We start from the raw sequence: 226534 nt of genomic DNA on the forward strand, positions 1-226534 counted from the left end.
CGCGCTTAATGGCAAACTCTAGACGTTCGTCAGCATCGATATCTCATTTGGTAACGCAGGACCCGAGAATGTTCCGATCCATTACCCTCACCCTCGCCGCACTGCTCTGCACCGGCGCCTTCGCCGCGCAACCCGAGCAGCCCCTGAGCGGCTGCGCCGCCAAGCAGGCGGCCATCGCCGGCAAGCTGGAAGAAGCCCGCGCCCGCGGCGACAAGGGCGCCATCGCCGGCCTGGAAACCGCCCTGGAGAAAGCCCGCACCTACTGCACCGACGGCAGCCTGACGCAAAAGCGCACCCAGCGCGTGCTGGACGCCGAGCGCGAAGTCAGCCAGCGCGAAAGCGACCTGCGCAAGGCCATGAACAAGGGCGATGCGGAGAAGATCGAGAAGCGCAAGGACAAGCTGGCCGGGGCCCGCGCGGAGCTGGAGCAGGCGAAGCGGGAGTTGGAGGAGTGAGAGCAGGGCTGGTTGCCTGGCTGGCTACCTGTAGGAGCGCGCCCTGCGCGCGAATCGCGGGCAGGGCCCGCTCCTACGGGGGTGTGCCTTAATCGCGTGGGGCGTAGGCGAAGACGTCGGCGCGCATCGGGTGGGCGTCCATGCCGGCGGCCACCAGTCCCGTAGGATGGGTTGAGCCCCTGCGAAACCCATGCGGTTGCGCTGATGGGTATCGCTTCGCTCAACGCCATCCTACGAGAAGCCGCGCCGGCCTAGACCGTAGGAGCGGAGCTTCTCCGCGATAGCCGTCATCTCCGGCGCGATTCGCGGATGAGATCCGCTCCTACAAAAAGCGGAGCGCCCGTCAAAGCGCCCGGAATTTCTTGTGGCAAGCCTCGCAGGCATCTTCCACCGCGGCCAGGTCCTTGCGCACGCCATCGGTGGTCGGGGTGGCCTGGCGGGTGTTGGCCTCCAGCGCGGCGGCGGCCTGCTGGAAGGTCTTGGCGTCGGCCTGGAACTCCAGTTGGCGCTGCCACAGCTCGTCCCTGGCGCGGCTGTCGCCGCCCTCGTCGGTCGGCTTGCTGGTGGGGAAGTACTGCCAGGGCTGGCTGGCCAGCTCGTTGAGCTTGACCGAGTCGGCGCGGAATTTCTCGGCGTCGAAGACGACGCGGCCGCGCAGCATGCCGCCCATGTCCTCGCTGGCGTGGAGCATCTGCTTGAAGATCGCCTGGCGCTTGGCCAGCGGGGAATTCGGATCGAGGCGGTGGCAACCGGCCAGGGCGGCACCGGCCAACAGCAGGACGAGCAGGGTCTTCAGCTTCATGAGCGGACTCTTGTAGGACAGGCCAGACACGGGAGCGGCGGATTATCCGCCGCTGCCCGGCATTGATCCAGAGCCCGCGCGCCCGCCTGCGGCCATCCGCCGCAGCGATGCGCGAACCGTTCAGCTGCGGTTCAGGCGGAGACTACAAAGAAGGCAGCGATCAGCGCCATGCCGACGAACCACACCAGCGAACGCAGCAGCGCCAGGTCGGCGAGGTAGAAGATCAGGTAGAGCAGGCGGCTGGTGAGCCAGGCAATGGCCAGGGTATCGAGGGTCGCCGGCTCGGCATTGCCCACCACGTAGGCCACCAGCACGGCGATGGCGAAGGCCGGGGTGACCTCGAAGCTGTTCAGCTGGAAGGCGTTGGCGCGCTTGCGGTAGCCCTCCAGGCCGGCCAGGAAGGTGCGCGGGTCGTGGTTCTGCCGGGGGCCGAAGCCGCCGCCGGTGAACTTGGCGATGCTGGTGCCCAGGTAGGGCAGGAAGAATGCGATCAGGATGCACCAGAAGGCGATGGGCATGAACGGAGGTCTCGTCGGCTGGGAAGGTGGCAGGTTGCCGCCAAGCATAGGCGAACGTCAGTGGCCGTCAGGCGGATACGTGCGCCAAAGCGGCCAATCTCGCGGCCTGTTCACCAATCTCAGAGCTTCATCACCAGCATCCCCGCCAGCACCAGGCTGCAAGCCAGCAGGCGCGGCAGGCCGAAGGGCTCCTTGAGGAAGCGCATGCCGAACAGCACCACCAGCACCACGCTGGTCTCGCGCAGCGCCGCGGCCTCGGCCACCGAGCCCAGCTGCATGGCCCAGAGCACCAGGCCGTAGCTGGCCATCACGCAGATGCCGACGCACAGGCCGAGCTTCCACTGCGTCTGCCAGAAGCGCGCGAAAGCGCGGGTGCGAGCGCTCAGGGCGAGCAGCGGGAAAGGCACGCCGGAGAGCAGCGTCAGCCACACCAGGTAGTCCAGCGGTTGCGGCCAGCGCTTCAGCGCGTGGCCGTCGGTCCAGGTGTAGCTGCCGATGCACAGGCCCATCAGCAGCACCACGGGGAAGGCGATCCAGGGCAGCCGCGATCCGCCGCCGCCCTTGAGCAGGAACAGCATGCCCAGCGGGATCAGCAGGATGCCGAGGACCTGCCGGTCGCTGAGCTGCTCGCCGCCCACCAGCAGCGTCAGCGCCAGCACTACCAACGGCGACAGGCCACGCATCAGCGGGTAGACCAGGCCGAGATCGCCGACCTTGTAGGCCTGGATCAGCAACACCCGGTAGACCAGCTGCAGGGCCACGGCGCTGCCCAGCCAGGGCCAGACCTCGGCCGGCGGCAAGCTGATCCAGGGCAGCAGGGCGAGGGCCACGAGCAGACCGACGAGGTCCATGCAGGCCACCACCAGCAGGCGATCGGCGCTGAATTTGACGAGGGTGTTCCAGGCCGCGTGGAGCACGGCGGCGAGCAGCACCAGAGCGGTGGCGAACAAGGCGGGGCTTCCTGGTATAGACCAGTTGCGATTCTAGCGCCTCGCCCCCCATGCCCGGCAAGCCTCGGAAAGGCCTGAAGTGCGTATGCGGCTCCGCACCGAGGGGCGTGACTGGTCTAGACTGGGGGTTTCGCGATCGCCAGAGTCCCCTGCCATGCCCCGAATGCTCAAGTTCCTGTGCTGCTACGTCCTCGTCTCCCTGCTCACCGGCTGCGGCTACAACGCCATGCAGGCCGGCGACGAGCAGGTCAAGGCGGCCTGGTCCGAAGTGCTCAACCAGTACCAGCGGCGCGCCGACCTGGTGCCCAACCTGGTCAACACCGTGAAGGGCTATGCCGCCCACGAGGCCGCCGTGCTCACCCAGGTCACCGAGGCCCGGGCCAGGGTCGGCAGCACCACCCTCAACGCCGACCAGCTCGGCGACGCGGCGGCCATGCAGCGCTTCCAGCAGGCCCAGGGCGAACTCAGCTCGGCGCTCTCGCGGCTGCTGGTGGTCACCGAGAATTATCCACAGCTCAAGGCCGACGACCTGTTCAAGGACCTGCTGACGCAGCTCGAAGGCACCGAGAACCGCATCACCGTGGCCCGCGGCCGCTACGTCAAGGCGGTGCAGGACTACAACGTGCTGATCCGCCAGTTCCCGCAGGTGATCACCGCGAAGATCTTCGGCTACCAGCCCAAGGCCAACTTCAGCGTGGAGAACGAGGCGGCCATCTCCACCGCGCCCAAGGTCGATTTCGGCACGCCGCAGCCGCAACCGGCGCAATGAGCATGCGCGCCTGGCTGCTGGCGCTGGCCCTGCTGTGCTGCGCGGGCCTGGCGCAGGCCGAGGTGGCCGTGCCGCAGCTGAGCGCGCGGGTCACCGACCTCACCGCCACCCTCGATGCCCAGCAGCGCGAGCGGCTGGAGCAGCAGTTGGCGGCGCTGGAGCAGCGCAAGGGCGCGCAACTGGCGGTGCTGATGATCCCCAGCACCGGCGAGGAGAGCATCGAGCAGTACGCGGTGCGCGCCTTCGAGCAGTGGAAGCTGGGCCGCAAGGGCGTGGACGACGGCGTGCTGCTGGTGGTGGCCAAGGACGACCGCGCCCTGCGCATCGAGGTCGGCTACGGCCTGGAAGGCGCCGTCACCGACGTGCTGGCCGGGCGCATCATCCGCGAGCAGATAGTCCCGCACTTTCGCGAAGGCGACTTCGCCGGCGGCGTGCAGGCCGGGGTGGACAGCCTGGAGAAGCTGATCGACGGCGAGGCGCTGCCCGAACCCCAGCAGGCCGCGCAGAGCGACGACCTGGGCCTGCCGGCCGGCAGCCTGCTGCCGCTGTTCGCCCTGCTGGCCGGCGTGCCGCTGCTGGGGCGCCTGCTGCCGCTGCCGTTCATGCGCCAGCGCAGCTTCGGCCGCTATGTGGTGTGCAGCGTGATCGTCGGGGTGTTGGCCGGCGTGCTCAGCCTGGTGCTGACCTTCAGCTTCGCCGCGCTGGTCAACAACGGCGTCAGCGCCTTCGTCTTCGCCCTCATCGCCTACCCCTTCTTCCTGCTGCCGGCCGGCTTCTTCCGTGGCGGGCGCGGCGGCGGTTTCGGCGGTGGCGGCTTCGGTGGCCGGGGTGGCGGCGGCTTCGGCGGTGGCGGGGGTTCCAGCGGCGGTGGCGGGGCCTCCGGTCGCTGGTGAGCCTCAGAGCACCGCGGCGCCGGCCTCTTCCTCGCGGATCAAGCGCAGCACCTGGCGCTGCAGTTCGATGAACTCTGCGCTGCCGGCCATCTCCTCGCGGCGCGGGCGCGGCAGCTTCACGTCGAAGGTAGTCTTGATCCGCCCCGGGCCCAGGCCCATGACCACGATGCGGTCGGACAGGTAGACCGCCTCCTCGACGTCGTGGGTGACGAACATCACCGTCAGCCGGTGCGTCTCCCAGATGCGCGTGAGCAGCTCCTGCATCTGGTGGCGGGTCATGGCGTCCAGGGCGCCGAAGGGCTCGTCCATCAGCAGGATCTTCGGCCGGTAGGACAACGCCCGGGCGATCGCCACGCGCTGCTTCATGCCGCCGGACAGCTCGGTGGGATAGGCGTCGGCGAACTTCTCCAGCTTCACCAGCTGCAGGTGCTCGGCGGCGATCTCGCGGCACTCGGCGCGGGAGCGGCCGGCGGCCTTGAGGGCGAACTCGACGTTCTGCCGCGCGGTCAGCCAGGGCAGCAGGGTGTAGGCCTGGAACACCACGCCGCGGTCCAGGCCGGGGCCGGCGATGGGCACGCCGTCGACCTTGACGCTGCCGCTGTCGAAGTCCTCAAGCCCCGCGGCGATGGACAGCAGGGTGCTCTTGCCGCAGCCGGAGGTGCCGACGATGGAGACGAACTCGTTGTCCGCCAGGGTCAGGTCGATGTTGCGCAGCACCTCGCGGCGCTCTCTGCCGACCGCGAAGCTCTTGTTCAGGCCGGAAATCTCCAGGGTCGCCATCAGCCGCGCCTCCGGTTGTAGCGGAACAGGACGCGCTCGGCGGCGCGCATGGCCTGGTCGGTGACCAGCCCCAGCAGGCCGAGCAGCAGGATGTAACCGATGATGGTGTCGGTCTGGAAGAAGCGCTGCGACACCACGATGCGGTAGCCCAGGCCCGAAGTGGCGGCCACCAGCTCGGCCAGCACCAGCCAGGTCCAGGCCCAGCCGAGGCTGATGCGCAGGGCGTCCCAGATGCCCGGCAGGGCGCTGGGCAGGACGATCTTCAGGAGAATGCGCCTATCCGGCATGCCCAGGGTCCGGCCGAGGCCGACGAAGTCCGGCGGCACGCGCTTGATGGCGTCCATCACCATCAGCACCTGCTGGAAGAAGGTGCCGATCCAGATGATGAGGAATTTCTGGAAATCGCTGGTGCCGGCCCAGAGGATGCTCAGCGGCACGAAGGCCACCACCGGCATGTAGCGCACGAAGTCCACCAGCGGCTCGGTGGCGGCCTTCCAGAAGCCGTAGCAGCCGGCGAACACGCCGATGACGATGGACATCGCCGAGGAAATCGCGAAGGCCACCAGGATGCGGTAGACGCTGACCTTCAGGTCGGCCCACAGGGTGCCGTCGGCGGCCAGCCTGAGCATGCGCGCCCAGACGTCGCCGGGCGCCGGCAGGAAGATTTTCGGCACCGCGCCGCTGGCGCCGGCCAGCCACCAGGCCAGGGCCAGCAGGACGAACACGCCGCCGCCGATCAGCAGCAGGTGGGTGCGCGCCAGCGGCTTGCCGATGACGAACAGCGGGGAGGGTTTACGGGCGTTCATGCGAGGCTCGGGGTAACGGGGAAAGCGCGCCGGCCCGGAGCCGGCGCGCGGGGTGCGTCAGAGCGCCTCGGCGAAGCGCGCGTCGACGGCCTGCTCCGGGGTCACCGGCTGCTGGATGATGCCGGCTTCGCTGGCGGCCTTCTGGATGTGCGCGAAGGAGTCCTTGACGAAGGCGCCCTTCAGCTCGGTCTTGTTCTCGCCCAGGGAATAGAAGCGCACGCCGTCGAAGGCGCTCTGCAGCTCCGCCGGCTCGGCGCCGACGCCCTTGGCGATGGCCGCGCGGCCTTCGGCGGTGTGGGCCTGGTAGTGCTTCAGGCCGGCTTCCCAGCTCTTGAGCAGGGCCAGCACCTGGCCGGGGCGCTGCTTGAGCACCTCGTCGCGGACCACGAACACGTCGCTGATGATGCCCGGGTCGTCCGAGCCCTTGTACAGCAGGTTCACTTTCGGGTTCTGCTGCCTGGCGGCGCTCAGATACGGCTCGTAGGTCACCGCCGCCGGCACCTGGCCGGCGATCAGCGCGGAACCGGCGTTGGCCGCCGGCATCGGCACCGGCTGCACGTCGGCCAGGCTCAGGCCGGCCTTGCGCAGCGCGCTGTGCAGGAGGATGTCGCTGGTGGTGCCCTCTTCATAGGCGACCTGCTTGCCCTTGAGGTCCTTCAGCGTCTTGATCGAGGGGTCGACGATCAGCGCATCGGCGCTGGTGCTCTGGTCCAGCAGCAGGACGATCTTCACCGGCAGGCCGGCGGCGACCATGGCCATGGCGGTGTGGGTGGCGAGGTTGCCACCGTCGATCTGGCCGCTGGCCAGGGCGGCGTTCATGTCCTTGTCTTCGGTGAAGTTGACCAGCTCGACCTTGTCCAGGCCGTTGGCCTTGAAGGCCCCGGCCTGTTCGGCGACGTACCACTGGCCGTAGCCCAGCCAGGGCTGCATGCCCATCTTGAAGGTGCCGGCCTCGGGCTTGAGGTCGGCCTTGGGCTCGGCGGCCTGGGCGGCGCCGCCCAGCAGGACGGCGCAGCAGGTGGCCGCGACGAGGCGGCGCAGCGTGGATGCGATGGGCGCTTGCATGGTGTCTCCCCGGTCTTTTTCTGTGGTGGTACGACGGGGGAGCCTTGGCCCGCACCCGCCGTGGGCGGGCACAGGCTCACACGAAACCGCGCGGATGCAAAGCCTCCGGCGTCGCTGCGGGCCCGGAGGCAGGCCCCGGTTCAGGCCTCGCTGTTGATGTCGTCGTCCTTGAACTGGTCCTTGATGTAGGTGATCTCGGTCTTGCCGTGGGGCGCCGGCAGGCCGTCCGGGCCCATGTTGACGAAGACCATCTTGTCGATGGTGAGGATGCTCTTGCGGGTGATCTTGTTGCGCACGTGGCAGGTCAGGGTGATCGAGGTGCGGCCGAAATCGGTGGCGGTGATGCCCATCTCGATGATGTCGCCGGTGCGCGCCGAGCTGACGAAGTTGATCTCGGAGATGAACTTGGTGACCACGCGCTGGTTGCCCAGCTGGACGATGGCGTAGATGGCCGCTTCTTCGTCTATCCACTTCAACAGGCTGCCGCCGAACAGCGAGCCGTTGGGGTTGAGGTCTTCGGGTTTTACCCATTTGCGGGTGTGGAAATTCATGGGAACTCCTTGCTGGTTGCGCCTCGTGAGCGCGATGCCTTGTCGGCAAGTTGACGGGTCGAGCCCCGCCGGCTGCGCAATTATCGCGCGGATCGCCGCTTCTCGCCCGGCCCGGATCAGCCCAGGCCGGCTTCCTCGCGGTAGATGCGCGCCTGTTCCACCAGCCAGTCGCGGAAGGCGCGGACGATGGCGGACTCCACCTTGCGCTCGGGAATCATCAGGTAATAGGCGTGTTCGCTCAAATAGGCATGTTGCATCGCCACGATCAGCCGGCCCTCGGCCAGCTCGCGCTGGATCAGCATCGGCGGGATCAGCGCCACGCCCATGCCGAGCATGGCCGCCTGGGCGAGCATGGAGAACAACTCGTAGCGGGTGCCGCTCATGTCGTGGGCGACGCTCATGCCCAGGGAGCCGAACCACTGGCGCCAGGCGTAGGGCCGGGTGGTCTGCTGCATCAGCGGCAGCGCGGCGATCTCTTCGGCGCCGAAGCTGGCGCGGCCTTCGAGCAGCTCGGGGCTGCACACCGGCACCGGGTTCTCGCGCATGAGGAAGTGCTTCACCGTGCCGGACCAGGCGCCGTCGCCGAAGTACAGCGCGCAGTCGAAGTCGGTGTCGGCGAAGAGGAAGGGCCGGGTGCGGTTGGTCAGGTTCACCGTGACTTCCGGGTACAGCCCCTTGAAGGCCTTGAGCCGCGGCAGCAGCCACTGGGTGGCGAAGGTCGGCACCACCGCCAGCTCGATGCTGCCGCCGCCCTGCTGACCCATCACCGCCAGGGTGTCGCGCTCCACCGCGTCCAGCCGCGCGGCGATGCGCCGGCTGTAGCCCAGCCCCGCCTCGGTGAGCTTGACGCCGCGACGCGAGCGGCGGAACAGCTCGACGCCGAGGAACGCCTCCAGCCCGGCGATCTGCCGGCAGATGGCGCTCTGCGTCAGCGACAGTTCCTCGGCGGCCTTGGTGAAGCTTTCATGGCGCGCCGCCGACTCGAAGCTGACCAGCGCCGCGGTGGTGGGGATCTTGCGCCGCATCGAATGCCTCTTGGGAATCTCGTGATCCGCGAAGCCCGGGAAACAGGCCATTCAAACATTCGTTTCATGGGGCCCGGGCGATCACGGAGTGAGAAAATAGCACAACAGCGTGCGAATTAGTCGGTTGCCGCACCGGTCGGCGGCTGACTAGGATCGACCGCACTGCGTCCGCCTAAACTGGTCGGACACCCTGTCACTGCCCCGAGGTAACCCGATGGCCACCAAAGCAAGCTTCAACTGGGAAGACCCGCTGCTGCTGGATCAGCAACTCACCGAAGAAGAGCGCATGGTTCGCGACAGCGCCCAGCAGTTCGCCCAGGACAAGCTGGCCCCGCGCGTGCTGGAGGCCTTCCGCCACGAGCAGACCGACCCGGCGATCTTCCGCGAGATGGGCGAGACCGGCCTGCTCGGCGCGACCATCCCCGCCGAGTACGGCGGCAGCGGCCTGAACTACGTGTGCTACGGCCTGATCGCCCGCGAGGTCGAGCGCGTCGACTCCGGCTACCGCTCGATGATGAGCGTGCAGTCGTCCCTGGTCATGGTGCCGATCTACGAGTTCGGCAACGAAGCCACCAAGCAGAAGTACCTGCCGAAACTGGCCAGCGGCGAATACATCGGCTGCTTCGGCCTGACCGAGCCGAACCACGGTTCCGACCCGGGCTCGATGATCACCCGCGCCAGGAAGGTCGACGGCGGCTACCGCCTGTCCGGCGCCAAGATGTGGATCACCAATAGCCCGATCGCCGACGTCTTCGTGGTCTGGGCCAAGGACGACGAAGGCCAGATCCGCGGCTTCGTCCTGGAGAAAGGCTGGGAAGGCCTGTCCGCCCCGGCCATCCACGGCAAGGTCGGCCTGCGCGCCTCCATCACCGGCGAGATCGTGATGGACAACGTGTTCGTCCCCGAAGAGAACGCCTTCCCCGAAGTGCGCGGCCTGCGCGGCCCGTTCACCTGCCTGAACTCGGCGCGCTACGGCATCTCCTGGGGCGCCCTGGGCGCCGCCGAGGCCTGCTGGCACACCGCCCGCCAGTACACCCTGGACCGCAAGCAGTTCGGCCGCCCGCTGGCCGCCAACCAGCTGATCCAGAAGAAGCTGGCCGACATGCAGACCGAAATCACCCTGGCCCTGCAAGGCTGCCTGCGCCTGGGCCGGATGAAAGACGAAGGCACCGCCGCGGTGGAAATCACCTCGATCATGAAGCGCAACAGCTGCGGCAAGGCCCTGGACATCGCCCGCATGGCCCGCGACATGCTCGGCGGCAACGGCATCTCCGACGAGTTCGGCGTGGCCCGCCACCTGGTCAACCTGGAAGTGGTGAACACCTATGAAGGTACCCACGACGTCCACGCGCTGATCCTCGGCCGCGCCCAGACCGGGATCCAGGCTTTCTTCTAAAAAAAGCGGCTTCAGGCGGCAGGCAAGAGCGCTCCGCCTGCAGCCTGTGGCCTGCAGCCCAGGAGCTTCTATGTCCGGCGCCCTGTCCCATATCCGCGTTCTCGACCTTTCCCGTGTCCTGGCCGGCCCCTGGGCCGGGCAGATCCTCGCCGACCTCGGCGCCGAAGTGATCAAGATCGAACGCCCCGGCAGCGGCGACGACACCCGCGCCTGGGGCCCGCCGTTCCTCAAGGACGCCGAGGGCCGCGACACCAGCGAGGCGGCCTACTACCTGTCGGCCAACCGCAACAAGAAATCCCTCACCATCGACTTCACCCAGCCCGAAGGCCAGCGCCTGGTGCGCGAGCTGGCGGCCAAGGCCGACATCGTGCTGGAGAACTTCAAGGTCGGCGGGCTGAAGAGCTACGGGCTGGACTACGAGTCGCTCAAGCAGCTCAACCCGAAGCTGATCTACTGCTCCATCACCGGCTTCGGCCAGACCGGCCCCTACGCCAAGCGCGCCGGCTACGACTTCATGATCCAGGGCCTGGGCGGCCTGATGAGCATCACCGGCCGCTCCGACGCCGAGGAAGGCGCCGGCCCGGTGAAAGTCGGCGTGGCGCTGACCGACATCCTCACCGGCCTGTATTCGTCCACCGCCATCCTCGCCGCCCTCGCCCACCGCGACGTCAGCGGCATCGGCCAGCACATCGACATGGCCCTGCTCGACGTGCAGGTGGCCTGCCTGGCCAACCAGACGCTGAACTACCTGACCACCGGCATCCCGCCGCGCCGGCTGGGCAACGCCCACCCGAACATCGTGCCCTACCAGGACTTCCCCACCGCCGACGGCGACATGATCCTCACGGTCGGCAACGACGGGCAGTTCCGCAAGTTCTGCGAACTGGCCGGGCACCCGGAATGGGCCGACGACGAACGCTTCGCCAGCAACAAGGCGCGGGTCGCCCACCGCGACGTGCTGATCCCGCTGATCCGCCAGGCCACGGTGATGCGCACCACGGCCGAATGGATCACCGCGCTGGAGCAGGCCGGCGTGCCCTGCGGGCCGATCAACGACCTGGCCCAGGTGTTCGCCGACCCGCAGGTGATCGCTCGCGGCCTGCGTGTGGACCTGCCGCACCCGCTGGCCGGGACCGTGCCCCAGGTGGCCAGCCCGATCCGCCTGTCGCAGACCCCCGTCGAGTACCGCAACGCCCCGCCGACCCTCGGCCAGCACACCGAGCAGATCCTCGAAAGCGTGCTCGGCCTGGACGCCGCCGCCATCGGCAAGCTGCGCGAGCAGGGCGTGATCTGAACCCGCGCGCCGCCGCGCCAGGGTATTCACGGCCCCTGGCGCGGCGCGGGCGGGCCCGGCGGACGACGGAAAACCTTTGGCTTGCCGCCCGGCATCGCTATAATCCGCAGGCTTCACCGGCCGGCTCCGCTCCGGCCGTTCCCGCCACCCGTTCCGAGGGGCGCTGCAGCAAGCCAAGGCTTGTCAGGCTCGGACGGGGCGCGTCCCGGTCGGCGTCCGCCGGCCGTTAACGCATCAACGGCGCCCATTCGCAGACAACGAATGGAGAGTTACGCATGAGCGCTGTCATGACGCCTGCCGGTTTCACCGACTATAAAGTCGCCGACATTTCCCTGGCCGCCTGGGGCCGCCGCGAGCTGATCATCGCCGAGTCCGAGATGCCGGCACTGATGGGCCTGCGCCGCAAGTACGCCGCCAGCCAGCCGCTCAAGGGCGCCAAGATCCTCGGCTGCATCCACATGACCATCCAGACCGGCGTGCTCATCGAGACCCTGGTCGCCCTCGGCGCCGAAGTGCGCTGGTCGTCCTGCAACATCTTCTCCACCCAGGACCAGGCCGCCGCCGCCATCGCCGCCGCCGGCATCCCGGTGTTCGCCTGGAAGGGCGAGACCGAGCAGGAATACGAGTGGTGCATCGAGCAGACCATCCTCAAGGACGGCCAGCCGTGGGACGCCAACATGGTGCTGGACGACGGCGGTGACCTGACCGAGATCCTGCACAAGAAATACCCGGCAATGCTGGAGAAGATCCACGGCATCACCGAAGAGACCACCACCGGCGTGCACCGCCTGCTCGACATGCTCAAGGCCGGCACCCTGAAAGTCCCGGCGATCAACGTCAACGACTCGGTGACCAAGAGCAAGAACGACAACAAGTACGGCTGCCGCCACAGCCTCAACGACGCCATCAAGCGCGGCACCGACCACCTGCTGTCGGGCAAGCAGGCGCTGGTGATCGGCTACGGCGACGTGGGCAAGGGCTCGGCGCAGTCGCTGCGCCAGGAAGGCATGATCGTCAAGGTCTCGGAAGTCGACCCGATCTGCGCCATGCAGGCCTGCATGGACGGCTTCGAAGTCGTCTCGCCGTACAAGAACGGCCTGAACGACGGCACCGAGGCCAGCGTCGACGCCGCCCTGCTGGGCAAGATCGACCTGATCGTCACCACCACCGGCAACGTCAACGTCTGCGACGCCGGCATGCTCAAGGCCCTGAAGAAGCGCGCCGTGGTCTGCAACATCGGCCACTTCGACAACGAGATCGACACCGCCTTCATGCGCAAGACCTGGGCCTGGGAAGAGGTCAAGCCGCAGGTGCACAAGATCCACCGCACCGGCAACGACGGCTTCGATCCGCACAACGACGACTACCTGATCCTGCTCGCCGAGGGCCGCCTGGTGAACCTGGGCAACGCCACCGGCCACCCGAGCCGCATCATGGACGGTTCCTTCGCCAACCAGGTGCTGGCGCAGATCCACCTGTTCGAGCGCAAGTTCGCCGACCAGCCGGCCGCCGAGAAGGCCAAGCGCCTGAGCGTCGAAGTGCTGCCGAAGAAGCTCGACGAGGAGGTCGCCCTGGAGATGGTCCGCGGCTTCGGCGGCGTGGTCACCCAACTGACGCCGAAACAGGCCGAGTACATCGGCGTGACCGTCGAAGGTCCGTTCAAGCCGGATACTTACCGCTACTAAAAAGCCGCTGGAAGCCGGAGGCTGGAGGCTGGACGAAAAAGCGCACCGATCTGCCTTTTCGTTCAGCCTTCAGCCTTCAGCCTTCAGCGATCACGTCCCGACAGCCTCTTGCGGATCTGTTCCATGACGACATCCGATCGCCGCTTCAGCTTCGAGTTCTTCCCCGCCAAGACCGAAGCCGGGCATGAAAAACTGCTGGCCACCGCGCGCCAGCTGGCCGGCTACAAGCCGGACTTCTTCTCCTGCACCTACGGTGCCGGTGGTTCCACCCGCGACCGTACCCTGGTCACCGTCCTGCAGCTGGACGGCGAGGTGAACGTCCCCACCGCGCCGCACCTGTCCTGCGTCGGCGACACCAAGGCCGAACTGCGCGCCCTGCTCGCCCACTACAAGGACGCCGGCATCCGCCGCATCGTCGCCCTGCGCGGCGACCTGCCCTCGGGCATGGGCATGGCCAGCGGCGAGCTGCGCTACGCCAACGAACTGGTGGAGTTCATCCGCGCCGAGACCGGCGACCACTTCCACATCGAGGTCGCTGCCTACCCGGAAGTACATCCGCAGGCACGCAATTCCGAGCACGATCTGGCCAATTTCGTACGCAAGGTCAAGGCCGGTGCTGACAGTGCAATCACGCAGTATTTCTTCAACGCCGACAGCTATTTCCACTTCGTCGAGCGTGCACAGAAGTTGGGCGTCGACATCCCGATCGTCCCGGGCATCATGCCGATCACCAACTACTCCAAGCTGGCGCGTTTCTCGGACGCCTGTGGCGCCGAAATCCCCCGCTGGATCCGCAAGCAGCTGGAAGCCTATGGCGACGACATCGCCAGCATCCAGTCCTTCGGCGAGCAGGTGATCACCGAGATGTGCGAACGTCTGCTGGACGGCGGCGCCCCCGGGCTGCATTTCTACACGCTGAACCAGGCCGACCCCAGCCTGGCACTGTGGAAAAACCTGAAGCTGCCCCGCTAGCGCAACGGTGCTCCGCCGCCCGCAACGGGCGGCGGTTCACCGGCCAGGACGCTAGAGGTTGCACATGGCATGGCACATGCCCCCTCTCTGATCTACCTCGTGTACGGTCGCCAGACCTACCATCAGGAAGCCCTGTTCAGCATCGCCAGCGCCATCGCCCGGGCACGGGAAACACCGCAGCTGCGCCTGGACATCCAGGTCGTCACCGATGACGGCGCCCCCTACGCCGGGCTGCCGGTGCGGGTGCGCCACATCGACGCAGGCACCCTGGCCGGCTGGTACGGGCCCCACGGCTACCATTTCCGCGCCAAGCACGTGGCCCTGCGCCAGGCGCTCGACGAACTGCCGGCCGCCGTGCTGATCGATACCGACACCTTCTTCCACGCCTCGCCCGCCCATCTGCTCGCCCGCGTGCGGCCCGGCGCCCTGCTGTGCAACGCCGTCAACCAGCGCCTGGGCGACTCGCCGGCGCCCGTCTACCGCCAGCTGATCGAGCCCCTGAAGGCCCGCGGACTGGCCGACGAACGGACACCGCTGATCAATTCCGGGGTGATCGGACTGACCCGCGAAGACGCCCTCGTACTCGACCGTTCGTTGGAATTGATGGATGACCTCTACCCAATTGCCCGCGCAGCCTATAATCTTGAAGAGTTCGTTCTGGCGATTGCGGCCTACAGACAACTGGAACCCGTCGGTTGTACCGACCTCATCCACCATTATTGGAGCCGCAAGCAGTTGTTCCGGGCGAAAGTCCAGGCCTGGCTGCACAAGCACCGAACGTCCCTTCTCAGCCCCCTGGCTCTCGACGACACCCAACTGGTGACCGACCGCCTGCCGCGTCCACCACGGGCCGCGCGCCTGCTGTACAAGCTGAGAACACTGCCGTTGCCGGCCCCGATGCGCCAGTTCAGCCTGGAGCTGTTCTACGGGTGCCACGACTACGACAACGAGTTCGACCGGGCCTGCGGCCCCGTCTGGTGGGAAAAGGCCGTGACCAATGTCATCGCGCGCCATCCCGACCAGCCGGTGCAAGAGCAGCTCGGTGAATGGCTGAACCACAAGGTGTTGCGCCATCTCCTCGGCCCAAGGCTCGAGGCGATACGCCGGCACCTACGCCAGCAGGACCTGCTCTGAACGGCAGGCCGGCGCTGGCAGCGCCTCTGCCCTTCCGGGGCCGGGCGCAACCCCAGGCCGGCGGCCCTTGCCGTCGGCCCCCGGAGGAGCCCGCGAGGGCCCCTGCCAGTAGCTCGGCCCTGGGTGCATACGCAGCGCCCCGCGCCGTCCCTCTTCCCGCCACGGGAACGAGGGTACAGAGGAGTTCGAAGAACTTGGTGACTTCACATTCGCCGGCCAGCCGCCGGCTCATATAGGAATACCCCGCATGTCCTTTTCCTCCCTCGGTCTCTCCGAGGCGCTGGCCCGCGCAGTAGAGGCGGCGGGCTACAGCCAGCCCACCCCTGTCCAGGAGCGGGCGATTCCCGCCGTATTGCAAGGTCGCGACCTGATGGTCGCGGCCCAGACCGGCACCGGCAAGACCGGTGGCTTCGCCCTTCCGGTGCTCGAGCGGCTGTTCCCCGAAGGCCATCCCGACCGTGAACACCGCCACGGCCCGCGCCAGGCGCGCGTGCTGGTGCTGACGCCGACCCGCGAACTGGCCGCCCAGGTCCACGACAGCTTCAAGGTCTATGCCCGCGACCTGCCCCTGAAGAGCGCCTGCATCTTCGGCGGCGTCGGCATGAATCCCCAGGTCCAGGCCATGTCCAAGGGCGTCGACGTGCTGGTGGCCTGCCCCGGCCGCCTGCTCGACCTGATCGGCCAGGGCAGCGTCGACCTCTCCCGCGTGGAGATCCTGGTCCTCGACGAAGCCGACCGCATGCTCGACATGGGCTTCATCCACGACGTCAAGAAGGTCCTCGCCAAGCTGCCGCCCAAGCGCCAGAACCTGCTGTTCTCGGCGACCTTCTCGAAAGACATCACCGACCTCGCCAACAAGCTGCTGCACAACCCCGAGCGCATCGAGGTCACCCCGCCGAACACCACCGTCGAGCGCATCGAGCAGCGCGTGTTCCGCATCCCCTCGGTACAGAAGCGCGCCCTGCTGGCGCACCTGGTGACCGTGGGCGCCTGGGAGCAGGTGCTGGTCTTCACCCGCACCAAGCACGGCGCCAACCGCCTCGCCGAGTACCTGAGCAAGCACGGCCTGCCGGCCGCCGCGATCCACGGCAACAAGAGCCAGAACGCGCGCACCAAGGCCCTGGCCGACTTCAAGACCAACGATGTGCGCATCCTGGTGGCCACCGACATCGCCGCCCGCGGCCTGGACATCGACCAGTTGCCCCACGTGGTCAACTACGAGCTGCCCAACGTCGAGGAAGACTACGTCCACCGCATCGGCCGCACCGGCCGCGCCGGGCGCAGCGGCGAAGCCATCTCGCTGGTGGCCCCGGACGAGGAGAAGCTGCTCAAGGCCATCGAGCGCCTGACCAGGCAGCAGATCCCCGCTGGCGACACCCAGGGCTTCGACCCCGAGGTGGCACTGCCGGAAGTGGCCCTGCCCGAGCCCAAGGAACAGCCCCAGCGCCAGCCGCGCAAGGACAAGGCCAAGCGCGAGCGCAAGCCCAGGGACAAGGAGCCGCAGCAGGTACAAGCTGCCGCCGAGGCCCAGGCCGAAGACGGCGCCGAGCAGGGCGACAAGCCGGCCGGCAAGCGCCGCCGCCGTGGCGGCCGCGGCAAGAAGAAGGGCGATGCCCAGGCCCAGGGCGAGCAGCAGGCCCAGCAGGCCCCGCGCGGCGACGCCCAGCCCAGGCAGCCCAGGCAGCCCAAGCCGGCGGCGCAGGGTCAGAACCGCGATCCCGAGGAGTTCCTCGACGACGACTACGACAACTTCGGCAACCGCGCCGACTACGTCAGCCCCTTCCCGGACAAGGACGTGCAACGCGGCCAGCGCCGTCGCGGCGGCCAGCCCCAGGGCCAGGCGCCCCAGGGCCAGCGTGCCCGCGGCCAGGGCCAGGCTCAGGGCCAAGGCCAAGGTCAAGGCCAGAAGCAGGGCAAGCCGGGCCAGAAAGGCAGCGGCCAGGGTGGCCAGGGCGCCCGCGGCAAGAACGCCAACGGCCAGGCCCGCGGCGGCCAGGGCGGCAACGCCCAGGGCAAGCAGCGCGCCGCCCGCAAGCGCGGCGGCAAGGGCCAACCCTCGCTGATGAGCGACGCGCCGCTGCGCGAGCCGAGCGAGTACGGCGCCGCCAAGCCGACCCGCCAGCCGGTGGTGATCAACAAGCGCGACCTGGTCCGCGGCGACCGCTTCCCCACTGCGGAGCAGTTGGAAGAGCTGGAACCGCGCCGCGAAAAGGGCGAACGCCCGGCGCTGCTGACGCGTAACCGTTGAGTGCCAGTTGTTGAAGAAACCGCCCCTTGGGGCGGTTTTTTCTTGGCTGTGCGCAGGGCCTGCTCCTGTAGGAGCGAGCTTGCTCGCGAACCGTGTTGCCCTTTGGCGACGGCGTGTCGGCTCCACTCCGCACCCTCTCCCTAACCCTCTCCCTGAAGGGAGAGGGGACCGTTCGGTGTACTCGGGTATTTCGGCGTCAGCCGGCTGCTACGAAGTTGCCGATTGGCGCCAAACCTCTCTCGGCACGGACTATCCCCCTCTCCCTTCAGGGAGAGGGTGCTCTTCGCAAACTCCTGTCGCGAACCCCATTCGCGAGCAAGCTCGCTCCTACAGGCAACAAAAAAGCCGCCCCAAAGGGCGGCTTCGTGTCATTCACCAAGCACTCAAAGCACCTGCCGCAAAAAGCTCTGCGCCCGTGGATCGGCCGGCTGTTCGAAGAACTGCGCCGGCGGCGCGTCTTCCAGCAGCTTGCCGTGGTCGAAGAACAGCACGCGGTCGGCCACTTCGCGGGCGAAGCCCATCTCGTGGGTGACGCAGACCATGGTCATGCCTTCCAGCGCCAGGGCCTTCATCACGTCGAGCACCTCGCCGACCATCTCCGGGTCGAGCGCCGAGGTCGGCTCGTCGAACAGCATCACCTTCGGCTCCATGCACAGCGCGCGGGCGATGGCCACGCGCTGTTGCTGGCCGCCGGACAGGCGCGAGGGGTATTCGTTGGCCTTCTGGCCGATGCCGACCTTGGCCAGCAGTGCCTTCGCCTTTTCCTCGCGCTCGGCCTTGCCGCGCTTGCGCACCACTTTCTGCGCCAGGCACAGGTTCTCCAGCACGGTCATGTGCGGGAACAGGTTGAAGTGCTGGAACACCATGCCGACTTCGCGGCGGTAGGCGTTGATGTCGGTCTTCGGGTTGGCCAGGTCGACGCCGTCGATGCTCACCGAGCCGGAGTCGAACTCCTCCAGGCCGTTGAGGCAGCGCAGGAAGGTGGACTTGCCCGAGCCGGAGGGCCCGATCACCACCACCACCTCGCCCCTGTCCACGCGGGTGGTCACGTCGTCCACCGCGCGCACCACGTGGCCGCGGGTGTCGAACACCTTGGTCAGGTTGCGGACTTCAATCACTTTGTCCGAGCCTCCGTTCCAGCCGGCTCGCCATATGCGACAGCGGCAGGTTGATGACGAGGTAGAGCGCGGCCACGCAGAACCAGATCTCGAAGGTGGAGAACGAGGTGGTGATGGCCTCGCGGCCGCTCTTGGTCAGTTCGGTGATGGCGATCACCGAGACCAGCGAGGTGTCCTTGACCAGGCTGATGAACTGCCCGGCCAGCGGCGGCAGCACGCGCTTGAAGGCCTGCGGCAGGATCACGTGGCGCATCGACTGCGCCGCGCTCAGGCCCAGGGAGCGCGCCGCCTCGTCCTGGCCGCGGGCGATGGACTGCACGCCGGCGCGGACGATCTCGGCCACGTAGGCGCCGGTGAACAGCGCCAGCGCCGCCACCCCGGCGAACTCGCGGGACAGGTTGAGCACGGTGCCGATGAAGAAGTAGAAGATGAAGATCTGCACCAGCAGCGGCGTGCCGCGCACCAGCTCGACGTAGAGCGTCGAGAGGTCGTGCAGCGTGGGGTTCTTCGACAGCCGGCAGAGGCCGGTGAACAGGCCGATGGCCAGGCCGATCGCGCCGGAGACGAAGGAGATCCACAGCGTGGTCCACAGGCCCCAGGCCAGCGGGCCGGCGGCCCAGTGGCGCTGCACGCCGACCACGTCGCCTTCGCCGACGTCGTCGTTCTCGGAGAACTGCAGGCTGTCGCCGGCCACGTTCAGCACCTGCTGCCTGCCGTCGTCGTCGACCAGGGTGACGCGGGCCTCGCGGCCGGAATCCTCGATCTTCTCCACCCGCGAGACGGCGTCCGCACGTTGCGGTTCCTCCGCCTGGTAGGCGAAGTACTGGGGAACGCGGTTCCAGCGCCACTCGTAGGAAATCAGCGAGGTGGAATACCAGATGGCCAGGCCGATCAGCAGGAGGATCAGCGCGGTCAGCCCATGCCAGGGCCAGGTGGGGCGTTTGCTTCTAGTCACGTATCTTTACCGTGAAAATGCGAACGCGCAGGCCAGGGCCTGCGCGTCGGGTCGAACAGCGTCGGACGCGGATTATTCCATGTCCTTCAGCCAGTCGGTGCTCTTGAACCACTTGTCGTGCAGACGATCGTAGGTCCCGTCCTCGTGGATCTGCTTGAGGAAGTTGTTGATCCAGTTGATCGAGTCGTAGTCGCCCTTCTTCAGGCCGAAGGCCAGCGGTTCGTAGGTGAACGGCTGGTCGAGGAACACCAGCTTGCCGGCGCCGAACTTGCCGACCGCGACCACGTTGTAGGGCGAGTCGTAGATGAAGGCGTCGGCCTTGCCGTTGACCACGTCCATGACCGCCTCGGGCTCGTTGTCGAAGCCGTGGTACTGGGCCTTGGACAGCTGCTTCTTGGCGACGAACTCGCCGGTGGTGCCGATCTTCGAGGTGATGCGGTACTTGGCGTCGTTCAGGTCCTTGTAGGACTTGATGGCGCCTTCCAGCTCCTTGCGGATCAGCAGGGTCTGGCCGACCACGATGAAGGGATCGGAGAAGTTGACCCGCAGGTTGCGCTCCTGGGTCAGGGTCATGCCCGAGCCGATCATGTCGAACTTGTCGGTCAGCAGCGCCGGGATGATGCCGTCGTAGCTGGTGGAGACCAGCTCCAGCTTGACGCCCATGGCCTTGGCCATGGCCTTGAGCAGGTCGACCTCGAAGCCGACGATCTGGCCACGCTTGTTGGTCATCTCGAACGGCATGTAGGTCGGGTCCATGCCCACCCGCAGGCTGCCGCGCTTGACCGCGTCATCCACCGCGCCGGCCTGTGCCGCGCCCACGCCGGCCAGGGCGCAGACGCCCAGCAGCAGCGATGCCAGATACTTTTTCATTCCCCACACTCCCAGACAGTCGAAATTGAGTCGTGCGCACGTCGGCACGGCATCCAGCTGCGGTCTTTATGCCGCGCGAAGCCTCGCCGGGCGCTGAAGGGTGCGAATCCTACCCTCTGTCGCCGTCCGTCGGGAGTCTTTCTGGATCGATGGCGCAGGTTAGCAGCAGTAAAGCGCCGGGAAAACCGTTGCAAGGCGTTGCCACTCCCCGCCTGGTGACGGGGAGCGGCTCGCGGTCAGGACTGCGCGGCCGGCAGGCCCACGCCGGCGCCGGCCGGCGGCGCCAGCGGCAGCGCCGGGCTGTGCGCGTCGGCCTGCACGGACTTGCGCCAGGGCTCCAGCCAGTTCTCATGGCCGCCTTCCCACACCTGCAGGTGCAGGCGCGACAGCGCCACCGGGTCGCTCAGCAGGGCCAGGCGGGCCTCGCCGGCGACGGCCTGCGGACCGCCTTCCAGGGCCTGCTGCACGCGCCGCTGGCGCGCCGCCTCGATGGCCTCGGAGCGCGCGTGGCGCGCGGTGCCCATGGCGCAGGCCAGGGCGTTGAGCAGCGGGTCGGAAACGCTGCGGACGAAGCCGTCCTTCAGCGCCTGCCAGCGGTTCTGGTAGGTGTACTCGTCGGTGGAGCGCAGCTCGCGCGGGGTGTCGTATTCCTCGGGGATGAGGAACAGCTTCTCGTCGCGCGAGGCCAGGCCCAGGTTGACGCGGCTGGTGATCACCGACACCGGGATGGACAGCATCAGCGAACCGACGATGGGCGACAGCCACCACAGGAAGCGCGGGTTCAGCCACACCACCAGCAGCGCCCAGGCCAGGCCCAGCAGGGTCTGCATGCCGTGGCGGCGCAGCGCCTCGCTCCAGGGCGTGGCGTCGTCGTCACGCTGCGGCGACTTCCACTGCGCTTCCCAGCCGAGGAACGCGGCCAGCACGAAGCGGGTGTGGAAGAGCATGCGCACCGGCGCCAGCAGCACCGAGAAGAGCATCTCCAGGAGCATGCTCAGGGTGACCTTGATCACGCCACCGAAGGCCTTGGCGCCCTTGGCCCAGATCAGCATGACGCTGAGCAGCTTGGGCAGGAACAGCAGGGTCAGGGTGGTGGAGAACAGCGCGATGGCCTTCTCCGGGTGCCACTGCGGCCAGATCGGGAACAGCTGGCGCGGCTCCAGGAAGTACTGCGGCTCCATCAGCTGGTGCACCGCCAGCAGCGCGGTGGACAGCACCAGGAAGAAGAACCACAGCGGCGCCGACAGGTAGGACATCACCCCGGTGAGGAACACCGCGCGGTGCACCGGGTGCATGCCCTTGACCAGGAACAGGCGGAAGTTCATCAGGTTGCCGTGGCACCAGCGGCGGTCGCGCTTGAGCTCGTCCAGCAGGTTCGGCGGCAGTTCCTCGTAGCTGCCCTCCAGGTCGTAGGCGATCCACACGCCCCAGCCGGCGCGGCGCATCAGCGCGGCCTCGACGAAGTCGTGGGAGAGGATGGCCCCGGAGAACGAGCCCTTGCCCGGCAGCGGCGCCAGGGCGCAGTGCTCGATGAAGGGTTTCACCCGGATGATCGCGTTGTGCCCCCAGTAGTGCGACTCGCCCAGCTGCCAGAAGTGCAGGCCGGCGGTGAACAGCGGGCCGTACACGCGGGTGGCGAACTGCTGCATGCGTGCATAGAGGGTGTCCATGCCCGAGGCCTTGGGCGCGGTCTGGATGATGCCCGCCTCCGGGTTGGCTTCCATCAGCCGCACCAGCTTGGCCAGGCAGTCGCCGCTCATCACGCTGTCGGCGTCCATCACCACCATGTACTTGTACTGGCTGCCCCAGCGCCGGCAGAAGTCGTCGATGTTGCCGCTCTTGCGCTTCACCCGGCGACGGCGGCGGCGGTAGAACAGCTTGCCGAAGCCCTTGGTCTCCTGGCACAGCTCGATCCAGGCCTGCTCCTCGGCCACGGCGATGTCGGCCTGGTAGGTGTCGCTGAGGACGAAGAAGTCGAAGTGGTCCAGCTCGCCGCTGGCCGCCACCGACTCGAAGGTGGCGCGCAGGCCGGCGAAGACCCGCGGCACGTCCTCGTTGCAGATCGGCATGACGATGGCGGTGCGCGCGTCGGGCGCGATCGGCTCGTTGCCGGCGCTGCTGCCGGAGATGCGGTAGCGGTCGCGGCCGCTGAGCAGCTCCCAGAAGCCCATCAGCGCGGTCCAGAAACCGGCCGAGACCCAGCAGAAGAGGATGGCGAAGAGCAGCAGCACGCCGAACTGGATCAGGTACGGCAGCACCTGCTGCAGGGTCTGCAGCCAGGTCTGGCGGTTGATCTCTTCCAGGTCGATCAGCGCCCAACCCTGGTACGGCAGGATGCCCTTCATGTAGTAGGTGGCGATGCTGGTCTGGCCGAGCATCAGCAACAGCAGGATCATCCGGCGCAGCGAGCCGACCCGCTGCCAGCGCGCCTTGGGCAGGTCGCGCGCGGGCTTGGACGGGTTGCCGCGGCCGAGCAGGCGGCGCCAGCCGCGCACCAGCACGTTGGTCCGCCAGGGCTCGGGGAGCACCTTGGTACGCTGGATCGGCGGCGCCGCCTTGAGGTAAGCGCGGCCGTTGTCGTCCAGGCCGAGCATGCCGGTTTCCTGCAGCTCCTGGCCGTAGCCGAGCAGCAGGCGCGGGCCGATGGAGCCCAGCGCCGCATCGTCGGTGGCGGCCGGCGCGGTGCCGGCCTCCTCCGCCAGGCGCTGGTGCAGGTCACTGAAGGAAGCGCTGCGCGCCAGGCGCTCGCGCCCTTCCGCGGTCAGCGGAAGGTGCTCGAGGTATTCGCCCAGCGGAGCCTTGTGGGTGGTCGTGTTATTCATCGGCAGGCAGCTGGTAGCTCCAGGTTTCGGACAGGGTCTGTCCATCTTTGACCAGGGCCGCACGCATTTCGGTCGGCTTCTTCGGATCCTTCACCTTGATCCGAAGGGTCAGGCGCCAGCCCTGGGTCACAGGGTTGTAGCGCAGGTTGTTTTCCTTGACCTCGGCGTTGTCGTCGGTGCTCACCTGGGTGGTCACCGCGGCGTCGGCCGGCAGGACCTTGAGGTTGGCGCCCTCGAAGTCCACCACCAGGGCGGTACTGCCGTCGGGCTGGCGGATCAGGTTGGCCTGCTTGACGTCACCCACCGAGCGCAGGGTCTGCTTGACCTGGGCGACCTTCTGCGAATGCAGGGCGTCCTCGTCCATGGTCCAGTGCATGCGGTAGGCGTATTCCAGCGGCTGGCCGGACTCAGGACGCTTCTCCGGGTTGAAGAAGGCGACGATGTTGTCGTTGGTCTCGTCCGGGGTGGGGATCTCGACCAATTCGACGCTGCCCTTGCCCCAGTCGCCGCGCGGCTCGATCCACAGGCTCGGGCGCAGGTCGTAGCGGTCGTCCAGGTCTTCGTAGCGGCTGAACTCGCGGCCGCGCTGGAGCAGGCCGAAGCCTTTCGGGTTCTCCACCGCGTAGCTGCTCACCGACAGGTGTTTCGGGTTGTTCAGCGGGCGCCAGATCCACTCGTCGTTGCCGGCATGGATCTGCAGGCCGGTGGAGTCATGCAGCTCCGGACGGAAGTTGTGCTGCTCCGAGGGCTGGTTGGAGCCGAACAGGAACATGCTGGTCAGCGGCGCCATGCCGAGCTTGGTGACCTTGTCGCGCAGGAACACCTTGGCCTGCACGTCGACCACGGTGTCCTTGCCCGGACGCAGGACCAGGCGGTAGGCGCCGGTGGCGCGCGGCGAGTCCAGCAGGGCGTAGATCACCAGGTGCTTGTCCTGGGGCTTGGGCTTCTCGATCCAGAACTCGCGGAAGCGCGGGAACTCCTCGCCGGAGGGCAGCGCGGTGTCCAGCGCCAGGCCGCGGGCGGAGAGGCCGTAGACGTGGCCCTTGCCGACCACGCGGAAGTAGCTGGCGCCGAGGAAGGTGGCGATCTCGTCGAGCTTGTCGGCCTTGTTGATCGGGTAGAGCACGCGGAACCCGGCGTAGCCGAGGTCCTTGGTGGCATTGGCGTCGAACTGCAGGGTTCCGAAGTCGAAACGCGCGGGATCGTACTTGATCTCCTTGACGCTGGTGGCCGTCACCTCGTTGATCTTCACCGGGGTGTCGAAGTGCATGCCCTGGTGATAGAAGCTGAGCTTGAACGGCTCCTTCTCGTCGGCCCAATAGGCCTTGTCCATGCGGAAGCGGATCTGCTGGTAGTCGGCGAACTTCATTTCGCTGAATACCGACGGCAGGTTGCTGGCCGGCGCGCTGTACTTCTCGCTGGCCAGTTTCTTCGCCTCGCCGGCGACGTCATCGATGGTGAAAGCCCAGGCGTGAGAGGCGCCCAGGGCCAGGAAAGCGGAGCCGACCAGCATCAGGTCGCGCAGGAAATTACGGGAAGCGGTGTGTTGAACGGAACGAAAAATCACGAGTCCCCCTCGTCCGTGAACTTGAAAAAACCAAGGCCGGCCCTGGCAATGCCAAAGTGCCGGCGATTGAATTCCGACCCCGGTGAGCCCGAATGATTCCCCGCGATCGCGAAGAACCCTTGCCCGGCCTTGTGGCCTGGGCTCCCGGGGAGCCATTGTTCTAGTTGCATGCGAGTTGCCATCATCCTGCGGCCCGGTTACGGACTGCCGCCTGCTCAAGCCTCCAGAAGAAAGGTCACCGGCCCGTCGTTGACCAGGTGGACCTGCATGTTGGCGCCGAACCGGCCGGTAGCGACCAGCGGATGACGGGCTCGTGCCTGATCCACGAGATGTTCGAACAGTTCTGCGCCCCGGGCCGGCGGCGCCGCGCTGGAAAAACTCGGCCGCAGACCCTTGCGGGTGTCGGCGGCCAGGGTGAACTGCGAGACCAGCAGCAGACCGCCGCCGACATCGCCCAGAGAAAGGTTCATCTTACCTTCAATATCGGCGAACACTCGATAGTTAAGCAGCTTGTGCAGCAGCCGCTGGGTGCTCGCCTCATCGTCCTCGGGCTCCACGCCGACCAGCGCCAGCAGGCCCTGGTCGATGGCGCCGACGATTTCCCCGTCGACTTCCACCCGCGCGGCGCTCACGCGCTGGATCAGCGCCTTCATTCGGCCTCCGGGGGGAGGTTGAGCAGGCGCCGGCCGATTTCGTTGGTGGCGCGCACCAGGGCATCGGCGATGCCCGGCTCGCTGGCCGCATGGCCGGCGTCGCGGACGATCTGCAGTTCGCTGTTCGGCCAGGCCTTGTGCAGCGCCCAGGCGTTGTCCAGCGGGCAGACCACGTCGTAGCGGCCGTGCACGATGACGCCGGGCAGGTGGGCGATACGGTGCATGTCGCGCAGCAGCTGGTCCGGCTCGAGGAAGGCGGCGTTGACGAAGTAGTGGTTCTCGATGCGGGCGATGGACAGCGCGCGGTGCGGGTCGCTGAAGCGGTCGACCACCGCCGGGTTGGGCCGCAGCGTCGCGGTGCGCCCTTCCCAGGTGGACCAGGCGCGCGCGGCGTGCATCTGGGCGATCTGGTCGCTGCCCACCAGGCGCTTGCGGAAGGCCTGCATGAGGTCGCCGCGCTCGTCCGCCGGGATCGGCGCCAGGTAGTCCTCCCAGTAGTCGGGGAACAGTTGGCTGGCGCCCTCCTGGTAGAACCAGCGCAGATCCTGCGGGCGGCACAGGAAGATGCCGCGCAGGATCAGCGCGTGGACGCGCTCGGGGTGCGCCTGGGCGTAGGCCAGCGACAGCGTCGAGCCCCAGGAGCCGCCGAACAGCACCCACTTCTCGATGCCCAGGTGCTGGCGGATGCGCTCCATGTCGGCCACCAGGTGCCAGGTGGTGTTGTCGTCCAGGCTGGCGAAGGGCGTGGAGCGCCCGCAGCCGCGCTGGTCGAAGGTGACGATGCGGTACAGGTTGGGGTCGAAGAAGCGCCTGGACAGGGCGTCGCAACCGGCACCCGGGCCGCCGTGCACGAAAAGCACCGGCAGACCGTCCGGTATGCCGCTTTCATCCACATAAAGGAGGTGCGGTTCATCGACGGCCAGCTGGTGCCGGGCGTAAGGCTTGATTTCCGGATACAAAAGCTGCATGGCGCACTCCTGAATCTTTACGTACGGTCCGTCCCTCGACCGGATACCATCCCTTGCGTGTCGGGCATGATACCTGTGCCCGCGCAAAACCGATAAAGGAGTTCACTCGGGATGCCGAGGAAGTTGTATCTTTGCCTGCTGTGCGTCATTTGTCTGCTGGGCGGATGCAGCAGCGACTCCCCCCAGGACCAGTTGAACGACGCGGTGCGCCAGCTGCAGCGCAACCTCGACGAGCGCGCCACCAGCGCCGTGCTGGCGCAGTTGCACGAGGATTTCCGCGCCCAGGGCGAGTACGACCGCGACTGGGTGCGCCGGACCCTGGCGCAGGTGTTCGTCCAGCAGCCGCGGGTGCGCTTCATCACCCTGGGGCGCAGCAGCCGCGTCGACCGCAACTACGCCGACGTCGGCCATACCCGGGCGGAACTGGCGCTGACCGGCGGCGACGACCTGCTGCCCGAGCGCAGGCGCAACCGCCCCTACAGCGTAAGCCTGGAATGGCGATGCGAGGGTGACACCTGGAAGCTGGCGAGGCTCGACTGGCGATGAACCCACTGCAACACCGCATCCGCGCCGCCGGCCTGCTGGTCCGCGAGCAGAGCATCCTGCTGGTGCGCCACGAGGTCGACGGCGACGTCTACTGGATTCCCCCGGGCGGCGGCTTCGAGTCGCACAGCGACCGATCGACGCGCGACACCGTGAAGCGCGAATGCCGCGAGGAAACCGGGCTGGAGGTGGAGGTCGGGCCGCTGGTGTACGTCCGCGAATTCGCCGAGCCGCTGGCCGGGCGCTTCCACATGGAGCTGTTCTATCGCGTCGACGCCTGGCGCGGCGACCTGAGCCTGGACAACCTGCGCGGCCTGGGCGGCGACGAGTTCGCCATCCACGAGGTGGCCTGGGTGCCGCGCGCCGACCTGACCGCCCTGCCCTCCTTCTACCCCGCCGAGCTGCTCGACGACGTCTGGGAACGCCTGGCCGCGCCGGCGCCGCTGATCCGCCACCTGGGCCTGCAGGTGTGAAACGCCGCTGGCTCCTGCCCCTCGCGGCGCTGCTGGTCCTGCCGATGTTGTTGCCGGAGCGCCCGGTCATTCCGGTGCAGGGCGCCAGCCAGCGCGACTGGAACCGCCGTTCGTTCTGGTACGAGCCCTGGGGCATTTCCGGGGTGCACAAGGGCATCGACATCTTCGCCGACGCCGGCGCCCCGGCGCTGTCGCCGGTGCCGGGGCTGGTGCTGTACCGCGGCGAGATCGGCCTGGGCGGCAAGGTGGTGCTGATCCTCGGGCCGAAATGGCGCCTGCACTACCTGGCGCACCTGCAGGCCTGGAACGTGGCGCCGCTGCAACCGGTGGGCCGCGGCCAGGTGGTCGGCGCGGTGGGCAGCTCGGGCAACGCCGCCGGCAAGCCGCCGCACCTGCACTACGCGGTGCTGTCGCTGCTGCCGCGGCCCTGGGCCGCCACCGACGAAACCCAGGGCTGGAAGAAGATGTTCTTCATCGACCCCGGGCAGTTCCTCCTGGCGCGCTGAACGGCGAACTTTGGAAACACTCCCGGCGTGGCCGCGCGGCGCGCATCTGCGCTACGGTGCCGGGCTCCCCTTCATCCCGAAAAGGAGTTCGACATGCTGGCCAGGCCCCTCGCCCTGCCCCTGCTGCTGTGCCTCGCCCTGCTCGCCGGCTGCGGCAAGGACGACCCGCAGGCCGCCCTGGAAGCCGCCGTGCAGCAACTGCAGGCGAACATCGAAGCGAAGAAGACCGGCGCCGTGCTCGACCAACTGGCCGACGACTTCCGCGCCCAGCAGGTCAACGACCGCGACTGGGCCCGGCGCACCATGGCGGTGCTGTTCCTCCGCCACCAGAAGATCGGCGTGCTCGCCCCGGCGAAGAACAGCTGGATCGACCCGGCGGTCTCGCGCCGCGGCTACACCGAGGCCAAGGTCGGCCTGACCGGCGCCGAGGGGCTGATCCCCGACAGCGCGCGGCTGTATGACGTGAAGCTGGAGTGGTGGCTGGAAGACGGCGAGTGGAAGCTGGCGCGGCTGGATTGGGAATGACCGCGCGCCCCGCGCCGAGGTGCTCTTCGTAGGAGCGAGCTTGCTCGCGAACAGACTCCGCTGCGGGGCTCATTCGCGAGCAAGCTCGCTCCTACAAAAAAGCACCCACACCATTCCCCTGTAGGAGCGCGCCCTGCGCGCGATTCGCGGGCAGGGCCCGCTCCTACAGGTTGTCGGGAAGCACGGTATTCCTCCCCCCGTAGGAGCGGACCTTGTCCGCGATAGCCGGACGAACCGGCGCGGTTCGCGGATGAGATCCGCTCCTACGCTGCCCCACCCACATCGTCCCCATGTAGGAGCGCGCCCTGCGCGCGATATCGCGGGCAGGGCCCGCTCCTACAGGTTGTCGGAAAGCACGGTATTCCTCCCCCGTAGATACCGTGTCACCTAGCCTCGAGCAAGGGCCAGTTCCACATTGTATGGCTGGCCCGACTTGAGGACGCCATAGGCGATCTGCAGCAGCTTGCGCATGGCAGCACAGATGATCTGTTTACCCGCTTTGCCTTTCTCCTCGAGCCGTAAACGCAGTGCCCGTATCGCCTGGTTATGGCTCATGGCACAGATGGCTGGCATGAACAGGCCTGCCCGCAAGAGGCGTGAGCCGATCTTTGAGATCCTCACCTGGCCCTTGTGTTGGCCGGATTCCCTGAGCCTCGGATTGAGTCCTGCAAAAGCCACGACCGCCCGGGCACTCTCGAAGCGGCTGATTGATCCAAGTTCGGCCAGCAACAGGGCTGCAGTTTTGTCGCTGATACCCTCGATACTCGTCAGCAGATCGCGCTTGCCCCGCAAGTCAGGATCGTTGTCGATATGTTGGCGAATCGCTTCCAGCGTCTGTTCAATCTGCTGTTCCAGATGGGCCGAGACCGACAGGATCGACTCTTTCACCACGTCGCTCTTGGCGGTTTCCAGGCGGTTGATTTCCATCTGGAACAGCTCCTTGAGCTCTTCGTAGCGCCGTACCAGCGCACGGAGTTGCCGCACGCTCACCGGGTCCGGCTGCCAGAGCTGGAGATCCTCGGCATGCCGAGCGCCGTAGAGGGCGATCAACTTGGCGTCGACCTTGTCGGTCTTGACCCGTTGCAACTGGCTTTGCGCATAGCTGGCGATACGTGCCGGATTCATCACGCAGACACGATATCCCCGGGCCAACAGATAATCGCCCAGAGCTTCGTGATAGATGTTGGTGGCTTCCATCACCACCCACGCCCCTGGCTCGGCATGTTTTTGCAGCCACTGGTCAAAGACGCTGAAGCCCGACTGATCGTTGCTCAGATTGCCTTTGGTGCGGTATTTGCCATTGCTCTGCAGAACCGCAATGTCGAAAGTTTTCTTGGCGATATCCACGCCAACTACGATGGCCATAACTCCTGCTACCTCTTACAGCTTTACATCATCAGCACTCCACTCCATCCAACCTTGCCTATACGAGCTACCACCGGGGTGGGGCTCCAGATACCGTTCGGACTCACGAGTGGATTGGGAAGGCAGGAGACTATCTACAGTGCAGGCTCGTAGCCTAGGAGCGGACACGTCTTCCTGGTCTTCCTTCCGGTGATCAGCCGGAGACTACCCGCCGTTATGGCGGGTCGTCGACATACAAGGAGCGGACCTTGTCCGCGATAGCCGGACGAACCGGCGCGATTCGCGGATGAGATCCGCTCCTACGCCGCCCCACCCACATCGTCCCCATGTAGGAGCGCGCCCTGCGCGCGATTCGCGGGCAGAGCCCGCTCCTACAGGTTGTCGGGAAGCACGGTATTCCTCCCCCCGTAGGAGCGGACCTTGTCCGCGATAGCCGGACGAACCGGCGCGGTTCGCGGATGAGATCCGCTCCTACGCTGCCCCACCCACATCGTCCCCATGTAGGAGCGCGCCCTGCGCGCGATTTCGCGGGCAGGGCCCGCTCCTACACCCATCCTACGAAAAGCATCTCGGCAAGCACCGTGCGCGGGCGCTTCGTCAACGGCCGTAACGCTCCCGGCCCCAGGCCAGGAAGGTCTCCAGCATCTTCCGCAGCACCTCGGCGGTCGGGCCGGCCAGGTCTTCGCGGTAGGCGAAGGGCGCCTGTTCATCCATGTAGTTGCACTGCGCGAGTTCCAGCTGCACCGCGTGCACGTGCTGCTCGGGCTGGCCGTAGTGGCGGGTGATGTGGCCGCCCTTGAAGCGCCCGTTGAGCACGTGGCTGTAGCCCTCGGCTTCGGCGCACACCGCCTGCAGGCGCTCGGCGAGGTCCGCCGGGCAGCTGTTGCCGGAGTTGGTGCCGATGTTGAAGTCCGGCAGGCGGCCGTCGAACAGGTGCGGGATGTGCGAGCGGATCGAGTGCGCGTCCCACAGCAGGGCGTAGCCGAATTCGGCCTTCAGCCGCGCCAGTTCCTCGGCCAGGGTTTGGTGGTACGGCGCCCAGACTTCCGCCAGGTAACGCGCACGCTCCTCGGCCGAGGGCGCCTGGCCTTCGTGGAACAGCGGACGGCCGTCGAACAGGGTGTCCGGGTACAGGCCGGTGGTGGCGGTGCTGTACAGCGGCTTGTCGTCGGCCGGACGATTCAGGTCGATGACGTAGCGCGAGTAGTTCGCCGCCAGGGTGCTGGCGCCCAGCTCGCGGGCGAAGTCGTACAGGCGCGGGATGTGCCAGTCGGTGTCGGCCAGTTCCTTCGCCTCGTCCACCAGTCCGGCTTCCACGGCCGGGGTCAGGCGGGTGCCGGGGTGCGGCATGCTCACCAGCAGCGGTACGCGGCCGCGGCTGAAGCTCAGTACGTTATCCACAGGAGACTTCCTCTGCGTGACGGATGATGCGCTTGGGCAGGTCGCCGCCGAGCCAGTAGGCCAGCTCGGCCGGGCGCTGGATGTCCCAGGCGACGAAGTCGGCGAGCTTGCCCGCCTCCAGGCTGCCGTGGTCGGCTTCCAGGCCCAGGGCGCGAGCGGCGTGCAGGGTGACGCCGGCCAGCGCTTCTTCCGGGGTCAGGCGGAAGGCGGTGCAGCCCATGTTCAGCATCAGGCGCAGCGACAGCGCCGGCGAGGTGCCGGGGTTGAGGTCGCTGGCCAGGGCGATGGCCACGCCGTGCTTGCGCAGGGCCTCCATCGGCGGCAGTTGGGTTTCGCGCAGGACGAAGAAGGCGCCCGGCAGCAGCACCGCGACGGTGCCGGCCCTGGCCATGGCGATGGCGTCTTCCTCGGTCATGAATTCCAGGTGGTCGGCGGACAGCGCCTGGTAGCGCGCGGCCAGGCTGGAGCCATGCAGCGAGGACAGCTGCTCGGCGTGCAGCTTCACCGGCAGCCCCAGCGCCTTGGCGGCCTGGAACACCCGCTCGACCTGCGCCGGGGAGAACGCCAGGTGCTCGCAGAAGGCGTCCACCGCGTCCACCAGCCCTTCCTGCGTCAGCGCCGGGAGGATTTCCGTGCAGATCAGCTCGATGTAGTCGTCGGCACGATTGGCGTATTCCGGCGGCAGGGCGTGGGCCGACAGGCAGGTGGCGCGCACCGTCACCGGCAGCACCTCGCCCAGGCGCCGCGCCACGCGCAGCATCTTGCGCTCGCTGGCGAGGTCCAGGCCGTAGCCGGATTTCACTTCCAGTACGGTCACCCCATCAGCCAGCAGCGGCCGCGCGCGCTTGATGGCGCTGGCCAGCAGTTCTTCCTCGCTGGCCTCGCGGGTGGCGCGCACGGTGCTGGCGATGCCGCCGCCGGCCGCCGCGATCTCCGCATAGCTGGCGCCCTGCAGGCGCAGCTCGAATTCGGCGCTACGATCGCCACCGAACACCAGGTGGGTGTGGCAGTCGATCAGCCCTGGGGTCAGCCAGGCGCCGCCCAGGTCATGGCTGCGCTGCACCTCGTGCAGCGGCAGTTCGGCGTGGGGACCGATCCAGTGGATGCGCACGCCCTCGGTAAGAATCGCCGCGTCCTCGATAATCGAGTACTTGCCGCCGGCCATGGTGGCGGCGTGGCAGTTGTGCCAGAGCTGTTTCATTGCAGTCTCCCGATGCTCGCGCCGACGTTCTGCAGCGCCCGGCGGTCGGCCAGCAGCGCGGCGGCGCGGGCGATGTCCGGGGCCAGCCAGCGGTCGGCGTCGTAGGCCGGCACCTGCTCGCGCAGCAGCTCCCAGGCACGCTGGGTGCCGGCGCCGAAGCGTTGTTCCTTGAGGAATTCGAAGGCCTGGGCGGCCAGCAGGTATTCGATGGCGAGAATCTGCTGGCAGTTGCCGATGCAGCGGCCGAGCTTGAGCGCGGCGCTGGTGCCCAGGCTCAGGTGGTCTTCCTGCAGGCCGGAGGTGACGTAGTTGTCGACCACCGCCGGCTGCGCCAGTTGGCGGTTCTCGCCGGCCAGGGCGGCGGCCACGTACTGCACGATCATCATCCCCGAGTTGACCCCCGGCTGGCTCACCAGGAACGCCGGCAGGCCGCTGACCAGCGGGTTGATCAGGCGGTCCAGGCGGCGCTCGGCGACGCCGCCCAGCTCGGCCACGGCGATGCACAGCAGGTCGGCGGCCATGGCCACGGATTCGCCGTGGGGGTTGGCCTGGGACACCACCCGGTAGTGCTCGGGCGTGCCCAGCACCAGCGGGTTGTCGTTGGCCGAATTGAGTTCGATCTCCACCTGGCGCGCGGCGTGGGCCAGCTGGTCGCGGCAAGCGCCGTGGATCTGCGGCATGGAGCGCATGCTCAGGGCGTCCTGGGTGCGGATGCCGCGGCTGCTGGCGAGCACTTCGCTGCCGTCGAGCAGCGCGCGCAGGTTCTCGCCCACCAGCTGCGCGCCGGGGTGCGGCTTGAGCGCGAGGATTTCCGCGTCGAAGGCGTCGGTCTGCCCGCGCAGGGCCTCGAAGCTCATGGCGCCGATGACGTCGGCCCAGTGCGCCAGGCGCGTCGCGTCTTCCAGGGCCAGGCAGCACAGGCCGGTCATGCAGGGCGTGCCGTTGACCAGGCTGAGCCCGTCCTTGGCGCCCAGCTCCACCGGCGCCAGGCCCTCGGCGCCCAGCGCTTCGGCGGCGCTGACAATGCGCCCCTGGTAGCTCACCTCGCCGACGCCCAGCAGGGCCACGCCGACGTGGGCCATGTGCGTCAGGTAGCCCACCGAGCCCTGGGCCGGCACGCGCGGAGTGATGCCGCGGTTGAGCAGTTCCAGCAGCGCCTGCACCACGCGGCGGTGCAGGCCGGACTTGCCGAGGCTGTAGTTGGCGATGGCGACGCAGATGATCGCGCGCGTCTGCTCGTCCTTCAGCGCTTCGCCGACGCCGCAGGCGTGGCTGAGCAGGGTGTTGTGCGACAGCTGGGCCAGTTGCTCGCCTTCGAGTACCACGTTGCACAGGGCCCCCAGGCCGGTGCTGATGCCGTAGGCGCGCTCGCCGCGTTCGACGATGCGCTCGACGATGCCGCGGGCGTTGTCGATGCGCGCCCAGGCCGCCGCCGAAAGCTCCAGGCGCGCGCCATGGCGGGCCACGGCGACCACGTCCTGCCAGTGCAGGGGCGCGTCGCCGAAGGTGATGATGGAAGCGGAGGACATCGAAACTCCCGGACTACAGGTTGGCCACGCGGCGCTGGACGAAGCGGTCGACGTACTCGTCGGCCGGCTGATGGAGGATTTCCCGCGGGGCGCCGACCTGGATCAGCTGGCCGTCCTTGAGGATGGCGATGCGGTTGCCGATGCGCACCGCCTCGTCGAGGTCGTGGGTGATGAAGACGATGGTCTTGTGCAGGGTCTTCTGCAGTTCCAGCAGTTGGTCCTGCATGTCCGCGCGGATCAGCGGGTCGAGGGCGCTGAACGCCTCGTCCATGAGGATCACGTCGGTATCGGCGGCCAGCGCGCGGGCCAGGCCGACGCGCTGGCGCATGCCGCCGGAGAGCTGGTGCGGGTAGGACTTCTCGTAGCCCTTCAGGCCCACGGTGGCGATCCAGTGCAGCGCGCGCTCCTGGCACAGCGCCTTGCTCTCGCCGCGGACCTTGAGGCCGTAGGCGACGTTGTCGAGCACGCTCTTGTGCGGCAGCAGGCCGAAGCTCTGGAACACCATGCTGATCTTGCGCCGGCGGAAGTTCTCCAGCTGGCGCGAGTCGTAGCGCAGGATGTCTTCGCCGTCGACCAGGATCTCGCCGCTGGTGGGGTCGATCAGGCGGTTGAAGTGGCGCACCAGGGTCGACTTGCCGGAGCCGGACAGGCCCATGATCACGAAGATTTCACCGGCCTCGATGGACAGCGACAGGTCGTTCACCCCGACCACGCAGTCGGTGGCGGCCAGCACCTCGGCCTTGCTCTTGCCCTGGCGGATCATCGCCAGCGCGGCGTCGGCGCGGGCACCGAAGATCTTGTAGACGTTCTTGACCTGGATCTTGCTCATTTGCTGGCCTCGTGGTGACGCGAGCGGCCGTAGGCCTGGGTGATGCGGTCGATGACCACGGCGAGGATGACGATCGCAAGACCGGCCTCCAGGCCCTTGCCGACATTGAGCGTCTGGATGCCCACCAGCACGTCCTCGCCCAGGCCGCGGGCGCCGATCATCGAGGCGATCACCACCATCGACAGGGCCATCATGGTGGTCTGGTTGATGCCCGCCATGATGCTCGGCAGGGCCAGCGGCAGCTGCACGCCGAACAGCTGCTGGCGGCGGTTGGCGCCGAAGGCGGTGACCGCTTCCATCACCTCGCGGTCGACCTGGCGGATGCCCAGGTCGGTGAGGCGGATCAGCGGCGGCGCGGCGTAGATCACGGTGGCGAAGATCGCCGGCACCTTGCCCAGGCCGAACAGCATCAACACCGGGATCAGGTACACGAAGCTGGGCATGGTCTGCATGATGTCCAGCAGCGGCAGCAGGATGGCGCGCAGGCGGTCGCTGCGGGCGGCGAGGATGCCCAGGGGGATGCCGATCAGCACCGAAATGATGGTGGCCACCATCATCAGCGCCAGGGTCTGCATGAGCTTGTCCCACAGGCCCACCGCGCCGACCAGGAACAGCAGGCCGGTGATCACCAGGGTCGGCACCAGGCGCCGGGTGGCGTGCCAGGCGATGCCGGCGACGATGGCCAGCATCAGCCACCAGGGCGTGGCGCGCAGCAGGCTTTCGAGGTTGACGATGGCCCACAGCAGGGTGTCGGAAATGTGCCGGAAGACGTCGCCGTAGTTGGTCACCAGGGCGTCGACCCAGCCGTTGACCACGTCGGCGATGGAGAAGGTGAAGCGTTCAGGGAACATGGCTCGTACTCGCAAGGATTAGGCATCGCCGGGGAGGCCTGGCCTCCCCGGCTCGGGCAGCGTCAGAGCGCGGCCTGGATCTTCTTCGCGGCGTCCTCGCTGACCCAGGCGGTCCACACCTCAGGGTGCTCCTTGAGGAAAGCCTTGGCCAGTTGTTCGGAGGACAGTTTTTCCTTGGCCATCTTCGCCAGGTTCTGGTTCAGCAGGTCGATGGGCAGGTTGACCTTCTCCAGCACCGCGACCAGTTCCGGCGCCTGGTCATGGAAGCTGCGCGACAGGCCGACCTGGATCTTCACGTCCTTGTTCACCCCCGGCTCGTCCAGCTTGACCAGGTCGGCCTGGCCCATCAGCGGCGTCGGCGACCAGTAGTAGAAGAGGATCGGCTCCTTGCGCTTGTAGCTGGACAGCACCGCGGCATCCAGCGCCGGGCCGGTGCCCGGGCGGAAGTTGGTGTACTTGGCCTCCAGGCCGTACTTCTTGAGCATCTCGGAGTTCTCCAACTCGCAGGTCCAGCCGGCCGGGCAGTTGTAGAAGCGGCCCTTGCCCGGCTCTTCCGGGTCGCGGAACAGCTCGGAGTACTGGCCCAGGTCGGTGACCGCCTTGAGGTTCGGCGCCTTGGCCTCGATGCCGCGGGCCTTGTCGCCCTCGATCACGAAGCGCGGCACGTACCAGCCCTCGGTGGCGCCGACGATGGGCGCGCCCACGCCGACCACCTTGTTGGCGGCGGCGGCCTTGTTCCAGGCGTCGCTGCGGCCGATCCACTCTTCGCTGAAGATCTGGATGTCATTGTTGGCCAGGGCCTGCTCCATGGTGATGGAGTTCCCCGGCAGGCTGTCGGTCTCGCAGCCGTAGCCGTTCTTCAGGATGAACTGCATGACGTCGGTGAGCAGCATGCCGCTCTCCCAGTTCAGCCCGGCGAACTTCACCGGCTTGCCGCTCTCGCACCAGCCCTCCGCCTGGGCCGATGCCATGGAACCCAGCAACCCGGCGGAAAGGATCAGGCCCAGCAGCGTCTTCTTGGAATTGTTCATCTGATGCTCCTAAACGTGGAAAGGGAGTTGGGCAGTACAAGGGCCGCGCCCGTGCGGGGCGCGGCCGGGCCGGTTCAGGTACGGGCCGGCAGGATCAGCCGGTCCGGCACCGCCCGGCTGCTGCGCCGGGCGACCAGGTAATAGAGAACGGCGGGCACCACCAGACCGATGATCCAGGAGATGTCCACGCCGCCCAGGTAGTCCACCAGCGGGCCGGTGTAGAACTTGGTGGAGATGAACGGCAGCTGAACCAGCACGCCGATCACGTACACGCTGATCCCCGGCAGGTTCCAGCGGCCGTAGCGGCCGTCCGGGTCGGCCAACGCCGGCACGTCGTAGCGCTCGCGGGTGATCAGGTAGTAGTCCACCAGGTTGACCGCGCTCCACGGGGTGAAGAAGGCCAGCAGGAACAGGATGAAGGACTTGAACGCGCCGAGGAACGAATGCTGGCCGAGCAGCGCGACCAGGGTCGCGGCGCCAACGATCAGCAGCACGAACACCAGGCGCTGCCGGGGCGTGACTTCGACGTGGCCGCGGAAGCCGCTGATGATGGTGGCGATGCACATGAAGCTGCCGTAGGAGTTCAGCGTGGAGATGGTCACCTTGCCGAAGGCGATGCTGAAGTACAGCAGCGCCGCGGTGGCGCCGCTGCCGCCCAGGCCGACGATGTAGGCGACCTCGCGGCCGGCGAACTGGCCGTTGGCCATGGCCGCGGCGAACACCCCGAGGACCATCGCCACCTGCGCGCCGATCACCGAACCGGCGCCGACGGCGAGGAAGGTCTTCACCGACGAGGTCCTGCTCGGCAGGTAGCGCGAGTAGTCGGCCACGTAGGGGCCGAAGGCGATCTGCCAGGAAGCGGCCAGGGACACCGCGAGCAGGAAGCTGCTCCAGCTGAAATGACGGATCTGCAGCAGCGCGCCGACGTCGGTCTGGGTCATCAAGCGGCTGAACAGGTAGACGAAGGCGATCACCCCGATGATGCTGGCGAGGCGGCCGATGAAGTGGATCACCCGGTAGCCGAGCACGGTCGCCAGGACGATGACGCTGGCGAAGATCAGGATGCCGGCGCTGTCGCTGACGCCGAACAGCTGGCCCAGCGCCTGCCCGGAAAGCACCGTGCCGGTGGCGGTGAAGCCCAGGTACATGAGGCACACCAGCACGATCGGGATGGCCGCGCCGTAGACGCCGAACTGCACCCGGCTGGAGATCATCTGCGGCAGGCCCAGCTTGGGCCCCTGGGCCGCGTGCAGGGCCATGACCCCGCCGCCGAGCAACTGGCCGATGAGCAGGCCGATCAGCGACCAGAACACGTCGCCGCCCAGCACCACGGCCAGGGCCCCGGTGACGATGGCGGTGATCTGCAGGTTGGCGCCCAGCCACAGGGTGAACTGGCTGTAGAGCTTGCCGTGGCGCTCGGCCTCGGGGATGTAGTTGATCGAGCGCCGCTCGATCAGCGGCTTGCTGGAGTTCTCACTGGCCTGGGACATCGCTTTTCTTCTCCACCCCGGCGCCGGGCCGGGGTTCTTGTTGTGTCAGAGGACGGATTCCGCTCGGCCCGACCGCCGCGCCCCCACCCGCGCGGCGGTTCCTCCCTGGCCCGGGGCGGCGGGGCCGCCCCTGTGCCTCACTTGCCGGTGATCATCGGCAGGTTCAGGCCCTGTTCCTTGGCGCAGTCGATGGCGATCTGATAGCCGGCGTCGGCATGGCGCATCACGCCGGTGCCCGGGTCGTTGGTCAGCACGCGGGCGATGCGCGCGGCGGCTTCGTCGGTGCCGTCGCAGACGATCACCATCCCCGAATGCTGCGAGAAGCCCATGCCCACGCCGCCGCCGTGGTGCAGCGACACCCAGGTGGCGCCGCTGGCGGTGTTCAGCAGGGCGTTGAGCAGCGGCCAGTCGGACACGGCGTCGGAGCCGTCCTGCATGGCTTCGGTCTCGCGGTTCGGGCTGGCCACCGAGCCGGAGTCCAGGTGGTCGCGGCCAATCACGATCGGCGCCTTCAGCTCGCCGCTGCGGACCATCTCGTTGAACGCCAGGCCGAGCTTGGCGCGCTGGCCCAGGCCGACCCAACAGATGCGCGCCGGCAGGCCCTGGAAGCTGATGCGCTCCTTGGCCATGTCCAGCCAGCGGTGCAGGTGGGCGTCGTCGGGGATCAGTTCCTTGACCTTGGCGTCGGTCTTGTAGATGTCCTCGGCGTCGCCCGACAGCGCGGCCCAGCGGAACGGGCCGATGCCGCGGCAGAACAGCGGGCGGATGTAGGCCGGGACGAAGCCGGGGAAGTCGAAGGCGTTGGCCACGCCCTCTTCCTTGGCCATCTGGCGGATATTGTTGCCGTAGTCGAAGGTCGGCACGCCCTGCTTCTGGAACTCCAGCATGGCCTTCACGTGCACGGCCATGGACTGCTTGGCGGCCTTGACCACGGCGGCCGGCTCGGTCTGCGCGCGGTCGCGGTACTGCTCCCAGGTCCAGCCGATCGGCAGGTAACCGTTGAGCGGGTCGTGGGCGCTGGTCTGGTCGGTGACCATGTCCGGGCGCACGCCGCGGCGCACCAGTTCCGGAAGGATTTCGGCGGCGTTGCCCAGCAGGGCGATGGAGATGGCCTTGCCTTCGGCAGTGTACTTGGCGATGCGCGCCAGGGCGTCGTCCAGGTCCTTGGCCTGTTCGTCGACGTAGCGGCTGCGCAGGCGGAAGTCGATGCGGCTCTGCTGGCACTCGATGTTCAGCGAGCAGGCGCCGGCCAGGGTCGCGGCCAGCGGCTGGGCGCCGCCCATGCCGCCCAGGCCCGCGGTCAGCACCCAGCGGCCCTTGAGGTTGCCGGCGTAGTGCTGGCGGCCGGCCTCGACGAAGGTTTCGTAGGTGCCCTGGACGATGCCCTGGCTGCCGATGTAGATCCAGCTGCCGGCGGTCATCTGGCCGTACATGGCCAGGCCCTTGGCGTCCAGTTCGTTGAAGTGTTCCCAGGTGGCCCAGTGCGGCACCAGGTTGGAGTTGGCGATCAGCACGCGCGGGGCGTTGGCGTGGGTCTTGAACACGCCGACCGGCTTGCCGGACTGCACCAGCAGGGTCTCGTCGTCGTTCAGTTCCTTGAGGGTGGCGACGATCCTGTCGTAGCACTCCCAGTTGCGCGCGGCGCGGCCGATGCCGCCGTACACCACCAGTTCCTTGGGGTTCTCCGCGACTTCCGGGTCGAGGTTGTTCATCAGCATGCGCAGCGGGGCTTCGGTCAGCCAGCTCTTGGCGTTCAGCTGGGTGCCGCGCGGGGCGCGGATTTCGACGTCGCGGAATTTGCTGGATTCGGTCACGGCAGGCTCCTTCAAGGCAGTCTTGGGCTCGGATGCGAAAGCCGGGGCGCTCGGCTTCCGGCAACGGGATTCGGGTTGGGCATCGGTGCAGGAAGCGGTGCCGCCTGTCACGTATATGCTTGTACATACAAGTATAAGCAAAGGAAAGGCCAAGTCCCCCGCCGGGCGTTTCGGGCGCGGTGGAAATAGAACTCAACCGATTGATTTAAAAAGGATTAATAGAAGACTTCGTACAGCGGAGCGGGTCCAGGAAGGCAGCTACATCTGGCGGGCACGCGCACCAGAACGGTGATCGCCTGCTCCATTTCGTAGCATCCGGTAACGCCTCGCCGTTACAGCTCGCCTCATTTACAGGGGGTGCCGCTACCCTTCCTTATTTCCCAGCGGGGGACGCCGCGCCCCGCTCTCGCGCGCAGGCATGGCGTCGGCGCAATCCGGTCCGACAGAATGGCTCGCTTATTGCTCATACTTGTATATACAGGAATAGATAGTCTCGCCGCCGAGTGCGGTAACACTCCGGAACACGGGAGCCGTCATGTCCGAAACCCTGCAGATCACCCCCGGCCAGTTTTCCCTCGACCAACTGCGCGCCATCCACCAGCGGCAACCCGCGCTGCAACTGGATGAAGCCTGCCGCGCGAACATCGAGAACAGCGCCCGCACGGTCAGCCAGATCATCGCCAACCAGCGCACCGTGTATGGCATCAACACCGGCTTCGGCCTGCTGGCGCGCACCTCCATCCCCGAGGATTCGCTGGTCACCCTGCAGCGCAACCTGATCCTCTCGCACTGCACCGGCACCGGCCCGTTGCTGGACGACGCCAGCGTGGCGCTGATCATGGCGCTGAAGATCGGCTCCCTGGCCCGCGGCTTCTCCGGCGTGGGCATGGCGGTCATCGATACCCTGCTCAAGCTCTACCAGGCGCGCGTCTACCCGTGCATCCCGTCCCAGGGCTCGGTGGGCGCCTCCGGCGACCTGGCGCCGCTGGCGCACATGTCCTCGGCGCTCCTCGGCGTCGGCCAGGTGCGCCACCAGGGCCGCGTCATGGAGGCCAGCGAAGGCCTGGCCATCGCCGGCTGCCAGCCGCTGGTGCTGGGGCCCAAGGAGGGCCTGGCGCTGATCAACGGCACCCAGGTGTCCACCGCCCTGGCCCTGCGCGGGCTGTTCGCGGCGGAGAAGCTGTTCGTCTCGGCGGTGGTCGCCGGCAGCCTGACGGTGGAAGCGCTCAAGGGCTCCTACGTGCCCTTCGACGCGCGCATCCAGGCGGTCCGCGGCCAGCCCGGGCAGATCGACGTGGCGGCCTTCTACCGCGAGCTGCTGCACGACAGCCAGATCAACCAGTCGCACATCGACTGCAAGCGCGTGCAGGACCCCTACTCGCTGCGCTGCCAGCCCCAGGTGATGGGCGCCTGCCTCGACCACCTGCGCTTCGCCGCCGGCGTGTTCCTGCGCGAGGCCAACGCGGTGTCGGACAACCCGCTGGTGTTCAGCGCCGACGGCGACGTGCTCTCCGGCGGCAACTTCCACGCCGAGCCGGTGGCCATGGCGGCCGACGTGCTGGCCCTGGTCATTGCCGAGATCGGCGCCCTGTCGGAACGGCGCATCGCCCAGCTGGTGGACCCGGCGCTGTCCGGCCTGCCGGCGTTCCTGGTCAAGGAAGGCGGGCTCAACTCCGGCTTCATGATCGCCCAGGTGACCTCGGCGGCCCTGGCCTCGGAAAACAAGACCCTGGCCCACCCGGCCTCGGTGGACAGCCTGCCGACCTCGGCCAACCAGGAAGACCACGTGTCCATGGCCACCTTCGCCGCGCGCCGCCTGCAGGACATGGCCGGCAACAGCTCGGCGGTGGTCGCCATCGAGCTGCTGGCCGCCGCCCAGGGCGTGGAATTCCACGCGCCGCTGCAAAGCTCGCCGCAGCTGCAGGAAGTGCTGAAGATGATCCGCGCCCAGGTCCCGGCCTACGAGCAGGACCGCTACTTCGCCCCGGACATCGCCGCGGCCCGCGCCTGGGTGGAGGAAGGCACGCTCAGCCGCTGGCTGGATTACCCGCGGCTGTACGGCTGATCGGACGACGTTGGCGTTCTACGCCACCGCAGACGTGGCCCGCGCCTACACCGCCTTGCCGAGGTGCTCTTCGTAGGATGGGTTGAGCGAAGCGATACCCATCACCATGGCGCGATGGGTATCGCAGGCTCAACCCATCCTACGGGGTGTCGTGTTTGCTGGGCCATGCCCGCGAAAGCACCTGCAAGGCGCTTCTCCCACTAACGAAAAAGGGCTCCCCCGGCAGTCTTTTCCCTCAGCGTGATTCGAGTTCGATCACGCAGATGTCGGCACTTCCCGCCACGCTCAGCCGCCACTCCCGCAGCCGCTCCTCGCCCTCGGCAAGCAGCGTGTCATGCAGCCCCAGCACAGCAGCGGCCCCGCCATCCTGGCTGACGTGAACCCCCTCGCCCGCACTGAACAGCAGCACGGTCGAAGCGCTGCTGAAGAAGTGCGCCTCACCGCCCACCCGCAGCCACTGCAGCCGCGCGCGGTAACGCGCGGGCGCATAGATCAGGTTGAAGTCGCGGATGGCGCCGCCGAGCAGCTCGCAGTCCACCGCGCTGGCGCCATCGAAGGCGAAGGCGTCCAGGGCGCGCAGCTCGCGGGACGGCTCGCCATCGACGGTCAGGCGCATGCCCTCGCCTTCCAGCACGGTGATCACCCGCTGGTAACCGCTGAAGGCGGAGAACGGCCCCGGCGCGCCGACGTCAGCGATCGACAGACGCCAGCCGAAGCCCTCCAGGCCGTCGCCGGCGTCGCGGAGGATTTCGCGGGTGCTGCCCGCGCCGTTCTTCCAGGGCATCACCGGGTAGTCGGCGGCCCGCAGCAGGCGATGGTTCATGAAGAGAAGCGTCCTTCCAGGCGATAGCGCGAGCCCGGGTAGAGCAGGCGCGCGCTGGTCACGGTGTTGCGCCCCGACCAGGTGCGTCGGCGGATCATCAGGCAGGGCTCGTGGCGGTCGATGTTCAGCAGCCTGCATTCCTCGGCATCGGGCAGCACCGCCTCGACCACGTGCTCGCCCTCGCTGAGCGGCGCCACCTGGGTGAGGTAGGCGAACGGCGTCTGCCCGCTGAAGTCCTGCTTGAGGTAGTCGGGGGCCACGGCGGCATTGACGTAGCGGTCCTCGATCTGCACCGGCACGTCGTTCTCGAAGTGCACGATCAGCGAATGGAACACCCGCTGGCCTTCGCGCACGTCCAGCGTCAGGGCTCGCTCGGCGCTGGCCTTCTCCTCTTCCAGGCGCACCACCACGCAATGGTGGCGATGGCCGCGCGCCTCGATTTCCTCGGCTATGTTCTGCACCTGGAACAGCGCCGACTGGCCCTTGGGTTCGGCGACGAAGGTGCCGACACCCTGCATGCGCACCAGCAGGCCGTCGTTGGTCAGCTCGCGCAGGGCGCGGTTGATGGTCATGCGGCTGACGCCCAGCTCGCTGACCAGCTCGCTCTCCGAGGGCACCCGGTGGTGCGGCGGCCAGGCGCCGGACTGGATCTGCTGGATGATCATCTGCTTCACCCGCGCGTACAGCGGGGCGGGCAGATCGCCCATCTGCGAGGCCAGCGAGGAGCCCTCCGCGGGCGGGGTGGGCGTGGACGATGCGGGCACGGGGGTACTCCTTGTCGGGGCGACGGTGGGCAGTGGCGGGAAGGCAGCGGCGCGATGCGCTCTTGTCCTCCGGCATGTACCGGAATCGACCGGTGCATACAAGTCCCGCGGCGACCGCCGGGCACGTCTCGTAGTTTACGGCCATCCTAAACGTCTGTATATGTATATACAAATTCGAAGAGCCCTGCGAGGACCCCAGCATGCCTGCCCTGTTCGCCGAACACGCCCTGCTCCCCAGCGGCTGGGCCCGCGATGTCCGTTTCGAGGTTGCCGCCGACGGCCTGCTGACGCGGGTCGAGGCCAACGCCAGCGCCGAAGGCGCCGAGCGCCTGCGCGGGCCGGTGCTGCCGGGCATGCCCAACCTGCACTCGCACGCCTTCCAGCGCGCCATGGCGGGCCTGGCCGAGGTGGCCGGCAACCCCAACGACAGCTTCTGGACCTGGCGCGAGCTGATGTACCGACTGGTCGGCCGCATCACCCCGGAGCAGTTGCAGGTCATCGCCCGCCAGCTGTACATCGAGATGCTCAAGGCCGGCTACACCGGCGTCGCCGAATTCCACTACGTGCACCACGACCTGGGCGGCCAGCGCTACGCCGAGCCGGCCGAGCTGGCGCTGCGCGTCAGCCAGGCCGCGCGCGAGGCCGGCATCGGCCTGACGCTGCTGCCGGTGCTGTACAGCCATTCCGGCTTCGGCGGCCAGCCGCCCAGCGAAGGCCAGCGCCGCTTCATCAACGGCACCGACGCCTACCTCGAACTGATCCACGGCCTGCAGCCGCGCCTGGCGGCGCAACCGGCGCAGCGCATCGGCCTGTGCTTCCACTCGCTGCGCGCGGTGACGCCGCAGCAGATCACCGAGGTGCTGGAGTCCGACAGCAGCGAAGGGCCCATCCACATCCACATCGCCGAACAGCAGAAGGAAGTCGACGACTGCCTGGCCTGGAGCCAGCGCCGGCCGCTGCAGTGGCTGTACGACAACATCGAGGTGGACGAGCGCTGGTGCCTGGTCCACGCCACCCACGCCGAGCCCGACGAAGTCGCCGCCATGGCTGCCAGCGGCGCGGTGGCCGGCCTGTGCCTGACCACCGAGGCCAACCTCGGCGACGGCATCTTCCCGGCGGTGGACTACCTGGCCCGCGGCGGGCGCCTGGGCATCGGCTCGGACAGCCACGTGTCGCTGAGCGTGGTGGAGGAACTGCGCTGGCTGGAATACGGCCAGCGCCTGCGCGACCAGAAGCGCAACCGCCTGTACCGCAGCGACCAGCCCAACATCGGCCAGACGCTCTACGAAGCTGCCCTTGTGGGCGGCGCCCAGGCCCTGGGCCAGCCGGTGGGCGAACTGGCCGCGGGCCGCCGCGCCGACCTGCTGGTGCTCGACGGCAACGATCCCTACCTGGCTACGGCCAAGCCCGAGACCCTGCTCAACCGCTGGCTGTTCGCCGGCGGCGACCGCCAGGTGCGCGATGTGATGGTCAACGGGCAGTGGGTGGTGCGGGAGCGCCGGCATGCGCTGGAAGAGCAGAGCGCCGGGGAGTTCGCGGGGGTGTTGCGGGAGTTGTTGGGGTAGGGCGCTCCGTGCTCGGCACCGAGCAGCCTGGGGCCGAGGTCAAACGGCGGATAACGCGGAGCGTTATTCGCCCTACGCCTGGCTTTCGTTGATTGTGGTGTTTGCCGGCAGATTCATCTCCGGGGCAAGCCCTTTTCCCTCTCCCTAACCCTCTCCCTGAAGGGAGAGGGGGCTAGTCCGTGCCGAGAGAAGAAATGGTTTCAGCTGGAAACCACCGGAGCTGCCGGCTGACTCCAGAATCCCCAACCCTGCCCAACGGTCCCCTCTCCCTTCAGGGAGAGGGTTAGGGAGAGGGAGCGGAGGTAAAGTAGCGCACCTACGTTACCGGCAGGCACCGTCCCTCAATTCCCCGCGATCGCGCTGTCCTTACTCCGCCAGATCAGATCGCTCGTGTCATACCCCTTGCGATTGGCCTCGGCCAACAAACGACGCAACGTCGCCGCGGGCAGGCTGGTCTGCCGCGCCAGCAGCCACAGGTGGTCGCGATCGCGGTTGCCGACCAGCGCGGTCTGGTAGTCCTCGTCGACGTAGAGCACCTGGTAGTCGCCGCGCACCACGCCGGGGAGCAGCCGCGACGCCCAGTTATCGAAGCGCACCCAGAAGGCATCGGTGCTGCCCGGCGTCTGCGGGGTGGCCGTGCCGGTCACCTGCTTCCAGTTGCCGTCGGCGGTGCGGCAGCGGTTGAGCAGGCCGATGCTGCCATCGGCGCGCACGTGGTAGTGGGCCTCGGACTGCAGGCAGGCGCGCTGGAAGAACATCGGCTTGCGCGCCAGCTCGTACCAGGTGCCGGCGTAGCGCTGCGGGTCGACCTGCATCGTTTGCGGCCGCTCCTCGGCGTGCCCGGCGCAGCCGCCGATGCCGGCCAGCGCGACGGCGGCGAGCACCCGCAGCGCGGCGTTCATCTCACTTCAGGCCCTGGCCGGAGAACATCAGCACCTTGTCGCCGGCGTACTGCACGCTGATGAAGGTCTTGTCGTCGCCCCAGGTGCAGCTGGACACGCCCAGCGCGCCGGAGCACTCGGTCGGCTTGCCGAGCAGGGCCTCCACCTCGGCCTTGTCCATGCCGGCCTTGAGCCTGGAATAGTTTTCCTGGTTGAGCTTGCTGCAGGCGGCCATGGCGATGCAGACGGCGATCAGGGCGATACGGCGGAAGGACATGGGCAACTCCATTGTCGGATGGTCCATTGGACAAGCGTGGCACAGGCCACGCGAAACGCACCCTTGGAGTCAGAAACGCGAGCCGGGTTCCTTGAGGAAGGCGACTTCCTCGGCGCTGGATTCGCGGCCAAGGATGGCGTTGCGATGGGGGAAGCGGCCGAAGCGCGCGACCACGACGCGGTGGCGCTCGGCGTAGTCGAGGAAATCGGCGAACAGCGCCTTGTCGTCCTCGGCGGCCTGCTCGTGCAGTTCGGCGAAATGCTGCACCGCCTGTTCCTGCTGTGCCAGGTCCTCGGCGTGCTCAAGCACCAGGTAGACGAAGACCCGCTCGATGGGCTGCAACTGGCGGTCCAGCCCGGCCGCAAGACCGCGGCGCACCAGCGCCTGGGCGCGGGCGTCGCCGTCATAGGCGCGCGGCGTGTCGCGGAAGATCATCCGCGGCAACTGGTCCAGCAGCAGGATCAGCGCCAGCCAGCCCTGGGCCGAGCCGGCCCAGTCGGCCAGCCCGCCGTCCAGGGCCTGGCGCACCAGGCCGCCGAAGCGGTTGTCCGAGGCCATGTCCTCGCAGGCGCTCTTGCCGAACCACAGGCCGTTGCGCTGGGCGGCGACGTCGCTGGCGCGCAGGGCGTCGCCGAACCACCAGTCGAGCAACGCCTGCCAGGCGGGTGCCGCGCTCATCAGGCCTGGTGGTAGCCGGTGACGCGCTCGACCTCTTCCTTCGAACCGAGGAACACGGCCACGCGCTGGTGCAGCGAATCCGGCTGGATGTCGAGGATGCGCTGGGTGCCGTTGGTGGCGGCGCCGCCGGCCTGCTCGATGATGAAGGACATCGGGTTGGCCTCGTACATCAGCCGCAGCTTGCCGGGCTTCTCCGGCTCACGGGCATCGCGCGGGTACATGAAGATGCCGCCGCGGGTCAGGATGCGGTGCACGTCGGCCACCATGGAGGCGATCCAGCGCATGTTGTAGTTCTTGCCCAGCGGGCCTTCCTTGCCGGCCAGCAGTTCGCTGACGTAGCGCTGCACCGGGGCTTCCCAGTGGCGCTGGTTGGACATGTTGATGGCGAACTCGGCGGTGCTGTCCGGCACGCGGATGTTGTCGTGGGTGAGCACGAAGCTGCCCAGCTCGCGGTCCAGGGTGAAGCCCTTGACGCCGTCGCCGAGGGTCAGCATCAGCATGGTCTGCGGGCCGTAGATGGCGTAGCCGGCGGCGACCTGCCTGGTGCCCGGCTGGAGGAAGGCCTGCTCGTTGAGGCTGTCGTTCTGGCTCAGGTGCTGCTCGGGGCAGCGCAGCACCGAGAAGATGGTGCCGACCGAGACGTTGACGTCGATGTTGCTGGAGCCGTCCAGCGGGTCGAACACCAGCAGGTAGGCGCCCTTGGGGTACTTGCCGGGGATCTGGTAGGCGTTGTCCATCTCCTCGGAGGCCATGCCGGCCAGGTGGCCGCCCCACTCGTTGGCTTCCAGGAGGATTTCGTTGGACATCACGTCCAGCTTCTTCTGCACCTCGCCCTGCACGTTCTCGGTGCCCATGCTGCCCAGCACGCCGCCCAGGGCGCCCTTGGACACGGCATGGCTGATTTCCTTGCACGCACGCGCCACCACCTCGATGAGGAAGCGCAGGTCGGCCGGGGTGTTGTGGCTGCGGGTCTGCTCGATGAGGTAGCGGCTGAGGGTAACGCGGGACATGGAAGGGCTCCGGGGGAGAGGTAGGAAAAAAACTGCGCGCATTCTAGCGTGGAATCGGCCACGCCGCCTCCCGTACGGCGCGTCCGTCCTGAGGTTGGAGCGCGCCGCCGGTGGTCGGTTCCCTCGTCGCTGCGGCCGTCAGTCGCGGCGGCTTGCTGGCGTACCGGGCTTAGAAGTCCAGGCTCAGGGCCAGGCTCACGCCCTGCTGCAGGTCGTCGTCGCTGCGGTGCGCGCTGTAGCCACCACGCAGCGAGAGTTCCGGGGTCAGCTTCCGGGCGAAGCCCAGGGTCGCGCGCTGCAGGTGGCTCTGCGGGGTGTAGCCCTGCAGGGTGAAGCCGTTGGCCGGCAGGCTGGTGAAGGCCATCCCGATGTTCTGGGTGTCGTCGGCGTATTCACGCTCCACCGCGACTTCGCCGAACAGTTGGGTCTGCTCGCTGAGCGCGTACTTGCCCTGCAGGCCCGCGCCGAGACGGCGGGAGTAGCGCTTCTGCTCGTCGAACGACAGCGAGGTGGAAGCGTTGCCCTCGTCGTAACCGTCCACCTTCACCCGCGCCCAGTCGGCGCTGACGAAGGGCGACAGGTGCCAGGCCTCGCCGCCCTGGGCGATGTCGTAGCCGATCCGCCCGCTGAAGGCGAGCAGGTTGCCATTGGTGTCGCCCTTCTCCTCGACGGTGCGCGGGCCGATGGCGAACTTGCGGTTGGCCTCGTCGTAGTCGAGGTAGCCGCCGGTCACCGCGGCATCGCCCCACCAGCGATCCTGCTGGTACTGCACGAAGAGGCTGCCCAGGTAGCTGTTGAGCTTGTAGTCGGAATCCTCGGCGCCGGCCTCCAGTTTCTGCCGGTAGAAACCGGCGGCGATACCGGCGCGCCAGGCGTCGTCCAGGCGCAGCGAGCCGCCCAGGGTCAGGTTGTAGCCGAAACCATCGCCGCTGGCGGCGCTGTCCTGGTCGTCGTACTCCAGGTGCTGGCCGCCGCCGGTGACGAAGCCACGCCACTGGCCGACGCCCTGCCAGTTCTCCCAGTCGGCCAGCCACTGGCTGCGCAGCTCGTCCTGGTAGGCGCGCAGGGTGCCGTGGGCCATTTCCGGCAGCAGGGTGGCCTCCCAGGGCGCGGACAGCACCGAGTAGGCGTAATCGGCGATCAGCGTCTGGCCGGCGATGGTCGGGTGCACGCCATCGTTGAAGATCAGCTTGGTCGGGTCGGGGCTGCTGCCGTGGCGGCCGTAGACCGGGTTTTCCGGGCAGCTGTTGCCACTGAAGCAGGTGCCCACCAGGTTCTGTCCGGTGGCCAGGCCATAGGCGCCGGGATCGGCCAGCACTTCCTGGAGCATCAGCGGGATGTTCAGCGGGATCACGTTGGCGCCGCTGCTGGCCAACTGGCTGACCAGCTCCTCGTTGAAAATGCCGCTGAGCTGGGTGCCGAAGCTCTGCAGGACGGTGCCGTTGGTGGCCGGGGTAAGGCCCAGGTCGGGCAGCAGCCAGACCATGATGTAGCGGGCGCCGGCCTGGCTCAGGGCCTGGGCGCTGTCCACCAGGCGCCCGGCGGCGGCGCGGGCGGAGGGATCGTCGGTGATGCGGAACTGCAGGAAGTCGTTGCCGCCGCCGGTGAGGTAGTAGAGCGCGTTGGGGTCGGCGAGGCGGCCGACCAGGTAGCCGTCGCGGGTGCGCGTCTGGCCGTTGGCGCTGACCACCGAGCCGCCGGCGGCGGTGATGGAGTCGTAGATCTGGTCGGTGCGGTAGCCGCCCACCGCCCAGTTGTTGCCGTCCGGCAGGCCTTCGGCGGCGTTCACCAGCGAGGTCGAGGGGCCGAGGTCGCCGGCGGCGACGCCCAGCTTGCCGCCGAGGATCATCGCCGCGGTGGGCCCGAAGACCTCGCCGCTGCCGTCCAGATAGGTCGGGCCCACGCGGTTGGTGAAGCGGGTGGAGGCGCCGGCGGGGCCGTCGGCGTCGGGGAACTGGCCGGCGTCGCTGAGGCTGTCGCCGAACACCACCAGGGTCGAATACGGGGAGGGTGACGCCAGGGCCTGACCGGCGATGCCGAGCAGGCAGGCGGCGGCCAGGGGTGAAAGCACCTGTTTGATCATGCGGCTGACTCCATGCTTTTTCTTATAGGTAGAGTGCAACGCCGTTAACAGTATCAGAACAATCGCGCAGAGTAGCGTTCTTGACGCATTTCCCTACATAAGCTGGCGTAATTTCTCCATTTCCCGGTATTTGCTCATTGGCCGGCGCGCTGCCCGCGCAACAGGCTGAAGGCCATGCCGCCCAGCAGCAGCAGCACCCCGCCCAGCAATACGGCCCACAGGCCGATGCGCTTCCAACTGCCGTCGCCGGCGAGGGCGACTTCCGCCGGAGCGGCCTGCAGGGCACCGTCCAGGCTGGCCTGGCCGACCTGGGCCGGCTTGTCCGGCTGGTAGCCGGGGATCAGCACGCTCAGCGGCAGGCTGGCGGAGGTGGCGTCGCGCTTGCCCAGGGCCAGTTGGTAAGGCGCGCTGCCGCGCACCAGGAACACCAGCTCGCGGGCGCGCATGGCCACCCGCAGGTTCGGCGCCGTGTCGCCCAGGCCGGTGCCGCGCGCGTCGGTGACCAGGCGCAGCTGGCGCACCGGCTGGCCGGCCAGCAGCAGTTCGTCCTGGCGCACCTGGCGGCCGTCCACCGGCAGGTCATAGAGCACCCCGCGGGCCAGCTGGTACCAGTCCTCGCGGCTGCCCTGCCCCGTTGCGTTGCGCGCGGACAGCGCCACCGGCGCCATCAGGTGCTGCGCCGCCGCGCCCAGCTCGAAGCGCACCCGCTCCAGCGGCAGCGCCTGGGGCAGGTCCCAGCGGTAGCTGCCGTCCGCCTCGCGGCGCCCGGCGATGGGCTCGGACCACACCAGCGGCGTGCTCGCGGCCTGGTCGGTGCGGCCCAGCAGGCGCGCGCCCTTGAGCGTCACCGCCGCGTTGCCGGCCGGCCACGACAGGCGCAGGTAGCGCGCCTTCTGCCCGGGCAGGGCCACCTCGCTGACGTCCATGCGCTCGCCGTTGAAACTCAGGCGGGCGAGCTGGCCGTCGCCCCAGTTGCGCCAGTGCTGCAGGTCGTCGCTGGCCTCGATGCGGAAATGCTGGAAGCCCTCGGCCTCGCTGCTCCAGTCCAGGGCCAGGCGCTCGAAGGGGAAGTCGGCGTCGCCGGCGTCCAGCAGCCAGCCGCTGCGCCGCTCGCCCGTTGGCGCGGGCGCCGCATCGGGCAGCACTTCCACCAGGGTGCCGGTGGTGCTGCGCTGGATGCGCAGGCCGGCCTGGCGGCCGGGGTCGGCCTCGGCGCCGTACAGCGGGAACAGCCGGGCCGCGGCCTCATGGGCGGTGCTGCTGCCCTGCGCCGCCGCCGCGCTCAGCGCGTAGGGCAGCGCCTCGCCCTCCTTGTCGAACACCCGCAGGTCGCGCAGGTCGGCATGGGCGGCGGCCAGTTGCACGCTCATCGGCAGTTGCAGGCGGTACCAGGGGCCTTCGCCCTGCAGGCGCAGGGGCACCTGCTGCGGGTAGTCGGCGGGGGTTTCCGCGGCCTGGGCCAGCCCGGCGGCCAGGCAGAGGATGAGGGAAGCCAGCTTCATGCGGGGGGTTGCTCCTGTTGCCCTGCCACCCGGTGCGGCGGCAGCGGGGCGAAATAGCCGACGACCAGCAGCAGCACGCCGACGCCGATGAAGGAAACGATGCGTTCCAGGCTGCCGCTGTTGCCCAGCTCGACGAAGAACAGCTTGACCACCACCACGCCGATCAGCGCCGCGCCGACCATCCACAGGTCGCGCCGCCCGCGCAGGTGGCCGCCGACCATCAGGCCCAGGGCGATCAGCGTCCAGACGATGGATAGCCCGGCCTGCACCAGCATCGACTCGCGCAGCGGCTCCAGGGCGAAGGGAACGCCGCCCCAGTGGTGCGCGGTACGGCACACGGCCAAGGTCAGCAGGGCGAACAGCGAGGCGCCCAGCAGCGCCTGGGCCGGCAAGCGCACCTGTTCGCCGGCAAGGCCCAGTTGCGGCAGGCCCTCGCGGCTCCACTGGAAGACCGCCGCCAGCACGATCAGCATGCCCAGCTCCAGCGGGTTGAGCAGCGGCAGGTAGGGCAACGGTTGCGCCGCGCCGTCGCTGACCAGGTTGACCAGCCAGAACCAGCCGAGCAGCGCCAGCGCCACCGGCGCCGCGGCCAGGGCGCGGTATTCGCGGGGGAAGGCCGCCACCGGCCAGGGCAGCGTGCGGCGCGCGCCCATGAGGATCAGGTAGAGGCTCGGCACCAGCGCCCAGCCCAGCCAGCGCCAGGCGTTGTAGTGCTCGGCCAGGGCGAGGAACAGGTAGCGCAGCTGCAGCGCCAGCACCGCGAGCAACAGCCAGCAGCCGAGCACGTGGGCGCCGCGCAGGGGCAGCGCCGGCAGCAGCGGTTCCAGGCGCCTGAGCGACCAGAAGTGCGCCACGAACAGCGCGCCCCAGCCCAGCCAGCCCCATTCGCCCAACGGCTGGTATTCCGGCTGCCAGGCACTGGCCAGCGCCAGCACACCCGCCGGCGCCAGGGCCAGGCAGGCGAGCGCCAGGGCCCGCCACTGCTCGCGGCGGGCGACGAAGGCCCAGAGCACCACGCTGACGGCCGCCACCAGCAGGGCGACGTGCTCGCGCCGCGGCGCCGGGACGAAGCGGGCGATCTCACACAACGCGGTCAGCGCCCACCAGCCCGCGCCCCAGGCCAGCAGCAACTGTGACAGCCGCTCCAGGGTCAGCGCCCCCAGTTGCAGCGCCTGCCCGCCCTGCCCCGCCCGGTGCAGGCGCCAGGCGCCGACCAGCGCCGCCAGGGCGAGCACCGCCGGGCACCAGAAGCCGCTGTGGGCCAGCGGCGCCAGGCCCTCGCCGGAGAGCCCGGCGAACAATGACGAGCCACCGAACAACAGCGCCGCGCCGCCCAGCACCTGCAGCAGCAGGCCGAACACGAAGCTCGCGCGCTGCTGCAAGACCAGGCTCAGCCAGAGGATCAGCAGGCCGCTGCCGGCCCATACCGCCGCGGCGCTGCGCCAGGGCAGGACGAACAATACCGCCAGGTTGACGAAGGCCAGGCCGGCCAGCAGCACCGCGCTGAGGCCGAGCATCAGCCGGCGGTCGTCGCGCACCAGCGGGTCGCGCGCGGCGAGGATCATCCCGGCGATCAGCGCCAGGCCGATCAGGCTGGCGCCGAACAGGCCGGTCCAGCCGCTGCCGAGCACCCCGGCGCCGCCGTCGGCCGCCCGCAGGTCGGCGAGGAACAGCGCGCCGCCGAGCAACTGCACGGCGAAGGCGCAGAACAGGAAGGTCCGCGAGCCCAGGCGCAGCGCGGCGAACACCGTGGCCAGACCAGCCAGCGCCCAGGCCATGGCGGTGCCCGGCACGGCAAAGCACAGCGGCGCGATCAGGTAGAGGAAGGCCAGGCCGCAGGCCGCCAGCAGCGGCTGGCAGCGCGGCTCCCAGGGCCAGAGACCGGCATCGCCGTGGCGGCGTAGCTGCCAGTAGCTGAACAACAGCGCCACGCCGAGCATCAGCGCGCCCAGCGGCGCACCATCCAGCAACTTCTCCACACCCGGCTGCAGGCCCATCAGAAAGGCGATGGCCGCGCCCACCTGCAGCAGCAGCGCGAACATCCGCGCCAGCCGCCGTCCCTGGCGCAGGCCCAGCCAGTAGATGCCGGCGCCCTCCACGGCCCAGGCCGCCGAGGTCCAGCGCGCGTCCAGGCCCAGCGGGATGGCCAGGCTGCCGAACACCACGCCCAGCGCCAGGCAGGCTTCCACCAGCAGCAGGGCGCGGCCGGCGGTGCGCCCGGCCAGCAGGCGCGCCAGGCCCATGTAGAACAGCCCCAGCGCCAGCGCGCTGAACGCCGGGCCGAATTCCAGGTGGCGGATCAACGCGTATTGCAGGCCGAAGCCGATCAGCGGCGCGCCGAACAGCACGGTGCCGTCGACGTAGTCGGTCTGCCGCAGCGACCAGCGCAGCGTCTCGTCGCGCCCGGCGCCCTCCTCCAGGCCTGCGGCCTCGCGCAGGCGGCGGCGGGCGAAGAGCAGGCCGATGGCCACGTACATCAGGAAGAACAGCAGCAGGAAGGGCTCGGTGCTGGCGAACAGCTCCGGCGTGTAGGAGCGCAGCCCCCAGGCGAAACCGATGCCGAAGGTGCCGAAGAAGCCGATCAGGTTGAGCAGGCGCCAGGCGCGGAACCAGGCGATGGCAAAGATGCCGGCGTTGAGCAGGGCGAAGTAGCTGAACAGGGCGACGTGGTTGCCGGCGCCGGTGGAAGTCAGGATGGGCGCGGCGAAACCGCCCAGGGCCGCCGCGGCGGCAAGGCCGAGGGCGTCCTGCAGCACCGCCAGCACGGCGGAGAACACCGTCACCGCCACCAGCAGGCCAAGGGCCTGGCCCGGCGTCAGCAGCGGATGCAGGCGCATGGCGGCGAACACCGTCAGGTACAGCACCGCGATGCCGGTGCCCTGCAACAACAGGCCGTAGGTCGCGCGCTTATGCCGCAGCCACCAGCCCAGGGCCAGCAGGGCGATGGCGGCGGCGGCCACGCCCATGTAGCGCAGCTCGACGGGAACGACCACGCGCTCGGAGGCGTAACGCAGCAGGAAGGCCAGGCCGAGGAACAGCAGCAGCACGCCGACGCGCAGCACGGTATTGCCGCCGAACAGCCAGTCGCGCGCGGCACCGAAGGCACGGTCGAACCAGGACGGGCCGGATGGAGCGGCCGGTTCGGCCTCCCAGGCCGAGGCTTCGCGCGCCGCGGGGGCTTCGACGGCGGGCGGGATCGGGGCTGGCGGCGGCTCCTGGGGCTGCAACGACCAGTCAGGCGCAGCGCTGGTCGCGGCAGGCGCCTGCGCTGCGGGCAGCTCGATCTCCCATTCCAGCTCCGGCTCAGGCTCGGCGACGGCTTCCGGCGCAACGACGGGCTCCGCCGGCTCGGCGGGCGGCACAGGCGCTACGGCCCCGCCCTGCTCCAGGCGCAGCAGGCGCTGGTACAACGCCTCGGTACCCGCCTCGAACCGCTCGGCGAACTGCTCCAACTGCCGGCGCAGCACGGCGTTCTGCCGCTGCAGGCCATGCAGCGCCAGCGCCTGGCCGAACAGCAGCCCCAGCCCGGCGCCCACCAGGCCATCGGCGATTGACTCGTCCCAGGCGGTGCCCAGCACCAGGCCGATCAGCATGAAGATCCATTGCATGCATTCACATCCTTGAAGGGAAACGCACCCATCCAGCGGCGCGCAAGGCTCCGAGTATATCGCCCCACGCGGCGCAGGCACCCTGATTCCACAGGATATGACGCCAGCGCCAGGCCGCCAGCCACAGACAAAGCAAAAGGAACGGCAGGCGCCGGAAGTATCGGCTGGGCGAGAGAGTCGGGCTCGGAAAGATCGACAAAGGCAGTAAAGCGTCCCGTTTTCGAGGCATGTATCCACAGCCGATACGACTTCTCCCCCTCTTTCTCGCCGCCGCCGATTGACGGCCCCAGAGCAGCCCCCTGATGCTTGGCGCCTGGCATGGCTGCACCCGCGTTATGGGCGGGCCGTGCGGGGCATCTTCGGATGCGCCGGTTCCCTTGTCCCGGTACGCCAACCTGTACGGTCCGCCCTCCCTGATTGGCGTCAGGAAGCGGAAACCCATTCGATTCGGAGCTCTACGACGCCGCGCAATCCCGCCAGGCGGCCCTGATCAACCTGCTGCGCCTGCTGGCCGGCGCGCCGGACCTGGGCGCGCCCACCGAGGAAGTGCTGGACGGCACCTTCAGCGCGCTGGAATACCTGGCGGCCGATGCCGAGCGGCTGTACGCCGCCGCCGAGCAACGCACCCGACCGTAGGGCGCATAACGCGAAGCGTTATCCGCCGTTGCCGGATGACGCTTCGCTCCGCGACCCGCGCAGTTTCGGATCTAGAGCAGAAAGCTGAATCCGCCTCTCTGCTCCCTGCTGGTCATTTACGTTCCTTGGCCACGCTACCCAAGCTCGCATCCTTGACCAGGTAACGGCCCTCGGTATCGCCAAGCAGCACCAGGCTGTTGCGCGCCATCAGCATCCCGACTTCCACTTCCTGCTTGATGAACACCACTTCGCCGGCCCGCACCTCGAAAGACAGGTCCGCCCAGTTTTCCGCCTTGGAACTGATGGTGTGCTTGCCTGGCTCGACGTAGAAATAGATGTACTGATTGCCACGGTTGTAGCCCATCTCCGAGGCGTCTTCGCGGTCATCCAGGAACACGTTGAAGCGCACCAGGCCACCGGCGTTACTCGGCCGCACCACATAGACCAGCCCCTGGTCGGCAGTGGCAGCCTTGGGCAACTCGTACCCGGCAACTTCCGCCTGCATTTTCTCCATCGACGGCGCCGAGGCGCAGCCATAGATAAGCGCGATGCTGGCCAGCGCAAGCAGTTTGAGCATTCTCACAACGACTTCTCCCTTTCCATATGGTTGTAGCCGCCGCCCTTTCTTCCAGAGGCAACGGCAGTGCCTGCCCTTGCCAATGCCGGCGCGTCGAAAGATCGACTCGGCAGTGATGGCAAAAGGCCAAAAACTTTACCCTGAATGCCGCCTGGAAGGCCATCTGAAAGACTCGATCGGACTCTAACGAAGGAGGGTTTTCTCCTGCACTCCAATCCTGCCCAGGCAGTCGGCTTTAGAACAGGAAAAATAAATCCGCCCCTTCTCGCCTCATCAACCAACACCACAAAAAAATAACAAACACCCTTCCCGGCACTTACCACAAACCCCTGTCATAGCCATTAAACGCAAACATCAATAAATACATAAAAAGCGCCCCCACACCAACTAATAACCTAACCGCTCCCGGATAGTATTTCTTGATACCACCTGGGGCCAAACGAATAGTCCTGACCGCAATGTAACAATAAAACCCCTGACCCCAAAACGCCTGAACCGTGATAACAGCCCAAAAATTTTTCCATTCCCCGATAAACCTCAGAGAATTCACCCCACTACTTGCCAGCATAAGAAAAAGAATAACCAGCCTATACTTATAAAGAAAATCAAGCCAAGCCATTTATATAGTTCTCACCCACCCGACACCAAATCCCCAAGCCCCGTCACAACCACACCTAAAAACTTACTAAAATCTCAAGCAAGGACAGCTCATTTAACATACCAAAATCAACCCGCCAGCCTTATAAAGCAGAAATTAACATTCTCCCTTACACTTACCACCACTCACTGCCGTAGCCATTAAATGCGAACATCAATAGATAAATAGATAACGCACCAATTCCAGCCAAAAACCTTATGGATCTTGGATGGTCAACCTCAATCATTCCTTGAGGACCATAATAAATAGGCTTACCTGCGATATAACAGTAAAACCCTCGACCAAATAGGCACTGAGTAGCAACAACACTCCAGAAATTACTCCACTCACCTATAAATCTTAACGAGTTCAATCCGCTGCACCCCGCCATAGCAGCAACAGCAACGATTCTATACTTATACATAAACGCCAGAAACTTCATTTAAATACATTTCTTTCATTTTTAGCTTTTTCATCCCAAGCCCCATAATACCTACAATAAAAATGGGAAATATTTATTTCCTGCACTCCAATCCTACCCAGCCAACTAGCTTTAGAGTAGAAAAATAAATCCGCCCCTTTTCACCTCATCAATCAACACTATAAAATAATAATAAACACCCTTCCCGGCACTTACCACCAATCCCTGTCATAGCCATTAAACGCAAACATTAATAAGTACACACCAAGGGCGAACACCCCCACCAGAAACCTAACTTCCTTTGGATGATCCTTTTCGATTGCCCCTCCAGGCGCCAGATAAATAACTCTATCTGCTAAATAGCAGTAAAACCCCCAGCCAAAAAAAGCCTGACCAGTTACGACCACCCCAAAGCTATTCCATTCACCAATAAACCTTAAAGAATTTCCGATACCGCCCAAAACCAACAGAGCAAGTACAGCTAATCTATACTTCTTCAAAAGTCTCAAAAATCTCATCCAAGGATCTCTCCTCAAGAACCAGAGATAGAAAATTTACACCCGTTATCCTAAGCCCACCTATTGATAAGACCTAGGTGAGAAAATCGAAAAAACAGAAAATCACCTACTACACTCCAACCCTACATAACCAGTCAGCTTTAGAGCAGGAGAAATAAATCCGTCCCCTTTCGCCCTCAATTCCAGAAGGGTAATACTCATCTCAAAACCATTAATAAATGGCACAAACCACACCCAAAAACATACAAACCAACATGAACACAAATCGTCCGATCTGATCGGAGCCTGCATCGCCGGAGAATCTCATGTACAGATGAGGACCATACATTGTCATATCATATAAATAAGCAAATACATTAGACAGAAAAATACATTGCAAGGCTATCCTTATCGCCCCATCGAGAGCAGTGTTCGCCACCAGCCCGCTCAAGACAAACATAAACATCGAAAGCATGAATAATAAGCTTATCTTAACTCCGCCGCCGAGCCTATTAATCAAAATAATACTGCTCACCCCTCCTCTTCAGAGACGATCTCACTAAACTGTCTATTGTGATTTGCTGGCGACCCAAAAGAGCCAGTACAACCATCCAAGCACCGACCTAACCCAGAATCAACTCTCTACCCAACAAATCTATCCATCCCCTCAGCCCAGTAATAGTTTGACGGACCACATCCGCACAAACAGAACAGCAAACCACAAATAGTTGACAACCCAGTTACTTCTTGAACAGCACTCTCAGAATTGCTAACCATTACTCAATTACATGTTCCCGGACAAGCAAGATCAATACATCGGAACATAGCAAGACTCCATATTATTAGTTTCATATCTCCATGACCTTATTAAACCATCCCTCTCCACATAAATGGAGTACTTACACTCTCCATGCCAAGTTATATAGTATCTTCTCCCTCCCCCCTCAACCTCAACTCTATCGAAACTCTTATTCTTATTCGAAGGAGACCAAAAATAGTTATAGTGCCTGTAATAAGACTCTCCCACCATTCCATTCATCCCATCAACCCACATGGAGCGAGTAGAACACCCAAGAATGAAAAAGAAAAAAAACAAAATCCAAAATTTACTTCTCATCTCCCCTCCTAGCCAACTCAACCAACTCCTTATATTTATAGTAAATAGCCCCATAATTAACAATAATAGCCGGCGGCATACTTCCAATATTTTCTAAAATAGACATATCCGCCCCTTTCATTGCCTCAAGATTTATCATCCATCCATCATGTAATGTCGCAAAAGCGTTAAAGCCGGGGACAGAATTTAAAGAGTCACTAACAAAGGTTCCATGACACACTGAGTAAACCGCACTGCAAGCTTCAAGTGTCGGCCAATTCAATCCTATATTTTTACCTTCTCGCATCCCACCATCAAAGTACACCTGCGGCACAAAGCCACCATCTAAAGATTCAAATTTTGGATTCTCCCTGTCCACGCCTGGCCTAACGTCCGGAGCTCGTCCAACCGAATATTGGTATAACTCCATCAGCGCCCCTGTAGCAGCAATACTCAGCCACGTATCCTTGTCGCTCCCATTAAGGATGCCTTTTAGTGCAGTATTGGCAGCATAAGCCTTGATCCGATCTCCATAGCTGATCAGTTTGTAGTTCCCCTCGGCAGTCAACTCCCTACCCCAGCCCTCCGTATAGCCAGCGCCGAATCCTGCGATGAGTGCCGCAGCGGCAAAACCTTTCAGGCTGTCCTCACTGGTGATGTCCTTGAGTGTTTGCCCCAGATCGCCCTTGTTCCCAACAAAACTGGCAGCCCCAGTTCCAGCGACAGAAGAAATAGCAGTCGCTGCCATGGCGTTCCCCCAACCTGCGGCAGCAGTGCCAACTGCAGCACCAGCCTCAACCATGGCGGCACTACCTGCAGCCGCCATCGTAGTTCCAGAACCGGCCCCAGCTCCTGCGGCCGAACCCATTGCGCCGGTCGCAGCGCCGTAAGTTGCAGCAGCAACGATGATGGCAATGGCAATTGCAGCTCCAGTACCAATGCCCGAGTTGCTGTAGCTGAAGGAGTCGTGCACCTCCTTGACGCGGTTCCAGTCCACGTCCCCGCGCTGTTCGGCCTCCTTCAACCAAGCCAGATTCGGATCGGCCTGCACCATGGCGTCGATGGTCTGCCCGACGCTCTGCTGGTCGATGTGCTTGATATCGATCTTCAGGCCTTCCACGGCCTTGATCGCCAGTTCGCCCTGGGCGATCAGTTGGCTCTGGCGCAGGGTTTCGTCGGTCTGGCCCTTGCCCTTGGCGGACTGCCAGGCGAGGTTGCCCTTGCTCTTTTCGTGGCTTTCCTGGTGCAGGTCCTTGACCGCTTCGAAGGTCACCGAGCCGCCGCTGAGGATGGTGATGTCGTTGCCGCTTTCGAGCTTCGCGCCCTGGTATTTCTGGTCGCCGCCGCTGAGCAGGGTGATGTCGGCGCCGGCGCTGATCTGGCTGCCCACCGCCTTCACGTCGGTGACTTCGTCGCGCTGGGTCTTCTTGCTGCCGAAGCCGCCCTTTTTCTCCTCGCTGTACAGGGCGTAGTCGCTGTCGTAGCCCGCCAGCAGTTCCAGCTTGTCGCCGGCCACCAGGTAGGCTTCGTTGCCCGCGCTGATCTGGCTGGCCACCAGGGTGAGGTTCTGCCCCGCGCTGACGACCACATCCCCGCCCGCGCTCAGGCTGGCGCCCTGCTGCCGCACCTGGTCGTCCTGCTGCTCGACCTTCTTGCCGCCGCCCTTGTACTTCGTCTGGCTATGGTCTTCGTTCGCCGCCGAGGCGAGGGTGACGTCGCGGCCGGCGCCCAGGGCGATGTCGCCCTTGGCGTCGATGTCGCTGGCGATGACCGTGAGGTCGCGGCCGGCGCTGGCATCGAGGTTGCCGCCGACGCTGATTTCGCTGGCGTGCTGGGTGGTGCTGGCGAGGCTGCCCTGCATGCGCTGGCTGTGGAAATCGGCGCTGTCGGTTTCCCCGGCGGCCTCCAGGCGCAGGTCGCGCCCGGCCTGCAGGTGGGCGTCGCCACCGGCCTGGATTGCGCTGCCGACGTTGAGCAGGTCGCGCCCGGCGTTGATCGCCAGGTCGCCGCTGGCTTCGATGCGGGCGGCGGCGTTGGCGATTTCCTTGTGGATGCGGTCGTTGCCGGCGCTCAGGTCGAGGGTGGTGATGCTGCGTTCGTTGATCACGTCGCCGGTCAGCGCGGTGAGGCTGACGTCGCGCCCCTTGAGGATGCCGCCGGCGGTGTTGCGGATGCTCTCGGTGGCCAGCAGGTCGAGGCGCTTGCCCGCTTCGATCAGGCCGCTGTTGCCGATGTTCGCCGCGCTGGCGCCGAGGTCGCCGCTGGCGCGCAGGGTGCCGGCGTTGTTCAGTGCACCACCGCTGATCAGGCTCAGGTTCTGGCCCTGGATCAGCGCGCCGTTGGGCGCCAGGCGGTTGTCGGCCTGGGCCAGGTAGAGCACCGGCACCAGTACCTTCTCGCCGTTCACCACGGCCTCTTCCAGCCAGACGATGTCGTGGGTCAGCGCCGCCACCTGTTCGGCGGTCAGGCCCACGCCGACCGTCAGGTTGAGGCTGTCCTTGTAGGCGATGGCGTTGTCCATCAGGTACTTGAACAGCGCCTCGTCGCTGGCCATGCCGTCGATGAAGCGCTGGCCGGTGCGGGCCACCAGCGCCTGCTGGATCAGGCGCTGCTCGTAGAGGCCGTCGCCCAGGCGCTTCTGCGCCTGGTCCGGGTCGTAGCCGAGCAGGCCCAGCAGGTAGTCGGAGCCGAGGAAGCTCTTCAGGCTGGTCAGCTCGGGATTGGTCTCGATCAGGTACTTGTGGCTGTTGCCGGGCGCGGCGTTGCCCGGCACGCCCTGGACGCGGGAAAGCCCCTGGCCGAGGCCGGCGAGATCGGGCCCGTTCCGGGCGCCGGCGCTGCCGTCCTCGCCGCTGAGGCGGAACAGGCCGTTGCCGCCGCTGGGCAGGCTGAAGCCGGGAAGTTCCAGTGGGTTGACCTGCTGCTGCGCCAGGTCCGGCGGCAGCTGCGAGGTGATGGCGAACTGGCCGGTGGCGGCGCCGGTGGCCGTGCTCACGTCGCGCGGGTCGATGCTCTGGGCGCCGGCGTCGCGGCGCACCACGCTGTTGTCGAATTGCTCGCTGGCGATGATGCTGACGTTGCCCGCGGCCTGGATCACCGCGCTGGCCGCCGGGGCGCCGGACACCTGCACCTCGGAGATCATGAGGTTGTGGAAGTTGTGTTCCGGGTAGCCGCCGGACTCCAGCACCTGCTGGCGGCTCAGGGCGCCGGGGTCGTAGTCCGGCGAGTTGGGGTCGTTGTAGCGGTTGTAGAGTTCCTGGTTGCTGCGGAACGTCCAGTAGTAGGCGTCGGTGCGGGTGTAGAAGGCACCGTCCAGGTGCCGCTCCACGCCGCCGGCCGCGCCCTGGTTGCGGAAGCGGGCGGCCTGGATGTCGATGTCGCCGCCCGAGGCGATGCTGCTGTAGAGGTTGGCGAAGGCGCCGCCGCGGAAGACGAAGTCGCCGCCGGCGGTGATCGTCGCCTGGGGCGAGTCCTGGGTGATGACGTCCTCGTAGCGCTCCCAGGACTGGAACCGGAATTCGCAGCCCTTGCCGTCGCACATGTCGTCGGCGTACATGCGGATGTTGCCGGCGACGATGCGCTGGCCGATGCGGAAGTCGTCGCCACGGCGGTTGTCGAAGTCCTGCGCCAGCAGGGTCAGGGCGCCGGCGCTCTCGATGCTGCCGGAGACGTTCTCGACCTTGGCCGCCCAGCCGTTCTGGTCGTTGGCGGCGATGTGCAGGTTGCCGAGGCTGTAGAGGTCGCCGGCGCGGTTGCTGAGGGTGCCGACCCGCAACGCCATGTCGCCGCCGCTGAACAGCAGCCCGCCCTGGTTGAGCAGGTTGCCGGCCTCCACGCGCAGCCCGGCGGCGCTGCCGAGGCTGCCGAAGTTGTCGAAGCTGGCGACGCGTACGCCGAGGTCGCCGGCAGAGCTGATGCGGCCGTGGTTGCTCAGGCCGTTGGCGTCGACGCTGGCCGCGCTGCCGCCGGCGATGCTGGCGGCGGCGCCGAGTTCGATCCGCCTCGCCGCCAGGCTCAGGTCGCCCAGGCTGGTGAGGCGCCCGGCGCCACCGTAGGTGCCGCTCAGGTTCAGGCTCAGGCCGGCGTCGCTGGCGATCAGCCCGTCGTTGCGCCAGTGGCCGCCGCTGCCGTCAAGGCCCTGCACGGCCAGCAGCTGGCCGTCGCTGCCGAGCTGCAGGCGGTCGACATTGAGGGTGAGCTGGCGGGCCTGCAGGCTGCTGTTCAGGGTCCAGTCCGGCGCGTCGATGTCCAGCGCGGCCTGGGTGATGAAGTGGCCGCCGGCCTGGCCGAGTTGCCCCAGGTCGACGAGGAACTGGCCGTTGCCGGCGTGCAACACGGTGCCGCCGGCGTTGTGCAGGGCGCCGCCGCTCAGTTGCAGGGTGTCGGCGGCGGTTTCCAGGGTGCCCTGGCGATTGTCGAGCAGGCCGCGGGTGGCGATCCGCGTGCTGCCGCTCTGGCCCAGGGCGCGCAGGCGGCCCTGGGCGTTGCTCAGGCTGGCGGCGTCGAGGCTCAGCCAGTCGCCGGCTTCGATCAGGCCGCCGTCGTTGTTCAGGGCGCCCCGCAGGCTGAAGTCGATGCCTTTCGCGCCGACCTTGCCGTTGCCGTTGAGGAAGTCGCCGGCGGCGAGGGTCAGCTGGTTGCCCGCGTAGAGACCACCGTCGCGGTTGTCCAGGGCTGCGCCGCCGGTGTCGATCTTGGCCTGGCCGGCGGTGGCGGCGAGATGCCCTTGTCCATTGCCGATACCGCCGCTGGCCCTGGCGTCCAGGTCCACGCCCTGGGCCACGCCGGCATCGTTGCCGAAGTAGCCGGTGACGATCCTGAGCAGGCCCAGGGCGGCATTAAGGACGCCGCCGCTGTTGTCGATGCTCGCGGCGCCCAGGTCGAGCCTGCCGCCGTCGCTCTGGATGCGGCCCCTGGCATTGTTCAACGCACCGCTCAGGGCGAGGTTGGCGTCGCCCTGGCTGGAAACCTGCCCCTGCTGGTTGTCGAGGCCGGCGGCGCGCAGGCTGAGGCTGTCGCCGCTGTGGACGAGGCCGTCGTTGCCGTTGAGCAGGCGGCCGCCGAGCGCCTCGATGCGCAACGCGCCCTGGCTGGCCAGGGTGCCGCGGTCGCGGTTGTCCAGGCCGCCCTGGCCGAGGATCAGCTCGAGGGTGGACTGGCTGGACAGCTGGCCGCCACGGTTGTCCAGGCTGGCGGCCTTGAGCAGCAGGCCGGCGCCGCTGCTCAGGCGGGCGTTGTTGGCGTTGATGAGCGCGCCGCTCAACGTCGCCTCCAGGGCCCCCTGGCTGAGCAGTTGGCCACCGCTGTTGTCCAGGCTGCGGCCCTTGAGCAGCAGGCTGCCGGCGCTGACCTGCCCACCCTGGTTGAGCAACCGGGTGGCGGCGTGGCTGAAGTCGAGCCGGCGCTGGGCGTCGATCAGGCCGGCGTCGCGGTTGTCGAGGGTGTCGGCGATGGCGAGCTCGACGTTGCCCTCGGCGGAGACGATGCCGCCGCGGTTGTCCAGGCTGGCCGCGCTGATCCGCTGGTCCCCCTGGCTGACCAGGGCGCCCTGGCTGGCGTTGTTCAGTGCGCCGGCGAGGCTGACGGCGAGCGCGCCGGCCTTGCTGGAGAGGGTGCCGCCCTGGCTGTTGTCCAGGCTGCCGCCGCCGACGCTCAGCCCCTGCCAGCCGGACAGCAGGCCCAGGCTGGCGTTGAGCAGCCGGTCGGCCTGCAGGTCGAGCCGTCCGGCGCTGATGATGCGGCCGCTGTCGCGGTTGTCCAGCAGCCGGGCGCCGAGGGCGAAGCTCTGTTGACTGGAGATTTCGCCGCCACGGTTATCCACCGTGCCCAGTTGCTTGAAGCGCAGGGTGCCGGCGCTGAGCAGCCCGCCCTGGCTGTTGTCCAGGTCGCCGCCCTGCAGGTCGAGGCCGAGCGCGCCGTTGCCCAGCAGGCGCCCGCCGCGCAAGCTCAGTTGCCGGGTGCGGATGTCGGCATCGGCCTGGGTGGAGATTTCGCCCCGGCTGCTGTCGATGTGCTGCGCCGCCAGCGTGAGATTGCCGGCGCTGTGGATGAGGCCGTCGGCGCTGTTGTCCAGCTTGCCGGCGAGGCTGGCGTGCAGGGTGCCGCGGCTGGTGAGGGTGCCCTGGCCGCTGTTGTCGAGGCTGGCCAGGTCCAGGCGCAAGCTCTGCTCGGCGGCGAACAGGCCGAGGCGGTTGTCCAGGGCGCCGCCGCTGATGTGGATATGCTGGCCGCCGATCTGGCCGTTGCGGTTGTCGAGCACGGCGGCGCGGGCCCGCAGCTGGCGCGTGGCGATCAGGCTGCCGCTGTTGCGCAGGTTCTGCGCATCGATCGCCACGTCGCCGCGGGCATTGCGACTGTTGTCGGCATTGACGCCGGCCTCGATCACGCCGCTGTTGCTGAGCTGGTTCGCCTTCAGTTCGATGGCCGAGCCCGCCGCCAGGCTCTGCGCATTGCTCAGCGCCCCGCTGGCCTGCACGCTGGCACTGCCCCCGGCATAGGCCGGGCCGTTCAGTGCCACGTCCTGGCCCTTCAGAGCCAGGTCCCCGCTGGCCGCCACCTGGGCCAATTCCAGCCTGCCGTTGGCATCAATGCGGATGTCGCCGGCGCTGGCCGCCATGTTGCCGGCCAGTTTCACGCCCACGCCCTGTTCGGTGCCCACCAGGCGGATGGTGTTGGCGTACATGCCGCCGAGGGCGGAACTGTCGATGGCCAGTTGCGGCTTGGCGCTGCCGTCGTCGGGCTTGGCGGTGGCGGCCAGGGTTTGCGCGTCCACTGTGTTGCGGCCGGCCACCACGGTGAGCTGCCTGGCGTACAGGTCGGCGTTGAGCTTGGCGCTGCGGGTGATCAGCTCGAACTGGTCGAGGTTGCTGGCATTGAGCCCGGCGCCTTCGATGGCGATTTCGCCGCCGTCGACGTCGTAACCCTGCAGGCGTTCGCCGGCCAGGATCGGCTTGCCGGTGCTGAGGGTGGCGCGCGGGGTGTTGATGAAGCCGCAGCCGTTGCAGGTGATGCCGTGGGGGTTCGCGACTATGACGTGGGCGCCCTGCCCGGCCACTTCGGTGTAGCCCTTGAGTTGCGAGGGGCTGCCGCCGGTGACTTCGTTGAGGATCTTCTGCGCCGCCTGGCCCTTGAGATTGGGGTTGCCAATGATGATCCCGCCCAGTTGGGTGCCCTGGGTCTTGCCGGTGGCGTTGTTGAGGATCAGGCCCTGCTGGCCGACGTTGTAGTCGCTGAATTTATTGTGCGAGAGGCCGCTGCCATTGGGCGTGGCGATGTTGACGATGGGCACGCCGTTGCCCGCCGCGCCGATCTGCGTGTTGCCACCGGCGGCCGCATCCACCGCCAACTGGGCGGCGGTCGCGATTATGGGCTCGAGGAACAGGATGCCGGCCAGGGCGCTGGCGATGGCTTGATAGAGGGGGCGGCGGATGTCCATATCGGGGGGCTCGCGCGGGGTAATCGTTGACCCGGCGGACTCTATTCCCCTACTCGGCATGGGGCCTTGAGGAGTTCCAGCCTCCTTGCGTAGGCCTTTTCCGAACTATGCCCAGTCACCCACGGAGCACATTCACAAGGTGCCGGCGCCGCAGCTCAAATAGCGCTCCGATGTCACGCAAAGCCCGCCCCATGCCCCGCCGCCAACTCGACCACGCCTTGCCCATCCTCGACCGTGGCCAGGACATCCCCCGGCACGAAGACCCCGCACTGACCGCCTTCCTGCAACGGCACATCGACGAAGTCCTGTCCAAGGACCCAACACCGCCGCCCTGCCATCACTGCGGTAGCCACCAGGTGGTGTTGCGCTACCGGGGCAGGCCGCCGAACGGCATTCCCTATTTCAATTGCCGGCACTGCGGCAAGGGCTTCAACCGGCGTACCGGTACGGCGCTGCAGAGCTTCCTGCGCTGCGACAAGCTGGAGGCGTTCCTGCCCCTGCTGTCGCAACAACGCTCGATAGCCAATGCCAGCGAACGGCTGGGGGTGTCGCACAGGATGCTGTCCCGCTGGGTCAGGGCGTTCCGCCAGTGGCTGCTGAGGCTCGACCCCAGCGGCGAATGGGAGGCGAAGGTCAAGCTGGGCATGCGGCCCGAACTGCCCGCCCTGAAATGCCCACGCTGCGGTAACCACGAGCACTTTTTCCGCATGGGCTTCGTCGACGGCCGGCACCAGGGCAAGCGGATGTTTCAGTGCAAGGCTTGCCGGCGCTGCGTGAGCGAGCCGGACGAGCATTTCAGGATGCGCATCGCAAGCCGGGCAGGCGCCACGGAAAAATGAAAAAGGCCCCGCCGGATCGCTCCGGCGGGGCCTTCTTCATGCTGCGGTCGGGATCAGACCTTGGCGCGTTCGTAGCGCTTGCGGTCGTTCTCGTTCAGCAGTTTCTTGCGCAGGCGGATGGACTTCGGCGTCACTTCCACCAGCTCGTCGTCGGCGATGAATTCCAGCGCCTGCTCCAGGGTGAAGCGGATCGGCGGAACCAGGGCGATGACTTCGTCCTTGCCGGACGCGCGCATGTTGTCGAGCTTCTTGCCCTTGGTGGGGTTGATCACCAGGTCGTTGTCGCGGCTGTTGATGCCGGCCAGTTGGCCTTCGTAGATCTCGTCGCCCGGGCCGAGGAACAGCTTGCCGCGGCTCTGCAGGGTTTCCAGCGAGTAGGTCAGCGCGGTGCCGGTGGCCATGGAGACCAGCACGCCGTTCTGGCGGTTGCTGACTTCGCCGGCCTTGATCGGGCCGTAGTGGCTGAAGGTCGAGGTCAGGATGCCGGTGCCCGAGGTCAGGGTCAGGAAGTTGTTGCGGAAGCCGATCAGGCCGCGCGCCGGGATGGTGTATTCCAGGCGCACGCGGCCCTTGCCGTCGGGGATCATGTTGCTCAGATCGCCCTTGCGCAGGCCCATCTGTTCCATCACCGAGCCCTGGTGCTGCTCTTCGATGTCGATGGTGACGTTCTCGTAGGGCTCCTGCTTCTCGCCGGCCTCGTTCTCGATAATCACCACTTCCGGACGGCCCACGGCCATCTCGAAGCCTTCGCGGCGCATGGTTTCGATCAGCACGGACAGGTGCAGCTCGCCACGGCCGGAGACCTTGAATTTCTCCGGGCTGTCGCCTTGCTCGACGCGCAGGGCCACGTTGTGCAGCAGTTCCTTCTCCAGGCGCTCCTTGATGTTGCGGCTGGTGACGAACTTGCCTTCCTTGCCGGCGAACGGCGAGTCGTTGACCTGGAAGGTCATGCTCACGGTCGGCTGGTCGACGGTCAGCGGCGGCAGGGCCTCGACGTTCTGCGGATCGCACAAGGTGTCGGAGATGAACAGTTCTTCCATGCCCGAGACGCAGACGATGTCGCCGGCTTCGGCTTCCGGCACTTCGACGCGCTGCAGGCCGGAGTGGCCCATGATCTTCAGGATGCGGCCGTTGCGCTTGCTGCCGTCGTCGCTGACCGCCACCACCGGGGTGTTGGACTTGACCTTGCCGCGGGTGATGCGGCCGATGCCGATCACGCCGAGGAAGCTGTTGTAGTCCAGCTGCGAGATCTGCATCTGGAACGGGCCGTCGACGTCGACCACCGGGGCCGGGACGTGGTCGATGATCGCCTGGAACAGGGCGTCCATGTTGTCGTCCATCTTCTCGTGGTCCATGCCGGCGATGCCGTTCAGGGCGCTGGCGTAGACGATCGGGAAGTCGAGCTGCTCATCGGTGGCGCCGAGGTTGTCGAACAGGTCGAAGATCTGGTCGATGACCCAGTCCGGACGCGCGCCGGGGCGGTCGATCTTGTTGACCACGACGATCGGGCGCAGGCCGGCCTTGAAGGCCTTCTGGGTCACGAAGCGGGTCTGCGGCATGGGGCCGTCCTGGGCGTCGACCACCAGCAGCACGGAGTCGACCATGCTCATCACGCGCTCCACCTCGCCACCGAAGTCGGCGTGGCCGGGGGTGTCGACGATGTTGATGTTGTAGCCGTTCCACTTGATCGCGGTGTTCTTCGCCAGGATGGTGATGCCGCGTTCCTTTTCCTGGTCGTTGGAGTCCATCACGCGCTCGGACTCCGCTTCTTTGCGGTCGAGGGTGCCGGACAGCTTCAGCAGCTTGTCCACCAGGGTGGTCTTGCCATGGTCGACGTGGGCGATGATGGCGATGTTGCGGAGATTTTCGATCACGGTGTCTGTCTCGATAAAGAAAGCTTCAGGCTGCAGGCGTCAGGCTGCAGGCGATTTGTGCAAATCCGGTTACAGGGTCGGGAGGCCGCAGTTGCTGCGGCTCCACCGCATTGCGGGTCGGTCGGGCGCCTATCACTGCCTGCCGCCTGCCGCCTGCGGCCTGTCGCCTGCAGGTCGATAGACCCGCACATTGGTGTGCCCTTCGTTGACCAGGTGGTGGGCGTGCAGGCGGCTCATCACGCCCTTGTCGCAGTACAGGAGGTACTGGCGGTTGGGGTCCAGTTCCTTGAACTTGCTGTTGATCGCGTAGAACGGCATGGCCAGCACTTCGATGCCTTCCAGCACCAGGGGTTCATCTTCCAGGGCGTCGGGGTGGCGGATGTCGACCACGATCTGGCCGGGGAGCACTTCGCCGACCATTTCCACCGGCAGGTCCTTGCCCAGCTCGTCGATGACGCGGTCGACGGTCATCTGGGTGGCGCGCTCCAGGGCGCGGTCGAGCACGGCCATGTCGAACTTGGTCTCTTCGTGCTCGACGCGGTAGGGCTTGGCCTGGGTGGTCGGGTTCACCGAGATCACGCCGCAGTACTCGGGCATGTGCTTGGCGAACTCGGCGGTGCCGATCTTCGTCGCGGTGTCGATGATGTCCTGCTTGTGGCTGACGATCAGCGGGCGCAGCACCAGGGTGTCGGTCACCCGGTCGATCACCGAGAGGTTCGGCAGCGTCTGGCTGGACACCTGGGAGATCGACTCGCCGGTGACCAGCGCGTGCAGCTCCAGGCGCTCGGCCACGCGGCTGGCGGCGCGCAGCATCATGCGCTTGAGGGTCACGCCCATGTAGCTGTCGTCGACCTTGGTGAGAATCTCGCCGACCACTTCCTCGAAGGGCACGCTGACGAACAGCACGCGCTGCGAGCGGCCGAACTTCTCCCACAGGTAGTGGGCCACTTCCATCACGCCCAGCTCGTGGGCGCGGCCGCCGAGGTTGAAGAACACGAAGTGGCTGATCAGCCCGCGGCGCATCATCTGGTAGGCCGCCACGGTGGAGTCGAAGCCGCCGGACATCAGCACCAGCACCTGTTCCAGGGCGCCCAGCGGGTAGCCGCCCAGGCCCTCGTGCTGGGCGTGGATGACGTACAGGCGGTCGTGGCGGATTTCCACGCGCACCTGCACTTCCGGGTTCTTCAGCGATACCCCGGCCGCGCCGCAGTGCTGGCGCAGGCCGCCGCCGACGTAGCGTTCCACGTCTATGGAGGTGAAGGCGTGCTTGCCGGCGCGCTTGCAGCGCATGGAGAAGACCTTGCCCGGCAGCAGGTGGCCGAAGTGCTGCTTGCACTTCTCGAGGATGTCGTCGAAGTCGCCCAGCGGGTATTCGTGCACTTCCAGGAAGTGGCCGATGCCCGGCACGCAGCTCAGGCGCTCGATCATCTCGCGCAGCGCCTTGGCGTCGGTCACCCGGGTTTCCACTTCAAGATTGTCCCACTCGCCCTCGACCAGCAGCGCCGGGTCCAGGTCGCGCAGCACGGTGCGGATGTTCTTCGCGAGCTGGCGGATGAAGCGCTTGCGCACCGGCCGGCTCTTGATGGTGATTTCCTGGAAGACCTTGACGATGAGTTTCATGCGAGAAAAGGCACGAGCCCGAAGGGACGAAAAAAAGGGGCGGAATTATACCTGAAATTGCTCAAGACTTGAGCAGTCGAGCGCAGATTCTTTTTGGTGCACCAAAATGGATGCACGCACCATTGCGTAGCACCAAATCGGTGCAACAATTCCGTCATTCGCGCCAGCTACCGTACGCAAAGCCCTGTAGCGCGGGGCTCTGTCCAAAATCGGGCACTGGCACGCTACTTGCTCTCTTGTGAGGCAGGTTGCCCTGGCGGAGTATTCCGGCCGGCATCACCCGATACTGGGGCACAGAAAGCTCCCAGCTCTAATCCCTCCTGGAGGACAGCATGTCGTACAAGTCGCACCAACTGATCAAAGACCATGACGTGAAGTGGGTAGACCTGCGCTTCACCGATACCAAAGGCAAGCAGCAGCACGTCACCATGCCGGCCCGCGACGCGCTGGACGATGACTTCTTCGAAGCCGGCAAGATGTTCGACGGCTCCTCCATCGCCGGCTGGAAAGGCATCGAAGCCTCCGACATGATCCTGCTGCCGGACGACAGCACCGCCGTGCTGGACCCGTTCACCGAAGAGCCGACCCTGATCCTGGTGTGCGACATCATCGAGCCGAGCACCATGCAAGGCTACGAGCGCGACCCGCGCAACATCGCCAAGCGCGCCGAGGAATACCTGAAGTCCACCGGCATCGGCGATACCGTCTTCGTCGGCCCGGAGCCGGAGTTCTTCATCTTCGACGAAGTGAAGTTCAAGTCCGACATCTCCGGCTCGATGTTCAAGATCTTCTCCGAGCAGGCTTCCTGGAACACCGACGCCGACATCGAGTCGGGCAACAAGGGCCACCGTCCGGGCGTGAAGGGCGGCTACTTCCCGGTACCGCCGGTCGACCACGACCACGAAATCCGTACCGCTATGTGCAACGCCCTGGAAGAGATGGGCCTGGTGGTCGAAGTTCACCACCACGAAGTCGCCACCGCCGGCCAGAACGAAATCGGTGTGAAGTTCAACACCCTGGTGGCCAAAGCCGACGAAGTCCAGACCCTGAAGTACTGCGTGCACAACGTCGCCGACGCCTACGGCAAGACCGTGACCTTCATGCCGAAGCCGCTGTACGGCGACAACGGCTCGGGCATGCACGTGCACATGTCCATCTCCAAGGATGGCAAGAACACCTTCGCTGGCGAAGGCTATGCCGGCCTGTCCGACACCGCCCTGTACTTCATCGGCGGCATCATCAAGCACGGCAAGGCCCTGAACGGCTTCACCAACCCGTCGACCAACTCCTACAAGCGTCTGGTCCCGGGCTTCGAAGCACCGGTCATGCTGGCCTACTCGGCCCGCAACCGTTCCGCCTCGATCCGTATCCCGTACGTCTCCAGCCCGAAAGCCCGCCGCATCGAAGCGCGCTTCCCGGACCCGGCGGCCAACCCCTACCTGGCCTTCGCCGCGCTGCTGATGGCCGGCCTGGACGGCATCCAGAACAAGATCCACCCCGGCGATGCCGCCGACAAGAACCTGTACGACCTGCCGCCGGAAGAGGCGAAGGAAATCCCGCAGGTTTGCGGCAGCCTGAAAGAGGCGCTGGAAGAACTCGACAAGGGCCGCGCGTTCCTGACCAAGGGCGGCGTGTTCACCGACGAGTTCATCGACGCCTACATCGAGCTGAAGTCCGAGGAAGAAATCAAGGTGCGCACCTTCGTGCACCCGCTGGAATACGACCTGTACTACAGCGTCTGATCCACGAATACCTATAAGTAGCGGCAACATTAAGGCCTCCTTCGGGAGGCCTTTTTTATTGGGTGTGTTTTATTGGGCGTGCGCAGGGTTGCTGCTTTTCGTAGGAGCGAGCTTGCTCGAGAACGGTGTTTGCCGGATACGCTGGCATCAGACCGACCTCCGCCCCCTCTCCCCAGCCCTCTCCCTGAAGGGAGAGGGGGCTTGTCCGTGCCGAGAAAGGACTTGGTGTCAGCCGGCTAATCGGTGCAAGCCGGCTAACACCAAAACATCAGCGCACTCCGAACGGTCCCCTCTCCCTTCAGGGAGAGGGTTAGGGAGAGGGCGCTCTTGAGGATGCACACCGCCCCCAACGACAGGACACCGTTCGCGAGCAAGCTCGCTCCTACAAAGCGAGCACCTCCCCTCCAATTCGGCTCAGCCCCCGGCATCTGTATGATGTGGCGAGTTTCGCCCTGCTCCGGAGTGCCATTCGTGACCGATCTTCTTCGCCGCTTCCTGCTGCTGTGCTGCCTCAGCCTGGGCCTGCTCCTCGCCGGGCCGGCGTCCGCCGCGCTGCCGAGCATCCCCGGCGTGACCGGGAGCGATGCCAAGGTCAGCGACGCCCAGTTGCAGCAGTCGCTGGACCAGGTGATCAAGACTCTGGAGAACGACCAGCAGCGCAGCGACCTGCTGAAGAAGCTCAAGCAGCTGCGCGACGCCACCAAGAAGGGCGCGGAGGACCAGAGCGGCGTGCTCGGCCTGCTCGGCGACACCCTGGGCAGCCTGGAGAAACGCTTCGAAGGCGCCAACAGCCCGACGCTGCGCTGGAGCGGCCTGTTCCAGCAGGCCGGCGTGGAGCTGCAGGAGCGCACGCCGTCCTGGCAGGAATGGCCGGGGATGATCCTCGACTTCTCCCTGGTGATCCTCCTCTGGGCCTGCCTGGCCCTGGGCCTGCGCTGGCTGGCGCGACGCATGCGCGAGCGCTTCGGCCTGGCCGACGAGCTGCCGCAGCACCCCAAGACCCGCGACCTGCTGCTGTTCGCCCTGCGCAAGCTGGGGCCCTGGCTGGTGGCCTTCCTGATCACCGTGTACCTCTCCGTGGTGCTGCCCAGCTCCCTGGGCAAGCTGCTGGCCATGGTGATCGCCTACGTGCTGGTGTGCGGCACGCTGTTCTCCGCGCTCTGCGTGATCTCCCTGTCGCTGCTCGGCGGCCCGCACCGCACGCGCGCCCTGGACATCCTGCGGCGCCGCGCCTTCCGTCCGCTGTGGCTGATCGGCAGCCTGGCAGCCCTCGGCGAGGTGATGCACGACCCGCGGGTGACCGACAGCCTCGGGCAGAACACCGCCCTGACCGTGGGCTCGCTGGCGAACATCTGCGCCGCGCTGTTCACCGCCCTGTTCGTCCTGCAGTTCCGCCGGCCCATCGCCCACCTGATCCGCAACCAGCCGCTGGAGCGCCGCCTCAAGCGCCGCAGCCTGCACGAACTGGTGGAGCTGGTCGGCTCGCTGTGGTACGTGCCGGTCCTGCTGCTGGTGGGCATCTCGCTGTTCGCCACCGTGGTCACCGCCGGCGACAGCAGCTACGCCCTGCGCCGGGCCCTGCTGTGCGCGCTGATCGCGGTGGTGGCGATGACCGTCAACGGCCTGATCCGCCGTGCCCACCTGCGCTCGGCGCAACGCAGCAGCCGGCGCAGCGCGCCCTACATCGAGCAGTTGCAGAACTTCGGCTACACCCTGCTGCACCTGGCCACCCTGCTGGTGTTCCTGGAAGTGGGCCTGCGCGTCTGGGGCATGTCGCTGATCGGCTTCGCCGAGGGCGACGGCTCGCAGATCAGCCTCAAGCTGATCAGCTTCGGCAGCACCCTGCTGGTGGCCTGGCTGATCTGGATCCTCACCGACACCGCGGTGCAGCACAGCCTCGGCCTGGGCGGGAAGAACCGCGCCAACACCCGCGCGCTGACCATGCTGCCGCTGATCCGCAACGTGCTGTTCATCACCATCGCGGTGATCGCGCTGATAGTCGCGCTGGCCAACATGGGCATGAACGTCACGCCGCTGCTGGCCGGCGCCGGCGTCATCGGCCTGGCCATCGGCTTCGGCGCGCAGTCGCTGGTGGCCGACCTGATCACCGGGCTGTTCATCATCATCGAGGACTCGCTGTCGATCGACGACTACGTCGACGTCGGCGGCCACCTGGGCACGGTCGAGGGCCTGACCATCCGCACCGTGCGCCTGCGCGACCTGGACGGCGTGGTGCACACCATCCCGTTCAGCGAGATCAAGAGCATCAAGAACTACTCGCGGCAGTTCGGCTACGCCATGTTCCGCTGGCCGGTGCCGGCGAGCATGCCGATCGACGACGCCCTGGCGCTGGTGAAGGATGTGGCCGGCGAGCTGCGCAACGACCGCAGCATCAACCGGGCGATCTGGTCGCCGCTGGAAATGCAGGGCGTCGAGAGCTTCGACAACGGCCAGGCGATCCTGCGCTTCCGCTTCAAGACCGCGCCGATCCGCCAGTGGGAAGTGCAGCGCGCCTTCAACCTGCGCCTGCGCCAGAAGCTGGACAAGGCCGGGCTGGAACTGGCCATGCCGCGCCTGAACGTGCAGCTCTCACGCATGCGCAAGCCGCGCGAGGAAGACGGCCCGCAAGGCCACGCCGAGCCCGCCGACGGCGGCATCTGAGGCCGCCGGCGCGGTTCAGACCGGCTCGCGCGGGGCCTCGGCGCCGGCCCGGGCGTTGACCTGGGCGCCCTTCTCGGCCGTCACCTGGCCATAGACCTTGCAGCCCTCGTTGATCCGCACCCGCTCGGCGTTGATGCTGGTCGGCGAGCCCTGCGCGCCGACCACGCAATCGCGCCCCAGGCTGACGCTGCGCCCGGCGCTCAGCGGCCCGGCGACGCGCGAACGGCGGCCGACGCGCACCGACCCCCGGGCCAGAATGGCGCCGGCCACTTCCGCGCCTTCGTCCATCCACACGCCACCCTCGACCCGCACCGAGCCGAGCACGCGGGAATAGCGGCCGAGGTACAGGTCGCCGCGCACCAGCAGGTCGCCCTCCAGGCAGCCGCCGGCGGCCACGCGGTACTCGCCCTCCTCGACCTGGCGCCGGCCGCTGCCGGCAGCGACGATCCCGGTCGGCGTGCGCGAACAGTCGCCGAAGCGGATCTCGCCCGCACAGATGCGCCAGAACTGCAGCGGCGGGCGGATGCGCACCAGCCCCTCCACCACCAATGGCCCGTGCAGGCAGCGATCGGCCGGGTGCAGGCCCAGCGGCAGGTATAGCAGGTTGTTCGGCGCCGTGCTGGCCTGCGGCTTCGGCAACGACGGCGGCTCGGGCAGTTCGCAGGCGTGCCAGGTGGCCGCGGCGGCGCCGGCCGGCACGCTGGCGGTGCTGACGACGGGCAGCGGCAACAGGCGCGGCAAGGCCACCAGCAGCAGGGCAATGAACAGCGGCAGCAGGAGGGTCATGCTCGGCGCCTCCCGCTGAAGGGGCCGGCCCGCAGGCGGCGTGGCGAAGGGATGGACATGGCGTTCACTCCGGGCGCCCCGGCGAAGGGGCGCGCGTACGATTCGGTGCGCCTATCTCAAGCCATGCCCCGGGAAATACCCTTGACATTTGTCAGAAAACGCAGAGATCAACAACGAAACCACGCTAGATATCAAATAAGTTCGACAAAAGCAGCAGCACTCCGTCGGCTGCGCACTGTTAACTCCCGCGCAAACCCGGCGGCGTGATGGCGTTTCACTTGCCACCCGTCGGCGCCGATGCAAGGCTTAGCCCATTGTCTTCCGGGAGATCACGCATGCGCGTGCCAGTCCTCTGCCTGCTGCTCGCCCTGGCCGTGCCGGCCAGCGCGCAGATCTACAAGTACACCGACGCCAACGGCAAGACGGTGTTCACCAACCAGCCGCCCAGCGGCGTGAGCGCCAAGCCGGTGGAACTGCCGCCGACCAACACCGTGGGCGCGCAGCCGCCCGGCGCGCCCATGGGCAGTGGCGATGGCGAGCAGCGCCAGGCCCGCTACGCCATCCTGGCCATCACCGGGCTGCCCGACGAGGAGGCCCTGCGCGCCAACAACGGCAACTTCGACATCGAGGTGGCCATCCAGCCGCAACTGGCCATGGGCGACCGCCTGCAACTGCGCCTGGACGGCCAGCCCTACGGCGCGCCCAGCAGCTCCACGCGCTTCAGCCTGAACAACCTCGAACGCGGCGACCACAGCCTCTCGGTGGACGTGGTGCAGGGCGACCGCGTGCTGCAATCCAGTGCGCCGGTCAGCTTCACCCTGCAGCGCATCAGCACCAACAGCCCGGCGCGCGTCAGGCCCATGCCGAGGAGCGGCAACTGATGAAACGCCCGCTGCTGCTCGGCCTGCTTCTGCTGGCGGCGTTCCAGGTCAGCGCCGAGGTCTATACCTACATCGACAAGGACGGCAACCGCGTCTTCACCGACCAGCCCAAGCGCAGCAACGCCCAGCGCCTGAACCTGGCGCCGCCCAACGGCATGCCGAACATGCCCCCGCCACTGTACGCGCCCGCCGCCTCGGCCCTGCCGCCGCAACCGCCGCAATACCAGGTGCTGCGCATCCTGGTGCCCGAGCCCGACGCCACCGTCCGCGCCAACAACGGCGAGCTGATCGTCACCGTCTCCAGCGACCCCAACCTGCTGCCCGGGCACAGCTACCGGCTGTTCCTCGACGGCGTTCCGGTGGGCGAGCCAAGCCGCAGCCCGGTGTTCCCCCTGCACAACCTCGATCGCGGCACTCACCAGCTGTCGGTGGAGATCCTCGACCAGCGCGGCCAGACCCTGGAACAGACGCCCAACCAGCCGTTCCACATGAAGCGCGTATCGGTCGCCGAAAGCGACGCCGGCGAGCGGCCCGCCCTGGCATCGCGCCCCTGAACCCAGCGAATTTTCGCACGCCCTCTTAAGAAGCCTTCCCTGAAGATGCGCACCACATTGGTGCGCGCGCCTGCACCACTTTCTATACTCTCCCCATTTCGGGTCACGCTGACGGCCCGTTTTCCTTGAGGAAATGCCACGAGTCGGCGCAGATCGCGGCCTGGCGCGTCTTTTCGGGGCTTGGTTTGCTTTTTGCATTTTCCTGCCCAACCTTGGAACGCTTGTCCGCCATGCCTACAGAAACCCAGCTCAGACTGTTGCTCGACAACCTCACAACGGCGGTGATCCTGCTCAACGCCGAACTGCGCCTGGAGTACATGAACCCGGCCGCCGAGATGCTCCTGGCGGTCAGCGGCCAACGTAGCCACGGGCAGTTCATCAGCGAGCTGTTCACCGAATCCCAGGAGGCCCTGCAGTCGCTGCGCCAGGCGGTGGAGGAAGCGCACCCGTTCACCAAGCGCGAAGCCACGCTGACCTCGCTCACCGGCCAGAGCATCACCGTCGACTACGCGGTGACGCCCATCCTCAACCGCCGCGAGACCCTGCTGCTGCTGGAAGTGCACCCGCGCGACCGGCTGATGCGCATCACCAAGGAAGAGGCCCAGCTGTCCAAGCAGGAGACCACCAAGCTGCTGGTGCGCGGCCTGGCCCACGAGATCAAGAACCCCCTGGGCGGCATCCGCGGCGCGGCCCAGCTGCTGTCCCGCGAGCTGCCGGACGAAGCGCTCAAGGACTACACCAACGTCATCATCGAGGAAGCCGACCGCCTGCGGAACCTGGTGGACCGCATGCTCGGCTCGAACAAGCTGCCGCAACTGCGGGTAACCAACATCCACGAGGTGCTGGAGCACGTCTGCAGCCTGGTGGGCGCCGAGACCCAGGGCAGCATCCCGCTGATCCGCGACTACGACCCGAGCATTCCCGACCTGCTGCTCGACCGCGAGCAGATGATCCAGGCGGTGCTCAACATCGTGCGCAACGCCATGCAGGCCGTCACCGCGCACAACGAATTGCGCCTGGGCCGCATCACCCTGCGCACCCGCACCCTGCGCCAGTTCACCATCGGCCACACGCGCCACCGCCTGGTGTGCAAGGTGGAAATCATCGACAACGGCCCGGGCATCCCGGCCGAGCTGCAGGACACCATCTTCTACCCCATGGTCAGCGGCCGCCCGGACGGCACCGGGCTGGGCCTGGCCATCACCCAGAACATCATCAGCCAGCACCAGGGGCTGGTCGAATGCGAGAGCCACCCCGGCCACACCGTATTCAGTCTGTTCCTGCCCCTGGAACAAGGAGTGCACCACCCATGAGCCGTTCAGAGACCGTCTGGATCGTCGACGACGACCGCTCCATCCGCTGGGTACTGGAAAAAGCCCTGCAACAGGAAGGCATGACCACCGTCAGCTTCGAGAACGCCGACAGCGTCATCCACCGCCTCGGCCGGCAGCAGCCGGACGTGATCATCTCGGACATCCGCATGCCCGGCTCCAGCGGCCTCGACCTGCTGGCGCAGATCCGCGAGCTGCACCCGCGCCTGCCGGTGATCATCATGACCGCGCATTCGGACCTGGACAGCGCGGTGGCCTCCTACCAGGGCGGCGCCTTCGAATACCTGCCCAAGCCGTTCGACGTCGACGAGGCCGTGTCCCTGGTCAAGCGCGCCAACCAGCACGCCCAGGAGCAGCAAGGCCTGGAGGCGCCGGCCAACCAGGCGCGCACCCCGGAGATCATCGGCGAGGCGCCGGCGATGCAGGAGGTGTTCCGCGCCATCGGCCGCCTCAGCCATTCCAACATCACCGTGCTGATCAACGGCGAGTCGGGCACCGGCAAGGAACTGGTCGCCCACGCCCTGCACCGCCACAGCCCGCGCGCGGCCGAGCCGTTCATCGCGCTGAACATGGCGGCGATCCCCAAGGACCTGATGGAGTCCGAGCTGTTCGGCCACGAGAAGGGCGCCTTCACCGGCGCCGCCGCGCAACGCCGCGGGCGCTTCGAGCAGGCCGACGGCGGCACCCTGTTCCTCGACGAGATCGGCGACATGCCGGCCGACACCCAGACGCGCCTGCTGCGCGTGCTGGCCGACGGCGAGTTCTACCGCGTCGGCGGCCACACCCCGGTGAAGGTCGACGTGCGCATCATCGCCGCGACGCACCAGAACCTGGAAAACCTGGTGCGCGAGGGCAAGTTCCGCGAGGACCTGTTCCACCGCCTGAACGTCATCCGCATCCACATCCCGCGCCTGGCCGACCGCCGCGAGGACATCCCGGCGCTGGCCCGGCACTTCCTCGCCCGCGCCGCGCAAGAGCTGGCGGTGGAGCCCAAGCTGCTCAAGCCCGAGACCGAGGACTACCTGAAGAACCTCGGCTGGCCGGGCAACGTGCGCCAGCTGGAGAACACCTGCCGCTGGATCACGGTGATGGCCTCCGGCCGCGAGGTACACATCGACGACCTGCCGCCGGAGCTGCTGACCCAGCCCCAGGACAGCCTGCCGGCGGCCAACTGGGAGCAGGCCTTGCGCCAGTGGGCCGACCAGGCCCTGGGCCGCGGCCAGTCGAGCCTGCTGGACAGCGCCGTGCCGGCCTTCGAGCGGATCATGATCGAGACCGCCCTGAAGCACACCGCCGGCCGCCGCCGCGACGCCGCCGTGCTGCTGGGCTGGGGAAGGAATACCTTGACGCGCAAGATCAAGGAACTGGGCATGAAAGTGGACGGCCCGGACGACGAAGGCGACGACTGAAACGTCAGCGCCTTTCGCAAGGGGCCTTCGGGCCCCTTTTTCGTCCTCACGCGGGGAACAGGGTTATCCACAGCCACATATGGTAGGCCTGGCAGAGAGCGAGCCAATCGCGGACGGAGTCCGCTCCTACGCCCGTGCTTCCTGGAACCGTAGGAGCGGACTCCGTCCGCGATGCTCTATCCACACAAACTGTGGATAACCCTGTGCACAGTCCGGGGATCGATCCCCCCGCAGCCCAGGCCCCGCGCCCCTCACAGCCCCGACTGAATTCTGTGCAGGATTTCCCACGTTGCCCACAACCGCTGTGCGCCCACCTGTGGACAACCTTGGGATGAATGGCTGCGGCGCAGGCCCCACGGGCCCTGCGCCGGATCGATCAATCGCTGCTCAGTCCATGGCGAAGCCGAGTTGACGCCAGGCTTCATAGACAGTCACGGCGACCGTGTTGGACAGGTTCAGGCTGCGGCTATCCGGGCGCATCGGCAGGCGCAGGCGCTGCTCCGGCGGCAAGGCGCTGCGCACCTCTTCCGGCAAGCCACGGCTTTCCGGGCCGAACAGAAAGGCGTCGCCACGCTGGTAGGCCACTTCGTGGAAGGCGTGGGAGCCCTTGGTGGTGAAGGCGAACAGGCGCGGGTGGCCGAGCTTCTCCAGGCATTCCTCCAGGCTCGCATAGCGCTGCACCGGGGCATATTCGTGATAATCCAGCCCGGCCCGGCGCAGGCGCTTGTCGTCCAGTTCGAAGCCCAGCGGCTCGATCAGGTGCAGGCTGCAGCCGGAATTGGCGCAGAGCCTGATAATGTTGCCGGTATTGGGTGGAATTTCCGGTTGGAAGAGGATGACGTGGAACATGCAGCGCTCCGGGCCTGAGGACGGCCGGCATTCTACTCCCGCGGCGGCGGATGTGCGGCCCCGGCCGTGGCTGCGGGTGTTTTCGGCGCTGGCCATCGGCGGTCTGATGATCGGCCTGATGCTCGGCCGCCTCACCGGGCCCACGCCGGGCGAGCCGCATCTGCTCGCCGTCCAGGCACAGGACGGCGTCCTGCTGCTGCGTTTCGACCAGAACGCCAGGGTCGAGGCCGGGCAGATCGAGGGCGCCCTGGCGCTGCGCGTGCGGGCAGCGGGCGCGGCCGCCGAGGGCCAGATGCGCCTGGACGGCCAACCCTTGCGCTGGCGCGTGGAAACCCGGGAGGGAGAACTGTGGATAACCCTGCTCTCCACCCGCCACCTGGGCGGTAGCTGGGACAGCGAGGAGAAGGACGGGGACTGGGTGCTGCGGGTTCATCCGCAATTGCGCTGAGGGGGCCGGCGGCCACCCTCGGGAAGAAAGAAGGGGATTCCCCGGCCTGCCTGAACCGAGGGCCCCGAAAGGGGCGGAGGCCGCATCGCGAACCTCCGGTGTAAAAAGGGGGTTTCCCCGGCCTGCCTGTACCAGGACCCCCGAACCGTTCACGCCTTCCACCGCATCGGGCCGCGGCGGCGCGCCTTGTGTAAAAGTGGGGTTTCCCCAGCCTGCCTGTACCGAGGCCCCCGAAATCGTTATTGGGACTATTGCAGGGGCTGTGCCAGTTTTGCCGACAGGTCGTATTTCCCACACGGCACAGCCATGCAGGCCAGTATTCATGGGGCTTTCAGCGAACGCCCCGGTGAACGTCCAGGCAGAAAAGGCATGGCCGAAATGCCCGCACAGGCTGGCCGAGAAGGCGCCTTGCTAGTGCACGCGCACCAAATTTGAACGCGCAGCGATGCTCTTCGTAGGAGCGAGGGGGACGCCTAGTTCTTGCTCGCGAACAAACGCGGTGCCATGCGGTTCGCGAGCAAGCTCGCTCCTACGAAAAGAACAGCCAGCCGGTAATTGTAGGAGCGCGCCCTGCGCGCGAATCGCGGGCAGAGCCCGCTCCTACATTGTTTTCTGGGTTCCCGCGAACGCGGGAACCCAATAGACGCGCGGAAGAACCGCCCTACGCCAGGCAAAAGAAAAGGCGCCCTTGGGCGCCTTTCTTCGCTACGACGGACCTTACTGGACCGAAGGAATCTCGCCGGAAGCCTGCAGGCGGGCGATTTCCTGGGCGTACAGGGCGTCGAAGTTCACCGGCGAGAGCATCAGCGCCGGGAACGAGCCGCGCACCACCAGGCTGTCCAGGGCTTCGCGGGCGTAGGGGAAGAGGATGTTCGGGCAGAAGGCGCCCAGGGTGTGGCTCATGCTGGAAGCGTCCAGGCCCTTGATCAGGAAGATGCCGGCCTGCTGCACTTCGACGATGAAGGCCACGTCGTCCTTGTTCTTCACGGTCACCGAAACGGTCAGCACCACTTCGTAGAAGTCGCCGTCGAGCTGCTTCTGGCGGGTGTTCAGGTCCATGCTGATCGCCGGCTGCCATTCCTGGCGGAAGATTTCCGGAGCCTTCGGCGCTTCGAAGGACAGGTCGCGGATGTAGATGCGCTGCAGGGAGAACTGCGGGCCGTTTTCTTGCTCGTTGGCGCCGTTGCTAGATTGCTCAGTCATTTCAGGACCTTCTTATGGCTCGTTTGCAGTAATAAGGGGATCACGCCGACAGCAGCGCATCCAGCTTGCCCGCGCGCTCCAGCGCGTACAGATCGTCGCAGCCGCCGACGTGGGTGCTGCCGATCCAGATTTGCGGTACCGAGGTACGGCCGGCCTTGCGGCTCATTTCGGCGCGCAGGTCGGGCTTGCCGTCCACGCCGATCTCCTCGTAGGCCACGCCCTTCTTGTCCAGCAGCGCCTTGGCGCGGATACAGTAGGGGCACCAGGCCGTGGTGTATATCAGAACCGCCTGCATCTCACTTCACCAGGGGCAGGTTGTCGCCGCGCCAGCTGCCGATGCCACCGCCCAGCTTGGCCACGTTGTAGCCGGCCTTCTTCAGCACGCCGCACCAGGTGCCCGAATGCTGGCCCATGGCGTCGACCACGATGATGGTCTTGGCCTTGTGCTTGTCCAGCTCGCTCATGCGGCTGTTCAGCTTGTCGGCGGGGATGTTCAGCGAACCGGAGATGTGGCCGCCGGAGAACTCCTTGCTCGGGCGGATGTCCAGTACGACACCCTGCTCGGCATTGACCAGCGCGGTCAGCTCGCGGGTCGACAGCGCGCGGCCGGCCTTGTTCAGCTCGTGCAGCGCGAGCAGGACCAGGAGCACCACCAGGGCGCCGACCAGCAGGTAGTGATGGGTGGCGAATTCGATCAGACGGGGAAGGAACGACGACATGGCGCAAGGCATCCACAGGTAAAAATGCCGGCCAGTATACACGCGCCCTCCTGACGGCTGAACCCTGCGAATCATGGCGCCCGTCGCCCCCAGACGGTAAAATGCCGATCCTTTTCTGACCCCCGTTTTGGAAAGAGCCGCACCTATGACTGCATCGCCCAAACCCCTGGTCCTGATCATCCTGGACGGCTTCGGCCATAGCGACAGCCCCGAGTACAACGCCATCTTCGCCGCGAAGAAGCCGAACCTCGACCGCCTGCTGGCCACCCAGCCGCACGGCCTGATCTCCGGCTCGGGCATGGACGTGGGCCTGCCGGACGGGCAGATGGGCAACTCCGAGGTCGGCCACATGAACCTCGGCGCCGGGCGCGTCGTCTACCAGGACTTCACCCGCGTGACCAAGGCCATCCGCGACGGCGAGTTCTTCGACAACCCGGTGCTGACCGGCGCGGTGGACAAGGCGGTGGGCGCCGGCAAGGCCGTGCACATCCTCGGCCTGCTTTCCGACGGCGGCGTGCACAGCCACCAGGACCACCTGATCGCCATGGCCGAACTGGCCGCCCAGCGTGGCGCGCAGAAAATCTACCTGCACGCCTTCCTCGACGGCCGCGACACCCCGCCCAAGAGCGCCGAGCCATCGCTGAAGCTGGTCGACGATGCCTTCGCCCGCATCGGCAAGGGCCGCACCGCCAGCATCATCGGCCGCTACTTCGCCATGGACCGCGACAACCGCTGGGACCGCGTCGAAGCCGCCTACAACCTGATCACCGAAGGCGCCGCCGAATTCACCGCCGACAACGCCGTGGCCGCGCTGCACGCCGCCTACGAGCGCGGCGAGAGCGACGAGTTCGTCAAGGCCACCCGCATCGGCGCACAGGTGCGCGTGGAGGACGGCGACGCCGTGGTCTTCATGAACTTCCGCGCCGACCGCGCCCGCGAGCTGTCGCGCGCCTTCGTCGAGCCGGGCTTCAAGGAATTCCCGCGCCAGCGTGAACTGCACCTGGCCGAGTACGTGATGCTCACCCAGTACTCGGCGAACATCCCGGCGCCCAGCGCGTTCAAGCCCGAGTCGCTGGACAACGTCCTCGGCGAATACCTGGCGAAGAACGGCAAGACCCAGCTGCGCATCGCCGAGACCGAGAAGTACGCCCACGTCACCTTCTTCTTCTCCGGCGGCCGCGAAGAGCCGTTCGAGGGCGAAGAACGCATCCTCATCCCCTCGCCGAAGGTCGCCACCTATGACCTGCAGCCGGAAATGAGCGCGCCGGAAGTCACCGACAGGATCGTCGAGGCCATCGAAAACCAGCGCTACGACGTCATCGTGGTCAACTACGCCAACGGCGACATGGTCGGCCACACCGGCGTGTTCGAGGCCGCGGTCAAGGCCGTGGAATGCCTGGACACCTGCGTCGGGCGCATCGCCGCGGCGCTGGACAAGGTCGGCGGCGAAGCCCTGATCACCGCCGACCACGGCAACGTCGAGCAGATGGAAGACGAGAGCACCGGCCAGGCGCACACCGCGCACACCTGCGAGCCGGTGCCCTTCATCTACGTCGGCAAGCGCAAGCTGAGCATCCGCGAAGGCGGCGTGCTGGCCGACGTGGCGCCGACCATGCTGACGCTGATGGGCCTGCCGGTGCCGGCCGAGATGACCGGCAAATCCATCGTCACCCTGGAGTAACCTTCGCGAGCTGCAGGCGGCGTGATGCTTTTCACGCGCCGCTTGCGGCTTGTAACGATTTTTTTATGCATACTAGGCCGACCTCGCCTCCAGGTGCCCGCCACCCCATGCATCGCGCCCTCTCCTCCCTGCTGCTGATCTGCCTGCTGAGCCCGCTGGCGGCCGTCGCCGACGATCGCGCCGACACCCAGAAGCAGATCGAGCGGACGCAGAAAGACATCGCCGAGCTGAAGAAGACCCTCAGCGGCATCCAGGAAGAGAAATCCGGGGTGCAGAAACAGCTCAAGTCCACCGAGACGCAGATGGGCGACTTGGAGAAGCAGGTCAAGACGCTGCAGGAGGAACTGGAGAAGAGCGAAAAGGAGCTCCAGCGCCTGGACGAGGAGAAAAAAAAACTCCAGGGCGCGCGCCTTGAACAGCAACGGCTGATCGGCATCCAGGCCCGCGCCGCGTACCAGAGCGGCCGCGAGGAATACCTCAAGCTGCTGCTGAACCAGGAACATCCCGAGAAGTTCAGCCGCACCCTCACCTACTACGAGTACATCAACCGCGCGCGCCTGGAACAGCTCAACGCCTTCAACGAGACCCTGCGCCAGCTGGAAAACGTCGAGCGCGACATCACCGCGCAGAAGAGCCAGCAACTGGCCCAGCAGCAGGACCTCGAGGCCCGCCGCCAGGAACTGGCCGAGGCGCGCAAGCAGCGCCAGGAAGCCCTGGCCAAGCTCAACAGCGACTACAGCGACAGCAACCGCAAGCTGCAGGACCGCCAGCAGGCCCAGGCCGAGCTGAACAAGGTGCTCAAGACCATCGAGGAAACCCTGGCCCGCCAGGCCCGCGAAGCCGAGGAAGCGCGCCAGCGCGCCCTGGCCGCCGAACGCGAGCGCGCCCGCCGCGAACGCGAGATGGCCAGCAGCGACAGCAGCGCGAAGCCCAAGGCCCGCGCGGACTACAGCGGCCCGCTGGTGTCCAGCGGCGCCGGCTTCGGCGGCGCCTTCGACGCCACCCGCGGCAAACTGCCCTGGCCGGTCAACGGCCGCATCCTGGCGCGCTTCGGCAGCCCGCGCGGCGACGACCCGCGCGCCACCTGGGATGGCGTGCTGATCGGCGCCAGCGCAGGCGCCACGGTACGCGCCGTGCATGGTGGACGGGTGGTGTTCGCCGACTGGCTGCGCGGCGCCGGGCTACTGGTTATCCTCGACCACGGTGGTGGATACCTGAGCCTTTATGGTCATAATCAGAGTCTTCTGAAAGGCGCCGGGGACACGGTCAAGGCCGGGGATCCCATCGCTACCGTCGGCACCAGCGGCGGGCAGGACACTCCGGCGGTGTATTTCGCCATTCGTCATCAGGGCCGCCCGACGGACCCCACTACCTGGTGCCGCACGCAAGGATAAGCAGCGGACACGCCTTAGGAGCCAAACATGTCGCATCGCTTCCGTCTCATCACCCTGGCCCTGCTGCTCGGTATCGGGGCGGCCCAGGCCGCCGAGACACCGCCCGCCGCGTCCGCTGCGGCCAGCGGCAAGGAGGCGCCGCTGCCGCTGGACGAACTGCGGACCTTCGCCGAGGTCCTGGACCGGGTGAAGGCCGCCTACGTCGAGCCGGTGGACGACAAGACCCTGCTGGAGAACGCCATCAAGGGCATGCTCAGCAACCTCGACCCGCATTCGGCCTACCTGGACCCGGAAGAATTCGCCGAGCTGCAGGAAAGCACCAGCGGCGAGTTCGGCGGCCTGGGCATCGAGGTGGGCACCGAGGACGGCTTCATCAAGGTGGTCTCGCCGATCGACGACACCCCGGCGGCCGCGGCCGGCATCCAGCCCGGCGACCTGATCGTGCAGATCGACGGCAAGCCGACCAAGGGCCAGTCGATGAACGAGGCGGTGGACAGCATGCGCGGCAAGCCCGGCTCGTCCATCACCCTGACCATCGTGCGCAGCGGCGGCCGGCCGTTCGACGTCACCCTCAAGCGCGCCATCATCAAGGTCAAGAGCGTCAAGACCCAGCTGCTGGAGCCGAACTACGGCTACCTGCGCATCACCCAGTTCCAGGTCAACACCGGCGACGAGGTGGTCAAGGCCCTGGCGCAGCTGAAGAAGGACAACAAGGGCAAGCTCAAGGGCCTGGTCCTGGACCTGCGCAACAACCCCGGCGGCGTGCTGCAGTCCGCGGTGGAAGTGGCCGACGCCTTCCTCACCAAGGGCCTGATCGTCTACACCAAGGGCCGCATCGCCAACTCCGAGCTGCGCTTCTCCGCCGACCCGGCCGACCCCAGCGAGGGCGTGCAGCTGGTGGTGCTGATCAACGGCGGCACCGCCTCGGCGGCGGAAATCGTTTCCGGCGCCCTGCAGGACCAGAAACGCGCCATCCTCATGGGCACAGACAGCTTCGGCAAGGGCTCGGTGCAGACCGTGCTGCCGCTGAACAACGACCGCGCCCTGAAGCTGACCACCGCGCTCTACTACACCCCCAACGGCCGCTCCATCCAGGCCCAGGGCATAGTCCCGGACATCGAGGTGGAACGCGCCAAGGTGACCCGCGAGCAGAGCGACTTCGAAGGCTTCAAGGAAGCCGACCTGCAGGGCCACCTGGCCAACGGCAACGGCGGCAAGGACCGTCCGACGCAGTCGGGCAAGGCACCCCAGGCCGCCCCGCAGGACAGCGACTTCCAGCTGAGCCAGGCCCTCAGCCTGCTGAAGGGGCTCAGCGTCAGCCGCGGCAACTGACCGGTGCGCCGGGCACGGCTGCTGTTCGGCCTGTGCCTGGCCGCCCTGTTCGGCCAGGCACAGGCCAAGCCGCTGCTGAGCGTGGTGATCGACGACCTCGGGCAGAACCTGGCACGCGACCGCCAGGTGTTCGAACTACCGGCGGCAGTGGCCCTGGCGATCATGCCGGACACCCCGCACGCCGCCGAACTGGCCCGCGAAGCCCACCAGCGCGGGCGTACCCTGATCCTGCACCTGCCGATGGACCCGGCCGGCGGCCCCTACGCCTGGCGCCCCGGCCTGCCACAGGCGGAGCTCGCCCGCCGCCTGGACGCGGCGCTGGCCGCGGTGCCCTACGTGCAAGGCGTGAACAACCACGAAGGCAGCCGCATGACCGCCGACCGCGCCGGCATGGACCTGCTGATGGGCACCCTGCAGGAACGCCACCTGTTCTTCCTCGACAGCCGCACCAGCGCCGCCACCGTGGCCGCCGCTGAAGCACAGAAGCGCGGCCTGGCCAGCCTGTCCCGCGACGTATTCCTCGACGACCAGCCGGATGAAGACAGCATCGCCCGCCAGTTGCAGAGCGGCGTGGCCCTGGCGCGCAAGCAGGGCTCGGCGCTGCTGATCGGCCACCCGCGCCCGGCCACCCTGCGGGTGCTGCTGCGCGAACTGCCGAAGCTGAAGGCGGCGGGCATCGAACTGGTGAAGCCCGACCTGCTGATCGCCGAACGCGGCAACCGCGCCATGGCGGCGCATGGCAAGGATGGCGTCTACCGCTGAGCCACCCGCTCGCCGGCCGCACCCAGGCGCTTTGTAGGATGGGTGGAGCGAAGCGATACCCATCGCCGTGCCCGGCTTTGCCGACAGAATCGCGGACGGAGTCCGCTCCTACGTTGCAGGAGGGCCCGGCTTTTCGCAGGAGCGAGCTTGCTCGCGAACAAACGCGCTGCCATGCGGTTCGCGAGCGAGCTCGCTCCTACGAAGAGCACCCCGGTGCAGCCTGCAGGACAGCTTCGCCAACACCTGTAGGAGCGCGCCCTGCGCGCGATCGCGGGCAGGGCCCGCTCCTACAATCGTGCATCCTCAGAACCGTAGCGCGGGCGCAGGAGCGGACTCTGTCCGCGATCCGGCCTCAGAGGTAATTGTTGGTAACCTCGTCCACATACCCCTCGGCGCGCATCTGGTCCAGGGCCTTCTGCAGGCGCTCGACCACCTCGTCCGGGGTGTCCTTGTTCAGCGCCAGGTACAGCTGCGCCTCGTTGAAGCGCAGCACCGTCTGCAGGCCGCTGACGCCCTCCTGCTTGGCCAGGTAGCGGCCCACCGGGTCGGTGGTGGCCCAGAGGTCGATCTGCCCGGTCATCAGCTTCTTCACGTTCTCCTGGTCACGCAGGGCGTTGATCACCGGGATGCCCTGGCTCTCCAGCGCCTGGCTGACGGCGTCATTCTTGTAGGCGCCGAGCTTGTACTTGCCGGCCTCCTTGACGTCCTTCAGCGCGGTGATCTTGCTGCCCGGCGGGGCCAGCACCACCCAGCCGGTCTTCGCCAGCGGGCCCACCCACTTGAACAGCGGCACCCGCTCGGGGGTATAGGTGGTGGAGAACAGGCCGTAGCCGGCGCGGTCCAGGGTCAGCTTGTACAGCCGGTCCCAGGGGAAGCGCAGGCTGAGGGTGTAGCCGATGCCGGCGCGCTTGAACATCTCGCGGACGATGTCCGCGCTGATGCCGTCGATGCCTTCGTCGCGGGCGAAGTTCTTGTCGTCCACCGCCATGTTGAACGGCGGGAAGTTCTCCGTCAGCAGCACCACCTTGTAGTCGGCGGGCAAGTCGGCGCGGGCCGTGGCGGCCCCCAGCAGCAGGCCGATGAACAGCCCGCAGGTCTTGAGTTTCAGCATGGTCATACCGCTCGCTTGGTTATCGTTATGGCTAGCGGCATCCCTGCATCGTGGACGCGATTCCCGTCCTGTACACCATCCCTGGCACAGCTCCGGCCGTGGCCGGCAACGCAGCGCGGCGCCGCTCCCCTCGAGCGGCGCCGGCGGATCACAGGTAGCTGTTCAGTACATCGTCGACGAAGCCTTCGGCGCGCATCTTGTCCAGCGCGGCCTGCAGCTTCTGCACCACTTCGTCGGGGGTTTCCTTGTTCAGCGCCAGGTACAACTGGTCGCTGTTGAAGCGCAGCACCGTCTTCAGGCCGCTGACGCCGACCTGCTTGGCCAGGTAGCGCCCGGCCGGGTCGCCGCTGGCCCAGAGATCGATCTCGCCCTTCTGCAGCTTGCCGGCGTTCTCCTGGTCGCGCAGCACCAGCGCCGGCTCGAAGCCGTGATCGGCGAGGTACTCGGCCATGGCGTCGCCCTTGTAGGCGCCCACCCGGTACTTCTTCGCCTCGTCCAGGCTCTTCAGGGCGATGGGGCTGTCGCCGCGGGCCAGCAGCACCCAGTCGTCCGGTCCGATGGGGCCGACCCACTTGAAGGCGCTTTCCCGCTCTGGCAGCCGCGCGGTGACGAAGACGCCGTAGTCCGGCTTCTCCAGCGCCAGCTTGTAGATGCGCTCCCAGGGGAAGCGCAGGGTCATGCTGTATTTGATGCCAGCGCGCTTGTACATCTCCCGGACGATGTCCACGGCGATGCCGTCGATGTTGTCTTCCTGGGCGAAGTTCTTGCCGTTGATGGCCATGTTGTAGGGTGGGAAGTTCTCCGTCAGCAGGACCATGCTGTAGTCCGGAGAAATTTCCGCATGCGCTGTGCCAGCCAACAGCAAGGAGCTGGCCAGCAGGAGGCGTTTCAGCATCGCAGAACATTCCTGGTTGTAAGCGAAGGCGCAGAGCTTACCGCAAGTTTGCCATCATTCGGCCTTGCATCTTTCAGACCGTGTCACGCCTTGTAGGAAACATCGCCAGAAAGCACAAGGCCCGGCCGCCATGAGCGGGCCGGGCCCTGTCGCAAGCTGCACGCCGGCAGTGCGGCGCGCCCTTCAGCGCACCACGATGCCGCGGCTGGCCAGGTAGGCCTTGGCCTCCGGCACGCTGTACTCGCCGAAGTGGAAGATGCTCGCCGCCAGCACCGCGTCGGCCTTGCCTTCGAGGATGCCGGCCGCCAGGTGCTCCAGGTTGCCGACGCCGCCGGAAGCGATCACCGGCACGTTCACCGCCTCGCTGATGGCGCGGGTCACGCCCAGGTCGTAGCCGCTCTTCACGCCGTCCTGGTCCATGCTGGTCAGGAGGATTTCGCCGGCGCCCAGGCCTTCCATCTTTTTCGCCCACTCCACCGCGTCCAGCCCGGTGGGCTTGCGTCCGCCGTGGGTGAAGATTTCCCAGCGCGGGGTTTCGCCCGGCGCCGAGACCTTCTTGGCGTCGATGGCAACCACGATGCACTGCGAGCCGAAGCGCGCGGCGGCTTCGCCGACGAACTCCGGAGTGAACACCGCGGCGGTGTTGATCGAGACCTTGTCCGCGCCGGCGTTGAGCAGGTTGCGGATGTCCTGCACGGTGCGCACGCCGCCGCCGACGGTCAGCGGGATGAACACCTGGCTGGCCATGCGCTCGACGGTGTGCAGCGTGGTGTCGCGGCCATCGACGCTGGCGGTGATGTCGAGGAAGGTGATCTCGTCGGCGCCCTGCTCGTCGTAGCGGCGGGCGATCTCCACCGGGTCACCGGCGTCGCGGATGTTCTCGAACTTGACGCCCTTGACCACGCGGCCGTTGTCCACGTCGAGGCAAGGGATGATGCGCTTAGCGAGGGCCATTCTGGTGTCTCCCAATCTTGAAATTCGCGGGAGGCTGAAGGCTGGAGGCTGAACGAAAAAGCGACTCGGTCACGTCCAGCCTTCAGCCTCCAGCGCTTTTATTCGTCTTTTGCCTGCCGATCGCACAGCGCCTGGGCCTCGGCGACATCGAGGGTACCCTCGTAGATCGCCCGGCCGGTGATGGCGCCGATGATGCCCGGGGTGCGCGCGTCCAGCAGCTTCTGGATGTCGCCCAGGTTGTGGATGCCGCCGGAGGCGATCACCGGGATGCGCGTGGCGTTGGCCAGGGCAGCGGTGGCTTCGACGTTGCAGCCCTGCATCATGCCGTCCTTGGAGATGTCGGTGTAGACGATGGCGGAGACGCCGTCGGCCTCGAAGCGCTTGGCCAGGTCGATCACCTGCACTTCGCTGACCTCGGCCCAGCCGTCGGTGGCGACGAAGCCGTCCTTCGCGTCCAGGCCGACGATCACCTTGCCGGGGAAGGCGCGGCAGGCTTCGCCGACGAATTCCGGCTGCTTCACCGCCTTGGTGCCGATGATCACGTAGCTGACGCCGGCGCGCACGTAGTGCTCGATGGTCTCCAGCGAGCGGATGCCGCCGCCGATCTGGATCGGCAGGTTCGGGTAGCGCCTGGCGATGGCGGTGACCACCTCGCCGTTCACCGGCTTGCCTTCGAAGGCGCCGTTGAGGTCCACCAGGTGCAGGCGGCGGCAGCCACCGTCCACCCATTTGGCGGCCATGGCCACCGGGTCGTCGGAGAAGACGGTGGCGTCTTCCATCAGGCCCTGGCGCAGGCGCACGCAGGCGCCGTCCTTCAGATCGATTGCGGGGATGATCAACATTCGGATGCTTCCTGAAAGATCGACAAAATAATTTCGCTGAAGGCTAGAGGCTGGACGAAAAAGCGCCTCGCACATCGTTCAACCTTCGGCTTCCAGCCTCGCGCGCAGCGCCGTCTTCACCAGCGGCCGTCCCAGGCGGCGAAGTTCTGCAGCAGCTGCAGGCCGTGGGTGTGGCTCTTCTCCGGGTGGAACTGCACGGCGAAGCGCGGGCCCTCGGCCAGCGCGGCGGCGAAGTCGCGGCCATAGTGGCCGCGGCCGGCGACCTGGCGCGGGTTGCCCGCCTCGATGTAGTAACTGTGCACGAAGTAGAAGCGCGCTTCGTCGGGGATCTCGTGCCACAGCGGGTGGTCGAGACTCTGTTTGACCTGGTTCCAGCCCATGTGCGGCACCTTCAGGTGCTCGCCGTCCTCGTACAGGTCCTTGCCGAAGAAGCGCACCTGGCCGGGGAACAGGCCGATGCAGTCGACGCCGCCGTTCTCCTCGCTGTGTTCCAGCAGCGCCTGCATGCCGACGCAGATGCCGAGGAAGGGGCGGTCCTGGCTGACTTCACGCACCAGTTCGTCGAAGCCCAGGCGCCTGATCTCGGCCATGCAGTCGCGGATGGCGCCCACGCCGGGGAACACCACGCGGTCGGCCTCGCGGATCACCGCGGCGTCGCTGGTCACCAGCACGCGGCCGGCGCCCACGCGCTCCAGCGCCTTGGACACCGAGTGCAGGTTGCCCATGCCGTAGTCGATGACGGCGACCGTCTGCATTACAGGCACCCCTTGGTCGACGGCATCTGCCCGGCCATGCGCTCGTCCAGCTCGATGGCCATGCGCAGGGCGCGGCCGAAGGCCTTGAACACCGTCTCGATCTGGTGGTGGGTGTTGTGCCCGCGCAGGTTGTCGATGTGCAGGGTCACCTGGGCGTGGTTGACGAAGCCCTGGAAGAACTCCATGAACAGGTCGACGTCGAAGCCGCCGACGCTGGCGCGGGTGAAGGGCACGTGCATCTGCAGGCCGGGGCGGCCGGAGAAGTCGATCACCACGCGCGACAGCGCCTCGTCCAGCGGCACGTAGGCATGGCCGTAGCGGCGGATGCCCTTCTTGTCGCCGATAGCCTTGGCGAAGGCCTGGCCGAGGGTGATGCCGATGTCTTCGACGGTGTGGTGGTCGTCGATGTGCAGGTCGCCCTTGCACTCGATGTCCAGGTCGATCAGGCCATGGCGGGCGATCTGGTCCATCATGTGCTCGAGGAAGGGCACCCCGGTATCGAAGCGGGCCTTGCCCGTGCCATCCAGGTCGATGGACACCTTGATCTGGGTTTCCAGGGTGTCGCGCGCGACGGTTGCCTTGCGTTCGGCCATCACCAGCTCCACAGCTAACACTGCACTTAATTATAAGAGGGCCCGCATTATAGGCGCGGCGGGCCCCGCAGGGCTACGGGCGACGGTCGGCGGCGCTGGCCGCGGGGCGCCGCTTGTCCGTAAACTGCGCGTCCCCGCCGAGGATGCCGCCATGCCCGTGATCGTCGAACACCTTGCCCAGCCCTCCGCCCAGGACCGCCAGGACCTGGCCCGGCTCTACGCCGAGGCGCCGGCCTGGCTGCTCGCGCCCTTCGCCGACGGCGAGGCCCTGGTGGACGCCGCGCTGGCCGCGGGCACGCTGCTGACCGGGCGCTTCAACGACCGCCTGCTGGGCGCCGCCTGGCTGCAGCGCGACGCCGACGCCTGGCGCCTCTCGCGCCTGTGCGTGCGCCGCGTCACCCGCGGCCGCGGCGTGGCCCGCCGGCTGCTGGAGGAAACCCAGCGCCAGGCGCTGCTCGCCGGCTGCCCGCTGCGCCTGCAGGCCCCGGCCGGGCAGGCGGAAGCGGCCGCACTGGCCGAACACCTCGGCCTGGCCCTGGAGCCGGCCTGAGCCCTGCCAGCCTGGGACGCAGCGCATGATCACGAGGAGCACGCATGCCTTTCGAAGAACGTGAACGCGCGGCGCTGCTCGCGCTCAAGGGCGTCGGCCCGACGGTCCTGCAACGCCTGGAACAGATGGGCCTGGACAGCTTCGGCAAGCTGCGCGAAAGCGATGCGCAGAGCATTCTCAGCGCCGGCGCCGCGCTGACCGGCAGCAGTTGCTGGAAGAACAGCCCGCAGGCCCGCGCCGCCATCGCCGCAGTGCTGCACAGAGCCAGCGAGGACGCATGAACGACATCGACATCCTGGTCATAGGCGCCGGCGCGGTCGGCCTGGCCTGCGCCGCGCGCCTGGCCGCCGCTGGGCGCAGCGTGCTGATCGTCGAAGCCGAGCGGCTGATCGGCAGCCACACCTCCAGCCGCAACTCCGAGGTCATCCACGCCGGCCTCTACTACCCGCCCGGCTCGCTCAAGGCCGAGCTCTGCCTGGAAGGCCGCGAGCGCCTGTACGCCTGGTGCGCCAGCCACGACGTGGCGCACAGCCGCATCGGCAAGCTGCTGGTGGCCGTGGAAGACGCCGAACTGGGCAAGCTGGAAGCCCTCGCCGCCAATGCCGAAGCCAGCGGCGTACACGACCTGCAGCCGCTGGACACCACCCAGCTGCACGCGCTGGAGCCGGCGGTGCGCGGCGTGGCCGCCCTGCTCTCGCCGAGCACCGGGATCATCGACAGCCACGCCTACATGCTGTCGCTGCAGCACGCCGCGCAAATCCAGGGCGCGCAGCTGGTGCTGGACACCCGCATCGACAGCCTGCGTCGCGCCGCCGACGGCTGGATCGCCGAAGGCGTCAGCGTCGGCGAGCCGTTCAGCATCCAGGCCGAACAGGTGGTCAACGCCGGCGGCCTGTTCGCCCAGCAACTGGCCGCCCGCACCGAAGGCCTGGAAGGCGTGCCGCCGCTGCACCTGTGCCAGGGCCGCTACTTCACCTACGGCGGCCGCTCGCCGTTCAGCCACCTGATCTACCCGATGCCCGAGGCCAACACCGCCGGCCTGGGCGTGCACGCCACCCTCGACCTCGGCGGCCAGCTGCGCTTCGGCCCGGACGTGCGTTACCTGGAAACCATCGACTATCTGGTCGACGAAGCGCTGCGCGAGCCCTTCGCCCAGGCCATCCGCCGCTACTTCCCGGGCCTGGACGCCGAACGCCTGCAGGCCGGCTACGCCGGGATTCGTCCTAAACTGAGCGGCGCCGGGGAACCCGCCTCCGACTTCGTCATCCAAACCGCCGTGGACCACGGCCTGCCGGGCCTGGTCAACCTGTTCGGGATCGAGTCGCCGGGGCTCACCGCCAGCCTGGCCATCGCCGAACGCGTCGCCGCCGCCTGCTGAAGCGGGCGGGCGCATTGATATACTCCCGCCAATTCACCCGCCGCCAGAACAAGGACCCGTCCATGAAAGCGTTCGGCAAGATCCTGGGCATAGCCGTCCTCGCCCTGCTGCTACTGGTAGTCGCCGCCGGCTTCATCCTCACCCATTTCTTCGACCCCAACGACTACAAGGACGAGATCCGCCAGCTCGCCCGCGACAAGGCCAACCTGGAGCTGGACCTGCGCGGCGACATCGGCTGGAGCCTGTTCCCCTGGCTCGGCCTGGAACTGCACGACACCAGCGTGGCCAGCGTGCGCAGCCCGGACAAGCCGTTCGCCGACCTGCAGCTGCTCGGCCTGTCGGTGCGGGTGCTGCCGCTGCTGCGCCGCGAGGTGCAGATGAGCGACATCCGCGTGCAGGGCCTGACCCTCACGCTGAACCGCGACAAGGCCGGCAAGGGCAACTGGGAAGACATCGGCAAGCCGGCCCAGCCCACCGGCGCCACCCCTGCCACGCCAGTTGGCCAGGCCAGCGCACCCGCCGAAGCGCCCAAGGCGCCGGCCGAGAGCGCTTCCACGCCGATGAAGCTGGACATCGACAGCCTCAACGTCAGCGGCGCGCGCATCGACTACAGCGACGAGCAGAGCGGCAAGCAGTACACCGTCGAAGGCCTGGACCTGAACACCGGCGCCATCCGCGAAGGTAGCAGCATCCCCTTCAAGCTCAACGCCTACCTGGGCACCAACCAGCCGGTGACCCGCGCCAAGACCGAGCTGACCGGCAACCTGCGCTTCGACCGCGCGCTCAAGCGCTACCAGTTGGAAGACGCCAAGCTCTCCGGCGAACTGGCCGGCGACCAGTTGCAGGGCCGCACCGCGACCTTCTCCGCCCAGGGCCAGCTGCTGCTCGACCAGGCCGCACAGGTCGCCGAATGGAACGGTCTGAAACTGTCGATCAACCAGCTGCGCGCCCTCGGCGAGCTGAAGGCGCGCAACCTCGACAAGGAGCCGCAGTTCAACGGCGGCCTGTCCATCGCCCCGTTCAACCTGCGCGAATTCCTCGAAGGCCTCGGCCAGAAGCTGCCGGAGATGGCCGACGGCAACACCCTGACCAAGCTGGAACTGGCCGCGCGCCTGGACGGCAGCCGCAACGCCGTCAACCTCAGCGACATCCAACTCAAGCTCGACGACAGCAGCTTCAGCGGCAGCCTGGGCCTGGCCGACATCGCCAAACAGGCCGTGCGCGCCCAGCTCAGCGGCGACAAGCTGAACCTCGACCGCTACCTGCCGGCCAAGGCCGCCAAAGGCGCCGAGGCGGCCAGCGCCAGCCGCAAGGCGGAAGTCGACGCCACCGTCGCCAGCGCCACCGGCAAGGGCGACAGCCCGCTGCCCAACGCCCCCACCCAGCAGGCCTGGAGCGATGCGCCGCTGCTGCCGCTGGCCAAGCTGCGCACGCTGGACCTGGACCTCAACCTGAACCTCGGCCAGCTCACCCTCGACAAGCTGCCGATCGAGAACGCCGTGCTCAAGCTGCGCGGGCAGAACGGCCAGTTCAGCCTCGACGACATGCGCGGCGAACTCTACGACGGCCGCTTCAACGCCAAGGCCAGCCTCGACGTGCGCCAGGACGTGGCGCTGCTGGCGGCGCAGAAGCACATCGAAGGCGTGCCGGTGGAAAAACTCCTCCAGGCCCAGGGCCACAAGCCGCCGGTCACCGGCCTGCTGAACCTGGACGCGGACATCACCACCCAGGGCAACAGCCAGAAGGCCTGGATCGACAACCTCAACGGCAAGGCCAACTTCAAGCTGAGCAAGGGCGTGCTGCTCAACGCCAACCTGGAAGAGCAGCTGTGCCGCGGCATCGCCACCCTCAACCGGAAGAGCCTGAGCGCCGAGCACGGCGGCAAGGACACGCCCTTCCGCGAGCTCAACGGCAGCCTGACCTTCCACAACGGCGTGGCCAGCAACCCCGACCTGCGCGTCGCGGTGCCCGGCCTGACGGTGAAGGGCGACGGCGACCTGGACCTGCGCGTGCTGGGCATGGACTACCGCGTCGGCGTGATCATCGAAGGCGACAAGAGCGACATGCCCGACCCGGCCTGCGAGGTGAACAAGCGCTACGTCGGCATCGAATGGCCGCTGCGCTGCCGCGGCCCGCTGGAACTGGGCGCCAAGGCCTGCCGCCTGGACCAGGACGGCATCGGCAAGATCGCCGGGCAACTGGCCGGCCAGCGCCTGAACGAGAAACTCGAAGAGAAATTCGGCGACAAGGTCAGCCCCGACCTGAAGGACGCCCTGAAGAACCTGCTGAAGAAGAAATGACCCCCGAACGCTTCAATACCGCGGTCCTCGACTGGTACGACCGCCACGGCCGCCATGACCTGCCCTGGCAGCGCGACATCAACCCCTACCGGGTGTGGGTGTCGGAAATCATGCTGCAGCAGACCCAGGTGAGCACCGTGCTGGGCTACTTCGACCGCTTCATGGCGGCGCTGCCCACGGTCGCCGACCTGGCCGCCGCGCCCGAGGACGAAGTCCTGCACCTGTGGACCGGGCTGGGCTACTACACCCGCGCGCGCAACCTGCAGAAGACCGCGAAGCTGGTGATGGAGCGCCACGCCGGCGAGTTCCCCCGCGACGTCGAGCAGCTCACCGAGCTGCCCGGCATCGGCCGCTCCACCGCCGGGGCCATCGCCAGCATCTCCATGGGCCTGCGCGCGCCCATCCTCGACGGCAACGTCAAGCGCGTGCTGGCCCGCTACCTGGCCTGCGACGGCTACCCGGGCGAACCCAGGGTGGCGAAGCAGCTGTGGGAAGCGGCGGAACGCTTCACCCCGCACGCGCGGGTCAACCACTACACCCAGGCGATGATGGACCTGGGCGCCACCCTCTGCACCCGCAGCAAGCCCAGCTGCCTGCTGTGCCCACTGAGCGAGGGCTGCCGCGCCCACCTGCTCGGCCGCGAAAGCGCCTACCCGGTGCCCAAGCCACGCAAGGAGCTGCCGCAGCGGCGCACGCTGATGCCGATCCTGGCCAACCGCGAAGGCGCCATCCTGCTCTACCGCCGCCCGTCCACCGGCCTGTGGGGCGGCCTGTGGAGCTTCCCGGAACTGGACGACCTCGCCCAGCTCGACCCGCTCGCCGCGCAGCACGCCCTGCGCCTGGGGCAGCGCCACGAACTGCCCGGCCTGACCCATACCTTCAGCCACTTCCAGCTGGCCATCGAGCCCTGGCTGGTGCGCGTGGAAGACGCAGCCGGCGGCGTGGCCGAGGGCGACTGGCTCTGGTATAACCTGGCCACCCCGCCGCGGCTCGGTCTCGCGGCCCCGGTCAAGAAGCTGCTCAAGCGGGCAGCCGACGCGTTGAATGCAGGAGAGATGACATGAGCCGAATGGTGATGTGCCGCAAGTACAAAGAAGAGCTGCCCGGCCTCGATCGCCCGCCCTACCCCGGCGCCAAGGGCCAGGACATCTACGAGCACGTGTCGAGGCAGGCCTGGGACGAGTGGCAGAAGCACCAGACCATGTTGATCAACGAGCGCCGGCTGAACATGATGAACGCCGAAGACCGCAAGTTCCTCCAGGGCGAGATGGACAAGTTCCTCTCCGGCGAGGAATACGCCCAGGCCGACGGCTACGTCCCGCCGAGCGCGTAAGCTCCGGTATTAACTGAAAATTTTTTCGCGGCACGCTTGACACCCTTTCGGAAAACCCTTTTAATGCGCGCCACGTTGCCCAGGTAGCTCAGTTGGTAGAGCAGGGGATTGAAAATCCCCGTGTCGGCGGTTCGATTCCGTCCCTGGGCACCACATACCGGTCCCGAGAGTTCTCCAGCAGTCTCGGAACCCCAAGAAAACCGGCCTCTGAGCCGGTTTTTTTGTTTCCAGCATTCCCCAGCGTTCCGTTGCAAGCTCCAATCTTTGTGAGTAGATTCGTGAGTAGACGCAGTTCGGTCATGAATTTCTACTCACACCCGGATGCCTATCCAGCGCCCGGCGTGGCTTTCCGGGGATATCCGTGCCTCTCACCGACTCCGCAGCCCGTACCGCCAAGCCCCGCGAGAAGCTCTATCGCCTCTCCGACACCCTTGGCCTGAGCCTCGAAATCCCTCCCACCGGCAGCAAGCTCTGGCGCTTCCGCTATCGCTTCGCCGGTAAGCCTAAGATGATCAGCCTGGGTTCCTACCCGGCCGTCACGCTCGCCAAGGCCCGAGAATTGCGCGACGTTGCACGATCACAGGTTGCCGCTGGGGTAGATCCGTCCAAGCACAAACAGGCCGAGAAACGCGCCAGAGAGGCCGAGGCGTACACCTTCGAGAAACTGGCCAACGAGTGGTACGCCTACAGCGCCCCTCGATGGGCGCACGCCACCGCCTACAAGGCGCGCCTGTATCTGGACAACGACATCATCCCTGGCATCGGCAAGCGTCCGGTGGCCGAGATCACCCGGCCCGATCTGGTGGACCTGGTACGCAAGGTCGAAGCCCGCGGAACCCTGAACGCCGCCGGCAAGATCCGGCAGTGGCTCAACCAGATATTCCGCTTCGGCCTGGCCAAGGGGGTGGCCACCTCCAACCCGGCCACCGACCTCGACGTGGTGGCTGCGCACGCACCCCAGGTGAAGCACCACCCTCACGTCCCGCTGTCGGAGCTCCCCGAACTGCTGGAGAGGCTGGCCGGGGCCAGGTGCGACCAGCCCACCAAGATAGCCATTCGCCTGCTGGTGCTGACCGGCGTGCGCCCTGGCGAGCTGCGCCAGGCACCTTGGAATGAGTTCGATCTGGACACCGCCACCTGGACCATCCCAGCGGCCAGGATGAAGGCCAGGCGCCCGCACATCGTCCCGCTACCCACCCAGGCCGTGGACCTGCTGCGCGACCTGCAGAAGATCACCGGCCGGTATGACCTCGCCTTTGCCGGCAAGGCAAACCCCGGTCGCCCGCTGAGCGAGAACACCATCAACAAGGCGCTGCGAAACCTCGGCTACGAGGGCCGTCAGACTGGCCACGGCTTCCGCCACCTACTCAGCACCGAACTGAACAGCCGCGGCTACAACCGCGATTGGATCGAACGACAGTTGGCCCACGGCGACAAGGACGAGATCCGCGACACCTACAACCATGCCAGCTACCTGGAGCAGCGCCGGGGAATGATGCAAGCCTGGGCGGATGAGATCGATGCGCTATGTTCCGGAGCAAACATCCAGGCAATCAGGAGGGCATCTTGATGGACGAACGGTTCACGCCAACTCACCGCAAGTTCGGCGAGCCAATGGATAAATTTATTGACGAACTTGGGGATATTGATAAAGAAGCTGGACTTAGCTATCAGCAACTTCAGCGCATGACGGAAATCTGTCTATTCATAAGTTCAAATGATGATTACGGAAAGGATCTGATTGTTACTAGCTTCGAAGCATTCAAAGAACTGGCCGACAAGTTTCCAGATGCTGCGAAGGGAATGCACGACGCCATAGAGAACCTTATTCTTGCCCTGTGCTATCACAGCAATCAAATTGCAAGCTCGGCGATAGAAAAGGAGGTTGCCACTGTTGGCGCTCTGGCGAAGAGGAATGAATCAAAGCAGCAAGTGATTGCTAGAGCTAGAGCAATTGCGAAACAAGATTGGGATGCTGACTCCGCCAAAGCAATCAGAATTACTGAGATGGCGCATGCGGTAAAGAGGCGCTTGGTCGACGATGGATTTGATGACTTGCCGGACGATATTGAGCGAATCAAATCCTGGATAAGGCCTGTAGCCCCCGATTACGCTAAGCAGGGCGGACGAAGAAAGAACCCCTAAAGACGTTACGTTTAACCCATTAAGTGCTACGGATAAGGGGTTATCCGTAGCGTCTGGGGAATTTTTATTAATACCCGTCTCTAGAAAGATTCAGCCATCTTCAACACGCCAATGGAGGCGAAGATGGCTACGCAAGTATCCCCCCGCTTTATCCGCCGAAAAGAGGTTGAGGCAATGACCAGCCTCTGCCGCGCGGAGATCTACAAGCGCATCAAGCTGGGCACCTTCCCTGCCCAAATCAAACTATCCGAAGGTCACGCCGCCTGGATCGAGTCCGAGGTGGTTTCCTGGTGCGAACAGCGCATCGCTGAAGCTCGCGGGGTGGCCGCCTAATGGACAAAAAAAAGGCCGACCAACAGGCCAGCCCTCAAAATTCGCAACGTAATACTATCACAGTCGCCAACGCTCCCACCAAGCTGAGCCGCGTGCTCGCCTTCCTGGTGGCCGGCGGCTCCCTCAATCGCTTCGAGGCCGAGCGCATCGGCGACCACTGCCTCAACTCCACCATCAGCGCCCTGGCCCACAACTGGGGCATCGAGTTCCAGCGCCAGCCTGAGCGCGTGCCCACCCGCTGGGGCAAGGACTGCGACGTCATCCGCTACAGCATCCCCGCATCCCAGCTCAAGCGTGCCCAGCGTGCGCTGGCGATGATGGCCAACGATCGGAGGCGCGCAGCATGACTCTTGCGCTCAGCCCTTCCGCCCGTTATCGTGAGGTCGTCACGGTAAATCCCGTGACCGACCTTGGCCGGTCGAGTATTGGAGACGCACAAGCGTCCTTTGCACTCCTGCAGGCGCTTTTTTTGTGCCCGCAGATTCGTGTTATGGCGGCTGTGCGTGGGACACCTTCGGGTGTGCCGGGATGCTCCAACCCGGTCGGCCAACCTGCGCACAGCTGCCTCCCCAACTCGCTTGGCCGCGAGCGGTGGCAGCTCCACATTGGAGCTTCGCCCATGATCACCCGCAATCCGTCTAAAGTACGCGCCGCCGCCCACCGGGCAATGGCCCTTGCCGCCCTCCGCAGCAATTCCTCCCTCGCTGTTCGACTCAACCGCTACAACCACCACCGCGCTATCCAGCGCGCCCTTGAAGCCCAGCCCAACGCCTGCGACTGGCTGGAGAACCTGGAAGGGGATGCCTGGGCAGATGCCTGCGAAGAGATTGCCGCCGCTCTGGAAGCTCAGGAGGTGAGCCATGCGTAACCTCCCCGCGAAAGCCGAAGCGAAACACGTCGCGGATGACCAGCGCAGCGCGGTAGTCCAGAACCTTCTCAGGTATGCCGATGAGCTGGAACACATCCTGCGCTACCAGGCCGAGCCTGCCTTGCGCGCCATCGATCGCGACCTGGCCGCCCGCATTTGCAGCCTTCGCCAAGAGATCAAGCTGTGCGGCATCGTGCTGGGAGGTGGGAAATGACCGCCCCAATCACCAAGCTGCCCCGGTGCAAGACCCTACGCAAGTTCCATGAACTGAGCTTTGTATCCACCTACGAGGATGGCCCTTACAAGCGCTTCAATTTTTGGAGCCCCGCCCGCACTGAGCCCAAAGTCGATCAATGGAACATCGATTTCGCACATGGCCTTACCCTGGTTCGTGAGCTGCAAATGCTGCAGAAGGGCAATGAGCATGAAGCCTTTCTTGTCATTAGGAGCGCTTTCAGCTCTCCGACCTGGAAGGTTTGCGGACACGGCGTTGAGGACGGCTTTGCTAATGGCATCGCCGCATTAGCGATTGTTGGGATGCGCGCCTTGCGTGATGGAGCGCAGCCATTTGACCCGGACGAGTTCGACTGATGGCTCGCTCTCTCGCCAGGTCGAAAGGCCGCCGGGAGTCTGGAAACTTCGCTGCCCTGCCCCACGTTGTGATGGACAGCGAAGATTTCCGGTCTCTTTCGGGTGGAGCGCTCAAGGTACTGCTGGGCTTGCTCCGGCAGTACCGCGGCGCGAACAACGGCGATCTCAGCGCATCGTTCACTCAGGCCAAGCAGTGGGGCATGAACAGCCGCACCACCCTCGCCAAGGCCCTGGAAGAGCTCCAGGAGCGCGATCTGATCGTGCGCACCCGGGAAGGCAGGTTCATCAAGCCTGGTGGCTGCTGCGCGCTGTACGCGATCACCTGGCGTCCTATCGATCCGTGCGAAGGAAAGATCGAGGTGTCGCCGACCACCACCCCGCCGCGGAAATTCAGCCTCGAAAGAGCAAAAAACCCAGTCCAGAAAATGGACGCACTGCGTCCAGAAAATGGACTCATGGAGGCCTGCTGATCCATGAAAAACACGCTCATCGGTCCAGAAACTGGACGCATGGAGGGGTTTCACTTAGTCCAGTTTCTGGACTCCTTCTTAGATATACCAGGGCGTAGCCCTGGCCATCTCCAATCTACTGCCCTTGGAAAGGGCTCCAAAGAGGGCTCAGAAGTGCGCGCGGCCATCACGGTGCGCAAATTTGGGCGCCAATTCTGCTGGCTGGAAGAGTTAGCAAACGCCAGATCTGGTGTTAGCCCAATGGTGGCGTTTGAAACGCGGGCAGTGAAGCGTCCACAGGGAGCGGCCCAGTGTGGCGATTTGGTCTCAGTGAGGCGTTTTCGCCACAGTGGGGTTGCTCCGTTTCAAACGGCGAAACCTGTCTCCGAGACAGACCAACCTGTCCGACTCGGATCTGAAATCCGAAAGGGCCATCGGCATTTGAAATGCGGAAGGGCCAATTGCCGTTTCAAACGGAACTTGGAACCCAGTGCTAACCGGCTGGGTTTCTCCTGGGTTTCCGCCCCGGATTGGAAAGTGGGCAGATCCTCCCCTTTTCCTAAAGGTCGGAATCCCGGCTTTACCAGCACGAAACGTGTACGCCTGGTGACGATGGCTGATACCGGAAAATCCGGCGTCAAAAGTGACCCCACCTCACCTTTAAATCCCTCTGATCAGAGGGATTTAAATCCCCGGGATTCCGGGTATCTACCATGGCTGTTCAATGGGAGGGCTTGCTGATGACTTGCAACTGCCCAACCTGCGGCCAGCCGCTGCCTGCTGATCCTGTGGATGAACAGGCCGAGGCCATTCGCGCGTGGTGTGGTGACAACCGGGTGGCGATCCTGCTGGGCGACTGCCTTCGTCGCACGGACGTGGCTGCGTACATGGGCCTCAAGGGGAAGACCCTCGCCAATTGGAAAGGCTCTGATGGGCTCCAGCCTTCCCGGTACCTGAACGGCCGCCCCTACTACGAAATCATGGACATCGCGGCGTACATCACTTCCCGTTAGTTCCCGAACCATCCCGAACCTACCTCGTTCATCCGGTCCATGGAGCGGACCATATCTCCAGAGTCAAATCACCTGGAGATTCTGATGACCCAAGTTTCCATCGTGCCGAAAGGCCAAACCTTCATTCGCTCCCTGATCCTTCGGGCCACGATGCGCAGCGCCAGCGAGGAAAGCATGATCGCCGGTGCGCAAGCGCGCTGGGGCGCATACCAGGGCGAAAGCATCGCCAAGGCGGCAGTTGGCGCCATTCTGAGCAGCGATATCAGCGAGCCCGCGCAGGAGTTCCTGGGCCTGGTAACTGAGCGCTCACTTCTGGGTCGACTCGTCGGGCTCCGCCGCACTCCCTTCCGTACGCGGATGCTGAAGATGGTGGGCGGCGCGACGGCCTACTGGGTTCCGCAAGGCAAGCCTGTCCCGATCAGCAAGCCGTCTGTCGAAGGTGCCACCATCGATCCGCTGAAGGTCTGCGCAATCATCTGCGCGACGGGCGAGGCCATCACGCTGGGCGGCAACCTGGTCGAGAAAGGTCTGCAGCGCGACATGGAGCGCGCGGTAATCGACACGCTGGATTTCGCCCTTATCGACGCCAGCAACGCCGGTATCCCTGATGAGATGCCTGCCGCCATCACCTATGGCGCCCCGGCCGCGCCCGCCACCAGCGATGCGGCGGCGGATATCGCCACCTTGGTTGGCCTGTTCGGCGGCGACATCGGAGCAGCCTTTTTCGTCACCGATTCCGTAACCGCCGCCAACATGGCGCTTCACCGCAACACGTCCGGCGCCCTGATGTTCCCCGATGTCGGCGCCCGCGGTGGCTCCATCCTGGGCATTCCCCTGCTGATCTCCCGCGCCTCCCCGCGCGATTCCAGCGGCGGCCAGCTCGCACTTATCGACCCAAGCGGCATTGCCTACGACGCCGACGGCATCTCCATCATTGAGGCTCAGCACGCCAGCCTCGCGATGAGCGATACGCCCACCTCCCCATCGGAGATGGTGAGCCTCTGGCAGACCAACACGGTCGCCTTCATGGCAACCGTAAACGCCAACTGGGAAGTCCAGCGCGAGAACAGCGTTGCTCTCCTGACCGACGTTGCATGGGGTGCGTGATGAGTGATCCCGGCGCCCGAGCTGAAGAGCTCATGAAGAGGATCATCGCCAAGGCCCAAGAGGCCGCCAAGGATGGAACGAAGGAAGCCTTTAGCCTGGCTACGGCTGCGATCCTTGGCGGCCAACTGATCAAGGCCCTGGAGCGCATCGAGCACCTGGAAGGCGATATCAAGCTCCTGACCGAGCTCTTGGCCAATGTGGAGTCCAACCGATGAGCAACTTCGAAAACAAGCAGGAAGTGCTCGATGCCCTTGGGCGAATCATCAATCAGCACGCCGATTGGCTTGACGGCCGCACCTTCCAGCGCCTGGCCCTTCACGGGGCTCGAGTGTGGTTCGCCGAAGATGACATTGACGACTACGGCACTTTCGACGATCTGCGCGAGGCCTTCGCCAAGGCTTCGGAGATTGCCCTCAAGATCGCAGCTGGAGAAAACCATGGCTGACGCATTCGAAGTGGATCTCAAAGGCCTCGACGAGATCATGAAGAAGCTCCGCGAGCTGGGGCCAAAGCTGGAGCGCACCTACCTTCGGCGCGCAGCGCGCAAGGCCATGAACATCGTCAGGGATGACGCCAAGGCTCGCGTCAAACCCACCGACAACCCCAAGACTGCCGAGAACATCGCCAAGAACATCGTTGTCCAGGAGTCCAGCCGGCGCAGCAAGGCCGTGGGCGGCGTGGTCATGCGGGTAGGCGTCCTGGGCGGCGCTCAGAATGCCAAGGCAGGCGGCCTGATCGGCAAGAAGAACCTGAAGGAAAACCCGGGTGGCGACACCTGGTACTGGCGGTTCATGGAGTTCGGCACCGAGCACCAGGCCGCCCAGCCCTTCATGCGCCCGGCCCTTGAAGAGAACACCGAGAACGTCACCGAAACCATGGCCGTCGAGCTGAACAAGGCTATCGACAAGCTCGCCCAATAGGAGGCCCCAATGGCCAGCCGATCCCTCGGACAACTCACGCTTGACCTCATTGCCAAGACTGGCGGCTTCACCGGCCCCCTGAGCAAGGCAGAGCGCGACGCCCAGCAGCGCATGCAGAACATCAGGAAGAACGCCGAAGCGGCCGGCAAGGCCATCGGCGGTTTCACCGTTGCCGCGGCAGGCAGCCTCACCGCGCTGACGCTGAGCACCGTCAAATCCGCGGCCGAGATAACGCGGCTCTCCCAGGTAGCCAATGCCAGTACTACGGAATTCCAGAAGTACGCCCTGGCCGCCGAGACGATGGGCGTCGAGCAGGACAAGCTCGCCGACATCTTCAAGGATGTGAACGATAAGGTCGGCGACTTCCTGCAGACCGGCGGCGGCGCGCTGAAGGACTTCTTCGACAATGTGGCACCCAAGGTTGGCGTTACCGCCGATGAGTTCCGCAAGCTCTCTGGCCCCCAGGCCCTGGGCCTGTACGTGTCCAGCCTGGAGAAGGCTGGCGCCAGTCAGCAGGACATGACCTTCTACCTGGAGGCAATTGCGAGTGACGCCACTGCGCTCCTGCCCCTACTGAAGAACAACGCTGCCGGCTTCAAGACCCTGGCCGACACCGCCTCTGCTGCTGGCGCCGTTCTCGACAACGACACGATTAAGTCGGCCAACGAACTGAATGCTGCCATCTGGCTCATCGAGAAGAGCTCGGCCGGCATGAAGAATCAGATCGAGAAGGCCCTGCTGCCGGTCCTCTCCAACTTCGCTGGCAAGCTGAGCGACACCGCCATCAACGGCACGCTAAGCCGCTCCGTCTCAGATGACCTGGCCGCGAGCTTCACCACCTTGGCCAAGGGGGCGGTCGGCGCCGTAGCTGGCGTTCACATGCTTTACACCGGCCTGAAAACACTCTCCGACCTGGATGACGCCTCGATGAAAGGCTCGTCCTATTGGGAGAAGTTCGTGCCGCCGGCGCGCTTCTATCGAACGTGGCAGAACTTCGACGAGATCGAGAAGGTTCTGACCGATGCCGGTGTGAAGTTCGACGGTCTGGCCAACGGTTATGCCGATCTGATCACCAGCTTCAACACACCGATTTCCAATCAGCCGAGCAACAAGGTCAAGGAGATTGCCGAGCTGATGGAACTGCTGCAGAAGAATGGCACCAACGCCGGCATCGTGTTCGACCAGAACGCCGCCAATCAGGCCCTGGCAGCAAAGCAAGCAGCGGACGCCATCAACGCCCAGATTGAGGCGCTGAAGCTCCAGGCCGCAACTCTGGGCATGACGGCCGATCAGCAGACGATCTACAAGCTAGCCCTGGATGGCGCGACCGAGGCCCAGGTCAGCCAGGCCAAGGCCTATCTGGATACCGTCGCCGCCTTCGAGAAGCACGCCAAGGAACAGGAGGATTACAAGAGCCTGGTCGCCGATCTGCGCACCGAGGAGGAGAAGCTCAATGACCAGCTCAAGGAGCGGCTGAAGATCATCGACGCGATGCCCGACCTCAGCGATTCCGAGCGACACACTCAAGCAGCTCGGGCAGTAAATGCGGCCTTCACGAAAGCCCCCGATTTCGGCGGCGTGGATGCCTCGGTTGCCGGTCCGGCCGGGGAACTGATGAAGGTGGACAAGGCACAGGAAGAGCTGGAGAAATGGTACGAACAACAGCTCGAAATGCTGGATAAAAATCGTGAAGCGCGCGCCGACCTCAATGCCGAGTGGGATGCCAAGGAGCTTGATCTGAAGCGCCAGCACGAAGACGCATTGGCGAACATCGAAAGGAACCGCCAACTCGTCCAGATATCAGCTGCGGAGAGTACCTTCGGCAGCCTGGCAGAAATGGCCAAGTCCTATGCTGGCGAATCCTCAGGGATCTACAAGGCAATGTTCGCCGTAGAGAAGGGCATCGCCATTGCCCGAGCTGCCGTCGCCATTCAGGAGGGTATCGCCTTGGCTGCCGCGAATCCTTTCCCCCTGAACCTGGCAGCGATGGCCACGGTAGCGGCAGAGACAGCCAGCATAGTCGGGAACATCGCCGCTATCGGTATGGCCCACGACGGTATCGACGCCGTACCTGAGACTGGCACCTGGCTCCTACAGAAGGGCGAGCGCGTCGTCACTTCGGCTACCAGCGCAAAGCTCGACAAGACCTTGAGCAGGGTACAAGAAGGAATGTCCCAAACAACGAATAACACCAGCCACGGCGACCGCAATATCAACGTCACCGTTACCTTGCCTGCTGGTGGATCATCCAAAGAGCAGAAGGTGAGCGGAGCGAAGATCGGGCGCCAGATCGCTCGCGCAGTCGATGCGGCCGGGAGGTACAGCTGATGGCCAGACTCCGGACACTGAAGCCGCGCCTGCAGGAATTCAAAGGCCGTGAGCTCCGTCCGCTTCCCACCGCCAAGGAGCGCAGGATGACTGGCAGGAAGCTCCAGGACCGCCGCCTGCGTGTATGGTCCAAAGACCCGTGCTGCGCTAATTGCGGCAAGCTCTGCGACTTCCCTGCAGGATTCGAGCTCGATCACAAGGTGCCGTTGTTCCAAGGTGGTGCCGACACCGACGACAACTGCCAGGTGCTTTGCGCTGGCCCTGATGGATGCCATGCGAAGAAGACGATGAAGGATCTGCACGGCTGATGACCGGGGGGGGATGGGAGATTTTTCAGAAGGCCCCCGGAGGAAACCGCCCGCACCCCCATCCGCAGATTAAATCCCCCTTTTGAGCCCCGGTTAACCTCGGCGTTAATCAGCAAATGGAGTTAACGACCAACCTGAAGCCAGCGTAGCGTCTGGGCTTGAGCGGCATTTGAATATCGTTTGAATTCGTTAACTTAACCTTGCCGGTAAGGTTCAATGGGGCTTGCCGCCAATCCATGCCACTCGCACAAACGTGAGTAGATTTGTGAGTAGAAAGAAAACAGGAAACCGTTAAAACCAGCAATGATAAGGCCTGCAGGCGACCATTCGATTCCGTCCCTGGCACCAAGACTCCGAAAGGCCCCTGCGTTCACCAGAACCAGGGGCCTTTTACATTCCCGCCTTCAGCCGATCACGGCCACGCTTTCGCCACTGGTCGCCCGCCCGGCGAAACTCCCCTGATTTCCGTTGTCTACTGGCGCGTAGCACAACGTTTTTTCAGAATGATGACATTCCGGATGATTTCCGCCCGATGGATGGGATACTTTCAGGCCCTTCGATGCCTGAAAAGGGAGTGCTCGTGCATCCTCTAAAACGCTGGTGGCAACAACGCGGCAACCTCGCGACGCTTGCCATCCTGTTCCTGGCGATCCCGCTGGCCAGCCGCCATGCCTTTGGCTGGGGCAACCTCTATGGCTACCTTTCGGATCTGGCCATCGGCAGCCTGCTGGTCCTGTTGCTGCACCGCCTGCGCCTGTTCGTAGCCCTGCCGATCATGCTGCTGTGGGCGCTGATGACGATCGGTAACGCCGAGCTGGTCAGCGCCGTGGGCCGCATGCCCGATCCCAGCGACCTGCACTTCATGGCCGACCCGACCTTCGTCGGCAACTCCACCCAGGGCGGCGGCATCGCCCACCCTTGGCTGGCCGGCGCGCTGCTCGGCGCCATCGTGCTCTGCGCAGTGCTGTGGCGCCGCCGCGAACAGCGCCTGTCGCGCTTCGCCTATAGCGTGCCGGTGGCCCTGCTGGGCGCCCACTTCGGCCTACAGTACGTGATCCCCAACGACGTCGACGTGTGGAAGCAGTTCAACCTGCCGCACCGCCTGCTGGCCGGCGTCGCCAGCCAGGGCCAGCTCGCCGCCGAGGACTGGCTGGCCGGCGACCAGGGCGACACCCCGCCGGACGTCACCGGGCTGACCCAGCTCGACCTCTCCGGCACCCCGCTGCTGTCCGGCCCCGGCACGGCGAAGAACGTGCTGATCATCACCATGGAAGGCATCCCCGGCGCCTACGTGGCGACCAACCGCGCGGCGCTGAGCAGCAGCTACGAAGAATCCATGATGCCCAGGCTCAGCGCCTGGGCCGAACGCTCGATGACCACCCCGGACTACGTGGTGCACAGCCACCAGACCATCCGCGGCCTCTACGCCCTGCTCTGCGGCGACTACAGCAAGCTGGACAACGGCACGCCCAAGGGCGTCGAGCTGCTGTCCAACCCCGGCCGCGCCGCCGAGTGCCTGCCGGCGCAGCTGCGCCAGCACGGCTTCAGCACCCACTTCCTGCAGGGCGCCGGCCTGCGCTTCATGGCCAAGGACAAGGTGATGCCGGCCATGGGCTTCGACAAGACCCTCGGCCGCGACTGGTTCAAGAAGAAGCCCTACCTGGAGTTCGCCTGGGGCATGGACGACAAGGCCTTCTTCGAGGGCGCGCTGGACTACGTCGGCCAGCTGCGCAAGGACAAGAAGCCGTGGATGCTGACCCTGCTCACCGTCGGCACCCACCAGCCCTACTCGGCCACCCCGGAATACCTGGCCAGGTACCCCACCCCGCGCCAGGCCGCAGTCGGCTACCTGGATGACGCGGTCGACGCCTTCCTCGCCGGCCTGGAAAAACAGGGCGTGCTCAAGGACACCCTGGTGATCGTCACCTCCGACGAATCCCACGGCATCGACAACGTGCGCCTGGCCTCGTCCTGGGGCCTGAACCTGGTGCTGGCCCCCGAGCAGGCGGCGCTGCCGCCGGTGAAGAGCGGCGTCTACGGCCACGTCGACATGGACGCCTCGATCCTCGACTACTTCGGCTTCACCCCGCCGAAGGACGTTTCCGGCCGCTCGCTGTTCCGCGAGTACGACAAGGGCCGCGAGATGGTCTCCTTCACCAACGGCATGCTGCGTTTCCACGACGGCAGGCAGACCTTCACCGAGTGCGACTTCCAGCAGGTCTGCCGGCGCTACAAGAGCGATGGCTTCATCGCCGACAGCGCCCAGTTCGTCGGGCGCTTCAGCGGCCGCGACGCGCGCCTGGTCGCCGCCCGCGCCGGCATCCTCGACCACTCGGTGACCGGCAGCGGCCCGGGCGGCGAATACCAGTTCGCCACCCAGGAGAAGATCCGCATCAAGCCGCAGGTCACCAACGAGTACACCGACAACCTGATCGGCGCCCAGTACCTGGAGTTCCCGGCCGACAGCCACACCACGGTGAACCTGAAGATCCGCGCGCTGCAGATGGACAAGGCCGGGGCCAAGGTGCAGCTGAAGACCCGCGAGTTCGAGCGCCCGGTGGACCTGGCGATCCCCGAGTTCCCGCGGCTGACCCGCGACAAGCCGCTGGAGGTGACCTTCGGCTTCGACAACGAGCGGGCGCGCAAGGCCTTCTCCTTCCACCTGCTGGCCGAAGGCAAGGGCATCATCGAGATCACCGATTTCCACGTGCAGACGCAGCCGCGCAAATCCACCATCGACGCCAGCGAGCATCCCACCCGCCTGGCCGGCGGCAGCGTGCTGCCCGGCCCGCGCATCGGCGGTCGCCCGGCGCTGATGGCCGGCCAGCTCGACCAGATCGACGAAGAGAGCCGCGACAACACCCGCGGCGAGCAGCAGATCACCCAGTGAACCCGGGCCCCGACCAACGTCGGGGCCTGCGGTCTTTTCCCCCGCCGGCGAAGCTGGCACTATCGCGCCCCTCGTTTCGCCAGCCCCCTCGCCAGGCTTCCGGCACCCCGGTGTTCAGCCCAGGCGACAAGGCACTGCGGCAATGCGACAAGATGCCACCATCCAGGCCCGGCGCGGCCCCCGGACGCTTGGCGCCCCCCGGGTCGCGTGATAGCTTGCGTTCGCCAGGAAGGCCCTACCCCCTGCCGCGGCGCGCCGCGAAGCATCCGAACAACAATAGAGGAGCCCCCAATGGCCGAGGCCATACCCGCACTGGAAATCCGTAACCTGCACAAGCGTTACGGCGACCTGGAAGTGCTCAAGGGCATTTCCCTGACCGCCCGCGAAGGCGACGTGATCTCCATTCTCGGCTCCTCGGGCTCCGGCAAGTCGACCTTCCTGCGCTGCATCAACCTGCTGGAAAACCCGCACCAGGGCCAGATCATCGTCGCCGGCGAAGAGCTGAAGCTGAAGAAGGCCAAGGACGGGGCGCTGGTCGCCGCCGACAACCGCCAGATCAACCGGCTGCGCAGCGAACTGGGCTTCGTCTTCCAGAACTTCAACCTCTGGCCGCACATGAGCATCCTCGACAACATCATCGAGGCGCCGCGCCGCGTGCTGGGCAAGAGCCGCGCCGAAGCCATCGAGATCGCCGAGGCCCTGCTGGCCAAGGTCGGCATCGCCGACAAGCGCCACAGCTTCCCCGCGCAGCTCTCCGGCGGCCAGCAGCAGCGTGCGGCCATTGCCCGCACCCTGGCCATGCAGCCCAAGGTGATACTGTTCGACGAGCCCACCTCGGCGCTGGACCCGGAAATGGTCCAGGAAGTGCTCAACGTGATCCGCGCGCTGGCCGAGGAAGGCCGCACCATGCTGCTGGTCACCCACGAAATGAATTTCGCCCGCCAGGTTTCCAGCGAGGTGGTATTCCTCCACCAGGGCCTGGTCGAGGAACAGGGTTCCCCCGAGCAGGTCTTCGGGAACCCACAGTCCGCGCGCTGCAAGCAGTTCATGTCCAGCCACCGCTAACGGAGCAACTTTGCATGAAGAACTATAAGAAGATCCTTCTGGCCGCTGCCGCCACCCTGGCCTTCGGCGCCCACGCGGTCGCCGCCGAGAAGCTGCGCATCGGCACCGAAGGCGCCTACCCGCCCTTCAACGGCATCGACGCCAGCGGCCAGGTGGTCGGCTTCGACCTCGACGTCGGCAAGGCCCTGTGCGCCAAGATGAAGGTCGAGTGCGAGGTGGTCACCTCCGACTGGGACGGCATCATCCCGGCGCTGAACGCCAAGAAGTTCGACTTCATCGTCGCCTCCATGTCGATCACCGACGAGCGCAAGCAGGCGGTGGACTTCACCAACCCCTACTACACCAACAAGCTGCAGTTCGTGGCGCCCAGGTCGGTGGACTTCAAGACCGACAAGGGCTACCTGAAGGGCAAGGTGATCGGTGCCCAGCGCGCGACCATCGCCGGCACCTGGCTTGAGGACAACATGTCCGACACCGTCACCATCAAGCTCTACGACACCCAGGAAAACGCCTACCTGGACCTGTCCTCGGGCCGCCTGGACGGCGTGCTGGCCGACAAGTTCGTGCAGTACGACTGGCTCAAGAGCGACGCCGGCAAGGACTTCGAGTTCAAGGGCGAGCCGGTGTTCGACAACGACAAGATCGGCATCGCCGTGCGCAAGGGCGACCCGCTGCGTGACAAGCTGAACGCCGCCCTGAAGGAAATCGTCGACGACGGCACCTACAAGAAGATCAACGAGAAGTACTTCCCCTTCAGCATCTACTGATGCCAGCCCGGCGCGCCCTGTGACCCAGGGCGCGCCCCTTCAGGCGCGATCCCCATGATTTTCGACCTGCACGGTTTCGGCCCGCAGCTGGCGGCCGGCACCCTGATGACGCTCAAGCTGTCCCTGGCCGCGGTCTGCCTCGGCCTGATCCTCGGGCTGCTCGGCGCCATCGCCAAGACCTCGAAGAATGCCTTGCTGCGCATGCTCGGCGGCGCCTACACCACCCTGGTGCGCGGCGTGCCGGAAACCCTCTGGGTGCTGATGATCTATTTCGGCACCGTGGCCGGGCTGAACGCCGTGGGCGACCTGTTCGGCAAGCCCGACCTGGCCCTGAGCCCCTTCGCCGCCGGCACCTGCGCCCTGGGCCTGTGCTTCGGCGCCTACGCCACCGAAGTCTTCCGCGGCGCCCTGCTGGCCGTGCCCAAGGGCCACCGCGAGGCCGGCCAGGCGCTGGGCCTGTCCGCCCCGCGGATCTTCTGGCGCATCGTCCTGCCGCAGGTGTGGCGCGTGGCCCTGCCGGGCCTGGGCAACCTGTACCTGATCCTGCTCAAGGACACCGCCCTGGTCTCGCTGATCACCCTCGACGAGATCATGCGCAAGGCCCAGGTCGCCTCCAACGCGACCAAAGAGCCCTTCACCTTCTACATGACCGCCGCGCTGATCTACCTGGGCCTGACCGTATTCGTCATGGCCGCCCTGCACTTCCTGGAGCGCCGCGCCGGCCGCGGTTTCGTGAGGAACGAGCTATGACCGACATGGAGCTGATCCTCAAGTGGCTGCCGAAGATGCTCCAGGGCGCCGGGCTGACCCTCGAGCTGCTGGCCTTCGCCGTGGTCGCCGGCCTGGCCCTGGCCGTGCCGCTGGGCATCGCCCGCGCCTCGCGGCACTGGTACGTGCGCGCGCTGCCCTACACCTACATCTTCTTCTTCCGCGGCACCCCGCTGCTGCTGCAGCTGTTCATCGTCTACTACGGCCTGGCGCAGTTCGAGTCGGTGCGCCAGGGGCCGCTCTGGCCCTACCTGCGCGACCCGTACTGGTGCGCGCTGCTGACCATGACGCTGCACACCGCGGCCTACATCGCCGAGATCCTCCGCGGCGCCATCCACGCCATCCCGGTGGGTGAAGTGGAAGCCGCGCGGGCCCTGGGCATGTCGCGCCGCCAGGCACTGCTGCACATCATCCTGCCGCGCGCCGCGCGCATCGCCCTGCCGGCCTACAGCAACGAGGTGATCCTCATGCTCAAGGCCAGCGCCGTGGTCTACACCGTGACGCTGTTCGACATCATGGGCATGACCCGCACCATCATCGCCCGCACCTACGAGGCCATGCTGTTCTTCTGCCTCGCCGGGGTGTTCTACCTGGTCATCACCCTGGTCCTCACCCGCCTGTTCCGCCTCGCCGAGCGCTGGCTGCGGGTGGACTCCATGCAGGGGCGCTGACCGGCGCTTCCCGGATGTGGCGGGGCCGCTATAATCGCCGCCCCGCCACTCATCCCCAGCGCACCGCCGTGGCCAACCGCCTCACCGACGACGTCCTGCTCCAGCGCTTCCAGGCCCTGGACGCCTTCCTGCTCGCCCACCAGGGGCTGTGGCGGCCCAAGCCCTTCACCCTGCTGGAACTGCCCTGGGAAGCCGAACACCGGGAACTGGCCACCTGGCTGCGCGGGCGCGATCTGGAACAGGCCGACGCCGCGCACAACCAGCCCGAACGCCTGCCCGCGCCGGCGCCCTTCCCGGAGCTGGCGAGCCGCGCCGCGCAACTGAGCGAAGTCGAGGACCTGCCGTCCCACCCGCTGCCCAGGCTGCCGACGCAGTTCCAGGTCGACGTGCCCGGGCGCAAGTGGCAGCAGATCGAGGCCTTCGCCAGCCGCCTGGAGTTCGCCACGCCCTCCGTGCAGTGGCTGGACTGGTGCGCCGGCAAGGGCCACCTGGGCCGCCTGCTGGCCCACGGCGGGCAGCCGCTGCTGAGCCTGGAGCGCGACCTCGCCCTGGTCGGCGAAGGCCAGCGCCTGAGCGACCGCCTGGGCCTGCGCGCCATGCACGTCGAGCAGGACGTGCTCGCCGAAGGCGCCGTCCGCTATCTGCAACCCGGCCAGACCGCCGTGGCCCTGCACGCCTGCGGCGACCTGCACGTCCAGTTGCTGCGCCTGGCGGCAAGTAAGCGCTGCCGGCAACTGGCGGTGGCGCCCTGCTGCTACAACCGCATCGCCAGCGAGCACTACCAGCCGTTATCCACAGCCGCGGGTGCTTCCCGCCTGAAGCTGGATCAGGACGACCTGCGCCTGCCGCTCGCCGAGACGGTCACCGCCGGCGCCCGGATACGGCGCCAGCGCGACAACTCCATGGCCCGGCGCCTGGCCTTCGACCTGCTGCAGCGCGAACTGCGCGGCGAGGACAGCTACCTGCCGGTACCCTCGGTGCCCGTGGACTGGCTGCACAAACCCTTCGCCGACTACTGCCGCGACCTGGCCGCGCTCAAGGGCCTGCCCCGCCCCGCCGAGCGCGACTGGAGCGCGCTGGAGGCCCAAGGCTGGCGGCGCCTGGCCGAAGTGCGCAATCTCGAACTGGTGCGCGGCCTGTTCCGCCGCCCGCTGGAACTCTGGCTGCTGCTCGACCGCGCGCTGTTCCTCGTCGAACAGGGCTACCGGGTACGCCTGGGGCGCTTCTGCGCCAGCCAGGTCACGCCGCGAAACCTGCTCATCCTCGCCGAACACGTCTAGTACGAGAGTTCCAGAGAGAAGCCCACAGAACCTGTGGATAACTCTGTTGAGAACATCGGGAAAATCGCCCATGCGGCCCGCTGCTGGCCCGCCGGCGCGGCTCTGTTCGAATTTTGAACAGATCAGATAATTTCTTTTAAAAACATAGCTTTAAGAAAAACCTGAAAAGCGCTGAGGCTTTTTTAGCAGTAGCCGCCAAGCCATGCCCCGGCATTGTGCATAAGCACTGCTGCCGAGGCCGCGTCGCACACCGAGCGGGCACATCCTGTTTCGCGGAACGCTCGCATAGTGCTTTCAGGAACGGATTGTTGCCCATTTGCAACAATCTGCTATTTGTCATTAGCTGCCTAGGCAGTATTATTTCGAAACACATTACCTGCCTAGACAGTTATTAGCCTTGCCATGGATCACTACCGCGTCACGGACTTCCCGTTCAGGGGCTCGATCGGCCAGTTGCTGGGGCTGGCGGCCATCCTCAAGGACCGCCTGCTGGACAAGCACCTGATCCACCTGGACATCACCGCCGCGCAATTCAAGGTGCTGTTCTTTATCGGCCAGAACCGCGCCAACACCCCGGGCGAGCTATGCCGCGAGCTGTCCATCGACAGCGGCTCGATGACGCGCATGCTCGATCGCCTGGCGAAGAAGGACCTGCTGCTGCGCCAGCCCTGCCCCAACGACCGGCGCAGCGTGCGCCTGCAGCTCAGCCCCGCCGGCGAGGCGGTGAACGCCCAGGCGCCACAGATCGCCGTGCGGGCGATGAACGAACTGGTCGGCTGCCTCAACCCCGAGGAACTGCTGACTCTCACCCGGCTGCTGGACAAGATCCTCGCCAGCCATGGCGTCGCACCCGGCACGACCCAGGAGAAGTAGGCCATGCGTGCATTCCGCTTACCCGCCGCTACCCTGCTGGCCAGCGCCGTGGCGCTGGCCGGCTGCGTCAGCTCCTCGGGCCTGGCGCCCAGCGGCAAGGCGCTCGACAGCGCCTCGCTGCAGGCCGGCCGCAGCCTCGACGGCACACCGCTGTCCAGCGCCGCCTGGCCCCGCCGGAATTGGTGGAGCAGCCTGGGCGACGCCCAGCTCGACAGCCTGATCGACGAGGCCCTGAAAGGCACGCCGGACCTGCAGATCGCCGACGCCCGCGCTCGCCAGGCCGCCGCCGCAGCCAACGCCGCCGATGCCGAGCGCATGCCCACGCTCAATGGCAAGGCCAGCTATGCGGGCATCCGCGCGCCCACCAGCGTGCTCCCCGCGCCAACGGGCGGGCATTATTCGGCGGTGAAGTACCTGTCCCTGGGCTTCAACTACGATTTCGACCTCTGGGGCGGCCAGCGCGCCGCCTGGGAAGCCGCCCTCGGCCAGGCCAACGCCGCCGAGGTGGACCGCCAGGCCGCGGCCATCACCCTCTCGGCCAACGTCGCCCGCGCCTATAGCGAGCTGGGCCACGCCTTCGCCGTGCGCGACCTGTCCCGCGATGAGCTGGAGCGTTCGCAGCGCCTGTTCGAGCTCAGCCGCAAGCGCATGGACGCCGGCCTGGACAGCAAGGTGCAGTTGCAGCAGACGCAAACCCAGGTGGCCAGCGCCCGCCAGCAGCTGGCCGCCGCCGAACAGCAGATCGCCAGCGACCGTATCGCCCTGGCCGTGCTGCTCGGCCAGGGACCGGACCGCGGCCTCGACCTGCAGCGCCCGCAACCGCTCAAGACCGACGCTCTGAGCCTGCCGCCCGACCTGCCGGCGGAACTGCTCGGCCGCCGCCCGGACATAGTCGCCGCGCGCTGGCGCGTCGAGGCCGCGGGCAAGGACATCCAGGCGGCGAAGACGCAGTTCTACCCGAACCTCAACCTGGGCGCGATGATCGGCCTGGCCAGCATGCACACCAGCGACCTGCTGGAGGCGCCGAGCCGCTTCTTCCAGGTCGCCCCGGCCATCTCCCTGCCGCTGTTCGACGGCGGCCGCCTGCGCGCCAACCTGGCCGGCAAGGACGCGGACTACGACCTCGCCGTGGCGCAGTACAACAAAACCCTGGTCGGCGCCCTGGGCGAGGTCAGCGACGACCTCGGCCAGTTGCACTCGCTGGAGCAGCAACTGGTCGACCAGCGCGAGGCCCGCGACATCGCCAAGTCCAACTTCGAACTGGCCATGCGCCGCTATGGCGAAGGCGTCGGCAACTACCTCGACGCCCTCAGCGTGCAGCAACAACTGCTGCTCGCCGAGCGCCAGCTGGCCAACCTGGAAGCCCAGCGCATCGACCTCTCCGTCCAGCTGGTGCAAGCCCTGGGCGGTGGCTTCCAGGCCGACTCCGTTCCCCCGTCTTCCGCCCCGCTCGCCCAGGCGGGCGCAGCCGCCGTGCACTAAGAGGCAACCGCCATGACCACCGATACCCAAGAAACCACCGGCGGCAACCCCCAGCGCAAGCGCTGGCTGCTGATCCTGCTGGTCGTCGTCATCCTCGCCGGCATCGCCGCGGCGCTCTGGGAGTTCCTCTACGGGCGCTGGCACGAAGACACCGACGATGCCTACGTCAACGGCAACGTGGTGCAGATCACCCCGCAGATCACCGGCACCGTGGTCAGCATCGGCGCCGACGACGGCAACCTGGTGCACAAGGGCCAGGTCCTGGTGAAGTTCGACCCCAGCGACGCCGACGTGGCCCTGCAGCAGGCCGAAGCCAACCTGGCGCGCACCGTGCGCCAGGTGCGCGGGCTGTTCAGCAACGTCGACGGCTACAAGGCCGACGTCGCCGCGAAGAAGGTCGCCCTGGCCAAGGCCGAGGCCGACTTCAAGCGCCGCCAACACCTGGCCGACGACGGCGCCATCTCCCGCGAGGAGCTGGCCCACGCCCGTGACGCCCTGGATACCGCGCGCAACGCCCTGACCAGCTCCGAGCAGCAGCTGGACACCAACCGCGCGCTGGTGGACGACACCGTCGTTGCCTCCCACCCCGACGTCAAGGCGGCCGCCGCCAAGCTGCGCCAGGCCTACCTGGACGACGCCCGCGCGGTGATAGTCGCGCCGGTGACCGGCTACGTGGCCAAGCGCACCGTGCAGGTCGGCCAGCGCGTGCAACCGGGCACCGCGCTGATGGCGGTGATCCCCCTGGACCAGGTGTGGATCGACGCCAACTTCAAGGAAACCCAGCTGCAGCACATGCGCATCGGCCAGCCGGTGGAGATCCGTTCCGACCTCTACGGCAGCTCGGTCAAGTACCAGGGCAGCGTGGAAAGCCTGGGCGTCGGCACCGGCAGCGCCTTCTCCCTGCTGCCGGCGCAGAACGCCACCGGCAACTGGATCAAGATCGTCCAGCGCGTGCCCGTGCGCATCCGCGTCGACGCCAGGCAACTGGACGAGCATCCGCTACGCATCGGCCTGTCGATGGACGTCAACGTCGACCTGCACGACCAGAGCGGCCCGGCCCTGTCGCAGCAGCCGCCGAAGGAAGCGCTGTTCTCCACCGACGTCTACCAGCAGCAACTGGCCTCGGCGGACCAGCTCATCGAGCAGCTGATCCACGCCAACATGGCCGACGGCCGCGGCCGCAGCACCGCCGCGCGCTGAGCCCGGAAGCATCATGAGCGAGAACAGCAGCAACGGCGCCTTCAGCCCGCCCAGCCTGGTGATGGCCACCATCGGCCTGTCCCTGGCGACCTTCATGCAGGTGCTGGACACCACCATCGCCAACGTCGCCCTGCCGACCATCTCCGGCAACCTGGGGGTGAGCGCCGAGCAGGGCACCTGGGTGATCACCTCCTTCGCGGTGAGCAACGCCATCGCCCTGCCGCTGACCGGCTGGCTGAGCCGCAAGGTCGGCGAGGTGCGGCTGTTCATCGCCGCCACCATCCTCTTCGTGATCGCCTCCTTCCTCTGCGGCGTGGCCCAGCAGATGGGCATGCTGGTGGGCTTCCGCGCCCTGCAGGGCTTCGTCGCCGGGCCGCTGTACCCGATCACCCAGACGCTGCTGATCTCCATCTACCCGCCGGCCAAGCGCGGCATGGCCCTGGCGCTGCTGGCGATGGTCACGGTGGTGGCGCCCATCGCCGGGCCCATCCTCGGCGGCTGGATCACCGACAGCTACAGCTGGCCGTGGATCTTCTTCATCAACGTGCCGATCGGCCTGTTCGCCGCCTTCGTGGTCTACCAGCAACTGAAGAAACGCCCGGTGGTGATCAAGCACGCGCCCATGGACTACATGGGGCTGATCCTGCTGGTCCTCGGCGTGGGCGCCCTGCAGATCGTGCTCGACAAGGGCAACGACCTGGACTGGTTCGAGTCGAACTTCATCGTCGGCGGCACCGTGGTGTCGGTCATCGCCCTGGCGGCCTTCATCATCTGGGAGCTGACCGACAAGCACCCGATCGTCAACCTGCGCCTGTTCGTGCACCGCAACTTCACCTTCGGCACCCTGGCGCTGGTGGGCGGCTACGCCGGCTTCTTCGGCATGAACCTGCTGCTGCCGCAGTGGCTGCAGACGCAGATGGGCTACACCGCCACCTGGGCGGGCCTGGCCGCGGCGCCCATCGGCATCCTGCCGGTGTTCCTCTCGCCGCTGGTCGGCCGCTACGCCAACAACTTCGACCTGCGCATCCTCGCCGGCCTGGCGTTCCTGGTGATGTCCGTCACCAGCTTCATGCGCGCCGCCTTCAACACCGAGGTGGACTACGCCCACATCGCCCTGGTGCAGACCCTCATGGGCCTGGGCGTGGCCTTCTTCTTCATGCCCATCCTGAGCATCCTGCTCTCCGACCTGCCGCCGGACCAGATCGCCGACGGCTCGGGCCTGGCCACCTTCCTGCGCACCCTGGGCGGCAGCTTCGCGGCCTCCCTCACCACCTGGATCTGGGACCGCCGCGCCACGCTGCACCACGCCCACCTGACGGAAAGCCTGAGCACCTACGACCCGGCCACCCGCGACGCCCTGGACCTGCTTGGCGGCGCCAACCAGCACGGCGCGGCCATGCTCGACCGCATCGTCGAAGGCCAGGCCTACATGCTCTCCACGGTGGAATACTTCACCCTGCTCGGCTGGCTGTTCCTGACCCTGCTGGCCATCATCTGGCTGGCCAAGCCCCCCTTCGGCGCCAAGCCGGGAGCCGCCGCCAGCGGCCACTGAGCGAGCGGACACAAGCTGGAAAATCAGAGGTTTACACCGCCCGGCGCGTGGCTATAATGGCGTCCCTCCTTGCCGGTATAGCTCAGCTGGTAGAGCAACTGACTTGTAATCAGTAGGTCCCGGGTTCGACTCCTGGTGCCGGCACCATCTTTCTCAAGACGACTTGGGCTCACCTTCGGGTGGGCCCAAGTCGTTCTTGCCGCAAGGAAAAGCTCTATCTCCGAGGTTGTACCGGCGAAGAAACTTTTTGCCTTGAGTGGAATCTAATTACGCCTTATAGATGCCGCTGAGTTTCGGGTCCTTTCAGGTCCATCCGCCGTCCAGCAGCCTAGAATAGCCAGAGTGTGTTTACGGGTTTACTCCCCAGGTCCGATGCATATAATTGCCGCCTTTTCCACCAGATCGCCCAGATCGGCAGCTGTCCCACACCTGCCGGCACCCCATGGATGGCGGATTCGCAAGAACCGGATGGATTCGCCGGAGGCCCTGTGTTGACTTCTTCGCCCTCTGCATCACCCCCAAAGGGGCAGAGCTCGCCTTCCGCGTCCGAGCAGGTGGCCATCCTGCTGTCGACGTACAACGGCGAACGCTTTCTCGCCGAACAGCTCGACTCCCTGATCGCCCAGACCCACAAGGACTGGACGATCTATGCCTCCGACGATGGTTCCAGCGATGCGACATTGGACATCCTGGCGAAGTACCGTGCGCAGCTTGGCGATGACCGCCTCGTCATTGTGCAGGGCCCCCGCCAGGGGTTCGCGGCGAACTTCCTGAGCCTGCTGGCCCGGGAAGAAATCCAGGCCCCTTATTTCGCTTTCTGCGACCAGGATGACCTCTGGATCCCCGAGCGACTCGCGATGGGGCTGGATTGGATGCGCGGCCTTCCCGCCGATCGCCCGGCGCTTTTCTGCTCCAGGACGCAGCTTATCGACAGCGGTGGCAAGCCCATTGGGCTGTCGCCCCTGTTCCTGCGCCCACCGACTTTCGAAAACGCCCTGGTGCAAAGCATCGCGGGTGGCAACACCATGCTGTTCAATGCATCGACCCGAGAGTTGTTGCGACAGACGCCGAAGGGCGAACACATCATTTCCCACGACTGGTGGACCTACCTGCTGGTGACCGGCTGTGGTGGCCATGTGTCCTATGATCCACGGCCGACGGTCGATTATCGTCAGCATGGCCGAAACCTTGTCGGTTCCAACGCAAGCCTTCAGGAGCGTGCAGTGCGGGTATGCAAGATGTTCAAGGGCACCTTCCGTGAATGGATGGATGCCAATCTGCACGCCTTGACGGTTTTCCGCCCCTACCTCACTCCTGACCATCAGCTCACCCTGCAGCTGTTCGAGCAGGCTCGAGCGTCGGCGCTTCCCAAGCGCCTGCAACTGATTCGAAAATCCGGCGTCCACAGGCAGTCTCCACTAGGCACCCTGGGGCTGACCGCCGCCGCCATCCTCCATAGGATTTAACGCAATGACCATTCTCGTCACCGGCAGCGCCGGCTTCATCGGCGCCAACTTCGTTCTCGACTGGCTGGCAGGCAATGACGAAAAGGTCATCAGCCTCGACAAGCTGACCTACGCCGGCAACCGCCAGAACCTGGCCAGCCTGGGCGGCGACGAGCGGCATGTGTTCGTGCACGGCGACATCGGCGATGGCGAACTGGTCTCCCGTCTGCTGGCCGAGCACCAGCCCCGCGCCATACTGAACTTCGCCGCTGAATCCCACGTCGACCGCTCCATCCACGGCCCGGAAGACTTCATCCAGACCAATATCGTCGGCACCTTCCGCCTGCTGGAAGCGGTGCGCGCCTACTGGAATGGCCTTGGCGACGAGCCCAAAGCCGCCTTCCGCTTCCTCCACGTCTCCACCGACGAGGTCTACGGCTCGCTGGGTCCGAACGATCCGGCCTTCCGCGAAAGCAACAAGTACGAACCGAACAGCCCCTACTCGGCCTCCAAGGCCGCGTCCGACCACCTGGTCCGCGCCTACCACCACACCTACGGGCTGCCGGTGCTGACCACCAACTGCTCGAACAACTACGGCCCCTATCACTTCCCCGAGAAGCTGATCCCGCTGGTCATCCACAACGCCCTGGCCGGCAAGCCGCTGCCGGTCTACGGCGACGGCCAGCAGGTCCGCGACTGGTTGTACGTGAAGGATCATTGCGCAGCCATCCGCCGCGTGCTGGAAGCCGGCCAGCTGGGCGAAACCTACAACGTCGGCGGCTGGAACGAGAAAGCCAATATCGACGTGGTCCATACCCTGTGCGACATCCTCGACCAGGAGCAGCCGCGGGCCGACGGACGGAGCTACCGCGAGCAGATCACCTTCGTCAAAGATCGCCCCGGACACGACCGCCGCTACGCCATCGACGCCACCCGCCTCGAACGCGAGCTGGGCTGGAAACCGGCGGAAACCTTCGAGACCGGCATCCGCAAGACCGTGCGCTGGTACCTGGACAACCAGGCCTGGGTGAACAACGTCACCAGCGGCGCATACCGTGAATGGGTAGGTAAGCAGTACGCATGAACAAGATCCTTCTACTCGGCGCCAACGGCCAGGTCGGCTGGGAACTCCAGCGCGCCCTCGCGCCCCTGGCGCAACTGGTGATCTGTGACCGGCAACGGGCCGACCTGAGCGACCTCGCGGGGCTGGCCCGGCTGGTCGCCGAAGAACGTCCCGAGGTGATCGTCAACGCCGGCGCCTACACCGCGGTGGACAAGGCCGAAGGCGACGTCGACGCTGCCCGCCGGATCAATGCCGAGGCTGTCGCGACCCTGGCCCAGGCGGCTCGGGAAATCGATGCCTGGCTGGTGCACTACTCCACCGACTACGTCTTCGACGGCAGCGGCGACACGCCCTTCGAGGAAGACGCCGCCACCGGCCCCCTGGGCGTCTATGGCCAGACCAAGCTGGAAGGCGAATTCGCCATCCGCGAGAGCGGCTGCCGCCACCTGATCTTCCGCACCAGTTGGGTCTATGCCGCGCGCGGGGCGAACTTCGCCAAGACCATGCTGCGCCTGGCCAAGGAGCGCGACGAACTGCGCGTCATCGCCGACCAGGTGGGCGCACCGACCAGCGCCGAACTGATCGCCGACGTCACCGCCCTGGCGCTGCAGCGCCTGGCCCATGATGCCGGCCTGCGCGAACGCGCCAGCGGCACCTATCACCTGGTGGCCAGCGGCGAGACCAGTTGGCACCGCTATGCCCAGTTCGTCATCGGCGAAGCCATCCACCTGGGCGCCGGCCTGCGCGCCACGCCAGAACGCATCGCCCCCATCGCCACCAGCGAATATCCGCTGCCGGCGAAACGCCCGGCCAACTCGCGCCTGGCCAACGACAAGCTGCAACGCACCTTCGGCCTGGTACTGCCCACCTGGGAGTACCATGTCCAACGCATGATCCGGGAACTGGTAGACCAGGGAGCAATATGAAACGCAAAGGCATCATCCTCGCCGGGGGTTCCGGCACCCGCCTGCATCCGGCGACCCTGGCCATCTCCAAGCAGCTGCTGCCGGTCTACGACAAGCCGATGATCTACTACCCGCTCAGCACCCTGATGCTGGCGGGCATCCGCGACATCCTGATCATCTCCACCCCGCAGGACACCCCGCGCTTCGAGCAACTGCTCGGCGACGGCAGCCAGTGGGGCCTGAACCTGCAGTACGCCGTGCAACCGTCCCCGGACGGCCTGGCCCAGGCGTTCCTGATCGGCGAGGAGTTCATCGGCAACGACCTCTGCGCCCTGGTGCTGGGCGACAACATCTACCACGGCCACGACTTCCAGGAACTGCTGGTCAGCGCCATGCAGCGTACCTCCGGCGCCAGCGTGTTCGCCTACCACGTGCATGATCCGGAGCGTTACGGCGTGGTCGAGTTCAATGCCGACGGCAAGGCCATCAGCCTCGAGGAAAAGCCGGCCAAGCCGAAGTCCAGCTACGCGGTGACCGGCCTGTACTTCTACGACAACCAGGTGATCGACATCGCCAAGAACATCAAGCCCTCCGCCCGCGGCGAGCTGGAGATCACCGATGTCAACAAGGCCTACCTGGAAGCCGGCAAGCTTTCCGTGGAAATCATGGGCCGCGGCTACGCCTGGCTGGACACCGGCACCCACGACTCGCTGCTGGAAGCCAGCCACTTCATCGCCACCCTGGAAAACCGCCAGGGCCTGAAGGTCGCCTGCCCGGAAGAGATCGCCTTCCGCCAGAAGTGGATCAGCGCCGAGCAGCTCGAAGCCCTGGCCGCCCCGCTGGCCAAGAATGGCTATGGCCAATACCTGAAACGCCTGCTGGTCGAGACCGTCTACTGATGAAAGCTACCCGTCTTGCAATCCCGGAAGTGGTCCTGATCGAACCCAAGGTCTTCGGCGACGACCGCGGCTTCTTCTTCGAAAGCTTCAACCACCAGCAATTCGAGGAAGCCATCGGCCGCCCGGTGAAGTTCGTCCAGGACAACCATTCGCGCTCCTCGAAGGGCGTGCTGCGCGGCCTGCACTACCAGCTCCAGAATCCCCAGGGGAAACTGGTGCGCGTGGTCAACGGCGAAGTCTTCGACGTCGCCGTGGACATGCGCCGCTCCTCGCCGACATTCGGCAAATGGGTAGGCGCCCTGCTGAGCGCAGAGAACAAGCACCAGCTGTGGGTACCGGAAGGTTTCGCCCATGGCTTCGTGGTGCTGTCGGACTCGGCGGACTTCCTCTACAAGACCACCGACTACTACGCACCGCAGCATGAGCGCTGCCTGGCCTGGAACGATGCCGAGGTGGGCGTGGACTGGATGCTCGAGCGTCTTGCCGGCGTCAGCCCGCAGCTCTCGGCCAAGGATCAGGTCGGCAAGGCACTCTCCGAGGCCGAGTGCTACGCATGAACCCCCACGCAGCGGCTCCGGTTTCCCTGCCGTCTCTACTGCGCAGCCTGTGGGCCCATGGACAGTTGATCGTGCAAATGACCCGCCGCGAAGTGGTGGGTCGCTACAAGGGCTCGGTCATGGGGCTGCTGTGGTCCTTCCTCAATCCGCTGTTCATGCTGGCGGTGTATACCTTCGTGTTCTCGGTGGTATTCAAGGCCCGATGGGGTGGCAGCGAAGATGAAAGCCGTGGCCAGTTCGCCGTCATCCTGTTCGCGGGGATGATCGTGCACGGCCTCTTCGCCGAAGTGCTGAACCGGGCGCCGACGCTGATCCTCGGCAACGTCAACTACGTGAAGAAAGTGGTCTTCCCGCTGGAGATCCTGCCGGTGGTCAGCCTGGCCGCCGCGCTCTTCCACAGCCTGGTGAGCGTCGTCGTACTGCTGGGCGCCAAACTGCTGATTACCGGCACCCTGCAGTGGACATCGGTATTCCTGCCGCTGGTCCTGCTGCCCCTGATGATCTTCACCCTGGGCCTGGCCTGGTTTCTCGCCTCCCTTGGCGTCTACCTGCGCGACGTGGGCCAGACAATCGGAATCCTCACCACCATCATGCTGTTCCTGTCCCCGGTGTTCTTCCCGGTCACCGCGCTGCCGGAAAACCTGCGCCCATTGATGATGGCCAACCCGCTGACCTTCATCATCGAGCAGGCCCGGGATGTGCTGATCTGGGGCCGCCTGCCGGCCTGGCGAGGTCTGACGCTCTACATGCTGGCATCCAGCCTGACCGCCTGGCTCGGCTATGCCTGGTTCCAGAAGACACGTCGAGGTTTCGCGGATGTCCTCTGACGATGTGGCGATCCGCGTCCGCGGTATCAGCAAGTGCTTCACGACATACGATAAGCCCCATGACCGCCTGAAACAGGCGTTCATGCCACGCCTGTACCGCCTGCTGGGCCGCCCCGCGCCCCACTATGGCCGGGAATTCTGGGCGCTGAAGGACATCGACTTCGAAATTGCCCGTGGCGAAACCGTGGGCATCGTCGGCCGTAACGGTTCCGGCAAGTCGACCCTGCTACAGATCATTTGCGGCACCCTGATGCCGACCAGCGGCGAGGTCGAAACCCATGGCCGCATCGCCGCGCTGCTGGAGCTGGGCTCGGGCTTCAACCCCGAATTCAGCGGGCGCGAGAACGTCTACCTGAACGCCTCGGTCCTTGGTCTGAGCCGCCAGGAGGTGGACGAGCGCTTCGACAGCATCCTGGCCTTCGCCGACATCGGCGACTTCATCGACCAGCCGGTGAAGAACTACTCCAGCGGCATGGCCCTGCGCCTGGCCTTTGCGGTGCAGGCGCAAGTCGACCCGGACATCATGATCGTCGACGAGGCCCTGGCGGTCGGGGATGCGCGCTTCCAGGCGAAATGCTTCGAACGCCTGCGCCAATTGAAGGAGAACGGCACCAGCATCCTGCTGGTCACCCACTCCAGCGAGCAGGTGGTCACCCACTGCTCGCGCGCCATCCTCCTGGACTCGCATCAGGTACGGATGATCGGCGAGCCGCGGCCGGTGATGAACCGTTACATGGACTTGTTGTTCGGGCGAGAAAAGCGCGAGGGCAGCGCTACCGAGGCACCTGTCGCGCAACAACTATCCGCTGAGGAGTCGCAGCTCAGCTTCGACGAAGACACCTTCGCCAGCCGGCCGCACTACAACCCCCACGAATATCGCTGGGGCGACGGTGGCGCAAGCATCCTCGACTTCGAGCTGCGTGCCGATGGACGTGCCTTCTCCCACAGCGCGGAATCTGGAACGAAGATCACGCTGGATGTGGCCATCCGTTTCAATCACCTGGTGGTCAATCCGATCCTAGGCTTCAACATCAAGACCAAGGAGGGCGTCACCCTCTGCGGCAGCAACTCTTTCCTGCTGGGCTGCGATCAGTTCCAGGGCTCAGGCCAGCCGGGCCAGGTGCTGCGCATGCGCCTGCAATTCCACAACCACCTGGCCTGCGGAGACTATTTTCTTTCACTGGGCATAGCTTCACGACAGGGCGAGGACATAGTCCCGCATGATCGTCGCTACGACTCCATACACCTGGTGGTGGCACCCACCGAAACAGTCCTGGGACTCGTTGACCTGGGACTGACCATGGAAATGAATCAGGTACTCGTTGATGTTCCAACTTGAGAGCAAGGGCTATGTGTTCGACGCCGAGCAGGGGATCTGGAGACGTCCGGACTATGCGGGAATAGCCTATAGCGACGGGGACAATGCCGAAACTCGGCTCGGTCGAATTATCCATGCGGCATCTGACCTGTCGGTACTTTCGTCCGAATTACGCCTTCAGTGCCAAGACTGGCAAACGCTCTACCATCTCAGCTCTCAACGAGCCAATGTACTGCGTCCCTTCGAACATCTGCTCAAGGGCAAGGTCCTGGAGATTGGCGCAGGCTGCGGGGCCATCAGCCGCTACCTGGGCGAGGCTGGCGGCCAGATACTATCCTTGGAAGGCAGCCCGCGACGCGCCACAATCGCGGCTAGCCGTACTCGTGATCTCGACAACGTGACGGTACTGGCCGAACGTTTCGACGATTTTCAGACTGACGAACGCTTCGATGCCATCACCCTGATCGGGGTCCTCGAATACGCGAGCATGTTCAGCACTGGGGAGAACCCTGCCCTGAGTATGCTGGAACGAATCCGAGGCTTGCTAAACCCCGGGGGACGTCTTTTTGTCGCCATCGAAAACCAGTTGGGTCTCAAGTATTTCGCCGGGGCCCCGGAAGACCACCTCGGTCTGGCGATGTATGGAATCGAGGGACGCTATAGGAAAGGCCAGCCGCAAACCCATGGCCGCAAGGTGCTATCGGAACTGATGCGTCAGGCCGGTTTCCCCAATGTCGAATTCCTTGCGCCCTTCCCCGACTACAAGCTACCCAGGTCGATCGTGACCGAGCACGGCTGCAATGCGGCGGACTTTGATGCAGCAGCCTTCGCCTGGCAAACAGTGCAGTCCGACCCACAATTACCCCGCTCACTTCATTTCAGCCTGTCGCGCAGTTGGCCAACGATATTTGCCAATGGATTGGGCATGGATCTGGCCAACTCCTTTATCGTCGTGGCGAGCGAGTCCGGACAGCCGGCGGTAGCGAGTGATCTGCTAGCCCTGCATTACAGCACCGAGCGCCGCAAAGCCTACTGTAAAGAAGCCAGGTTCCAACGTTGTACCGATGCAGCTATCCGTGTTCGCAATCAGCGCCTTGGCACCTCGATTGACGACAGCGAAGCCGCCTATCAACTCAGCTTCACCGCCGAAGAGCCATACTGGAGCGGACAATTGCTGAGCCAGGAGTTCAACGAACTCATCTCTACCCCCGACTGGACGATCGAGCAAGGCGTTGGTTACCTGCGCCAGTTTCTTTACCGGCTCCAGGAACTCCTTGCTTCCCTCGGTCACGACTCAGTAGATCTGAAACAAGCTCGGAGCCAGCTTCCTGGCATCCTGATGGATGCGCTGCCGCACAACATTGTCGTCGACGCACAAGGTACTACGCATCTCTTCGATACCGAATGGCACAGCAGGAAAAAGCTCGAGCTTGGTTTTTTACTCTGCCGCGGCCTGTTCTTACTGATCAACCAGGCCAACAATCTTCAAGCGCCGCAAGGCAATGCAGGTATTTCCCGGGCAACATTGGTCCTAGAGCTTCTGGCTGCGACAGGACTGCAGCTCGACGAAGGGGACCTGGAGCGCTACCAACAGCAAGAAGCAGACTTTCAACAGCAAGTCACCGGGCAGCCAATCGAGCAACTGGACAGTTGGCGACTCACCGATCCACTCGTCGTCACGCCATCCGCCTTGGCGAGCCTCTATTACGCTACCGATAAGCAAGATTTCAATGAGCAGGCCAGCTACCATCACCCCCTCCATATAGGGCGCCAATTGGTCGAGATTCCCCTTCACTCAGCAGGGGAGTCCATCAGGCGCCTTCGGTTGGATCCCTCGGATCGACCGAGTTGGCTGGTCATTCATGAACTGGAAGTCCTGAACACAAGTGGTCAGGTACTGTGGAAGCACTCCACAGCCCCGCAACCATTTTGCATAGGGCTCGACATCGTGCTGGACAGCGACGGCCAAGCGCTACTGTATGCCGAAAACAACGACCCGCAGATATATTTGCCAGAATTGCCGCCATATGGCGAACTGATCGTACGCTTGGACATTGATCTGCTTGATGGGGGACAAGCCAATCGTCTCGCCCGGCAGTTGGAGCGGGCGAACTCGCAACACAATGAAGTTCTGCAAGAGCTGCTGGAAAGTAGACAACGAGCCGACAAGCTGCAATTGCACGCGGATGGGTTACAACAGCGTCTGGCTGATAATGACCATCTGATTCGTATGCTGAACAACAGCCTCGATGAAATCCGCAATTCCACCAGTTGGCGCCTCACCCGCCCGCTCCGCCTGGCCGGGCGCTTGTCCCGCAGGGCACTGAACGCCGCGCGGGCGGCGCGACACCTGGCTCGCCAACACGGCTGGCGCAAGTTGCTGGAACGCGGCCTCCAGGTGCTACGTCGGGAGGGTCTGCGCGGGGTCGTCGCGCGTGCGCGCCAGCATCGCCGGCTGCAGCTGCAACAGCCACTGCCGGCTACCAACCTGCTGAAGGTCGTACCCACAATCCTGGGCAGGGATGCGGCAGGCCGTTACCAACTGGCCAAGACCGGTGGTTATTGCTACATCCCCCCCGCTCGACCGGATGATCTGGAAACCCGCATCGAATCCATCAGCAGCCGCCCGTACTTCTCGATAGTGGTGCCGGTATACAACACTCCGCTGGACCTGCTGGACAAGCTGCTGGCTTCGGTGCGCAATCAGTGGTATCCGCACTGGCAATTGATCCTGGCGGACGACAAGAGTCCCGCCGAGGACATTCAGGTTGCCCTCGCGAGCATCGACGACCCGCGCATCAAGGTGCTGCGCCTGGAAAAGAACCAGGGCATCTCCGGCGCCACCAACGCGGCCATCGAGGCGTCCGACGGCGATTTCATCGTGTTCCTCGACCACGACGACGAGCTGACCGCCGACTGCCTCTACGAAATGGCGCTGTGCATCGAACGCGACGCACCCGACTTCATCTACAGCGACGAGGACAAGCTGGCCGAGGATGGCAGCTACACCCAGCCGCACTTCAAGCCGGACTGGTCGCCGGACACGATGATGAGCACCATGTTCACCTGCCACGCCTCCTGCGTGCGCAAGAGCCTGCTGGAAAAGACCGGGTTGCTGCGCAGCCAGTTCGATGGCTGCCAGGACTGGGACTTCGTGCTGCGGGTCGCCGAACATACCCGGCGGATCAGCCACATCCCGAAGGTGCTCTATCACTGGCGGATCATTCCCGCCTCGGTGGCCTCGGACATCGCCGCCAAACCCTACGTCCTCGAAGCCTCGCGCCAGGTACGCCTGGATGCGCTGCGCCGCCGCGGCCTGGCCGGCGACGTGGAGCCCGTCACCCAGGTGCCCGGCTACTTCCGGGTCAACTATCACCTGCAGGGAACGCCGCGGATCTCGATCATCATTCCCAGCCGCGACAATTCCGAAGTGCTGCGCCGCTGCCTGGACTCGATCCGCAGCCAGACGACCTACGCCAACCACGAAATCATTCTTCTGGACAATGGCTCGGTGCAACCCGAGACACTGGCCTACCTGGAAACCCAGAAGAAGCAGGAAGGCACCCAGGTCATCCGCCACGACGCTCCCTTCAATTTCTCCGAGCTGAACAACCTGGGCGTTCGGCACTCCCGGGGAGACATCCTGCTGTTCCTCAATGACGACACAGAAGTGCTCTGTCCGGACTGGCTCGAGCGCATGGGTGGATATGCCCAGCTGCCGCATGTCGCAGCCGTTGGTGCGAAGCTGTTGTACCCCGGCAACAAGGGCATACAGCACGCCGGGGTTCTGAACCTGGCCAATGGTCCGGTGCATGCCTTCCTGCATCATGACAGCGAGGCACCAGCCTACTTCATGCGCAACCTGCTCGAATACAACTGGATGGCGGTCACCGGCGCCTGCCTGATGATGGAACGCAGCAAGTTCGACGCGCTCGGCGGTTTCGACGAATCGTTCCCCGTGGCCTACAACGATATCGAGCTGTGCTTCCGCGGCATCGAGCGCGGCTACTTCAATGTGGTCTGCCAGGCCGTCTCGCTGGTCCACCACGAGTCCGTCAGCCGCGGTCTGGACCAGATCGATCCGGCGAAGCTGGCGCGCCTGCAGAACGAACAGGCCCGGCTCTATCAGAAGCATCCGCAGTATTTCCAGTACGACCCCTTCCATAATCCGAATCTGCATCCCAGCGGGCTCAACTTCGAGGTGCCGGCCTGATGCACGCCAACCTGATGCCGTCCTCCCCTGCAGAAGCCACGCGGTCCTATGACCTGAGCGAACTCGAACGCCTGATGGAACAGGCCGAGGCTGTGTCCTTCGATTTCTTCGACACCCTCTTCGTGCGCCCACTGCTCGACCCCGAGGACGCCTTCGAGATCCTGGCGCAACGCCACGCCATGCCGGACTTCCGCAGTCGCCGGCAGGCGGCCCAGGCAGGAGCCTTCCGCAACATGCTCGCCGCAGGCCGCAAGGAAATCACCTTGCAGGACATTTACGCCTGCTTCGAGGGCGACCAGGCCCATGCGATGATGCGCGCGGAATACGAACTGGAACTGGAGCTGATCGAGCCCAACCCGGACCTGTTCCCGCTGTTCCAGCGCCTGGTGGCTGCCGGCAAGGCCGTCGCGATCACCTCGGACATGTATTTCTCGGCGGACTTCTTCCTCGACGCCCTGCGCCCCTACGGCCTGGAGTCGGTGCCGCTGTTCATTTCGGCCGACTGCAATGCCACCAAACGCGACAGCGGCGAGCTGTTCGACCACGTCGTACGGCATTTCAACCTCCCGGCCAACCGCATCCTGCACATTGGCGACAGCCTGTTGGGCGACGTGACCCGACCGCAGGAGAAGGGCCTGATGGCCTATCACTACCAACCACTGCGCAGCAAGCCCAGGGAGAAAGGTCTTTCCCTAGGCACTTCGATCGGCCATGGCCTGCTGCACACCCAGGGCCGGACCATCGACGCGGACAGCTATGAAGAACTGGGCTTCCTGTATGGTGGCCCGGCAACCGTCGGTTTCCTCCAGTGGATCAGCGAGCAGGCACGCCGTGACCGGATCGATCACGTTCTGTTCCTGTCGCGTGACGGATTCGCCCTCGAGCGCGTTGCGCGGCTGCGCCCGGAGCTGGCGCTGCCACGCAACGATTACTTCTATGGCTCGCGGATAGCCTTCACCCTCGCCGCCATCACCGAGCAGAACTTCACTCACCACCTGCCCTTCCTGCTGTCCGGCAGCGATGGACTCGCCCCCTGCGAACTGCTCGAACGCATTGGCGTAACCGCGCCGGCGGCAGAGGTGATGAACGACCTCGGCCTGGGCAGTGAAACCATCATTTCCCCCGCACTGCAGGAGACCTTGACCCGCTTCCTGTATGCCTATCGATGGGAAATCCTCAAGGTTTGCCAGACGAATCGACGGGCACTGTTCGGTTACCTGCAGCAGATCGGCCTGAAGGCAGGCCAACGCGTGGCACTTGTGGATGTGGGTTGGAGCGGCACGACCCAGGAAGCATTCGAGCAAGCCGTGCGCCCGCTGCTGCCGCTGGAAACCCACGGCTACTATTTCTGCCTGGCGGATACACCGGAGCGTCGTCGGCGCGATGGCCAGCAAAGCATGCGGGCCCTGTTCGACGGAACGAACACTGCCCCGGACGTCCTTTCGCGCCTCTACACCAATCGCGTTGCCGTCGAGTTGTTCTTCTCCGCGCCGCATGACTCCGTCATCGGGCTGGTGCCCGGCACGCCGGTGAGCATTCGCAGCGATGCCGGCCGTGATGCCTGCGATGATCTGCAAGGCGTGTCCAACGCCATCTGCGGTGGCATCGAATCGTTCGCCAGATTCTTCTATCCGCTGCAGGAACGCCTGCAGCTCCGCCTGCAACCGCAGGACATCGCCTGGCCAATGGTGGAACTCGCCAGCACGAGCAACTGGGATAACCTGCCGCTGATCAAGCGTCTGAGGAACTTCGATGCCTGGGGTAGCTCGCGCAACCGGACCCTGACCATCACCGACTACCTGAGGGCTCATTGATAGCGGAGAACGCCTCCGCCGCGCTCCAGTCGGCGCCTGCCAGAACAAGAACGAAAAATCGAAGGACCTGCGGAGGGATTGAACAATGGTGTCATTCAGCAAGGCAAACATCGTTTGGCAGCAGGGCAACATATCGCCACAACGACGCCAGCACCTGCTTGGCCAACGTCCCTGTACCCTCTGGCTCACCGGGCTGAGCGGGGCGGGCAAGTCGACGCTGGCCTTCGCCCTGGAGCATGCCTTGATCGAACAGGGCCGGCCCTGCTACGTGCTGGACGGTGATAACGTCCGTCACGGGCTGAATCGCAACCTGGGCTTCACGCCTGCCGACCGCGCCGAGAACATCCGGCGCATCGCCGAAGTGGCCCGCCTGATGAACGATGCGGGGCTGATCGTGATCACCGCTTTCATCTCGCCCTACCGCGAAGACCGCGCCATGGCCCGGCAGATCATCGGCGAGCACAGTTTCCAGGAAGTCCACGTGAGTACGCCCCTGGCCGTCTGCGAATCGCGCGATCCAAAAGGCCTGTACCTCAAGGCGCGCAGCGGCGACATCCAGGAGTTCACGGGTATTTCTTCCCCCTATGAACCCCCGGAGGCGCCTGAACTGGTACTCGACACCCATGAGCTGCCGGCCGAGGAATCGCTCTTCCGCCTACTGGAACTGGCGCTGGCGAGCAGCCGCCTGTCCTCCTTCCCCTGAGTGAACCGCAGGTGGCACGCTCTACTCGGCTCCCGCCTCCGGCCCAGTGGCGCTATGCCCTGGCGTTCCTGGTGCTGCTGTGGCCATTGCTTTGGTTGCTCCATCACTTCGCCGAGCGCTACTACAACGAGCAACTCGCCGAGCAGAACCAGCAGACCCTAGACCTCTACGTCGGCAACCTGCTCGGCACGCTGCGTCGCTACGAGGACCTGCCACCGATCCTCAGCGAGCTGCCGGCGCTACGGGCCACCCTGCGGCAGACCGAAGACCTGGAAACGAGGGACACGGCGAACGCCCGCCTGGCGGAGATCCGTCAGCGCACCGGTGCCGACGTCATCTACCTGATGCGCCCCGACGGGCAGACCCAGGCCGCCTCCAACTGGGACCAGCCGGACAGCTTCGTCGGCCGCAACTTCGCCTTCCGCCCTTATTACAAGGACGCGATCCAGGGTAAACCGGCGCGCTTCTTCGGCCTCGGCACCACCTCCAACCGGCGCGGCTACTACTTCGCCAGCGAAGTCCGGGATCCCGACAGATTGCTGGGCGTTCTGGTGGTCAAGCTGGACCTGGAACACATGGAACAGCTCTGGGGCAATACCCCGGAGCAACTGCTGGTCACCGACAGCAATGGCGTGGTCATCCTTTCCTCCAACAGCGCCTGGCGTTTCCATGCCAGCCGTCCGCTGTCGCCAGCCAAGCGGCGTGAGATCGCCGAGAACATTCCCTATCCGGTGCTCGATCCCAAGCCGCTGCGAATCGATGAGAAACGCTGGATCAGCCTCAGCCGCGAACTTCCGGAAACCGGCTGGACGGTGAGCATCTACACGCCGAAGGCGCAGATCGACAGGCCAGTACGCAGCGTGCTGCTGATAGGCGGCGCAACCCTCATGACCCTGCTGCTGTTGCTCGCCCTGCTGAGCATCAGCCGCCGTCACTATCTCGAGCGCATCGCCCTGGAGGCCCAGGCCAAGCGCCAGCTGGAGATGCGCGTACTGGAGCGCACCCAGGAACTGGAAGATGCCAACGCCCGTCTGCAGCAGGAGGTACACGACCGCGAGCAGGCTCAACGCGAGTTGATGCACGCCCAGGACGAAGTGGTCCAGGCCGGCAAACTGACTGCCCTGGGCACTATGTCGGCGAGTATCAGCCACGAGCTCAACCAGCCGCTCGCCGCCATCCGCAGCTACGCCGACAACGCCAGGGTGCTGCTCGACCACCAGCGCCTCGACGACGCCCGCGGCAATCTCGATCAGATCAGCTCGCTGACCGAGCGCATGGCCTCGATCATCGCCCATCTCAAGGCCTATGCCCGCGGTGCGCGGCGTGCGCCGGAGAACGTAGCCCTGCAACCGGCGATCAACGATGCCCTGGCCCTGGTGGCCAGCCGGCGCCAGGCGATGAACGTCGAGTTGCAGCGTGACCTGCCCGACGCACCGATCTGGGTGCAGGCCGGCGAAACGCGCCTGCGACAGATCCTCGCCAACCTGCTCTCCAACGCACTCGACGCCCTAAGCGAGAAGGCCCCGCCGCGGCGCCTCTGGCTCACGGCCGAGCAGAAGCCGGACGGCATCGTCCTGTACCTGCGCGACAACGGCCCGGGCTTCTCGGAACAAGCCCTGGCCCACGCCCGCGAACCCTTCTTCACCACCAAGACCAGCGCCAAGGGCCTGGGCCTTGGCCTGGCCATTTGCGACACCCTGCTACGCGCCCTCGGCGGCCGCCTGGAACTGGGCAATCACCCCGAGGGCGGCGCTCTCGTACAATTGCACCTGTTGCCGGGAGTCCCCGGCGTGATGCCGACGCCCCAGGAGGAAACCCGCGCATGAGCAGTGCCGCATTCGCCGCCGATACCCAGGTCCTGCTGATCGACGATGACCCGCACCTGCGCCAGGCGCTGGGCCAGACACTCGACCTCGCTGGCTTCCGCGCCACCAGCCTGGGCGATGCCCGGGAGCTGGACGCCAGCCTCGCGCGCGACTGGCCGGGCGTGGTGGTGAGCGATATCCGCATGCCTGGCGTCGACGGCCTGCAGTTGCTGGAACAGTTGCATGCCCAGGACCCGGAGTTGCCGGTGATCCTGATCACCGGGCATGGCGACGTGCCCCTGGCGGTCAAGGCCATGCGCGCCGGCGCCTATGACTTCCTCGAGAAGCCCTTCCCCAGCGACGCCCTGCTCGATAGCGTGCGCCGCGCCCTGGAGGTGCGTCGCCTGGTGCTGGAGAACCGCAGCCTGCGCATGGCCCTGGCCGAGCGCAAGGAAATGAAAGGGCGCCTGGTCGGCCAGTCGGCCGGCATGCAGCGCCTGCAGGAGCAGGTGGCAGCCTTGTCCGGACTGCAGGCCGACGTGCTGATCCTCGGCGAGACCGGCTCCGGCAAGGAAGTGGTGGCCCGTGCGCTGCACGACCTGTCCAACCGACGCAACGGCCCCTTCGTCGCCATCAACGCCGGCGCCCTGGCCGAGTCGGTGGTGGAAAGCGAGCTGTTCGGCCACGAGCAGGGCGCGTTCACCGGTGCGCAGAAGCGCCGTATCGGCAAGTTCGAGTTCGCCAACGGCGGCACCCTGTTCCTCGACGAGATCGAGAGCATGAGCCTGGACGTCCAGGTCAAGCTGCTGCGCCTGCTGCAGGAACGAGTGGTCGAGCGGCTGGGTTCGAACCAGTTGATTCCGCTGGACATCCGCATCATCGCCGCGACCAAGGAAGACCTGCGCCTGGCCGCCGACGACGGGCGTTTCCGCGCCGACCTCTATTACCGCCTGAACGTCGCCAGCCTGCGCATTCCGCCGCTGCGCGAGCGCGGCGAAGACATCCTGCTGCTGTTCCAGCATTTCGCCGAGCGCGCCGCGCAACGCCACGGCATTGCGGCCCGCACCCTTTCCCCCGCGCAACGCGCGCAACTGCTGGGGCACAGCTGGCCGGGCAATGTGCGCGAGCTGCAGAACGTCGCCGAACGCTTCGCCCTGGGCCTGGACCTTGGCCTGGACGAATACCAGGCCAACGCCCCCGCCCAGGCGGTCGGTGGCTCGCTGAACGAACAGGTAGAGGCCTTCGAACGCGCGCTGATCGCCGCCGAGATGGCCAACCAGCACAGCTCGCTACGCAGCCTGGCCGAGACGCTGGGTGTGCCGCGCAAGACCCTGCACGACAAGTTGCGCAAGCATGGGCTGCTGTTCAACCAGCCTGAGGGTACGTCAGGAGACGATTGAGGGCCCTCTGTCAGTTATCGGCTTTTTCTACGCCAGCTCAGCAGCTAGTATCCGCGCTTGCAGATTTACAAGAACGTAAAAGCATTTTTGCTCAATGGACTCTTCTCATGGACTTATCGAGGTAGTAGTACGTGTCAGCCCCCTTGGTCGTCGATCTTGATGGCACTCTTATCCACAGCGACCTACTGCTCGAATCCGGCCTGAGCTTTCTCAAGCGCCATCCTCTGAAGGCGTTGTCGCCTCTACGCTGGCTGGCCGGTGGCAAGGCGAACCTGAAAAGCCGCCTGGCCGGCGTAGCGCCAGTGGACGTCTCGGTACTGCCTTACAACAAGGCGGTCATCGAACTGATCCAACGCAAGAAGGAAGAAGGCCATCGCATCGTCCTGGCAACGGCCAGCCATCGTAGCTATGCCGAGCAGATCGCCGAACACCTCGGCCTGTTCGACCAGGTCCTGGCGACCGACGAGCACATCAACCTCTCGGCCCACCGCAAACGTGACGCTTTGGTCGCCGAATTCGGCATGCAGGGCTTTGATTACGCCGGCAACTCCAGTGATGACCTGCCCGTCTGGCAGGCTGCCCGCCGCGCCTATGTGGTGAACTCCAGCGGCAAGATCAGCCAGCGCGCTCACAGCCATGGCAACGTCGAGGAAGAGCTCAAGCATGAGGTGCAGGTCGCCCGCACCTGGATCAAAGCCTTGCGCATGCACCAATGGGCGAAGAACGCCCTGATTTTCGTGCCCTTGCTGGCCAGCCATCGCCTGCTGGAAACCCACTTGCTGCTCAATGGGTTGCTGGCATTCCTGTTCTTCGGTCTGTGCGCATCGAGCGTCTACGTGCTGAACGACCTGCTGGACCTGGAGGACGACCGTCACCACGCGAGCAAATTCCGCCGGCCGTTCGCCAGTGGCGCGTTGTCGATCAAGAGCGGCCTGCTCGCGTTCCCGCTACTATTGCTGGCCGGATTCAGCGGCGCCCTGCTGCTGTTGCCGTGGAAATTCAGCCTCGCGCTTCTGGCCTACTACCTGCTGACACTGGCCTACTCCTTCTGGCTGAAACGCCGAATGGCGGTGGATGTGCTGGTCCTGGCGATGCTCTATACCTCGCGCATCATTGCCGGCACCTTTGCCTTCGAGGTGAAGCTGACCTTCTGGATGCTGGCATTCTCGATGTTCATCTTCCTCAGCCTGGCGCTGGTCAAGCGCTACGCCGAGTTGCGCGATGCCCGGATGAAGGGCAAGAACCAGAAGACCCGCGGGCGCGGCTATTACCCCGATGACCTGGAGATGGTTTCCTCGCTGGGAGCCTCGTCGGGCTACCTGTCGGTGATGGTGCTGGCGCTCTACATCCAGGATGGCAGCACGGCGGCGATGTACCACTATCCACAGCTGATTTGGCTGGCCTGCCCGCTGCTGCTCTACTGGATCACCCGGATCTGGATGCTGACCCACCGTGGGCTGATGCACGACGACCCTGTGGTCTTCGCCATCAAGGATCGCACCAGTCTACTCATCGGCGCGTGCTTCGCACTGATCTTCTGGGTGGCCGCCTGATGGCCCGCCACCTGGCGTCCTGGGGACGCTACCCTTACGCCCCCCAGGAACTGCACCCCTGCGCCTGGCGTGATGAACTGCCGCCGCTATTCCAGCGTCTGGCAGCCAAAGGAACATTGCCCTATGGCAATGGCCGCAGCTACGGCGACAGTTGCCTGGCAGCCAGTGGCGAACTGCTGCAGACACGCCAACTGGACCGGTTGCTGGCAGCCGACTGGGAACAGGGCGTGGTTCGGGCGGAGGCAGGGGTGACCCTGGCCGAGCTGCTGGCGGTCGCCATCCCCCGCGGCTGGTTCCTGCCGGTCACCCCCGGCACCAAGTTCGTGACCCTCGGTGGCGCGCTAGCCAACGACGTGCACGGCAAGAACCATCACGTCCGCGGGACCTTTGGCCGCCACGTGCGCCGCTTCGCCTTGCTCCGCTCGGACCAGGCCGCCCCGCTGGAATGCAGCACCACGGAAAACCCCGAGCTGTTCCGCGCCAGCATCGGCGGCCTCGGCCTGACCGGCGTCATCGCCTGGGTCGAGTTGCAGCTGATGCCGATCGCCTCCAGCCGCATCGACAGCATCACCGTGCGCTTCGACTCCCTGGGCGAGTTCTTCAGCCTGTCCGAAGAGTTCGACAAGACCCACGAGTACACCGTGGCCTGGATAGATTGCCTGGCCAGGGGCCACTCCACCGGGCGCGGCGTGTTCTCGGTGGGTAACCACGCCCGGGAAGGCGCCCTGGAAGTCGATGGACGGCCCCGGCTGAGCGTGCCCTTGACGCCGCCGGTCACCCTGATGAACAAGCTCAGCCTGAACCTGTTCAACAACGCCTATTTCCATCTGCACAAGCCTGGGCGACACGCAGCGCAGGGCAGCTATGACCCGTTCTTCTACCCGCTGGACAGTATCCTGCACTGGAATCGCATCTACGGACGCAAGGGTTTCCAGCAGTACCAGTGCGTCATTCCGGAGGCTGCCGCCGAATCCGCCATGGCGGACATACTGGCCAGCATCGCGGCCAGCGGCAGCGGCTCCTTCCTGGCGGTGATGAAGCGCTGCGGCGACGTGCCCTCCCCGGGCCTGATGTCCTTCCCGATGCCGGGGGTGTCCCTGGCCCTGGACTTTCCCCAGCACCAGCGCCTGGAATCGGGGTTGTTCGGTCGCCTCGACCAGATCGTCAGGGCAGCGGGCGGTCGCCTCTATCCCGCGAAGGATGCGCACATGTCCGGTGACGACTTCCGCGCCTTCTATCCCGCCTGGCAGCATGTCGAAGCACTGCGCGACCCGGCCCTTCTCTCTCTCTTCTGGAAACGCGTGACCCAAGCATGAAGAATATCCTGATCGTCGGCGCCAGCTCCGCCATCGCCACAGCTTGCGCTCGCCAATGGGCCTCCGAGCGTGCCCGTTTCTTCCTGGTGGCGCGCAACGAAGAGAAACTCGGCCAGGTAGCCGACGACCTGCGCGCCCGTGGCGCCAGCGAGGTGCAGACCTATGCCCTGGACATGAACGACCTGCAGGCCCACGAAGCCATGCTGGCCGCCGCCTTCGCCAACCTGGGCAGCCTCGACATCAGCCTGATCGCCCACGGCACCCTGCCCGACCAGGCGGCCTGCCAGCAGGATGTCGAACTGGCCCTGCGCGAATTCTCCAGCAACGGGCTGAGCGTGATCGCCCTGCTGACGCGCCTGGCCAACCGACTGGAACAGCAACGCAGCGGCAGCATTGCGGTGATCTCCTCGGTCGCCGGCGACCGTGGCCGGCCCTCGAACTATCTCTACGGCACCGCCAAGGCCGCCGTCACCACCTTCTGCGAAGGGCTGCGCGCGCGCCTGTTCAAGGTCGGCGTACACGTACTGACCATCAAGCCCGGCTTCGTCGATACCCCGATGACCCAGGGGCTGCCTCTGCCCAAGGCACTGGTGGCGACTCCGGAGCGGGTGGCTGGCGATATCGTCCGTGCGGTGGAGAAGAAGAAGGACAGTATCTATACCCCGGCGTTCTGGGCGGGGATCATGCTGATCATCCGTAGCATCCCGGGCATGGTGTTCAAGAGGCTGTCTCTGTGAATTACCGGCAGATCAAATTTCCCCTCCTACTCCTGACGTTGGCAACCATATTCATCATTACGCTGTCAATTGCGGGGGGTGTCCGCTCTTACACGCCAGTTCCTACTTGGGATATGTGGGGACCTTTTCTAAGTGCCTACAAGCTCAGCAACCCAGGAGCATTGGGAGATATTTTTTCCCTGCATAACGAGCATCGAATAATCATTGCCCGTCTATTTTTCTGGATGGACATGTACTTATTCAATGGAAACACAACTTCCCTTATTATTTTAAATTATCTATTGGCTGCAGCCGCAGCCTACACATTCGCACTGATCGTACGAGATTGTTTCCCTAAAGAATCTGAAAAATCTACCCGCATAGCCACTACTTTGTTCACAACAGCACTCTGTTTCACCTGGATGCAGTGGGAGAACTTCACCTGGGCCTTCCAGAACCAGTTCTTCGCAGCACAGCTCGCACCACTCGTCTCAATGTTTCTTTTATACAAGGCCAGTATATCCTCAGAAAATGGTAGACTTTATTACTGGCTAGCCTGTACGGGAGGAGTTCTCTGCGCAGGAACCATGGCCAATGGAGTCATTGCTCTGCCTCTAATGGCGGCGACCTCATTTATATTTGGCTTCCGTCGCTGGCAAAGCGTCGTACTTTCCATATTATCTGCAGTAGTAGCTACTGCCTACTTCTACAACTTCCACACGCCTGGCAATCATGGCTCTCTCAGCCAAACACTTACCCACTCTCCCCTAGGGGTTTTGCACTACGTTCTCCTATACATTGGCAGTCCTGCCTATTTCATGACAGGAAGAACCCAGGCTGCTACCCTGACCGGCCTTTTCATTCTACTGAGCGCCATTTATTTCAGCATCCAGACGTTACGCTTTCGGCGTAACGACCATCTAATCATATTTCTTCTGATCTATCTTCTTTACATCGGAGGATCTGCACTAGGAACCGCGGGAGGGCGTCTAGTCTTCGGACTCGACCAGGCCTTAAGCAGTCGATATACAACACCTGCCGTAATGGGGTGGGCAACGCTAGCGATCATTTATGTACGCTACTTCTACCATAGGGTCGCCTTCGTAGTCCCGACAGCCCTTTTGATAGTTACCTTGGCGCTTATCCCCCAACAGCTCAATGCCCTGCAGAACAAGAGAGGGGACTTGCACGAAAAATTGGTCGCTGCACTAGCAGCAGAACTGCAAATACGCGACCAAAAGCAGATCCAGATGATTTTCCCTTCCGCGGACTATGTATTAAAAGCAGCGATAGAGCCCTCTAATCTGCACTATTCGATTTTTGGCGATGAGCGTATTAGGGGAGCTCACGAAGAACAGGGATACTCAGCTCCAACCAAGCTACTCGAAACATCGCAATGCCAGGGACACGTCGACCTGATTAGAGATGTGGAAGGTACAGTGGATTACCTATTTATCCAGGGGTGGATCTACAATGCTAAACAAAAGAGCACCCCGTCCATGGTACGTATCATTGACAGGAACGGTAAAATAGTTGGACGCGCAGTGACCGGTATGCCACGAAGCGATGTTCGGGCAGTAGTGAGCAAGAAAGCAACCTACTCTGGTTTCAGCGGATACATCAGCAAGTCTGCTTCTCGCGGAAAGCTGACAATTGTAAGCGACGAGCAAGACGGATGTCATATTGAGGGCCTACTGCAGGATGATGCATTCACTGCCCGTCCCTCCCGGTTCGCTGCACCAGACCGATTCGCCAGCACCCGCGCCATATATCAGCAGTCCGGTTGGAACGGATATGATGCCGACCGCTCTTATTCTTCTGATTATAAAATTCTCGGCACCTACGCAAGCCAACAGAAAAGCACGAACAACAAGCTGGTACTCAAGCTGCAGAAAGGCGAGTCCATTTACTACCGAGCCAGCGAAAACGGAACTCACCGGCTAATTATTAATGGCTTTGCGGACGAATACAGAGCCGATCTGCCAGCAGCAACAGAGTGGACAATTCTCAAGTTCGACCAACCATCACTCCCAGAAAGCTTCACCGTCACGCTGACAGATGATGGACAAACGAATGAAACCTGGTCTGCCGTGGCATTGCGAGTACCCAATAGCGACTCGGTACAAGCCTCGAACTGACTTCTTCGCAGATTTCCACGCCCTGAGGAACGGGGCAGGGTGATTGCATAATTCAAGGAGTACGTAATATGAACCATAAGCGTATCATCCTCCCCGGCGGAGCCGGCCTGGTCGGCCAGAACCTGGTCGCCCAGCTCAAGGAGCGCGGCTACACCAACCTGGTGATTCTCGACAAGCACCGGGCCAACCTGGACATCCTGCGTAGCCTGCACCCCGAACTGACCATCGAGTACGCCGACCTCGCCGAGAGCGGCGACTGGGAAAAACACTTCGAGGGGGCGGATACCGTGGTCATGCTGCAGGCCCAGATCGGCGACCCGAACCCCGAGCCCTTCGTGCGCAACAACATCACCTCGACCGAACGCATCCTCGGGCTGATCAAGCGCTACGAAATTCCCTACACGGTGCACATCAGCTCCTCCGTGGTGGAGTCGGTCGCCGACGACCACTACACCAACACCAAGAAGGAACAGGAGCGCATCGTTCTCGAGAGCGGGATCAACTGCGTAGTACTACGCCCGACTCTGATGTTCGGCTGGTTCGACCGCAAGCACCTGGGCTGGCTGTCGCGCTTCATGCAGAAGGTGCCGGTGTTCCCGATCCCCGGCGACGGCCGCTACATGCGCCAGCCGCTTTACGCCGGCGACTTCAGCAGCATCATCGTCAGTTGCATCGAGTCGCGCATCGCCGGCCAGGTGTACAACATCACCGGTCTGGAAGAGATCGACTACATCGACATCATCCGTACCATTCGCAACACCACCGGCGCCAAGTGCCTGCTGCTGAAGATTCCCTACGGGCTGTTCTACGTGCTGCTGAAGATCTGGGCCCTGTTCGACAAGAACCCGCCCTTCACCGCCGATCAGCTCAAGGCCCTGGTGGCCCGCGACGAGTTTGAAGTCATCGATTGGCCGGGTATCTTCCAGGTCCGCCCCACGCCTTTCGCCAAGGCCGTGGAGGAAACCTTCAAGCACCCCACCTACAGCAAGGTCGTACTGGAATTCTGATGAAGGACAATCAACGCATCGCCGTGCTCGGCGCAGGTCCAATGGGCCTGGCCGTCGCCTACCAACTGGTCAGGGATGGCCACCGCCCGGTGATCTTCGAGGCCGACGATCGGGTCGGCGGCATGACCGCCCACTTCGACTTCGGCGGCCTGTCGATCGAGCGCTACTACCATTTCCATTGCATCTCCGACCACGCCTTCCTCAAGGTGCTGGACGAGCTCGGCCTGGCCGACAGGATGCGCTGGGTGGAAACCAGGATGGGCTATTGGTATCGAGGCAAGGTGCAGCCCTGGGGCAACCCATTCGCCCTGCTGAAATTCTCGGGCCTGAGCTTCATCGCCAAGTTCCGCTACGGCCTGCATGCCTTCCTGTCGACCAAACGCAACGACTGGCGTCCGCTGGATCATGTCGAGGCGACCGGCTGGATCAAGCGCTGGGTGGGTGCCGAAGCCTATGAGGTACTCTGGCGCCGGCTGTTCGACTACAAGTTCTACGACTATTCGGACAACCTTTCGGCGGCCTGGATCTGGAGCCGCATCCGCCGCATCGGCCGCTCCCGCTACAACTTGTTCAAGGAGAAGCTGGGTTATCTCGAAGGCGGCTCGGAAACCTTGCTGCATGGCCTGCGCGACTACATCCAGCGGCATGGCGGCGAGTTCCGCCTGGGCACGCCGGCAAGCAAGGTCGTGATCGAGAACGGCAAGGTCAACGGAGTAGAGGCCGGTGGCGAGCTGCATACCTTCGACAAGGTCGTCAGCACCATTCCGCTGCCTTACGTGCCACGACTGATGCCGGATCTGCCGACAGCGACCCTCGACGCCTTCCGCTCGGTGAAGAACATCGCCGTGGTCTGCGTGATCGCCAAGCTGCGCAAGGCGGTAACCGAGAACTTCTGGCTCAACACCAACGACCCGGAAATGGACATCCCCGGCCTGGTGGAATACAGCAACCTGCGGCCGCTGGACGAGCATATCGTCTACGTCCCCTTCTACATGCCCGGCGAACATCCCAAGTTCCAGGAGCCGGACCAGGCTTTCCTCGACAAGGTGAAACGCTACCTGCAGAAGATCAACCCGCAGCTCACCGACGCCGACTTCCTGGAGATGCGCGCCAGCCGCTACCGCTATGCCCAGCCGATCTGCGACCCGGGCTACCTGGAGCACCTGCCGCCGGTGGAGCTGCCGGTACGCGGTTTGTGGGCGGCGGATACCTCCTACTACTACCCGGAAGATCGCGGCATCTCGGAGAGCATCGACTTCGGCCGCAAGATGGCCAGGCAGGCGGCGGAGAAATGATCAGGCACTTCTTCTCCATACAGTTCCTCACGTTCATTGGCGTAGGGGTCACCGCGGCGCTGGCAAACTGGTGCAGCCGCTACGCCCTGAGCAAGGAACTGAACTACTCGCTGGCGGTGCTCCTGGCCTACCTGGTCGGGATCAGCGTTGCCTTCCTGCTCAACCGACGCTTCGTCTTTCCCGGTTCGCCACGTCCCATAGCAGCCCAGGCCAGGGAGTTCCTGCTGGTCAACATCGCCTTCATGCCGGTGGTCTGGGTGGCAGCCCTGGGCTTTCGCTACCTGTTCCGCCAGGCGGGCCTGGAGAACATCGCCGACGGCCTGGCCCATGCCATCTCCCTGGCCGTTCCGGCCTTCGCCACTTTCCTGATCTACAAGTTCTTCACTTTCGGCGGGGCAAAGCAGGAAGGCGACATCAGCAAGCAGTAACGGGGAAGAGCGATCCCGGAAACGCCTGGCGGAAATCCCGCCGAAGAAGCCGACGCATAAGCGGATTCTTGCCGATTCCGGCGGCGCCTGCGTGACTGAAAGCCAGAGGGCATGGGGCATTGCGTCGCACCCCTTGCCTGGCACGGAGCTTGCGATACAGCGCCCAGGTGCCTCGCGTATCTCCCTCGCCGTGATGTTCGATCACGGCGCCCACTGGGCCACAAGCCCGGCGGTGTCTCTCCGGCCGAACGGCCATGGCGTACATCCGCATGGATGGCGCCGCCCGTGCAGCGACCCTGGACGGGCAACCCTCCCTATATAGAAGCAAGCCCGACCACCCTGTCGGGCTTTTTTCTGCCTGTCATCCAGGTCGCGAAATAACTTCTGACAGATTTTTCCGAAACGCCCCGGAACGGCCTGATCCATTCACGCCGTCAATGGCAATCCGAAAGTCACCGGAAAGCCATCCAGATTTCACATGGATCCCCTCTAAATCAGGCGACAACGACAAACCTCTCCTATCGTTCCTATTCAAGCGGACCGGCACCGCTGCGCAGTTGGAAACATTTGTTAGCAGGCTATTGATATAGGTCAGGGGGGTTCCCTGACAGTCGGCGCCTAATGACTACACTCTCCAACTCCTATAGGGAGATTCCGAAAATGTCGCAAGAAAGCAGCCAAAAACTACGACTTGGGGCACTCACCGCTCTCGTCGTCGGATCCATGGTCGGCGGGGGTATCTTCTCTCTCCCGCAAAACATGGCCGCCAGTGCAGACGTCGGCGCCATTCTCATCGGTTGGGCCATCACCGCGGTCGGCATGCTGACCCTGGCCTTCGTCTTCCAGACCCTCGCCAACCGCAAGCCCAACCTCGACGGCGGTGTGTATGCCTACGCCAAGGCCGGTTTCGGTGACTACATGGGCTTCTCCTCGGCCTGGGGCTACTGGATCAGCGCCTGGCTGGGCAACGTCGGCTACTTCATGCTGCTGTTCAGCACCCTGGGCTACTTCTTCCCGGTCTTCGGCAAGGGCGACACCATCCCGGCGATCATCGCCGCGTCGGTGCTGCTATGGGCCCTGCATTTCCTGGTGCTGCGCGGGATCAAGGAAGCGGCGTTCATCAACACCATCACCACCATCGCCAAGATAGTGCCGCTGTTCCTGTTCATCCTGATCTGCCTGTTCGCCTTCAAGCTGGACATCTTCACCACCGACATCTGGGGCCTGGGCAATCCCGACCTGGGCAGCGTGATGAACCAGGTGCGCAACATGATGCTGGTCACCGTGTGGGTGTTCATCGGCATCGAGGGCGCGAGCATCTTCTCCTCCCGCGCGGAAAAACGCAGCGACGTCGGCAAGGCCACGGTCATCGGCTTCATCACCGTGCTGCTGCTGCTGGTGCTGGTGAACGTGCTGTCCATGGGCGTGATGACCCAGCCGGAACTGGCCAAGCTGCAGAACCCGTCGATGGCGCTGGTGCTGGAGCACGTGGTCGGCCACTGGGGCGCGGTGCTGATCAGCGTCGGCCTGTTGATCTCCCTGCTCGGAGCCCTGCTGTCCTGGGTGCTGCTGTGCGCCGAGATCATGTTCGCCGCGGCCAAGGACCACACCATGCCGGAGTTCCTGCGCAAGGAGAACGCCAACCAGGTGCCGGCCAACGCCCTGTGGCTGACCAACATCTGCGTGCAGGTCTTCCTGGTCATCGTCTTCTTCACCTCGGGCGACTCCAGCGGCATGGACCCGTACACCAAGATGCTGCTGCTCTCCACCTCGATGATCCTCATCCCGTACTTCTGGTCGGCGGCCTACGCGCTGCTGCTGACGGTGCGCGGCGAGACCTACGAGCAGGACGCGAGCGAGCGCAACAAGGACCTGATCATCGCGGGCATCTCGGTGATCTACGCCGTCTGGCTGATCTATGCCGGCGGCCTGAAATACCTGCTGCTGTCGGCGCTGCTGTACGCACCAGGCGTCATCCTCTTCGCGAAAGCGAAACGTGAAGTCGGCCAACCGATCTTCACCAACGTCGAGAAGCTCATCTTCGCAGGTGTCGTGATCGGCGCACTGATCGCGGCGTACGGCCTCTACGACGGCTTCCTTACTCTGTGACATCACTGGAGACACTCATGAGCACGGAAAAAACCAAACTTGGCGTCCACTCCGAAGCTGGCAAATTGCGCAAAGTGATGGTCTGCTCGCCCGGTCTTGCCCACCAACGCCTGACCCCTAGCAACTGCGACGAGTTGCTGTTCGACGACGTAATCTGGGTAAACCAGGCCAAGCGCGACCACTTCGATTTCGTCACCAAGATGCGCGAGCGCGGCGTCGACGTCCTGGAAATGCACAACCTGCTGACCGAGACCGTCCAGAACCCCGAAGCGCTGAAATGGATCCTCGATCGCAAGATCACCGCCGACAGCGTCGGCCTGGGCCTGACCCACGAACTGCGCGCCTGGCTGGAAGGCCTCGAGCCGCGACGACTGGCCGAATTCCTCATCGGTGGCGTGACCGCCGACGACATCCCGGAAACCGAAGGCTCCAAGCCGCTGAAGATGTTCCGCGACTACCTGGGCCACTCCAGCTTCCTGCTGCCGCCGCTGCCCAACACCCAGTTCACCCGCGACACCACCTGCTGGATCTACGGCGGCGTGACGCTGAACCCGATGTACTGGCCGGCGCGTCGCCAGGAAACCCTGCTGACCACCGCCATCTACAAGTTCCACCCGGAATTCACCAACGCCGAATTCGAGGTCTGGTACGGCGATCCGGACAAGGACCACGGCTCCTCCACCCTCGAAGGCGGCGACGTCATGCCCATCGGCAATGGCGTGGTGCTGATCGGCATGGGCGAGCGGACTTCCCGCCAGGCCATCGGCCAGGTCGCCCAGTCGCTGTTCGCCAAGGGCGCGGTCGAGAAGGTCATAGTCGCCGGCCTGCCGAAATCCCGCGCGGCCATGCACCTGGACACCGTGTTCAGCTTCTGCGACCGCGACCTGGTCACCGTCTTCCCGGAAGTGGTCAAGGAAATCGTCGCCTTCACCCTGCGCCCGGACGAGAAGAGCCCCTACGGCATCAACGTGCAGCGCGAGGAGAAGGACTTCATCAGCGTGGTCGCCGAGGCCCTGGGCCTGAAGAAACTGCGCATCGTCGAGACCGGCGGCAACAGCTTCGCCGCCGAGCGCGAGCAGTGGGACGACGGTAACAACGTGGTCTGCGTCGAGCCCGGCGTGGTCATCGGCTACGACCGCAACACCTACACCAACACGCTGCTGCGCAAGGCCGGCGTGGAAGTCATCACCATCAGCGCCGGCGAGCTCGGCCGCGGCCGTGGCGGTGGCCACTGCATGACCTGCCCGATCATCCGCGACCCGGTCGACTACTGATCGCCACAGCCCACCCTACTCAACGCGGCGGCCCCAGCCAGGGCCGCCCGCCCCGCCAGCCACAAGCTGTACTGACGAGGCCGATCCCATCCCACAAGGAGAAAGAACATGGCTTTCAACATGCACAACCGCAACCTGCTCAGCCTGATGCACCACAGCACCCGCGAGTTGCGCTACCTGCTCGACCTGTCCCGCGACCTCAAACGCGCCAAGTACACCGGCACCGAGCAGCAACACCTCAAGGGCAACAACATCGCCCTGATCTTCGAGAAGACCTCCACCCGCACCCGCTGCGCCTTCGAGGTCGCCGCCTATGACCAGGGCGCCAACGTCACCTACATCGACCCCAACTCCTCGCAGATCGGCCACAAGGAGAGCATGAAGGACACCGCCCGCGTGCTCGGCCGCATGTACGACGCCATCGAGTACCGTGGCTTCAAGCAGGAGATCGTCGAGGAACTGGCGACGTACGCCGGCGTCCCGGTGTTCAACGGCCTGACCGACGAATACCACCCGACGCAGATGCTGGCCGACGTGCTGACCATGCGCGAGCACAGCGACAAGCCGCTGCACGACATCGCCTACGCCTACCTGGGCGACGCCCGCAATAACATGGGCAACTCCCTGCTGCTGATCGGCGCCAAGCTCGGCATGGACGTGCGCATCGCCGCGCCGAAAGCGCTGTGGCCGAGCGACGAACACGTCGCCGCCTGCAAGAAATTCGCCGAGGAAAGCGGCGCCCGCATCACCCTCACCGAGGACCCGAAGGAAGCGGTCAAGGGCGTGGACTTCATCCACACCGACGTCTGGGTCTCCATGGGCGAGCCGGTGGAAGCCTGGGGCGAGCGCATCAAGGAACTGCTGCCCTACCAGGTCAACATGGACATCATGAAAGCCGCCGGCAACCCGCGGGTGAAATTCATGCACTGCCTGCCGGCCTTCCACAACAGCGAGACCAAGGTCGGCCAGCAGATCGCCGCCCAGTACCCGAACCTGAAGAACGGCATCGAAGTCACCGAAGACGTCTTCGAATCCCCGTACAACATCGCCTTCGAGCAAGCGGAGAACCGCATGCACACCATCAAGGCGATCCTCGTTTCGACCCTCGCCGACATGTGATCGACGGATGCGTACCCCGGGCCCGGCCTGCCGGCCCGGGGGCGTTTTCAGCTTCAGGAGGAAATGACTATGCGTATCGTCGTCGCATTGGGCGGCAACGCCCTGCTGCGTCGTGGCGAACCCATGACTGCGGCCAACCAGCGTGAAAACGTAAGGATCGCCGCCGAACAGATCGCCAAAGTGGCGCCTGGCAACGAACTGGTGATCGCCCACGGCAACGGCCCGCAAGTGGGCCTGCTGGCCCTGCAGGGCGCCGCCTACGACAAGGTCACGCCGTACCCGCTGGACGTCCTCGGCGCCGAGACCGAAGGCATGATCGGCTACATGATCGAACAGGAAATGGGCAACCTGCTGCCCTTCGAAGTGCCCTTCGCCACCATCCTCACCCAGGTCGAGGTGGACGCCAAGGACCCGGCCTTCCAGAAGCCGACCAAGCCGATCGGCCCGGTCTACGCCAAGGAAGAAGCTGAAGCCCTGGCCAAGGAAAAGGGCTGGAGCATCGCCCCGGACGGCGACAAGTTCCGCCGCGTGGTGGCCAGCCCGCGGCCCAAGCGCATCTTCGAGATCCGCCCGGTGAAATGGCTGCTGGAGAAAGGCACCATCGTCATCTGCGCCGGCGGCGGCGGCATCCCGACCATGTACGACGAATCCGGCAAGAAACTCTCCGGCGTCGAGGCGGTGATCGACAAGGACCTGTGCTCCTCGCTGCTGGCCCAGGAACTGAACGCCGACATCCTGATCATCGCCACCGACGTGGACGCGGCCTACATCGACTGGGGCAAGCCGACGCAGAAGGCCATCGCCCAGGCCCACCCGGACGAACTGGAACGCCTCGGCTTCGCCGCCGGCTCCATGGGCCCGAAAGTCCAGGCCGCCGCCGAATTCGCCCGCGCCACCGGCAAGGACGCGGTGATCGGCTCGCTGGAAAACATCGTGGCCATCACCCAGGGCAAGTCCGGCACCCGCGTCAGCACCAAAAAACCCGGCATCGAGTACCGCTGAGCCTGTTCTGCAACCCCGCCCGGGAGCCACGCTGGCTCCCGGCGCCTTCGCGCATCCGTTCCACCCCCTCCTTCCTGGCAAGTTCGTCGCCTTTCGCCGTCAATCCCTGGCCAAAAGCGTGACTCGGCAGTCATCATCCTCGTCAGCATAAGCATTCCAATCACAGAGCTGCCGCCGGGCTTGTGCCCCTGATCCGTGATGTCGCCTCCCTGCGCCTCGCGTGCACCCTGGTCGCGCCATCCGGTCCTGCACAGGACGGGCCTATATGAAGGAGTTTGCGAGAGATGTCTCGACTACCGGTCATCGTTGGTTTTGGTGGGTATAACGCCGCGGGTCGCAGTTCCTTCCACCATGCGTTCCGTCGCACCGTCCTGGAGTCCCTGGACGAGCAGGCCCGCCAGCAGACCCTCGCCGGCCTGGCCGTGATGATGAAGCTGGTGAAGTTCGAGGACGGCCACTACCTGGACGCCGCCGATGGCGCGCGCCTGGACCTGGCCGCCATCGAACGGCGGCATGCCGCGCAGATCCTCGGCTCCACCCTGATCCGCCGCATCGAGAAGCAGTACTTCGATGTCGATGCCGCGCACTGGCACAAGAACCTCACCCTGGAAGCCGACGGCGCCCAGCCGCTGAGCTTCACCACTGCGCGCAAGCAACTGCCCGAGCCGCTTCCGGCCAACTGGTCGGTGGAAGAACTGGCCGACAACCAGGTGCGCGTGACCCTGCACGACAGTGTCGAGGTCAAGGTCGACAGCTACCGCGAGATGCCGGTGAAGTCCGCCGGCCAGCTGCCTACCGGCTTCGAGCCGGGCGAGCTGTACGCCTCGCGCTTCCACCCACGCGGCCTGCAGATGGCCGTGGTGGGCGCCACCGACGCGATCCGCTCGGTGGGCATCGACTGGCAGCGCATCGTCGACCGCGTGCAGCCCGACGAAATCGCCGTGTTCTCCAGCAGCATCATGAGCCAGCTCGACGACAACGGCTTCGGCGGCCTGCTGCAGTCGCGCCTGAAAGGCCACCGCGTCAGCGCCAAGCAGCTGCCGCTGGGCTTCAACAGCATGCCCACCGACTTCATCAACGCCTACGTGCTGGGCAGCGTCGGCCTCACCGGCAGCGTCACCGGCGCCTGCGCCACCTTCCTCTACAACCTGCAGAAGGGTATCGAGGCCATCACCTCCGGCCAGGCGCGGGTGGTGGTGGTGGGCAACAGCGAAGCGCCGATCACCTCGGAAATCGTCGAGGGCTACGCGGCCATGAGCGCCCTGGCCACCGAGGAAGGCCTGCGCAACATCGAGGGCCGTCCGGACGTGGACTTCCGCCGCGCCAGCCGCCCGTTCGGCGAGAACTGCGGCTTCACCCTGGCCGAATCCAGCCAGTACGTGGTGCTGATGGACGACGCCCTGGCCCTGGAGCTGGGCGCCGACATCCACGGCGCGGTGACCGACGTCTTCATCAACGCCGACGGCTTCAAGAAATCCATCTCCGCCCCCGGCCCGGGCAACTACCTGACCATGGCCAAGGCCGTGGCCGCCGCCATGCAGATCGTCGGCGAGGAAGGCGTGCGCCGCCACAGCTTCGTCCACGCCCACGGCTCCAGCACCCCGGCCAACCGCGTCACCGAGTCGGAAATCCTCGACCGCGTGGCCAAGGCCTTCGGCATCGCCGACTGGCCGGTGGCCGCGGTCAAGGCCTTCGTCGGCCACTCCCTGGCCACCGCCAGCGCCGACCAGTTGGTCTCCGCCCTGGGCACCTTCAAGTACGGCCTGCTGCCGGGCATCAAGACCGTCGAGACCTTCGCCGACGACGTGCACAAGGACCGCATCGCGCTGTCCAACAAGGACCGCCGCCGCGACGACCTGGACGTCTGCTTCATCAACTCCAAGGGCTTCGGCGGCAACAACGCCACCGGCGTGCTGCTCTCCCCGCGCCTGGCCGAGAAGATGCTGCGCAAGCGCCACGGCGCCGCCGCCTTCGACGCCTACCAGGCGCGCCGCGAGCAGACCCGCGCCGCCGCCCAGCGCTACGAGGAGCAGGCGCTCAAGGGCCAGTTCGACATCATCTACAACTTCGGCAACGACATGATCGACGACCGCGACATCCGCATCAGCGCCGAGGAAATGAGCGTGCCGGGCTTCGCCCAGCCGCTGGTGTACAAGAAGGACGAGCGCTTCAGCGACATGCTCGACTAAGGCGCCGCGGTCATGAAAAAGCCGGGCAGATGCCCGGCTTTTTTCATTGTGCTGTCCCGCGCCTTGGCGCACTTCGGTCGGTTCTCTCTTGCGCGCCCTGCGCGCGAATCGCGGGCAGGGCCCGCTCCTACGTTTCCAGGAAGCACGGCTTTTCGTAGGAGCGAGCTTGCTCGCGAACACAGTCCGCTGCGGGGCTCATTCGCGAGCAAGCTCGCTCCTACGAAGAGCACCTCGGCGCAGCCGGCAAGACAGTTGCTCCTACGTTGCTTTCTGGGTTCCCGGGGGTATGAGGACGGTGCCTGACCTCCACGCCGCTCAGGACAGCCCCCTCTCCCGCTTGCGGGAGAGGGTTGGGGAGAGGGCGCTCTTAAAGGGCCTCGGTATTCCCGCCAACGGCGTATAACCGCGAACGGTTATACGCCCTACGGTTGCGGGGAAGCACGATCGCAGGAGCGGACCCATCCGCGATCCCTAATAGCTCCCCTGCCCCACGCCCAGTTCGAGGATGCTCGACTTCAGGTTCTCGAAGTCGTATTCGGTCAGCCCCACGTAATCCAGCACCAGGGCGCGGATGCTCTCCCACTCGTGGTCCTCAGGCTGGTTGCCGAGGATGCGGTGCGAGCCGCATATGTGCTCGGCCATCTTGAGGATCGCCAGCAGGTTCTTCAGCTGGGTGTTGCGGCTGCTTTCCTCGCTGAACACCGTGAGCGCGTTGTGGTGGTTGGCGATGGCCTCGCAGACGTGCTCCGGCAGGCGCCAGGAGCGCGCGGTGAAGTAGCCGACCACGGCGTGGTTGGTGTTCAGCACGCGGTTCTCGGTGTCCACCACGCGGCGCTCGTCGCTGGCGCTGGCATAGGCCTCCTCCAGCACCGCCATGTAGTGCGGGAAGCGCTTGAGCATCAGCGGGATGCCGCAATTGTGGAACAGCCCCAGCGCATAGGCCTCGTCCACCGACTCGTAGCCGATGCGCTTGGCCAGGGTCAGGCAGCTCATGGCCACGTCCTGGGCTGTGTCCCAGAAGCGGTTGAGGGTGACGATGGTGTCGTCGCTCATCTCGCCCTTGATCGACTGGGCGTTGATCAGGTTGATCACCGAGCGGCTGCCCAGCAGGTTGACCGCGCGCTGGATCGAGGTGATGCGGTTGGCCAGGCCGAAGAACGGCGAGTTGACCAGCTTGAGCAACGCGCCGGACAACCCGGGGTCCTGGCTGATGAGCTTGGCGATGGCCTTCAGGTCAGGGTTGGGCATGACCTGTTCCATCTGCAGGTCGACCATGATCTGCGGTTGCGGCGGCACGCTGATGCCCTGCAGGGTCTGGCGGATCTGTTCGGCGGAGAGTTCTTGGACCATGGGGACGGTCTGGGAAAGTTGACGGGGCGCACAGTTTACCCAGACGGACGACTTCTGGAACTGCCGATTTAGACAGAACCGTATCGGCAGTCGCGGCGCGAACTTTATGCCTGCTCGTCACGCCCGCGCGGCATCGGCAACCCCGGCGGCCAGCGGTTATAATCTCGCTCTTTTTCCCGGAGCACCGCCATGACCCTGCCCAGCTTGCGTCTGAAAGCCAACGCCGAGCGCCGCCTGCGCGCCGGCCACCTGTGGGTCTACAGCAACGAGGTGGATGTCCAGGCCACGCCGCTGAACGCCTTCGCCGCCGGCGACCAGGCGATCCTCGAGATGGCCAACGGCAAGCCGCTGGGCGTGGTGGCGCTGAGCCCCAACAACCTGATCTGCGCACGCCTGGTTTCCCGCGATACCAAGCACGTTCTCGACAAGTCGCTGCTGGTTCACCGCCTCAACGTCGCCCTGAGCCTGCGCGAGCGCCTCTTCGACAAGCCCTTCTACCGCCTGGTCTACGGTGACGCCGACCTGCTCCCCGGCCTGGTGGTGGACCGTTTCGGCGACGTACTGGTGGTGCAGCTCGCCTCGGCAACCATGGAGAAGCACCGCGACGACGTGCTCGCCGCCCTGCTGCAGGTGATCAAGCCTAGCGCCGTGCTGTGGAAGAACGACGCCAGCGCGCGCGATGCCGAAGGCCTGGAGCGCTACGTGGAGAATGCCTACGGCGAAGTGCCCGAGTGGGTCGCCCTGGAAGAGAACGGCGTGCGCTTCGAGGCCCCGGTGCTGGCCGGGCAGAAGACCGGCTGGTTCTACGACCACCGCATGAACCGCGCGCGCCTGGCGCCCTACGTGAAAGGCAAGCGCGTGCTCGACCTGTTCAGCTACATCGGCGGCTGGGGCATCCAGGCCGCGGCCTTCGGCGCCAGCGACGTGATGTGCGTGGACGCCTCCGGCTTCGCCCTCGACGGCGTGGAGCGCAATGCCACCCTCAACGGCTTGTCCGACAAGGTCGCCTGCGTGGAAGGCGACGTGTTCGACGCTCTGCGCGAGCTGAAGGCCGCCGACGAGCGCTTCGACGTGGTCATCGCCGACCCGCCGGCCTTCATCAAGCGCAAGAAGGACCTGAAGAACGGCGAGGCCGCCTACCGCCGCCTCAACGAACAGGCCATGCGCCTGCTCTCCAAGGACGGCATCCTGGTCAGCGCCTCCTGCTCCATGCACCTGCCCGAGGACGACCTGCAGAACATCCTGCTCGGCAGCGCCCGCCACCTGGACCGCAACCTCCAGCTGCTGGAACGCGGCGGCCAGGGCCCGGACCACCCGGTGCACCCGGCCATCGCCGAGACCCGCTATATCAAGAGTCTGACTGTGCGGCTGCTGCCGAATAGCTGATAGCTGGAAGCTGGAAGCTGGAAGCTGGAAGCTGGAAGCTGGAAGCTGGAAGCTGGAAGGGATTCTGGGCTCTGCCCTTGCTTCCAGCTTCAGGCTTCCAGCTGCCGACCACCAGCCTTTCCCTGGCGGCGGCGGCCGGCGTAGAATCCTGCACATCCCTCGCCAACATCCCCCGGCGGGCCCGTGAGCCCCGGCCGCGCGGGCGGTGACCCCGCCCCGTCTTGCAGCCCCCTCCGAGCATGCAGCTCCATCTGCCGTTTGCATGTGCCTCGTACGACGCTCACGATAAGACTCTTACCGAAGCCTGATTAGCCGCAGGAACTCGTCATGCCCGATTACCGCTCGAAAACCTCCACCCACGGCCGCAACATGGCCGGCGCCCGCGCCCTCTGGCGCGCCACCGGGATGAAGGACGAAGACTTCAAGAAGCCGATCATCGCCATCGCCAACTCCTTCACCCAGTTCGTGCCCGGCCACGTGCACCTGAAGGACCTCGGCCAGCTGGTCGCCCGCGAGATCGAGAAGGCCGGCGGCGTGGCCAAGGAGTTCAACACCATCGCCGTGGACGACGGCATCGCCATGGGCCACGACGGCATGCTCTATTCCCTGCCGTCGCGCGAGATCATCGCCGACTCCGTGGAATACATGGTCAACGCCCACTGCGCCGACGCCATCGTCTGCATCTCCAACTGCGACAAGATCACCCCCGGCATGCTGATGGCCGCCCTGCGCCTGAACATCCCGGTGGTGTTCGTCTCCGGCGGCCCGATGGAAGCCGGCAAGACCAAGCTGGCCAGCCACGGCCTGGACCTGGTCGACGCCATGGTGGTCGCGGCGGACGATTCCTGCTCCGACGAGAAGGTCGCCGAATACGAGCGCAGCGCCTGCCCCACCTGCGGCTCCTGCTCCGGCATGTTCACCGCCAACTCGATGAACTGCCTGACCGAGGCCCTGGGCCTGTCGCTGCCGGGCAACGGCTCGACCCTGGCCACCCACGCCGACCGCGAGCAGCTGTTCCTGCGTGCCGGACGCCTGGTCGTGGAACTGTGCCAGCGCTACTACGGCGAAGGCGACGACAGCGTACTGCCGCGCAACGTCGCCAGCTTCAAGGCCTTCGAGAACGCCATGACCCTGGACATCGCCATGGGCGGCTCGACCAACACCATCCTGCACCTGCTGGCCGCAGCGCAGGAGGCGGAGATCGCCTTCGACCTGCGCGACATCGATCGCCTGTCGCGCAAGGTGCCGCAGCTGTGCAAGGTGGCGCCGAACATCCAGAAGTACCACATGGAAGACGTGCACCGCGCCGGCGGCATCTTCTCCATCCTCGGCGAGCTGGCCCGTGGCGGCCTGCTGCACACCGACGTACCGACCGTGCACAGCCCGAGCATGGCCGACGCCATCGCCCAGTGGGACATCACCCAGACCCGTGACGAAGCCGTCCATACCTTCTTCAAGGCAGGCCCCGCCGGCATCCCCACCCAGACCGCGTTCAGCCAGAACACCCGCTGGCCGAGCCTGGACGACGACCGCGCCGAAGGCTGCATCCGCAGCGTCGAGCACGCCTACTCCGCCGAAGGCGGCCTGGCCGTGCTGTACGGCAACATCGCCCTCGACGGCTGCGTGGTGAAGACCGCCGGTGTGGACGAGTCGATCCACGTGTTCGAAGGCAGCGCGAAGATCTTCGAAAGCCAGGATGCCGCAGTGAAAGGCATCCTCGCCGATGAGGTGAAACCGGGCGACATCGTGATCATCCGCTACGAAGGCCCGAAAGGCGGCCCGGGCATGCAGGAAATGCTCTACCCCACCAGCTACCTGAAGTCCAAGGGCCTGGGCAAACAGTGCGCCCTGCTCACCGATGGCCGCTTCTCCGGCGGCACCTCGGGCCTGTCCATCGGCCACGCCTCGCCGGAAGCCGCCGCGGGCGGCGCCATCGGCCTGGTGCAGGACGGCGACAAGGTACTGATCGACATCCCCAACCGCAGCATCAACCTGCTGGTCAGCGATGAAGAACTGGCCGCCCGCCGCATCGAGCAGGACAAGAAGGGCTGGAAGCCGGCGCAGCCGCGCGCCCGCAAGGTCAGTACTGCGCTGAAGGCTTATGCGTTGCTGGCTACCAGTGCTGACAAAGGGGCTGTCCGAAATAAAGCTCTACTGGAGGGGTAAGCAGTTAGCTGTAGAGAAAAACTCCCGACGTCAACAAAGCCCGGCATGATTACCGGGCTTTGTTTTATTAGGAGTAAAACCACGTGAATGCTCACACCGCATCCAAACAGCAACAACTCTCAGAAACCTAGCACATATAAATCCTCGCCAGCCAATAGCTCAAGCCAACTTAAAGCCTGCAATTAGCAGGAGCAAAACTATTATTGGCAACGTCATTTACAGCACAGCCCCAAACTATGGGTAAATTTGGATTCAAAGTGCCAGCCGGAACACCTGCAGTAATGGCACCCGTTCCAGGCGTAAGTGTCAAGGTCAAGGGGCTTTGCGGGACAGGGACAACCCCAGTATAGGTAATGGTTATGGCACCATCTCCAGCAGTCGCGGCGCCAGCGCTTACAGCCGCAATCGCTATGCTTGCAACATCACGCGTAGCGGCGAACTGAAACCCAGTATTCACAGTGTTAGCTGCGGCGGCAGTTGGTGCACCGGTGCCAGCATACGCATTGACCGCCAAACCGGCATTGGCTGCATATGTTTCGCTCAGAGCAACTTTCGCTGCCGTGGCCAAATTCAACCCCTCGGTAACACGTGCTCGTATGGTGTAGTTCTGGTACTGCGGAATCGCAATGGCGGCCAAGATACCGATGATAGCCACAACGATCATTAGCTCAATAAGGGTGAAACCTTTCTGTGTAGTATGTCGCCTTTTCATTTCAGTCTCCATGATCATGAATTTAGTCCGCCCAAAGAACCATGGGCGAAGTTAATTAAATGACTCATGAATGGGACCGATATGTAGTCCACTTCTTCAAGGCAAAGCTGAAATTTCTGCTGACTTCGATATATCTGGACAACACCCAAAACAAGTGACCAATAACGGCAGATAATGCCCTTAAAACCGACATTTACTGACAGTTAGTGTCACCTCCCAAAGAAAAATCCCTGCCCTATGGCACTGTCCGATCCTGCCTCCACCCCGTAAAATCCCGCTCTTTTTCCCGGACTGCCGCCATGAGCTCCCTCGAGAACCCCGTCACCGCCGACAAGGCCCAGCGCGACCTGGTCTACGGCCTGGAAGACCGTCCCGCCCTGCCCGTCGCGCTGCTCGCAGCGCTGCAGCACCTGCTGGCGATCATCGTGCCGATCGTCACCCCCGGTCTGCTGATCTGCCAGGCGCTGGGCGTTTCCGCCCGCGACACCAACCTGATCGTGTCTATGTCGCTGGTCATCTCCGGCATCGCCACCTTCGTCCAGTGCAAGCGCTTCGGGCCGTTCGGCGCCGGGCTGCTGATCGTCCAGGGCACCAGCTTCAACTTCGTCGGCCCGCTGATCGCCGGCGGGGCGCTGATGGTCAAGCAGGGCACGCCGGTGGAGCAGGTGATGGCGGCCATCTTCGGCGTGGTCATGGCCGGCTCCTTCGTGGAGATGGGCGTGTCGCGCATCCTGCCGTTCGTGAAGCGACTGATCACCCCGCTGGTGACCGGCATCGTGGTGCTGATGATCGGCCTCACCCTGATCAAGGTCGGCCTGATCAGCATGGGCGGTGGCTTCAGCGCCATGGGCAACGGCACCTTCGCCAATGGCGAGAACCTGCTGCTGTCCGGCACCGTGCTGGCGATCATCGTGGTGCTCAACCGCATCCCGGTGGTGTGGATGCGCAGCGGCGCCATCGTCATCGCCCTGGCCGTGGGCTACGTGCTGGCCGGCTACCTGGGCCGCCTGGACTTCAGCGGCATGCACCAGGCCGCGCTGTTCCAGGTGCCGACGCCGCTGCACTTCGGCCTGAGCTTCTCCTGGGCGCTGTTCATCCCCATGCTGGTGATCTACCTGGTCACCTCGCTGGAGGCCATCGGCGACGTCACCGCCACCAGCCAGGTGTCGAAGCAGCCGGTGGAAGGCCCGCTGTGGATGCAACGGATCAAGGGCGGAGTGCTGGTGAATGGCGCCAACTCGCTGCTGGCGGGCATCTTCAACACCTTCCCCAGCTCGGTGTTCGCGCAGAACAACGGGGTGATCCAGCTGACCGGCGTGGCCAGCCGCCATATCGGCCTGTGGATCGCTGCCATGCTGGTGGTGCTGGGCCTATTCCCCAGCGTCGCCGGGGTCATCCAGGCGGTGCCCGAGCCGGTGCTCGGCGGCGCGGCCATGGTGATGTTCGGCGCGGTGGCCGCCTCGGGCATCAACATCCTCGCCGGCACCCACCTCGACCGCCGCGCCCTGCTGATCATCGCCGTCAGCCTGGCCCTCGGCCTGGGCGTGTCGCAAGTACCTGAATTCCTCGCGCACATGCCGGCGGCGTTGCGCAACGTGCTGGAGTCCGGCGTCGCCACCGGCGGTATCTGCGCCCTGCTGCTGAACTGGTTCCTGCCGGAAGCGCCGGCGGCCAGGGCCCCGCACTGAGCCAGCCACGACGCCACCCTCGGGTGGCGTCGTCGTTTATGCTGGATGCATGAGCACTTCCCTGCGCGTCGGCGTAATAGCCGACACCCACAACCTGCTGCGCCCCGAAGCCCTGGAAGCCCTGCGCGGCTGCCAGCGCCTGCTGCACCTGGGCGACATCGGCAAGCCGGCGATCCTCGATGCGCTGCGCCAACTGGCGCCGCTGGACGTGGTGCGCGGCAACAACGACACCGAAGCCTGGACCGAGGCCATTCCCGAAACCCTGAGCCTGGAACTGGGCGGGCTGCGCCTGTACCTGATCCATGACCTCAAGCAACTGGCCATCGATCCACGGGCCGAAGGCTTCGACGTGGTGCTGGCCGGGCATTCGCACAAGCCGCTGCAGGAAGTGCGCGACGGGGTGCTCTATCTCAACCCCGGCAGCGCCGGGCCGCGGCGCTTCAAGCTGCCGATCTCGCTGGCGATCCTGAGCATCGCGGGCGGACAGGCTTCGGTGGAAATGATCGCGCTCGACTGAACGTAGGGCGTATAACCGTTCGCGGTTATACGCCGCTACACCTTGCCCACCAGTCAACTCCGTCGCTGAGCCCGCAGCGCCCTGAGACAGGCGCTTCGTGTTCAAAGCCGCAACACCCTTCGGCCAAGGCCAAACGGCGTATAACCGCGAACGGTTATACGCCCTACCGTTCCAATAGCTGTTGAGCCAGGGCGTCGACCTGCTCCTGGCGTTCGCTCTTGTCCACCCGCTTGCGGCCATTCAAGGTCGACCATTCCGGGTGCGCCCGCGCCTTGCGCAGCGCCTCGGGCAGCTTGCCCTCGCGCCATTGCTTGTCTTCCGGCGAAGCAACGCGGATCGCCTCCATGGCCGCATGGCCCCGCGCCTGCAATGCCGCCAGCAACTGGCGCTGGCGCAGGGCGAGCAGGCGCAGCACGCTGTCGTCCACCGAGAGTTCGCGCTGGCCCTTGAGCTTGCCGAGCAGGCGCTGGCCGTAGTGGCCGACGGTCTGCCAGGCGCCGCCGGCCAGGGCGCCGAGGGCGGTGGCGGCGCCCAGGGTCAGGCCGCCCACCAGCAGGTCGATGCCCGCGCCAGCCGCGGCACCGGCAGCGACTCCGCCGCCCAGGCGCACGCCGAGCTGGCGCAGGGTTTCGGGGTTGAACAGATCATCGCCCCAGCGGCCGTCCAGCAGCGGCAGATCGGCAGCGCGGGCATCATCCTTGCGGAAGGCGTAGAGGCGCAGCAGGGCCTGCACGCAGGCTTCCTCGCGCTTGCGCACACGGTCGCGCAGGGCTTCGGTGGCTTTTCGAATGGCCTCGGCATCGCCCGGCACCAGGTCGCGGCAGGCAGCGACGTCCACCAACAGTTCGGCGATCAGCTTGGCGCCGGCTTCGCGGCGTGCCACGGCCTGGGCCTCGTGGTCCCGGATCAGCCGTTCCAGCTGCGGGCGCGACTTCTCCAGCAGCAGCGCCAGGCTTTCGTAGAGGCGCCGTTCGCCGTCCAGCGGCGGCGCCACGCTGTCGAAGCGCACCAGCGCGTGCAGGCCCAGGCGCGACAGGGCCTCGCGCCATTGCTCCTCGCGGTGGTTGGCGCTGGCGACGAAGTTCAGCACCGGCAGCAGCGGCCGCGCACAGCCGGCAAGCACCGCCAGCTCGTCGCGGTACTTGGCCAGCACCGGCTCGCGGGCGTCGATCACATAGAGCCCGGCGTCGGACGCCTGCAACTGGCGCAGCACCTTTGCCTCCTGCTCGAAGCGGCCGCGCGCCTCGCTGCCGTCGAGGAAGCGACGCAGCTTCTCCGGGCCGTCCAGGCGCTCGCCGGGGCGTTCCAGGGCGTCGAGGAAGTCGCGCAGGGCGATGGCGTCCTCCAGGCCCGGCGTATCGTACAGCTCCAGCAGCGACTCGCCGTCCACCGACAGGCGCGCGCCCTCGACGTGGCGGGTGGTGCTGGGACGGTGCGAGACCTCGCCGAAACCGACGTCGCGAGTCAAAGTGCGCAGCAGCGAGGTCTTGCCGACGTTGGTGTGGCCGACCACGGCCAGCCTGAGGGGCTCAGTCATGTCCACTCTCCAGCCAGGCCAGGGGCGATGCGCCACTGTGCGCCAGGTTCAGCTTGTCGATGGCGGCATGCCAGTCGGCCAGGCGGTCGCTGTCCAGGCCGCTGCCCACCGGCGGCTGCAGCAGCCAGACGCGGGTGGCGCCGGCGCAGCGCGACAGCTCGGCGATCAGCGCCAGGGTGCCGCGGTCCGGCGAGCGCCGTGGGTCGCAGGCGATGGCCAGGCGCGCCGGCGGGTAGCGGGTCAGCTGTTCCAGCAGGCGGCGGCGTTGCGCGCCATCGTCCAGCACGCCGGCATCGGCCACGCCGGCCGGCAGCTTCGGCGGCCAGGGCTGGCTGTCGTCCAGTTCGATGGCCACCAGCAAGGCGCCGTCCGCGCTGGCGGCGGGGTTCTGCGCCTGCGGCTCGACCAGGCTGGCCGGTGCGGCATCGTTGACGCCCAAGCGCTCGCTGCTGGGTAGCAGGCGTTCGCGCAGCAGACTGTAACCGGGCAGCGAGAGGTCCAGGCACAACGCCGCGCGGCCGCGGCGCCAGCGCCACAGGCAGAAGGCCCAGAGCAACAGGCGCGGCAGCAGCCCGTAGACCAGCAGGATGCCCACCAGCCAGCCGGCCCAGGCGTGGCGCGCCGCCTCGCTGGCCACCAGGGCATCGCCGCTGGCGCGCACCAGGTCGCTGTCCGGCAGCGGGAAGCCCAGCAGCGAAGGCAATGCGCCGAGGCCCTGGGTGAGGAAAACGAAGGTGTCGCCGCCGAGGATGGTGGTTTCCCAGACGAAGCCGTAGCGCCGCGTCGACAGCAACGCCAGCAGCACCACCATGGCCGCGCCCAAGGCCAGCAGCCACAGGCCGTGGACCAGCATGCCCAGCGCCCAGCGCGTCAGGCGCTGGCGGCCGAGCAGCACCAGCAGCGCCGGCGCCAGTTGCGCGGCGCGGGCATCGCGCGCCAGCTTGCCGCTCAGCCACAACCACAGGCGGCCCAGGGCCCCGGCCGCCTCGCCGCCGCCGAGGGCGAAGCCTGCGGCCCAGCCGAGCAGCATCAGCAGGTCCAGGCCGAGCAGGCTGGCCAGGGCCCAGAACACGTTGACCGGGCGCTGGCCGTCGCCGAGGGCGGCCAGGGCCAGGCCGGCGCCACTGAGCAGGGCGAGGAAGATCAGCAGGTAGAAGGCCAGTTGCGCGCCCTGTTTCCACAGGCGCAGGGCGCTGTCCAGCTCGTCGCGGCCGGCCAGCCACAGGGAGCGGTTCTCGATGCGCCGGGGCAGCTCGCCACCGGCGGCGATGGCGCGGCGGTTGGCCTCGGCGTCCTCCAGCGGGCCGGCCTGCTCCTCGCGCAGGCGCACGGCTTCGCACAGCCACAGTCGGTCGAAGGCGGAAGGTGGGGCGGTATCGCTCACGGGGTCTCCGGCGCTGGTTCCTGGGGCGCAAGCATAACCGCTGTGCTGCGCCGCGTCCGCCCGCCAGCTCTCCGGGGTAACGGTAACACCGGCGCCCGCCGACCGAACCAAGGAAGGGCTTACCCGGCGCGCCCACGGGTATAGGGTGCGAAAGCCAACCAGAACAACAACAACGAGGCCCGCCATGCCGCGCGTCCTGCCCTGCGCCCTGCTCCTGCTGGCCGCCGCCCACGCGGCGGCCGTGGAAACGCCCCCGGTGCGCCCCTCCGACTGGGGCCCGGACACCCCGCTGATGCAGGCGGTGCCGCCGCGCCAGCTGGACGACAAGGTCGGCCAGCGCGCCTCCGACAGTGACGAGTCGAAGCTGTGGATAAGCCACACCGACTTCCGTCTGCACGACGACATCGGCTTCTTCATCCGCCGCATGCTGATCCGCATGAGCTCCAACGGCCCCAAGGGCACGCCGCTGATGCTCGACGACCCCAGGAGCATGATCGCGCGCATCCAGGCCGGCGACATCTTCGTCGCCGACGCCACCCTCGCCACCCTGCTCAACGCCGAGCTGCGCAGCGCCGACGCGCCGGTGCGCAACCTGGTCCTGGCCACCCGCAAGGACGGCCAGGAAGTGCGCGGCGAGCTGCTGCGCAAGGGCCGCTGGCGGCCGCTGCGGATGCTCACCGGCATCGAGCAGGCCGGCCCGCTGAAGGTGGCGCTGGTGCCGCAACGCATCTTCGTCGACGGCGTGGACGTCACCCCTTCGCTGAGCGCCGCCTCCATCGAGATGTCCGAGGTGCTGCAGCTGCACACCGCACACATGCAGCTGCTCGGCAACCGCATCCTGGTCGACCTCGACGGCCTGTTCCCGCCGCCGCGCCTGGAGTTCGCCGTGAGCAGCCTGAAGCTGGCCGACGGCGGCATGGACCTGCTGCTGGGCGAAGACCTGGCCAGCCTGCAATGGCCGCAGTTGCAGGCGCCGGAGAGCTACATGTTCATCCAGGGCGGCGACATCAAGATGGCCCGCACCATCCTGGTCAAGGCCTACGCCCTGTTCACCAGCCTCAGCCCCGGCCAGCCGCTGCTGTTCAACCTCTACGACTACCGCCGCCAGTTGCAATACGGCGAGATCCGCCTGCGCCAGGACGGCATGGTGCACATCGCGGTGTCGCCGGTGAAGGCGCCCGCCCCGCAGGAGAAAGCCCTATGAAGCGCCTGCTGCCCCTGCTCCTCGCCCTGCCCCTGCTCGCGCAGGCGCAAAGCGCCATCGACCGCCAGCAGCAGGAGCTGCAGCTGCTGCGCCAGGGCTGGTTCCAGCAGACGCCGCCGGACGCCGGGCACGCCGCCAGCCGCCCGGGCGGCGTGCGCGATTCCGGCCAGGACGGCGTCGGCCTGCTGCTGCACAACGTGGACATGTACTTCGAGGGCGGCATCGGCTTCCACAGCCCGCAACTCAAGGGCTGGCTGGTGCCGCTGAAGGCCGGCGCGCCGGTGGATTTCGACCGCCCACAGGACATGCGCATCCAGGTCACCGAGGGCGAGGTGATCCTCGACCCGCAGCAACTGGCCGGCCTGTTCAACGAGCGCATCCTGGCTTATCCACAAAGCATGCTGCGCAACTTCAGCATGAGCATCGACGGCGAGCGCCTACGCGTCAGCGGCGAGGTGCAGCCCCTGGGCATCGGCCCCTGGCTGCCGCTGCGCCTGGCTGGCAGCGTGCGCCTGGAGGGCGACGAAATCCTCTACCAGCCGGACCAGGTCAAGGTCCTCGGCGTGCCGGCCTACGGCGCCATGAGCCTGGTCGGCCTGCACCTGGATTCGCTGGTCGACCTGCAGCGCCCCGGCGCCCTGCTGCGCGACAACGCCATGCGCCTGGACTACCACCGGGTGTTCCCGCTGGTGGGCATCGACGGCAAGGTCGACGCCGCCTGGCTCGATGCGCAGGGCCTGCACCTGCGCTTCGCCCGCCCGGCCGGCAGCCCGCCGCCGCGCTTCGAGCCGCCCACCCTGGCCGGCCCTTCGTACATCTGGCTGCAATCGGGCGACCTGAAGATCTTCGAGATCCTCATCACCTACGCGCAGGTGCTGCTCAAGGCCGAGCAGCCCGGCCAGACGCTGGTGTTCAGACTCAAGGACTACCGCAAGGTGCTGGCCACCGGCATCACCCAGGTCAACGAGGACGGCACCTTCTTCATGCGCGTGCCGCCCTACGCGAACGACGCGCCGGCCCAGCGGCTGGTATCCTCTGCCACCGATGGATCACCCTGAGCACATGACCGGAGCCACGATGTCCCAAGCCCCTTCCCGCCTGCCGCTGGCGATGATCGCCGCCCTCGCCGAGAACCGCGTGATCGGCATCGACAACCGCCTGCCCTGGCACCTGCCGGCCGACCTCAAGCACTTCAAGGCGCTGACCCTGGGCAAGCCGATCATCATGGGCCGCAAGACCTGGGACTCCCTCGGCCGCCCGCTACCCGGCCGGCTCAACCTGGTGGTCAGCCGCCAGGCCAGCCTGCAGTTGGAAGGCGCCGAGGTGTTCACTTCGCTGGACGCTGCGCTGCAACGCGCCGACGCCTGGGCGCGGGAGGAAGAAGCCGAGGAGCTGATGCTGATCGGCGGCGCCCAACTCTACGCCGAGGCCCTGCCCGTGGCCGAGCGCCTGTACCTGACCCGCGTGGCCCTGAGCCCGGCGGGCGACGCGCGCTTCCCCGAGGTGGACGAAAGCCGCTGGCACCTGGCGTCGAGCATCGAGCATGAAGCGACGGCGGAAACGCCGGCCTATGCCTTCGAGGTCTGGGACCGCGCTTGAGGGGCTCTTGGCCTGACAGGATCGACTGTCTTGCCCACTGAACCGAGGTGCTTTCCGTAGGATGGGTTGAGCTTGCGAAACCCATGCGGCGGTGGTGATGGGTATCGCTTCGCTCAACCCATCCTACGGGTGTCGCGTTTGCCGGAGGAGGCAGGCGGGCTTGCTCGCTTCTACGACAAGCCGCCGTCCCGTCAGTTGGTCGCCGGCTTCGCCGCCGCGCGGCGGTAGGCCCAGACCATCAGGGCGATGCCGCCGAGGATCATCGGCACGCACAGCAGTTGGCCCATGGTCAGCCAGTCCCAGGCCAGGTAGCCCGGACCGCCGTTGCCGCCGGCGCCCTGGTCGGCGTCGGGCAGGCGGAAGAACTCGACGAAGAAGCGGAAGCAGCCGTAGCAGAGGATGAACAGGCCCGACACCGAGGCGGTCGGCCGCGGCTTGCGCGAGAACATCCAGAGGATGGCGAACAGCACTATGCCTTCCAGGCCGAACTCGTACAGCTGCGACGGGTGGCGCGGCAGCTGCGCCGGGTCGCTGTAGGGCGGGAAGATCATCGCCCAGGGCACGTCGGTGGGCTTGCCCCACAGCTCGGCGTTGATGAAGTTGCCGATGCGCCCGGCGCCCAGGCCGATCGGCACCAGCGGGGCGATGAAGTCCATCAGCTGGAAGAAGCTCTTGCCGTTGCGCTTGCCGAACCACCAGGTGGCCAGCATCACTCCGATCAGCCCGCCGTGGAACGACATGCCGCCTTCCCAGACCTTGAACAGGTTCAGCGGGTTGGCCAGGTAGAAGTCCAGCTTGTAGAACAGCACGTAGCCCAGGCGCCCGCCGAGCACCACGCCGCAAGCGACCCAGAACACCAGGTCGGAGAGCTTTTCCTTGCTCCAGGTCGGGTCGAAGCGGTTCAGTCGGCGCGAGGCCAGCAGCCAGGCGCCGCCGATGCCGATCAGGTACATCAGCCCGTACCAGTGGATCTTCAGGGGGCCGAGCGACACCGCGACGGGGTCGATCTGTGGATAGGGCAGCATCGCTTACTCCTAGGGTTTGATCAGGAAACTCATGCCGATGCAGAACATCAGCAGAGCGAACAGGCGCTTGAGCACCTTGGCCGGCAGGCGGTGCGCCAGGCGCGCGCCGATGCGGGCGAAGAACATGCTGGTGACGGCAATGCCCACCAGCGCCGGCAGGTAGACGAAGCCGAGGCTCCACTGCGGCAGCTCGGGCCGGTGCCAGCCGACCATGATGAAAGAAATCGCCCCGGCGATGGCGATGGGCAGACCGCAGGCCGAGGACGTAGCCACCGCCTGCTGCATGGAGACGCCGCGCCAGGACAGGAAAGGCACGGTCAGCGAGCCGCCACCGATGCCGAAGATCGCCGAGGCCCAGCCGATGAAGCCGCCGGCCGCGCCCAACCCGCCCTTGCCCGGCAGGCTGCCGCCGGCCTTGGGTTGCAGGCCCAGGGTCATCTGGATGGAGATGAGCACGGCGAAGACGCCGATGATCTTCTGCAGCACCGCTCCCTTGATGGCCGAGGCGGTCAGCGCGCCCAGGGCGCTGCCGACGACGATGCCCACGGTCATCCACAGGAACACCGGCCAGAGCACCGCGCCGCGGCGATGGTGTTCGAGGATGGAATTGACCGAGGTGAAGACGATGGTCGCCAGCGAGGTGCCCACCGCCATCTGCGTCAGCACCTCGACGGGAAAGCCATGGGCGGTGAAGCTGAACACCAGCACCGGGACGATGATCAGGCCACCGCCGACGCCGAACAACCCGGCCAGCACGCCTGCGCAGGCACCCAGCACCAGGTAGAGAAGGAACTCCATGGAGACCTCGGGTGGCAAAAGCGGCATGGTACCGAAAATGCGCCGGCGACGGCAGCCGCCCGCGGTGGAACAGGCCTTTCGGTACCAATATGAAAGAAATTTCATCGTGCGCCGTGCCCGGACGACGGCGGCTATTGAGTTGCCACCGCCAGTTACCTACCCTGCCTGAACCACCACCGCAGGGCCCTGCCCCATGTGCCTGATCGTCCTTGCCTGGCGCCCCGGACACGCCATGCCGCTGATAGTCGCGGCCAACCGCGATGAGTTCTATGCCCGCCCCACCCTGCCGCTGGCGGCGTGGGAGGATGCGCCGGGCGTGTATGCCGGGCGCGACCTGGAGGCCGGAGGCACCTGGATGGGCCTGGGGCCTGGCGGGCGCTTCGCGGCGCTGACCAACGTGCGTGATCCGGGCCAACCGCTGGGGCCGCGCTCCCGTGGTGAACTGGTGGCCGGCTTCCTGCGCGGGTGCCAGGCGCCGCTGGATTACCTGGCCGAGGTGCAGCGCCGCGCCGCCGAGTATTCGGGCTTCAACCTGCTGGTCGGCGATGCCCGTCAGCTCTGCTACTTCAATCCCCGCGATGGCGAGCCACGGGAGTTGCCGGCCGGGCTGCACGGGCTGTCCAACGCTTCGCTGGACACGCCCTGGCCCAAGCTGCTGCGTGCCCGCGCCGCGCTGGAGGAACACCTCGACGAAGCCGAGCCCGGGGCATTGCTGGGACTGCTCGGCGACCACGAGCGCCCCGGCGACGAACGGCTGCCGGAAACCGGCGTCGGCCTGGCTACCGAGCGCCTGCTGTCCAGCGTGTTCATCGCCAGCGCCAACTACGGCACCCGCGCCAGCAGCGTGCTGCGCGTGCATGCCGATGGGCGCCGGGAGTTCATCGAGCGCAGCTTCGGGCCGGAGGGGGCCCATCTGGGCGAGGTGCGCCTGGAGCTCAACACCTAGGGGAAGGTTGGTTTTGTAGGAGCGAGCTTGCTCGCGAACGAACCCCGCTGCGAAGTCCGTTCGCGAGCAAGCTCGCTCCTACGAAAAGCATCCCGGCGCCCAGGCGGCGGCGTATAACCGCGAACGGTTATACGCCCTACGGTTCCAGGGAAGCACGGACGTAGGAGCGGACTCCGTCCGCGATGGCCAACCTACCGCGCCAATCCCATGTAGGAGCGCGCCCTGCCCGCGAAATCGCGGGCAGGGCCCGCTCCTGCGCCTAGCACACCTCGATGGCATCGCGCAGGCGCTTGGCCCGGTAGAGGGCGTCGTCCAGGCGGCGCAGCAGGTTTTCCAGGGGTTCGGCGCGGCGCATGCCGGCCAGAGCGAAGCTGGCGGTGAGCGGTTGTTCCAGGTCGGTGCAGGCCTCGCGGATGTGCAGGCGCAGGCGCTCGGCTAGGCGGCTGGCGGAGGCCAGCGGGGTGTTCGGCAGCAGCACGATGAATTCCTCGCCGCCCCAGCGGGCGAAGCAATCTTCTTCGCGCAGGGTCTGGCGCACCGCCTGGGTCACCGTCACCAGCACGCGGTCGCCGACGGGATGGCCCAGCAGGTCGTTGATGCGCTTGAAGTGGTCGAGGTCGAACATCAGCAGGCTGACCGGCTGGTCGTGGCGCTGCAGGCGCTGCCATTCCTGCTGCAGGCTGCTTTCGAAGCGGCGCCGGTTGAAGATCTGCGTCAGCGGGTCGGTTTCGCTCAGGCGCACCGCCACCGCGGCCTGTTCGGCCAGGGCCAGGTTGGCCTGGCGCAGGGCCTCGGTGCGTTGTTCGACCAGTTGTTCCAGGTTGCGGTTGAGTTCGTGCAGCTCTTCGTTGCGGCGCTTGAGTTCCAGCTCGATCAGCTTGCGCTCGTGGATGTTGTGGTGGGCGCCGATCATCCGTGTGGCGCGGCCCTGGTCGTCGAATTCGACGAAGCGGCCGTGATCCCTTATCCACAGGTATTCGCCATTGGCGCAAAGGCAGCGGTACTCCTCGGCGTAGGCCGCCTGCCGGCCGTCCAGGTAGGCCTGGAAGCTGCGCATGACGCGGGGGAAGTCGTCCGGGTGGATCACCGAGTGCCAGGTGGCGACGTTTTCCGGCAGGCCGTCGATGGGGTAGCCGAGCATGCGGTACCAGCCGGGGCTGCGCTTGACGTCGTCGTTGCGGATATCCCAATCCCAGATGCCGTCGCTGACGATCTCCAGGGCATAGCGCAGGGTCTTCTCGATGGCTTCGCGGTCGCCCGCGAGCGCTTGCTGCTCGTCCATAAGCCTTCTCCCGGCGCTGCCGGTTGTACAGGGCCCCGGGGACGACTCAGCTCCGGGGAGGGCGGCGCTCCAGGCTCAGCCCTGGACGGTCGCCGCCGGGTTGATCACCCGGCCGAGGCCGAGGTTGCGCAATGCCAGGTGCAGGGAGCTGTGGATCACCTGCGGGTTGTCGAAGGTCATCAGCTGGCCGAGCAGCTCGCGGGCCTTGCCCAGGGTGATCTGGCGCAGCAGCCACTTCACCTTGGGCAGGTTGGTGGCGTTCATCGACAGCGAGTCGAAGCCCATGGCCATCAGCAGCACCGCCGCCGCCGGGTCGCCGGCCATCTCGCCGCAGATGCTCACCGGCTTGCCTTCGGCGTGGGCGTCGTCAACCACCTTCTTCAGCGCCTGCAGCACCGCCGGGTGCAGGTAGTCGTAGAGGTCGGCCACGCGCGGGTTGTTGCGGTCCACCGCCAGCAGGTACTGGGTCAGGTCGTTGGAGCCGACCGAGAGGAAGTCCACCTGGCGCGCCAGTTCGCGGGTCTGGTACACCGCCGCGGGGATCTCCACCATCATGCCGATCGGCGGCATGGGGATGTCCACGCCTTCGTCGCGGATCTCGCCCCAGGCGCGGTGGATCAGGTGCAGCGCCTCTTCCAGCTCGTGGGTGCCGGAGATCATCGGCAGCAGGATGCGCAGGTTGTTCAGGCCCTCGCTGGCCTTGAGCATGGCGCGGGTCTGCACCAGGAAGATTTCAGGGTGGTCGAGGGTGACGCGGATGCCGCGCCAGCCGAGGAAGGGGTTGTCTTCCTTGATCGGGAAGTAGGACAGCGCCTTGTCGCCGCCGATGTCCAGGGTGCGCATGGTCACCGGCAGCGGGTGGAAGGCCGAGAGCTGCTCGCGGTAGATCGCCAGCTGCTCCTTTTCGCTGGGAAAGCGGTCGTTGATCATGAACGGCACTTCCGTGCGGTACAGGCCAACGCCCTCGGCGCCGCGCTCCTGGGCGCGGGCCACGTCGGCCAGCAGGCCGGTGTTGACCCACAGCGGCATGCGGTGGCCGTCGAGGGTCTCGCAGGGCAGCTCGCGCAGCGCGGCCAGGCCCTTGCTCAGTTCCTTCTCTTCGGCGACCACTTCGCCGTACTGCTTGACCAACTGCGGCGACGGGTTGGTGTAGATCTCGCCATGGTAGCCGTCGACGATCAGGTCGATGCCGTCGACCTTGGAGTATGGCAGGTCGACCGCGCCCATCACCGTGGGGATGCCCATGGCGCGGGCGAGGATGGCCACGTGGGAGTTGCCCGAACCGAGCACCGAGATCAGCCCCACCAGCTTGCCTTCGGGCACCTCGCCGAGCATCGCCGGGGACAGTTCCTCGCTGACGATGATGGTCTGGTCCGGGTAGGTGAGGGTCTGCTTACGTTCTTCCTGCAGGTAGGCGAGGATGCGCCGGCCGATGTCCTTGACGTCGGAGGCGCGCTCGCGCAGGTAGGCGTCGTCCATCAGCTCGAAGCGTGCGACGTGTTCCATCACTACCTGGCGCAGGGCGCCCTGGGCCCACTGGCCAGAGCGGATGATGCGCTTGACCTCCTGGCCGATGGAGGCGTCGTCGAGCATCATCAGGTAGACGTCGAACAGCGCGCGCTCTTCCTTGCGCAGCTGGGTGGCCAGCTTGCTGGAGAGGTTGCGCATGTCTTCGCGGACGGCTTCCAGGGCCTGCTTGAACAGCTCGACCTCGGCCTCGACGTCGTCGATGGGCTTGTCCGGGACCACTTCCAGGTCGGCCGGCGGCAGCACCACCACGGCCTTGCCCACGGCCACGCCGGGGGCGCCGGGCACGCCGACGAACTTGGCTTCCTGGATGCCCTTGCCGAGCTTGCCCAGGCCGCGGATCGAACCGGTGGCCTCGGCATGGGCGATGACCCCGGCCAGCTGCGCGCTCATGGTCACCAGGAAGGCTTCCTCGCCTTCGTCGAACTGGCGCTTTTCCTTCTGCTGCACCACCAGCACGCCCATCACCCGGCGGTGGTGGATGATCGGGGCGCCGAGGAAGGAGGCGTAGCGTTCCTCGCCGGTCTCAGCGAAGTAGCGGTAGCGCGGGTGCTCGGAGGCGTTCTCCAGGTTCAGCGGCTCCTCGCGGGTGCCGACCAGGCCCACCAGGCCCTCGTTGGGGGCCATGCTGACCTTGCCGATGGAGCGCTTGTTCAGGCCCTCGGTGGCCATCAGGACGAAGCGGTTGGTCTCGGCGTCGAGCAGATAGACCGAGCACACCTGGGTGCCCATGGCTTCCTTGACCCGCTGCACGATGATGCCCAGCGCCGCCCTCAGGTCCTTGGCGGCGTTCACTTCCTGGACGATCTTGCGCAGCGTGTTGAGCATGCTCAGGGCCTTATCTCCTCTTCAGTCCCGCGCCAGAAGGCGCGGCGCCAGTTCCTTCAGGGCGCGCCGGTAGACCTCGCGCTTGAAGGTCACCACCTGCCCCAGGGGATACCAGTAACTCACCCAGCGCCAGCCATCGAATTCCGGCTTGCCGGTCACATCCATGCGTACCCGGTTCTCGTCGCCGGTGAGGCGCAGCAGGAACCACTTCTGTTTCTGGCCGATGCACAGCGGCTGGCTGTTGGTACGCACCAGCCGCTGCGGCAGACGATAGCGCAACCAGCCGCGGGTGCAGGCGAGAATGCGCACATCCTGCTCCTCCAGGCCGACTTCCTCGTTCAACTCGCGGAACAGCGCCTCTTCAGGAGTTTCCCGGGCGTTGATGCCGCCCTGCGGGAACTGCCAGGCCTCCTGGTTGATGCGCCGCGCCCACAGAACCTGACCGGCCTCGTTGGAGAGGATGATGCCGACATTGGGGCGAAAACCATCGGGATCGATCACGGCGGTACATCCTCGAAAACGCGTGTGCCCGCATTGTTCCACAAAGCCTGTGACAGCGGCAACGCGAGGCTTGGCGCGCATGGGCAGGGCCGGCAAAAGCCGTTACTCTAGGCGACTTTTCCGCTTTCGCAATTAATGGTGAACCATGGCGCGTCTGGCCCTTTTCGACCTCGACAACACTCTGCTGGCCGGCGACAGCGACCACAGCTGGGGCGAGTGGCTGTGCCAGCGCGGCCTGGTCGACGCCGGCGAGTACCAGGCGCGCAACGATGCCTTCTATACCGACTACCAGGCTGGCACCCTGGACGTGTTCGCCTACCAGGCCTTCACCCAGGCGATCCTCGGCCGCAACAGCCTGGAGCAGCTGGCCATCTGGCATCGCCAGTTCATGGAGGAGGTCATCGAGCCGATCATCCTGCCCCGCGGCGAAGCCCTGCTGGCCGAGCACCGCGCCGCCGGCGACCGCCTGGTGATCATCACCGCCACCAACCGCTTCGTCACCGGCCCCATCGCCGAGCGCCTGGGCGTGGAAACGCTGATCGCCACCGAGTGCGAGATGCGCGACGGCCTCTACACCGGCCGCACCTTCGACGTGCCCTGCTTCCAGGGCGGCAAGGTGACCCGCCTGCAGCGCTGGCTGCAGGAAACCGGCATGAGCCTGGACGGCAGCTACTTCTACAGCGACTCGCGCAACGACCTGCCGCTGCTGGAAGTGGTGGCCCACCCGGTGGCGGTCGACCCGGACGAGGTCCTGCGCACCACCGCCCAGGAGCGCGGCTGGCCGGTGCTCAGCCTGCGCGACTGAGGCGCCTCACAGCGGCTTGTTGACCATCAGCCAGAAGATCGCCAGGAAGGCCAGGAACGCCGGCCAGCCCAAGGCGAACCACCAGCGCATATAGAAGAAGGCTTGCGGCGGCAACGCGGTTCCCGCCGCCGTCGCCGCCTCGGCCAGGTCGCGCACGCGAATCTGCAGCCACACCACCGGCAGCCAGCAGAGCCCGGCGAACACGTACAGCCCCAGGCTCCACAGCAGCCAGCCCTGGGCCAGCGGCCAGCCGGCCCAGTACGCCAGGCCCAGGCCGCTGAGCGGCTGGAACACGGCGCTGGTGGCGATGAACAGCCAGTCGGCGCTGACCAGGTGGCGGAAGGTCGTGGCGATGACCTGCAACTGCCCGCTGCGCCAGGCCCGCCAGGCGTAGTAGGCCGAGCCCAGGCCGGTGCCGAACAGCAGGGTGGCGGTCAGGATGTGCAGGGTCTTGAGCAGCAGGTAGGGACTCATCGGCGCTCCATCGCCATCGAATTCACAGCGGCTTGGCCAGCATCAGCGCCAGTATCGCCAGCCAGCTGAGCAGGGCCAGGGCGAAGAACGACGCGCCGAAGCGCAGCTCGCGCACCACGCGCTCGGCCAGCGGCTCGTCGCTGTCGCGGGCGCTCACCGCCAGGGCGCGGATGCGCCACAGGCGGCTGGTGAACAGCAGCCAGAAGATCGCCACCAGGATCAGCAGGCAGGCGCTGGCCAGCAGCCAGGTCTGCCCCAGCGGGAAGCCGGCGCGGTGGACCATCTGCCAGCCGGTCAGCGGCAGGCTGACGACGCTGCCGGCCACCAGCACCCAGGCCGCCAGGCCGATGCGCAGCAGCGCCTTGGCCAGCGCGCCGGCATCCCCGCCGCGCCAGCTGCGCCAGCCGTACCAGGCGAGGCCGGCGATGGCCAGCAGCGGCACGGCCACGGCGACGCCGTGGAGGATCTTGAGGGTCTGGTAGGTTTCCATGCGGGCGGTCCCTGTCGCGATTCGTGGCTGTTCCCTCAGCCTAGCAGCGCTGCCGGCCGGCGGGTCGAACTGGGACAGCGGGCGCTGCCCCGGCGTTCCCCGCCGGCCGTGGCGTCAACCCAGGAACAGCCTGTACGCCGGGTTGTCGCTCTCGTCCCAGTACGGGTAGCCGATCTCTTCCAGCGCCTGCACCACCAGGTGGCGCTCCTCCTCCGGCACCTGCAGGCCGGCGACCACGCGGCCGTCGGCGGCGCCGTGGTTGCGGTAGTGGAACATGGTGATGTTCCAGCGCCCGCCGAGCTTGTTGAGGAAGTTGAACAGCGCGCCGGGGCGCTCGGGGAACTCGAAGCGGAACACCTGCTCGTCGCTGACCCGCGGCGAATGGCCGCCGACCATGTGGCGGATGTGCAGCTTGGCCAGTTCGTTGTCGGTCAGGTCCAGCACCGGGAAGCCCTGCTCGCGCAGCTGCTCGACCAGCACCGCGCGCGGGTCGCTGTCCGGGTGGGTCTGCACGCCGACGAAGATGTGCGCTTCGCTGTCGGTGTTGTAGCGGTAGTTGAACTCGGTGATCTGGCGCTTGCCGATGGCCTCGCAGAAGGCCTTGAAGCTGCCCGGGCGCTCGGGGATGGTCACGGCGATGATGGCTTCGCGCTTCTCGCCCAGCTCGGCGCGCTCGGCCACGTGGCGCAGGCGGTCGAAGTTGATGTTGGCGCCGGAGTCGATGGCCACCAGTGTCTGCCCGCGGGCGTTGTCGCGCTCGACGTACTTCTTGATCCCGGCCACCGCCAGGGCGCCGGCGGGCTCGGTGATGGAGCGGGTGTCGTCGTAGATGTCCTTGATCGCCGCGCAGATTTCGTCGGTGCTGACGGTGATGACTTCATCCACGTACCGCTTGCAGATGTCGAAGGTGTGCTGGCCGATCTGCGCCACCGCCACGCCGTCGGCGAACAGCCCGACCTGGCTCAGCACCACGCGCTCGCCGGCGGCCATGGCGGCCTGCAGGCAGTTGGAGTCGTCCGGCTCGACGCCGATGACCTTGACCTCCGGGCGCAGGTACTTCACATAGGCGGCGATGCCGGCGATCAGCCCGCCGCCGCCCACCGGCACGAAGATGGCGTCCAGGCGGCCCGGGTGCTGGCGGAGGATCTCCATGGCCACGGTGCCCTGGCCGGCGATCACGTCCGGATCGTCATAGGGGTGGATGTAGACGTAGCCCTTCTCTTCCACCAGCTTCAGCGAATACGCCAGCGCCTCGGGGAAGGCGTCGCCGTGCAGCACCGCCTTGCCGCCGCGGGCGCGCACGCCCTGGACCTTCAGCTCGGGCGTGGTGCGCGGCATGACGATGGTCGCCTTCACCCCCAGTTCCTTCGCCGCCAGGGCCACGCCCTGGGCGTGGTTGCCGGCCGAGGCGGTGACCACGCCGCGCGCCAGTTCCTCGCGGCTCAGCTGCGCCAGCTTGTTGTAGGCGCCGCGGATCTTGAAGGAGAACACCGGCTGCAGGTCCTCGCGCTTGAGCAGCACCTGGTTGTCCAGGCGCTCGGAGAGGCGGCGGGCCGGTTGCAGGGGCGTTTCCTCGGCGACGTCGTAGACGCGCGAGGTGAGGATCTTCTTGACGTACTGTTCGAGCATCGGGGCGGGCTTCGCAGGGACGGGGCACAAAGCCGGCAGTCTACTCCAGTCGGCCGCCGCCGGGAGCGGCGAATCCACATTCGCCCGGCGGCCCCGCTATAATCCGCGCCCCAAGCCCTCTTTGCCGGAACCCCCAGATGAACCAGGACCAGCTCAAGCAGGCCGTGGCCCAGGCCGCCGTCGACCACATCCTCCCGCACCTCGACAGCAAGAGCATCGTCGGCGTCGGCACCGGCTCCACCGCCAACTTCTTCATCGACCTGCTGGCCAGGCACAAGGCCGAGTTCGACGGCGCCGTGGCCAGCTCCGAGGCCACCGCGCAGCGCCTAAAGGGCCACGGCATCCCGGTCTACGACCTGAACAGCGTCGGCGAGCTGGAGTTCTACGTCGACGGCGCCGACGAGAGCAACGAGCGCCTGGAGCTGATCAAGGGCGGCGGCGCCGCGCTGACCCGCGAGAAGATAGTCGCGGCCGTGGCCAAGCAGTTCATCTGCATCGCCGACCAGAGCAAGCTGGTGCCCCTGCTCGGCGCCTTCCCGCTGCCGGTGGAAGTCATCCCCATGGCCCGCAGCCACGTGGCCCGCCAACTGGTCAAGCTGGGCGGCGACCCGGTCTACCGCGACGGCGTGCTGACCGACAACGGCAACATCATCCTCGACGTGCACAACCTGCGCATCGACAGCCCGGTGGCCCTGGAAGAGAAGATCAACAACATCGTCGGCGTGGTCACCGTGGGCCTGTTCGCCGCGCGCCCGGCCGACCTGCTGCTGCTCGGCACCGCCGAGGGCGTGAAGACGCTCAAGGCCTGACCTATTCGCGCCCATGGACGGGCGCCCGGCAACGACTAGGCTTAGGCTGTTCGCGCAACGCGCCGGAGGCCGCCATGTCCGCAAAATACCATCTGAAGAAGGCCAGCGACGGCCAGTTCCATTTCACCCTGCACGCCAGCAACGGCGAGGTCGTGCTCAGCAGCGAGCTGTACCGGGCCAAGACCTCGGCCATCGAAGGCATCGAGTCGGTGCGCAGGAACTCGCAGCGCGACGGCGCCTTCGAGCTGAAGGAAGCGAGCAACGGCAAGCACTACTTCGTGCTCAAGGCCAGCAATGGCCAGGTAGTCGGGCAGAGCCAGATGTACGCCAGCCAGGCCAACGCCGAGAACGGCGTCGCCTCGGTGAAGCGCTACGCGCCGGACGCCGGGATCAGCGACGACAGCTGAGCCGCCTCAGTCGGCCAGCAGCGCCACGCCCCAGGGCTTGGAGTCGATCCGCAGGCGCCGCGGCCGTGGCGCGGCGGGCGGCGCCTGGCGCTCCAGCTGCGCCAGGCAGGCCTCGGGATCGTCCAGCGGCAACTCCCCCAGCACTTCCAGCGGCAGTTCCCACCAGCGGCTGGCCAGCAGGCGCTCGATCACTTCCGGCGGGAAGCGGTAGCGGATCACCCGCGCCGGCGTCCCGGCCACGATCGCGTAGGGCGGCACGTCGGCATTCACCAGGGATTGCGCGCCAATCACGGCCCCGGTGCCCACGTTAACGCCGTCGAGGATCAGCACGTCGCGGCCGATCCACACGTCATGCCCTAGCGAGGCCGGCCGCCACGGCGCTTCGCGCACCAGGGGCCGGCGAACCAGCTTGGGGTTGACCGGGAAGTTGTGCGTGGTCAGCCAGTCGACGGGGTGGGAGTGGCGCCCCTGGCCGATCACCACGCCGGTGGCGATCGAGCAGTAGCGGCCGATCCGCGCCACGTCGAGGAACTCGCAGCCGCTGACGGCATCGGTGTGCGCGCCTATCTCCAGCTCGCGCGAGTAGATCTTCGCCTTGCCCAGCTTCACCCCCGGCTCCAGGGTCAGGCGCGCGCCGTCGCGCAGCGACTTGATCCCGCCGGCCAGGCGGCAGCCGTGTTCGCTCAGCGCCTTGTTCAGGCGGCGGTTGATCAGGGCTTCGCGGATGATGTTCAAGGTCGCTCCAGGGGCGGGACAACAGGTGGGGCGACAATGTAAGCCTTTTGTTACTCGGACTCCACGCCCGGCGCCTTGCGGAACACGTAGAACAGGTTGGGCTCGCTGACCAGGTACAGCGTGCCCGCCTCGTCCATGGCCAGGCCCTCGGCCTGCGGCACGCTGCGCTTGAGCCCCTGCATGCCGCGCAGCAGCGACAGGCTGCTGATGGGCTCGCCGTCGACGTCCAGTTCCAGCACCAGGCGCGACTCGTCCGACAGCGCCAGCAGGTGGCCGCTGCCCTCGTCGTACTGCAGGCTGGAAAGGTCGCGGACGAACAGCCGGCGGTCGCGCTTGAGGTCGTCCAGCACGTGCACGGCGAAGGGCTTGTCGGGCTGCGTGTGGGGGAAGCCGTGGACCTCGTAGATGCGCACCGGGTCGCGTTCCTTGGCGACGAACAGGCGCTGGCCGACCGAGTCGTAGGCCAGCCCCTCGAAGCCCTTGTTGCCCATCGGCCCCAGGCCCAGGGACAGCTGTTGCGCCTGTTCGGCATCCAGCTCGCGGGTGCCGTTGTCCAGGCGCACCTTGAACAGGCGCTGGCGGCGCTCGTCGCTGAGCACGTAGAGGCCGGGGCCGATGTATTCGATGGCCTCGGTGTCGCCGAAATCGTGCAGGGTGATCTTGCGCAGCACCTTGCCGTCCAGGGACAGCTCGACGATCTGCGCCGGCTGGTTGGTGACAGTGAACAGGCTGCGCCGCTCGGGATCGTAGGTCAGCGCCGAGACGTCGTCGTCCAGGCCCTCGATGGGCTGCGCCTCGATCTCGACGCGGTAGTCGGGCAGCCAGATCGAGCGTTCGCGCCAGTTTTCCGCATGGTGCCATTCGCGCACGGCGAACCAGGCGCGTTCGTAGACGCGGAACTGCTGGCCGAGCCAGGCCAGGGCGAGCAGGAGGAGGATCAGCAGCGCCGCCAGGCAGCGGCGCAAGGTGAGGAAACGGAACATCGCAGGTCCATGTCGATGGGGGCACGCCGTAATAGCACAAGGCCGCTGAAGCCAGGCTTAATCCCCGTGCAGGAAAATTCCTCGAGGCTAAAGTCAGGCTAGCGTAATCCCGTGTCCTCGCCGCCCCGCAAGGAGTTCCGATGAGCGCCGTCCAGCTTCCCGAGCAGCGTACCCTGACCACCCTGCACACCGTGGTGCTGGCCACCGAGGTGCTGAGCCAGGCCGGCATCCCCCGCGGCCGGCTGCTGGAGGGCAGCGGCATCGCCGAGGCGGACCTGCTGACGCCGGAGAAATTCGTCAGCCATGCCCAGGAACTGCGGGTATTCGCCAATGCCCTGAGCTGCTACCAGGACCCGGCCCTGGGCCTCTACCTGGGCCTGCGCATGCACGTTTCGGCCTACGGCATGCTCGGCTACAGCATGCTGGCCAGCCGCACCCTGCGCGACGCCCTGCAACTGGCCCTGGCCCACCCCGACCTGCTCGGCACCTACTTCCGCCTGGCCCTGCAGGACCACGGCGACGAGGTCTGGCTGAGCGCCGAGGGCTACCGCTACGCGCCGGAACTGACGGTGTTCAACACCGAGCTGTGCCTGACCTCGCTGCTCACCGTGGTGCGCGACCTGCTCGGCGAATCGGTGCGCCCGCGGCGCCTGCTGCTGGCCTACCGCCCGCCGCTGCATGCCAGCACCTACACCGAGCGCCTGGGCTGCCCGGTGGAGTTCGGCGCCGCCACCAGCGCCCTGTGCCTGGGCCCGGCGCTGCTCGACCGCGCGCTGCCGCTGGCCGACCCGGTCAGCTGCCACAACGGCCTGCAGCAATGCCAGCGCCTGAGCGCGGCCATGAGCGGGCGCGACGACATCCTCGAACTGATCCGCCGCCACCTCGCCAACCACCTGCAGGAAGCCCGCGGCCTGGACGAGGTGGCGCGCCACCTGCACCGCTCCAGCCGCACCCTGCGCCGGCACCTGCAGCAGCACAACACCAGTTACCAGCAGGTGCTGGACGAAGTGCGCTACGACAAGGCCCGGCAACTGCTCAAGGACACCGACCTGCCCATCTATCTGATCGCCGAACGGCTCGGCTACAGCGAGACGGCCAGCTTCCGCCATGCCTTCCAGCGCTGGAGCGGGGCGAGCCCGAGCCTGTATCGCGGTTGAGCCCGAGCCGGCCTGGCGGCCGGATCGCGGATGAGATCCGCTCCTACACCATCCTCAACACCCGTGCTCCTTGTAGGAGCGCGCCCTGCGCGCGAAATCGCGGGCAGGGCCCGCTCCTACAGGAGGGGTCGACGGTGGGCGCATCGTAGGAGCGAATCCCATCCGCGAAACGCGCCGGAACCTCCGGCTATCGCGAGCAAGCCCGCTCCTGCGAAGAGCCGGCCAGGCTGGTGAAAACGGCCCTTCAACTTGGCCTGATTTATCCCTTATTGGCCTGTTCTATCGTTCTGCCGCTGCGAAAAGGAGGGCCATTATCAAGCCGCAGCTAGGTGAAGCGGCCGCCAGAGCCGTAAAACCGCAAACAATAACAACTGCTTAACTGCATGGTATTGAAGCATGACCAGCGCGATTGCCATCGAGCGAATCGGCATGGAATTCGGTACCCCCGGCCAAGGCCTCAAGGCCCTGGACGACGTGTCCCTGGACATCCGCGCCAACGAATTCTTCACCCTCCTCGGCCCCTCGGGCTGCGGCAAGACCACCCTCCTGCGGCTCATCGCCGGCTTCGAACAACCCACCTCCGGCAGCATCCGCCTCTACGGCGAGCCCATGCAGGGCCTCCCGCCATTCCGCCGCCCGGTCAACACCGTGTTCCAGAGCTACGCGCTGTTCCCGCACATGACCGTGGCGCAGAACATCGCCTTCGGCCTAGAGATGCAGGGCAAGCCCAAGGCCGAGACCGAGGCCACGGTGAAAGCCATGCTCGAACTGGTGCGCCTGCCCGACGTCGGCTCGCGGCGCGCCGACCAGCTCTCCGGCGGCCAGCAGCAGCGCATCGCCCTGGCCCGCGCGCTGGCCAGCCGGCCCAAGGTGCTGCTGCTGGACGAGTCGCTCTCGGCGCTGGACCTGAAGCTGCGCAAGGAAATGCAGATCGAACTCAAGCGCCTGCAGCACGAGACCGGCATCACCTTCATCTTCGTCACCCACGACCAGGAAGAAGCCCTGACCATGTCCGACCGCATCGCGGTGATGAACAAGGGCCAGGTCCTGCAGATCGGCACCCCCACCGAAATCTACGACGCCCCGGCCAACCGCTGGGTGGCCGACTTCATCGGCGAGACCAACTTCCTCGAGGCCGAGGCCAACGGCGACGGCGTGGTGCTCGCCGACGGCCAGCGCCTGGCCGCCGCCACCACGCTGCCGGGCAAGGTGACTCTGGCGATCCGCCCGGAACGCACCGAGCTGGCCCAGGACGGTGAATTGGAAGGCGTGGTGGAAACCGTGGTCTACGTCGGCACCGACACCGTCTACCACCTGAAGGTCGCAGGCGCCCCCGGCTTCCGCGTGCGCCAGCAGAACCGCCAGGGCGCGGTGGGCGCCCACGAGCCCGGCGCGCGGGTGCGCGTGCGGGTGCCCGGCGACGCCATCCGGGTGCTGGCCGAATGAGCACGCTGCGCCTGCAAGCCGAGCGCAAGAGCCTGCGCGCCCGGCTGGCGCTGACCACCCCGGCCATGCTGGTGCTGCTGGTGTTCCTGGTGCTGCCGCTGGGCATCATGTTCGCCGTGTCCGTCCAGGCGCCCGGCGACTACGGCGGCGTGAAATGGGGCCAGCACACCCTGGAGGCGTACATCAACTTCCTCTGGGAACGCGACCTGGACGACGCCCTGGTGTTCAACACCGACTACCTGGGCATCTTCCAGCGCTCCTTCTGGCTGTCCATCCTGACCACCGCCGGCTGCCTGCTGATCGGCTTCCCCACCGCGCTGTACCTGGCGCTGCAGGACGAGCGCCGGCGCAACATGCTGCTGTTCCTGGTCACGGTGCCGTTCTGGACCAACCTGCTGGTGCGCGTTTACGCCTGGATCCTGCTGCTGCGCAACGGCGGGCTGATCGACGAGGGCCTGCACAAGCTGGGCTTCAGCGACGCCGCCATCGGCCTGCTGTACACCGACAACGCGGTGATCATCGGCCTGCTCTACACCTACCTGCCGTTCATGGTGCTGCCCATCTACACCAGCCTGGAGAAGATGGACTGGCGCCTGGTGGAAGCCGCCTTCGACCTCGGCGCCAACCGCTGGAAGGCGCTCAAGCGGATCATCATCCCGCTGGCGATGCCCGGCATCGTCGCCGGCTGCATCCTGGTGTTCATCCCCTCGCTGGGCAACTACATCATTCCCGAGCTGCTCGGCGGCGGTAAGTCACTGATGATCGGCAACCTGATCCAGCTGCAGTTCGGCACGGCGCACAACTGGCCGTTCGGCGCGGCGCTGTCCTTCGCCCTGCTCGCCTTCGTCCTCGCCGCCATGCTGGTCTACAGCATGCGCTTCAGGCAGGGCGCCGCCGGAGGTCACCCATGAATTCGCTGAACCCGCTGTGGCGCTTCGCCGGCGTGCGCCCGGCCGCCTGGCTGTTCTTCGCCTTCCTCTACGTGCCGATCCTGGTGCTGGTGGTGCTGAGCTTCAACAGCGGCCAGTCGGCAACGCTCTGGGAGAGCTTCAGCTTCAAGTGGTACGCGGTGGTGGCCAACGACCCGGAGATCGTCCGCGCGGCGAAGAACTCGCTGATAGTGGCCAGCCTGGCCACAATCTTCGCCACCCTGCTCGCCACCCTGGCGGCGCTGGGCATGCGCGGCCGCGCCTTCCGCGGGCAGAGCCTGATGAACGGCGTGCTCGGCCTGCCGCTGCTGGTGCCGGAGATAGTGGTGGCGGTGGCCACGCTGATGTTCTTCGCCTTCATCGGCCTGAAGCTGTCGCTGTTCACCATCCTCATCGCCCACGTGGTGTTCTGCATCCCCTTCGCCTACCTGCCGATCCGCGCCCGCCTGGAGGGCATGGACCCGCGCCTGGCGGAAGCCGCGGCGGACCTCTACGCCTCGCCGTGGAAGGCCTTCTGGAAGGTGACCTGCCCGCTGCTGATGCCCGGCATCCTCTCCGGGGCGATGCTGGCGTTCATCATCTCGATGGACGACTTCGTCATCACCTACTTCGTCGCCGGCGCCGGGGCCACCACCCTGCCGGTGTACATCTTCAGTTCCATAAGAATGGGGATATCGCCGAAGATCAACGCGATCTCGTCGATCATCCTGCTGATTTCCATCGCGTTCGTTGCGTTGTCGTACTACGTCGGCCAGCGCCGGCGTTGACTGCCTCCCGATAAAAACCATTCGCACAGGAGCTTCACCGATGACCATCCGCCGCCTTCCCCTGGCCCTCAAGGCCGCCGCCCTGGCGGGCCTGACCCTGGCCAGCCAGGCCCACGCCGACGGCACACTGCACTTCGCCAACTGGTCGGACTACTTCCCGCCGGAGCTGCTGAAGAAGTTCGAGAAGGACACCGGCATCCACGCCACCCTCGACTCCTACGACAGCAACGAGACGCTGCTGGCCAAGCTCAAGGCCGGCGGCGGCGCCTACGACGTGGTGGTGCCCTCGGACAGCTTCATCGAAATCTTCGTCAAGGAAGGCCTGCTGCAGAAGCTGGACAAGTCGCAGCTGCCGAACCTGGCCAACCTCAAGGACAAGTTCAAGACCCTCTCCTACGACCCCGGCCACGACTACACCGTGCCCTACCTGTGGGGCAGCACCGGCTACAGCTACGACAGCGCCAAGGCCCCGGGCGGCAAGTTCGACGAGAGCTGGAAGCCGTTCTTCGAACCGCCGGAGGCGTTCAAGGGCAAGGTGGTGGCGCTCAACTCCATCGAGGAGCTGTGGGCCCCGGCCACCTATTACCTCGGCGTGAACGAGTGCACCGAGGACCCGAAGGAGGCCGAGAAGGTCCTCGACCTGCTGCTCAAGCAGAAGCCGCTGCTGGCCATGTACAACAGCGACGGCACCATCGAGCGCATGGCCGCCGGCGAGGTGTACATGCACCAGCAGTGGAACGGCGCCTTCCACCGCGCCCACGCCCAGCGCGCCAGCCTGGTCTACGTCTATCCGAAGGAAGGCGTGCGGCTGTTCATCGATAACCTGGCCATTCCCAAGGACGCCACCAACATCAAGGAAGCCCACGTCTTCCTCAACTGGATGATGCAGCCGGAGAACATCGCCGCCGCCTCCAACTTCGCCAAGTACAACAACGCCATCACCGGTTCCGAGAAGTTCATGGACAAGGAGCTGTTCGACGACCCGGCGATCAACACCCCGGAAGACAAGATCGACCGCCTGAAGCCCTTCCAGCTGTGTTCGCCGAAGTCCCTGTCGTTGCGCGCCAAGGTCTGGACCAAGCTGAAGAAATGACCGGCCGGGCCTGCGGCGGGACGGGCGCCCGCCGCCGGGCCTGACAGTCAATCTGGCCACTTCGATCCCTTTTTGACCCTTTACAGGGTTCTGCGGGGCGGCGCGGCGGCCTAAAGTCCGGGTACTCGCCCAGGGAATGGCCGCCAGGGCCGCGATCACCGCCGCAGCACGCGCCGCGCCGGTATCCAGGGAGCGCCGCCAGCGAGCATCCACAAGAACAATGCCCCGAGAACGCTCATGACCAGCCCTTGCTCCACCCCGGTTCGCGGCCGTCACCGCGCCCACCCCTTCCTCGCCCGTTACGCCCGCCGGCAGCGCTGCGGCTGACCGCCCCGCTCCCTCCGCGCGGCCGCCAGCGGCGCCCCGCGCCAGCGCAACAACGACAAGAATTCGCGAGGAAACATCGATGGCCATCGAACAAGGCGCCCGCATGAGCGCCAGCACCGGCAACGCCCCCCAAGCCCAGGCGGACGCCCGCCTCAAACGCATCCTGGGGCTGCCCGCCCTGGTCTTCTTCGGCCTGGTCTACATGGTCCCGCTGACCATGTTCACCACCTACGGCGTGGTCACCGAGATGACCGGCGGACGCACCGCCAGCGCCTACCTGATCACCCTGCTGGCGATGCTGTTCACCGCCGCCTCCTACAGCTTCATGGTGCGCAAGTACCCGATCGCCGGCTCCGCCTATTCCTACACCAGCCTGAGCTTCGGCCCGGCGGTGGGCTTCCTGTCCGGCTGGTCGCTGCTGCTCGACTACCTGTTCCTGCCGATGATCAACTACCTGCTGATCGGCCTGTTCATGAACATCGCCTTCCCGGAGATTCCCGCCTGGGTCTTCGTGGTCGCCTCCATCGCCCTGGTCACCGTGCTCAACGTGGTGGGCATCAGCCAGGTGGCCGGCATGAGCAACGCCATCGTCGGCGCCCAGCTGGTGTTCATCGTGGTGTTCGTCGGCATGTCGCTGAAGAGCCTGGCCGGCGCCCCGGCGCTGGACCTGGCCGCGCCCTTCGTCGGCGACGGCAGCAAGCCCGGCTTCGCCCCGCTGATGGCCGGCGCCGCGGTGCTGTGCCTGTCGTTCCTGGGCTTCGACGCGGTCTCCACCATGGCCGAGGAAACCCGTGACGCGCGCCGCGACATTCCGCGGGCGATCATCATCACCACGGTGCTGGCCGGCCTGATGTTCACCCTGCTGGCGATCATCAGCCAGCTGGTGTTCCCCGGCAGCGTGTTCGAGAACGCCGACTCGGCGGCCAACGAGGTGATGCTCAAGGCCGGCGGCCAGTTCCTCGGCAACTTCTTCACCGCCGCCTACATCGCCGGCTGCATCGGCTCGGCGCTGGCCTCCCAGGCCTCGGTGTCGCGCATCCTGTTCACCATGGGCCGCGACGGCATCCTCCCGCGCAGCCTGTTCGGCACCCTGCACGCGCGCTTCCAGACGCCGGTGGTGGCGATCCTGGTGGTCTCGGCCATCTCCCTGCTGGCCCTGGTGCTGGACCTGACCACCCTGGCCTCGATGATCAGCTTCGGCGCCCTGGTGGCCTTCTCGGTGGTCAACCTGGCGGTGATCCGCACCTACCTGGGCGTCGAAGGACGCCGCGCGCCGGCCGACCTGCTGCGCTACGGCCTGGTGCCCTTCGTCGGCCTGTGCCTGACCCTCTGGCTGTGGACCAGCCTGTCGCAGCTGACGCTGATCGTCGGCCTGAGCTGGTTCGCCGTCGGCTTCGTCTACCTGGCGCTGCACACCGGCGGCTTCCGCCGCAAGGCGCCGAGCGTGAGCTTCGAGGAAAACGCCTGATACCCCACGGACCCACCGGGCGCCGCCGGGCGCCCCCAGGAGTGCATGATGTTGACGATCTACACCGACGACCATCGCTTGCACCACGGCCAGCATGAGCTGATCGGCGGCCAGTTCACCCCCTGCTTCGAGAAGCCCAGCCGCGCCGACATGGTCCTGGACCGCGTCAAGGCGGTGGGCCTGGGCGAGATCCAGGCCCCGCGCGACTTCGGCCTGGAGCCGATCCGGCGCATCCACACCGAGGGTTTCGTCAACTTCCTCCAGCACGCCTGGCGCGACTGGCTGGCCACCGGCAGAACCCACGACATGCTGCCCATCGCCTGGCCGACCCGCCGCCTGCTGCAGAAGGAGCCCGACAGCATCGACGGGCGCCTGGGCTACTACAGCTTCGACGCCGGCGCGCCGATCACCGCCGGCACCTGGCAGGCCATCACCAGCTCGGCGAACGTGGCCCTGACCGGCCAGGCCGAACTGGCCAAGGGCGCCCGCTCGGTGTTCAGCCTGTGCCGCCCGCCGGGCCACCACGCCTCGGCCGACTACATGGGCGGCTACTGCTTCTTCAACAACGCCGCCATCGCCACCCAGGCCATCCTCGACCAGGGCGCGGCGCGGGTGGCCATCCTCGACGTGGACTACCACCACGGCAACGGCACCCAGGACATCTTCTACGAGCGCGCCGACGTGCTCTTCACCTCGATCCACGGCGACCCGCGCTTCGAATACCCCTACTTCCTCGGCTACGCCGACGAAAAGGGCCGGGGGGTGGGCGAAGGCTTCAACTTCAACTACCCGCTGGCCTCGGGCAGCGACTGGTCGGTGTGGAGCCTGGCGCTGCAGGCGGCGATCCGCCAGATCGCGGCGTACGGGCCGGATGTGCTGGTGGTTTCCCTGGGGGTGGATACCTTCAAGGAGGATCCGATTTCGCAGTTCAAGCTGGATAGTCCGGATTACCTGCGTATGGGGGAGGCCATCGGGAAGCTGGGGCTGCCGACGTTGTTCGTCATGGAGGGGGGGTATGCGGTGGAGGAGATCGGGGTCAATGCGGTGAATGTGTTGCAGGGGTTTGAGAGTGTCGGTTGAGCGCCATTCCCTGTAGCGTCTCCCGGTGGCTCTGGCGCGCGGGGTTGACTCCGCTCCCTCTCCCCAGCCCTCTCCCTGAAGGGAGAGGGGGCTTGTCCGTGCCGAGAGAAGGAATGGTTCCAGTCGGAAACCAATGGCGCTGCCGGCTGACTCCAGAACACCCAACCCTGCCCAACGGCCCCCTCTCCCTGAAGGGAGAGGGGGCTTGTCCGTGCCGAGAGAGGGAATGGTTCCAGTCGGAAACCAACGGCGCTGCCGGCTGACTCCAGAACACCCAACCCTGCCCAACGGTCCCCTCTCCCTTCAGGGAGAGGGTTAGGGAGAGGGCGCTCTACAGCCCAACACCCGAAGTCCCGAGCAAGCACCGTTCGCGAGCAAGCTCGCTCCTACGAAAAGCCGAATGCAAAAAGGCCGCGCCAGGATCACTCCCGGCGCGGCCTTTTCATATGCGTCTCGTTACTGCAGGACGTCCACGCGATCCACATCGATCTCCACGCCTTTGCGGTCATGGTCGACCTCGCCGGTCAGGCGCACCTTGGTCTTGTCGGAGACATCCACGCCCTGCGGCCAGTCCTCGTGGTCGATCTCCACCTGCATGCTGCCGGTGGCGTCCTTGAACTCGTAGTGCTCGCCGTGCAGGCGCTTGGTGATCACGCCTTCCAGCACGGCCGGGGCGTCGTCGGCGGCGGCCTGGGCGGCTTTCACGGTGTTCACCGGGCCGGTCGCCGCGGGTTTGGCGACGTCGCTGCCCGGGCCGGTGTAGCCGGCGGCGAAGGTGGCGCCGGAGAACAGGGCGATGGCGGCGATCAGGGGAAGACGAATGGATTTCATGAAGTAGCCTCCTGGCTGTTTTCGTTGAAATCAGATTAGCCAAACAGCCTGAAACCAGCCTGAATCCGCCCTTAATCCAGGCTTAACCGCCCTTGCCGTCGTCCTTGAGCTTGCGGAATACGTAGAACAGTTCCGGCTCGCTGACCATGTAGATGGTGCCCTGCTCGTCGATGGCCACGCCCTCGGCGCGCGGGATCTTGTCATGCAGGCCGTTGAGTCCGCCGAGCAGGCTGATGAAACTGACCGGCTCGCCGTTCTCGTCCAGCTCCAGCAGCAGGTGCGACTCCGCCGACAGCACCAGGGTGTGGCCGGTGCGCGGGTCGACGCTGAGCGCCGAGACGTTGCGCATGTACAGCTGTTCGCTGGGCAGCGGCCGCATGCTGCCGGTCAGGCCCGGGCTGCCGTCGCTGGCCCAGCTGAAGAGGGTCATGGGGTCGCGCTCGCGGCCCAGCAGCAGGCGTTTCTGCGCCGGGTCCCAGGCGATGCCCTCGAAGCCCTTGTTGCTCTTTTCGCCGAGGTTGCCCAGGTCGAAGCTGGCCAGCTTGGCGGTGCTCAGCTCGTGGGTCTGCGGGTCGACGTGGAAGATGGTCAGGGAGTTCTGCCGCTCGTCGGTCACCGCGACGTTGCCGTTGGGCAGCACCGCCACGCCTTCGGGGTTCTCCAGGCCCAGCAGCGGGATCACCCGCAGCACCTCGCCGTCCAGCGACAGCTCGCCGAGCAGCGGCTTCTTGCCGGTCACGGTGAACAGCGTGCGGGTCACCGGGTTGTAGGCCAGGTCGGAGGTTTCCTGGCCTTCCAGGCCGCCCTTGAGCGCCTTGCCCTGGATCACCGCGCGGTAGCCGGGCAGCCAGACGCTGTCGGCGCGCGCCTGCGCGCTGGTGTTCTCCTCCTGCCACCACAGGCGGGCGCGGTCGTCCCAGTGGAACAGCTTGGCCAGCACCACCAGCACCACGGCGGCGAAGAGCAAGGCCAGCAGCAGCCAGCGCAGAAGACGGGAGGATCGGACCTGGGTCATCGGGGAGTTCTTGTTGTCTGGATTGGGAACGCCCCGCAGAAAGCGAAGGCCGCACGGAAGGCGGCCTTTGGCGGGGTACGGCTCAGAGGACGCGGCTTTCGAACCGGCTGGCGCCGGGAAGTTCCAGCACCAGCTCGCTGCCGCGCTTGAGCGGGCCGACGCCCACCGGCGTGCCGGTGGAGACCACGTCGCCCGGCTGCAGCGAGAAGTGCCCGCAGATGTGCTGGATCAGCGGCACGATCGGGTTGAGCATGTCGCGGCTGTTGCCGTCCTGGCGCACTTCGCCATCGATGCTCAGGCGGATGCCGATGTCGGCCGGGTCGGGGAAGCGGTCGGCGCTGACGAAGGGCGCCAGCACGAAGGCGCCGTCGAAGGACTTGGCCAGCTCCCAGGGCAGGCCCTTTTCCTTGAGCTTGGCCTGCACGTCGCGCAGGGTCAGGTCCAGCGCCGGGGCGTAGCCGGAAATGGCGTCCAGCACTTCCTCGCGGCTGGGCGTGCGCGACAGCGGTTTGCCGATCAGCACGGCGATCTCCGCTTCGTAGTGCACGTCGCCACGACCCTCGGGGATGGCGAAGCCGCCCTCGGCCGGCACGGTGCAGGAGCCGGGCTTGATGAACAGCAGCGGCTCGGTGGGCACCGGGTTGTTCAGCTCCTTGGCGTGCTCGGCGTAGTTGCGCCCGACGCAGACCACCTTGCCCAGCGGGAAGTGGATGCGGGTGCCGTCGACGTACTGATGCTGGTAACTCATGACCGACTCCTGGACGGATGAATGGGATGCCCCGCGGCGCTCGTGGCGCTGCGCGGTGCCCGCCTCCCGCGGGCGCTACCGGCCGTTCCGTCGGCCCCGAACATGAGAAGGGCCGGTGAACCGGCCCTTCTGGGATGACTGGCTTACTCGGCGAAGATCTTGCCGGGGTTCATGATCCCGTTGGGATCGAACACCGCCTTGACCGCCTTCATGTAGCCGATCTCGGCTTCGGAGCGAGAGTAACCCAGGTAGTCGCGCTTGGTCATGCCCACGCCGTGCTCGGCGGAGATGGAGCCGTTGTACTTCTCCACGGTCTCGAACACCCACTTGTTGACCGTGGCGCACTTGGCGAAGAACTCGTCCTTGGACAGGTTTTCGGGCTTCAAGATGTTCAGGTGCAGGTTGCCGTCGCCGATGTGGCCGAACCAGACCACTTCGAAGTCCGGGTAGTTGGCTTCGACGATGGCGTCGATGTCCTTGAGGAAGGCAGGGACCTTGCTGACGGTGACGGAGATGTCGTTCTTGTACGGCGTCCAGTGCGAGATGGTCTCGGAGATGTACTCGCGCAGCTTCCACAGGTTCTGCAGCTGCTGCTCGCTCTGGCTCATCACGCCATCCAGCACCCAGCCCTGCTCGACGCAGTGCTCGAAGGTGGCCAGGGCTTCGTTGGCCACTTCCTCGGTGCTGGCCTCGAACTCCAGCAGGGCGTAGAACGGGCAGTCGGTCTCGAAGGCCGGCGGCACGTCGCCGCGGGCCAGGACCTTGGCCAGGGCCTTGTCGGAGAAGAATTCGAAGGCGGTCAGGTCGAGCTTGCTCTGGAAGGCGTGCAGCACCGGCATGATCGAGTCGAAGTCGGGGGTGCCGAGGACCATCGCGGTGAGGTTCTTCGGCGTGCGCTCCAGGCGCATGGTGGCCTCGACCACGAAGCCCAGGGTGCCTTCGGCGCCGATGAACAGCTGGCGCAGGTCGTAGCCGGTGGCGTTCTTGATCAGGTCCTTGTTCAGCTCCAGCAGGTCGCCCTTGCCGGTGACCACCTTCATGCCGGCCACCCAGTTGCGCGTCATGCCGTAGCGAATCACCTTGATCCCGCCGGCATTGGTGCCGATGTTGCCGCCAATCTGGCTGGAACCGGAGGAAGCGAAGTCCACCGGGTAGTACAGGCCCTGCTCCTCGGCGAACAGCTGCAGCTGCTTGGTCACCACGCCCGGCTGGCACACCACGGTGCGGTCGAAGGCGTTGAAGTCGAGGATCCTGTTCATGTAGTCGAACGACACCACCACCTCGCCGTTGGCGGCGACGGCGGCGGCGGAGAGCCCGGTACGGCCGCCCGAAGGCACCAGGCCGACCTTGTGCTCGTTGGCCCAGCGCACCACGGCCTGCACCTGCTCGATGCTCTTGGGGAAGGCGATGGCCAGCGGCGCCGGGGCGAAGTGCTTGGTCCAGTCCTTGCCATAGGCATCCAGGGAATCGGCATCGGTCAGCAGCTTGCCGGGCTCCAGCAGGGGCTTGAGCGATTCGATCAGGGCTTCGCGGGTCATCGAGGGAACTCTCAAATGGTTCATGGTCGTCCTGAGAACAGCTCAGGTCGCAACCGGACAAGGAAAAGGGAGAACATGCTAGCATACGCACCCCACGCAGTTCGCCACCTGGCGCCGAGCTGCGGCACCGGCCGGTTCGGCCAGAGCTGTTCATTTTCTAGCCATTATCCCGGGACTACAGGTTCAAGCAGATGAGCAAGACTTCTCTCGACAAGAGCAAGATCAAATTCCTTCTCCTGGAAGGCGTGCACCAGAATGCCGTTGATACCCTCAAGGCCGCCGGCTACACCAACATCGAGTACCTCAAGACCGCGCTGTCCGGCGACGAGCTGAAGGAAAAGATCGCCGACGCCCACTTCATCGGCATTCGCTCCCGCACCCAGCTCACCGAGGAAGTCTTCGACTGCGCCAAGAAGCTGATCGCGGTGGGCTGCTTCTGCATCGGCACCAACCAGGTCAACCTGAACGCCGCCCGCGAACGCGGCATCGCGGTGTTCAACGCGCCCTACTCCAACACCCGCTCGGTCGCCGAGCTGGTGCTGGCCGAAGCCATCCTGCTGCTGCGCGGCATCCCGGAGAAGAACGCCTCCTGCCACCGCGGCGGCTGGATCAAGTCGGCGGCCAACTCCTTCGAGATCCGTGGCAAGAAGCTGGGCATCGTTGGCTACGGCTCCATCGGCACCCAGCTCTCGGTCCTGGCCGAAGCCCTGGGCATGCAGGTGTTCTTCTACGACGTGGTGACCAAGCTGCCGCTGGGCAACGCGCAGCAGATCGGCTCGCTGCACGAGCTGCTGGGCCTGTGCGACATCGTCTCGCTGCACGTGCCGGAACTGCCGTCCACCCAGTGGATGATCGGCGAGAAGGAAATCCGCGCCATGAAGAAGGGCGGCATCCTGATCAACGCCGCGCGCGGCACCGTGGTCGAGCTGGACCACCTGGCCAACGCCATCAAGGACGAGCACCTGATCGGCGCCGCCATCGACGTGTTCCCGGTCGAGCCCAAGTCCAACGACGAAGAGTTCGAAAGCCCGCTGCGTGGCCTGGACCGCGTGATCCTGACCCCGCACATCGGCGGCTCCACCGCCGAGGCCCAGGCCAACATCGGCCTGGAAGTGGCCGAGAAGCTGGTCAAGTACAGCGACAACGGCACCTCGGTGTCCTCGGTCAACTTCCCCGAAGTCGCCCTGCCGTCGCACCCGGGCAAGCACCGCCTGCTGCACATCCACGCCAACATCCCGGGCGTGATGAGCGAAATCAACAAGGTGTTCGCCGACAACGGCATCAACATCTCCGGCCAGTACCTGCAGACCAACGAGAAGGTCGGCTACGTGGTGATCGACGTCGACGCCGAGTACTCGGACCTGGCGCTGGAGAAGCTGCAGCACGTCAACGGCACCATCCGCAGCCGCGTCCTGTTCTAAGGACCGCTCGGCGGCAAGAAAAAAGGAGGCTTCGGCCTCCTTTTTTCGTTTCTGCGGCAGGAGCAATGGCCTTACAGGCTATGCCAAGGCGCTTTTCGTAGGATGGGTTGAGCTTGCGAAACCCATGCGGGACGGTGATGGGTATCGCTTCGCTCAACCCATCCTACGTGGTGCATTGCCGGACTCCGTCCGCGATAGGTTATCCGCTGCTCAAGAGCATCGCGGATGAATCCGCTCCTACGGACATATCAGCCCGATCTTGCCGGCCCTAGAGCCAACCATCACTTCACGTTGACGGTGATCTGCTTCGATTCCACGTTCGGCTCGAAGGGCACGTGGTTCTTGTCGCCCAGCAGCAGTTGCAGGGTGTGCTTGCCCGGCGGCAGGGTGATCTTGGTTTCCGTCTGGCCCTTGCCGAAGTGGCGGATGTTGTCGGTCATCGGCAGCGGCATGTCCATGGCCGGCTGCTCCTTGAGGTCCACCAGCAGGTGGTGGTGCCCGGTGCTCGGCGAGTCGACGCCGGCCGGGGCCACGCCCATGCCTTCCAGGCCGAACTTGACGGTGAAGGTCTGGCCGACGGTGGCGCCGTCCTTCGGTTCGATGAAATACACCTTGGCCCCCTCGGGCGCCGGGGTACGCGGCATGCCGGCCGCCAGCGCGGCGGTGGAGGCGGCGAGCAGCAGGCCGGCGAGGCCGAGGCAAGGCAACGTGAGCTTCATGGAGTTCTCCTTATGAGCGGGGTGGGGAGGCCCGGCACGCTGCAGCGAACCTCCGGCGGGACTCTTCAGCATAGGTCGCCACGCCGACGGCTCAAGGGAAAGAATGCTACAAGGGCTGTCGGAAGGCTCTACGCCGAGCCCCGCAGGCTATCACAACGAACTCAGCCGCCGGCTTCCAGGCCGGCCAGGCAGACCGCCGCGGCGTCCAGCTCCTCCTCGCTGAACACCAGCACGCCCATGCGCTTGAGCGCCGCCGCGGTGACGCCCTCGCCGGGCACGCGCAGGCCGGAGAAGCTGCCGTCGTAGTTCTCGCGGTTGCCGCAGGAGGGGCTGCGCGCCTTGAGGATGGCCAGGCGGATGCCGTGACGGTCGACCAGCGCCATGGCCTGTTCGGCGCCGCGGACGAAGGCGCGGGTGACGTCCGCGCCGTCCACCGTCACCACCGGCGCCTGGCCTTCCAGCACCAGGGCGCCGCGGCCGCCGGGAATCTCCGCCGGCGCGCGCGGCGTGGGCAGGCCGCCGGCCACTTCCGGGCACAGCGCCACTACCCGGCCCTGGGCCTGCCAGCGTTCCAGCAGGTCGAAGGGGCCGTGGCTGCCACCGTCGTAGCGCACCCGGTGGCCCAGCAGGCAGCGGCTGACGAGAATCTTCTGCATGGGCGAAACACTCCCTTTTCGATCGCAACAGACTAGCCCGCACATTGGACCCGGTCACCTGGCAACCGATGGCGGCCACCCTCCGATGGTCGGGCCCATCCTTCGGCTGGAACTGCCGCGCCGGCATGGCGGGCCTGGCGCATCGCGCGCAGACTGCCTCGCCATATCGCCCACCGCGAGGGAACCGCCACCATGCTCAAGCCTCTCAGCCTGCCGCACCTGATCGGCGGCCTGCTGCTGTGCGCTGCCGGCGCCAGCCAGGCCGCGCTCGAACCGCTGGACAACGAAAACCTCGGCCGCATCACTGGCCAGGAGGGCCTGAGCATCCGCGCCGACGTCATGGCCAGCATCGGCAAGGCCGCCTGGGTCGACGACGGCGGCAGCGTCTCGCTGCGCAACCTGAAGATCGACAACGGCTGCACCAGCGCCGCGGTCTGCCCGGACGGCCGTGGCGGCGCGCTGCCCCTGGGCGCGGCGCAGCTGGGCCTGAGCCTGCCGATCTTCGGCGTCGAGCTGCCGACCCTGCAGGTCGACGTGGTCCAGGGCAGCAACGGCCAGCAGCAGTTGGCGCTGACCCTGCCGGACCTGACCACCATCAACAAGCAGCTCAATGACGGCGGCCTGCCGGCGCAGACCATCCGCGTTCGCGTGGCCGGCGACCTCTACGTCGGTGAAAGCCGCCTGGGCAGCCTGGAGGTGCGCGACATCCAGGACATCAGCGGCACCATCCGCGTCTGGGGCCACTGAGCCCTAGAGCGGGGCATCGCCGCGGCGGCGGAACCAGCCGGTCAGCGACAGGCGTTCGCGGTGGGCCGGCAGCACCTCGTGGGGAAACTCGCCGGAAAGGAATAGCACCAGGCTGCCCCCCAGCGGCGGCACATCGTCGTGGCTGCCGTCGGCGAAATACAAGCGCAGTTCGCCGGCGTGCTCGGGTAGCCAATCGTCGTTGAGGTAGAGCACCGCCGACACGCAGCGCCGGTCATCGTCGCGGAAGCGGTCCAGGTGTTTCTGGTAGAAGGCGCCCGGCGGGTACAGGGCGAAGTGGCACTCGAAATCTTCCAGGCCCAGGAACAGCGCGCGGTTGAGCGCCACGCGCAGTTCATCCATCAGCTCCAGGTAGCGGTCGCAGGCCTCGGCCTGCCCCGGTTCCAGCCACTGGATGCGGTCGCCGCGGATGCCCTCGCGCACCGCCTGGCCGGCGCCGCGCCCCACCGAGGCCGAGGCCAGCTCGCCGGCGGCAGCGCGGTTGCGGCACTCCGCGGCCAGGGCGGCGATCAGGTCCGCGGGCAGGAAGTCGCGTTGCAGCGACCAGCCGCGTTCGGCCAGGTCGTCGACGGCGTTTTGCAGGGGGGAGGAATCGGCGTGCGGGTTCATGCGCTATTGTAACGCCGGCGACAAGCGCCTCGACAAGCGGGGCCGGGCTTGCCGACAATAGCCGCGGCGGATGGCCACTGCCGCCAGGAGGACCCGATTTGCGTGCACTGCTTGCCCTTGCCCTGCTGATGCTGGGCCTACCCGTACTGGCCGACGATTATCAGCGCCTCTACCAGGCCGCCGGCTGGCCGGAACAACGCGCGCACTTCAACGATGCCCTGCACGCCGCGCAGAAGCGCTACCAGGCCAACCTGCCGCCGGCGCTGTACCAGGCCCTGGTGAACAACAGCGACCAGCGCTTCGCCCCGGCGCAGATCGACGCCCGGGCGCTGGCCGGCCTGCGCCGGAGCCTGGCGGACAGCGGCCCGGCGCTGGCCTTCTTCGAATCACCCCTGGGGCGCAAGATCGCCGCCGCGGAAACCCTCGCCACCCGCAGCGACCAGCTCGCCCAGTACGCCAACGGCCTGCCGCGCCAGCAGGCCACGCCGCAGCGCCAGCAGCTGGCCCAGCGCCTGAGCCGGGCCCTGCCGGCCAGCGAGGCCGGTGCCGAGGTCAGCATGGCGCTGGCCAGCGTGGCCGCCGACAGCCTCAGCCAGATGCTCCCCGGCCTGCTCGGCCAGGGCCAGGGGCTGCTCGAAGGGCAGCGGCAGAACGTCGTGCAGCAGATCGGCGCCGACCTCGACAACACCCTGCTGTACGTCTACCGCGGGCTCTCCGACGCCGAGCTGCAGCAGTTCGCCGACTTCGCCGAGTCGCCCGCCGGCCAGGCCTACTACCAGGCAGCCCTGGCCGCAGTGAAGGCCGGGCTGGCCTCCGCCCCTTCGAACTAGCTCAGGCGCTCGCCGAGGAAATCGAAGTAGCGCCGACGCAGCGCCTCGCTCTCATTGGCCAGGTGGTGCCGCGCGCCGGTGAGCAGCAGGCATTCGATGCGCTCGAACTTCTCCTCCAGCACCCTCAGGTTGTAGCGCCAGTCCACCGTCTCGTCGGCGTCGCCCTGCACCACCAGCAGGTTGCGCGCGCTGGGCGGCGCGCCCTCGATGTGCGGAATCCAGCGCGCCAGCGCGCCCACCCAGGCGGTGGGCAGGATGCGCGGCTGCAGCGGGTCGCGATCGCGGAGGAAGGCGAGGAAGCCGGCGTCGTTGGAGTTGTCGGTGAACTTGCGCGGGATGGAGTCGACGAAGGGCCGCAGCAGTTGGTAGCTGAGCTTCGACCAGCCCCAGGCGCGCGGCCGCACCAGCGGCGCCAGCAACAGGGTGTGGCCCAGCTCCGGGCGCGGCGCGCCGGTGAGCAGGTAGTCCAGCAGGATGGCGCCGCCGGTGCTCTGCCCGAAAAGGTGCCAGGGCTGCGGCAGGTCCAGCTGCGCCGCCGCGTCCAGCAGGCCGGCAAGCACCGCCTGGTACTCGGCGAAGTCGTTGATGCTGGCCGCCGCGCCGTTGGACAGGCCGTGGCCCGGCAGGTCGCAGGCGATCACCGCCAGGCCCAGGTCCAGCGCCCAGTCGATGACGTGGCCATAGAGCCCCATGTGGTCGTAGTAGCCGTGCAGCAGCAGCAGGCTGCCGCGGGCCAGGGGCGGGCGCCACAGCTGCGCGGCGATGCGGTAGCCGGCGCACTCGAAGTAGCCCAGGCGGCTTTCCAGGCCCGGGTAGCGGGCCGCCAGGTCGAGCCCGTAGAAGGACTGGTAGGCGAGGACCTGGGCGTCGCGTTCGGCTGCGGTCAGGGGTCGCAGGCGCTGGCGCAGCAGATCGGGCTGGAAGGCTTCTGGCATCGGGGTTTTCCGCGGTTTCCGGTGACGCTGGGACGAGCGCCCGGCGGCATCCAGGCGGTTCTGCCACAAGCGACGGCATGGCACTCTTGGGGGCTATCTTACCGGGATTCGCCATGCCTGCCCGCCGCACGCTCATCCTCGCCTGCCTCGCCGCGCTGCTCGCCGCCATGCTGCTGGGCGCCTACCAATGGTTCCAGCAGCGCTACATCCGCCCCTTCGACGCCCAGCCGACGCTGTTCAGCGGCGCCGGCCTGCAGCTGCCGGCCGAACTGGCCGGCCCCGGCGCCATCCGCCTGGTGCATTTCTGGGACCCGGCCTGCCCGTGCAACGTCGGCAACCAGCAGCACCTCGCCGAGTTGCTGGCGCGCTTCGCCCCGCTTGGCGTGCAGTTCTTCGCCGTGCAGAAGCCCGGCAGCCACGGCCAGTTGCCCGCCACCCTCCAGGCCCTGCGGCCATTGGCCACGCCGCCTGGCGCCGAGGCGCTGCCGGCGAGCCCGGCGGTGGCCATCTGGGACCGCCAGGGCCGCCTGGCCTATTTCGGCCCCTACAGCGAGGGCGCGGTGTGCAGCTCGGCCAACAGCTTCATCGAACCGGTGCTGCAGGCGCTGATCGACGGCCGCCCGGTGCAGGCCACCCAGAGCCTCGCCCAGGGCTGCTATTGCCCCTGGCGGGCGGACAGCCGGGCGCCAGCATCTACACTAGCCGGAGCCGGCCCATGAAGGGCCGGCGCGCGACTACAAGGAGCCTCCCATGCCGCTACGCCCCACCCTCGCCCTGTGCGCCCTGCTCAGCCTGCCGCTGCTGGCCAGCGCCGACGACCAGGCGCCCAGCCCCGACCAGGTGATGTCCGAGCACAAGGCGGAGATCGACAACCGCCTGGCCGACATCGACTACAAGCGCAAACGCATCGTCGAAGCCAACATGAACCTCACCGGCAAGGAAGGCGAGGCATTCTGGCCGATCTACAACACCTACCGCAGCGAGGCCGAGAAGCTGAGCAAGCAGCACCTGGCGCTGATCCTCGACTACGCCAAGTCCTACAACACCGGCAAGGTCTCCGACAAAGACGCCAGCGCCCTGCTCAAGCGCGCCGAGAAGCTCCAGCAGCTGCGCCTGGACCTGCGCAACCGCTACATCGCGCGCATGGCCAAGGCCGTCTCGCCGACCCGCGCCATGCGCTTCCTGCAGATCGAGACGCAGCTCGACGCCATGGCCCTGCTGGACATGGCCAGCGAGATCCCGCTGGCCGAATGAGCCCGGCGCGGGGCGCCTCAGTGCGCCTGCGCCATCTCCCGCAAACGCCGCCGGTACACCTCCGGCGGCACCCCGAACCAGCGCCGGAAGGCGCGATAGAACGGCGACAGCTCGGCGAAACCGCAGGTTCGCGCCACTTCGCGGATGGCCACGCCTTCGACCAGCAGCTCGGTGGCGCGCTGGCGGCGCACTTCCTCGTGCAGTTCGCGAAAGCCGCTGCCCTGCCCGGCCAGGCTGCGCTGCAAGGCGCTGGCCGGCAGGCCCAGCAGCTCGGCGCAGGCCTGCAGGGTGCAGGGTTCGCGGCCCAGACGGTGGGCCAGCAGGTAGCGCAGGCGGTTGAGCAGGTCGTTCTCCTGCAGGCGCTGCAGTTCTTCCTCCGCATAGCGGGTGAGCACGCCGTGCAAGGCGGCGTTGGCCGTGCGCGACGGTCGCCGCAGCAGGGCGCGCGGGAACAGCAGGGCGTCGTGTGCGCAGGCGAACCGCGGCGTCAGCCCGAACAGCCGGCGGTGCTCGGCCAGGCGCCGTGGCGCGGCATGACGGAACTCGATGGCGGAACAGGCGAACTCGTCGTCGCTGACCGCCTTCAGCAACTTGATGAACAGCAGCAGCAGGCATTCCATCTGCTGGCGCAGCGGCGGGCAGTCGCGGTAGTGGATGTCGAGGACCAGCCGCGCCTGCTCGCCCTCCTCGCGCAACTGCGCGGCCAGGCCGCCGGAGAGGATGTGCTGGAAGCGCAGGAAGCTGTGCAGCGCCTGCTCCAGGTCGCGGCTGGCCAGCAGCAGATAGCCGACCACATCGAGCAGGCGCGGCTTCATCGCCTCGGCCAGGTGCAGGCCGATGTCCACGTCACCGCTCAGCTCCGGCAGCGCCGCCCAGAACAGCGGCACCTCGTCGTGCAGCAGGCGGCCGTCGGCGCTCACCGGCGCCAGGCGCACGCGCCGCAGCGCCTGGCGGTAGATGCACGCCGGCTCCAACCCCAGGTTGGTAAGCGCCTCGTAGAGCAGGCGGCGCAGGGTGGCCGAATGGGTGAGTGGCGCGCTGGAGAGGGACATGTGGCCTCCTTTTGACCAAAGACTTTCAGCTTGCGCGCGTTTGGTCAATGAAAGCGCCCGGCGCGAATGCGCAGAATCCGCCCAGAACAACAAGGAGAGCCGCTACATGAAACGTACGTTGACCGTTCTTGCCGTGCTGGTGGCGGCCGCTGCCGCCGGGGGCGCCTGGTACCTGCATGGCAAGCAGCCGACCCGCGACGGCCTGGCCGGGCTGCCCGGCCTGCAGGCCGAGGTCGAGGTGCGCTACGACGAGCGTGGCGTGCCGCACATCCGTGCGCAGAACGAAAGCGACCTGTACCGCGCCCTGGGCTACGTGCACGCCCAGGACCGGCTGTTCCAGATGGAGATGCTGCGCCGCCTGGCCAAGGGCGAGCTGGCCGAGGTGCTGGGGCCCAAGCTGGTGGACACCGACCGCCTGTTCCGCACCCTGCGCCTGCGCGACCATGCCGCCGAGTACGCCGCCCGCCAAGACAAGCAGTCGCCCGCCTGGAAGGCCCTGCAGGCCTACCTGGACGGCATCAACCAGTACCAGGCCAGCCACCCGAAGCCGCTGGAATTCGACGTGCTGGGCATTCCCAAGCGGCCCTTCACGGTGGAGGACACCCTCGCCGTGTCCGGCTACCTGGCCTACAGCTTCGCCGTGGCCCTGCGCACCGAGCCGGTGCTCACCTACATCCGCGACGACCTGGGCGCCGACTACCTGAAGGCCTTCGACCTGGCCTGGCACCCGGAGGGCGTGCTGCAGCGCCCCACCGCGCTGGCCGCCGGCGACTGGAAGGACCTCGGCGCCCTGGCGCAGATCAGCCAGCAGGCCCTGGAAGCCGCCGGCCTGCCGCAGTATGAGGGCAGCAACGCCTGGGTGGTTTCCGGCAGCCGCACGCGCAGTGGCCGGCCACTGCTGGCGGGCGACCCGCACATCCGCTTCGCCGCGCCCTCGGTGTGGTACGAGGCGCAGCTCAGCGCCCCCGGCTTCGAACTCTACGGCCACCACCAGGCCCTGGTGCCATTCGCCATGCTCGGCCACAACAAGGACTTCGGCTGGAGCCTGACCATGTTCCAGAACGACGACATGGACCTGGTGGCCGAGAAGACCAACCCGGCCAACCCCGAGCAGGTCTGGTACCACGGCCAGTGGGTGGACCTCGCGCGCGAGGAACAGAGCATCGCGGTGAAGGGCCAGGCGCCGGTCAAGCTGGTGCTGCGCAGCTCGCCCCACGGGCCGATCGTCAACGACGCCCTGGGCGCCGCCTCGGGCAAGACGCCCATCGCCATGTGGTGGGGCTTCCTGCAGACCGAGAACCCGCTGCTGGACGCCTTCTACCACCTCGACCGCGCCGACACCCTGGACAAGGCCCGCGCCGCCGCCGCGCAGATCCACGCGCCGGGGCTCAACGTGGTCTGGGCCAACGCCCGCGGCGACATCGCCTGGTGGGCCTCGGCGCAACTGCCGAAGCGCCCGGCCGGCGTCGATCCGAACTTCATCCTCGACGGCAGCACCGCCGCGGCGGACAAGGACGGCTTCTACCCCTTCGTCGAGAACCCCCATGAAGAGAACCCGGCGCGCGGCTACATCGTCTCGGCCAACTTCCAGCCGGTGCCCGCCAATGGCCGGCCGGTGCCCGGCTACTACAACCTGGCCGACCGCGGCCAGCGCCTGGACCAGCACCTGGCCGACGCCTCGGTGAAGTGGGACCTGCAGAACAGCCAGGCGCTGCAGCTGGACACCGGCACCGACTACGGCCCGCGCACCCTGGCGCCGCTGCTGCCGAGCCTGCGCCAGGCCGCGGCCGGCGAGCAGGAGAAGGCGCTGGTGGAGCAACTGGCGGCCTGGAAGGGCGACTACCCGCTGGATTCGCTGGCCGCCACCCTGTTCAGCCAGTTCCTCTACCAGCTGGCCTACGGCGCCATGCACGACGAAATGGGCGATGCCTTCTTCAACACCCTGCTGAGCACCCGGGCGATAGATAGCGCCCTGCCGCGGCTGGCCGCCGACGACGCCTCGCCCTGGTGGGACGACCGCGCCACGGCACAGAAGGAAAGCCGCGCGGACATCGTCAAGGCCGCCTGGCAGGCCAGCCTGAAGCACCTGCGCGACACCTTCGGCCAGGACCCGGCCAATTGGAAATGGGGCGCGGCGCACACCCTCACCCACGTGCACCCGCTGGGCATGCAGAAGCCGCTGGACCGCCTGTTCAACATCGGCCCCTTCGCCGCGCCGGGCGGCCACGAGGTGCCCAACAACCTCTCGGCGCCCATCGGCCCGGCGCCCTGGACCGTCACCTACGGGCCCTCGACGCGGCGCCTGGTGGACTTCGCCGACCCGACCCACGCCCTGGGCATCAACCCGGTGGGCCAGAGCGGCGTGCTCTTCGATGCGCACTACAAGGACCAGGCCGAGGACTACGTCGAAGGCCGCTACCACGCCGAGCATTTCGCGCCCGACGAGGTCGCCGCCAACAGCCACGGACTGCTCAGGCTGGTGCCGCAGGCCCGCTAGGCCGCGCCAGAAACGACGAACCCCGCATGATGCGGGGTTCGTCGTTTCCGTGAGAAGGGACTGCGGGAGGCGCCGAAGCTCCCTGGCGCGTTATTCCCCCTAGGGATAACTATTGGGGTGTTGTATTGGGCGCCACCTCCCGCCTGGGTGCTGTGGAAAGCACTGGCAAATTGCCCGGGATCACGGAGGCCGACCAAGCTGCGGGGAATAGCCGGCAACCGCCAACGGACACACTGAATAGTAGTTGGCAAATGCAGGGAAGTTGCGGCGATTAGCTGTCAGATTCTTCTGAGAAGACCGACTCTTCTTGCCCTACGGCATATGCCCGCCTCCCCCAAAAACATGGGCCACCCGAAGGTGGCCCATGGTTTTCGCAGGCACCGGCTGCAGCCGGCCGACAAGACGACGTCAGACGGTGGCCGGCGAACCTTTCTGCCAGTCGGTGGCCGTGGCTTCCATGGCCTCCTGGACGGCACGCTTGCGACGCTCCTCGGCCTGGCGTGTGAAGTACCAGGCGAAGAAGGTGAACAGCGAGACGGTCAGCAGAATCAGGCTGGCCACCGCGTTGATCTCCGGCTTCACGCCCAGGCGCACGGCGGAGAACACTTCCATCGGCAGGGTGGTGGAACCGGGGCCGGAGACGAAGCTGGCCAGCACCAGGTCGTCCAGCGACAGGGCGAAGGACATCATGCCGCCGGCCGCCAGCGAAGGCGCGATCATCGGGATGGTGATCAGCAGGAACACTTTCCAGGGCTTGGCGCCCAGGTCCATGGCCGCTTCCTCGATGGACAGGTCCAGTTCACGCAGGCGCGCCGACACCACCACCGCCACGTAGGACGAGCAGAAGCTGGTGTGGGCGATCCAGATGGTGACGATGCCGCGCTCCTGCGGCCAGCCGATCAGCTGGGCCATGGCCACGAACAGCAGCAGCAGCGACAGGCCGGTGATCACCTCGGGCATGACCAGCGGCGCGGTGACCATGCCGCCGAACAGCGTGCGGCCGCGGAAACGCGGGATGCGCGTCAGCACGAAGGCCGCCAGGGTGCCCAGGATCACCGAGGAGACCGCCGTGTACACGGCGATTTCCAGGGAGCGGAACACCGAGCTGATCAGCTGGGTGTTGTCCAGCAGGCCGACGTACCACTTCACCGACCAGCCGCCCCACACGGTCACCAGCTTGGAGCCGTTGAACGAGTAGATGACCAGGATGACCATCGGCACGTAGATGAACAGCAGGCCGACGATCAGCATGATGTTGGAGAAGGACCAACGCTTGTTCATACCTTGCCCTCCAGTTCTTTCGCCTGGTTCTTGTTGAACAGGATGATGGGCACGATGAGGATCGCCAGCATGACCACCGCCAGGGCGGACGCCACCGGCCAGTCACGGTTGTTGAAGAACTCCTGCCACAGCACCTTGCCGATCATCAGCGTCTCGGGGCCGCCGAGCAGTTCCGGGATGACGAACTCACCCACCGCCGGGATGAACACCAGCATGCAGCCGGCGATGATGCCGTTCTTCGACAGCGGCACGGTGATCTTCCAGAAGCTGGTGAAGTTGCGCGCGCCCAGGTCGGAGGCGGCCTCCAGCAGGCTCATGTCGTGCTTCACCAGGTTGGCGTACAGCGGCATCACCATGAACGGCAGGTACGAGTAGACGATACCGATGTACACCGCCAGGTTGGTGTTGAGGATGGTCAGCGGTTCGTTGATCACCCCCAGCCACATCAGGAAGCCGTTGAGCAGGCCGTTGTTGGACAGGATGCCCATCCAGGCGTACACGCGGATCAGGATCGCCGTCCAGGTCGGCATCATGATCAGCAGCAGCAGCACGGTCTGCATTTCCTTGCTGGCGCGGGCGATGGCGTAGGCCATCGGGTAGCCGATCAGCAGGCACAGGAAGGTGCTGATCGCCGCCATCTTCAGCGAGCCCAGGTAGGCGTCGATGTAGAGCGGGTCGTCAGTCAGCATCAGGTAGTTGCCGAGGTTCAGCACCAGTTGCAGGGTCTGGTCGGCGTACTGGAACACTTCGGTGTACGGCGGAATGGCCACGTCCGCTGCCGCCAGGCTGATCTTCAGCACGATGGCGAAGGGCAGCAGGAAGAACAGGAACAGCCAGATGAACGGCACACCGATCACGGCGTGCCGGCCACGCGGCAGGCGCTTCATGAGCGATTTGCTGATGTTCATGATTGCAGCACCACACCGCTGTCGTCGTACCAGCTGATGTACACCGGCTGGTCCCAGGTCGGGCGGGCCACGTGGCGCTCGGCGTTGGCCATGAAGGCCTGGACGATCATTCCCGAGGCCAGCTTGATGTAGTACACCGAGTGGCCGCCGAGGTAGGCGATGTCGTAGACGGTGCCCTGGGCCCAGTTGAAGCCTTCGTGCTCGAGGTTTTCCGGCTTCTGCGCGCTGACCATGACCTTCTCCGGACGCAGCGCGTAGGTGATGCGCTTGTCTTCGGCGCGGGTGCTGATGCCGTGGCCGATGTAGATCGGGTTTTCCAGCTGCGGGCAGGCGATCACCGCGTGGTCCTGCACGTCCTCGACCAGTTGGCCGTCGAACATGTTGACGTTGCCGATGAACTCGCAGATCAGGCGGCTGGCCGGGGTCTCGTAGATGTCCATCGGGCTGCCGATCTGCTCGATGCAGCCCAGGTGCATGATGGCGATGCGCTGGGCCATGGTCATGGCCTCTTCCTGGTCGTGGGTCACCATCACGCAGGTCACGCCCACGCGCTCGATGATCTCCACCAGTTCCAGCTGCATCTGCGAGCGCAGCTTCTTGTCCAGGGCGCCCATGGGCTCGTCGAGCAGCAGCAGCTTCGGCCGCTTGGCCAGCGAACGGGCCAGGGCCACGCGCTGGCGCTGGCCGCCGGAGAGCTGGTGCGGCTTGCGCTTGGCGTACTGGGTCATCTGCACCAGCTTGAGCATTTCCTCGACGATCTTGTCGATCTCGGCCTTGGGCAGGCCGTCCTGCTTCAGGCCGAAGGCGATGTTCTGCGCAACCGACATGTGCGGGAACAACGCGTAGGACTGGAACATCATGTTGATCGGCCGCTCGTAGGGCGGCAGGTCGGTGATGTCCTGGCCATCCAGGAAGATGCGACCTTCGGTCGGCCGCTCGAAGCCGGCCAGCATGCGCAACAGGGTGGATTTACCGGAACCGGAACCGCCGAGCAATGCGAAGATTTCGCCCTTCTTGATGGTCAGGGAAACACTGTCCACCGCAAGGGTTTCGTCGAACTGCTTGGTGACCCGGTCGATTTTTACCAACACCTCTTTGGGCTGCTGGTCGCCCGCGAGGGCTTTCTTGTAGGCACCGGAGGCTATAGCCATTACCACAACTCCCAACTTTTTGGACGCCCGGCCCCCGCGGCCGGGCGTACTTGGATTACTTACCGGACTTGATCTTGGTCCAGGAACGGGTCATGAGGCGCAGGATCTTCGGCGGCAGCTCGTGCTGCACGAAGAGCTTGTCGAGCACTTCCTGAGGTGGGTAGACCTCGGGATTGTCGCGCACGGACTCATCCATGAATTCGCCAGCCTTGGGGTTCGGGTTGGCGTAACCGACGTAATCGCTGACCTTGGCGATCACCTCGGGCTTGAGCAGGTAGTTGATGAAGGCGTGGGCCTCTTTCGGGTTCGACGCATCCTTCGGAATGGCGAGGATGTCGAACCACAGGTTGGCACCTTCCTTCGGAATCGCATAGGCGATGTTGATGCCCTTGCCGGCTTCCTTGGCGCGGTTGGCCGCCTGGAACACGTCGCCGGAGAACCCGGCGGCGACGCAGATGTTGCCGTTGGCCAGGTCCGAGATGTACTTGGAGGAATGGAAGTAGGTGACGTACGGGCGAACCGCCATCAGCTTGGCCTCGGCCTTCTCGTAGTCGGCCGGGTTGGTGCTGTTGGGGTCCAGGCCCAGGTATTTGAGCACGGCCGGCATCATTTCGTCGCCCGAATCGAGGAAGGCGACGCCGCACTGGCTGAGCTTCTTCATGTTCTCGGGCTCGAAGAGCACGGCCCAGGAATCGATCTTGTCGACGCCGAGCACGGCCTTGACCTTGTCGACGTTGTAGCCGATGCCGTTGGTGCCCCACAGGTAGGGCACGCCGTAGAGGTTGCCCGGGTCGTTGGCCTCGAGCTGCTTCATCAGGTGCGGGTCGAGGTTCTTCCAGTTCGGCAGCTGGCTCTTGTCCAGCTTCTGGAAGGCGCCGGCCTTGATCTGGCGGCCGAGGAAGTGGTTGGACGGCACCACGATGTCGTAGCCGGTGCGGCCGGCCAGCAGCTTGCCCTCGAGGGTTTCGTTGGAATCGAAGACGTCGTACACCGGCTTGATGCCGGTTTCCTTCTCGAAATCGGCCAGGGTGGTCTCGCCGATGTAGTCGCTCCAGTTGTACACGTGGACGGTCGGCTGGGCCTGCGCCACGGCGGCGCCCAGGCCCAAGGTCGAGATGGCAGCGATCAGGGTATTGCGGAAGGGAATGCGCACACGTCGGTCCTCTCTGTTGTCATGAAGCTTCTTGGTGTTGGCGTTTACAGCTTGTCCGGGCCTTCCGTGGCGCGCGCGAGCGCTTCTGCAGCCCTAGCTGCAACCAGCGGTCATCCCACTGCAGATGATCCGTGCCTGCAGAACGGTGGCGGGCCTGCGACCGCCCCTCCACCGCCCTGCACCCGCCCGGCCGTTCGCGACGAACGACCGGGCCGGGCCGTCACTTGCCGGACTTGATGGTGGTCCAGCTGCGGGTCATCAGGCGCTGGACCTTCGCCGGCAGGTCCGGGAAGGCGTACAGCTTCTTCATGACCGCGTCGCTCGGGTAGATGCCCGGGTCGTTACGGATTTCCTCGTTCACCAGCGGCGTGGCCGCGGAGTTGGCGTTGGGGTAGGAAACGGTGTCGGAGATCTCGGCGATCACCTTCGGCTCGAGCAGGAAGTTGATCCACTTCAGGGCGCTTTCGGGGTTCTCGGCGTCCTTCGGAATGGCCACGGTGTCGAAGAAGGCGCCGGCGCCTTCCTTCGGAATGTGGTAGGCCACCTTCACGTTGTTCTTGGCTTCCACGGCGCGGGACTTGGCCTGGTAGATGTCGCCGGAGTAGCCGATGGCGACGCAGATGTTGCCGTTGGCCAGGTCCGAGATGTACTTGGAGGAGTGGAAGTAGGTGATGTACGGACGGATCTTCAGGAACAGGTCCTCGGCGGCCTTGATTTCCTTGGGATCCTGGCTGTCCGGCTTGTAGCCCAGGTAGTGCAGGGCCGCGGGGATCATCTCGGTGGGCGAGTCGAGGAAGCTCACGCCGCACTGCTTCAGCTTCTGGATGTTCTCGGGCTTGAATACCAGGTCCCAGGAATCCACCGGGGCGCCGTCGCCCAGCGCGGCCTTGACCTTGTCCGGGTTGTAGCCGATGCCGATGGTGCCCCACATGTAGGGGATGGCGAACTTGTTGCCCGGGTCGCTGACCTCGAGGGTCTTCATGATGTCCGGGTTCAGGTTCTTCCAGTTCGGCAGCTTGTCGCGGTCCAGCGGCTGGTAGACGCCGGCCTTGATCTGCTTGGCCAGGAAGGAGTTCGAGGGAACCACCACGTCGTAGCCCGACTTGCCGGCCAGCAGCTTGGCTTCCAGCACTTCGTTGCTGTCGTAGACGTCGTAGACGACCTTGATGCCGGTGGCCTTGGTGAACTCGTCGACCGTATTCGGGGCGATGTAGTCGGACCAGTTGTAAACGTGCAGTACCTTGTCATCGGCCTGTGCCATACCGGCCACAGCGCCCGCCAGAGTCACGGCGAGCAGGGTCTTGCCGAAGGTTTTGAACATGCGGGTAGCTCCAATTGTTTTTGATGTTCCAGGTGGCGTCGGCGGCTTCCCGCCTTCACCACCCGGTGAGCCTGGCCAACGCACAGGCGCAGTCTGTCAAAGGTCCGGTGAAAGACTCAAGACAGCGCTACGGCGGCGGTTTGATCGAGGCACTTGCGCGCCAGGGTGATCAACTCGTCGATCTCCGGCTTGGTGATGACCAGCGGCGGCGAAATAATCATAGTGTCTCCCACCGCGCGCATGATCAGGCCGTTGCGGAAGCAGTGCTCGCGGCACAGCATCCCCACGCCGTTCTCGAAGCGCTCGCGGGTCTTCTTGTTCTTCACCAGCTCCAGCGCGCCCACCATGCCGACGCCACGGGCCTCGCCCACCAGCGGGTGGTCGGCCAGCTCCTGCCAGCGTTTCTGCAAGTAGGGTGCCGTTTCCGCCTTCACGGTCTCGACGATCTTCTCCTCGCGCAGGATGCGGATGTTCTCCAGGGCCACCGCCGCGGCTACCGGGTGACCAGAGTAAGTGAAGCCGTGGTAGAACTCGCCACCCTCATTCAGGGTATCGACGATCTCGTCGCGGACGATTACGCCGCCCATGGGGATGTAGCCGGAAGTCAGGCCCTTGGCGATCGGCATCAGGTCCGGGGCGTTGCCGTAGTACTGGCTGCCGAACCATTCGCCGGTACGGCCGAAGCCGCAGATGACTTCGTCGGCGATGAACAGGATTTCGTACTTGGCGAGGATTTCGCGGATCTTCGGCCAGTAGGTGTCCGGCGGAACGATCACGCCGCCGGCGCCCTGGATCGGCTCGGCGATGAAGGCGGCGACGTTCTCCTCGCCGACTTCGAGAATCTTCTTCTCCAGCTGCTCGGCGGCCCAGACGCCGAACTCTTCCGGCGACATGTCGCCGCCCTCGCCGTACCAGTAGGGCTGGGCGATGTGCACGATGCCCGGGATCGGCAGGTCGCCCTGGCTGTGCAGGGCCTTCATGCCGCCGAGGCTGACGCCGGCGACGGTGGAGCCGTGGTAGCCGTTCCAGCGGCCGATGACCACCTTCTTCTGCGGCTTGCCCTTGATGCTCCAGTAGTGGCGGACCATGCGCAGCACGGTGTCGTTGGACTCCGAGCCGGAACCGGTGAAGAACACGTGGTTCATGCCTTCGGGGGCGATGTCGGCGATGGCCTTGGCCAGCTCCAGCACCGGCGGGTGCGCGGTCTGGAAGAACAGGTTGTAGTAGGGCAGCTCGAGCATCTGCTTGTAGGCGACCTCGGCGAGCTCCTTGCGACCATAGCCGACGTTCATGCACCACAGGCCGGCCATGCCATCGAGGATCTTGTTGCCCTCGCTGTCCCACAGGTACACGCCTTCGGCCTTGGTGATGATGCGCGCACCCTTCTCGTTCAGCTGCTTGTAGTCGGTGAACGGAGCCAGGTGGTGTTCGCGGCTGAGCGCCTGCCAGTGTTGGGTCTGGGCGCTGGTCTGTTTCGTCATTTTGGTAAAACCTCTCTGTAATGAACACGGGGCCCGGCCGGCAGAGCCGGGCCCCACGCCGATCAGACGGACAGCAGGAGGAACTCCCGCTCCCAGGAACTGATCACCCGCTTGAAGTTCTCGTGCTCGGCACGTTTCACCGCGACGTAGGCGCGGATGAACTTGCTGCCCAGGTACTGTTCAAGGGTCTTGCTGCCTTCCATGGTTTCCAGTGCCGCCTCGATGGTCAGCGGCAGGCGCAGGTTACGTCGCTCGTAGCCGCGGCCCTTGACCTGGGCACTGGGTTTGATGCCTTCGACCATGCCGATGTAGCCGCACAGCAGGCTGGCGGCCAGGGCCAGGTAGGGGTTGGCGTCGGCGCCGGCCAGGCGGTTTTCCACGCGGCGGTTCTCCGGGTTGGAGTCCGGCACGCGCAGGCCCACGGTGCGGTTCTCCTCGCCCCACTCGACGTTCACCGGCGCCGAGGTGTCGGGCAGGAAGCGGCGGAACGAGTTGACGTTCGGGGCGAACAGCGGCAGGGCCTCGGGGATGAAGCGCTGCAGGCCGCCGACGTGGTGCAGGAACAGCTCGCTCATGGTGCCGTCGGCATTGGAGAAGATGTTCTTGCCGGTCTTGAGGTCGACGATGCTCTGGTGCAGGTGCATGGCGCTGCCCGGCTCGCCGGTCATCGGCTTGGCCATGAAGGTCGCGGCCACGTTGTGCTTGAGCGCGGCCTCGCGCATGGTGCGCTTGAACACCAGGATCTGGTCGGCCAGGTCCAGGGCGTCGCCGTGACGGAAGTTGATTTCCATCTGCGCGGTGCCTTCCTCGTGGATCAGCGTATCCAGGTCCAGGCCCTGGGCCTCGCACCAGTCGTACATGTCCTCGAACAGCGGGTCGAATTCGTTCGCTGCGTCGATGGAGAAGGACTGGCGGCCGGTTTCCTGGCGCCCGGAACGGCCCACGGGGGCCTGCAGCGGGTAGTCGGGGTCGTCGCTGCGCTTGGTCAGGTAGAACTCCATCTCCGGCGCCACGATCGGCTTCCAGCCCTTGTCGGCGTAGAGCTTGAGCACGCGCTTCAAGATGTTGCGCGGCGACAGCTCGATGGGGTTGCCGAGCTTGTCGTAGGTGTCGTGGATGACCATCGCGGTGGGCTCGATGGCCCAGGGGACGAGGAACACGGCATTCTCGTCCGGGCGGCAGACCATATCGATGTCGGCCGGGTCCAGCAGGTCGTAGTAGATGTCGTCCTCGACGTAATCACCGGTCACGGTCTGCAGGAGCACGGACTCCGGCAGGCGCATGCCCTTCTCGTTGAGGAACTTGTTGGTCGGCGCGATCTTGCCCCGGGCAATCCCGGTCAGGTCGGCGATCAGACATTCCACTTCGGTGATCTTGCGTTCCTTCAGCCAGCTGGTCAGCTGGTCTAACTTGGTAGTCATAAAGACCTCAGGGTTTTGAGAGCCCGGCCCCAACCGCCGGACTCAACGTTGCCCCGCCCTCTTGCTGCAGGCTTTGCCGAATGCCTGGAAGATGGCGAGATAGTTGGGATTGGATCGGACCTGCCACTCCGGGTGCCACTGCACACCGAGGGCGAAGGCCGTGGCGCCTTCTACGGAGAAGGCCTCGACCAACCCGTCAGGCGCCAGTGCTTCTACGCGAAGGCCCGGCGCCAGACGTGCAACGCCTTGGCCATGAATGGAATTGACCTGGATCTGCGCCGGCAAGCCGATGCCGGCGAGAATGCCGCCCGGCTGCACGTCGACGACGTGGCGCGGGGCGTACTGCACCTCGACCGGCTGGTTGGCCGGCTCGCGGTGGTCCATGAAGCCTGGAGTTTCGTGCACCTTCTGGTGCAGCGTGCCGCCTAGAGCCACGTTGATCTCCTGGAACCCGCGGCAGATGCCGAGCAACGGCACGCCGGCGGCGATCGCAGCGCGAATGAGCGGCAGTGTAGTAGCGTCACGGGCGATGTCATGCAAAGTGCCTGCATCGCTCTCGGGGCCACTATAATGATGGGGCTCGACGTTCGACGGTGATCCGGTGAACAGCAGCCCATCGAGGCTGGAGAGCAAGGTGTCCTGGTCAAGCGATTCGCCCAGGGCTGGAATGATCAGCGGTAGACCATTGGCCCCGGCCACCACGGCACTGACGTATTTGTCACCGACGGTATGGCTGGGTTTATGACCGACTTGCCTGACGCAGGCGGTCACGCCGATTAACGGCAGGCGAGACATGGGACACCCGTGTTTGTAAGTGTTATGGGTTGCGACCGAGCTTAGCGCTGTTCATTTTTTTACACAATAGCCCTGTAAAAAATTGCACACGCCTCTCTGAACATCCCATGGCAGCACGCTTTCACGGCCCCTGAGACAAGCCGAAATGCCCCAAAAATGGCCGCCTTGCACCATCAACGGGCAGGAAGTGGCGCTATTGACATCAACAGGCCTTTCGGATTGACTCACAACCTAGCCCCCGCATGATTGATATTTTTAACAATAAAGGTGTTGCACCATGTCGGTACCCCCGAGTGCCGTTCCGCTCTCAGAAGCGACCGAGTTCCTCAAGGAACACCCCGAGGTCCAGTTCGTCGACCTCCTTATTGCAGATATGAATGGCGTGGTTCGCGGCAAGCGCATCGAGCGCACCAACCTGCCGAAAGTCTACGAGAAAGGCATCAACCTCCCCGCCTCGCTGTTCGCCCTCGACATCACTGGTTCCACCGTTGAAAGCACCGGCCTGGGCCTGGATATCGGCGACGCCGACCGTGTCTGCTATCCCATCCCCAACACCATCGCCATGGAACCCTGGCAGAAGCGTCCGACCGCGCAACTGCTGATGACCATGCATGAAATGGAAGGCGAGCCGTTCTTCGCCGACCCTCGTGAGGTACTGCGCCAGGTCATCCAGAAGTTCACCGACATCGGCCTGAGCATAGTCGCGGCCTTCGAGCTGGAGTTCTACCTGATCGACCAGGAGAACGTGAACGGCCGTCCGCAGCCGCCTCGTTCGCCGATCTCCGGCAAGCGCCCGCAATCGGTGCAGGTCTACTCCATCGACGACCTCGACGAGTACGCCGACTGCCTGCAGGACATCATCGACGGCGCCCGCGCCCAGGGCATCCCGGCCGACGCCATCGTCAAGGAGAGCGCCCCGGCGCAGTTCGAGGTCAACCTCCACCACGTCAACGACGCGCTGAAGGCCTGCGACTACGCGGTGCTGCTCAAGCGCCTGATCAAGAACGTGGCATACGACCACGAGATGGACTCGACCTTCATGGCCAAGCCCTACCCGGGCCAGGCCGGCAACGGTCTGCACGTCCACGTGTCGCTGCTGGACAAGGACGGCAAGAACATCTTCGCCAGCGAGGATCCCGAGCAGAACGCCGCGTTGCGTCACGCGATCGGCGGTGTGCTCGAGACCCTGCCCGCCTCCATGGCCTTCCTCTGCCCGAACGTCAACTCCTACCGCCGCTTCGGCTCGGCCTTCTTCGTGCCGAACGCGCCGAGCTGGGGCCTGGACAACCGCACCGTGTCGCTGCGCGTACCCACCGGCGCGCCGGAAGCGGTGCGCCTGGAACACCGCGTGGCCGGTGCCGACGCCAACCCCTACCTGCTGCTGGCCGCGGTCCTCGCCGGCGTCCACCACGGCCTGACCAACAAGGTCGAGCCGGGCGCGCCGATCGAAGGCAACGCCTACGAGCAGTTGGAGCAGAGCCTGCCGAACAACCTGCGCGACGCCCTGCGCGAGCTGGACGACAGCGACGTGATGAACAAGTACATCAGCCCCGAGTACATCGACATCTTCGTCGCGTGCAAGGAGCACGAGTTGCAGGAGTTCGAATATTCGATCTCCGACCTCGAGTACAACTGGTACCTGCACACCGTATAAGAAACACCCCAGGCGACGCCGGCCCCGCGCCGGCGTCCGTCTGACCGCCTTGCCCGCCGCCGCACCCTGCTCTGCCGCACCACGCTGCAACCAAGCCCCCGGGATGGCCGCCGGCCGTCCATGCTGTGCCTTGACATAGGGAGAATGCCAATGCCACGCCTGCTCGCCCCGCTGTTGCTGCTGCTCTGCCCGCTGTTCGTCCAGGCCGAGGACGTCATCCGCGTCTACAACTGGAACGACTACATCGCCCCGGAAGCGCTCAAGGACTTCGAGAAGGCCAGCGGCGTCCGCGTCGAGTACCACACCTACAGCACCGCCGAAGAACTCAAGCAGGCGCTGCGCTCCGGCGAGAAGATCGACGTCGCCGTCCCCTCCCACAACGACCTGCCGCAGCTGATCAAGGACAAGCTGATCCAGCCGCTGGACTTCACCCGCCTGCCCAACCGCAGCCACCTCGACCCGCAGCTGATGAGCAAGCTGGCCGCCGTCGACCCCGACAACCGCCACGCCGTGCCCTACCTGTGGGGCGCCGTGGGCCTGGCGGTGAACCAGCCGCAGGTCGAGAAGGCCCTGGGCGGGCCGGTGCCGGACAGCTGGGGCCTGCTGTTCGACCCGCAATACAGCGCGCGCCTGAAGAGCTGCGGGCTGAGCCTGCTGGACGCGCCCGACGAGACCTTCTCGGTGCTGATGAACTACCAGGGGCGCAACTTCGCCCGCAGCGCGCCGACGCAGATCCGCCGCGCCGGCCAGGTGCTCGAGGCGCTGCGCCCGAACCTGCGCTACATCGACAGCGAGCGCTACATCCAGGACCTCAACGACGGCAAGCTGTGCGTGGCCATGGCCTGGGTCGGCGACGCCCTGCATGCGGCCCGCGCCGGGCAGCCGGTGCACTTCATGGTGCCGCAGGAGGGCTCGGTGCTGTTCATCGACAACCTGGTGGTGCCCAGCAGCGCCCAGCATCCGGACCTGGCCCTGCGCTTCATCGACTTCATGCTGCAGCCGAAGGTCGCCGCCCAGGTCACCGCCGCCACCCTCTACCCGAACGCCAACGTCGACGCCGCGGCCTTCCTCGACGCCGAGCTGCGCCAGCAGCCGGGCCTGTACCCGGACCAGGAGACCAAGCGCCGCCTGTTCGCCCTGGAAACCGCCCCGGACAAGACCGCGCCGGTCCTCAAGCAAACCTGGGACAAGCTGCTGGCCGACCACTGACGGCCAGCGGCGCGCGCCAGGGGCCGCGAACTTGCTCCGGACGCATGAGCTGGCGTCCAATAGCCCGCTCATGCTCGGAGAACCCCATGCCCGCCCCCACCAGCTCCCGCAAGCCCCGCGCCAGCAGCCAGGCGCGCATCGCCAGCATCCTCGACGCCGCCCGCGCGCTGCTCGCCGAAGACGGCACCGCCGGCCTGTCGATCTACGCCGTGGCGGAGCGGGCGGACATACCGCCGTCCTCGGTCTACCACTTCTTCCCCAGCGTGCCGGCGCTGCTGCAGGCGCTGACCGGCGAGGTCCACGCCGCCTTCCGCGCCTGCCTGGCGGCGCCGGTGGACCACGACGCCCTGCGCGACTGGCGCGACCTCTCGCGGCTGGTGGAGGAGCGCATGCTCGCCGTCTACGCCGGCGATGCCGCGGCGCGCCAGCTGATCCTCGCCAGCCACGGCCTGGCCGAGGTGACCCTCGCCGACCGCCAGCACGACATGGAGCTGGGCCGCTCCATGCAGGCCCTGTTCGACCACCACTTCCACCTGCCCGAACTACCCCGGGACATCGAAGTGTTCAGCCTGGCCATGGAACTGGGCGACCGCGTCTACGCCCTCTCGGTGCAACGCCACGGACGCATCGAACCGCGCCTGGCCGAGGAAGGGATGCGGGTGTTCGATGCCTATCTGTCGCTGTATCTGCCGCCTTTCCTGCCTAAACGGCAGCTATAGCCGACACGGGCTCTTCGTAGGAGCGAGCTTGCTCGCGAACGCTCTGGTACGCGCGATGTTCGCGAGCAAGCTCGCTCCTACAATCCCGGCCAAATACCGATATTTATCTGTCTTTTTATCGGATTCGATGCCTCGATAGAGAAACACCGCTTCAAAAGTCGATTTTTATCGGATATAAATCGCCCCAGCGCCGCGGAAGACGTCGACCTCACGCCTTCTCGCAGCACCCCACGGCCACCGCCCAACCCGGAAGGCCGATAAGTATCCGAATAAAAAGGTGTTCCATGACTCGTACCATCACCGTCGCCGCCACCCAGATGGCGTGCTCCTGGGATGTCCAGGCCAACATCGCCAACGCCGAGAAGCTGGTGCGCCAGGCGGCCGCCCAGGGCGCGCAGATCATCCTGATCCAGGAACTGTTCGAGACCCCCTACTTCTGCCAGAAGCCCAACGCCGACTACACCCAGCTGGCCACCCCGGTGGAAGAGAACCCGGCGATCCTGCACTTCCAGAAGGTCGCCGCCGAGCTGAAAGTCGTGCTGCCGATCAGCTTCTTCGAGCGCGCCGGCCGCGCGCGCTTCAACAGCATCGCCATCATCGACGCCGACGGCAGCAACCTGGGCGTGTACCGCAAGAGCCACATCCCCGACGGCCCCGGCTACCACGAGAAGTACTACTTCAACCCCGGCGACACCGGCTTCAAGGTCTGGGACACCGCCTACGCGCGCATCGGCGTCGGCATCTGCTGGGACCAGTGGTTCCCCGAGTGCGCCCGCAGCATGGCGCTGATGGGCGCCGAGGTGCTGTTCTACCCGACCGCCATCGGCAGCGAGCCGCACGACGCCAGCATCACCTCCCGCGACCACTGGCAGCGCGTGCAACAGGGCCATGCCGGCGCCAACCTGATGCCGCTGGTGGCCTCCAACCGCATCGGCAAGGAAGCGCAGGACGGCTACGACATCACCTTCTACGGCTCCTCCTTCATCGCCGACCCGTTCGGCAAGAAGGTCCAGGAACTGAACGAGACCGAGGAAGGCATCCTGCTGCACAGCTTCGATCTGGACGCGCTGGAGAAGATCCGCAGCGCCTGGGGTGTGTTCCGCGACCGCCGTCCGAACCTATACTGGCCGATCGCGACCCTCGACGGAGAGAACCTCTCCGAATGACCTCGCGCGGCGGGAGGCGATCCCTTCCGCCGCTTCGTCCGTAGCTGCCCGCATCTGGTGACCCCATGACCACTCTGACCAGTACCCCCCGCGCCGATGGCTTCCGCATGCCGGCGGAATGGGAACCCCACACCCAGACCTGGATGGTCTGGCCCGAGCGCCCGGACAACTGGCGCCTGGGCGGCAAGCCGGCGCAGGCCGCCTTCAGCGCCGTGGCCGAGGCCATCGCGCGCTTCGAGCCGGTCACCGTCTGCGTTTCCACCGCCCAGTTCGAGAACGCCCGCGCGCGCCTGAGCGACGCCATCCGGGTGATCGAGATCAGCAACGACGACGCCTGGGTGCGCGACACCGGGCCGACCTTCGTGGTCGACGACCAGAGCGGCGTGCGCGGCGTGGACTGGACCTTCAACGCCTGGGGCGGCCTCGACGGCGGCCTGTACTTCCCCTGGCTGCGCGACGACCAGGTGGCGGCGAAGATCCTCCAGGTCGAGCGCTGCGATCGCTACCGCACCGAAGGCTTCGTGCTCGAGGGCGGCTCCATCCACGTGGATGGCGAAGGCACCCTGATCACCACCGAGGAGTGCCTGCTCAACCGCAACCGCAACCCGCACCTGTCCCGCGAGGAGATCGAGCAGGTCCTGCGCGAACACCTGGCGGTGGACAGCGTGATCTGGCTGCCGGACGGCCTGTACAACGACGAGACCAACGGCCACGTCGACAACTTCTGCTGCTACGTGCGCCCGGGCGAGGTCCTGCTGGCCTGGACCGACGACGTCAACGACCCCAACTACCCGCGCTGCCAGGCCGCCATGCGCGTGCTGGAGCAGGCGCGTGACGCCAAGGGCCGCCAGCTGGTGGTGCACAAGATGCCGATCCCCGGCCCGCTGCACGCCACCGAGGAAGAGTGCGCCGGCGTCGACCTGGTGGAAGGCAGCCAGGAGCGCGACCCGTCGATCCGCCTGGCCGGTTCCTACGTGAACTTCCTGATCGTCAACGGCGGCATCGTCGCGCCGAGCTTCGACGACCCGAAGGACGCCGAGGCCAAGGCCATCCTCCAGCGCGTGTTCCCCGAGCACGAAGTGGTGATGGTGCCGGGCCGGGAAATCCTCCTGGGCGGCGGCAACATCCACTGCATCACCCAGCAGCAACCGGCGCCGCAGAAGCGCTGAGCCGGTAGCTGCAAAAGAAAAGGCTCCCATCGCAAGATCCACAGGTGAGCATGGCTTCTCGTAGGAGCGAGCTTGCTCGCGAACCGCATGGCACCGCGTCTGTTCGCGAGCAAGCTCGCTCCTACGAAGAGCACGCCGGTGCGGCCTGTTGCTTCTAGGCGGTTTTCTGGGTTCCCGCGTTCGCGGGAATGACGGGGTGAGAGTCGTGTTTCCCGGCGTCATTCCCGCGAACGCGGGAACCCAATAAAACATGTAGGAGCGCGCCCTGCGCGCGAAATCGCGGGCAGGGCCCGCTCCTACAGGTCACCTCTTCGGCGCGCTCCTACGGAAAGCCCCAGGCCTAGAACAGCGGCAGGGTGTAGCTGACGATCAGGCGGTTCTCGTCCTGGTCGCGCTGGGCCGGGGTGGCGCCCTGGGCCGGCAGGCCGCTGCGCAGCGAGGCGTTCTTCCAGGTGAAGCCCAGGCCCTTGAAGGTGCCGTCCGGGATCACGTAGGCCAGGGTGATGTCGCGCTCCCACTCGCTCTGGTCGCCGCGGGCGGTATCGATGTTGTCGCCGCGCAGGTACAGGGCCTGGAAGGTCAGGCCCGGCAGGCCGGCCTGGGCGAAGTCGTAGCCGTAGCGGGCCTGCCAGGTACGCTCACCGGCGCGCAGGAACTTGCCGATCTGCACGTCGGTGATCAGGTAGGCGGTGGCGCCGTCGCCGTTGTTGATGAACGGGAAGTCGCTGTCGCCGCTGAGCTGCTGGTAGCCGACGCCGAAGCTGTGGCCGCTGACGATGTAGGTGAACAGGCCGCTGTAGGCCTTGTTGTCGACCTCGCCCTTGGTCACGCCGTTGCCGTAGTAGCCGGAGGTGTAGTAGCGCGAGTCGTGGCTGTTCTTGCCGTCGTCGCTGCTGTTGAAGTAGCGCAGGTCGGTCTTGAGCACGCCCGGGCCGATCGCCCAGTTGTGTTGCAGGCCGAGGAAGTGCTGTTTGTAGAAGTCCTGCAGGTTGCCGTAGTAGTACTGCAGCGTCAGGTCCTTGGTCAGCTTGTAGTCGACGCCGCCGTAGTAGAACTTGTTGACGAACTCGCCGGTGCGCGCGTTGTTGGCGCCGGCGATGGACAGGCCCTCGTTGTTGCTCGAACTGCGGCCCTTGGTGTGCTCCAGCTGGCCGCCGATCAGGGTCAGGTCCTTGAATTCGTTGGAGGTGATCTGGCCGCCGTCGAAGGTCTGCGGCAGCAGGCGGCCGTCGTTGTAGGTCACCACCGGCAGCTTGGGCAGCAGGGTGCCGTAGCGCAGTTCGGTGGAAGAAACCTTCACCTTGGCGGTCGCCCCCAGGTGCGAGAAGTCGTCCACCGCGCGGCCGTCGCCATCGGTGGGGAACACGGTGCCCGAGAAGCTGGAGCTGGTCGGGTTGTAGTGGGTGCCCTTGCCGCTGTCCAGGCGCACGCCCAGCAGGCCCAGGGCATCGACGCCGAAGCCGACGGTGCCTTCGGTGAAGCCGGAAGTGTAGTTCAGCAGGAAGCCCTGGCCCCACTCCTCCTGCTTGCTCGGCTCGGCGGTGCCGTTGCGGTTATCGCTGTTGATGTAGAAGTTGCGCAGGGTCAGGCTGGCCTTGCTGTCCTCGATGAAGCCGCCGGCGCTGGCCAGCGGAACATGGGCGCCAAGGGCAGCGGCCGCCACGGCCAACGCCAGGGTGGATTGCGTGATGTTACGACTCTTCATTGGTAATCCCCATTTATTGATCTTGTGTGAAGTCGGCAAAGCGCCAGGCGCCGCGCGGCGCGAATCCCACCGGACAGCCACGCGGCCGGGCACGGCCCGGGCCGGCAGGCGAACGGCGGTCGTCAGATCGGTCGCCCCTGGGCGGGGTCTCTACGTGGGCAAGCAGGCAGGAAGGAACTTGCGGAAAGGCATGGCAGCGTCATGGTGAATGCTCGTGTCTTGTTCTTGTGGGCGAAGCCTGAGGCTTCACCCCGACATGGCAATCCGCGGGCCAATCGGCCCGGCACACCCCGACACGTGGATTGGCGCGGGTTGGCGTCCCGTAGCCTGGTCCTTCGCTGCGCGCTGGTCAGCGGAAATCCGCCACCTTTCCCGGCCTGGCTGGCGGTTTGTCGCCATGCTCGCCGGACTTCATTGCCTGGACCCTGCGGCCACGCTGGGGGCAACGATAAGCAATCGGAAATAAATCCAAAAAGAATTAATTATTAAAATGTAATTCCTTATTGGAATAAATAATGCGCCCGTATCCCTTCCCGGTCCATTTCCCGGAAGGGGTACGCGCAGGGCGCAAGAGAGGCAGCAACCCGGGCCGGGCCGCCGATCAGGCCTGTTCGATACGGTCCTTGCCGTTGCGCTTGGCCTGGTAGAGCGCGGCGTCGGCCCGGCCGTAGAGCGCCGAGAGGTTCTCGTCATGGGGCTGCAGCAGGGTCAGGCCCTGGCTGACGCTGATACCGAAGGTCTGCTCGTCTTCCTTGAAGCGCAGCCGCTGCACCTCGCGCTGCAGGCGCTCGCCGATCTGCCGGGCGGTCACCTGGTCGCAGCCGGGCAGCAGCACAGCGAACTCCTCGCCGCCGATGCGGCCGAACAGGTCGCCGCGGCGCAGCGCCCCGGAGGCGCACTGGGCCACGCGCTGCAGCACGCGGTCGCCGACCTGGTGGCCGTAGCGGTCGTTGACCTTCTTGAAGTCGTCCACGTCCAGCAGCAGGAAGGCCAGGGCCGCACCGGCCTGCTTGGATTCGTTGAAGGCCTGCTCGGCATTGTCGAAGAAGTAGCGGCGGTTGCTGCTCTGCGTCAGCACGTCGGTGGTGGCCAGGCGCTGCAGCTCGCTTTCCAGGTGTTTCTTGTCGGTGATGTCCTCGGCGATGCCGACCACCATCAGCGGCAGGCCCGCCTCGCTGTGCTGGCTGATGAAGCACTTGTCGCTGAGCCAGCGCACCTCGCCGTCGGCGCGCAGGATGCGGTACTCGCGCTGCTCCACGGCGCCGCGCTCGAGCACCTGCAGCAGGCTGCTGGCGGCGTAGTCGAGGTCGTCGGGGTAGATGGCGTTGAGCCATTCGTTGTAGTCGGCCAGCAGCAGTGCCGCCGAGCGGCCGAAGATGCTCTCGTAGGCGGGGCTGACGTAGACCATGCGCTGGGCCTGCCAGTCGAAGGCCCAGAGCACCGCGTTGACGCTGGCCAGCAGGGCGCTGAAGAGTTGCTCGCGTTCTTTCAGGCGCTCCACCTCGGCGCGGCTGTGCAGCAATGCCAGCAGCGCTTCGTCGAGATCCTGCGGCGCCCTGTACCTGTCATCCATGTCTCAGCTTCCCACAACTAATCGAGAGGTCTATGACCGCAAAATTAGCTAAGCGCTCGACAAAAAAAGAAAAAGCCCGCCGAACGGCGGGCTTTTTGTGATGCACATCTCAGTTATCAGGCCAACTCAGACAGCCGGGCGCAGCGAGTAGGTCTTCAGCTGTTCGGCGAAGTCGCGCAGCGACTGGATGCCACTGGCCTCGGCCTCTTGCACCCACTGCTTGATGGCGGCCAGCATGTCGTGGCCGTTGGCGCTGGTCTTCAGCCAGATCTGCTGCAGCGCCAGGCGCTTCTCGTAGATCACCTGCAACGCCTGGCTGTGCTGCAGCAGGCGCTCGATGCGCGCGTGGTGGCGTTCCTCCAGCAGGCTGGTCTCGCGCGAGAGCAGGCGCTTGCCGCGGCGAAACAGGTGGCGCACCGAGGCATCGGCCTTGGCCAGCTCCTGCTTGACCAGCGGGCCGATCACCAGCTTGCGGTACTGGGCCATGATCTGGAAGCGGTTGTTGAGGATGGCCATGGCGGTATCCATGTCCAGGCTGCCCTTGCCTTCCACCCGGTGGGCGATCGGTGCGACCCGCGCCACCTTGGCCAGGCGCAGGAAGCAGAACAGCTTGATCCAGGCCCAGCCCAGGTCGAACTCCCACTTCTTCACCGACAGCTTGGCCGAGTTCGGGTAGGTGTGGTGGTTGTTGTGCAGCTCCTCGCCGCCGATGACGATGCCCCAGGGCACCAGGTTGGTGGCGGCGTCGCGGCATTCGAAGTTGCGGTAGCCCACGGCGTGGCCCAGGCCATTGATGACACCGGCCGCCCAGAACGGGATCCAGGCCATCTGCACCGCCCACACGGTCAGGCCGAGGGCGCCGAACAGGGCGACGTCGATCAGCACCATCAGGGCGATGCCGCCCAACGGGAAGCGGCCGTAGAGGTTGCGCTCCAGCCAGTCGTCCGGGCAGTTCTTGCCGTAGATGCGCAGGGTGTCGGCGTTCTTCGCTTCCTCGCGGTAGAGCTCGGCGCCCTTGCGCAGGACGGTGCCCAGGCCCTTGTACACCGGGCTGTGCGGGTCCTCGGCGGTCTCGCACTTGGCGTGGTGCTTGCGATGGATGGCGGTCCACTCGCGGGTGTTCATCCCGGTGGTCATCCACAGCCAGAAACGGAAGAAGTGTTGCAGCGCCGGATGCAACTCGAGGGCGCGGTGGGCGGAATAGCGATGCAGGTAGACAGTCACGCTGACGATGGTGATGTGGGTGAGCACCAGCGTGACCACGATCAGCTGCCACAGCGGCAGATCAAGGAAACCGTTGTACCACATGAATGATAATGAACCTCGGCAATGGTCGATGGGCCCGGCGAAACAGGCCAGCTCGCATTATCACCAAGCGTGGCGGGAAAACCATCCGGTCTTTTTGATATGAACAGGGGCCAATGGCCATCCTCTATACTGCGCAGCCAATAACTCGCTCCCCTCGCGATAATGAATCCACGCCCGAGTGCCCTCCGCATCTGTTTGCTGTACCTGCTGTTCGCCTGCTTATGGGGGCTTACGAGCGACCAGTTGTTGCGCCTGGCGGTCGGCGACGCTGACCTGCTGCCCTGGCTGGTGGCGAAAAAGTATCTTTTCTTTGCCATCAGCGCCGGCGTGCTGTTCCTGCTGCTGGCCCGGCAGTTCAAGTGGATGCAGCGCACCTTCGCCGCCCGCGAGAGCAGCGAACGGCGCTTCGAACGGGCCCTGGACGCCCTGGACGACGGCCTCTGGGAATGGGACGTCGAGCGCCACCAGGTGTTCTACTCGCCCGGCTACGCGCGGATGACCGGCCTGAGCGAGGCGGAACTGGGCGACAGCTTCGAGGCCTGGGAACAGCGGCTGCACCCGGACGACCGCGACAGCGTGCTGGCCCAGCACCGCGACCTGCTGCAACGGCGCAGCCAGCGCCTGGAATGCACCTATCGCCTGCGCCACGCCGACGGCAGCTACCGCTGGGTGCATGCCCGCGCGCGCCTGAGCGGCGGCCACGACGGCGAGCCGCTGCGCATGACCGGCATCAGCCGCGACGTCACCGAGCAGCGCGAGGCCAACGACCACCTGCGCCAGGCCGCGGCGGTGTTCGAGGCGACTCAGGAAGGCCTGCTGGTGACCGACGACAAGGGCGTGATCCTCCACGTCAACCCGTCATTCCAGCGCATCACCGGCTACAGCACCGACGAGGTGGTGGGGCGCAATCCCTCGATGCTCAAGTCCGGGCGCCAGGACGACGCCTTCTACCAGCGCATGTGGCAGGCCCTGAACAGCGAAGGCCTGTGGTGCGGGGAAATCTGGAACCGGCGCAAGAGCGGCGAGGTGTACCCGCAGTGGCAGCACATCTGCGCCGTGCACGACGAGCAGGGGCGCCTGACGCACTACGTCGCGGTGTTCTCCGACCTCAGCAGCATCAAGCGCTCGCAGCACGAGCTGGACTTCCTCGCCCACCACGACCCGCTCACCGGGCTGCCCAACCGCCTGCTGCTGCGCGAGCGCATCGAGCAGGCCCTGGCCCGCGCCGACCGCGAACAGGGCAGCGGCGCCCTGCTGCTGCTCGACCTGGACCACTTCAAGCACGTCAACGACAGCCTCGGCCACAGCGCCGGCGACCAGCTGGTCAAGACGGTGGCCGAGCGCCTGCGCGGCTGCCTCGACGAGCACGCCTCCCTGGCGCGCCTGGGCGGCGACGAGTTCGCCGTGGTCCTGGAGAGCCAGCAGCCGCACCACGCCAGCAGCCTCGCCCAGCGCCTGCTGGAGGCCATGCACGCGCCCTTCGAGGTGCAGGGCCAGCCGATCTACATCTCCGCCAGCATGGGCGTCAGCCTGTTCCCCGACGATGCCCGCGACGTCGACCACCTGCTGCGCCACGCCGATGCCGCGCTGTTCCAGGCCAAGGCCAGCGGGCGCAACCTGTACGCCTTCTACACCCCCGAGCTGACCGCCCGCGCGCGTTCCCACGTGCAGGTGGAAGCCGCCCTGCGCCA

At 66.1% G+C, this 226534-nt stretch carries 198 protein-coding genes, 2 tRNA genes, 1 pseudogene and 1 riboswitch (1 of these 202 cut by a window edge); of the genes and pseudogenes, 115 read left to right on the forward strand and 86 right to left on the reverse strand.

All coding sequences use genetic code 11. From position 1 onward, the window contains the following. Positions 1–68 precede the first annotated feature (68 nt). The gene (locus ACTWJ5_RS29630) at positions 69–455 is read left to right on the forward strand and encodes a DUF1090 domain-containing protein (protein ID WP_444437064.1); all 387 of its coding nucleotides are present in this window, start codon (positions 69–71) and stop codon (positions 453–455) included. A gap of 88 nt (positions 456–543) precedes the next feature. Here ACTWJ5_RS29630 and ACTWJ5_RS29635 read toward each other — a convergent pair. The 4 genes and pseudogenes from ACTWJ5_RS29635 to ACTWJ5_RS29650 all read right to left on the reverse strand — a co-directional run. After that, positions 544–612 (reverse strand): annotated as a pseudogene (locus tag ACTWJ5_RS29635) (hypothetical protein); the annotation flags it as partial. 186 nt (positions 613–798) lie between these two features. Then, a complete protein-coding gene (locus ACTWJ5_RS29640) occupies positions 799–1257 on the reverse strand; it encodes a c-type cytochrome (RefSeq protein ID WP_074985423.1) in 459 nt (152 codons plus the stop codon). A gap of 131 nt (positions 1258–1388) precedes the next feature. Continuing rightward, positions 1389–1775, reverse strand: a complete 387-nt coding sequence (locus tag ACTWJ5_RS29645) for an MAPEG family protein (RefSeq protein ID WP_249918532.1) — start codon at positions 1773–1775, stop codon at positions 1389–1391. 119 nt (positions 1776–1894) lie between these two features. Next, positions 1895–2725: an EamA family transporter gene (locus tag ACTWJ5_RS29650; RefSeq protein WP_116424157.1), complete on the reverse strand. Its 831-nt coding sequence runs from the start codon at positions 2723–2725 to the stop codon at positions 1895–1897. A gap of 154 nt (positions 2726–2879) precedes the next feature. Here ACTWJ5_RS29650 and ACTWJ5_RS29655 point away from each other — a divergent pair, with 154 nt between their 5' ends. Next, positions 2880–3494: a LemA family protein gene (locus ACTWJ5_RS29655; RefSeq protein WP_444437065.1), complete on the forward strand. Its 615-nt coding sequence runs from the start codon at positions 2880–2882 to the stop codon at positions 3492–3494. Positions 3495–3496: 2 nt separating this feature from the next. Further along, entirely contained in the window at positions 3497–4387 is an 891-nt protein-coding gene (locus ACTWJ5_RS29660) for a TPM domain-containing protein (protein ID WP_444437066.1), read from the forward strand. 3 nt (positions 4388–4390) lie between these two features. Here the strand turns inward: ACTWJ5_RS29660 and ACTWJ5_RS29665 are convergent, their stop codons facing one another. The 5 genes from ACTWJ5_RS29665 to ACTWJ5_RS29685 form a co-directional block, all read right to left on the reverse strand. After that, the gene (locus tag ACTWJ5_RS29665; RefSeq protein ID WP_444437067.1) at positions 4391–5167 is read right to left on the reverse strand and encodes an ABC transporter ATP-binding protein; all 777 of its coding nucleotides are present in this window, start codon (positions 5165–5167) and stop codon (positions 4391–4393) included. After that, positions 5167–5973: an ABC transporter permease gene (locus tag ACTWJ5_RS29670; RefSeq protein WP_444437068.1), complete on the reverse strand. Its 807-nt coding sequence runs from the start codon at positions 5971–5973 to the stop codon at positions 5167–5169. Before ACTWJ5_RS29670 ends, ACTWJ5_RS29665 begins: the two co-directional genes overlap by 1 nt. A 57-nt stretch (positions 5974–6030) precedes the next feature. Then, the gene (locus ACTWJ5_RS29675; protein WP_285644327.1) at positions 6031–7038 is read right to left on the reverse strand and encodes an ABC transporter substrate-binding protein; all 1008 of its coding nucleotides are present in this window, start codon (positions 7036–7038) and stop codon (positions 6031–6033) included. Between the two features lie 140 nt (positions 7039–7178). Next, positions 7179–7589 carry an acyl-CoA thioesterase gene (locus ACTWJ5_RS29680; protein ID WP_301295980.1) on the reverse strand — a complete coding sequence of 137 codons (411 nt, stop codon included), beginning with the start codon at positions 7587–7589 and terminating at the stop codon, positions 7179–7181. 116 nt (positions 7590–7705) lie between these two features. After that, positions 7706–8614, reverse strand: a complete 909-nt coding sequence (locus ACTWJ5_RS29685; protein WP_444437070.1) for a LysR substrate-binding domain-containing protein — start codon at positions 8612–8614, stop codon at positions 7706–7708. Positions 8615–8828: 214 nt separating this feature from the next. Here ACTWJ5_RS29685 and ACTWJ5_RS29690 point away from each other — a divergent pair, with 214 nt between their 5' ends. The 6 genes from ACTWJ5_RS29690 to ACTWJ5_RS29715 all read left to right on the forward strand — a co-directional run bounded on the left by ACTWJ5_RS29690 (position 8829) and on the right by ACTWJ5_RS29715 (position 17343). After that, positions 8829–10010, forward strand: coding sequence for an acyl-CoA dehydrogenase (locus tag ACTWJ5_RS29690; RefSeq protein WP_253392384.1), 1182 nt, complete (start codon positions 8829–8831; stop codon positions 10008–10010). A gap of 70 nt (positions 10011–10080) precedes the next feature. Next, positions 10081–11304, forward strand: a complete 1224-nt coding sequence (locus ACTWJ5_RS29695) for a CaiB/BaiF CoA transferase family protein (RefSeq protein ID WP_253409000.1) — start codon at positions 10081–10083, stop codon at positions 11302–11304. Between the two features lie 149 nt (positions 11305–11453). After that, a riboswitch (S-adenosyl-L-homocysteine riboswitch) is annotated at positions 11454–11557 on the forward strand. A gap of 22 nt (positions 11558–11579) precedes the next feature. Further along, on the forward strand, positions 11580–12989 hold the full coding sequence (gene ahcY, locus ACTWJ5_RS29700; RefSeq protein ID WP_253409002.1) for an adenosylhomocysteinase: 1410 nt from the start codon (positions 11580–11582) through the stop codon (positions 12987–12989). A 123-nt stretch (positions 12990–13112) separates the two neighbouring features. After that, a complete protein-coding gene (gene metF, locus ACTWJ5_RS29705; RefSeq protein ID WP_009613698.1) occupies positions 13113–13961 on the forward strand; it encodes a methylenetetrahydrofolate reductase [NAD(P)H] in 849 nt (282 codons plus the stop codon). Between the two features lie 69 nt (positions 13962–14030). Continuing rightward, positions 14031–15095, forward strand: a complete 1065-nt coding sequence (locus ACTWJ5_RS29710; RefSeq protein ID WP_253409004.1) for a hypothetical protein — start codon at positions 14031–14033, stop codon at positions 15093–15095. A gap of 247 nt (positions 15096–15342) precedes the next feature. Then, complete coding sequence (locus ACTWJ5_RS29715; RefSeq protein ID WP_253409006.1) at positions 15343–17343, forward strand: DEAD/DEAH box helicase; 2001 nt, start codon at positions 15343–15345, stop codon at positions 17341–17343. A gap of 383 nt (positions 17344–17726) precedes the next feature. Here the strand turns inward: ACTWJ5_RS29715 and ACTWJ5_RS29720 are convergent, their stop codons facing one another. The 7 genes from ACTWJ5_RS29720 to pip form a co-directional block, all read right to left on the reverse strand. Continuing rightward, the gene (locus ACTWJ5_RS29720) at positions 17727–18461 is read right to left on the reverse strand and encodes an amino acid ABC transporter ATP-binding protein (RefSeq protein WP_074985446.1); all 735 of its coding nucleotides are present in this window, start codon (positions 18459–18461) and stop codon (positions 17727–17729) included. Further along, positions 18454–19416, reverse strand: a complete 963-nt coding sequence (locus ACTWJ5_RS29725; RefSeq protein WP_074985447.1) for an amino acid ABC transporter permease — start codon at positions 19414–19416, stop codon at positions 18454–18456. The genes ACTWJ5_RS29720 and ACTWJ5_RS29725 overlap by 8 nt, the downstream gene beginning before the upstream one ends. Positions 19417–19488: 72 nt before the next feature. Beyond that, entirely contained in the window at positions 19489–20286 is a 798-nt protein-coding gene (locus ACTWJ5_RS29730; protein ID WP_074985448.1) for a transporter substrate-binding domain-containing protein, read from the reverse strand. A gap of 236 nt (positions 20287–20522) precedes the next feature. Further along, positions 20523–23108, reverse strand: a complete 2586-nt coding sequence (mdoH, locus tag ACTWJ5_RS29735) for a glucans biosynthesis glucosyltransferase MdoH (RefSeq protein WP_444437071.1) — start codon at positions 23106–23108, stop codon at positions 20523–20525. Next, a complete protein-coding gene (locus tag ACTWJ5_RS29740) occupies positions 23101–24675 on the reverse strand; it encodes a glucan biosynthesis protein G (protein WP_301500878.1) in 1575 nt (524 codons plus the stop codon). Before ACTWJ5_RS29740 ends, mdoH begins: the two co-directional genes overlap by 8 nt. Positions 24676–24890: 215 nt before the next feature. After that, a complete protein-coding gene (dtd, locus tag ACTWJ5_RS29745) occupies positions 24891–25328 on the reverse strand; it encodes a D-aminoacyl-tRNA deacylase (RefSeq protein ID WP_116424149.1) in 438 nt (145 codons plus the stop codon). Then, complete coding sequence (gene pip / locus ACTWJ5_RS29750; protein WP_116424148.1) at positions 25325–26296, reverse strand: prolyl aminopeptidase; 972 nt, start codon at positions 26294–26296, stop codon at positions 25325–25327. Before pip ends, dtd begins: the two co-directional genes overlap by 4 nt. A gap of 111 nt (positions 26297–26407) precedes the next feature. Here pip and ACTWJ5_RS29755 point away from each other — a divergent pair, with 111 nt between their 5' ends. The 4 genes from ACTWJ5_RS29755 (at position 26408) to ACTWJ5_RS29770 (ending at position 28343) form a co-directional block, all read left to right on the forward strand. Further along, entirely contained in the window at positions 26408–26842 is a 435-nt protein-coding gene (locus ACTWJ5_RS29755; protein WP_444437073.1) for a hypothetical protein, read from the forward strand. Further along, positions 26839–27312, forward strand: a complete 474-nt coding sequence (locus tag ACTWJ5_RS29760; RefSeq protein WP_009613717.1) for an NUDIX domain-containing protein — start codon at positions 26839–26841, stop codon at positions 27310–27312. The genes ACTWJ5_RS29755 and ACTWJ5_RS29760 overlap by 4 nt, the downstream gene beginning before the upstream one ends. A gap of 44 nt (positions 27313–27356) precedes the next feature. Then, on the forward strand, positions 27357–27818 hold the full coding sequence (locus ACTWJ5_RS29765) for a M23 family metallopeptidase (protein WP_444439680.1): 462 nt from the start codon (positions 27357–27359) through the stop codon (positions 27816–27818). Between the two features lie 93 nt (positions 27819–27911). Further along, complete coding sequence (locus ACTWJ5_RS29770) at positions 27912–28343, forward strand: hypothetical protein (protein ID WP_009613720.1); 432 nt, start codon at positions 27912–27914, stop codon at positions 28341–28343. 387 nt (positions 28344–28730) lie between these two features. On the opposite strand, the gene ACTWJ5_RS29775 is transcribed toward ACTWJ5_RS29770, so the two are convergent. The 9 genes from ACTWJ5_RS29775 to hutU all read right to left on the reverse strand — a co-directional run bounded on the left by ACTWJ5_RS29775 (position 28731) and on the right by hutU (position 39854). Further along, positions 28731–29708: an IS110 family transposase gene (locus ACTWJ5_RS29775; protein WP_444436200.1), complete on the reverse strand. Its 978-nt coding sequence runs from the start codon at positions 29706–29708 to the stop codon at positions 28731–28733. A gap of 597 nt (positions 29709–30305) precedes the next feature. After that, positions 30306–31109 carry an N-formylglutamate deformylase gene (gene hutG / locus ACTWJ5_RS29780; protein WP_444437075.1) on the reverse strand — a complete coding sequence of 268 codons (804 nt, stop codon included), beginning with the start codon at positions 31107–31109 and terminating at the stop codon, positions 30306–30308. Next, on the reverse strand, positions 31102–32310 hold the full coding sequence (gene hutI / locus ACTWJ5_RS29785; protein WP_444437077.1) for an imidazolonepropionase: 1209 nt from the start codon (positions 32308–32310) through the stop codon (positions 31102–31104). The genes hutG and hutI overlap by 8 nt, the downstream gene beginning before the upstream one ends. Continuing rightward, the gene (gene hutH, locus ACTWJ5_RS29790; RefSeq protein WP_444437079.1) at positions 32307–33839 is read right to left on the reverse strand and encodes a histidine ammonia-lyase; all 1533 of its coding nucleotides are present in this window, start codon (positions 33837–33839) and stop codon (positions 32307–32309) included. The genes hutI and hutH (ACTWJ5_RS29790) overlap by 4 nt, the downstream gene beginning before the upstream one ends. A 13-nt stretch (positions 33840–33852) precedes the next feature. Next, positions 33853–34668, reverse strand: a complete 816-nt coding sequence (locus tag ACTWJ5_RS29795; protein WP_051878578.1) for a quaternary amine ABC transporter ATP-binding protein — start codon at positions 34666–34668, stop codon at positions 33853–33855. Then, on the reverse strand, positions 34665–35519 hold the full coding sequence (locus ACTWJ5_RS29800; RefSeq protein ID WP_043313138.1) for an ABC transporter permease: 855 nt from the start codon (positions 35517–35519) through the stop codon (positions 34665–34667). The genes ACTWJ5_RS29795 and ACTWJ5_RS29800 overlap by 4 nt, the downstream gene beginning before the upstream one ends. A 62-nt stretch (positions 35520–35581) precedes the next feature. Further along, on the reverse strand, positions 35582–36550 hold the full coding sequence (locus ACTWJ5_RS29805) for an ABC transporter substrate-binding protein (protein WP_444437082.1): 969 nt from the start codon (positions 36548–36550) through the stop codon (positions 35582–35584). Between the two features lie 74 nt (positions 36551–36624). Further along, the gene (locus ACTWJ5_RS29810; RefSeq protein WP_444437083.1) at positions 36625–38040 is read right to left on the reverse strand and encodes a purine-cytosine permease family protein; all 1416 of its coding nucleotides are present in this window, start codon (positions 38038–38040) and stop codon (positions 36625–36627) included. Positions 38041–38177: 137 nt separating this feature from the next. Then, positions 38178–39854 carry a urocanate hydratase gene (gene hutU / locus ACTWJ5_RS29815; protein ID WP_444437084.1) on the reverse strand — a complete coding sequence of 559 codons (1677 nt, stop codon included), beginning with the start codon at positions 39852–39854 and terminating at the stop codon, positions 38178–38180. Between the two features lie 535 nt (positions 39855–40389). Between hutU and hutH (ACTWJ5_RS29820) the strand changes: the two genes are divergently transcribed. Next, entirely contained in the window at positions 40390–41919 is a 1530-nt protein-coding gene (gene hutH / locus ACTWJ5_RS29820) for a histidine ammonia-lyase (RefSeq protein WP_444437085.1), read from the forward strand. 235 nt (positions 41920–42154) lie between these two features. On the opposite strand, the gene ACTWJ5_RS29825 is transcribed toward hutH (ACTWJ5_RS29820), so the two are convergent. Both ACTWJ5_RS29825 and hutC read right to left on the reverse strand, forming a co-directional pair. Then, positions 42155–42742, reverse strand: a complete 588-nt coding sequence (locus ACTWJ5_RS29825) for a HutD/Ves family protein (protein ID WP_074985474.1) — start codon at positions 42740–42742, stop codon at positions 42155–42157. After that, entirely contained in the window at positions 42739–43449 is a 711-nt protein-coding gene (gene hutC / locus ACTWJ5_RS29830; protein WP_253409194.1) for a histidine utilization repressor, read from the reverse strand. The genes ACTWJ5_RS29825 and hutC overlap by 4 nt, the downstream gene beginning before the upstream one ends. Positions 43450–43706: 257 nt before the next feature. Between hutC and ACTWJ5_RS29835 the strand changes: the two genes are divergently transcribed. Then, entirely contained in the window at positions 43707–45071 is a 1365-nt protein-coding gene (locus ACTWJ5_RS29835; protein WP_249918515.1) for a formimidoylglutamate deiminase, read from the forward strand. A gap of 341 nt (positions 45072–45412) precedes the next feature. Here ACTWJ5_RS29835 and ACTWJ5_RS29840 read toward each other — a convergent pair whose 3' ends face one another. The 7 genes from ACTWJ5_RS29840 to ACTWJ5_RS29870 all read right to left on the reverse strand — a co-directional run bounded on the left by ACTWJ5_RS29840 (position 45413) and on the right by ACTWJ5_RS29870 (position 55110). Further along, a complete protein-coding gene (locus ACTWJ5_RS29840; protein ID WP_444437086.1) occupies positions 45413–45973 on the reverse strand; it encodes a lipocalin family protein in 561 nt (186 codons plus the stop codon). Position 45974: 1 nt separating this feature from the next. Then, positions 45975–46229: a hypothetical protein gene (locus ACTWJ5_RS29845; RefSeq protein ID WP_444437087.1), complete on the reverse strand. Its 255-nt coding sequence runs from the start codon at positions 46227–46229 to the stop codon at positions 45975–45977. A 69-nt stretch (positions 46230–46298) separates the two neighbouring features. After that, entirely contained in the window at positions 46299–46907 is a 609-nt protein-coding gene (locus ACTWJ5_RS29850) for a DUF924 family protein (protein ID WP_074985480.1), read from the reverse strand. Then, the gene (locus tag ACTWJ5_RS29855) at positions 46907–47917 is read right to left on the reverse strand and encodes a class 1 fructose-bisphosphatase (RefSeq protein ID WP_009613757.1); all 1011 of its coding nucleotides are present in this window, start codon (positions 47915–47917) and stop codon (positions 46907–46909) included. Before ACTWJ5_RS29855 ends, ACTWJ5_RS29850 begins: the two co-directional genes overlap by 1 nt. Positions 47918–48086: 169 nt before the next feature. After that, positions 48087–50000 carry an esterase EstP gene (estP, locus tag ACTWJ5_RS29860; RefSeq protein WP_444437088.1) on the reverse strand — a complete coding sequence of 638 codons (1914 nt, stop codon included), beginning with the start codon at positions 49998–50000 and terminating at the stop codon, positions 48087–48089. A 134-nt stretch (positions 50001–50134) separates the two neighbouring features. Continuing rightward, complete coding sequence (locus ACTWJ5_RS29865) at positions 50135–51502, reverse strand: DUF3999 domain-containing protein (protein WP_444437089.1); 1368 nt, start codon at positions 51500–51502, stop codon at positions 50135–50137. Beyond that, positions 51499–55110, reverse strand: a complete 3612-nt coding sequence (locus ACTWJ5_RS29870) for a DUF2339 domain-containing protein (protein ID WP_444437090.1) — start codon at positions 55108–55110, stop codon at positions 51499–51501. Before ACTWJ5_RS29870 ends, ACTWJ5_RS29865 begins: the two co-directional genes overlap by 4 nt. Positions 55111–55527: 417 nt before the next feature. Here ACTWJ5_RS29870 and ACTWJ5_RS29875 point away from each other — a divergent pair, with 417 nt between their 5' ends. Next, positions 55528–55746: a hypothetical protein gene (locus ACTWJ5_RS29875; RefSeq protein WP_058488122.1), complete on the forward strand. Its 219-nt coding sequence runs from the start codon at positions 55528–55530 to the stop codon at positions 55744–55746. A gap of 112 nt (positions 55747–55858) precedes the next feature. Here ACTWJ5_RS29875 and ACTWJ5_RS29880 read toward each other — a convergent pair whose 3' ends face one another. From ACTWJ5_RS29880 to ACTWJ5_RS29900, 5 genes are all read right to left on the reverse strand, one after another. Beyond that, complete coding sequence (locus ACTWJ5_RS29880; protein ID WP_176707201.1) at positions 55859–56251, reverse strand: DUF2846 domain-containing protein; 393 nt, start codon at positions 56249–56251, stop codon at positions 55859–55861. Between the two features lie 388 nt (positions 56252–56639). Further along, entirely contained in the window at positions 56640–56942 is a 303-nt protein-coding gene (locus ACTWJ5_RS29885) for a hypothetical protein (protein WP_134163360.1), read from the reverse strand. Between the two features lie 154 nt (positions 56943–57096). Beyond that, positions 57097–57402, reverse strand: coding sequence for a hypothetical protein (locus ACTWJ5_RS29890; RefSeq protein WP_134163359.1), 306 nt, complete (start codon positions 57400–57402; stop codon positions 57097–57099). A 191-nt stretch (positions 57403–57593) separates the two neighbouring features. Continuing rightward, positions 57594–57899, reverse strand: a complete 306-nt coding sequence (locus ACTWJ5_RS29895; RefSeq protein ID WP_134163358.1) for a hypothetical protein — start codon at positions 57897–57899, stop codon at positions 57594–57596. A 1085-nt stretch (positions 57900–58984) separates the two neighbouring features. Continuing rightward, a complete protein-coding gene (locus tag ACTWJ5_RS29900) occupies positions 58985–66409 on the reverse strand; it encodes a two-partner secretion domain-containing protein (RefSeq protein WP_444437091.1) in 7425 nt (2474 codons plus the stop codon). A gap of 191 nt (positions 66410–66600) precedes the next feature. Between ACTWJ5_RS29900 and ACTWJ5_RS29905 the strand changes: the two genes are divergently transcribed. Further along, entirely contained in the window at positions 66601–67248 is a 648-nt protein-coding gene (locus tag ACTWJ5_RS29905) for a DUF746 domain-containing protein (protein ID WP_074980072.1), read from the forward strand. A 53-nt stretch (positions 67249–67301) separates the two neighbouring features. Here ACTWJ5_RS29905 and typA read toward each other — a convergent pair whose 3' ends face one another. Together typA and thiI are read right to left on the reverse strand one after the other, a co-directional pair. Then, positions 67302–69122, reverse strand: coding sequence for a translational GTPase TypA (gene typA, locus ACTWJ5_RS29910; RefSeq protein ID WP_009613807.1), 1821 nt, complete (start codon positions 69120–69122; stop codon positions 67302–67304). Between the two features lie 132 nt (positions 69123–69254). Next, entirely contained in the window at positions 69255–70742 is a 1488-nt protein-coding gene (thiI, locus tag ACTWJ5_RS29915; RefSeq protein WP_444437092.1) for a tRNA uracil 4-sulfurtransferase ThiI, read from the reverse strand. A gap of 332 nt (positions 70743–71074) precedes the next feature. On the opposite strand from thiI, the gene glnA reads away from it, so the two are divergent. Beyond that, positions 71075–72484 (forward strand): glutamate--ammonia ligase, encoded by a 1410-nt coding sequence (glnA, locus tag ACTWJ5_RS29920; protein ID WP_074980078.1) that lies wholly within the window; start codon positions 71075–71077, stop codon positions 72482–72484. Positions 72485–72919: 435 nt separating this feature from the next. Next, a complete protein-coding gene (locus ACTWJ5_RS29925; RefSeq protein WP_444439683.1) occupies positions 72920–75145 on the forward strand; it encodes a mechanosensitive ion channel family protein in 2226 nt (741 codons plus the stop codon). Positions 75146–75160: 15 nt separating this feature from the next. Here the strand turns inward: ACTWJ5_RS29925 and ACTWJ5_RS29930 are convergent, their stop codons facing one another. Then, a complete protein-coding gene (locus tag ACTWJ5_RS29930; RefSeq protein ID WP_074980084.1) occupies positions 75161–75931 on the reverse strand; it encodes a hypothetical protein in 771 nt (256 codons plus the stop codon). A gap of 335 nt (positions 75932–76266) precedes the next feature. On the opposite strand from ACTWJ5_RS29930, the gene ACTWJ5_RS29935 reads away from it, so the two are divergent. The 4 genes from ACTWJ5_RS29935 to ntrC all read left to right on the forward strand — a co-directional run bounded on the left by ACTWJ5_RS29935 (position 76267) and on the right by ntrC (position 80106). Next, complete coding sequence (locus tag ACTWJ5_RS29935) at positions 76267–76812, forward strand: DUF4124 domain-containing protein (RefSeq protein WP_253392101.1); 546 nt, start codon at positions 76267–76269, stop codon at positions 76810–76812. Further along, positions 76812–77366, forward strand: coding sequence for a DUF4124 domain-containing protein (locus ACTWJ5_RS29940; RefSeq protein ID WP_444437093.1), 555 nt, complete (start codon positions 76812–76814; stop codon positions 77364–77366). Before ACTWJ5_RS29935 ends, ACTWJ5_RS29940 begins: the two co-directional genes overlap by 1 nt. A 230-nt stretch (positions 77367–77596) precedes the next feature. Then, complete coding sequence (gene glnL, locus ACTWJ5_RS29945) at positions 77597–78679, forward strand: nitrogen regulation protein NR(II) (RefSeq protein ID WP_074980092.1); 1083 nt, start codon at positions 77597–77599, stop codon at positions 78677–78679. Next, the gene (gene ntrC, locus ACTWJ5_RS29950) at positions 78676–80106 is read left to right on the forward strand and encodes a two-component system response regulator NtrC (RefSeq protein WP_074980095.1); all 1431 of its coding nucleotides are present in this window, start codon (positions 78676–78678) and stop codon (positions 80104–80106) included. Before glnL ends, ntrC begins: the two co-directional genes overlap by 4 nt. Positions 80107–80493: 387 nt before the next feature. Here the strand turns inward: ntrC and trmL are convergent, their stop codons facing one another. Further along, positions 80494–80955, reverse strand: a complete 462-nt coding sequence (gene trmL, locus ACTWJ5_RS29955) for a tRNA (uridine(34)/cytosine(34)/5-carboxymethylaminomethyluridine(34)-2'-O)-methyltransferase TrmL (RefSeq protein WP_261747423.1) — start codon at positions 80953–80955, stop codon at positions 80494–80496. Positions 80956–81007: 52 nt separating this feature from the next. Here trmL and ACTWJ5_RS29960 point away from each other — a divergent pair, with 52 nt between their 5' ends. Beyond that, a complete protein-coding gene (locus tag ACTWJ5_RS29960) occupies positions 81008–81403 on the forward strand; it encodes a hypothetical protein (RefSeq protein ID WP_444437094.1) in 396 nt (131 codons plus the stop codon). A gap of 717 nt (positions 81404–82120) precedes the next feature. Here the strand turns inward: ACTWJ5_RS29960 and secB are convergent. From secB to ACTWJ5_RS29975, 3 genes are read right to left on the reverse strand one after another with little or no spacing between them, the layout of a single operon-like run. Next, positions 82121–82606 carry a protein-export chaperone SecB gene (gene secB, locus ACTWJ5_RS29965; RefSeq protein WP_009613819.1) on the reverse strand — a complete coding sequence of 162 codons (486 nt, stop codon included), beginning with the start codon at positions 82604–82606 and terminating at the stop codon, positions 82121–82123. A 40-nt stretch (positions 82607–82646) separates the two neighbouring features. Next, positions 82647–82901 (reverse strand): glutaredoxin 3, encoded by a 255-nt coding sequence (gene grxC / locus ACTWJ5_RS29970; protein WP_009613820.1) that lies wholly within the window; start codon positions 82899–82901, stop codon positions 82647–82649. Position 82902: 1 nt separating this feature from the next. After that, on the reverse strand, positions 82903–83325 hold the full coding sequence (locus ACTWJ5_RS29975; RefSeq protein WP_058070782.1) for a rhodanese-like domain-containing protein: 423 nt from the start codon (positions 83323–83325) through the stop codon (positions 82903–82905). 145 nt (positions 83326–83470) lie between these two features. On the opposite strand from ACTWJ5_RS29975, the gene gpmI reads away from it, so the two are divergent. From gpmI to ACTWJ5_RS29995, 4 genes are all read left to right on the forward strand, one after another. Then, positions 83471–85006 (forward strand): 2,3-bisphosphoglycerate-independent phosphoglycerate mutase, encoded by a 1536-nt coding sequence (gene gpmI, locus ACTWJ5_RS29980; protein WP_444437095.1) that lies wholly within the window; start codon positions 83471–83473, stop codon positions 85004–85006. Positions 85007–85113: 107 nt separating this feature from the next. Then, positions 85114–86400, forward strand: coding sequence for a murein hydrolase activator EnvC family protein (locus ACTWJ5_RS29985; protein ID WP_444437096.1), 1287 nt, complete (start codon positions 85114–85116; stop codon positions 86398–86400). Positions 86401–86427: 27 nt separating this feature from the next. Then, positions 86428–87732 carry a S41 family peptidase gene (locus ACTWJ5_RS29990; RefSeq protein WP_444437097.1) on the forward strand — a complete coding sequence of 435 codons (1305 nt, stop codon included), beginning with the start codon at positions 86428–86430 and terminating at the stop codon, positions 87730–87732. A 3-nt stretch (positions 87733–87735) separates the two neighbouring features. After that, positions 87736–88494 carry a divergent polysaccharide deacetylase family protein gene (locus tag ACTWJ5_RS29995; protein ID WP_116425083.1) on the forward strand — a complete coding sequence of 253 codons (759 nt, stop codon included), beginning with the start codon at positions 87736–87738 and terminating at the stop codon, positions 88492–88494. A 352-nt stretch (positions 88495–88846) separates the two neighbouring features. On the opposite strand, the gene ACTWJ5_RS30000 is transcribed toward ACTWJ5_RS29995, so the two are convergent. The 6 genes from ACTWJ5_RS30000 to hisB all read right to left on the reverse strand — a co-directional run bounded on the left by ACTWJ5_RS30000 (position 88847) and on the right by hisB (position 93644). After that, a complete protein-coding gene (locus tag ACTWJ5_RS30000) occupies positions 88847–89605 on the reverse strand; it encodes a substrate-binding periplasmic protein (protein WP_043269104.1) in 759 nt (252 codons plus the stop codon). Positions 89606–89753: 148 nt separating this feature from the next. After that, on the reverse strand, positions 89754–90500 hold the full coding sequence (locus ACTWJ5_RS30005) for a substrate-binding periplasmic protein (protein ID WP_116425084.1): 747 nt from the start codon (positions 90498–90500) through the stop codon (positions 89754–89756). A 183-nt stretch (positions 90501–90683) separates the two neighbouring features. After that, positions 90684–91454 (reverse strand): imidazole glycerol phosphate synthase subunit HisF, encoded by a 771-nt coding sequence (gene hisF / locus ACTWJ5_RS30010; RefSeq protein ID WP_009613829.1) that lies wholly within the window; start codon positions 91452–91454, stop codon positions 90684–90686. Positions 91455–91552: 98 nt separating this feature from the next. Further along, positions 91553–92296, reverse strand: coding sequence for a 1-(5-phosphoribosyl)-5-[(5-phosphoribosylamino)methylideneamino]imidazole-4-carboxamide isomerase (gene hisA, locus ACTWJ5_RS30015; RefSeq protein ID WP_116425085.1), 744 nt, complete (start codon positions 92294–92296; stop codon positions 91553–91555). Between the two features lie 116 nt (positions 92297–92412). After that, positions 92413–93051 (reverse strand): imidazole glycerol phosphate synthase subunit HisH, encoded by a 639-nt coding sequence (gene hisH / locus ACTWJ5_RS30020; RefSeq protein WP_074980117.1) that lies wholly within the window; start codon positions 93049–93051, stop codon positions 92413–92415. After that, entirely contained in the window at positions 93051–93644 is a 594-nt protein-coding gene (gene hisB / locus ACTWJ5_RS30025) for an imidazoleglycerol-phosphate dehydratase HisB (RefSeq protein ID WP_043256084.1), read from the reverse strand. The genes hisH and hisB overlap by 1 nt, the downstream gene beginning before the upstream one ends. Positions 93645–93795: 151 nt before the next feature. Between hisB and ACTWJ5_RS30030 the strand changes: the two genes are divergently transcribed. The 57 genes from ACTWJ5_RS30030 (at position 93796) to ACTWJ5_RS30310 (ending at position 154910) form a co-directional block, all read left to right on the forward strand. Continuing rightward, positions 93796–94194 (forward strand): acetyl-CoA sensor PanZ family protein, encoded by a 399-nt coding sequence (locus ACTWJ5_RS30030; RefSeq protein ID WP_444437098.1) that lies wholly within the window; start codon positions 93796–93798, stop codon positions 94192–94194. A 44-nt stretch (positions 94195–94238) separates the two neighbouring features. Continuing rightward, positions 94239–94475, forward strand: coding sequence for a Pathogenicity locus (locus ACTWJ5_RS30035; protein WP_074980122.1), 237 nt, complete (start codon positions 94239–94241; stop codon positions 94473–94475). After that, positions 94472–95572 carry an NAD(P)/FAD-dependent oxidoreductase gene (locus ACTWJ5_RS30040; protein ID WP_444437099.1) on the forward strand — a complete coding sequence of 367 codons (1101 nt, stop codon included), beginning with the start codon at positions 94472–94474 and terminating at the stop codon, positions 95570–95572. The genes ACTWJ5_RS30035 and ACTWJ5_RS30040 overlap by 4 nt, the downstream gene beginning before the upstream one ends. A 62-nt stretch (positions 95573–95634) precedes the next feature. Next, positions 95635–97872 (forward strand): AsmA family protein, encoded by a 2238-nt coding sequence (locus tag ACTWJ5_RS30045; protein WP_444437100.1) that lies wholly within the window; start codon positions 95635–95637, stop codon positions 97870–97872. After that, entirely contained in the window at positions 97869–98936 is a 1068-nt protein-coding gene (mutY, locus tag ACTWJ5_RS30050; protein ID WP_074980130.1) for an A/G-specific adenine glycosylase, read from the forward strand. Before ACTWJ5_RS30045 ends, mutY begins: the two co-directional genes overlap by 4 nt. Continuing rightward, positions 98933–99205 carry an oxidative damage protection protein gene (locus ACTWJ5_RS30055; RefSeq protein ID WP_074980133.1) on the forward strand — a complete coding sequence of 91 codons (273 nt, stop codon included), beginning with the start codon at positions 98933–98935 and terminating at the stop codon, positions 99203–99205. Before mutY ends, ACTWJ5_RS30055 begins: the two co-directional genes overlap by 4 nt. Before the next feature lie 77 nt (positions 99206–99282). Then, positions 99283–99358, forward strand: a tRNA-Phe gene (locus tag ACTWJ5_RS30060). 208 nt (positions 99359–99566) lie between these two features. Then, positions 99567–100775: a tyrosine-type recombinase/integrase gene (locus tag ACTWJ5_RS30065; RefSeq protein WP_444437101.1), complete on the forward strand. Its 1209-nt coding sequence runs from the start codon at positions 99567–99569 to the stop codon at positions 100773–100775. Further along, positions 100775–101350, forward strand: coding sequence for a hypothetical protein (locus ACTWJ5_RS30070; protein WP_444437102.1), 576 nt, complete (start codon positions 100775–100777; stop codon positions 101348–101350). Before ACTWJ5_RS30065 ends, ACTWJ5_RS30070 begins: the two co-directional genes overlap by 1 nt. Positions 101351–101524: 174 nt before the next feature. Further along, positions 101525–101683, forward strand: coding sequence for a helix-turn-helix transcriptional regulator (locus ACTWJ5_RS30075; RefSeq protein WP_444437103.1), 159 nt, complete (start codon positions 101525–101527; stop codon positions 101681–101683). Positions 101684–101775: 92 nt separating this feature from the next. Next, on the forward strand, positions 101776–102030 hold the full coding sequence (locus ACTWJ5_RS30080) for a hypothetical protein (protein WP_444437104.1): 255 nt from the start codon (positions 101776–101778) through the stop codon (positions 102028–102030). Positions 102031–102302: 272 nt separating this feature from the next. Continuing rightward, positions 102303–102551 (forward strand): hypothetical protein, encoded by a 249-nt coding sequence (locus ACTWJ5_RS30085; protein WP_444437105.1) that lies wholly within the window; start codon positions 102303–102305, stop codon positions 102549–102551. Continuing rightward, entirely contained in the window at positions 102544–102765 is a 222-nt protein-coding gene (locus tag ACTWJ5_RS30090; RefSeq protein ID WP_407733089.1) for a hypothetical protein, read from the forward strand. Before ACTWJ5_RS30085 ends, ACTWJ5_RS30090 begins: the two co-directional genes overlap by 8 nt. Beyond that, entirely contained in the window at positions 102762–103142 is a 381-nt protein-coding gene (locus ACTWJ5_RS30095) for a hypothetical protein (RefSeq protein WP_444437106.1), read from the forward strand. Before ACTWJ5_RS30090 ends, ACTWJ5_RS30095 begins: the two co-directional genes overlap by 4 nt. Beyond that, complete coding sequence (locus ACTWJ5_RS30100) at positions 103142–103612, forward strand: hypothetical protein (RefSeq protein WP_444437107.1); 471 nt, start codon at positions 103142–103144, stop codon at positions 103610–103612. The genes ACTWJ5_RS30095 and ACTWJ5_RS30100 overlap by 1 nt, the downstream gene beginning before the upstream one ends. A gap of 719 nt (positions 103613–104331) precedes the next feature. Then, positions 104332–104604, forward strand: coding sequence for a hypothetical protein (locus ACTWJ5_RS30105; RefSeq protein WP_444437108.1), 273 nt, complete (start codon positions 104332–104334; stop codon positions 104602–104604). A gap of 84 nt (positions 104605–104688) precedes the next feature. Then, positions 104689–105711 carry a phage major capsid family protein gene (locus ACTWJ5_RS30110; RefSeq protein ID WP_444437109.1) on the forward strand — a complete coding sequence of 341 codons (1023 nt, stop codon included), beginning with the start codon at positions 104689–104691 and terminating at the stop codon, positions 105709–105711. Continuing rightward, entirely contained in the window at positions 105711–105926 is a 216-nt protein-coding gene (locus tag ACTWJ5_RS30115) for a hypothetical protein (protein ID WP_444437110.1), read from the forward strand. Before ACTWJ5_RS30110 ends, ACTWJ5_RS30115 begins: the two co-directional genes overlap by 1 nt. Next, positions 105923–106156, forward strand: a complete 234-nt coding sequence (locus ACTWJ5_RS30120) for a hypothetical protein (RefSeq protein ID WP_444437111.1) — start codon at positions 105923–105925, stop codon at positions 106154–106156. The genes ACTWJ5_RS30115 and ACTWJ5_RS30120 overlap by 4 nt, the downstream gene beginning before the upstream one ends. Then, entirely contained in the window at positions 106149–106631 is a 483-nt protein-coding gene (locus tag ACTWJ5_RS30125; RefSeq protein WP_444437112.1) for an HK97-gp10 family putative phage morphogenesis protein, read from the forward strand. Before ACTWJ5_RS30120 ends, ACTWJ5_RS30125 begins: the two co-directional genes overlap by 8 nt. A gap of 9 nt (positions 106632–106640) precedes the next feature. Continuing rightward, positions 106641–108959: a phage tail tape measure protein gene (locus ACTWJ5_RS30130; protein ID WP_444437113.1), complete on the forward strand. Its 2319-nt coding sequence runs from the start codon at positions 106641–106643 to the stop codon at positions 108957–108959. Next, positions 108959–109267: an HNH endonuclease gene (locus tag ACTWJ5_RS30135; RefSeq protein ID WP_444437114.1), complete on the forward strand. Its 309-nt coding sequence runs from the start codon at positions 108959–108961 to the stop codon at positions 109265–109267. Before ACTWJ5_RS30130 ends, ACTWJ5_RS30135 begins: the two co-directional genes overlap by 1 nt. A gap of 580 nt (positions 109268–109847) precedes the next feature. Continuing rightward, positions 109848–112157: an LTA synthase family protein gene (locus ACTWJ5_RS30140; RefSeq protein WP_407072387.1), complete on the forward strand. Its 2310-nt coding sequence runs from the start codon at positions 109848–109850 to the stop codon at positions 112155–112157. A gap of 291 nt (positions 112158–112448) precedes the next feature. Next, positions 112449–113222, forward strand: coding sequence for an ABC transporter ATP-binding protein (locus ACTWJ5_RS30145; protein WP_043268338.1), 774 nt, complete (start codon positions 112449–112451; stop codon positions 113220–113222). A gap of 14 nt (positions 113223–113236) precedes the next feature. Continuing rightward, on the forward strand, positions 113237–113989 hold the full coding sequence (locus ACTWJ5_RS30150) for an ABC transporter substrate-binding protein (protein ID WP_074980139.1): 753 nt from the start codon (positions 113237–113239) through the stop codon (positions 113987–113989). A gap of 54 nt (positions 113990–114043) precedes the next feature. Beyond that, entirely contained in the window at positions 114044–114739 is a 696-nt protein-coding gene (locus ACTWJ5_RS30155; protein ID WP_058488105.1) for an ABC transporter permease, read from the forward strand. After that, positions 114736–115428: an ABC transporter permease gene (locus ACTWJ5_RS30160; RefSeq protein WP_074980141.1), complete on the forward strand. Its 693-nt coding sequence runs from the start codon at positions 114736–114738 to the stop codon at positions 115426–115428. The genes ACTWJ5_RS30155 and ACTWJ5_RS30160 overlap by 4 nt, the downstream gene beginning before the upstream one ends. Before the next feature lie 68 nt (positions 115429–115496). Next, positions 115497–116708, forward strand: coding sequence for a methyltransferase (locus ACTWJ5_RS30165; protein ID WP_444437115.1), 1212 nt, complete (start codon positions 115497–115499; stop codon positions 116706–116708). 402 nt (positions 116709–117110) lie between these two features. Continuing rightward, the gene (locus ACTWJ5_RS30170) at positions 117111–117581 is read left to right on the forward strand and encodes a MarR family winged helix-turn-helix transcriptional regulator (protein ID WP_116425092.1); all 471 of its coding nucleotides are present in this window, start codon (positions 117111–117113) and stop codon (positions 117579–117581) included. Between the two features lie 3 nt (positions 117582–117584). After that, positions 117585–119063 carry an efflux transporter outer membrane subunit gene (locus ACTWJ5_RS30175; RefSeq protein WP_253392090.1) on the forward strand — a complete coding sequence of 493 codons (1479 nt, stop codon included), beginning with the start codon at positions 117585–117587 and terminating at the stop codon, positions 119061–119063. A gap of 12 nt (positions 119064–119075) precedes the next feature. Further along, positions 119076–120263, forward strand: coding sequence for an HlyD family secretion protein (locus ACTWJ5_RS30180; RefSeq protein ID WP_444437116.1), 1188 nt, complete (start codon positions 119076–119078; stop codon positions 120261–120263). A gap of 13 nt (positions 120264–120276) precedes the next feature. Continuing rightward, positions 120277–121815 (forward strand): DHA2 family efflux MFS transporter permease subunit, encoded by a 1539-nt coding sequence (locus ACTWJ5_RS30185; RefSeq protein ID WP_074980147.1) that lies wholly within the window; start codon positions 120277–120279, stop codon positions 121813–121815. Positions 121816–121886: 71 nt separating this feature from the next. Further along, positions 121887–121962, forward strand: a tRNA-Thr gene (locus ACTWJ5_RS30190). A gap of 407 nt (positions 121963–122369) precedes the next feature. Next, positions 122370–123281, forward strand: a complete 912-nt coding sequence (locus ACTWJ5_RS30195) for a glycosyltransferase family 2 protein (RefSeq protein WP_245323047.1) — start codon at positions 122370–122372, stop codon at positions 123279–123281. Positions 123282–123285: 4 nt separating this feature from the next. Beyond that, positions 123286–124344: a dTDP-glucose 4,6-dehydratase gene (gene rfbB / locus ACTWJ5_RS30200; protein ID WP_074980283.1), complete on the forward strand. Its 1059-nt coding sequence runs from the start codon at positions 123286–123288 to the stop codon at positions 124342–124344. Continuing rightward, positions 124341–125249 carry a dTDP-4-dehydrorhamnose reductase gene (gene rfbD, locus ACTWJ5_RS30205; RefSeq protein ID WP_444437117.1) on the forward strand — a complete coding sequence of 303 codons (909 nt, stop codon included), beginning with the start codon at positions 124341–124343 and terminating at the stop codon, positions 125247–125249. The genes rfbB and rfbD overlap by 4 nt, the downstream gene beginning before the upstream one ends. Next, positions 125246–126127, forward strand: coding sequence for a glucose-1-phosphate thymidylyltransferase RfbA (gene rfbA / locus ACTWJ5_RS30210; RefSeq protein WP_074980288.1), 882 nt, complete (start codon positions 125246–125248; stop codon positions 126125–126127). Before rfbD ends, rfbA begins: the two co-directional genes overlap by 4 nt. Further along, on the forward strand, positions 126127–126684 hold the full coding sequence (gene rfbC, locus ACTWJ5_RS30215; protein WP_074980290.1) for a dTDP-4-dehydrorhamnose 3,5-epimerase: 558 nt from the start codon (positions 126127–126129) through the stop codon (positions 126682–126684). Before rfbA ends, rfbC begins: the two co-directional genes overlap by 1 nt. Then, the gene (locus tag ACTWJ5_RS30220) at positions 126681–127511 is read left to right on the forward strand and encodes an ABC transporter permease (protein WP_444437118.1); all 831 of its coding nucleotides are present in this window, start codon (positions 126681–126683) and stop codon (positions 127509–127511) included. Before rfbC ends, ACTWJ5_RS30220 begins: the two co-directional genes overlap by 4 nt. Further along, a complete protein-coding gene (locus ACTWJ5_RS30225; protein ID WP_444437119.1) occupies positions 127501–128850 on the forward strand; it encodes an ABC transporter ATP-binding protein in 1350 nt (449 codons plus the stop codon). Before ACTWJ5_RS30220 ends, ACTWJ5_RS30225 begins: the two co-directional genes overlap by 11 nt. Next, positions 128837–133042, forward strand: a complete 4206-nt coding sequence (locus ACTWJ5_RS30230) for a glycosyltransferase (RefSeq protein ID WP_444437120.1) — start codon at positions 128837–128839, stop codon at positions 133040–133042. Before ACTWJ5_RS30225 ends, ACTWJ5_RS30230 begins: the two co-directional genes overlap by 14 nt. Beyond that, positions 133042–134856 (forward strand): haloacid dehalogenase, encoded by a 1815-nt coding sequence (locus tag ACTWJ5_RS30235; RefSeq protein WP_444437121.1) that lies wholly within the window; start codon positions 133042–133044, stop codon positions 134854–134856. The genes ACTWJ5_RS30230 and ACTWJ5_RS30235 overlap by 1 nt, the downstream gene beginning before the upstream one ends. A gap of 85 nt (positions 134857–134941) precedes the next feature. Continuing rightward, positions 134942–135559 (forward strand): adenylyl-sulfate kinase, encoded by a 618-nt coding sequence (gene cysC, locus ACTWJ5_RS30240; protein WP_444437122.1) that lies wholly within the window; start codon positions 134942–134944, stop codon positions 135557–135559. 59 nt (positions 135560–135618) lie between these two features. Beyond that, positions 135619–137385, forward strand: coding sequence for a sensor histidine kinase (locus ACTWJ5_RS30245; protein ID WP_444439685.1), 1767 nt, complete (start codon positions 135619–135621; stop codon positions 137383–137385). Beyond that, entirely contained in the window at positions 137382–138764 is a 1383-nt protein-coding gene (locus tag ACTWJ5_RS30250; protein ID WP_444437123.1) for a sigma-54-dependent transcriptional regulator, read from the forward strand. Before ACTWJ5_RS30245 ends, ACTWJ5_RS30250 begins: the two co-directional genes overlap by 4 nt. Before the next feature lie 131 nt (positions 138765–138895). Then, a complete protein-coding gene (locus ACTWJ5_RS30255; protein WP_116425110.1) occupies positions 138896–140317 on the forward strand; it encodes a UbiA family prenyltransferase in 1422 nt (473 codons plus the stop codon). Then, positions 140317–141633, forward strand: a complete 1317-nt coding sequence (locus ACTWJ5_RS30260; protein ID WP_444437124.1) for an FAD-binding oxidoreductase — start codon at positions 140317–140319, stop codon at positions 141631–141633. The genes ACTWJ5_RS30255 and ACTWJ5_RS30260 overlap by 1 nt, the downstream gene beginning before the upstream one ends. After that, complete coding sequence (locus tag ACTWJ5_RS30265; protein WP_444437125.1) at positions 141630–142370, forward strand: SDR family oxidoreductase; 741 nt, start codon at positions 141630–141632, stop codon at positions 142368–142370. Before ACTWJ5_RS30260 ends, ACTWJ5_RS30265 begins: the two co-directional genes overlap by 4 nt. Beyond that, a complete protein-coding gene (locus tag ACTWJ5_RS30270; RefSeq protein ID WP_444437126.1) occupies positions 142367–144487 on the forward strand; it encodes a hypothetical protein in 2121 nt (706 codons plus the stop codon). Before ACTWJ5_RS30265 ends, ACTWJ5_RS30270 begins: the two co-directional genes overlap by 4 nt. 68 nt (positions 144488–144555) lie before the next feature. Beyond that, positions 144556–145494, forward strand: coding sequence for an NAD-dependent epimerase/dehydratase family protein (locus ACTWJ5_RS30275; RefSeq protein ID WP_444437127.1), 939 nt, complete (start codon positions 144556–144558; stop codon positions 145492–145494). Continuing rightward, positions 145494–146789 (forward strand): NAD(P)/FAD-dependent oxidoreductase, encoded by a 1296-nt coding sequence (locus ACTWJ5_RS30280; RefSeq protein WP_253392078.1) that lies wholly within the window; start codon positions 145494–145496, stop codon positions 146787–146789. Before ACTWJ5_RS30275 ends, ACTWJ5_RS30280 begins: the two co-directional genes overlap by 1 nt. Further along, entirely contained in the window at positions 146786–147217 is a 432-nt protein-coding gene (locus tag ACTWJ5_RS30285) for a GtrA family protein (protein ID WP_043317529.1), read from the forward strand. Before ACTWJ5_RS30280 ends, ACTWJ5_RS30285 begins: the two co-directional genes overlap by 4 nt. A 660-nt stretch (positions 147218–147877) precedes the next feature. Further along, complete coding sequence (gene arcD, locus ACTWJ5_RS30290; protein WP_074980310.1) at positions 147878–149326, forward strand: arginine-ornithine antiporter; 1449 nt, start codon at positions 147878–147880, stop codon at positions 149324–149326. Between the two features lie 17 nt (positions 149327–149343). Continuing rightward, complete coding sequence (gene arcA / locus ACTWJ5_RS30295) at positions 149344–150600, forward strand: arginine deiminase (protein WP_074980311.1); 1257 nt, start codon at positions 149344–149346, stop codon at positions 150598–150600. A 108-nt stretch (positions 150601–150708) separates the two neighbouring features. After that, the gene (locus ACTWJ5_RS30300; RefSeq protein WP_074980312.1) at positions 150709–151719 is read left to right on the forward strand and encodes an ornithine carbamoyltransferase; all 1011 of its coding nucleotides are present in this window, start codon (positions 150709–150711) and stop codon (positions 151717–151719) included. Positions 151720–151788: 69 nt separating this feature from the next. Continuing rightward, positions 151789–152721: a carbamate kinase gene (gene arcC / locus ACTWJ5_RS30305; protein WP_064584805.1), complete on the forward strand. Its 933-nt coding sequence runs from the start codon at positions 151789–151791 to the stop codon at positions 152719–152721. 284 nt (positions 152722–153005) lie between these two features. Further along, entirely contained in the window at positions 153006–154910 is a 1905-nt protein-coding gene (locus tag ACTWJ5_RS30310; RefSeq protein ID WP_249918458.1) for a beta-ketoacyl synthase, read from the forward strand. A gap of 471 nt (positions 154911–155381) precedes the next feature. On the opposite strand, the gene ACTWJ5_RS30315 is transcribed toward ACTWJ5_RS30310, so the two are convergent. After that, positions 155382–156206, reverse strand: coding sequence for an HDOD domain-containing protein (locus ACTWJ5_RS30315; protein WP_116425215.1), 825 nt, complete (start codon positions 156204–156206; stop codon positions 155382–155384). Positions 156207–156449: 243 nt separating this feature from the next. Here ACTWJ5_RS30315 and ACTWJ5_RS30320 point away from each other — a divergent pair, with 243 nt between their 5' ends. Beyond that, on the forward strand, positions 156450–157646 hold the full coding sequence (locus ACTWJ5_RS30320) for a class I SAM-dependent rRNA methyltransferase (protein WP_074980315.1): 1197 nt from the start codon (positions 156450–156452) through the stop codon (positions 157644–157646). A 327-nt stretch (positions 157647–157973) separates the two neighbouring features. After that, a complete protein-coding gene (ilvD, locus tag ACTWJ5_RS30325; protein ID WP_444437128.1) occupies positions 157974–159812 on the forward strand; it encodes a dihydroxy-acid dehydratase in 1839 nt (612 codons plus the stop codon). Positions 159813–159981: 169 nt separating this feature from the next. Here ilvD and ACTWJ5_RS30330 read toward each other — a convergent pair whose 3' ends face one another. Continuing rightward, complete coding sequence (locus ACTWJ5_RS30330; RefSeq protein WP_074980366.1) at positions 159982–160524, reverse strand: pilin; 543 nt, start codon at positions 160522–160524, stop codon at positions 159982–159984. A gap of 299 nt (positions 160525–160823) precedes the next feature. Here ACTWJ5_RS30330 and ACTWJ5_RS30335 point away from each other — a divergent pair, with 299 nt between their 5' ends. Further along, positions 160824–162212 carry a nucleobase:cation symporter-2 family protein gene (locus tag ACTWJ5_RS30335; protein WP_116425121.1) on the forward strand — a complete coding sequence of 463 codons (1389 nt, stop codon included), beginning with the start codon at positions 160824–160826 and terminating at the stop codon, positions 162210–162212. Between the two features lie 49 nt (positions 162213–162261). Continuing rightward, the gene (locus ACTWJ5_RS30340) at positions 162262–162729 is read left to right on the forward strand and encodes a metallophosphoesterase family protein (protein WP_253392695.1); all 468 of its coding nucleotides are present in this window, start codon (positions 162262–162264) and stop codon (positions 162727–162729) included. A gap of 163 nt (positions 162730–162892) precedes the next feature. Here ACTWJ5_RS30340 and ACTWJ5_RS30345 read toward each other — a convergent pair whose 3' ends face one another. After that, complete coding sequence (locus tag ACTWJ5_RS30345) at positions 162893–164266, reverse strand: GTPase/DUF3482 domain-containing protein (protein ID WP_253392692.1); 1374 nt, start codon at positions 164264–164266, stop codon at positions 162893–162895. Next, complete coding sequence (locus ACTWJ5_RS30350) at positions 164259–165650, reverse strand: DUF2868 domain-containing protein (RefSeq protein ID WP_444437129.1); 1392 nt, start codon at positions 165648–165650, stop codon at positions 164259–164261. Before ACTWJ5_RS30350 ends, ACTWJ5_RS30345 begins: the two co-directional genes overlap by 8 nt. 184 nt (positions 165651–165834) lie before the next feature. On the opposite strand from ACTWJ5_RS30350, the gene ACTWJ5_RS30355 reads away from it, so the two are divergent. Genes ACTWJ5_RS30355 through ACTWJ5_RS30365 form a run of 3 tightly spaced genes read left to right on the forward strand, consistent with a single transcriptional unit; the run spans position 165835 to position 168453 of the window. Then, positions 165835–166854, forward strand: a complete 1020-nt coding sequence (locus ACTWJ5_RS30355; protein WP_116425125.1) for a hypothetical protein — start codon at positions 165835–165837, stop codon at positions 166852–166854. Next, positions 166851–167912 carry a hypothetical protein gene (locus ACTWJ5_RS30360; protein ID WP_116425126.1) on the forward strand — a complete coding sequence of 354 codons (1062 nt, stop codon included), beginning with the start codon at positions 166851–166853 and terminating at the stop codon, positions 167910–167912. Before ACTWJ5_RS30355 ends, ACTWJ5_RS30360 begins: the two co-directional genes overlap by 4 nt. A gap of 19 nt (positions 167913–167931) precedes the next feature. After that, positions 167932–168453, forward strand: a complete 522-nt coding sequence (locus ACTWJ5_RS30365; RefSeq protein ID WP_253412703.1) for a dihydrofolate reductase — start codon at positions 167932–167934, stop codon at positions 168451–168453. Positions 168454–168644: 191 nt separating this feature from the next. Here the strand turns inward: ACTWJ5_RS30365 and lgt are convergent, their stop codons facing one another. Continuing rightward, entirely contained in the window at positions 168645–169478 is an 834-nt protein-coding gene (gene lgt / locus ACTWJ5_RS30370; protein WP_444437130.1) for a prolipoprotein diacylglyceryl transferase, read from the reverse strand. Between the two features lie 9 nt (positions 169479–169487). Continuing rightward, positions 169488–170276, reverse strand: coding sequence for a sulfite exporter TauE/SafE family protein (locus ACTWJ5_RS30375; protein WP_058488080.1), 789 nt, complete (start codon positions 170274–170276; stop codon positions 169488–169490). A gap of 193 nt (positions 170277–170469) precedes the next feature. Between ACTWJ5_RS30375 and ACTWJ5_RS30380 the strand changes: the two genes are divergently transcribed. Continuing rightward, complete coding sequence (locus tag ACTWJ5_RS30380; protein ID WP_444437131.1) at positions 170470–171222, forward strand: NRDE family protein; 753 nt, start codon at positions 170470–170472, stop codon at positions 171220–171222. A 259-nt stretch (positions 171223–171481) separates the two neighbouring features. Here ACTWJ5_RS30380 and ACTWJ5_RS30385 read toward each other — a convergent pair whose 3' ends face one another. The 3 genes from ACTWJ5_RS30385 to ACTWJ5_RS30395 form a co-directional block, all read right to left on the reverse strand. Next, entirely contained in the window at positions 171482–172504 is a 1023-nt protein-coding gene (locus ACTWJ5_RS30385) for a diguanylate cyclase domain-containing protein (RefSeq protein ID WP_444437132.1), read from the reverse strand. A gap of 75 nt (positions 172505–172579) precedes the next feature. After that, the gene (gene ptsP / locus ACTWJ5_RS30390; RefSeq protein ID WP_116425132.1) at positions 172580–174859 is read right to left on the reverse strand and encodes a phosphoenolpyruvate--protein phosphotransferase; all 2280 of its coding nucleotides are present in this window, start codon (positions 174857–174859) and stop codon (positions 172580–172582) included. A 21-nt stretch (positions 174860–174880) separates the two neighbouring features. After that, the gene (locus tag ACTWJ5_RS30395) at positions 174881–175360 is read right to left on the reverse strand and encodes an RNA pyrophosphohydrolase (protein WP_009613927.1); all 480 of its coding nucleotides are present in this window, start codon (positions 175358–175360) and stop codon (positions 174881–174883) included. A gap of 145 nt (positions 175361–175505) precedes the next feature. Between ACTWJ5_RS30395 and ACTWJ5_RS30400 the strand changes: the two genes are divergently transcribed. Continuing rightward, positions 175506–176165 (forward strand): HAD family hydrolase, encoded by a 660-nt coding sequence (locus ACTWJ5_RS30400; protein WP_444437133.1) that lies wholly within the window; start codon positions 175506–175508, stop codon positions 176163–176165. 6 nt (positions 176166–176171) lie between these two features. Here the strand turns inward: ACTWJ5_RS30400 and ACTWJ5_RS30405 are convergent, their stop codons facing one another. From ACTWJ5_RS30405 to ilvA, 3 genes are all read right to left on the reverse strand, one after another. After that, positions 176172–176639, reverse strand: a complete 468-nt coding sequence (locus ACTWJ5_RS30405; protein ID WP_074980328.1) for a DUF2269 family protein — start codon at positions 176637–176639, stop codon at positions 176172–176174. Positions 176640–176661: 22 nt separating this feature from the next. Beyond that, positions 176662–177129 carry a DUF2269 domain-containing protein gene (locus tag ACTWJ5_RS30410; protein WP_444437134.1) on the reverse strand — a complete coding sequence of 156 codons (468 nt, stop codon included), beginning with the start codon at positions 177127–177129 and terminating at the stop codon, positions 176662–176664. A 114-nt stretch (positions 177130–177243) separates the two neighbouring features. Then, positions 177244–178758, reverse strand: coding sequence for a threonine ammonia-lyase, biosynthetic (ilvA, locus tag ACTWJ5_RS30415; RefSeq protein WP_253412695.1), 1515 nt, complete (start codon positions 178756–178758; stop codon positions 177244–177246). Between the two features lie 137 nt (positions 178759–178895). Between ilvA and rpiA the strand changes: the two genes are divergently transcribed. Next, entirely contained in the window at positions 178896–179567 is a 672-nt protein-coding gene (gene rpiA, locus ACTWJ5_RS30420; RefSeq protein ID WP_253392679.1) for a ribose-5-phosphate isomerase RpiA, read from the forward strand. 74 nt (positions 179568–179641) lie between these two features. Continuing rightward, on the forward strand, positions 179642–179974 hold the full coding sequence (locus ACTWJ5_RS30425) for a YegP family protein (RefSeq protein ID WP_074980331.1): 333 nt from the start codon (positions 179642–179644) through the stop codon (positions 179972–179974). A 6-nt stretch (positions 179975–179980) separates the two neighbouring features. On the opposite strand, the gene ACTWJ5_RS30430 is transcribed toward ACTWJ5_RS30425, so the two are convergent. Together ACTWJ5_RS30430 and ACTWJ5_RS30435 are read right to left on the reverse strand one after the other, a co-directional pair. Next, the gene (locus tag ACTWJ5_RS30430; RefSeq protein WP_061563066.1) at positions 179981–180709 is read right to left on the reverse strand and encodes a CatB-related O-acetyltransferase; all 729 of its coding nucleotides are present in this window, start codon (positions 180707–180709) and stop codon (positions 179981–179983) included. A 50-nt stretch (positions 180710–180759) separates the two neighbouring features. Further along, positions 180760–181692, reverse strand: coding sequence for an SdiA-regulated domain-containing protein (locus tag ACTWJ5_RS30435; protein ID WP_064584824.1), 933 nt, complete (start codon positions 181690–181692; stop codon positions 180760–180762). 140 nt (positions 181693–181832) lie between these two features. Here ACTWJ5_RS30435 and ACTWJ5_RS30440 point away from each other — a divergent pair, with 140 nt between their 5' ends. From ACTWJ5_RS30440 to ACTWJ5_RS30470, 7 genes are all read left to right on the forward strand, one after another. Beyond that, positions 181833–182849 (forward strand): AraC family transcriptional regulator, encoded by a 1017-nt coding sequence (locus ACTWJ5_RS30440; RefSeq protein ID WP_043268257.1) that lies wholly within the window; start codon positions 181833–181835, stop codon positions 182847–182849. A gap of 396 nt (positions 182850–183245) precedes the next feature. After that, positions 183246–184295, forward strand: a complete 1050-nt coding sequence (locus tag ACTWJ5_RS30445) for an ABC transporter ATP-binding protein (RefSeq protein ID WP_444437135.1) — start codon at positions 183246–183248, stop codon at positions 184293–184295. Continuing rightward, positions 184292–185206, forward strand: coding sequence for an ABC transporter permease (locus ACTWJ5_RS30450; RefSeq protein ID WP_074980333.1), 915 nt, complete (start codon positions 184292–184294; stop codon positions 185204–185206). Before ACTWJ5_RS30445 ends, ACTWJ5_RS30450 begins: the two co-directional genes overlap by 4 nt. Then, positions 185203–185991, forward strand: a complete 789-nt coding sequence (locus tag ACTWJ5_RS30455) for an ABC transporter permease (protein WP_116425138.1) — start codon at positions 185203–185205, stop codon at positions 185989–185991. The genes ACTWJ5_RS30450 and ACTWJ5_RS30455 overlap by 4 nt, the downstream gene beginning before the upstream one ends. 40 nt (positions 185992–186031) lie before the next feature. After that, positions 186032–187084 (forward strand): ABC transporter substrate-binding protein, encoded by a 1053-nt coding sequence (locus tag ACTWJ5_RS30460; RefSeq protein WP_074980334.1) that lies wholly within the window; start codon positions 186032–186034, stop codon positions 187082–187084. Between the two features lie 430 nt (positions 187085–187514). After that, positions 187515–188879: an APC family permease gene (locus tag ACTWJ5_RS30465; RefSeq protein WP_444439688.1), complete on the forward strand. Its 1365-nt coding sequence runs from the start codon at positions 187515–187517 to the stop codon at positions 188877–188879. Between the two features lie 48 nt (positions 188880–188927). Further along, positions 188928–189959, forward strand: coding sequence for a histone deacetylase family protein (locus tag ACTWJ5_RS30470; RefSeq protein WP_256513328.1), 1032 nt, complete (start codon positions 188928–188930; stop codon positions 189957–189959). A 456-nt stretch (positions 189960–190415) separates the two neighbouring features. On the opposite strand, the gene ACTWJ5_RS30475 is transcribed toward ACTWJ5_RS30470, so the two are convergent. The 4 genes from ACTWJ5_RS30475 to ACTWJ5_RS30490 all read right to left on the reverse strand — a co-directional run bounded on the left by ACTWJ5_RS30475 (position 190416) and on the right by ACTWJ5_RS30490 (position 194091). Then, positions 190416–190790: a NirD/YgiW/YdeI family stress tolerance protein gene (locus ACTWJ5_RS30475; RefSeq protein ID WP_116425141.1), complete on the reverse strand. Its 375-nt coding sequence runs from the start codon at positions 190788–190790 to the stop codon at positions 190416–190418. Between the two features lie 82 nt (positions 190791–190872). Continuing rightward, positions 190873–191805, reverse strand: coding sequence for an SdiA-regulated domain-containing protein (locus ACTWJ5_RS30480; RefSeq protein ID WP_116425142.1), 933 nt, complete (start codon positions 191803–191805; stop codon positions 190873–190875). An 82-nt stretch (positions 191806–191887) separates the two neighbouring features. Beyond that, positions 191888–192553, reverse strand: a complete 666-nt coding sequence (locus tag ACTWJ5_RS30485; RefSeq protein WP_116425143.1) for a fumarylacetoacetate hydrolase family protein — start codon at positions 192551–192553, stop codon at positions 191888–191890. A gap of 143 nt (positions 192554–192696) precedes the next feature. Then, a complete protein-coding gene (locus ACTWJ5_RS30490) occupies positions 192697–194091 on the reverse strand; it encodes an FAD-binding oxidoreductase (RefSeq protein WP_074980338.1) in 1395 nt (464 codons plus the stop codon). Between the two features lie 191 nt (positions 194092–194282). Between ACTWJ5_RS30490 and serA the strand changes: the two genes are divergently transcribed. Beyond that, a complete protein-coding gene (gene serA, locus ACTWJ5_RS30495) occupies positions 194283–195512 on the forward strand; it encodes a phosphoglycerate dehydrogenase (RefSeq protein WP_009613962.1) in 1230 nt (409 codons plus the stop codon). Between the two features lie 281 nt (positions 195513–195793). Here the strand turns inward: serA and ACTWJ5_RS30500 are convergent, their stop codons facing one another. Both ACTWJ5_RS30500 and ACTWJ5_RS30505 read right to left on the reverse strand, forming a co-directional pair. Then, entirely contained in the window at positions 195794–196231 is a 438-nt protein-coding gene (locus tag ACTWJ5_RS30500; RefSeq protein ID WP_043268240.1) for a DUF4399 domain-containing protein, read from the reverse strand. Positions 196232–196392: 161 nt separating this feature from the next. Next, complete coding sequence (locus tag ACTWJ5_RS30505) at positions 196393–196887, reverse strand: DUF523 domain-containing protein (RefSeq protein ID WP_074980339.1); 495 nt, start codon at positions 196885–196887, stop codon at positions 196393–196395. A 192-nt stretch (positions 196888–197079) separates the two neighbouring features. Here ACTWJ5_RS30505 and ACTWJ5_RS30510 point away from each other — a divergent pair, with 192 nt between their 5' ends. Then, the gene (locus ACTWJ5_RS30510) at positions 197080–197634 is read left to right on the forward strand and encodes a DUF6160 family protein (RefSeq protein ID WP_116425144.1); all 555 of its coding nucleotides are present in this window, start codon (positions 197080–197082) and stop codon (positions 197632–197634) included. Between the two features lie 3 nt (positions 197635–197637). On the opposite strand, the gene ACTWJ5_RS30515 is transcribed toward ACTWJ5_RS30510, so the two are convergent. Further along, a complete protein-coding gene (locus ACTWJ5_RS30515; protein ID WP_116425145.1) occupies positions 197638–198261 on the reverse strand; it encodes a 2OG-Fe(II) oxygenase in 624 nt (207 codons plus the stop codon). Positions 198262–198359: 98 nt separating this feature from the next. Between ACTWJ5_RS30515 and ACTWJ5_RS30520 the strand changes: the two genes are divergently transcribed. Next, positions 198360–199091 (forward strand): hypothetical protein, encoded by a 732-nt coding sequence (locus ACTWJ5_RS30520; protein ID WP_444437136.1) that lies wholly within the window; start codon positions 198360–198362, stop codon positions 199089–199091. Here ACTWJ5_RS30520 and ACTWJ5_RS30525 read toward each other — a convergent pair. Next, positions 199088–200026 carry an alpha/beta hydrolase gene (locus ACTWJ5_RS30525; protein WP_043317445.1) on the reverse strand — a complete coding sequence of 313 codons (939 nt, stop codon included), beginning with the start codon at positions 200024–200026 and terminating at the stop codon, positions 199088–199090. The two genes, ACTWJ5_RS30520 and ACTWJ5_RS30525, sit on opposite strands and share 4 nt — an antisense overlap. 77 nt (positions 200027–200103) lie before the next feature. Here ACTWJ5_RS30525 and ACTWJ5_RS30530 point away from each other — a divergent pair, with 77 nt between their 5' ends. After that, a complete protein-coding gene (locus ACTWJ5_RS30530) occupies positions 200104–200745 on the forward strand; it encodes a DUF6436 domain-containing protein (RefSeq protein WP_411392978.1) in 642 nt (213 codons plus the stop codon). 31 nt (positions 200746–200776) lie between these two features. Further along, on the forward strand, positions 200777–201280 hold the full coding sequence (locus ACTWJ5_RS30535) for a hypothetical protein (protein WP_064584833.1): 504 nt from the start codon (positions 200777–200779) through the stop codon (positions 201278–201280). A gap of 17 nt (positions 201281–201297) precedes the next feature. Here ACTWJ5_RS30535 and ACTWJ5_RS30540 read toward each other — a convergent pair whose 3' ends face one another. After that, positions 201298–202332 carry an AraC family transcriptional regulator gene (locus ACTWJ5_RS30540; protein ID WP_253392875.1) on the reverse strand — a complete coding sequence of 345 codons (1035 nt, stop codon included), beginning with the start codon at positions 202330–202332 and terminating at the stop codon, positions 201298–201300. A 106-nt stretch (positions 202333–202438) separates the two neighbouring features. Here ACTWJ5_RS30540 and ACTWJ5_RS30545 point away from each other — a divergent pair, with 106 nt between their 5' ends. Then, on the forward strand, positions 202439–204829 hold the full coding sequence (locus ACTWJ5_RS30545; protein WP_253392873.1) for a penicillin acylase family protein: 2391 nt from the start codon (positions 202439–202441) through the stop codon (positions 204827–204829). A gap of 408 nt (positions 204830–205237) precedes the next feature. On the opposite strand, the gene ACTWJ5_RS30550 is transcribed toward ACTWJ5_RS30545, so the two are convergent. From ACTWJ5_RS30550 to ACTWJ5_RS30585, 8 genes are all read right to left on the reverse strand, one after another. After that, positions 205238–206110, reverse strand: coding sequence for an ABC transporter permease subunit (locus ACTWJ5_RS30550; RefSeq protein ID WP_074980345.1), 873 nt, complete (start codon positions 206108–206110; stop codon positions 205238–205240). Beyond that, positions 206107–206988: an ABC transporter permease subunit gene (locus ACTWJ5_RS30555; RefSeq protein ID WP_173427895.1), complete on the reverse strand. Its 882-nt coding sequence runs from the start codon at positions 206986–206988 to the stop codon at positions 206107–206109. The genes ACTWJ5_RS30550 and ACTWJ5_RS30555 overlap by 4 nt, the downstream gene beginning before the upstream one ends. A 26-nt stretch (positions 206989–207014) precedes the next feature. Next, complete coding sequence (locus ACTWJ5_RS30560) at positions 207015–208169, reverse strand: ABC transporter ATP-binding protein (protein ID WP_074980346.1); 1155 nt, start codon at positions 208167–208169, stop codon at positions 207015–207017. A 55-nt stretch (positions 208170–208224) separates the two neighbouring features. Further along, positions 208225–209298, reverse strand: a complete 1074-nt coding sequence (locus ACTWJ5_RS30565; RefSeq protein ID WP_245323049.1) for a polyamine ABC transporter substrate-binding protein — start codon at positions 209296–209298, stop codon at positions 208225–208227. A gap of 244 nt (positions 209299–209542) precedes the next feature. Further along, on the reverse strand, positions 209543–210643 hold the full coding sequence (locus ACTWJ5_RS30570; RefSeq protein WP_074980348.1) for a polyamine ABC transporter substrate-binding protein: 1101 nt from the start codon (positions 210641–210643) through the stop codon (positions 209543–209545). Positions 210644–210759: 116 nt separating this feature from the next. Next, complete coding sequence (locus tag ACTWJ5_RS30575; RefSeq protein WP_074980349.1) at positions 210760–212124, reverse strand: aspartate aminotransferase family protein; 1365 nt, start codon at positions 212122–212124, stop codon at positions 210760–210762. Between the two features lie 62 nt (positions 212125–212186). After that, positions 212187–213545, reverse strand: coding sequence for a glutamine synthetase family protein (locus tag ACTWJ5_RS30580; protein ID WP_074980350.1), 1359 nt, complete (start codon positions 213543–213545; stop codon positions 212187–212189). A gap of 42 nt (positions 213546–213587) precedes the next feature. Next, positions 213588–214340 (reverse strand): gamma-glutamyl-gamma-aminobutyrate hydrolase family protein, encoded by a 753-nt coding sequence (locus tag ACTWJ5_RS30585; protein ID WP_074980351.1) that lies wholly within the window; start codon positions 214338–214340, stop codon positions 213588–213590. A gap of 277 nt (positions 214341–214617) precedes the next feature. On the opposite strand from ACTWJ5_RS30585, the gene ACTWJ5_RS30590 reads away from it, so the two are divergent. The 5 genes from ACTWJ5_RS30590 to aguA all read left to right on the forward strand — a co-directional run bounded on the left by ACTWJ5_RS30590 (position 214618) and on the right by aguA (position 220257). Continuing rightward, positions 214618–215994, forward strand: coding sequence for a glutamine synthetase family protein (locus ACTWJ5_RS30590; protein WP_074980352.1), 1377 nt, complete (start codon positions 214618–214620; stop codon positions 215992–215994). A 150-nt stretch (positions 215995–216144) separates the two neighbouring features. Then, on the forward strand, positions 216145–217203 hold the full coding sequence (locus ACTWJ5_RS30595; protein ID WP_253392869.1) for a polyamine ABC transporter substrate-binding protein: 1059 nt from the start codon (positions 216145–216147) through the stop codon (positions 217201–217203). An 86-nt stretch (positions 217204–217289) separates the two neighbouring features. Beyond that, positions 217290–217922: a TetR/AcrR family transcriptional regulator gene (locus ACTWJ5_RS30600; protein ID WP_009614000.1), complete on the forward strand. Its 633-nt coding sequence runs from the start codon at positions 217290–217292 to the stop codon at positions 217920–217922. Between the two features lie 284 nt (positions 217923–218206). After that, positions 218207–219088 carry an N-carbamoylputrescine amidase gene (aguB, locus tag ACTWJ5_RS30605; RefSeq protein ID WP_444437137.1) on the forward strand — a complete coding sequence of 294 codons (882 nt, stop codon included), beginning with the start codon at positions 218207–218209 and terminating at the stop codon, positions 219086–219088. Positions 219089–219153: 65 nt separating this feature from the next. Continuing rightward, positions 219154–220257, forward strand: coding sequence for an agmatine deiminase (gene aguA, locus ACTWJ5_RS30610; RefSeq protein ID WP_444437138.1), 1104 nt, complete (start codon positions 219154–219156; stop codon positions 220255–220257). Between the two features lie 340 nt (positions 220258–220597). Here aguA and ACTWJ5_RS30615 read toward each other — a convergent pair whose 3' ends face one another. The 3 genes from ACTWJ5_RS30615 to desA all read right to left on the reverse strand — a co-directional run bounded on the left by ACTWJ5_RS30615 (position 220598) and on the right by desA (position 224843). Beyond that, entirely contained in the window at positions 220598–221962 is a 1365-nt protein-coding gene (locus ACTWJ5_RS30615; RefSeq protein ID WP_253392395.1) for an OprD family porin, read from the reverse strand. Between the two features lie 601 nt (positions 221963–222563). After that, a complete protein-coding gene (locus ACTWJ5_RS30620; RefSeq protein WP_074980357.1) occupies positions 222564–223535 on the reverse strand; it encodes a GGDEF domain-containing protein in 972 nt (323 codons plus the stop codon). Between the two features lie 126 nt (positions 223536–223661). After that, entirely contained in the window at positions 223662–224843 is a 1182-nt protein-coding gene (desA, locus tag ACTWJ5_RS30625) for a delta-9 fatty acid desaturase DesA (protein WP_074980358.1), read from the reverse strand. A gap of 162 nt (positions 224844–225005) precedes the next feature. Between desA and ACTWJ5_RS30630 the strand changes: the two genes are divergently transcribed. Next, a protein-coding gene (locus ACTWJ5_RS30630) for a putative bifunctional diguanylate cyclase/phosphodiesterase (RefSeq protein ID WP_444437139.1) crosses the window boundary here: on the forward strand, positions 225006–226534 show its 5' portion. It continues 748 nt past the right edge of the window; the window shows 1529 of its 2277 coding nt (coding positions 1–1529); the start codon lies at positions 225006–225008; its stop codon lies off the right edge, out of view.

Origin of the sequence: Pseudomonas sp. A6 (assembly GCF_052367875.1) — a bacterium.
Lineage (GTDB): Bacteria > Pseudomonadota > Gammaproteobacteria > Pseudomonadales > Pseudomonadaceae > Pseudomonas > Pseudomonas citronellolis.

What these genes read in the sequence shown, in the direction of transcription:
- ACTWJ5_RS29630 (WP_444437064.1), top strand. Translation starts at nt 69, where the DNA reads ATGTTCCGATCCATTACCCTCACCCTCGCCGCACTGCTCTGCACCGGC.
- ACTWJ5_RS29640 (WP_074985423.1), bottom strand. Translation starts at nt 1,257, where the DNA reads ATGAAGCTGAAGACCCTGCTCGTCCTGCTGTTGGCCGGTGCCGCCCTG.
- ACTWJ5_RS29645 (WP_249918532.1), bottom strand. Translation starts at nt 1,775, where the DNA reads ATGCCCATCGCCTTCTGGTGCATCCTGATCGCATTCTTCCTGCCCTAC.
- ACTWJ5_RS29655 (WP_444437065.1), top strand. Translation starts at nt 2,880, where the DNA reads ATGCCCCGAATGCTCAAGTTCCTGTGCTGCTACGTCCTCGTCTCCCTG.
- ACTWJ5_RS29660 (WP_444437066.1), top strand. Translation starts at nt 3,497, where the DNA reads ATGCGCGCCTGGCTGCTGGCGCTGGCCCTGCTGTGCTGCGCGGGCCTG.
- ACTWJ5_RS29665 (WP_444437067.1), bottom strand. Translation starts at nt 5,167, where the DNA reads ATGGCGACCCTGGAGATTTCCGGCCTGAACAAGAGCTTCGCGGTCGGC.
- ACTWJ5_RS29670 (WP_444437068.1), bottom strand. Translation starts at nt 5,973, where the DNA reads ATGAACGCCCGTAAACCCTCCCCGCTGTTCGTCATCGGCAAGCCGCTG.
- ACTWJ5_RS29675 (WP_285644327.1), bottom strand. Translation starts at nt 7,038, where the DNA reads ATGCAAGCGCCCATCGCATCCACGCTGCGCCGCCTCGTCGCGGCCACC.
- ACTWJ5_RS29680 (WP_301295980.1), bottom strand. Translation starts at nt 7,589, where the DNA reads ATGAATTTCCACACCCGCAAATGGGTAAAACCCGAAGACCTCAACCCC.
- ACTWJ5_RS29685 (WP_444437070.1), bottom strand. Translation starts at nt 8,614, where the DNA reads ATGCGGCGCAAGATCCCCACCACCGCGGCGCTGGTCAGCTTCGAGTCG.
- ACTWJ5_RS29690 (WP_253392384.1), top strand. Translation starts at nt 8,829, where the DNA reads ATGGCCACCAAAGCAAGCTTCAACTGGGAAGACCCGCTGCTGCTGGAT.
- ACTWJ5_RS29695 (WP_253409000.1), top strand. Translation starts at nt 10,081, where the DNA reads ATGTCCGGCGCCCTGTCCCATATCCGCGTTCTCGACCTTTCCCGTGTC.
- ahcY (WP_253409002.1), top strand. Translation starts at nt 11,580, where the DNA reads ATGAGCGCTGTCATGACGCCTGCCGGTTTCACCGACTATAAAGTCGCC.
- metF (WP_009613698.1), top strand. Translation starts at nt 13,113, where the DNA reads ATGACGACATCCGATCGCCGCTTCAGCTTCGAGTTCTTCCCCGCCAAG.
- ACTWJ5_RS29710 (WP_253409004.1), top strand. Translation starts at nt 14,031, where the DNA reads ATGGCACATGCCCCCTCTCTGATCTACCTCGTGTACGGTCGCCAGACC.
- ACTWJ5_RS29715 (WP_253409006.1), top strand. Translation starts at nt 15,343, where the DNA reads ATGTCCTTTTCCTCCCTCGGTCTCTCCGAGGCGCTGGCCCGCGCAGTA.
- ACTWJ5_RS29730 (WP_074985448.1), bottom strand. Translation starts at nt 20,286, where the DNA reads ATGAAAAAGTATCTGGCATCGCTGCTGCTGGGCGTCTGCGCCCTGGCC.
- mdoH (WP_444437071.1), bottom strand. Translation starts at nt 23,108, where the DNA reads ATGAATAACACGACCACCCACAAGGCTCCGCTGGGCGAATACCTCGAG.
- dtd (WP_116424149.1), bottom strand. Translation starts at nt 25,328, where the DNA reads ATGAAGGCGCTGATCCAGCGCGTGAGCGCCGCGCGGGTGGAAGTCGAC.
- pip (WP_116424148.1), bottom strand. Translation starts at nt 26,296, where the DNA reads ATGCAGCTTTTGTATCCGGAAATCAAGCCTTACGCCCGGCACCAGCTG.
- ACTWJ5_RS29755 (WP_444437073.1), top strand. Translation starts at nt 26,408, where the DNA reads ATGCCGAGGAAGTTGTATCTTTGCCTGCTGTGCGTCATTTGTCTGCTG.
- ACTWJ5_RS29760 (WP_009613717.1), top strand. Translation starts at nt 26,839, where the DNA reads ATGAACCCACTGCAACACCGCATCCGCGCCGCCGGCCTGCTGGTCCGC.
- ACTWJ5_RS29765 (WP_444439680.1), top strand. Translation starts at nt 27,357, where the DNA reads ATGTTGTTGCCGGAGCGCCCGGTCATTCCGGTGCAGGGCGCCAGCCAG.
- ACTWJ5_RS29770 (WP_009613720.1), top strand. Translation starts at nt 27,912, where the DNA reads ATGCTGGCCAGGCCCCTCGCCCTGCCCCTGCTGCTGTGCCTCGCCCTG.
- ACTWJ5_RS29775 (WP_444436200.1), bottom strand. Translation starts at nt 29,708, where the DNA reads ATGGCCATCGTAGTTGGCGTGGATATCGCCAAGAAAACTTTCGACATT.
- hutI (WP_444437077.1), bottom strand. Translation starts at nt 32,310, where the DNA reads ATGAAACAGCTCTGGCACAACTGCCACGCCGCCACCATGGCCGGCGGC.
- hutH (WP_444437079.1), bottom strand. Translation starts at nt 33,839, where the DNA reads ATGTCCTCCGCTTCCATCATCACCTTCGGCGACGCGCCCCTGCACTGG.
- ACTWJ5_RS29795 (WP_051878578.1), bottom strand. Translation starts at nt 34,668, where the DNA reads ATGAGCAAGATCCAGGTCAAGAACGTCTACAAGATCTTCGGTGCCCGC.
- ACTWJ5_RS29800 (WP_043313138.1), bottom strand. Translation starts at nt 35,519, where the DNA reads ATGTTCCCTGAACGCTTCACCTTCTCCATCGCCGACGTGGTCAACGGC.
- ACTWJ5_RS29805 (WP_444437082.1), bottom strand. Translation starts at nt 36,550, where the DNA reads ATGAACAATTCCAAGAAGACGCTGCTGGGCCTGATCCTTTCCGCCGGG.
- ACTWJ5_RS29810 (WP_444437083.1), bottom strand. Translation starts at nt 38,040, where the DNA reads ATGTCCCAGGCCAGTGAGAACTCCAGCAAGCCGCTGATCGAGCGGCGC.
- hutH (WP_444437085.1), top strand. Translation starts at nt 40,390, where the DNA reads ATGTCCGAAACCCTGCAGATCACCCCCGGCCAGTTTTCCCTCGACCAA.
- ACTWJ5_RS29825 (WP_074985474.1), bottom strand. Translation starts at nt 42,742, where the DNA reads ATGAACCATCGCCTGCTGCGGGCCGCCGACTACCCGGTGATGCCCTGG.
- hutC (WP_253409194.1), bottom strand. Translation starts at nt 43,449, where the DNA reads ATGGGCGATCTGCCCGCCCCGCTGTACGCGCGGGTGAAGCAGATGATC.
- ACTWJ5_RS29835 (WP_249918515.1), top strand. Translation starts at nt 43,707, where the DNA reads ATGCCTGCCCTGTTCGCCGAACACGCCCTGCTCCCCAGCGGCTGGGCC.
- ACTWJ5_RS29840 (WP_444437086.1), bottom strand. Translation starts at nt 45,973, where the DNA reads ATGAACGCCGCGCTGCGGGTGCTCGCCGCCGTCGCGCTGGCCGGCATC.
- ACTWJ5_RS29845 (WP_444437087.1), bottom strand. Translation starts at nt 46,229, where the DNA reads ATGTCCTTCCGCCGTATCGCCCTGATCGCCGTCTGCATCGCCATGGCC.
- ACTWJ5_RS29850 (WP_074985480.1), bottom strand. Translation starts at nt 46,907, where the DNA reads ATGAGCGCGGCACCCGCCTGGCAGGCGTTGCTCGACTGGTGGTTCGGC.
- ACTWJ5_RS29855 (WP_009613757.1), bottom strand. Translation starts at nt 47,917, where the DNA reads ATGTCCCGCGTTACCCTCAGCCGCTACCTCATCGAGCAGACCCGCAGC.
- estP (WP_444437088.1), bottom strand. Translation starts at nt 50,000, where the DNA reads ATGATCAAACAGGTGCTTTCACCCCTGGCCGCCGCCTGCCTGCTCGGC.
- ACTWJ5_RS29865 (WP_444437089.1), bottom strand. Translation starts at nt 51,502, where the DNA reads ATGAAGCTGGCTTCCCTCATCCTCTGCCTGGCCGCCGGGCTGGCCCAG.
- ACTWJ5_RS29870 (WP_444437090.1), bottom strand. Translation starts at nt 55,110, where the DNA reads ATGCAATGGATCTTCATGCTGATCGGCCTGGTGCTGGGCACCGCCTGG.
- ACTWJ5_RS29880 (WP_176707201.1), bottom strand. Translation starts at nt 56,251, where the DNA reads ATGCAGGCGGAAGTTGCCGGGTACGAGTTGCCCAAGGCTGCCACTGCC.
- ACTWJ5_RS29885 (WP_134163360.1), bottom strand. Translation starts at nt 56,942, where the DNA reads ATGGCTTGGCTTGATTTTCTTTATAAGTATAGGCTGGTTATTCTTTTT.
- ACTWJ5_RS29890 (WP_134163359.1), bottom strand. Translation starts at nt 57,402, where the DNA reads ATGAAGTTTCTGGCGTTTATGTATAAGTATAGAATCGTTGCTGTTGCT.
- ACTWJ5_RS29895 (WP_134163358.1), bottom strand. Translation starts at nt 57,899, where the DNA reads ATGAGATTTTTGAGACTTTTGAAGAAGTATAGATTAGCTGTACTTGCT.
- ACTWJ5_RS29900 (WP_444437091.1), bottom strand. Translation starts at nt 66,409, where the DNA reads ATGGACATCCGCCGCCCCCTCTATCAAGCCATCGCCAGCGCCCTGGCC.
- ACTWJ5_RS29905 (WP_074980072.1), top strand. Translation starts at nt 66,601, where the DNA reads ATGCCCCGCCGCCAACTCGACCACGCCTTGCCCATCCTCGACCGTGGC.
- thiI (WP_444437092.1), bottom strand. Translation starts at nt 70,742, where the DNA reads ATGAAACTCATCGTCAAGGTCTTCCAGGAAATCACCATCAAGAGCCGG.
- glnA (WP_074980078.1), top strand. Translation starts at nt 71,075, where the DNA reads ATGTCGTACAAGTCGCACCAACTGATCAAAGACCATGACGTGAAGTGG.
- ACTWJ5_RS29925 (WP_444439683.1), top strand. Translation starts at nt 72,920, where the DNA reads ATGTGGCGAGTTTCGCCCTGCTCCGGAGTGCCATTCGTGACCGATCTT.
- ACTWJ5_RS29930 (WP_074980084.1), bottom strand. Translation starts at nt 75,931, where the DNA reads ATGACCCTCCTGCTGCCGCTGTTCATTGCCCTGCTGCTGGTGGCCTTG.
- ACTWJ5_RS29935 (WP_253392101.1), top strand. Translation starts at nt 76,267, where the DNA reads ATGCGCGTGCCAGTCCTCTGCCTGCTGCTCGCCCTGGCCGTGCCGGCC.
- ACTWJ5_RS29940 (WP_444437093.1), top strand. Translation starts at nt 76,812, where the DNA reads ATGAAACGCCCGCTGCTGCTCGGCCTGCTTCTGCTGGCGGCGTTCCAG.
- glnL (WP_074980092.1), top strand. Translation starts at nt 77,597, where the DNA reads ATGCCTACAGAAACCCAGCTCAGACTGTTGCTCGACAACCTCACAACG.
- ntrC (WP_074980095.1), top strand. Translation starts at nt 78,676, where the DNA reads ATGAGCCGTTCAGAGACCGTCTGGATCGTCGACGACGACCGCTCCATC.
- trmL (WP_261747423.1), bottom strand. Translation starts at nt 80,955, where the DNA reads ATGTTCCACGTCATCCTCTTCCAACCGGAAATTCCACCCAATACCGGC.
- secB (WP_009613819.1), bottom strand. Translation starts at nt 82,606, where the DNA reads ATGACTGAGCAATCTAGCAACGGCGCCAACGAGCAAGAAAACGGCCCG.
- grxC (WP_009613820.1), bottom strand. Translation starts at nt 82,901, where the DNA reads ATGCAGGCGGTTCTGATATACACCACGGCCTGGTGCCCCTACTGTATC.
- ACTWJ5_RS29975 (WP_058070782.1), bottom strand. Translation starts at nt 83,325, where the DNA reads ATGTCGTCGTTCCTTCCCCGTCTGATCGAATTCGCCACCCATCACTAC.
- gpmI (WP_444437095.1), top strand. Translation starts at nt 83,471, where the DNA reads ATGACTGCATCGCCCAAACCCCTGGTCCTGATCATCCTGGACGGCTTC.
- ACTWJ5_RS29985 (WP_444437096.1), top strand. Translation starts at nt 85,114, where the DNA reads ATGCATCGCGCCCTCTCCTCCCTGCTGCTGATCTGCCTGCTGAGCCCG.
- ACTWJ5_RS29990 (WP_444437097.1), top strand. Translation starts at nt 86,428, where the DNA reads ATGTCGCATCGCTTCCGTCTCATCACCCTGGCCCTGCTGCTCGGTATC.
- ACTWJ5_RS30000 (WP_043269104.1), bottom strand. Translation starts at nt 89,605, where the DNA reads ATGCTGAAACTCAAGACCTGCGGGCTGTTCATCGGCCTGCTGCTGGGG.
- ACTWJ5_RS30005 (WP_116425084.1), bottom strand. Translation starts at nt 90,500, where the DNA reads ATGCTGAAACGCCTCCTGCTGGCCAGCTCCTTGCTGTTGGCTGGCACA.
- hisF (WP_009613829.1), bottom strand. Translation starts at nt 91,454, where the DNA reads ATGGCCCTCGCTAAGCGCATCATCCCTTGCCTCGACGTGGACAACGGC.
- hisA (WP_116425085.1), bottom strand. Translation starts at nt 92,296, where the DNA reads ATGTTGATCATCCCCGCAATCGATCTGAAGGACGGCGCCTGCGTGCGC.
- hisH (WP_074980117.1), bottom strand. Translation starts at nt 93,051, where the DNA reads ATGCAGACGGTCGCCGTCATCGACTACGGCATGGGCAACCTGCACTCG.
- hisB (WP_043256084.1), bottom strand. Translation starts at nt 93,644, where the DNA reads ATGGCCGAACGCAAGGCAACCGTCGCGCGCGACACCCTGGAAACCCAG.
- ACTWJ5_RS30030 (WP_444437098.1), top strand. Translation starts at nt 93,796, where the DNA reads ATGCCCGTGATCGTCGAACACCTTGCCCAGCCCTCCGCCCAGGACCGC.
- ACTWJ5_RS30035 (WP_074980122.1), top strand. Translation starts at nt 94,239, where the DNA reads ATGCCTTTCGAAGAACGTGAACGCGCGGCGCTGCTCGCGCTCAAGGGC.
- ACTWJ5_RS30040 (WP_444437099.1), top strand. Translation starts at nt 94,472, where the DNA reads ATGAACGACATCGACATCCTGGTCATAGGCGCCGGCGCGGTCGGCCTG.
- ACTWJ5_RS30045 (WP_444437100.1), top strand. Translation starts at nt 95,635, where the DNA reads ATGAAAGCGTTCGGCAAGATCCTGGGCATAGCCGTCCTCGCCCTGCTG.
- mutY (WP_074980130.1), top strand. Translation starts at nt 97,869, where the DNA reads ATGACCCCCGAACGCTTCAATACCGCGGTCCTCGACTGGTACGACCGC.
- ACTWJ5_RS30055 (WP_074980133.1), top strand. Translation starts at nt 98,933, where the DNA reads ATGAGCCGAATGGTGATGTGCCGCAAGTACAAAGAAGAGCTGCCCGGC.
- ACTWJ5_RS30070 (WP_444437102.1), top strand. Translation starts at nt 100,775, where the DNA reads ATGGACGAACGGTTCACGCCAACTCACCGCAAGTTCGGCGAGCCAATG.
- ACTWJ5_RS30075 (WP_444437103.1), top strand. Translation starts at nt 101,525, where the DNA reads ATGACCAGCCTCTGCCGCGCGGAGATCTACAAGCGCATCAAGCTGGGC.
- ACTWJ5_RS30085 (WP_444437105.1), top strand. Translation starts at nt 102,303, where the DNA reads ATGATCACCCGCAATCCGTCTAAAGTACGCGCCGCCGCCCACCGGGCA.
- ACTWJ5_RS30090 (WP_407733089.1), top strand. Translation starts at nt 102,544, where the DNA reads ATGCGTAACCTCCCCGCGAAAGCCGAAGCGAAACACGTCGCGGATGAC.
- ACTWJ5_RS30095 (WP_444437106.1), top strand. Translation starts at nt 102,762, where the DNA reads ATGACCGCCCCAATCACCAAGCTGCCCCGGTGCAAGACCCTACGCAAG.
- ACTWJ5_RS30100 (WP_444437107.1), top strand. Translation starts at nt 103,142, where the DNA reads ATGGCTCGCTCTCTCGCCAGGTCGAAAGGCCGCCGGGAGTCTGGAAAC.
- ACTWJ5_RS30105 (WP_444437108.1), top strand. Translation starts at nt 104,332, where the DNA reads ATGACTTGCAACTGCCCAACCTGCGGCCAGCCGCTGCCTGCTGATCCT.
- ACTWJ5_RS30110 (WP_444437109.1), top strand. Translation starts at nt 104,689, where the DNA reads ATGACCCAAGTTTCCATCGTGCCGAAAGGCCAAACCTTCATTCGCTCC.
- ACTWJ5_RS30115 (WP_444437110.1), top strand. Translation starts at nt 105,711, where the DNA reads ATGAGTGATCCCGGCGCCCGAGCTGAAGAGCTCATGAAGAGGATCATC.
- ACTWJ5_RS30120 (WP_444437111.1), top strand. Translation starts at nt 105,923, where the DNA reads ATGAGCAACTTCGAAAACAAGCAGGAAGTGCTCGATGCCCTTGGGCGA.
- ACTWJ5_RS30125 (WP_444437112.1), top strand. Translation starts at nt 106,149, where the DNA reads ATGGCTGACGCATTCGAAGTGGATCTCAAAGGCCTCGACGAGATCATG.
- ACTWJ5_RS30130 (WP_444437113.1), top strand. Translation starts at nt 106,641, where the DNA reads ATGGCCAGCCGATCCCTCGGACAACTCACGCTTGACCTCATTGCCAAG.
- ACTWJ5_RS30135 (WP_444437114.1), top strand. Translation starts at nt 108,959, where the DNA reads ATGGCCAGACTCCGGACACTGAAGCCGCGCCTGCAGGAATTCAAAGGC.
- ACTWJ5_RS30145 (WP_043268338.1), top strand. Translation starts at nt 112,449, where the DNA reads ATGGCCGAGGCCATACCCGCACTGGAAATCCGTAACCTGCACAAGCGT.
- ACTWJ5_RS30150 (WP_074980139.1), top strand. Translation starts at nt 113,237, where the DNA reads ATGAAGAACTATAAGAAGATCCTTCTGGCCGCTGCCGCCACCCTGGCC.
- ACTWJ5_RS30155 (WP_058488105.1), top strand. Translation starts at nt 114,044, where the DNA reads ATGATTTTCGACCTGCACGGTTTCGGCCCGCAGCTGGCGGCCGGCACC.
- ACTWJ5_RS30160 (WP_074980141.1), top strand. Translation starts at nt 114,736, where the DNA reads ATGACCGACATGGAGCTGATCCTCAAGTGGCTGCCGAAGATGCTCCAG.
- ACTWJ5_RS30170 (WP_116425092.1), top strand. Translation starts at nt 117,111, where the DNA reads ATGGATCACTACCGCGTCACGGACTTCCCGTTCAGGGGCTCGATCGGC.
- ACTWJ5_RS30175 (WP_253392090.1), top strand. Translation starts at nt 117,585, where the DNA reads ATGCGTGCATTCCGCTTACCCGCCGCTACCCTGCTGGCCAGCGCCGTG.
- ACTWJ5_RS30180 (WP_444437116.1), top strand. Translation starts at nt 119,076, where the DNA reads ATGACCACCGATACCCAAGAAACCACCGGCGGCAACCCCCAGCGCAAG.
- ACTWJ5_RS30185 (WP_074980147.1), top strand. Translation starts at nt 120,277, where the DNA reads ATGAGCGAGAACAGCAGCAACGGCGCCTTCAGCCCGCCCAGCCTGGTG.
- rfbB (WP_074980283.1), top strand. Translation starts at nt 123,286, where the DNA reads ATGACCATTCTCGTCACCGGCAGCGCCGGCTTCATCGGCGCCAACTTC.
- rfbD (WP_444437117.1), top strand. Translation starts at nt 124,341, where the DNA reads ATGAACAAGATCCTTCTACTCGGCGCCAACGGCCAGGTCGGCTGGGAA.
- rfbA (WP_074980288.1), top strand. Translation starts at nt 125,246, where the DNA reads ATGAAACGCAAAGGCATCATCCTCGCCGGGGGTTCCGGCACCCGCCTG.
- rfbC (WP_074980290.1), top strand. Translation starts at nt 126,127, where the DNA reads ATGAAAGCTACCCGTCTTGCAATCCCGGAAGTGGTCCTGATCGAACCC.
- ACTWJ5_RS30220 (WP_444437118.1), top strand. Translation starts at nt 126,681, where the DNA reads ATGAACCCCCACGCAGCGGCTCCGGTTTCCCTGCCGTCTCTACTGCGC.
- ACTWJ5_RS30225 (WP_444437119.1), top strand. Translation starts at nt 127,501, where the DNA reads ATGTCCTCTGACGATGTGGCGATCCGCGTCCGCGGTATCAGCAAGTGC.
- ACTWJ5_RS30230 (WP_444437120.1), top strand. Translation starts at nt 128,837, where the DNA reads ATGTTCCAACTTGAGAGCAAGGGCTATGTGTTCGACGCCGAGCAGGGG.
- ACTWJ5_RS30235 (WP_444437121.1), top strand. Translation starts at nt 133,042, where the DNA reads ATGCACGCCAACCTGATGCCGTCCTCCCCTGCAGAAGCCACGCGGTCC.
- cysC (WP_444437122.1), top strand. Translation starts at nt 134,942, where the DNA reads ATGGTGTCATTCAGCAAGGCAAACATCGTTTGGCAGCAGGGCAACATA.
- ACTWJ5_RS30250 (WP_444437123.1), top strand. Translation starts at nt 137,382, where the DNA reads ATGAGCAGTGCCGCATTCGCCGCCGATACCCAGGTCCTGCTGATCGAC.
- ACTWJ5_RS30260 (WP_444437124.1), top strand. Translation starts at nt 140,317, where the DNA reads ATGGCCCGCCACCTGGCGTCCTGGGGACGCTACCCTTACGCCCCCCAG.
- ACTWJ5_RS30265 (WP_444437125.1), top strand. Translation starts at nt 141,630, where the DNA reads ATGAAGAATATCCTGATCGTCGGCGCCAGCTCCGCCATCGCCACAGCT.
- ACTWJ5_RS30275 (WP_444437127.1), top strand. Translation starts at nt 144,556, where the DNA reads ATGAACCATAAGCGTATCATCCTCCCCGGCGGAGCCGGCCTGGTCGGC.
- ACTWJ5_RS30280 (WP_253392078.1), top strand. Translation starts at nt 145,494, where the DNA reads ATGAAGGACAATCAACGCATCGCCGTGCTCGGCGCAGGTCCAATGGGC.
- ACTWJ5_RS30285 (WP_043317529.1), top strand. Translation starts at nt 146,786, where the DNA reads ATGATCAGGCACTTCTTCTCCATACAGTTCCTCACGTTCATTGGCGTA.
- arcD (WP_074980310.1), top strand. Translation starts at nt 147,878, where the DNA reads ATGTCGCAAGAAAGCAGCCAAAAACTACGACTTGGGGCACTCACCGCT.
- arcA (WP_074980311.1), top strand. Translation starts at nt 149,344, where the DNA reads ATGAGCACGGAAAAAACCAAACTTGGCGTCCACTCCGAAGCTGGCAAA.
- ACTWJ5_RS30300 (WP_074980312.1), top strand. Translation starts at nt 150,709, where the DNA reads ATGGCTTTCAACATGCACAACCGCAACCTGCTCAGCCTGATGCACCAC.
- arcC (WP_064584805.1), top strand. Translation starts at nt 151,789, where the DNA reads ATGCGTATCGTCGTCGCATTGGGCGGCAACGCCCTGCTGCGTCGTGGC.
- ACTWJ5_RS30310 (WP_249918458.1), top strand. Translation starts at nt 153,006, where the DNA reads ATGTCTCGACTACCGGTCATCGTTGGTTTTGGTGGGTATAACGCCGCG.
- ACTWJ5_RS30320 (WP_074980315.1), top strand. Translation starts at nt 156,450, where the DNA reads ATGACCCTGCCCAGCTTGCGTCTGAAAGCCAACGCCGAGCGCCGCCTG.
- ilvD (WP_444437128.1), top strand. Translation starts at nt 157,974, where the DNA reads ATGCCCGATTACCGCTCGAAAACCTCCACCCACGGCCGCAACATGGCC.
- ACTWJ5_RS30330 (WP_074980366.1), bottom strand. Translation starts at nt 160,524, where the DNA reads ATGAAAAGGCGACATACTACACAGAAAGGTTTCACCCTTATTGAGCTA.
- ACTWJ5_RS30335 (WP_116425121.1), top strand. Translation starts at nt 160,824, where the DNA reads ATGAGCTCCCTCGAGAACCCCGTCACCGCCGACAAGGCCCAGCGCGAC.
- ACTWJ5_RS30340 (WP_253392695.1), top strand. Translation starts at nt 162,262, where the DNA reads ATGAGCACTTCCCTGCGCGTCGGCGTAATAGCCGACACCCACAACCTG.
- ACTWJ5_RS30345 (WP_253392692.1), bottom strand. Translation starts at nt 164,266, where the DNA reads ATGACTGAGCCCCTCAGGCTGGCCGTGGTCGGCCACACCAACGTCGGC.
- ACTWJ5_RS30355 (WP_116425125.1), top strand. Translation starts at nt 165,835, where the DNA reads ATGCCGCGCGTCCTGCCCTGCGCCCTGCTCCTGCTGGCCGCCGCCCAC.
- ACTWJ5_RS30360 (WP_116425126.1), top strand. Translation starts at nt 166,851, where the DNA reads ATGAAGCGCCTGCTGCCCCTGCTCCTCGCCCTGCCCCTGCTCGCGCAG.
- ACTWJ5_RS30365 (WP_253412703.1), top strand. Translation starts at nt 167,932, where the DNA reads ATGTCCCAAGCCCCTTCCCGCCTGCCGCTGGCGATGATCGCCGCCCTC.
- lgt (WP_444437130.1), bottom strand. Translation starts at nt 169,478, where the DNA reads ATGCTGCCCTATCCACAGATCGACCCCGTCGCGGTGTCGCTCGGCCCC.
- ACTWJ5_RS30375 (WP_058488080.1), bottom strand. Translation starts at nt 170,276, where the DNA reads ATGGAGTTCCTTCTCTACCTGGTGCTGGGTGCCTGCGCAGGCGTGCTG.
- ACTWJ5_RS30380 (WP_444437131.1), top strand. Translation starts at nt 170,470, where the DNA reads ATGTGCCTGATCGTCCTTGCCTGGCGCCCCGGACACGCCATGCCGCTG.
- ACTWJ5_RS30385 (WP_444437132.1), bottom strand. Translation starts at nt 172,504, where the DNA reads ATGGACGAGCAGCAAGCGCTCGCGGGCGACCGCGAAGCCATCGAGAAG.
- ptsP (WP_116425132.1), bottom strand. Translation starts at nt 174,859, where the DNA reads ATGCTCAACACGCTGCGCAAGATCGTCCAGGAAGTGAACGCCGCCAAG.
- ACTWJ5_RS30400 (WP_444437133.1), top strand. Translation starts at nt 175,506, where the DNA reads ATGGCGCGTCTGGCCCTTTTCGACCTCGACAACACTCTGCTGGCCGGC.
- ACTWJ5_RS30405 (WP_074980328.1), bottom strand. Translation starts at nt 176,639, where the DNA reads ATGAGTCCCTACCTGCTGCTCAAGACCCTGCACATCCTGACCGCCACC.
- ACTWJ5_RS30410 (WP_444437134.1), bottom strand. Translation starts at nt 177,129, where the DNA reads ATGGAAACCTACCAGACCCTCAAGATCCTCCACGGCGTCGCCGTGGCC.
- ilvA (WP_253412695.1), bottom strand. Translation starts at nt 178,758, where the DNA reads ATGCTCGAACAGTACGTCAAGAAGATCCTCACCTCGCGCGTCTACGAC.
- rpiA (WP_253392679.1), top strand. Translation starts at nt 178,896, where the DNA reads ATGAACCAGGACCAGCTCAAGCAGGCCGTGGCCCAGGCCGCCGTCGAC.
- ACTWJ5_RS30425 (WP_074980331.1), top strand. Translation starts at nt 179,642, where the DNA reads ATGTCCGCAAAATACCATCTGAAGAAGGCCAGCGACGGCCAGTTCCAT.
- ACTWJ5_RS30435 (WP_064584824.1), bottom strand. Translation starts at nt 181,692, where the DNA reads ATGTTCCGTTTCCTCACCTTGCGCCGCTGCCTGGCGGCGCTGCTGATC.
- ACTWJ5_RS30440 (WP_043268257.1), top strand. Translation starts at nt 181,833, where the DNA reads ATGAGCGCCGTCCAGCTTCCCGAGCAGCGTACCCTGACCACCCTGCAC.
- ACTWJ5_RS30445 (WP_444437135.1), top strand. Translation starts at nt 183,246, where the DNA reads ATGACCAGCGCGATTGCCATCGAGCGAATCGGCATGGAATTCGGTACC.
- ACTWJ5_RS30450 (WP_074980333.1), top strand. Translation starts at nt 184,292, where the DNA reads ATGAGCACGCTGCGCCTGCAAGCCGAGCGCAAGAGCCTGCGCGCCCGG.
- ACTWJ5_RS30455 (WP_116425138.1), top strand. Translation starts at nt 185,203, where the DNA reads ATGAATTCGCTGAACCCGCTGTGGCGCTTCGCCGGCGTGCGCCCGGCC.
- ACTWJ5_RS30460 (WP_074980334.1), top strand. Translation starts at nt 186,032, where the DNA reads ATGACCATCCGCCGCCTTCCCCTGGCCCTCAAGGCCGCCGCCCTGGCG.
- ACTWJ5_RS30465 (WP_444439688.1), top strand. Translation starts at nt 187,515, where the DNA reads ATGAGCGCCAGCACCGGCAACGCCCCCCAAGCCCAGGCGGACGCCCGC.
- ACTWJ5_RS30470 (WP_256513328.1), top strand. Translation starts at nt 188,928, where the DNA reads ATGTTGACGATCTACACCGACGACCATCGCTTGCACCACGGCCAGCAT.
- ACTWJ5_RS30475 (WP_116425141.1), bottom strand. Translation starts at nt 190,790, where the DNA reads ATGAAATCCATTCGTCTTCCCCTGATCGCCGCCATCGCCCTGTTCTCC.
- ACTWJ5_RS30480 (WP_116425142.1), bottom strand. Translation starts at nt 191,805, where the DNA reads ATGACCCAGGTCCGATCCTCCCGTCTTCTGCGCTGGCTGCTGCTGGCC.
- ACTWJ5_RS30485 (WP_116425143.1), bottom strand. Translation starts at nt 192,553, where the DNA reads ATGAGTTACCAGCATCAGTACGTCGACGGCACCCGCATCCACTTCCCG.
- ACTWJ5_RS30490 (WP_074980338.1), bottom strand. Translation starts at nt 194,091, where the DNA reads ATGACCCGCGAAGCCCTGATCGAATCGCTCAAGCCCCTGCTGGAGCCC.
- serA (WP_009613962.1), top strand. Translation starts at nt 194,283, where the DNA reads ATGAGCAAGACTTCTCTCGACAAGAGCAAGATCAAATTCCTTCTCCTG.
- ACTWJ5_RS30500 (WP_043268240.1), bottom strand. Translation starts at nt 196,231, where the DNA reads ATGAAGCTCACGTTGCCTTGCCTCGGCCTCGCCGGCCTGCTGCTCGCC.
- ACTWJ5_RS30505 (WP_074980339.1), bottom strand. Translation starts at nt 196,887, where the DNA reads ATGCAGAAGATTCTCGTCAGCCGCTGCCTGCTGGGCCACCGGGTGCGC.
- ACTWJ5_RS30510 (WP_116425144.1), top strand. Translation starts at nt 197,080, where the DNA reads ATGCTCAAGCCTCTCAGCCTGCCGCACCTGATCGGCGGCCTGCTGCTG.
- ACTWJ5_RS30515 (WP_116425145.1), bottom strand. Translation starts at nt 198,261, where the DNA reads ATGAACCCGCACGCCGATTCCTCCCCCCTGCAAAACGCCGTCGACGAC.
- ACTWJ5_RS30525 (WP_043317445.1), bottom strand. Translation starts at nt 200,026, where the DNA reads ATGCCAGAAGCCTTCCAGCCCGATCTGCTGCGCCAGCGCCTGCGACCC.
- ACTWJ5_RS30530 (WP_411392978.1), top strand. Translation starts at nt 200,104, where the DNA reads ATGGCACTCTTGGGGGCTATCTTACCGGGATTCGCCATGCCTGCCCGC.
- ACTWJ5_RS30535 (WP_064584833.1), top strand. Translation starts at nt 200,777, where the DNA reads ATGCCGCTACGCCCCACCCTCGCCCTGTGCGCCCTGCTCAGCCTGCCG.
- ACTWJ5_RS30540 (WP_253392875.1), bottom strand. Translation starts at nt 202,332, where the DNA reads ATGTCCCTCTCCAGCGCGCCACTCACCCATTCGGCCACCCTGCGCCGC.
- ACTWJ5_RS30545 (WP_253392873.1), top strand. Translation starts at nt 202,439, where the DNA reads ATGAAACGTACGTTGACCGTTCTTGCCGTGCTGGTGGCGGCCGCTGCC.
- ACTWJ5_RS30550 (WP_074980345.1), bottom strand. Translation starts at nt 206,110, where the DNA reads ATGAACAAGCGTTGGTCCTTCTCCAACATCATGCTGATCGTCGGCCTG.
- ACTWJ5_RS30560 (WP_074980346.1), bottom strand. Translation starts at nt 208,169, where the DNA reads ATGGCTATAGCCTCCGGTGCCTACAAGAAAGCCCTCGCGGGCGACCAG.
- ACTWJ5_RS30570 (WP_074980348.1), bottom strand. Translation starts at nt 210,643, where the DNA reads ATGTTCAAAACCTTCGGCAAGACCCTGCTCGCCGTGACTCTGGCGGGC.
- ACTWJ5_RS30575 (WP_074980349.1), bottom strand. Translation starts at nt 212,124, where the DNA reads ATGACGAAACAGACCAGCGCCCAGACCCAACACTGGCAGGCGCTCAGC.
- ACTWJ5_RS30580 (WP_074980350.1), bottom strand. Translation starts at nt 213,545, where the DNA reads ATGACTACCAAGTTAGACCAGCTGACCAGCTGGCTGAAGGAACGCAAG.
- ACTWJ5_RS30585 (WP_074980351.1), bottom strand. Translation starts at nt 214,340, where the DNA reads ATGTCTCGCCTGCCGTTAATCGGCGTGACCGCCTGCGTCAGGCAAGTC.
- ACTWJ5_RS30590 (WP_074980352.1), top strand. Translation starts at nt 214,618, where the DNA reads ATGTCGGTACCCCCGAGTGCCGTTCCGCTCTCAGAAGCGACCGAGTTC.
- ACTWJ5_RS30595 (WP_253392869.1), top strand. Translation starts at nt 216,145, where the DNA reads ATGCCACGCCTGCTCGCCCCGCTGTTGCTGCTGCTCTGCCCGCTGTTC.
- ACTWJ5_RS30600 (WP_009614000.1), top strand. Translation starts at nt 217,290, where the DNA reads ATGCCCGCCCCCACCAGCTCCCGCAAGCCCCGCGCCAGCAGCCAGGCG.
- aguB (WP_444437137.1), top strand. Translation starts at nt 218,207, where the DNA reads ATGACTCGTACCATCACCGTCGCCGCCACCCAGATGGCGTGCTCCTGG.
- aguA (WP_444437138.1), top strand. Translation starts at nt 219,154, where the DNA reads ATGACCACTCTGACCAGTACCCCCCGCGCCGATGGCTTCCGCATGCCG.
- ACTWJ5_RS30615 (WP_253392395.1), bottom strand. Translation starts at nt 221,962, where the DNA reads ATGAAGAGTCGTAACATCACGCAATCCACCCTGGCGTTGGCCGTGGCG.
- ACTWJ5_RS30620 (WP_074980357.1), bottom strand. Translation starts at nt 223,535, where the DNA reads ATGGATGACAGGTACAGGGCGCCGCAGGATCTCGACGAAGCGCTGCTG.
- desA (WP_074980358.1), bottom strand. Translation starts at nt 224,843, where the DNA reads ATGTGGTACAACGGTTTCCTTGATCTGCCGCTGTGGCAGCTGATCGTG.